Below are 230,686 nucleotides of genomic sequence, written 5' to 3'. Positions count from 1 at the left end.
CAATATTTGGATTCCCAGCCTATTTGCTCAAGACGAATATTCTTTTGCTCCCAAGCATTCTTTTTTGGCCGGGCTTCGATATGATTATGACCAACGCCACGGCAATATTCTCACACCAAGGGCTGCTTACAAATGGAAGGTTTCCAACAACGATATTTTTCGGGTGAACGCTGGAACGGGATTTCGCGTAGTCAATTTGTTTACGGAAGACCACGCAGCCCTCACAGGTTCGCGGGAAGTGATTATTGCCGAAGAACTAAAACCCGAGCGTTCTGTTAATGTAAACATTAACTATTTGAAGAAAATTTATAGTGACAATGGTACTTTTATTGGTCTGGATGCCTCGGCTTTCTATACCCGATTCTCTAACGTTATCCTGCCGGATTATGAGACCAACCCCAATCAAATCATTTATGATAATCTGGACGGCAAATCGGTTTCGCAAGGGCTTAGTGCCAATTTGGATATTGCTTTTCCCAGCAGTTTTAAGATTATGGTGGGTGCCACTTGGCAAGATGTAAGCAACACAGAAAATGGTGTGACCAAACAGCAAATATTAACCGAAAGTATAACTGCTACGTGGAATTTGTCGTACACTTTTCACTCGCTAAAATTGACGGCGGACTACACAGGGAATTTATATGGCCCAATGCGATTACCGCTTTTGGGAGAGTTAGATCCAAGACGGGAATATTCGCCTACCTGGAGCATCCAGAATATCCAGTTTACCTACAAAGGATTGAATAATTTTGAAGTGTACGGGGGCATCAAAAACTTGTTGGATTGGACCCCAAACCGTGGTAATCCCTTTATCATTGCGCGAGCCAACGACCCATTCGACAAAGAAGTAACATTTGACAGTTTTGGCAATGCCGTGGCCACCGCGAACAATCCCTACGCCCTTACGTTTGACCCTGCTTACGTATATGGACCCAACCAAGGTATTCGTGGGTTCTTTGGGTTACGGTATACGGTTTTTTAAGAGAAGAAGAATGATTATCTTGTTAAAGAATAAACCAACCCGATGACCCAACCAAAATTCTATTTTTTTGCCTCACTGACCATTTTTATCATAGTTGCTATACTCCTAATAACAGGTTCCTTTGTTTTAACGGAACCGCTATATAACGGAAGTACAATTCCTATGGGTACGCCCTTAACTTGGCTAGGTATTATGTCACTACCCCTAGCCATTTATTTTGGGATTGAACGATTTAGAAATCCATCTAAAACCTACAAGTTTCTGTCACCACTACTGAAATTCTCATTGGCTACAACCATACTCTGGGTTCCTGTTTCTTATTTACTCGCAGGAAATTTATCCTTTTCATTTAGCGAAAAAGAAGTTTTTCAAGGGGGACAACTGGCCATGAAATTGTTTTGGGGCTATAGTTATGGAGTGGTTATTTTACCCCTGCTATTATTGATTATTCATTGGGTTTTGAAACTGGTGAATAGATAAAAACCAAATATTCACTAAGCTTTTAGTATAAGGTTCAATAGGGACTCTTATATTACACTTCAACCATACCCCATTTTCAATCCGCCTTTTCTATCTTTGAAACTATGCCCAAGTACGATTACATCATTATAGGAGCGGGAGCTGCTGGCCTTTTATTGGCCGATACCTTAGGCAAGGACGAGTTCTTTACTTCCAAATCTATTTTGGTGTTGGACAAAAACGATAAAACCAAAAACGACCGTACCTGGTGTTTTTGGGAAAGGGGCAATGGCCCGTTTGATGATTTAATCCACAAAACTTGGGACAACATTTATGTAGGCGGGCAGCAACTTCAAAAATCCACTTCCATTGCACCCTACACGTACAAAATGCTCCGTGGTATTGACTTCTACAATCACTTTTTACCAAAGGTAAAAGCCTATTCAAACATTACTTGGGTGCAGGAAGAGGTTACTACAATTGAAGAGAAAGAAAACGAGGTTTTAGTGACCACACCGTCACAAAAATTTACCGGACGAACGGTATTTTCTAGCTTATATGATGCTTTAACCACTTTAAAACAAAAAGATTTTCCCGTTTTACAGCAACACTTTGCAGGATGGCAATTAAAAACCGAACAGTCGGTATTTAAAGCTGGTGAGGCCACTTTTATGGACTTTTCCGTGCCTCAAAAAGGTAACACGCGATTTATGTACGTGCTCCCAATTTCAGATACCGAAGCTTTAGTGGAATACACCTTGTTTTCGGAACATCTTTTAGAGAAAACTGAGTACGAAGAGGCCATCAAAACGTACATCAAGGAAAAATACAACAATACCAAATATACCATTCAGGAAAAAGAGTTTGGTAGTATTCCCATGACGTGCTACCCGTTTCATCAACACAATACAGATCGAGTTTTTCATATTGGGATTGCAGGTGGGTGGGCCAAACCAAGTACAGGGTATACCTTTTACAATACTAGTCAAGAAGTTCCTAAATTGGTTAGTCATCTAAAAGCTGGAAAACCTTTGTCAGAGTTTCATCAAAAAAGCAGGTTTCTGTTTTACGATATGCTGTTGTTGGACATTTTGTATGAGAACAATCATCTGGGACACGAAATTTTTGAGTCGATGTTCAAAAGAAGAAAGGCTTCGTTGATCTTAAAATTTCTGGAAAACGAAACCAACCTGTGGGAAGAACTTAAAATTGTAACAGCTCCCAAACCTATGCCATTTATCCGGGCATTATTTAAACGGCTGTTTTAAACGGTTCGCTCCATCAGGCCTTCGCCAAATTGTTGTAGCAGCGCCTTGTTTTTTTCGTGAAGACCAGTTTCAGCTAGTGCATCAAACGCTTTTTGGGTGAAATCTTGAATAGCTTTTTTGGTTTCCTCCACTGCCCCACTTTCTTTAAAAATAGTTTTTACCGCTTCCACCTTGGCCGTAGAATCTTCGGGTTTTATGGAATATAGGTGCAACAAGCCATCTTGATCGTCCTTGGATGCATTTTCCAACGATTTTAGGTACAGATAGGTCTTTTTGTTTTCCATAATATCCCCACCAACCTGTTTACCAAAGGTTTTTGGGTCTCCAAAGGCATCCAAATAATCATCTTGCAACTGAAAAGCGATACCCAGATTACGTCCAAACTCGTATATGGCTTCCGCATCTTTTTGAGAAGCCTTGGCCACAATCGCACCCATCTTCATGGCGGCAGCCACCAGTACGGATGTCTTGTACTCGATCATTTTTAGGTATTCGGGAATGGTCACATCATCGCGGGTCTCAAAATCAACATCGTATTGTTGTCCTTCACATACTTCAATAGCGGTTTTGCTATAAAGTTTTGTGAGTTCTACATACATATCACCTGGATAGCTTTCGAAGAATTGATAGGACAAAATCAACATGGCATCCCCTGACAAAATTCCCGTGCTTATATCCCATTTTTCATGAACTGTAGTTTTTCCTCTTCGCAATGGCGCATCGTCCATTATGTCATCATGTACCAACGAAAAATTATGGAACATTTCCACTGCCAAGGCTGCATCCATGGCTTCTTTGGCTTTACCACCAAAAACTTCCGCAGTCATTAAAGTGAGAATCGGGCGTAGTCGCTTACCTCCCAATCCCAAAATATATTGCACGGGTTCATATAGATTTTTGGGCTCTCCCAATTGGATTCGCCCTTCAAGATGCGTAACAAACTGCTCCCTATACTGACTAATGATATCGATATCTGACATGGAGCCAAAAATACGTTCAAATATTTAATTTGAGGTGAGCACATCGGCTTAAAACATGGATACAAAGTATCCAAATCCAAAAAATAACATCCCTTCGAAAAAAATAGACACAAACTGCAATAGAATAATTTTTCTTCGTCTCTATAAGTGAAAAGCAACCTGACCCAACTAAATGGCAGCCAAAACCGATAACCGAAATAACCTGACCAACTTCTTTAATGAGGAGTATGGCTCGTTGCGTTCGTATGTGCAGTCGAGAATCCAGGATACATCGGAGCGGGATGCCGAGGATATTGTGCAGGATGTGGCCCTACGGATGTTTTCCAGATCGGATGATGCCTTGCCCATAACCAATGTGGGGGCATTTGTTTACAATGCCATACGCAATAGGATCATTGATATTATGCGGGGCAAGAAGGAAAGAAAATTACCCAGTGAGGATATTGACCAACAATGGCGGGAATTTGCCGAATTCTTTTATGGTGATGCAGACAACAGTTATTCCCCAGAGATGGAGCAAGCCCTTAAAAAGTCGGTAGAGGATTTGAAGCCTGCCTACAGGGATATTATCATCGCCATAGATTTTGAAGGATACAACTATAAACAAATATCAGAAAGAACCGGAATACCGCTAGGTACTCTCATGTCCAGGAGACACCGTGCCATGTCCGAACTATCAAAAAAATTAGAGAATTTAAAAGAATTGAGTTATGGAACATAAAAAAGATTTCGAGAAAGCCGTGGAAAAGAAAATGGAGGGTACTATAAAAAAAGTAGTAAAGGTCATAGCCATGATTGTATTGGGAGGAATACTCTTTCTCTTGGCCAATTATCTATTAATGCGCCTATGGAACTGGCTGATGCCAGACCTATTTGGCGTAGGAACGGTTACCTACTGGCAAGCCCTAGGAATCTTTGTCATAGCTAAGCTTTTGTTCGGCTTTGGTGGAGGTGGCGGCGGCAAAAGCAAGAGTGGGTCAAGTCACAAAAAGAAAGTTAAGTCGTCCAACAAGTGTACGTCTTGGAGAAGGGATTTCGATGAATGGAAACACTACGATCAATTTTGGAAAGAAGAAGGAGAAGAGGCATACAAAGCATATGTAGAAAAAATCAAAAACGAAGATCATGATAAATCAGAAGAAGAATAGAGCGAAAAAGAAGTATTTACTGCAGTTCAGTCCGTTTTTTTGGCGGTTGGGAAAAATTGATTCCGACAACGTCAATAAAGATTCCCAACTAAGACCCGTATTTGTAAAAGGAAAAGAATCCATTTAAAACAAATAATCAATCCTTCGTTAAAAATTGTAAAACCAAGGAAACTTTTTTTGTTTTTAAAGTTTCCGTACCTACATTTGCAGCCTATTATGAAGCAGAAGATTATACAAAAAGCAACTGAAATGTTCTTAAACCTTGGTTTTAAGAGCATTACTATGGACGATTTGGCCCATGAACTTGGGATTTCCAAAAAAACAATCTACTCCCATTTTAAGAACAAAACGGATTTGGTACAACAAAGTGCCATGTCGATGACGGATTTTATTACCTGTGGCATAGATGACATTGTAGCGTTTGAGAAAAACCCAATCGAGGAGCTTTATGAAATCAAAAGATTTGTAATGGTGCATTTAAAAGATGAAAAATCATCACCCCTTTACCAATTGCAGAAATATTACCCAAAAATCCATACTTCACTCAAAGAAGTTCAATTTGAATGCACCCATCGCTGTGTGGTCAAAAATGTAAAAAGAGGAATGGAAATGGGGATTTACAGGGATAATCTGAATGTAGAATTTGTTTCCAGAATATACTTTACCGGCATAACCGTCATAAAGGATAATAATATGTTCCCTACAGAAATGTTTAGCAAACCAGATTTGTGGGACTACTATTTGGAATATCACCTAAGAGGTATTGTTACCCCAAAAGGAAGAAAAATACTCAACTCAATCATCAATTCAAATCAAGAATAAATGCGAAAAACGTTAATCAGTCTACTACTCGTACTACCTTGGTTGGCATCTGCACAAGATACTATACCCAGTTTTAGTTTAGACCAGGCCATCACCTATGCATTAGAGCATAACTATAGCGCCATAAATGCGGAACGAGACATTATAGATGCTCAAAAACAAAAATGGGAGACCATTGCCACAGGTCTTCCCCAAATAAGTGGTGCAGTCAGTTACCAAAACCAATTGAAGCAGCCTGTATCCCAAATTCCATCAGAATTTTTTGGTGGAGAACCTGGAACCTTTACAGAGGTGGTTTTTGGACAAGCACAATCCATGTCGGCTACCGCTACGTTCAGACAACAAATTTTTGATGGGTCCTATATTGTAGGAGTCCAAGCAACCAAAACCTTTTTGGAATACAGCCAAAATAACAAGGAAAAAACCGAACTGGATATTCGCAAGTCGGTGGTCGAAGCTTATGGCAATGTCCTTTTAGCCCAAGAAAGTGTTTTTATTTCTGAAAGAAACAAGGCCACATTGGAAGAAAACCTTTACGAAACCAAGCGTATTTATGAAAATGGTCTTGGGGACCAAGAAAGTGTGGATCAATTGCAGATTACTTTATCTACGGTGGACAACCAATTAAAAAATGCCCGTCGTATGGAGGAAATTACCCTGCAAATGTTGAATTTGGTCTTGGGACTTCCCATTGAATCACCAACCGTATTGACTGAAAACCTAGACGACCTTACCCAAAGTAAAATTGACTTGGGATTGATTGACTCCGAATTCAACATAGAAAACAATGTGAACTACAAAATGGCCGCCAACCTCAACCAACAAAGGGCATTGGAATTAAAATTAGCTAAAAGTTATGCTTTGCCCACGTTGAACGCCTTTGTAAATTATGGAGGAAACTCTTTTAGCGACAATTTCAACTTTTTAAATAGCGGCCAACAATGGTTCGGCTCCTCCATTTTAGGGGTTGACCTCAACATACCCATTTTTAGTTCATTAAAAAGAAGTGCAAGTACCCAACGTGCCAAGATTGCCTTGGAAAAGGCTAAAACCCAGTTTACCGAAGCGCAGGCACAGATTCGTCTTCAATTGGAAAGTGCCAAGAGCGATTATATCCTCGCCATAGAACAATATGGCACCTCCAAGGATAATTTGGAGTTGGCGGAACGTATCGAGAAAAAAAATCAAATTAAATATTCCGAAGGTTTGGCGACCAGTTTCGAATTGAGACAGGCCCAGACGCAATTGTATACGAGTCAACAAGAATATTTACAATCCATGGTCGATGTCATCAACAAGAAGACCGAACTGGAAAACATTTTAAATCAATAAACAAGAGAAAACCATTCCATCATGAGAAAAGCAATATATATAACACTAACAGCAGCGGTTCTGGCTTCATGTGGGGGCAATAGCGGCAAATCTTTGGAAAACGTAATGGCCAGCAAGGATGTTGAGGCCATTCGTGCCAAGCACGCAGAGATTTCCAGCGAAAAGAAAGCTCTGGATATGCAATTAAAGTCCTTGGATTCTGCCATTGCACTTTTGGATGATACGGCCAAGCTTCCCCTAGTGACCACCATAGAGGTTCATCCACAAAAGTTTGACCACTACTTGGAACTTCAGGGGAATGTAATGACCAAGCAGAATGTGCTTATTTATCCTGAAATGGCAGGAACCCTAAATAGCGTTTATGTAAAAGAAGGACAAAAGGTTGCCAAAGGACAACTGTTGGCCACAATTGATGATGGTGGGCTATCCAGTCAGCTGGCACAGCTTAGAACACAAGCGGCATTGAGCAAGACCACTTTTGAACGCCAAAAAAGACTTTGGGAGCAAAACATCGGTTCCGAAATACAGTACCTGCAAGCTAAAACCAATTACGAAGCGCAGCAAAGTGCCGTAAAACAAATGGAAAGTCAAGTAGGTAAATCCAGTATTCGTGCTCCATTTCCAGGAATTATTGATGATGTTATCAAAGATGAGGGTACTGTTGTCAGCCCAGGTCCTGGTGCTGAGGTATTCCGAATTGTGAACCTTTCCAACATGTATATTGAAGTGGAAGTGCCCGAGAGTCATTTACCTAATGTAACCCCTGGAAAAGATGTAAAAGTTTACTTTCCAGTGCTTGGGGACAGTGTTTCCACCAAAATCAGACAGACAGGTAATTTCATAAATCCAAGCAACCGATCTTTTACTGCGGAGATTCCAGTACCGAGTCATGACGGGAAAATAAAACCCAATCTTACTGCTCGTGTTATGATCAACGATTACACCAGCGATAATGCGATCCTGATTCCGCAAAGTATCCTATCGGAAAATGCCAATGGAGAGCAATACGTGTTTTTGGTTAATGCCGATTCCATCCAAAATGACCCTGTGGCCAAAAAAGTGGTTATAAAAACTGGAAAAACACAAGGCGATTACGTAGAAGTACTTTCTGGAATAAATGAGGGGGATGCCATCATTGATGAAGGCGCCAGAAGTGTGAAAGAAGGACAAAAGGTCAATATTAAGAATCTCTAGACAGCCAAAGCAACAATAATTATGAGCAAACAAAAGAAAAGTGTAGATAAGGAGTTTCGGCTGTCCTCATGGGCCATCGATAACCAAACCACCATGTATGTCCTCATTTTGGTTATCCTAATTCTTGGTGGTATGGCGTATTTCAGTATGCCCAGGGAAAGCTTTCCAGAAGTAAAGGAAACCAAAATATATATAAGTTCCATTTATCCCGGGAATACTGCCGAGGACATAGAAAAGTTGATTACGGACCCCTTGGAGGATGAACTCAAGACCGTGAGCAACCTGGTGGAGATTACATCCACATCGCAGGAAGATTATTCCATGATCATCGCCGAATTTGATGAGAATATATCTGTTGAGGCAGCCTTACAAAAAGTAAAGGACGAAGTAGATTCCAAAACCGCAGGCGAAGACTGGCCTACTTTTAATGGTGCAAAAGTGGAGCCCAATGTTTTCGACCTGAGTCTCTCGGAAGAAATGCCCATACTCAATATCAATATTTCTGGGGATTATCCGGTTGAAAAACTAAAAGAGTATGGCGAATATCTTGAAGATGAAATAGAAGGACTTTCCGAGATTAAACAGGTAGATATTCGAGGTGCACAAGAAAAAGAAGTGGAAGTTGCCGTTGATATTTATCAAATGATGGCTGCCAAAGTCAGTTTTAATGATATCATCGGTAGTATCAGCAACGAAAACTTAACGACCTCGGCGGGAAACCTTGTTGCCAGTGGACAACGAAGAACCATCAGAATTGTTGGGGAAATAGACAAACCGCAAGAGCTTGAAAATTTTGTGGTAAAAACGGAAAACGGAAACCCTATTTACCTTAAAGATTTAGCAAAGGTCTCTTTTAAGGAAGAGGACAAGACAACATATGCACGTGAATTTGGTGAGCCTGTAGTAATGCTGGATGTTAAAAAACGTTCTGGTAAAAACATGGTGGCCGCCGTAGATCAAATCAAGGTAATTGTGGACGATGCCATCGAAAATGAATTCCCACAAGACCTTAAGGTTACCATTGCCAATGATCAATCTTCCAAAACCATTGGCCAGGTAGATGATTTGGTGAACAACATCATCTTCGGTATTATCTTAGTGGTAACGGTATTGATGTTCTTTTTAGGATTTAAAAATGCCTTGTTCGTTGGTTTTGCAATTCCTATGTCCATGTTTATGTCTCTCATGATACTGAATGCCATGGGATACACCATGAACACCATGATTCTATTTGGATTGATCATGGGTCTGGGAATGTTGGTGGACAATGGTATTGTGGTTGTCGAGAACATTTACCGACTTATGGATGAGGAAAACATGCCTCGAATTGAAGCTGCCAAAAAAGGTATTGGTGAAATCGCTTTCCCCATTATCATATCCACCCTTACTACCGTTGCAGCATTTGTACCGTTAGGCCTTTGGCCCGGTATAATGGGGCAGTTTATGAAATATTTCCCCATAACACTTTCGGTGGTTTTAGGCTCATCCCTCTTTGTGGCCATATTCTTTAACTCGGTTTTGGTATCAAGGTACATGACCATAGAAGACAAGGAAATGCCCTTGAAACAAATTGTCCGCATTACTTCGATTATCTCAGCAATTGGTATTCTGATAATCATTTTTGGTGGTGAATACAGCGCATTGGGAACTGTAATGGTGGTAACGGCCATCTTGTTGTGGATCTATCGCCTTTTCCTTAGAAACTGGGCCAGTATTTTTCAAAACAGAATCTTGCCCCGATGGGAAAGCTTTTATGAAAAAACTTTGCGTTATGCTTTAGCTGGGCGCAAACCTATTTTTATCGCGATTACCACTTTTGTCCTATTATTGATTGCCTTTATCGGATTTGGCGCCTCTGTTGGAAGCCAAAGAACCAAGGTGGAATTTTTCCCAGACAATAAGCCCAATCAAATCATTGTGTATATCGAATACCCAGAAGGTACCGATATTGAAAAAACCAATAAAATCACCAAGGATATTGAGGGAAGAGTCTATGACATTATCAATTCCGAAGCCTATATGCACGGGGATTATAATTTTATGACCGAGAGCGCCGTGTCACAAGTGGGTGAAGGTGCCGGTAACCCTCAAACGGATGGAGGTTCGAGCGCCGAAATGCCAAATAGGGGTAAAATTACCGCTACACTTAGAGAATTTAAGTATCGTGAAGGTGCAGATAGTCAGGAGCTTTTAAGAAAGGTTCAAGAAGCCCTGAAAGATGTTTACCCAGGTGTAGCCATTTCTGTGGAAAAAGATGCGGTTGGACCTCCTGTGGGCTACCCTATCAACATTGAATTGGAAGGGGAAGACTATACAGAGTTGATCAACACGGCCGAAAGGATGCGAAACTTTATCAATTCCCGAAATATTCCAGGTATTGATGAGCTCAAAATAGATGTAAACAAATCCAAACCATCCCTCTTAGTTCAAGTAGACCGCAAAAAAGCTGGTGAGCTTGGAGTTGCTACCGGTCAAGTTGGTCAACAGCTGCGTAGTTCCATTTTTGGTTCCAAAGCGGGTATTTACAAGGAAGGTGGTGAAGATTATGATATTTATGTACGATTCAATGAAGCTGACCGATACAACACAAGTGCTTTGTTCAACCAGCGCCTTACGTTCAGGGACCCTTCTAGTGGCCAGATTAAGGAAGTCCCAATTTCTGCCGTCACCAAGCAAACCAGCAGCACAGGTTTTAGTGCTATAAAGCACCGTGATGTAAAACGAGTGGTAACAGTTTACTCTGCTTTGGCATCGGGCTATACAGATGCCGGGGCCATTGTAGGGAAGATTCAGGAAGAGATGAATGATTTTGAAAATCTTCCGGATAACATCAAAATTGATTACACAGGGCAAATCGAGGAGCAGAACAAGCAAATGGCTTTCTTAATGGGCGCCTTTTTCACAGGGCTTGGACTGATATTTTTCATACTGATATTCCAATTCAATTCCATTAGCAAACCAGGAATTATAATGCTTGCCATTTTCTTGAGTTTGATCGGGGTTTTCGGTGGAATTGTCGCCACAGGAAGTGCGTTCGTAATCATGATGACTATGATGGGGATTATTTCCCTAGCAGGTATTGTAGTGAACAACGGGGTAGTGCTTTTGGACTACACACAACTTTTGATAGATAGAAAAAAAGTGAACCTAGACTTGGAAGAGGCCGAACTATTGGAACCAAATGACTTTATGGAAGCTGTGGTAAAAGGTGGTAAAGCCAGATTGCGACCTGTATTGCTTACAGCAATCACAACCATCTTAGGTTTGATTCCTTTGGCCACAGGATTCAACATCAACTTCTTTACTTTGATGAGCGACTTTAACCCCAACATTTATTTTGGGGGTGACAACGTAATTTTCTGGGGACCCTTGGCATGGACGGTAATCTACGGCTTATTTGTAGCGACCTTCTTAACATTGGTTGTGGTACCTATCCTTTTCAGTTTGGTGTACAAGCTTAAACTAAGAATGAGAAAAAGAAAATTAAAAAGGGAAGAGCAAAAACAAGAACGGATTGAGACCGCTACGGTATAGCACTGGTAAAAGCCCCAACAAAAAAGCCCCGACCATTTGGTCGGGGCTTTTTCTTAATCATTGATTTTAAAATTACTGGTTAACCGTGACTGCATCGCCATGGTTCCAATTTTTTACTTGTACAATACGGTTGTCTGTAAAGTCAACTTCGCTTAAAACATCATCCTTCCAAAAAAACCATTTACCGGTCTTTTCTCCGTTTACATATTGGCCAGTGGCAATTTTCTTACCTTCCACATTGAACATTACCCAATCGCCATGCAATTTTCCGTTCATCATATATCCGGTTTGGGCAATTTCGCCGTTGTCATGAAAATAAGTGGCTTTCACCATTTTTCCCATTTTTTCAAAGGTCGGTTTAATATCTTGAGCAGATACGCTAACCGCAAACATCACCGCCAAAAATAATACTGCTTTTTTCATACTATATGGGATTTTTATATTGTTGTTATCTAATGATAACGTAACAAAGTTACTTAAATTTTACGATAATTACATATTTAGATAACATTTAGTTTACATTAAATTAACTTTAAAGTTTTATTTCACTGTTAATCAATTCATTATAATAATGCCAAAATTATGTTTTCAAGCTTTTGACGAGGATTTTTGGTCTTTTATCCCTAAAAAATTACCAAAATGTAATACTAATGTTAATTTAATGTTATATAATCACTTTGGATTCCTCTCTTTTTTGCCATCAAAAATCATTAGAAACAGAAAATGCATATATCCACTATAAAATACCCGTATTACTATTAAATTTGGGCTCTCATAACAAACATCATGTACAGAAGCAATACTTGTGGTGCATTAAGAGCATCGGATATAGGTTCAGAAGTTATTTTAAGTGGATGGGTACACAAGGTCCGTGACAAAGGTTTTGTAGCTTGGATTGACCTACGTGACCGTTATGGCATTACCCAATTGGTATTTGATCAAGAACGCACTTCCAAGAAACTTTTGGACCAAGCCCGAGAATTGGGACGTGAAACCGTTATCCAAGCCAAAGGCGAGGTGATAGAACGTGCTTCCAAAAACCCAAATATTCCCACCGGAGAAATCGAAGTGCTTGTTACTGAGCTCACTATATTGAACAATTCTTTGCTTCCCCCTTTCACTATTGAAGATGAGACCGATGGTGGTGAAGACATAAGAATGAAGTACCGTTACTTGGATATCCGTAGAAATCCAGTAAAGAACAAGCTTATCTTTAGACATAAAGTGAGCATGGAGGTTAGAAAATATCTATCCGACCAAGGCTTTATCGATATTGAAACTCCATATTTGATAAAATCCACTCCCGAAGGTGCTAGGGACTTTTTGGTGCCAAGCCGAATGAACGAAGGTCAGTTTTATGCCCTACCCCAATCTCCCCAGACCTTTAAGCAATTGCTAATGGTCGGTGGAATGGACAAATATTTCCAGATTGTGAAATGTTTTAGGGATGAAGACCTGCGAGCAGACCGCCAGCCCGAGTTTACGCAGATTGACTGTGAAATGGCCTTTGTGGAACAAGAAGACATCTTGAACACCTTTGAAGGCTTAACCAAACACCTTTTGAAGGAAATCAAAGGAGTAGACGTCGAGGAATTCCCAAGAATGACCTATGATGATGCCATGCGACTGTATGGTAACGACAAACCCGACATCCGTTTTGGAATGCAGTTCGGCGAGCTTAACCAAGTGGCGCAGCATAAAGATTTCAACGTATTCAACTCCGCAGAATTGGTTGTTGGGATTGCAGTCCCTGGAGCAGCTTCGTACACTAGGAAGGAAATTGACAAATTGGTGGACTGGGTAAAACGCCCTCAAGTCGGTGCCAAGGGTATGGTCTACGTTAAATGTAACGAAGATGGCACCTATAAATCTTCCGTGGACAAATTTTACGACCAAGAGGATTTGGCCAAATGGGCAGAGATAACGGGAGCCAAGCCGGGAGACCTTATCTGCGTGCTCTCTGGAAACACCAACGAAACCCGTGCACAATTAAGCGCCCTTCGAATGGAATTGGCAACTCGTTTAGGCCTCCGAAAATCAGATGAGTTTGCCCCATTGTGGGTAGTGGACTTCCCGCTATTGGAACTTGATGAAGAAACTGGTGCTTACCACGCCATGCACCACCCATTCACCTCACCAAAACCAGGTCAGTTGGAATTGCTGGAAACAAAACCAGGTGAAGTAAAAGCGAACGCCTACGATTTGGTATTGAACGGAAACGAAATTGGCGGTGGTTCCATCAGGATTTATGATAAAGAAATCCAAGCGACCATGTTCAAGCACTTGGGCTTTACGCCAGAAGAAGCAAAAGCTCAGTTTGGCTTTTTAATGGATGCTTTCCAATACGGGGCACCTCCCCATGGTGGTATTGCATTTGGTTTGGATAGGTTGGTCGCCATTTTGGGAGGACAAGAAACCATTCGTGACTTTATCGCCTTCCCTAAAAACAATAGTGGGAGGGATGTTATGATCGACGCACCAGCCAACATTGACGAAGAACAATTAAAAGAGCTCCATTTAAAATTGGACTTATGATATATTGAAATCCCGCTAAAAAGAGGGATTTTTTAATACTTTTAATAGTATTATATACCTAGATGCCCTACAGCAACAAAAAATTGCTCACCCGTTTTCTAAAATGGCGATATAGAAATATCTCCAATAGGACCTTTATTCAAATAATGAGCCTGATTGTGGGTTTTTTGGCTGGTTTGGTTGCCGTAACCGTAAAAAACTCCACCTATTTTATAGAATCCCTTCTAAAAAAGGGTATCGTATTTTCAGAGAACCAATTGTATTTTATTCTACCTACCATAGGACTCACCTTGGTTTATCTCTACGTGAAATTTATACATAAAGAACCTTTGCAACATGCGGTTTCATCGATAATTTTTTCCTTATCCAAAAAGAGGGGGTTACTCAAACTCAAGGATATTTATACCCCTTTGATCACCGCTCCACTTACAGTAGGGTTCGGTGGTTCTGTAGGTTTGTTGGGGCCAGCGGTGAAATCGGGTTCTGCGGTAAGTTCCAATATTAGCCGATTGTTCCATATCGATGCCAAGACCAGAACACTTTTAGTAGCCTGTGCTTCGTCAGGTGCCATTGCCTCCATTTTTCAATCCCCCATAGCAGCCATCATTTTTGCCGTTGAGGTATTTACTTTGGATTTGACCATGATGTCCATGTTACCACTGCTACTGGCATCAATTTCTGGAGTTTTGACATCCTATTTCTTTTTGGGCAATGAAGTATTGTTCAGTTTTTCCCTCTCCGAAGGGTTTCAGTTAAAAGACACCCCTTTTTATATCTTGTTGGGTGTTGGTACAGGGTTTGCGTCCATTTATTTTACCAAGATGTATTTCGCAATACTGTCACTTTTCAAAAAACTAAAAAGTCCAAAATACAAGCTCTTGGTGGGAGGTATTGCCATTGGAGTAATGCTCTATGCCATTCCCCCACTCTACGGTGAAGGTTTTGGGTTCATCAACAACCTATTGGATGGTGATCATTTAAAAGCACTTGGCACTACCCCATTTGACAACTATACCGATAATATTTGGGTCGTGATCACGCTTTTGTTTGGGATTACCATCTTCAAAGCCATTGCCATGACCACTACTATTGGAGCTGGTGGGGCTGGTGGAGTATTTATCCCTACCATGGTAATGGGCAGCACTTTGGGCAATGTAGTTGCCAAAGTAATCAACAATTTGGGATTGGGCTTCTCTGTATCCGAAAGTAATTTTACCCTAATCGGTATGTCCGGTTTGATAGCCGGGGTAATCCATGCCCCCTTGACAGCCATATTCTTAATAGCCGAAATAACTGGTGGTTATCAACTCTTTGTTCCATTGATGATTACAGCCTCCATCTCTTATTTGATCACCAAAAATGCACTTGATTACACCATTTACACCAAAGAATTGGCCAAAATTGGAGCTCTTTTATCTCACAATAAGGACCAAATGGTATTGGGACTAATGGAAATGGACGACGTTATCGAAAAAAATTTCAGGGCCGTTAATCCAAAAATGTCATTGGGTGAAATGCTACATCAATCCGTATCAAAATCCAAAAGAAACCTTTTTCCCGTATTGAGCGATGATAAAAAATTGATTGGTATTATTGTTCTAGACGATATCCGGCCCATGATGTTTGATACGGAATTGTATAACACAGTTTTTGTAGAAAGCTTGATGCATGCCCCTCCCGAGGTTATCTTTTATGAAACAGACAATATGAAACAGGTGATGAAAAAATTTCAGGATAGCGGTGCTTGGAATTTACCCGTCATCAGAAATGGAAAATACGAAGGCTTCATATCCAAATCAAAAATGTTGACCGCTTATCGAAGAAAATTGATTAATTATTCACAATGAAAATCAAACTAAAACATATTGTTTTCCTCATTATGTTGGCATCCCTAGGGTCAATATTCTATGGGTTAACTTTGGAAGAAGAGCATCCCCAAGCCCCAAAATATATTGGAGGAGGTACTATTGGACTCTTTTTGGTGGCCATGCCCCTTTTCCTTTGGAAAGAAAGCAAGTCCAAAAACATGAAAGATTATATGCTTACAAAGGAAAATATTAAGAAAATGCAAGAAAAAGAGGATAAAAAGACAAAATATTAATAATTTTCTTAAAATTTAAACTTCTTTTCATCAAATCAGTCGCAAAAAAAGTTACTTTCGTATTTTAACATTTTATTTAATTTTTAATGACTGGTACAGTAAAATTTTTCAATGAATCCAAAGGTTTTGGGTTTATTACAAACGACGACACAGGAAAAGACATCTTTGTTCATGTTACGGCATTGAACGGTGTGGAATTGAACGAAGGCGACAAAGTAGAATACATTGAAGAAGAAGGAAGAAAAGGAGTGGTTGCTGCACAAGTGCAGGTAATCGGATAACAATATTTTATTTTGATTTGATTTAAAAACCCTGGCACTGCCAGGGTTTTTTATTTAGTTGAGGTTTCTTCTTTGGATGAAAAATCGCTTTAGAAGTTCAGCAGCTTCCTTTTCCATAACACCCCCAACCACTTCAGTTTTTGGATGTAAGTGCCCTCCCATCACACCAAAACCACGCTCCAAATCTGCTGCGCCATAGACCACTCTCGAAATTTGACTCCAATACAGGCCCCCAGCACACATTTGGCAGGGTTCCAAAGTAACGTACAAAGTACAATCTCGAAGATATTTACCGCCCAAAAAGTTAGAAGCTGCAGTAATGGCCTGCATTTCGGCATGGGCCGTAACATCCTTCAAGCGCTCCGTTAGGTTATGGGCCCTTCCAATGATTCTATTATTTACTACAATAACCGCCCCAACAGGGACTTCACCATTTTGAAAGGCTATTTCGGCCTCTTGCAAGGCTCGTTTCATAAAATAAGTGTCATCAAACGGGTTCTCCACAACTTTTTATATCATTTTCAACAGATTGCTAAGCTACACATAAAATAATTTTAGGGAGAAGTGATACTTTTGTTTTTATTCATTGGAAAAGCTGTTAACACATATCGAATCCCCCGAGGACCTCAAAAAACTAAACTTGGATGAGCTGCCCAAACTCGCCCAGGAATTAAGGGAATTTATTATTGATATCGTCTCCATCAAAGAAGGGCATTTGGGGGCCAGTTTGGGTGTTGTGGAACTCACCATAGCACTGCATTATGTGTTCAACACCCCCAATGACAAACTCATTTGGGATGTAGGCCACCAAGCTTATGGGCACAAAATCCTAACAGGAAGAAAGGAGATTTTCGAGACGAACCGACAACTAGGCGGAATAAGCGGTTTCCCAAAGCGAAGCGAAAGTGAATATGACGATTTTGGAACTGGGCATAGCTCTACCTCCATCTCGGCGATACTTGGAATGGCGATGGCCTCCAAACTTAAAGGAGACCTTAACAAACAACATATTGCGGTGGTGGGCGATGCCTCTATTGCTAGTGGAATGGCCTTTGAAGGATTGAACCATCTGGGAGTGACCAATGTAAACGCACTAATTGTACTCAACGATAATGCCATTGGCATCGACCCCAGTGTTGGTGCCCTAAAAAAATATCTTACCAATGTAAAGGCGGGTACAGCCAAGGATGAAAATATTTTTGAATGCCTCAACCTCAACTATTCGGGGCCCATTGATGGACATGACGTAAAAGCTTTGGTCGCGGAACTGGGACGTCTAAAAAATGTAGAAGGTCCAAAATTGCTCCACATTATTACCACAAAAGGGAAAGGATTAAAAAAGGCAGAAGAAGACCAAGTAGTGTATCATGCCCCTGGAAAATTTGATAAAATCACAGGGGAGCGATTAAAAAAATCAGGGGAAATTCAACCTCCAAAATATCAAGATGTATTTGGGCATACCATCGTGGAATTGGCTCAAAAGAATGAAAAAATTGTTGGGATTACCCCTGCTATGCCCAGCGGCAGTTCCCTAAAATTTATGATGGACGAAATGCCCGATCGTGCTTTTGATGTGGGAATAGCCGAACAGCACGCGGTCACCCTTGCCGCAGGTATGGCCACTCAGGGATTGGTGCCATTTTGCAATATTTACTCTACTTTTTTACAGCGGGCCTATGATCAAGTAATACACGATGTGGCTTTGCAAAAACTGCCCGTTATTTTCTGTTTGGACCGGGCTGGTTTGGTGGGACAAGATGGCCCTACCCATCACGGGATTTTTGATATGGCTTTTTTACGGTGCATTCCAAATCTCATTGTTTTTGCTCCAATGAACGAAATGGAACTCAGAAACATCATGTACGCCGCACAGATGGGATTGGACAATCCTATTACTATCAGGTATCCAAGAGGACGAGGTGTGACCATTGACTGGAAAAATGATTTTGAGACCATTGAAATGGGTACCGCCCGATGTTTGAAAGAGGGTTCAAAAATTGCTGTACTTACCATAGGCCATATTGGTAACGTCGTAGCAGAACTCATTGAAAAATTAGGTCATCCAGAAAAAGTCGGACACTACGATATGCGTTTTGTAAAACCACTGGACAAAAACACTTTGCGCACAATTTTTAGCCAGTACCAGTATATCATTACTGTTGAAAATGGCTCAAAAATGGGTGGTTTTGGTTCTGCAGTATTGGAATTTGCCAACGAAGAAGGATTTTCAAAACCTGTTAAAATATTTGGTGTTCCCGACCAATTTGTGGAACAAGGAACAATACCCGAAACCCACCATCTGGCTGGTATAGATTTTGATACCATACATTCTTATATACAATCAACCTTAAACCAATGCGAATAAATTGTTTTTTAATTCTATTCCTTACCGTTTTCCTTTCTGCCAATGCACAGATATCCCGCCTAAAGGTTTTTGAACCCGACAGCACCGATTCTGGTTTTAAAATTGTTCGCATCAAAGATGTCAAACTAAAATATTTGACCAGAAGTGCCAAGCTCACGGATCCTCGAACGGTATTGAACAGGGTAAAACCTTTGAGTGTTTGGCACAATCGGTTCCAGCCTACTTCCTTTTGGAAAAAGGTCAACAAATTTGGGCTAAATATCAGCGAGGTAGCCTTTGTAAACTGGAATGCAGGGGGCGATAACTCGGTATCGGCCCTGGCAAGTGCAGATTTTTTACGGAATTACAAGTTCAGATATTTAAATTGGAACAATGAGGCTCAAATCAGATATGGCCTCAATGCACAGGAAGGAAGAAAACTTCGAAAAACTGACGACCAGATACGTTTATCCACCACCCTTAGTTTTAGAAAGGACACTATCACCAATTGGTACTATTCTGTAAAAGCGAACTTCAGAACCCAATTTTCGAACGGTTATAAATATCCTGATAGGGAAAACCCTATTTCAAGGTTTATGGCTCCTGGATATGCATTTGTCGGTGTAGGTACATCCTATATCCCTCCAAAAGACAAATTCAACCTGTATATTTCACCCGCTACCATGAAATCCACTTTTGTACTGGATGAAGTACTCTCCAACCAAGGGGCATTCGGTGTGGAAAAAGGTAAAAAAGTCTTTTTAGAACTTGGTTTTCTTATCACCAATACTTGGGAAACAGAAATTGCCAGAAATGTATTGATGAACCATCGCCTTAACCTTTATACCGACTACGTACGGAGTTTTGGCAATATTGATGTGGATTGGGAATTGAATTTTAACCTAAAGGTTAATGAATTTCTTGCCGCCAACATTGGCACCCACATTATTTTTGATGATGATATTAAATTTGATGAGGAAATTGCGGAAGACGATTCCATAATCAACCCAGGTGTATCCCGAATACAGTTTAAGCAGTTACTTGGAGTAGGGTTGCTCTATACGTTTTAGACCTTGCGCCCTGTTAATTTATCATGAATATGCACGGCCGCACTATCCGATAAACTGGCCACAAAACAACTCGTGTCCAACAGTATCTTATAAGTTGATGTATCCGTATTGCGATAGTTCTCGGGTAAACTTTTGATGAGCAATCGGTCGTAATTGGTGTCCCGCCCTTCTTTAACATTGATCAAGGCCGAAGTATACATATCCAAAAGGTCCGATATAATACGATAGCCTGCCAATTCTTTATCCACTACTTCGGTGGATTGATAAATCTTCTCCACACTCAACTTGATGATATCCTCTACCTGTGCTTTATACTTTCCTTTATCGAGTAAGGAAACATCAAACTCTCCATTTAGGATTTTATCCTCATTCTTTACAAAAACATCGACCGCATCGCCGATCAAAGTACTTATGGCAAGTGCCCTCAAATAGCTCAATCTATCACTTGAAGTAGTCATGGCATTGTATTTTTTGGTGTTGATGTTGTCCTTCACCAAATTGATGAGATACTCCAAGGCATATTCTTCAGGAATCAACCCCAAATTGATTCCATCCTCAAAATCGATGATGGTATAGCAGATATCATCCGCGGCCTCCACCAAATAGGTAAGCGGGTGTCTTAAAAATCCTGTTTTTGGATGATTTGGATTAGGCAACAATCCAATTTCTTCTACGAGTTCAATAAAAAACTCCTTTTCTGACTGAAAGAACCCAAACTTTTTATCTACAATATTTCTCGATGGCTTTTTTGGCAACGAAGCTTTTGGATATTTTATAAAAGCTCCAAGGGTAGCGTAACTTAAGCGCAGTCCACCGGGAACTCCTTCCCTAGACTCGGTCAATAATTTAAAGCCATTGGCATTGCCCTCAAAATCGATAAGGTCTTGGTATTCTTCTGCGGTCAGGATATCTTGGTATTGCTTTCCCTTGCCCTGCTTAAAATAATTCCCGATGGCTTTTTCCCCGCTATGTCCAAACGGAGGGTTACCAATATCATGAGCTAATGCGGCGGCGGCTACAATAGCACCAAAATCGTTAAAATGGTGACCATGCACCTCAGATAGAAATGGGTATTTGGCCAAAATTTGTTGTCCGGCAATACGCCCCAGGCTTCTTCCTACCACCGACACCTCCATACTGTGCGTTAAGCGTGTATGCACAAAATTCTTCTGTGAGCCAACTGCAATGGGCATTGGAAACACTTGTGTCTTATCTTGCAAGCTTCTAAAAGCGGATGAAAAAATGATTCGGTCGTAGTCCACCTCAAACCCAAGTCGGGTTTCATTTTGCTCCTTTCGCAATCGTTTTCCGGTATCTCCGTGTCGCTTTAAAGAGAGTAGCTGCTCCCAGTTCATTGGCCATTGATTTATAGCGAAGATATATCAAAAGATGAACCTATGTCCAACACATGGAAAATATTGATATTTTTGAGGCCGTATTTGGTAACATTTTGTTAACCTTATTGCCGATTTATAATGGCATTTTTGTCATATTTCTGAAAGAATGGGGGAGAATATTTACATTTTCATGGTTGTTGCATTAGGTGTTTTGGCCATTACCGATTTGGTAGTAGGTGTCAGTAACGATGCAGTTAACTTTTTAAACTCGGCAATCGGGTCTAAGGCGATTTCCTTCAGAACCATAATGATTGTTGCCAGTATCGGTATTGCGTTCGGCGCGATGTCATCCAGTGGGATGATGGAAGTTGCCCGAAAAGGCATCTTTAATCCCGGTGAATTTGTGTTCGAGGAAATCATGTTCATTTTTATGGCGGTGATGATTACGGACATTCTGCTGTTGGATTTCTTCAATACCTTAGGTATGCCCACCTCGACCACGGTATCTATTGTTTTTGAACTTTTGGGTGCCTCTGTGGCCATCTCATTGATTAAAATAGCCGATACTCAGGGAGGTTTTTCAGATTTGGCTACCTATATCAATACCGATAAGGCGGCGGAAATTATCTTTGGTATTTTACTTTCAGTTTTTATTGCCTTCTCCATTGGTGCCCTAGTCCAGTTTATTTCAAGGGCTCTGATTTCTTTTAATTACATGACAAGATCTAAATGGGTCGAATCTGTTTTCGGAGGTTTGGCTATTTCAGCAATAGTATATTTTATTTTAGTCAAGGGTCTTAAGAGTGCAGCACTTTTTGATGGTGTCCTCTCAGAATTTGTCGCTACCCAACCATTGGCCTTCTTGGCCGGCAATTTTGTGTTCTGGACTTTGGCCTCGTATATCGTAGCAAGTTTGTTGAAATGGAATATTTATAGGATAGTTATTGGTTTTGGAACCTTTGCTTTGGCTATGGCCTTTGCAGGTAACGATTTGGTGAACTTTATCGGTGTGCCTATTGCTGCGCTTCAATCTTATCAAGACTGGAGTGCTTCTGGAATAGCACCGACAGAATTTAATATGCGTGGATTGGCCGCGGCAGTGCAGACCCCTACGATGCTATTATTACTTTCAGGAGCCGTAATGGTGATTACACTTTGGTTTTCTTCGAAAGCCAAAGGGGTGGTAAAGACTAGTGTAGATTTAGCTAGACAGGACGAAGGCGATGAGCGTTTTCAGCCGAATTACCTTTCCCGCCAAATTGTAAAATTCAGCATTGTTGCTTTTGAGAATATTTCCAAGGTTATTCCTTCATCAATACGATCTCAAATTGACAAACAATTTGTATTGCCCCAAACTTATGTGCCAAAGAGCAAAACACAGGAACAACCAGCGTTTGATTTGGTAAGAGCTTCCGTAAACCTGATGGTGGCTAGTGTGCTTATCTCCATTGCTACATCAATGAAATTGCCGCTTTCCACTACCTATGTAACCTTTATGGTAGCCATGGGTACGTCTTTGGCCGATAGAGCCTGGGGAGCGGAAAGCGCGGTTTACCGCGTTGCCGGGGTATTAAACGTAATCGGTGGTTGGTTCTTCACTGCGCTTAGCGCATTTGTTGCTGCCGCAATCATAGCCTATTTACTTTTTATCGGAAAATTTGTTTCGCTAGTTTTAATGTTGATTGCAGCTGCTGCTATTTTGCTTCGCAATTACATTTCCCACAATAAAAAGACCAAGGAAATTAAAGCGGAGGATAGCTTGCGCAGAGCAGAAAGCAGTTCCATTCAAGGTGTCATTGAGGAGAGTGCTACCAATATTGCCAATGTGGTAAAACGGAGCAACCGCATATACTCCAATTCTATTCAAGGGTTGTCCAAACACGATCTTGATTTCTTGAAGAAAAACAAAAAACAGAGTAAAAAGCTGGCAAATGAAATAGAGGGCTTAAGAAATGATACTTTCTACTTCATCAAAAACTTGGATGAAGCCCATGTAGGTGCCAGTAATTTTTACATCAATATTATGGGGTACTTGACTGATATGTCCCAGTCCTTGGAATATATCGGAAAGGTAAGTTATAACCATGTGAACAACAATCACAAAAAACTAAAATACAATCAAATCAAAGAGCTCAAAGAAATTGATATCGCTTTGGAAAAGATTTTTAACAGCACCCAAAAAGCATTCGAAGATCGTTCTTTTGAGCAAGTAGGGACCGTTTTAAATTCCAGAGAGGAGCTGTACGATATGGTTTCCCAAAAAATCAACCAGCAGGTCTCCAGGACAAGGACAGAGGAATCAAGTCCCAAGAACACTACATTGTACTTCTCACTTTTATTGGAAAGTAAGGACTTGATTACCGCAATGATGAATCTTTTGGAACAATACTATGCCGAGCACGACAGTTCCGTAGCTCCAGCGACCATCGAAAAGAAATAAAAATCGGTATCTTTCCTGTCAATAAATATAATTGATATGAAAAGGTATTTTTTTGCTCTCTTGGCAATCGGTTTATTTTCAATAATTACTGGTCATTCCCAATCACTTTCTGCGGATGAAGTTTTGGAAAATGCCATCGCATTCCATGATCCCAATGGCAATTGGGCAAACCTAAATGCTAACTTAAAGGTAGTTATGGAAACTCCAAACCGTCCTGAGCGTACAAGTATAATTGCCGTGGATTTTCCAAACCAAGAGTTTACCTTGGATGTAGAACAGGCCGACAATTCCTATACCTATAAGATCAATGGGGAATCTTGCGAAATAACATTGAACGGAAGCAAAGATATTTCCGGAGAAGATACTGAGAAATTCCGCTTGAACTGTGAGCGCGGCAATTTCATGAAAGACTACTATACTTACTTATACGGCCTTCCTATGAAGTTGAAGGATCCTGGCACCCATTTGGACCCTAAAGTCCAAAAAAAGACCTTCAAGGGCAAAGAATATTTGGTGCTGAATGTAACCTATGATTCCGAAGTGGGCACAGATGAGTGGTATTTTTATTTTGACCCCGCTACCTACGCCATGGAAGTGTATCAGTTTTACCACGATGAGAGTAAAAATGATGGGGAATACATCCTTTTGGAAGGATTGGAAGAAATTAATGGGATAAAAATGCCCAAAACCAGAGCATGGTACGTAAACAAGGATGATAAATATTTAGGAACAGATACTTTGGAAAAAATTTAAATTTGATGAGAACAGCAATTCTACCCCTATTCATTCTTTTACTTTTCCAGACTACTATTTTTTCACAAACGAAAGAAAAGGATTGGATGCTAGGACCTTTTGAACGTCCAGAAAACGCCCAACCCATTTTACAGAAAGATGCCGCATCCACGTTTAAGGATCCCATAACGCAAAAAATTGTGCATTGGGAATCCATGGCAACGTTTAACCCCGCTGCCATAACAAAAAATGATTCCATTTATGTATTGTACCGTGCTGAAGAAAAATTAGGGGAAAAGGAAATTGGCGGACATCGTTCCCGAATTGGAATGGCTACTTCTACTAACGGATCTACCTATAACAAATGGCCAGAACCTGTTTTTTATCCTAATGAAGATGGTCAAAAAGTCAACGAATGGCCAGGTGGTATCGAAGACCCAAGAATCGTTGAGACCGAAGAAGGCCATTACGTACTGACCTATACCCAATGGAACCGAAAAACACCCAAACTTGCGGTTGCCACATCAAAAGATTTAAAACATTGGGACAAACATGGACCAGTTTTCCAGAACTATAAAAAAGGTGTTTATCACGAAAAAGAAACCAAATCCGGAGCCATTGTAACGGAACTTAAAGACGGTAAATTGGTCGCTGCAAAAATCAATGGCAAATATTGGATGTACTATGGCGTGCCTCATATTTGGTTGGCAACTTCAACCAATTTGATAGATTGGAAACCCGTGGAGACCTATGAAGGCAAATTAGCGCCTGTTTTAAGCCCACGACCTGGTTATTTTGATTCTTGGTTGGTTGAGGCCGGTCCGCCTCCATTACTAACTGATAACGGCATTGTGGTACTGTACAATGCAGGAAATTCACAAAATATTGGTGTAAAGGAATTGGGAAACAGAATCTACACCGGGGGCCAAGCCCTTTTTGATGCAAAAGAGCCTTGGAAACTTCTGGACCGTACCGATAAGCCTTTTATAAAACCCGAATTACCTTTTGAAAAGTCAGGCCAATATAAAGATGGCACCACCTTTCTTGAGGGGTTGATATTATTCAAAAATATTTGGTATTTATACTACGGGACCGCCGATAGCATGGTTGGAATCGTTACTGCTAAACAGTAAGATTATCTATAAAAATTCATCTCGTCCAGATATTTCCAAACGGAATACGGGAGCATGGGACGGATATTTTTACCTGCTTTGTGGGCCTTGCGTATAAAGGTGGACGATATTTCCATAATCGGTGCATCAACCTTGGTAATTTTCGGATGTCCTTTAAATTGATGTTCTATCTCCCCATGTGAAATTCTAGGGTACACATGGATAGAATAATGTTCCAAAATGGCCTCATAGTTTTTCCATTTGTGGAAACTTTTCAAGTTATCCTCCCCCATTATGAGAGAAAACTGATGGTCTGTACCATACTTATCATCTAAATGAGCCAAGGTATTGGTGGTATAATTGGGCTGAGGAAGGTCAAACTCTATTTTGCTAGGTTTTAGCTTAGGATAACCCTGAACTGCTTCATACACCATCTGATACCGATGATTGTCATCCAAAAGTGATTGTTTGGTCTTAAATGGGCTTCGTGGAGTAATAATAAACCAAACCTCATCCAGGTCCGAGAACTCCACCATATGGTTCGCTAAGACCAAATGGCCTATATGTATCGGGTTAAAGGTTCCAAAAAAGAGCCCTACCTTTTTCATTTTCTAATCTTCTTTAGGAGGTACTTCGGCCCCAACAAAATCGGCAACCAATTTATGGGCCTCATCCAGAGCAACATCGAGGTCGTAGTTCTTGATGATCTTGTCGAACTGAGGTGCCGTGGCAAGCTCTACCGAAGCCTTGGCTATACGCATGTTTATTTTATCGTCGCTTTCAGTACTTCGTTTTTTCAGTCTGATTTTGAGTTCATCAACACTGGGTGGTTTTACAAAAACGGCCAATGTTTTTTCAGGAAACTTCTTTTTAATTCTAAGTCCTCCGGAAACATCAATATCAAAAATCACATTTTTCCCTTCGGCCCAAAGACGTTCCACTTCACTTTTGAGAGTGCCATAAAAGTTATCCCGGTACACTTCTTCCCATTCCAAAAAATCACCGTCTTTGATGTGCCTTTTAAATTGGGAAACGGACATAAAATAATAGTTGACATTGTTTTTTTCTTTTCCTCTACGTGGACGAGAGGTTGCAGAAATGGAAAACGCCAAATTCAACTCAGGTTGATTCAACAAATGTTTGACAATCGTGGTTTTTCCACTGCCGGAAGGTGCTGAGAAAATAATAAGTTTACCGCCTTCTGTCATAATACATTGAGCATTTGTTCCTTGATTTTTTCCAATTCATCCTTCATCTGCACCACCAATTGTTGCATTGGGGCATAGTTGGCCTTGGAACCGATGGTATTGATTTCCCTTCCTATTTCCTGAGAAATGAAACCTAATTTTTTCCCATTGGAGTCATCGGAATTCAAGGTGGTTTCAAAATATTTTAAGTGGTTGGCCAAACGAACCTTCTCTTCTGTAATGTCGTATTTTTCGAGATAATAGATGAGCTCTTGCTCAAACCTATTGGCATCCAACTCCACTTTAAGGTCGGCCACTGCTTTGTCCAATCGTTCCCTTACCGTCCCCAGACGTTCAGGGTCCATGGCTTTCACAGCTTCCAAAAGTTCATTTAAATTCTTCAGTCTGGCCACAAAATCCTCTTCCAAAACCTTCCCTTCTTCATTGCGAAACTCAACTATTTTGGAAAGGGCTTCATTCATCGCTTCTTTTATGGCCTTGTACTCTTCTTCATCTATATCGTCCTTATCCGTTTTAAGGGTATCCGGCATGCGCAATGCCATTTCCAAGAGCTTAATATCATCCCCTTTGGCTATATCAGCTAATTGGTCCATATAATTCTTTACCACTCCTTTGTTGACCTCGGCCGTAGTTTCTTCTCCAGTAATTTCAACATAAAGACTAAAATCAACCTTTCCCCTGTTCAAGGCACTGGCAATCATTTTACGTAATTCCAATTCTTTTTCCCTGTAGAATTGAGGAAGTCTGGCATTGATGTCCAAATTTTTGCTGTTGAGCGATTTGAGCTCAATGGTAATTTTCTTGGAAGGAAGCTGCACTACATGCTTCCCAAAGCCTGTCATGGATTGAATCATATATGTATGATAAATTTTGCCAAAGGTAACCAAAATAGGTTTTGGCCAATGAAGATTCTATATAGCAGTATTGGTGTTAGGGAACTAATCCAGTTCCCTAACCCAAATATTTCTATAACTGACCCTGCTGTTGTCCCCATGATCCTGAAGTTTGAGGGGACCTTTTCCATGGGGCGGGTTTTTAGGCCAACCGATGTATGGTGTGGTTCCCTTAATCTCCACATGATCTTGAATCAATACTCCGTTATGGATGACAGTCAATGTACCAGATTTTACTTTCTGCCCCTTTTCAAACTCTGGAGCATGGTAAATAATATCGTAAGTGTTCCATTCTCCAGTGGGAACGGACGCCATGGCCAAGGGCACATGTTGTTTGTAAATGGAACCTACCTGTCCGTTAACATACGTATCGTTGTCATTGTTGTCCAATACCTGCACCTCGTACATGCCATTTAGGAAAACCCCACTGTTAGCTCTATGCTGACCTTCTTGTTGCACTTCTGCCGGTGACTTCCATTCAATATGAAGCTGAACACTTCCAAAATTTTGTTTGGTTTGGATATCTCCGGTTCTGTTGTTCACTGTCATACTGCCATCTTTGTTCAGTATCCATTTGGCAGCGGTACTATCTCGGGAACTGATCCACTTGTCCAAGGAGGTGCCATCAAAAAGTACAATGGCGTCACTTGGGGGAGCACCATCTTCACCCGGAGTTACCTTAGGTGGTACCGGTTTGTAAAATTCAGTTTGTTCCGGTTTGGTGGGCTCTACCTCTTGAGCGGACATAAATCCAACAACAAGTATGGACAAAGCCAATAGTTTGCTTGTTAATTTTGACATACTATAATTCTTTAATCTTTATGTTTCTGAAGGATACCACATTTCCATGATCCTGCAGCCCAATCTTTCCTGTTTTGAATGCTGCAAAACCTTCCCAATCGGCAAATTTGGAATTAGCAACTAGCTCATCCCATTCGGGTCCTTGAACCGGAAACTCCGCTATTTTGGTTCCATTTAAAATCACATGGCCTTCATTGGTTTTATGATTGATCATTAACTCCACGCTATTCCATTCGCCGGCGGGTTTAACCGCCTTTTTAGATGGTGAAACCATGTCGTAAAGTGATCCGGCCAAACGGTCGGTACCATTATTTGCGTCGGGATGCCTCTCATCGTCCAACACCTGAATTTCTGGTCCTGTAAGATACGGCTCTCCATATTTTTCATCTTCCACTACTCCCCAAAAGAAACCACTGTTTCCACCTTCGGCTATATTCCATTCCAAGGTCAAAACAAAATCCGTGTATTCCTTATCGGTAACCAAATTATAGTTGGCTCCATCGGGTCGCTCCTCAGGTGGATAAAGTACCATGGCACCATCTTCCAATTTCCATGGTTCGGTAACTTTCCCTCCGTTATAAAAGTGCCATCCATCAAACGATGACCCATCAAATAAAACTGTGGTTTCCGGTTCCGTCACAACCTCAACCACTTCCTCTTCTACTTCTTCCAGTTGCTCCTTTGGCTTTTCCTTGCAGGCAAATGCAATGGCTATTAAGCCCAATAAAAATGGTTTTCTCATAATCCCAATATTCTTTTAAGTTGTTCTTTATCAATTTCAGCTCCGGCAAAATCATCAAAGGTCTTGGTGGTAGCTTCAATAATATGGTCTTGTATAAACTTGGCTCCTTCGCGAGCCCCTTGTTCTGGACTTTTAATACAGCACTCCCACTCCATTACGGCCCATACATCACATCCATATTGGGTCAATTTGGAAAAAATCGTCTTAAAATCGATTTGACCATCGCCCAAGGAACGGTATCTACCCGCTCTATCTCCCCAATCATTATAACCGCCAAAGGCACCTTTTTTCCCTGTTGGGTTAAACTCTGAATCCTTTACGTGGAACGATTTGATAAACTCGTGGTAAAAATCTATGTATTCGATGTAATCCAATTGTTGCAATACGAAATGACTTGGATCGTACAAAATGTTCACTCTTTTGTGATTTCCCGTAGCTTCCAAAAAGCGTTCGAAGGTATCTCCATCGTGAAGGTCTTCTCCTGGGTGGATTTCGTAGCATACATCAACACCTTCTTCATCAAAATGATTTAGGATAGGCATCCATCGGTTTGCCAATTCTTCAAAGCCCATCTCTACCAAACCCGCGGGTCTTTGAGGCCATGGGTGTGCTGTATGCCAAAGCAATGAGCCCGAAAATGTAGCGTGTACGTCTAGTCCCAATCTGCGACTTGCGGTAGCAGCTTTCTTTACGGTTTCAACCGCCCACTTGGTACGTTCTTTGGGTTTTCCGTGCAGTTCCTTAGGCGCAAAATTATCGAACATAAGGTCATAGGCAGGATGTACTGCGACCAATTGTCCTTGTAAGTGGGTAGATAGTTCGGTTATCTCCAAACCATAGGAATTTATCTTCCCTTTGAGTTCGTCACAATAATCTTGGCTTTCCGCAGCTTTGTCCAAATCTATAAGGAAGGATTCCCAAGTTGGAATCTGAATGCCTTTGTAGCCCAGGTCGGAGGCCCATTTACACATTCCATCCAACGTATTGAACGGAGGTTGACTATCCACAAATTGTGCTAGGAATACAGCTGGTCCTTTTATTGTCTTCATTGAATTTAATTTTAAGGAATTAGGAAATCCCAATAAAATTGGGATTTATCTTCTATATTTAAGAAAAAAACTATGCTATTTTTATATCTCATGTAGTAAAACATAAATATAGGGATTCGTTAACAATTAAAATAACATTAAAGTGATTGAAACTAAAGTTTATGATGCCATTGTTGTAGGTACAGGTATAAGTGGTGGTTGGGCAACAAAGGAATTATGCGAAAACGGTCTAAACGTTTTGGTTCTGGAACGCGGCCCGATGGTGAAGCATGTCCAGGATTACAAGACTATGAACGATGATCCATGGGATTATCCTTTCAAGGGTGAACTCTCTCGGGAGGACAAGGAGAAATATCATAAACAACTTAGGGTTGGATGGGCTCCAAAAGATGACGTAAAGCACTTTTTTGTAAACGACCTGGAACATCCCTATCAAGAAACCAAACGTTTTGATTGGATACGAGGGTACCAGGTTGGTGGACGGTCGTTGACATGGGGCCGACAAAGCTATCGCTGGAGTGATATCGACTTTGAGGCAAACAAAAATGATGGAATCGCAGTGGATTGGCCGGTTCGCTATAAAGATATTGCCCCTTGGTACGATAAAGTGGAAACTTATATAGGTGTCAGCGGTCAGGCTTTAGGACTTGAACAGTTACCTGATGGAAAGTTTCAACCTCCAATGGGATTAAATTGTGTGGAAAAGGATTTGCAACAATCGTTAGACAGCAAATTTGAAGATGGCCGTTTACTGACCATCGGCCGGGTTGCCCATATCACTGAAAATACTACGGATATTGAAGGTCGTGGACCTTGCCAATATCGAAACCGTTGCTGGAGAGGCTGTCCTTTTGGCGGCTACTTTAGCAGTAATTCCTCTACCCTGCCAGCAGCAGAACGAACAGGAAACATGACTTTACGACCTAACTCCATCGTTCATGAGATTACATACGATGATAATCAAAAAAGAGCTACCGGCGTAAAAATCGTTGATGCAGAGACCCATGAAAAATTGGAATTCAAAAGTAAAATTGTGTTCCTGTGTGCGTCGTCCATGGCATCCGTTGGTATTTTACTTCAATCCAAATCCCAACGATTTCCAAACGGCATGGGCAACGAATATGATCAATTGGGGCGAAATATTATGGACCACCACTACCAATTGGGAGCTTCTGCCAAGGTAGATGGCCATTTGGACAAATATTATAAAGGTAGAAGGCCTAACGGTTTCTACATTCCACGTTTTGTAAACTTGGATGAAAAAACCAAACGTAAAGACTTTCTGCGCGGTTTTGGATATCAGGGTAGTGCCAATAGAACCAACTGGTCCGAAATGGTGGCAGAAATGGCGTATGGAAAAGAGCTAAAAGAATCCATTTTAAAACCAGGAGGCTGGGAAATTGGAATGGGCGGCTTTGGTGAAATGTTGCCTTATCATGATAACCGGGTAACCTTAAGTAAGGACAAAAAGGACCAATGGGGTTTGCCCCAATTGGATTTTGATGTTGAATTCAAGGAGAATGAGTATAATATGCGCGAGGCCATAAAAGAGGAAGCCGCCGCAATGCTAAAAGCTGCAGGTTTTAAAAATGTAAATGCCTTTGAAGCCGATACCGGTCCAGGTCTGGGCATACACGAAATGGGAGGTGCACGTATGGGCCATGACCCAAAAACCTCTGTATTGAACAAGCACAATCAACTGCATGCCGTTCCCAATGTTTATGTGACGGATGGTGCCTTTATGACGTCATCAAGCTGTGTTAACCCATCCCTGACTTATATGGCCTTTACGGCAAGAGCTGCGAATCATGCTGCCGAACAATTCAAACAAAATAAATTTTCTTAATACCTACCTATGGAAAATGCTTCTGCCCGCAATTTATGGGGCGACTTTTTAGATGCCCATTTGGAGTTTGCGTCCCAAGATGCTCCAAAAGTGATACATTTTTGCGATAATGAGTCGGATGCAAACACTTGTGCCGATTTAGCCTGCAAAGAAATTAAGAGAGCCACATCGCATTCTTTAAAAGGGTTGCAACTACGCAATGAAAATTTGCCAAAAATCGGGGATTTTTATGTGGTAACCGATTGGGATGGCAACGCAAAGTGCATTTTACGAACCACGAGAGTAAAATTACTACCCTTTTTTAGCATTAGAGAAGAACATGCCCGGCTTGAAGGTGAAGGCGACAAGAGTCTAGAACATTGGAAAAAGTCACATTGGGATTATTACACACGGGAATTGGCCGAATTTGGTAAAGAGCCCAAGGAAAGTATGATCGTGGTTTTTGAGGAGTTTGAAATGTTATATAAAAAATGATGGCCGCCAAAGGCAGCCATCATCATTATTATAAAAGATTATGGATTAATCCATATCCACCCAAACATTGCCCTGCTTGTGGGAAGCTACCGTGTTCTCGATAAAATTGAGACCACGTACGCCATCTGTCATGGTTGGGAATTCTCCACTATTGTAATCTTCTCCACGTATGGCCTTGGCCACACCTAAATAAATATTAGCCATGGCATCAAAAATACCTTCTGGGTGTCCTGGTGGCAATTTGGTTCCATCCAAAGAAAGTTTAGAATTGTATTCGTGTCCTGGTTTGTATACCTGTAGCGGTTCAGGATCGTTCAACTTATAGAGGTAATTGGGATTCTCTTGTTCCCATTTAAAACCTCCTTTTTGACCGTAAATGGCAATGGTCAAGTTGTTTTCTTCACCTGTGGCAACCTGGCTGGCCCTGATAACCCCTTTTACGTTATTATCAAGACGGATTAGTGCTGTACCGTCCATATCCATTACATTGTCATCATACATATAATTGAAGTCACATAACAGTGATTTTACTTGTAATCCGGTAGTAAATTCAATCATATTAAAGGCATGTACACCTATATCCCCCATACAAGAACTGATTCCTGCTTTTTTAGGATCAAGTCTCCACACGGTACCTCGCTTTTCTTTATCATGGATGATTGGATTCATCCAGCCTTGATAATATTGAGCATCTACTTTGTGTACCTTTCCGATAACCCCTTCTTTGATCATCTCACGCATTTGGCGAACCATAGGATACCCGGTGTATGTGTGGGTAACGGCAAAAACCTTTCCGACCTTTTTTAAGGTTTCCTGTAAAATCTTGGCCTCTTCATACGTTGTAGTCATTGGTTTTTCACAGATAACATGAAAACCATTATCCAACAGCTTTTTGGCCATTGGAAAATGAAGAAAATTTGGAGTTAGAATGGAGCATACTTGAATCCTTTGGTCTTCTGGCAACTTCATTTCTTCCTCTATAAGCGTATCAAAGTCTTTATAGATACGATTTGTAGGCACATCTATCTCTTTTGCAAACGCCATACTATCTTCCAAATCTGGGTTGAAGACGGCACCAACAATTTCATAATTATCATTAATGAAAGAGGCAACTCTGTGCAACACCCCAATAAGGGAATCGCCTCCTCCTCCAAGAATTCCAAGTCTGATTTTTTTAGGCATTTTCTGTTATTTTATTTTTAATTAAACAATTTCTTCAGTTGCATGGCCTTGCGGCACTCTTCTTTCTTCCAATTTCTTCCGGAACATAAACAAAATAGCAAACAATATGACTACCGCCAACGGAAAAAACATCATTTTGCCCAAGGTAGCTTTACCTGCAGTAAGTTCAGCAACTTGATCGGTCAAACCTGACGCAACTGCCGTTTCCTTGGCACTATCCAGCCATCCACCGATAACCGGTTGCCAAATTGATGTAGCGAACATCCCTGCTCCCCCAACCAGTGACATCCCCAAAGCTCCAGTCTTTGGAAGGTACTCTGAAGTAAACCCGATCATGGTAGGCCAGAAATAACATACACCCAAGGCAAAAAGAATTGCCGCCAAATAAATCATGGAGCCTTCGGCTATACTCATGCTATATACTGCCGCGGTAGTAACTACGGCGGACATCAGGAGCACCCCAATTGGATTTATTCTATGTACGATAGGACCTGCAAAGTATCGACCTATGGCCATAATACCCGTTACCATGGCCAATATCAACATTGGACTGGCCCCGGAATTTCCTAAAATTCGTTCCACCCATTGTTGTGGTCCGAACTCCGAAATAGCGGTAAGGGTCATACAAATCAATATAAAAATGAACAATGGATCTGCAAGTGATTTTATATTCTTGGCTGTATCGGTTTCCATATGCTCGCTTTCTGGAAATTCTTGCTTGAAGAACATATACCCATAAATCAGCGTAGGAATCAACATAATACCAATCTGTAATTGCCAACCCATTCCAAAATCGGTCATAAACTTGGAGATAAGAGAGCCAATTACGATTCCCCCAGGGAACCAAACATGGAACTTGTTCAACATGGCAGTACGGTTTTTGGTGTACATATCCGCAATCATGGGATTGCATGCCGCTTCCACCGAACCATTAGCAAATCCGATAAAGAATGTGGAGATAATAAGGGTCCAAAATCCTCCTGCTACAATGGTAAGCACCAATCCCAAAAGGTGGCAGACAAATGCTGCTACCATAAGTTTTCGGGCACCGATTTTATTGTAGAGCAATCCCCCAAAAATCATTGCCAATGGAAAACCCAAAAAGGCCATACTGTTTATCCAACCCAATTGTTGGTTGGAAATGCCGAATTCTTCTCCTAGTTGGGTCAGTATTCCTGCCCTAATGGCAAAAGTCATCGAAGTAACGACCAAGGATATACAGGCCGCCAAAAAAAGTTGGTTTTTGTTAACGTTTTTCATGTTTGTATCAGTTAATTGTGGTTGTATCTATATTTTATCTTTTCGACATCGTATGTCTATGATTTATATTCCACTTTTTCGTTTTTAAACAGTAGGGCGAATAAAATTCCCACCCCAAATGCAAAAATAGCCGGGAATCTCCATACACTTACCCAGTCATGGGTGTTTTCGGATAGCTCATACGTGTCAACAATCTGTCCTGCGACCCAAAACCCAATAAGCATTCCCACACCATAGGTTGCTAAAGTAATCAAACCTTGTGCGGCACTTTTATATTTCTCACCTGCTTTGGTATCAGTGTAAATCTGTCCGGATACAAAGAAGAAATCGTAACAGATTCCATGCAATGCAATTCCAATGATCAACATAAAAATTAATTCACCTGTATTTCCGTAAGCAAACAGAAGGTATCTAACGAGCCAAGCTATCATTCCCACTAATATGGTTTTCTTAAACCCAAATTTCTTGAAGAAAAAAGGCAATAACAGCATGAATAGGACCTCGGATATTTGTCCGATTGTCATCATACCGGCTGGACCTACATCTGAGCCCAACACATTGACTGATGCCCCTATCTCTCCTAAGTATTGACCTGCATGCTGATAGTAAAATCCGAGGGGAATACAAATCAAAACGGAGGCTATAAAGAAAATCAAATAGTTTCTGTCCTTTAAAAGCTTAAGTGCATCCAACCCCAATATTTCAGAAACCGAGACTTTTTCTCGTTTGTCCACTTTTGGGGGCGTTTTTGGTAAGGTAAAACTGAAAATTCCCAGAATTGCAGATGCAATTGCCGTCATTAAAAAAGTATTTCGTAAAGCTCCATTGGCTATGCTTTCCGGGGAATCCCATTGAAAAATCAAGCTTATGAAAATCAATCCAGCTATAATCCATCCTATCGTACCAAATACTCTAATGAATGCAAATTCCTTTGAAGGGTCTTTCATTTGATTGAACGAAACAGAATTTACCAGAGCCAATGTTGGCATGTAGGCAATCATATAACCGAATACATAAGGCACAAATACTGCTATGTCATCTGCAGAAGCCATTTGATACATCAAAAATGCACCTACTAAATGTAGTACTCCTAAAATACGCTCAGCATTGAAATATCGGTCGGCAATAAGACCTATAATAAATGGAGCTATTATAGCGCCCCACGATTGGCTGGAATAGGCCAAAGCTGTCTCACTTCCGTTGGCTCCCAATGTATTTGGCAGATAAATTCCCAAAGTAACAAACCAACCGCCCCAGATGAAAAACTCAAGGAACATCATAAAGGATAGTTGGAATTTGGTTTTAATATTCATTTAAAGTATTTCGTTAGTTGTCTATTATCTTTTATAGTGAATATAGTCTAAAGGTTCGGGATCAATTCCAGAATTTCGAAACTCCATCATAATTTGTCCCCTATGATGGGTGGAATGGTTAATAATATGGAAAAGGATATCCTTGACTTCACTTGAAAAATTAATCCCTTCACTATTGGCGTACTCTACCCGTTTTTCAAATGTATCCGTATTGGAAACAATTTCAAAAGAAGTCCGTTGGTTTTCATAATGGATATCCTGCCATTTTCTTAATTCGTGCAGGTCCCATACGCCAAACTCCGCAGAAATTCCCAACATCCTCTGATTCCAAATATGGTGGGCATTGAGTATATGACTAAAAAGTCTAATGCAGTTGTCCGAAACACTGTCCAGACCACTGCATTGTTGAATCATTTTTTTGTTACAATAAAAATTGTAATCGAAGAGCTGGTGAAAAAATCCCTTCATCTTTAAATTATGAGGATTATTCCAATACTCTTTCCAAAAGTTTTTTGGTGGCCAAGATACCTTCTTCTTCGCTCAACTCAGACCCCTCATACTCTACACCTACAAAACCTTCATATCCAGCATCCAAAACAATTTCCATAATTCTTGGATAATCCACTCTTGTTTCATTTCCTTCTTCATCAAAACTATAGGATTTAGCACTTACCCCTTTGGCATAAGGCATCAGCTCCTTTGTTCCTTTATAGCGATCATATTCCTCCAGACATTTGGATGAATAGTAGTCGCCCTCTTCTCTTTTAATGCAAAAATTACCAAAGTCAGGCAAGGTTCCACAATTATCCATTCCCACTTTGTCCATTACTTCTGCCAACATTTGGGCATTGGAGGAAGGCCCACCATGGTTCTCAACAATAATATTGATGTTTTTATCCTTGGCATAGGTAGCCAATTGTTTTAGTCCGGCTACTGAAGCTGGCATCCACACCTCTGGCTCCATGCTTCCATTTAAGTTAACACGGATGGAATGGCAACCTAGAGCCGCAGCCGCGTCTACCCACTTATAGTGATTTTCAACTGCCTCTGTTCTTTTTCCTTCATCGGGAACAGCGATATCACCCTGCCCGTCCACCATGATCAAAAGATTTTTCAGACCATATTTTTCACTTTCGGCCTTGCTTTTTTCCACCCAATTATTCATGGCTTCTTCAGAAAAGTTTGCTGCTTGCAATTCCTTATAATATAAGGCACTTACATACTCAAGACCTTCGAATCCCCATTCACTTGCTTTTTCTGCAAAAGTGTACGGGTCTGCGCCTTCTTCCAAAATCATTTTATGGATAGACCATTGTGCCAAAGAAAGCTTAATGTCCGGTTTGGATTCTTCTGCTGCCACCTCTTCTGTGGTTGCTTCTTCTTTTGAATCCTTCTTTGGATTCTGTTTACAAGAATAAAATCCGAAAAAAGCCACTAAAATGAATGTGACAATACTTTTTTGTGTTAAACTACTTCTGTTCATATTTTTACGTTAGTTAATTTCGTGCGGAATCCAAAAACTACAACGTTATAGTGCTGAATTCTCAATAAACATAGGGATTAAATGTAGAAAATTAATTTAATAATTAATACATTTAGCAAATAAACAATCCGAATAAATGAGTAAATTTTATTACAATCAGGAGCAGGAATCCTATGATGCCATTGTGGTAGGTACGGGTATCAGCGGTGGTTGGGCTGCCAAAGAATTGTGCGAAAACGGCCTCAAGACCTTGGTCTTGGAGCGTGGACCCATGGTAAAGCACCGTGATGATTACCCAACAGCCAATATGGACCCTTGGGATTTTCCTCATGGGGGAAGAATAACCCGAGAAGACAAAGAAAAGCAAGAGAAACAATCCAGAACCGGCTACACCACTAGTGCAGCTTCCAAACATTGGTTTGTAAATGATTTGGAGCACCCTTACAACGAAACCAAACGGTTTGATTGGATGCGTGGTTACCATGTTGGTGGACGTTCCATTATGTGGGGACGACACAGTTACCGTTGGAGCGACATTGACTTTACCGCAAATAAAAAAGATGGTATCGCCGTGGATTGGCCTGTACGTTACAAAGATATTGCGCCTTGGTACGATAAAGTTGAAAGTTACATCGGTGTTTCTGGTGAAAATCTAGGCTTGCCACAACTTCCAGATGGTCAGTTTGAGCCCATGATGGAGCTCAACTGTGTAGAAGATCATGTAAGAGAAAAAGTTGCTGAAAATTTCGGTGGCCGTGTAATTACCGCCGGAAGGGTGGCGCACATCAATAGTGACAAAAAATTTGAAGGTGATGGCCGTGTTCGTTGTCAATTTAGAAATAGATGTATTAGAGGTTGTCCTTTCGGAGCATACTTTAGTAGTGTTTCTTCTACATTGCCAGCTGCCGAGGCTACTGGAAACATGACGCTTAGACCAGATTCGATTGTACACGAGGTGATATATGACCCTAACACCAAAAAAGCAACCGGTGTTAAGGTAATTGATAGAGAAACAAAAGAAGAGTTCGAATTTAAGGCCAAAGTAATTTTCCTTTGTGCATCTGCCATTGCATCCACTTCCATTTTGATGCAGTCCAAATCCGATAGATTCCCTGATGGACTAGGTAATGACTCCGACCAGTTAGGAAGAAACATTATGGATCACCATCTTGGTGTTGGTGCTTCTGGCAAGTTTGATGGATTTGATGATAAATACTATAAAGGAAGAAAACCAAACGGTATTTATTTACCAAGATTTAGAAACTTGGGAGGTGATTCCAACTCAGATAAGTTTATCCGTGGTTATGGTTACCAGGGTGGTGCCAGCAGGGGTAATTGGGAGGAAATCGTTGCTGAGGCTTCTCATGGCAAAAATTTCAAAGATGCTATTCTTAAGCCAGGTGGTTGGACATTTGGAATGGGTGGTTTTGGCGAGGTATTGCCTTACGAAGATAATAGAATGACTTTGGATTATGACAAGTTAGATAAATGGGGCCTCCCTACCATTACTTTTGATGCCGAATTCAAAGAAAATGAATGGAACATGCGTGAAGATATGAAAGAACAGGCCTTTGATATGCTAACCAAAGCAGGATTGCGAGATGTACAGGCTTTTGACAATCCCGGTGCATTGGGTCTTGGAATCCACGAAATGGGTACAGCACGTATGGGCCGCGACCCAAAAACTTCTGTGGTAAATGGCAACAACCAAGTACATGGATGTGAGAACGTATATGTTACCGATGGTGCCTTTATGGCCTCCGCAAGTTGTGTGAACCCATCCTTGACCTATATGGCATTTACCGCAAGGGCTGCCAATCACGCCGCCCAAGAACTTAAAAAAGGAAATATATAATGGAAAGAAGATCAGCACTTAAAAATATGGGATTGGCCTTCGGTTACGCCGTGGCCACGCCAACATTATTGTCTTTACTGCAGAGCTGTAAGAACAAACCAGCTTATGCCGAGTGGACTCCTAGTTTCCTCGACAAAGAACAAGGTTATGCCATGGCTCAGACTTTGGATGTGATCCTTCCCAAAACGGATACACCGTCCGCAACGGAAATGAATGTCCATGTATTTATTGATGCTTACTTGGATGAAGTAATGCCTTTGGAACAAAGAGATTTTGTAGTCATGAAAATGAATAAATTCTATGAAAAGGTACTTGCAGACTCCGGTAAAGAAACATTAATGGATATTGAGCCTGCAGATATAGAGCCTGCATTGCAGACATATCTGAAAAAGCGCACAGACGAGGAGGAGCAGATACATTCCGAGGCAATCATGAATTACATGCAGGCCATTATGCAAGGTGGCGAAGCTAGTTTGGATGATGATATTGCTAGTTTCTCTTTTGCCAACGATTTAAGGGGTTTGGCCACGTGGGCGTATAAAAATTCAGAATATGTTGGTGAGGAAGTATTGGCTTATTTGCCAATTCCTGGCGAATACATTGCCTGTGGAGATTTAGAAACATTGACTGGCGGCAAAGCATGGTCACTATAAGTTTTACTTATCTATAAAATTAAAAAGCCTCCAAAATCGGAGGCTTTTTTTATTTCTTTCTATTAATAAAAATACCTCGGAATGTTCATGGTGGGGTAAACTTTTCCGAGGTATTAAATCAATAAACACTATCACAAGTACTGAAAATCAGTACAAATTAAACGGCCCATGCTCAACCCTTGATAATTAAAAGTCTTGCCGCACAGTAATTTCAAATTCTTAAAAGAGAGAATCTATCACAGCCTAAAAGGTGGTTTTTTATTAAAGCTTTAATGTTGGTACAATTACCGCAAAGGTTTAAAAAAACCCTTAAGTTTTAAAGTGCTAAAATGTAAAACGGACACAAAGTTTTTAACATAAAATGTTGAAATCTAAGGCTAAAGATTTTTTTTAAAATTATGGAAGTGTGATAACATCAAAAAAAAACCGAGTAAGATAACTTACTCGGTCTTGCTTTTATGATGAACTGGCCAGGAGCCAAATATTACCAAGAGTACGGCCTCTTCAATCATGGTCATTAAAAATCTTTTTTTGTCCTAGGTAGTTCCCCCGAAACCTAAAGTCAAATCCAGATTGTGACCAAACCGAAGATTTAATCGTGCAAGCGGTTTATACAATCAAAAGATTGGTTGCTTTGGCCGTACAATTATTGGTAATACAAAATTTATAAGAGCAAATAATACGATTACAAGATTATTTCCTTGCAACTACTTTATTCCAATCCGAACTTAATTCAGCACTATCCTTTTCTGATACTGCGGCAAAAATTAAAGCCACTATCAGAATCAAGAACAATATTGCACACTTTCTCATTTTCTGCCTATTAAAGTTCTCCTTAAATTTTTGACATGCCGAAGATAGATAACAAAAACCCTCTGCTTTGGGGTCTATGTATAAACTGTTCTTTTTTATGTATAATCGGTTTTTGATTTTCAGAGTTTGTGACCCAAATCCGTTTAAACTGTTTGTTCAGCCCTTAAAATGACAGGTATTCCCCTTAATTTTACTTTTCGTACCAGTTATACGTGCTAAATATCCATTAACACATAATTTTATTACCATGTAAAGAATAATTCTAAATTTGATATTACCTATTCTATATTATGCTAGAAGCTGTAATAGTCGATGACGAAATCAAGGCCCTGCAGAGTTTAAGTTGGGAACTCACCAACTTAAGCGATGAAGTGGACATTATTGCATCCTTTACCGATGCAGGCGAAGCCTTGGCCTATTTGGAACAAAACACTCCAGATTGTTTGTTCTTGGACATTGAGATGCCAGCAATGGATGGGTTTCAATTCATAAAAAACCTAAAGAACAAGGATTTCCCCGTTGTAATTACTACCGCTTATAACCAATATGCATTGCAAGCATTAAAAAACGAGGCTATCGACTATCTTTTAAAACCAATTGATTCAGATGACCTCGAAGAAACCATCGCCAAAATAAAAAAGTACAACGCCAAGAATCTGACTGTTGAGCGATTGGAGAAAATATTGCTAAACTTCAATGCAGAATCCCAAAGCAAAAAAATAACCATTAACACGGATGGTAAATTGCTCTTCTTGAACAGTGAGGACATCTTGTATGCAGAGTCCGATGGTAACTACAGTACTATTTTTTTAGCGGACGGTCAAAAAATTCTTCTTACCAAAAAACTGAAGGAGGTAAATGCTCTTCTACCAGAAAGCTGCTTCTTTAGAATTCATAATTCTTATGTTATCAATCTAAATAAAATAAAGGAGTTCCTAAAAACAGATGGTTACGTAGTTTTGGAATCTAATCATAAAATACCTGTTTCCCGGCAAAAAAAATCCGATTTTTTGGATATGCTTTAATCCCACCAATGTTCCCGTGCCTATAGAAAAGTTCAAACAAACCAGAAGCCTTCATCGAGTGCAAAGGACCACACTTTTTTTTCTTTTGCTCATTTTCGTTTCCAAAACATTGTCCGCACAGGAAATTCCGAATGATTTTATCGAGAAAGCAGAAACTCTCGTTCAACTGCAACCCAAATCCTACCAGTCTTTAGATCAGGAGCTTTATTCCGAAAAGCGAGACACCGTTCTATTAAGGTATTTCACCAATTTGAGCGAAGAAAACAATTATCCCGAAGGTCAGGCCTATGCATTGAACCAGCTGGGAATGAAATACAGGAACATTTCCCAATATGAAAAAGCTGCAAACCTACACGAACAGGCCCTAGCCGTTTCAGAAGAAGCCAATAATATCGACTTTAGGGTCCTCAGCCTTAATATGCTCGGAGTAGTATATAGGCGCACAGATGCGATTAAAACTGCTCTGGACTATAACCAAAGGGCGCTGGAACTGGCAGAACAGGTAGAGAATCCTTCCAACCACATAAAAAGAAGTATTAATGTTGCCCTAAATGGCATCGGGAACTTATATCAAACTTTAGAACAGTATGATTTAGCCATTTTACAATTCGAGAGAGCATTAAAGTTTGAAGAAGAGCTAGGCAATAAACTAGGATTGGCTATCAATCATCAAAATATTGGACATTGTTTGGAGGAAAAGGGCGATTTGGAAGGTGCACTTGAAAACTACAGAAAATCCCTGGCATACAATGAAGAAATAGATTCTGATATCGGTCGTGTAATCTGTAAGAACAGTTTGGCCCAAATTTATCTTAAACAAAACATGCCCTACTTGGCATTGGTACTTTTAGAACCACTACAAGAAGAATCCAAAAAAATTGGTGACTTTTCCATTACCTCTTTGGTTTTTATCAATACTGGATGGGCCCACACCAAATTGGCCAATTATAATGAAGCAGAAAAATTTATACAGGAAGGTCTAAAAATGGCCCAAAACCGAAACATCCCTAGCAATATTCTATATGCATACGAGAAATTGTCGGATATGGAAAACACCAAAGGGGATTATAAAAAGGCCTATGAGTTTTACAAAAAAGCTGACGAGTACGATAAACAGATTTCCAGCGCTACCAATCTTCGGTACATGAACGATATTATCGTTAGGTACGAAAATGACAAGAAGAATAACCAGATTGCAGTCCTCGCCAAAGAAAATGAGATTGTCCGCCTAAGATTGAAAAAAAACCAAACCACACTATTGGTCAGTGCATTGATTGTAGGGCTTATATCATCTATCCTTTACATCCTATATCGTCAATACCAAAGTAAGAACGAGAAAAGGGTCCTTACCTTGGAGCAAAAAATGTTGCGAAGTCAAATGAATCCGCATTTTTTGTTCAATTCATTGAACTCCATCAAACTTTACATTATAAACAACGAACAAAAAAACGCTGTTCATTACCTAAACAAGTTTTCCAAACTAGTACGTAAAATTTTAGAGGCTTCTTCCCAAAAAGAAATTCCGCTAGCAGAAGAATTGGGCACCATGGAACTTTATATGAACATTGAAAATATCAGATTTTCCAATGAGATTGACTTCAAAATAGAGGTGGAAAAAGATATCAATGTGGATAATATCAAAATTCCGTCTTTAACGTTGCAACCCTTCTTGGAAAACTCGTTATGGCATGGATTATCCCCAAAAAATGGTTATAAGAAAATACAGATAAATGTAAAGCACAAGGACAAGGGACACGTAACCATAGAAATTGTGGACAATGGTGTTGGAAGGACCATGGCCGAGGTGAACAAAGAAAACAGAGTACTCAAAAGGAAATCCTTGGGCATACGTATTACCAAGGAAAGATTAGCCAATTTCGCAAAGGATTATCAAAACAAATTTGATGTGGATATTATGGACCTGTTTGACGAAAATGGAAACCCAAACGGGACCAAAGTAATCTTGGACATTCCTACGATTTAATATTTTCAGCTGCTACTTCTTCCAATTCCCTGTACCAGTCCTCTCCAAATTTTTTGATTAAGGCGTCTTTTACAAATTTATAAATGGGCACCTTTAACTCTTCTCCCAAAGCGCAGGCTGGGTCACAAATTTCCCATTTATGATAGTTTACAGCGGTAAACTCCGAATACTCTCTAGTCCTTACTGGGTACAAATAGCACGATATTGGTTTCTTCCATTTAGTTGCGCCAGCCTCATAGGCGGCTTCCAATCCACACTTTGCAACTCCATTTTCAGAAAAAATAACATAAGCGCACTCGTTGTTGTTCACCAAAGGAGTTTCCCATTCACCATCTTCACCTTTCACAAAAGTCCCATGTTCTTCAATGGCGGCAATACCTTCGGGGCGTAAAAAAGGTTTAACATCTTGATAGATGTTTACCAGTTTGTCGGTCTCCGAATCATCCAACGGGGCACCGTACTCCCCACCCACGCAACAAGCTCCTTTGCAGGCATTTAGGTTACATACAAAATCGTTTTGTAAAATCTCTTCTGATACAATGGTTTTTCCTATCTGGAACATATTAAACCCTTACTTTTTGACAAAGGTAATTCAAAACCAAAAATTTGATGATTTATAAACATTATGTGTCGTCCAAAAGTATTTTTTACACGTAAATTTGCCGTCCGAAAAAAACAACGCGATGAATTTTAACTTTAAGGAAATAGCGACGGCTGGAATGATATTATTTGCAGTTATCGATATTTTGGGAAGTATTCCAATCATTTTATCCCTGAGGAACAAAGTGGGCCATGTTCAATCCGAAAAGGCTTCGATAGTTGCAGCTTGTATTATGGTTGCCTTTTTATTTGTTGGGGAAAGTATCCTTTCTTTAATCGGCATCGATGTGAACTCGTTTGCCGTTGCCGGTGCTTTTATAATTTTTTTCCTTGCTATTGAAATGATTCTGGGAATAACCCTATACAAGGACGATGAGCCAGAAACAGCTTCCATTGTACCCATCGCTTTTCCTCTTATTGCGGGAGCAGGAACCTTGACTTCCATTTTGTCCTTAAGGGCCGAATATCATGTGGAAAACATCATAGTAGCCATAATTATAAACGTTATCTTTGTGTACATCGTGCTAAAATCCAGTGCTAAGATTGAACGGATTTTGGGTAAAAACGGACTCAACATCATCCGTAAGGTGTTTGGTGTTATTCTTATGGCGATTGCGGTAAAGCTATTTGCCACCAATATTAACGAGCTACTGGCCCACGGTGTGTAAATTATTGATATGAACAAGACCTTTGCTGTAGTACTAATTATTCTTGCGTTGGGACTTATTGCCTATAACGTAACCATGGTAGATTTTGAAAACCCGCTAAAGGGTGATAGTACCATTGCTTTGATTGGGATAGTGGCCTCTTTGTGTGCCATTGTGCTGATGTTGATTTTTATGACTTCCAAAAAAATAGACAAGAAGCTCAAAAAATAAATCAAGGCTTAACTTCGACAGCACCTATTTGAGACTGATCTATTTCAGCTTTATCCAATGCTCTTACCTTTTTTAGCATAGAATCGTGGTCTCCCTTGATTTGTGCTGAAATATTGGGCGAGAACAATTGCTCTGCAATATTGGCCTTTAAATAAGCCTTTATCTTATCCTCATAGGCATAGAAATCCAATTTTATTTTGCGGTCGAGTACAAATTGAATGAAATTATCGAAAAGGATGTCATCTACTCTAAATTCATCCAAAAATTGGTTTTGTGTATATCCATCATACATGGTTCTATCATCTTCCAAATGCTCAAATACAAAACGGGCAAAGAATTGATAGGTATCGTCCATGCTTTCTATGGCCTCTTCTTGATTGCTTCCTATGGGAACAAAAACATCAGGGATTATTCCACCGCCACCATAGACCACTTTGCCTTTAGGCGTTACAAATTTTAGTGAATCCGCCACTTTAATGCTGTCTGCAGAGGTAAGTTCTCCATTGGTATAGCGCTCCATAAATCTTTTATAGTAATCATGGTTGCCATCTTTATAAGATTTTTGAATTGACCTTCCCGTTGGGGTATAATATCGTGAAACGGTAAGCCTAACTGCTGAACCGTCGCCCAAGTCCATTTCGCGCTGTACCAAACCTTTTCCAAAGGAACGACGACCCACAATAGTCCCAATATCATTATCCTGTAATGCACCAGCAATAATTTCACTGGCAGATGCAGAACGTTCATTGATCAAAACATATACCGGTTTATCTTCAAAATCTCCTTTTTTGGTGGCATAGGCTTTTTTAACCCTGCCTTTTTTATTCTTGGTAAATAGAATCAGTTTATCCTCGCCCAAAAATTCATCGGCCAATTTTTCGGCAATACCTAAATAACCTCCAGGGTTGTCTCTAAGGTCCAAGGTTAATTTCTCTGCCCCTCTTAATTTTAGTTTTCTGAGTGCATCCTTGAACTCGTCAAAAGTGGATTCTGCAAAACGGTTGATTTTGATATAGCCCATATCTTTTGTCAACATATAGTAGGCTTCCACACTTCTAATGGGAACCCGATCGCGAACTACGGGAACCTCCATGATTTTATTTTCGGTTTTTCTGAAAACCTTCAAATTGACCTTGGTCCCGATTTTACCTTTTAAGGTAGATACTACATCATCATTGGCAATGCTTCTGCCATAGAGGGTGTCCTTATCAGCCATAAGAATACGATCGCCGGGTTTAATCCCGCCGATGTAACTTGGTCCATTCTTGATGGTTCTAATAACAGTAATGGTATCTCTGTACATGTAAAAGCTTACACCAATACCTGCAAAATCGCCTTTCATGCTTTCTGCCACATCTTCCATTTCATCTTTTGGAATATATACAGAATGTGGGTCCAATTTGCCTAGGATATTGTTTACAGTGACATCCACAATACTATCGGTGTCAACATCGTCCACGTATTCGTAGTCGATGTAATCAATAAGCCTGTTGAGTTTATCCTTTTTGGAATTTGTGGAAAACAGCTTCTCCGGAGAATCGTTAAAATGGAGTTTTCCCCCTATAAAAATACCAAGGGCCACCGCCAAAGCAAGTAACGTGGGCCAAATATATCCTTTGATCTTTTTCATATAGCAATTATGGTTTTAAACCATTTCTTCCAACACGGGCATATGGACGATTTCAACTCCTGCCCTTTCCAGAAACTTAATTCCAGAGTCATCTTTGTACGCCTTCTTGTATACCACACGTTTTATGCCAGCTTGGTGCACAAGCTTGCTACATTCCCTGCATGGTGATAGAGTAATGTACAGTGTGGCGCCTTCACAAGACTGTGTAGATGATGCAACTTTAAGAATGGCGTTGGCCTCGGCATGGAGCACATACCATTTGGTGTATCCTTCATCATCCTCACAAATATTTTCAAATCCGGTCGGGGTGCCGTTGTACCCATCGGAAATTATCATCCTATCCTTTACTATAATGGCTCCTACTTGCCTTCTTTTACAATAGGAAAGTTTGCCCCATTCTTGAGCCATTCGCAAATAGGCCTTGTCGTATTTCTCTTGTTTGCTCGCCTTCATTTATACAAAAAACACTGATAATTAAATAAATATACCTGCTTTGAAAGACCCTTACAACCTTATTCAATAAAATTTAACGTAGTCCCTACATGGGGAACGTAGCAATCAGCAAGGGTATTGTAATGGCGATGATCAAAATTGATGCAATGGCAATAAAAATCCATCGCTTAGCTTTTAAAAGTTCCAAAATCACATATGAAATGGCCAAAACAATCAATATGATAGTAACTTGAGACAACTCTATACCTGTTGCAAAACCTAACAATGGCGTTATCTTGTCCTCTTCTTCCGCCATCAACATTTTAAAATAATTGGAGAAACCAAAACCATGAATCAATCCGAAGAAAGCAGTAGCCAAAATGTGAAGAAAAATACCTACGTTCAAAGATTCTTTGTATACATAGGCAAAATTGAAAAGAGCGGTGAGCAAAATGGTAACCGGGATTAAAAATTCAATCAGGCCAATATCCATGGTAACCACATCGTAGACGGACAATGCTAAAGAGGTACAATGGGCAACGGTAAAAATAGTGGCCAAAACCAATACTCGTTTCCAGTTCCTAAAGGTAAACGGGACTGTTAACGCCGATAGGAACAAAATATGGTCATAGGCACCAAAATCCAACACATGGTTAAGCCCTAATTTGATATAAAACAAAAATTCCTCCATGATTCCAATAGCTTAAGAGATTCCCCTTTCTTTTTGTATGGTTTCGTAGGCCTTTTGGACCTCTTTAAATTTTTCCTCCGCACCTTTTCGTATGGCCTCGTTTTCCGTCACCACTCGATCAGGGTGATACTTTTTGGCCATAGTTCGGTAGGCTTTCTTCACCTCATCATCGGTAGCAGTTCTTTCAATTTCCAAAATCTTGTACGAATTGTCCACCGACTTGATGAACATGGCCATAATACTTTCAAAATCGTGCTGATTCACACGAAAATACCCGGCAATCTCTCTCAATTTTTGAACTTCCGCTTTGCTTACCTGTCCATCGGATTGAGCTATACCGAACAAAAAATGCAGCATTTGCAACCGCACCTCGTACCTAGTGCGCTGGAGCATAAAGTTACATATGCGCTGGGTAGATATTTCCCTTTTTTTAATAACCTCATTGAAAGTCCTGAAAATGGCATTGGCTCTTTCCTTGCCATAAGTACTTAAAAAATACTGCCGAACATAGTCGAGCTCCCTTTGATTCACCTGCCCATCAGCCTTTATGATTATGGAACACAGGGAGAGCAAATTCAACTCAAAATCGGCCGGGGAAACCGATTGTTTGGTGACATTTTCAAATACTGACCTAGATCTTTTGCCAGAACCTCCTAAATTATCCAAAAAAGTTCCCACGATGAATCCTAAAACCGCACCGGGAAATCGAAATAAAAAATAACCGAGAAAAGCGGCTATCCACTTGATCATGCTTCAAAATTTAAACCCCAAATATAGGGGTTTGCTAGATAAACAAAGCTTTAAGCTATGTTAAGGGTGATGAAAAAAACCAAACAAACCCCTATCTTTGTAATCTAATTAAAAAGAAGTCTATGTATCCAGAAGAATTGGTTAAACCCATGCGCGAAGACTTGGCCAGTGCCGGGTTTGAAGAACTACATACAAGTGAAGCCGTTGAAAATGCACTAAAAAAAGATGGAACTACTTTGGTAGTGGTGAATTCGGTTTGTGGTTGTGCCGCGGCCAATGCAAGACCAGCTGCTAAATTAAGTCTGCAAAATAGCAAGACCCCAAACAATTTGGTTACCGTTTTTGCAGGTGTGGATATGGAAGCCGTGCAAACAGCAAGAAACCACATGGTGCCATTTCCTCCCTCTTCACCGAGCATGGCATTGTTCAAAGATGGCGAGTTGGTCCACATGATCGAAAGACATCATATTGAAGGTAGACCTGCTGAACTAATCGCAGAAAACTTGATGGAAGCTTACAATGAGTTTTGCTAAAATCGAGTAAAATAAGATATTCAATAAGCCACCCTAAAGGGTGGTTTTTTTATTTTTACGGCAACCAATAAACATGTATCAGTGCAAAAACTACTGTCCTACCCCCTGACCATTATTTTCTTCCTCCTTTTTGGATTGGTCTTGGTTATTTTCCATCCCATACAATGGATTTGCCTAAATGTGTTCGGGTACCATGCGCACAAAGGGAGTGTTTCCCTTTTAAACTGGTTTATTATGCGATGCACCAACGTGCTCGGAACACGTTACAGGTTTAAAAACAACCAAAATATTCCAACCAATAGACCACTGATCATAGTTACCAACCACCAGAGCATGTACGATATCCCGCCGATAATTTGGTACATGCGTAAATACCATCCCAAATTTGTGAGTAAAATAGAACTGGGAAAAGGGATACCCAGCGTTTCTTATAATTTAAGACACAGTGGGTCTGCACTTATCGACAGAAAAGACCCTAAACAATCCATTGCCGAGCTTCAAAGGCTGGCCAAATACATTGAAGAGAACAATCGGAGTGCCGTTATATTCCCAGAAGGTACACGGAGTCGAACCGGTGTTCCAAAACCATTTAGAACAACAGGACTAAAGGTGTTGATGAAAAATGCTCCCTCAGCCCTGATTGTACCGATCAGCATAAACAATTCTTGGAAATTGTTACGCTACGGCAAATCCCCAATGGGATTGGGTTCCCATGTTACGTTTGATGTTCATCCGCCCATAGAAAACAAAGGTAATGCCGATGAAGTCATTGCTCAAATAGAAAAACAGATTGTTTCTGGTGTTAAAATCAAATAATGAAAAAAAACCAACTGGTACAAAATACCATTGATTTTGTAAAAGATGAACTCAAAAACGCCGAAGGCGGGCATGACTGGTTTCACATTGAACGTGTTTTCAATACTTCCAAATTGATTTTAAAACATGAACAGGGCAATTCAATTATTGTGCAACTAGCTGCCTTGCTTCACGATATTGCTGACCCAAAATTCCATGGCGGGGACGAAAGTTTAGGGCCAAAAATTGCAGAAAAGTTTCTCGAATCTCAATCCGTTGATGAAGAAACCAATGCTCATGTCGTAAACATCATCAAACACATGTCCTTTAAAAACAGTTTGGAGCAAAATGGGGAAAAATTCACATCGAAAGAACTTCAAATTGTACAAGATGCAGACCGTTTGGATGCTATTGGCGCGATAGGTATTGCCCGAGCTTTCAATTATGGTGGTTTTAAAAACAGGGAATTGTATAATCCTGAAATTGCTCCAAATCTCAACATGACAAAGGAGGGATACAAAAAATCTACGGCTCCCACCATCAACCATTTTTATGAAAAGCTGTTGCTGCTCAAGGAAAAGATGAACACTCCCACTGGAAAAAAACTGGCCGAGCAGCGACATCAATTTATGCTGAACTACCTTGAACAATTTTATAAAGAATGGAATGGTGATACCGAATAGATAGGTTTTCTGTTGGCCTTTTTTGTATCTTGGTGATTCACATAAATCAAACTAAACAAAATGCAAAGAAGAAAGTTCATCAAAAATACCGCAGCCGCTTCAGCGGCTTTTTCTATTGTTCCAAGCCATGTGTTGGGCAAAACCCATATCCCCCCAAGTGACACCCTGTATGTGGCAGGTTTCGGTGTTGGAGGAAGAGGAAATGGGGTAATCAATGGTTTGAATGATACAGGTAGGGTGAAATTTGTAGCTTTTTGCGATGTGGATGACCGTCGCGCGCAACAAACTTATGAGCAGTTTCCAGATGTAAAACGATTCAAAGATTTCAGAAAGGTTTTTGATGCACATTTGAACGATATTGATGCCATTGCCGTGGCAACTCCCGACCATACTCACGCAACCATTTCACTCCCCTTTATGCGTGAAAAAAAACATGCCTACGTTGAAAAACCGTTGACGCATAATATTTACGAGGCTCGACTGATGACCCAAGTTGCAAAAGAACAAGGCATTGTTACCCAAATGGGGAACCAAGGTGCTTCCAGCGATGGTAGCCGAATAGCTCGCGAATGGGTAGAATCGGGCATTATTGGCAAGGTACATACCATCGATTGTTGGACCAACCGTCCCGTATGGCCACAAGGTGTTCCATTGCCCACAAAAAAAGACCGTATTCCTAGGGAATTGGATTGGGACCTTTGGTTGGGCCCAGCAAAAATGAGGGACTACAATGATGCTTATCTTCCATTTAAATGGAGGGGTTTTTGGGACTTTGGAACTGGAGCGTTGGGAGATATGGGATGCCACATTATGGAAACGCCTTTTAGTGTCCTTGACCTTGGTTATCCTAAAGAGGCAGAAGCAAGTTGTACTACGGTTTGGGTAGATGATTTTGTTGAAGCTGATTACAGCCATTCTTGTCCTCCTTCATCTAAAATCCACCTAAAGTTTGAGCACGAGGAGCATGGGGATATTGCTTTGAACTGGTACGATGGCGGATTAAAACCTAATCTACCTGATGAACTTAAAGATGATGAGACAATAGGAGATAACGGAGGTGGAACCGTTATGTATGGGGATAAAGGCATTCTGGTATGTGATACCTATTCCCGAAATGCAAGATTATTACCTTCCGAAATGATGGATTTATACAAATCACCGGCTCCTACTTACGAAAGAGTACCTGGAGGCATGAGCGGGCATTTCGCCAATTTTGTTGATGGTTGCCAAAATGGTACGCCAACATCTTCCAATTTTGAAAAGGCAGGAAGACTTACAGAAACCGTGCTCATGGGTAATTTGGCAGTTAAAGCTTATCAATACAAAGAATTGCAAGAAGGTAAAACCGCTAGCGATTGGAATCCATATAACTCACCAGGGAGAAGAAAACTTTTCTGGGATGGGGATAACATGAAGATTACCAATTATGAGAAAGCTAACGACTGGGTAACCCGTGATTACCGAGAAGGTTGGGAATTGAAATAGACCATACTATATTCATAATAAAAATGGCCCTAAAGGGCCATTTTTTGTTTTTGTCATTCTGCATGGAACGAAGAATCTCTAATTTGGATTGATATATTAAAGTATGGGCACGAGAACACTAATCCTTGGTTTATGAATTGGTTTTCGACTACGCTCGAATTACAGATGCTCATTGGAAATTGCTATCAGTTTAATTGTTCATTGCTCAATTGTAGTTAAAACAATTTCATCTGTCCGTTCTTATATTGCTCGTGTATTTCTGTGTTCAATTGTGGAAAACTTCTCCCGTTAAAGTAGCGTTTTCGCGCCAGACTGGCCATTTCGTGTATTTGCTCTGCAATTTTGCCTTCTCCCCTAGTTCTTGTTCCAAATCGACTATCATTTAATGTTCCACCATGGCAATTCTGTATTTGATGTAGTACTTTTTCAGCTTTATCAGGCATGGCTTTCCTTATCCAATCGGCGAATATTTGACCAATGGCTCCATTGAGGCGTACTACCGTCAATCCAAAAGAAAGTGCTCCATGGTCAGCAACAGCCTTCGCTAGAGGTAACAATTCGTGCGAATTTATTCCTGGTATCATCGGCGCCAACATAGCATTTACGGGAATATTGTTTTCTGATAACACCTGAATGGTTTTTAATCTTTTTTGGATGGATACTGTTCTGGGCTCTAGTTTTCGTCTTGTTTTTTCTGATAGTGAAGTGACCGATATATTGACTCCTACCAATTGATGTTTGTTCAACTCCTTCAAAATATCAAGATCACGTAAAACCAATGCATTTTTTGTAATGATGCCTACCGGATGTCTATACTTTAAAAAGATTTCGAGGCATTTTCGGGTAATCTCAAACTTTTGCTCTGCAGGTTGATAACAATCGGTATTACCCGATAATACAATAGTCTGAGCCTTCCAATTTTTGTGCTTTATTTTGGCTTCCAAAAGTTCTGGGGCCGACTTTTTTACTAATACTCTTCTTTCAAAATCCAACCCAGCGCTATATCCCCAATATTCATGAGTATTTCTTGCGTAACAATAAATACATCCATGTTCACAACCTTGGTAGGGGTTCATGGAGAACATCATTCCTACATCCGGACTATCCACTTTGTTCACTATGGTCTTGGGAAAGATGGGAATGTATTGTGTTTTGTTGCTTTCAACCTCTTCCCCTTCCAACCTGCAGAATTCCAAAAAGTCTTCCCGCATTTCATAAACATGTTGCAGAAACTTATTGTGGGGATTTTTCTGTGCCCCCCTTCCGTTTATGGTATTTTTAGATGACAATATTGGATTTTATCCAAATATATGGATTATTTCCTTTTTTTGAAATTGAAAAATTGAACAGATTTTTGCATAGGGCAGGAGTAGTTTTGACAATTTTTTGCCCATTCAAATCGAACAAATGAAGCGTAAGAAATCTAATTTGTAAAAGAAGTTTATCGACTGCGCTCAATATGAAATTCCTATTTTAACAATATGCGAGAAACAAGAAAGTTCACATCTACTTTTCTTTGGCTATCACCAATCCTTTCTAATTCTTTTAATGCTCACAAGGTCCATATTTTAGGTCAACCCAATAAAAAAAGCTGGGCAAATGCCCAGCTTTTTAGCTAATGGTTAGGTTGCCCCAAGGGGAAAAAATATCCTTTACTATTTATCCAAACCAAAATATTCGGCCACAGCATTATAATCGGAAGTGTCCACACCGGCAGCCTTAAGTTCTGCCATTACATTTTCACTGGTTTTTCCAGTATTTGATAGTTCTATGGCCACAACAATAACATGAGAATATGTTCCTCCTGGAACCTGGTAATCCATGTCATTCAAACCGTAAAAATTAATCCGAAATGTTCCCTCAGTCTTATTGATAAACACTCTTGCATAATGAGTATTGTTTACCAAATTACCGGGCAATGAATATCTTAATCCACCAGGTGTATCTATATAAAATAAATAAGCGTAGTTAGAAGGGACGTCAACAATAGTTTCTAAAGATAGATTAAGCTGGGAATAGGCATTGAATGCATCAAGATTATACTCAAATTCTTGTACGTTGGCATTTCCATTTTGTCCGTCGTCACCTTGACAGTCCAAGGCATCCAGAACACCATCCAAATTGGTATCCTCATTGGTTTCATCAACGGTAATATCTCCAACACCATTCCCGTTAAGGTCCCAACAACTAATGCCATCGGTACCAGGGTCGCCCTGATCTCCCTTATCGCCCTTAATACTATCGCCTTTTGGTCCTGTTTCTCCTTGCAGTCCTGTTTCTCCGTCCGAACCGGAGCAGCAAACCAACGCAATTGCCATACAAAGCATGGCCATACATACTAATTTTAAAGATTTCATAATTTTTTTGTTTTAAATTAGGGTTATCAATACACCAAAAGTATGATGCATAAATGAGCGAATTTTACCCTAATTAACCTAGGAGGGCTACCATTTGATGAATGGCATGAATGAATTGACGACAATATTTAATTGTAAGTATTTTCTTTCTTTTTAAAATACAAACATTAAAAAAGCCCCTTATTGGGGCCATTATTTTCTCTAAAAAAAGGGTCTTTTATTTGAAATCCACTTTTACCAATTGTTTCCTCCCCCCCCTTTTCGCATAAAATAGCATTTTATCTTCCATCTCATCTTTAAGTGGTTTGGAAACCATTAGTGGTAACCTGGCTTCTTGCTGATCTATGATCTTTTCATAGTCCATTACCCCATTTTTATCCAAAGAAATCATGAAGACGTTTCGGTTTCTACTGAACCCTTGCTTAAAGATCAATCGTTCGTTATTGATCAATTGTGGATTTTCGGCGGCAGTACAGATAAAGAAATAGGTATTACCATCCTTACAATATGAACTATAGGAGGCATAGGCTCCGTCGCCTTGGGTAACTTCCGTCTTATTAATGTTTCTTGCCCATTCCATATTACCGTTGCGCCCAAGTTTAACGCTTACAATGTCGTTGTGGTGGTAGCGTTCAATTCTAACACGTTGACCTGCCCCTGTTGTTTCCAGACCAGTGGTAACAAAGTATTCCTCAGCGTTGAAGAAAATTTCACCTTTGTCCGTCACCTCCACTCCCTTAAAAACTAGATTTTTGATATCCTTGTCTTCTTCCCGGCCAAATTTATCGTCCATAAACTGTTGTGAGAAGAGATTGTATTTCTGTGATTTAATATTCAATGTATTCGGGTTCACATCAAAATAAGCGATGCCGTTATACCTGTTGTCCTTTCTATCCGCATAAAATCCTACACAGACCAACTTGTCCTTAATCAGAACTGGGTACAGCGCTTCGGGATATTTACCAGGGTCTACAAAGGATTGTGTTTGACTTCCATATTGCGAAACTTTGATCAGTTCGTACTGAAACTTTCTTTCATCTACCCTAAAACGTCTCTTTTTAAAGTAGGCCTTCCCCACAATATATGCGGTTTGTAGGTCGGATGAAAAAGCTACGTTCTCAAAGGCATAGTTCTTCTCTTCGATTTCATCGGAAAAATCGTATTCAAACTTTTTATTGAGGGCGGTATCGAACATATGGATCATATGCTTGTTGCTCTTCCCCCTTTTGTGATGCGTGCTGATTACAAATCCTGTTTTATCTTCATTAAAGAGAATGGCAGTCGTAAAACCTCGGGAAAAGTCACGATTATAGTAATTCTTCCCTACGGGATTGTTTACCTCTTCGGAAGCAATGGAAAGTAGTTTCTTCTCCTTAAAGTTGAAGTCTATAATTGGACTCGTATGCACCCAGTATTCATATTCACCCTTGTTAGGATTGTATTTCAGAAACAAGAGATTCAACTGGCCATTTTTAAGAAACCCGTTCACAAAATCTAACCCCTTGAGCTTATAGTTGTATTCGGATACCAGTTCCAAATCGCTGTTATACTTTTCAATGAGATACCCTTTGGGTTTAAGAATTAATCCTTGATAGTAGGAACGTACCAAAATATAACCCCCTGAATCATCTTCATCAATGGCAACAAGGTTGGAATAGCGGTACCTGTCTCGATATTTTTCACCAAAATCGTAGGAGACCGGCATTTTTTGAGCATTCGCGCCCATGCCTGTCAGCATAAAGCATAATAGTAGGAATAGGTTTTTTTTCATGGTCTGGCTTGGTTAAGCCAATGGTCATGATCCAGGGAAATCTGCTTTACGTTTTTCTAAAAACGCGGAGGTGCCTTCTTTAAAATCCTCGGTTCCAAAGCAATTGCCAAAAGCATCAATTTCCACCGAATAGCCATCAGCGTCATACTTAAAACCAGCATTTATTGCTTTTATTGCGTGTTTTATGGCCACTGAGGAATTATTCGATATCCTGCTTGCAATTTTTCTACAAAATGGCAATAATTCCTCGCTGGATACTACATGATTCACCAATCCATACCCAAAGGCTTTATCGGAATCAACCATGCCGGCCGTCATGATCATTTCCATGGCCCTTCCTTTTCCGACCAATTGAGGTAAACGCTGCGTACCTCCATACCCGGGAATTACGCCTAAGGAGACTTCGGGCAATCCCATTCTGGCATTACTACTGGCGACCCGAAAATGACATGCCATGGCCAACTCTAAACCACCGCCTAGTGCAAAACCATTTATGGCCGCAATAACGGGTGTGGAAAGGTTTTCTACAAAATCGAATAGGTTTCGCTGCCCAGCAGCTGCTAATTGGCGACCCTCTTTAACTGAAAAGTTGGCAAATTCTGAAATATCAGCTCCTGCCACAAAGGCTTTTTCTCCGCTACCCGTTAGAATGATTACCTTAATCTCATTATCCTCATCCAATTCTTTAAAGGCTACGTGTAGCTCTTCAATAGTTCGTTTATTGAGGGCATTGAGTTTTTTGGGTCTGTTTATGGTTATCGTGGCCAAATTGTTCTCTTCTTCAATGTAGATGTTTTCGAAATCCATATATACTGATATTTGAAACGGCCTATAAAGTGTCCGCCATTATTATTTTTATTCTTTCGGGAATTTGATACAAAAAACAGTTCCTTTCCCCTCCTTTGAGGTAAAGGTAATAGTTCCTCCATAGTTTTCCACAATGTTCTTTACCATACCAAGCCCCAAACCTGTACCACTAGACTTTGTAGTGAACTTGGGTTCAAAAACGCGGTGTTTAAACTCATCGGATATTCCAATACCGTTGTCAGCTACCGAAATCTTCACCTCTGGCCCATCCGAAGCAACAGTGACCAATATTCGTGGAGAATCCACACTGGGCACTGCTTGTATCGCGTTCTTTACCAAATTGGTGATTACCCGTATCAGCTGGGTACGATCCAGCTTGGCAATAATTTCTTCTTCGTCGGCTATAAAATGAATATAATCCTCGTTGAAAATCTCCAGGGCTAATCGTACTACCTTGACCACATTCAAGGTTTCGTTTTGCTGGGCAGGCATATCCGCAAAGCTGGAGAATGCAGTGGCAATATTGCTCATGGTGTCAATCTGTTGAATCAACGTTTTGGAAAACTCCTTTACCTTTTTCTGTATATCGGGGTCTTCAGGGTCAAACTTACGTTCAAAACTCTGCACCGTAAGACGCAAGGGCGTTAACGGGTTTTTAATTTCGTGCGCCACCTGTTTGGCCATTTCCCGCCAAGCTTGTTCCCGTTCACTTCTGGCCAATTTTACAGCACTTTCCTCCAACTCATCAATCATTCTGTTGTACGAATCCACCAGTTTGCCGATTTCCTCACCCGGGCTTTCCAAATAAATTTTTTCATTCTGCTGGGTCAGGTTTGTCCGGTACATCTTATCCGATATGGTCTGAAGCGATCTTGTAATATATTTTGAAATGAAATATGCCAGGATAATGGCAACGATCAGCATTAAAACATATACCAATCCCAACCTGAAAAGGAATTCCTTCAACTCCATATTATTGAAGGTATTATCTTCAAAATAGGGCAGGTGCAATATACCGATAGGCTTAAACTTGAGGTCGTAGATATAGGTATAGGTTGACTGATAGTTATCCCCCGCGGCCCTTTTTTCCTCAACAAATCGGGATTCGCTACTTTCTCTCAAAAAATTGAGCACTTCTGCATCAAGACAGGTCGCAATTGTGTTCGAATCAAAACTGGGCCTTGAGTTTTTGATCAAATTACCCTCCAGGTCGTAAATATTGAAGTTTACATTTTGAATGTTCGCTATCTTATAAATATCCTCACTGAAAATAAGATGCAGATTTTCTGTGGTTATAGGGTAAGTAGTCTCCTTTAAGGTATAGTTGATGCTTTTGATCAGCTGTTCCTCCTTTCGCTCCAATCTTTCCGTGTGGTAATCGTTTCCCTGCTCTTTATACTGATAGACCGTTACACCGGCGATCAAGATAGAAGCGACCACCACCAATGTAATCATGGCAAAGAATATGCGTGACCGTAAGGAAATTTTTCTAAACAAGCTAGCTTGATTTGATGTTAAATTTAAGCAATTATCGAGCCAAGCCGTGATTTCTTTCGAGTAGTTTTCAGCTAGGCGTTGGGGTTTCGGTCCCTTACCTTTTTATACCATCGAATACCCAACATCAAAAGTATCATCAAAACAAACATGCCCACAATACCGTAAATCCAATTGAAAGCACTTTTTAAAACGACCAGAAACACGACGGCAAAAAGAATGATGGTGGCTACCTCATTCCAAATTCGCATAAATTTTGAGGTGTATTTAACCTCATCCCGCTGTAATTGCTTAAAAATTTGATGACATTTAAAATGATACCCAAAAAGTAATAGTACAAAAGCCAGTTTAACATGCATCCAAGGTTGCTGCAACCATGCAGGCATCAAAACCAACAACCAAATGGCCGTAAGCGTACATAAAATAGCTGACGGCCAAGTGATGATATACCACAATCGTTTCGTCATCAACTTTAGTTGATCGGAAAGGATTTCCTTATCAGGTGATGGTTTTTGCCAAGCTTCAATATGATAGATAAAGAGCCTGGGTATGTAAAACAAACCAGCAAACCAGGTTACCACAAAAATGAGGTGCAACGATTTTATATATGGATATAGCAATTGCTCAGTATTTATGTTTTACATCCGAATAGCACCAATGCCATTCTCCCAGAGTTTGGCATTAAAATTAGGTATTTCTGTATTCATTAGAACTTCTGCACGCTGTTTTAATCCAACCCATTGCGCATCCAGTTCTGCCTTTCTATCTTTTGATGGTTGATTGATTTGAGGCAATGCACTATTACTGTGGTTCATTACGAATAGGTATTCCGCAGTAAATTTATTGGGAAAGTTCTCCACATCGTCATAAGCCTGCGATTTTCGCTGCACCATATCCTCGTCCCAGACTTTTAGTTTATCCAACAGTACTTGACCTTCTTTTTTGAGGTCATCATTATCCAAATCCTTTAATAATTTCTCCAATATACCTTGCACTTCTTTCAATTTGTTCACTTTGTTGTGCATCTCGGTTAGTTTGGCCTCGAAATCGTTCATGATGGCATCATATTCGGCAAAACGTTCCGAAGTTACATTTGTACCTGGTGTTGGAACAACGGCTCCTTGTGTTGAAACTGTCTCCCCTCCTGCTGTTAAATTGATGGTATAATTTCCTGGCGATACTTTATGCCCTGTAAAATTGGCTTCGATATAAACTCCCGGTACTCCCGGCACAATCGCGGTTTTTAAATCCCAAACAAAACGGTTCAATCCTTTGTCCGCTCCTAAAACAGGAGCTGGTGGGGCACCACCCCCATTATTTGGAATATAATCTTCATCTTTTTTTGATGTAAAACTTCTGACCAGTTTACCTTGACTGTTCAAAATCTCCATGGTTACCTCGGTAGAATCCATTTTTTCTGGAAGGTTATAGTAAATCACCATGCCATTGGCTGGGTTTACCCCTTCAAAAGAACTGGTCCCTGTTACGCTCTTGGAAGTGCTGTTCAGTTGACTTCCCCAATTACCGTGAATGGCTTCTTCCGGCTTGTAAATTTGCAATGCTTTCGCATCGCCTTTATATTGTGAAAGCGTAGTAATATTATCTAAAATCCAGAACGACCTTCCCGATGTTGCCACAATCAAGTCTCCTTGATGCACCTTTAAATCAGTAATCGGAGTTTTAGGCAGATTTAATTGTAACGGCTCCCATTTTTTTCCATCGTTCCATGAAACATAAAGTCCTTTTTCGGTACCTGCATACAACAATCCTTTTTGATCTTCGTCTTCACGCACTACTCGCGTAAAGGCTCCGTAAGGAATTCCTTCACTAATGTTCGTCCAACTTTTTCCGTAATCGGCACTCTTGTACAAACCTGGGGTATAATCGTTAAATTTATAACGGGTGGTGGCTATATAAATAGTGCCTGGGTCGTGGGGTGATACTTCAATGGCGTTCACCAAACATTCTTTTAACCCCTTTGGGGTTATATTTTCCCAAGATTCACCACCGTTTTGGGTAATGTGCACCAAACCGTCATCACTGCCGGTAATCAAAACCCCTTTTTCATGTGGAGATTCAATAATATAGGCCAAGGTTCCATAGTTTTCAGCACCAACGGCTTCGTTCGTGTAGGGGCCACCACCTTTTCCTTGCAATTCATCTTGATCTCTAGTGAGGTCTGGGGATATTTCTTCCCATGTCACCCCATTATCCCTAGTACGCAAAACCAATTGCGCTCCATGATAAAAAGTCCCTGGTTCGTGCTTGGACCAAATTACCGGCGCATTCCAGTTGTAAAGGTATTTCATGTCGCGCGCATCCCGTCCCAAATATTGAATTGGTGCCGCCATGACCTTACTGGACATTTTGGATTCCATATCCAACAACTCAATGGTTCCTAAATAACTTCCGCCCATTACATAGCGTGGGTCATCGGGGTCAAAAGCCAAAAAGGCACTCTCACCCCCTGCGGAATAGTGCCAATCTTCTCTACCTATGCTCCATCGACCTACAGAAAGACTTGCTATTTTAACAGAAGTATTGTCCTGCTGACCACCATAAATATTGTATGGAAAAAGATTATCGGTATTGATACGATAAAACTGTGCTGTCGGCATATTATCTAGCGGTGTCCAAGTTTTCCCATAATCAAACGTAATTGTAGCTCCACCATCGTTGGCCATGACCATATTTTTCGAATCATTTGGATTGAACCACAAATCATGTGTATCTCCATGGGGTACGGAAATGGTTTTCCAAGTTTTACCACCATCTTCGGAACGCATCATTGGGGCACTTAATACATACACTGTGTTTTCATTATTGGGGTCGGTAAATACTTCAATATAATACCAAGCACGCTGTACTAATCGGTTATCGCCACTTACCATGTGCCAGCTATCACCTGCATCATTGGAGACGAACAAACCTCCTTTATCTTGGTTGGAATCACTTTCAATTAAAGCATATACCTTATTCGAATTTGCAGGGCTTACTGAAATAGCCATTTTCCCTTTTTCTTCGGGAAGACCTTTGGTCATTTCTTTCCAAGTATCCCCTCCATCGGTACTTTTATAAAGTCCACTCCCAGGGCCACCACTAATAACTTTGTTGGGTTTACGCTGATGCTCCCACATAGCAGCATACAAAACCAAAGGATTGTTGGCGTCCATGGAAAGCTCTACGGCTCCAGTACCTTCGTCCACGTATAGGATTTTCTCCCAACTTTTCCCTCCATCCATGGAACGATACACCCCACGCTCTTCGTTTGGAGCGTACAAAGCTCCTTGGGCGGCTACGTAAACAATATCTGGATTAGTCGGGTGAATAACTATTCGGGAAATATGCTGCGTTTTTTCCAACCCTAACTTAATCCAGGTTTTTCCAGCATCGTTGGATTTATACATGCCATCACCATAAGAAGTCATCACACCCCTTGGCGCATGTTCCCCCATGCCACAATAAACGATGTTCGGATTGGATTGCGAAACAGAAACCGCACCCACGGAACCCATTTCAAAAAATCCATCCGAAATGTTTTCCCACTGACCTCCTGCATTAGCGGTTTTCCAAAGTCCGCCACCAGTGGTTCCCATATAATACGTAAGCGGATCACCCACGACACCACTTGCTGTTACGGAACGTCCTCCCCTAAAAGGGCCGATGTTCCGAAATTTCATGGGTTCAAAATACTCGTTGGCGGTCTGGGCAAAGGCAGAGGTGCCAAATAATGTAATTAATAATAGAAGTAATCCTTTTTTCATGGTTAAGGTTGGTTTGTAATGCTAGTATACATTGTAAAAAAAGCCCTTATGCAAAAACATAAGGGCTTTATCCATTTATTCTTCGATGCTCAAATAATTTAATTTGAGTTGATTGAACTCTGCATTGAAAGCCGAAATCTCCTTCTCGACCAAGGCATCAAAAGCGTTCAATTGAGCGTTTATCTTTCCTGACATCTCATTTTTAACAGCGATATCCTGCTCTGTTGGCGGGAAATCATCAAAGGAAACCAAACTGTTCAAATGCGCTAATTTATTGGTCAACTTGATGGGGAAGTTCAATGGATCCTGACGACTTCTATTCTTGGTTTGATACAATTCTTTTTCGATAGCACTGAATTCTTCCTTCATCTTTTTGGCTTTCTCCACTAAAGCTTTGGTTGCTTCATCGTCTTTATACTTTTTGATGAATTCATCCAACTTGCCATTAATAGCTCTAATCTTTTTGATAGATTGATGTGCCTTGTCCACAGTTTCGTTCACTTCGGTGATGAAATCGTATTGCTTTTGCATATCAGCCACTGTAACCTCGGCCCTAGGATCGGGAAGGATGGTAAATTCCTCTGTTTGATCAGTTCCATTTACATTCAACCTAACCTTGTATGTTCCGGGAACAGCTTTTGGTCCTCTTAAGTTGGCCCCCCAAAGAATCATACCCTTCAGCATTTCGGCTCCTTTTCCTCGTGTATTCCAAACATAGGTATTGCCTCCCTTTTTTGCCTCTAACTTTTTGTCTTTTTCCTCCGCATAAGTGCTGTAGGTAGCCAAGGTATCTCCGTTCATTTTGGTATAGGTCAACGCTATACTGTCCTTTTCGGAGAAATCTTTCAAGTAAAAATGGGTAATTACTCCATTGGCCAGGTTTTCGCCTTCTGTTTTAGATGGCCTACTTGCTGCCCTACCTTTGGTTCTATAGCTATCTCTTGGCTTGTACAAAATGGCATCTGCCGATTTCTTGGCATTATCCAATTGATGTAATACCGTAAGGTCATCAATCACCCAAACACTTCTACCTTGGGTAGCAACAATCAAGTTATCATCTTTAATGGCCAAATCCGTAATAGGAACGATGGGCAAGTTCAGCTGAAACTTTTCCCAATTGGCTCCATCATTAAAAGAAATATACATTCCAGTTTCGGTTCCTGCATACAATAAACCTTTTCTTTTAGGATCCTCTCTTACTACACGGGTAAAGTGTTCATCCTCTATCCCGTTGGTAATTTTTGTCCAAGTTTTTCCATAATCGGTGGTTTTGTACAAGTAGGGTGCAAAGTCTCCCAATTTGTATCGTGTAGCAGCTACATAACAAGTGCCTTCATCAAAAGCGGAAGGTTCAATGCTGTTGATCATGTTCCACTCGGGCATATTCGGAGGGGTAACATTTTCCCAGGTTTGTCCTCCATTTTTGGTCACATGAATCAAACCATCATCACTACCCACCCAAAGCAAACCTTCTTTTAAAGGACTTTCGTTGGCTGCAAAAATGGTACAGTAATATTCCACACTTGTGTTATCCTGTGTAATCGGTCCCCCACTGGAAACCAATTTTGTGGGGTCGTTACGAGTAAGGTCATCACTCAACAATTCCCAACTTTGTCCTTCATTGGTAGACATGTGCACGTGGTTGGAGAAGGTATATAATTTTTTAGGGTCGTGCTTACTGAACATGATAGGGTAGTTCCACTGAAAACGATACTTCATACCTTCCGCACCATAACCCATAGGGTTATCGGGCCAAACATTTATAGCTCTTCTGGTATTTTTAGCATGGTTAACACGAGTAAGAAATCCACCATAACTACCACCGTATACAATATCATTGTTAGTTGGGTCTACGGCAATATGGGCTGACTCGCCTCCTGCGGTTGATTCCCAGTCATCTTCTCCAATCGAACCATCGTCGCTTCTATAATTGATTCTGACAGTTGAGTTATCTTGCTGGGCAACATAAATGCGATATGGAAAAGCATTATCCGTAGTTACCCTATAAAACTGCGCTGTAGGCTGGTTGTGATATGTACTCCAGGTTTCGCCACCATCGTAACTAACTTGGGCTCCACCATCATCGGCCATGATCATTCGGTTGGAATCTTCTGGAGCAATCCAAAGGTCATGGTGATCACCATGCGGAGCATTGGAGGATTCAAATGTTTTTCCTCCATCCGTACTCTTGTGATAACTCACATTCAGCACATATACTACATCCTCATCATTGGTATCGGCATAAATTCTAGTGTAGTACCAAGCTCTCTGTCTTAAGCTTCTATCACTATTGATAAGGCTCCATGTTTTACCTGCATCTTCCGAGCGGTACAAACCTCCTTTTTCTTTGTTTTCAACCATGGCCCAAACCCTATTGCTGTTTTGGGGTGAAACGGCTACACCAATAATCCCTAAAGTATCGGTTGCAAAACCTTCGTTGTTGGAAATCTCGGTCCATGTTTCTCCACTATCGGTACTTTTCCAAAGCGCAGAACCTTCTCCACCGCTATTCAAACTATAAGGGGTACGTTCAATTCTCCATGTAGATGCATATAAAATTCTTGGATTGTTCGGGTCAAAAGTCAAATCAACCGCTCCAGCCATATTATTGGCATATAAAACTTTTTTCCAAGTCTCTCCTCCGTCTGTACTTTTGTAAACGCCTCTTTCCTCCGTGGGTTTGTATAAATTTCCCATTACTGCAGCGTAAACAATATTGTGATCCTTTGGGTGGATTCTGATTCGGGAAATATGACGGCTTTTGTCCAAGCCCAAAGATTTCCAGGTTTTTCCCGCATCTTCAGTTTTCCAAACACCATATCCTGATGAAACATTACCACGAACGGTCTGCTCACCTCCACCTACATAAATTACATTATGGTCGCTTTGGGACACCTCAACGGCACCTATACTTCCACCAAAATAACCGTCGGATATATTTTCCCAAGAACGACCTCCATCGGTAGTTCTCCAAACACCGCCACCAGCGGCTCCAAAATAATATAGATTGGGTTCTCCGGGCACTCCAGCAACCGTTCCGGAACGGCCTCCACGGAAAGGACCGATCAATCGGTAGTCTAAGCTTGAGTAAAGTTCTTCGGGATATTCCGGTGCGCTTTGTTTTTTGTTCCTTCGCTGGGAATGCATTGGGCTAATAAACAATGTTACGGTAAGCAAGAGCATACCGATTTTGAAAAAGCAAATCTTCATTTTAAAAGTGTTGAGTTAGTCTGCCTTAAAAGTAGTGAAAAAGGAGCAAAAAAAGTTATCCAATATTTTGTACTTTAACCTCGCAGATAAAAATCAAAAACTAAACCATGCTCAAATTTTTTAAGTTCGCAATTTTACTTTTAATCGTTGCAGCTTGTAAAGACCAATCAAACAAAAAAGAAGAAACAACAAGTCAACCCGAAGAGAAAAAATCTGAATGGACCTACCTTTTTGATGGTACCAGTCTGGAAGGCTGGCGCGGCTACAACATGGACTCCCTTCCTCCCGGATGGACGATAAAAGACAGTGTCCTCACTTTTGATACCGAATTGGGACTGGAACAAGATTATACCGGCGGGAAAGATATTATTTATGGCGCCGAAGAGTTCGGTAATTTTGAACTTTACCTAGAATGGAAAATACCCGAAGGAGCCAATAGTGGAATCTTTTATCATGTAAAAGAAGGATATGATGGCCCTCCCGAAGTTGCCCCAGAATATCAATTGATAGATGATGAAAACTATGCCAACATCCACGATTTGGTAGGGTACAACTCGCAATTTGGTGCCGAGCATCCAGAGTTACTTCAAGACTGGCAAAAAACAGGGGCCGATTATGCCATGCATACAGCGGACGAATCACAGAAACAACTGAACCCTGTAGGGGAATGGAATTCCTCTAAAATTATATTCACCCCCGAAAAGGTTGAGCACTGGCTCAATGGCAAAAAGTTATTGGAATTTACGCCATGGTCAGAAGATTGGCAAGCCAAAAAGAATTCGGGAAAATGGGACAATGCCCCCGATTACGGAAAATTTAAAACAGGCTATATTGCCCTTCAAGATCACGCGAGCCCCATTTGGTTCAGAAACATAAAAATTAAAAAACTATAACCTCCAGACCATGAACAAAAGAGAATTTATCAAGAAAAGTAGTGTGGGAGCGCTAGGAATTATGTTTGCTCCTTCTATTTTAAAAGCAGGATTTCCAAAAGATAAGCTTAGAACGGCCCATATTGGGGTCGGTAATATGGGAATGGAGGATTTAAAGGCAGTTTCATCCCACGAAGCAGTTGAGGTAATTGCACTCTGCGATGTAGATGCTATTAATCTCTCAGCGGCACATAAAATGCATCCGGGAGCTCGTATCTTTTTTGATTACCGCGTCATGTTGGAAGAAATGGGTGACGAAATTGATGCCGTCATTGTTTCCACGCCTGATCATACACACGCGCCTGCCTCATTGATGGCGATGAACATGGACAAGCCCGTATACTGTCAAAAACCATTGACCCACTATGTTTCCGAATCCAGAGAGATGAAAAAACTGGCGGCCGAAAAAGGTTTGGTCACACAAATGGGTATTCAGGTGCATTCCTTTTACGATTACAAACTGGCCACACTTTTGATCCAATCCGGCATTATCGGAAAAGTACATACGGTACATGCTTGGTCTCCCAAAAACTGGGGGTACGACGGCCCTTTACCTGAAGGAGAAGACCCAGTTCCAGACCAATTGGATTGGAACCTTTGGTTGGGCACCTCCAAAGAAAGGCCGTATAAAGATGGAATGTACCATCCTGGAAATTGGAGAAAGTTGATGGATTATGGTTGCGGTACTTTGGGCGATATGGGCGTGCATATTTTTGATACACCATATAACGCATTGGAGCTGGATGTTCCAAGAACCATTATGACAGAGTGCCGACCCACGAACGGATTTGGTTTCCCAGAAAATAATACGGTTACCTATGAGTTCCCGGGTACCGAATATACTGGCAAATCCTTGAAATGGATTTGGTACGATGGCCCCGGCGCTCCAGCAATGCACGAAGACCTTATGTTACCAGGAATGGAAATGAAAAAGGACAAAAAGGCCTCTGATAAGAATGATGAAAATAGCATCTCCTTGGATGCAGGAGTAGCAGGTGAAAACGAACTACCGGAACAGGGTGCCATGTTTGTCGGAACCAAAGGGCGTTTGTTGCTACCTCACTTTATGCAATTACCAAAGAAAATACGAAAAGGGAAATACGTGGATATCTCCAAAGAAATCGCCAAGGTCTCTGAAGAGCACAATTTGGGCGAGCCTATCCGAAACTATGGTACTGAAGGGCCTAAACACTACCACCAATTTGTGGATGCTTGTTTAGGCAAGGACACCACGACAGCTCCTTTTGATTATGCAGCAAGATTGACAGAAACTATTTTATTGGGTACCATTGCAGGTCGATTCCCTGGTGAAACTTTGCATTGGGATGCAGAAACTGCTCAATTTAAGGAAGACAAAGCCAATAAATATTTGGCTGGAGATTATCGGGATTTTTAAGAAATAATATTTTTCTATGTCATCCACCCAAGAGTACTGGTTAAGTGGTCCTATACCAGATGTACCTGCACTTTTGCAGCCTACCGCACATGCGTTATTGCAATCCGTTCGGGAAGTAAAGACGTATTTAGCCAATTTTCCTGAAGATAAGCTTTGGGAAGAACCATTTGGCAGGGCTTCGGTCGGGTTCCACCTGAGACATTTAACTGGTGTGTTGGACCGATTACTGACCTACGCTAAAGAAGAGACCTTAACAGATGCACAATTTCAATTCTTAAAAAACGAGGGGAACGGAGAGAAGGCTCCATCATCCCAAAAATTAATAGCAGATTTTGAGACAAAGGTGGGACAAGCTTTGGACTATTTTAAAACTATCCCCGAAACGACGCTTACAGACGAACGGTTTGTGGGAAGAAAAAAGCTGTCCACTACGGTGATTGGATTGCTTTTTCATGCGGCAGAACATAGTCAACGTCATGTGGGACAGTTATTGGTTACAGTGAGTGCGGTAAAAGATTAATCATAATCGATATGAGCATACGAAACCAGAGCTTTTGTTTTTTATTTTGCATATTCCCATTATTGATGCTATCACAAAACCGACTTAGAGACCATGGTGTTGAAATCGGGGTATTACAACCCGGACAGTTCAATGCTCTTACAGATGTTCCTGGGGTTCAAGTTGGGCATACCACTATAATTCAAGGGGATGATATACGAACTGGAGTTACATCAATTTTACCACATTCCGGAAATATTTTTCAAGAAAAAGTGCCTGCAGCTATCTATGTGGGCAACGGATTTGGAAAATTGGCTGGGTACACCCAAGTAAAAGAGTTGGGCAATTTGGAAACCCCCATCGTTTTGACCAATACCTTGAGTGTTCCCACAGCCATGAATGCCGTTATTGGGTACACGCTCCATCAGCCTGAAAATGAAAATGTCCGTTCGGTAAATGCCGTTATCGGTGAAACCAACGATGGCTACCTCAGCGATATCCGAGGTCGTCATGTCACGGAAGAGCATGTGCTAAAAGCTATAAAAAATGCAAAATCGGGTCCTGTTACCGAAGGCAATGTAGGTGCGGGAACCGGAACCATCTGTTTTGGATTTAAGGGGGGTATCGGGACATCGTCTAGGGTATTGCCCAAAAAATCGGGAGGTTATACCGTAGGGGTATTGGTGCAGACCAACTTTGGAGGGGTTTTGCAAGTAGCCGGAGTGGAAGTGGGCAAAAAGTTGGGGCACTATTCCAATAGTTTTAAATATTCTCCTGATGGCTCTTGCATGATGGTGGTCCTCACCGATGCTCCATTGGATTCCAGAAATCTGGAACGTTTGGCCAAGCGAGCCATGTTGGGGCTTTCGCGTACAGGTGGAATTGCAAGCAATGGTAGTGGTGATTACGTGATTGCTGTTTCCACGGCAAAGGCATGTCGAATTCCATACCAGAGCGATGACCCGATTCAATTACATCCGACTTTGAGGAATGGGGCTATGACCCCTTTGTTCCTTGCTACCATTGAAGCAACCGAAGAAGCTATTCTGAATTCTCTTTTTGCAGGTGAAACCATGATTGGACGAGATGGGCACAAAATTGAGGCGCTTCCAAAGGGAAAAGTACTGGAAATGTTAAAAGAAGCTGGGAAAACAACACCTTAAATCATGTTGCAATGACTAAGGATGCGCACCTAGGTTGATTGAGCCATTTTGTTGGACACCGTCATTTTTTCTTGAGAGCAAAAACCGGCATGCTGAATACTGAAATAGCTTAAAATCGGCAGGTTTTGCTTAGTTAATGAAAGAAAAACGTACTATCACCTCTATTTTTTTAACAGTCACAACATTAATTTTAGAACTCCTTCCCAATGAATTAGTTTCGAAAACATATGAAAAGGATAAACCTCAATCAGTTTTCATTGATACTGGGCCTCTTGGCCTTATTCATTATAACACCTGCTGCACTTCATGCCCAAAAAGCAGCCCCGCTTGCAGTGGATGATACCTACAACGCAGGTTTAAATAGCACGCTGAACATTATGGCTTCAAATGGTTTGCTTAATAATGATTCCGATGCCAATGGAAATGGCACCATGAGTGTGCAAACCACCCCTATAGTAGATGTCTCTTCAGGAGTTTTGAATCTAAACAGCGATGGTGGTTTTGACTACACCCCAAATCCAGGTTTTGTTGGAAGTGATAGTTTTACATATCGAGTATGCGACGATGGCAGCCCTAGTGTTATCGTATCTCGTTTCGACTTTGATACCCCATCCATAACCGATGCTACAATTGGACCCGATGCAACATCGGTAAATCCAAATGCGGCCCAAACAGGATGCGGAATTCATTTCCCCACAGGGTCGGGTGGCTCAACAGGTTTTGATATCGTGGTACCAAATTCCTCAGGTATTTTTGATTTTACCAGCTTCGCGGTTTCTTTTGAATACCAAGACCAGGAAAGTCAAGCCGATATTGTTACCGCTGGCAACTTTAGGATCTACCATTTTAAACCCAACGAAATGGGATTGGAAATTGACGTAATTAACTCCGTGACTGGTCTCACCGAGACCTTTACCCAGGATTTTGGAAATTTTTTAAGTGGAAACAATCCTTACACCGTGGCTTATAATGAAACTACCGGGGAAGTCACTTACACGGCAAACGGAAGTTCAACGGTTTATGCTGTAGCTCCTCCAAACTCTCCTTTGGACAATAGTTTGGCCACAGATATCATAATTGGCGAGCGGATGGATGGTTCGGGCTCTTCATCACCTTCGCTATGCAGTATGGAGTTTGTTGACAACAGCATACTTTGTGACGAAGCAGATGTTAACCTAAGCGTACTGGCCAAAATAATTACCAATAGGAAAATAACCTTTAGGGTCAATTCAAATTAGCATCCTGCACGGATTATTTGAGAGGATAATATTTACTTACATTTTAAGCTCCAGTAAAGACTCAAATGAAACATATTGCAGCGCTTTCTCATGTGTAGCTTCCAATATCACAGGTGGAGCTACGCCTTCCAAATAAGCTTCTCTCCAACGCGAAACACAAAGACACCATTTATCACCGGCCTTTAGCCCCGGAAATTGAAAGTGCGGTATAGGCGATATTAGGTCGTTTCCTTTACTTTTTGAGAATTGCAAAAACTCTTCCGTCATTATGGCACATACCATATGTTTTCCTGTGTCGTCATTGCCCGTTTTACAGAAACCATCTCTATAATAGCCCGTTTTTGGGGATATGCAGCAGGACTGAAGTGGTGATCCAAGTACATTTTTATCCATAGTGGCTTAAAAATAATTTAAGCTGAGCGGTTTGTAACAATATTGTTACTTTTTCTACAAATGAAATACAAGCTTTCATCATTTTTTATAGCTTTAAGCAGTTAACAACTAAACACTATACCCATGGATATTTTTGGAAAAATAAAAGAAAAACTCAGCAACGAGTTTATCGACATTATTGAGTGGCTGGATTACACCGATGACACTATTGCATACCGTTTCGAGCGGTATCAAAATGAAATAAAAAACGGCGCTAAGCTAATTGTTCGCGAAGGGCAGACCGCTGTTTTCATCAACGAAGGTCAACTGGCCGATGTCTTTGAACCGGGCACCTACGACCTTACCACAAAAAACTTGCCCATACTTGCCACTTTGAAAGGTTGGAAATATGGTTTTAATTCTCCTTTTAAAGCGGAGGTGTACTTTGTGAACACCCACCTTTTTACCGATGAAAAATGGGGAACTAAAAGCCCCATCACTTTAAGTGATGACCGTTTTGGTTTGGTAGAAATACGAGCATTCGGAACCTATGCTTTTAAAATTTCAGATGCTGGAAAATTCATTAAGGATATCGTTGGTACAGATAGCAACTTTACCAATTTTGAAATCAACGAACACTTAAAAAGTTTGATTGCAACACGATTTACAGATACCGTTGGTGAAGCCAACCTTCCTATTGAACTTTACGCTGCCAATACTTCCGAATTGTCCGATACGTGCCGTGAAGTAATGGCCCCGGAATTTCAAACAGTAGGTATATCCTTGGAGAAATTCTATATCGAGAATGTCTCCATGCCCGAAGATCTTAAAAAAGAAATCTTCGAGTATAGCCGCATTGATAAATTGGACTTGGATAAACTGACCAAGTTCAAAACAGCCAAAGCCATCGAGGCCGCAGCCCAAAACGAAGGCGGTACCGCCGGTGCCGGAATGGGCATGGGTATGGGATTTGTATTGGCCCAACAAATGGGCGGCATGATGGGCGGAACCATGCATGCCAATCCACAGGGAGCTTCACAACAATCGGCTGGAGCCGTGCCTCCTCCGATGCCAACGCAAACCATGTATTATTATGCGGCAAACGGAGTACAGCATGGTCCTGTGACCTTTGAACAGATGCAATCTTTGTTCGCTTCTCGAGCCATTAACCGGGATAGCCTGGTTTGGAAACAGGGAATGTCCGCTTGGTCAGCCTTAAAAGATGTGGACGATTTAAAATCGTTCTTGGGAGGTAATACACCGCCACCGTTACCAACGGAATAGTTTTAAACTGTCATACTGAACTGTTGTTTCGAGCATAGTCGAGAAACCAGTGAAGTATCTCTGTTCATTTCACTTTTTAATCGTATATGAGTGAGATTCTTCGTTTCACTCAGAATGACAAATAAGCCATTGGAAGAACAAAAAATCCAAAAGACGGAACTCAAAAAAGCCTGTGTCAATTGCGGGGCAGAGCTTAAGTATAAACCTGGCACCACAAGTATAAGTTGTGAATACTGTGGGCATGAGGAAACCATTGCTGTAGATAAGAATGGGTTCGAGGAGTTGGAGCTTTACCCTTTCTTAAAAGAGATGGGGGCGCAAAAGCACAGCGAGGAAATTTCCATGCTGCATTGCAAAAATTGTGGAGCAGACCAACATGTGGAAGAAAACTATAAATCACTTCACTGCGTGTATTGTGGTCAGCCTTTGGTAATAGAAGATGCCTATACAGAAAATTGGATTTTGCCCGGTGCGGTACTCCCCTTTCAAATTGATAAAAAACAATCCTTTACCATTTTTAAAAAGTGGGTAAAACGTTTATGGTTTGCTCCGAACAATCTAAAAAAAGCGGCACTGGACCCTCAGTTTACCAAAGGCCTTTATTTGCCTTACTGGACCTTTGATGCCCAACTCTACGCCTCCTACACAGGTCAACGGGGCGAATATTATTACGAGACCAAAAGGGTTCGCAACGCCAACGGAAAAATGGTGACCCAAAGGGTCAGGAAAACGCGATGGTACCCAGCTGCTGGAGAAGTATCGGGCTTCGTGGACGATACCTTAATCAAAGCTTCGCACCAGAAAACCGGAAGAATCCCAGGTAAAATTGCCTTTTGGGATTTGAAAAAGCTTCAACCTTTCGATAGTGGATTTCTGTCTGGATTTGTAACTGAAAAATATACTATCCCTTTAAAAGATGGTCACTTGCATTCAAAGGAAGAAGCTAAAAACATTGCAAACACATGGTGCCGACGAGACATTGGCGGGGATACCCAGCGTGTGCTCTCTATGGATATGCAACTGAGCGAAGAGACTTTTAAACACATTTTATTGCCCGTTTATGTAAGCGCCTACCGATACAATGGCAAGAAGTACAACTTTTTTATCAATGGGGAGAATGGCCGAATATCGGGTACACGACCTTATAGTTTTTGGAAAATCTTCTTTACCGTGCTGTTAGTACTAGCAGTTATTGGGGTCATAGTTTTTCTATCCAAAAAATAGAGAAATCAACTACCTAATAACTAAAACAAACTCTATGTCATGCTGAGGAGTCAGAAAAGACGACGAAGTATCTCTACCCAGAACTTGAGATTATTCACTGCGTTCAGAATGACATTTGTAACCTTACTTAAACACCAAACAAACCGGATTGGGGTGATTGGTCTCATTCAAAAATGTCAATTTTCCTTTTTCCACATCTCTTTTAAAGACAGCAATATTACTGGTTTTTTTGTTGGCCACCAATAAGAATTCTCCACTAGGATCTATAGTAAAATTTCGGGGCCAATCACCATGTACCGATTCTCGACCTACCAATTCCAATTCTCCCGAAGTAGCGTTCACCGCAAAAATTACAATCGTGTTTTCACCGCGATTGGAGCCATACAAAAACTTTCCATCTGGCGATAAATGAAGATCAGCGCAAAAGCTTTCTCCATCAAAATCGGCATCCAAGGTCGAAACCACTTGTATTTCTTCGTAGTTACTATCGCTATCTTTTTCAAAAACGGAAATAGTACTGTTCAACTCATTGATAACGTATAGCATTTTACCATTCTTGCCAAAGGTAAAGTGGCGAGGGCCCGCTCCATCTTCAAAGGGCAGCGTATTTTGTTCCGCAGGTACAAAATTTCCATCTTTTTGATGATATCTTTTAACCGCATCCAATCCCAAATCGGTCACCATAAGCCCATCAACATTGAACTGGGCCATGTGCGCATGCGAGGTTTTAACGGAGTCCAAGGATTTATGATCGATAATCTGAGGGTTATCTGCTAGCGAGCCATCATCTTTTAGTGAAAATAAGGCCACATTGCCTCCAGTATAATTGGCAACGGCCAAATGCCCATCGCCAGAAAGTGAAACGTGGCACGGGTGCGCTCCTTGGGTTCCAATACTGTTTTGAAGCTCCAATGCATTCTCGTTCAAGCCAAAGGCGGTAATACCACCTCCCAAGCTGTCAAAATCAGCCGTTTCCTGGACAGCGTAAAGGTTCTTTTTGTCCTCTGAAATGGCCAAATAGGATGGGTTCGCAAGCTTTGCCGCCAGTTTTTCGTTGGAAAGCTCACCTGTGTTTGTATCAAAAGTATAGGTGTAGATGCCTTCACTATCACCATCGGTATAGGTTCCAACAAACAGAGTGTACATGGGTTTTTCTTCAGGTTTTTCGGTGCAGGCGATTGTCAAAATAGCAATAAGACCCGCCAGAATAATTTTTTTCATGGATGCTTAGTTATGCTGTCCAAATTAAACATTCTAAATCAAAGAATCAGTATTTAGGACAGTTCGGATTTGATTTCCTTTTGAAGAAAAAAGCCCGTGACAATAGTAGAAAGCACATCCGCTATGCAGAAAGATAACCATACCCCTATTTCTCCCATAAAATTGGGAAGTATTAAAATCAGAGGAATAAAAAAGAATCCTTGTCGTGTTAGCGTTAACAATAAAGCTGGAATCGCTTTTCCAATGGCTTGAAAATAGGCGGCCCCTATCAACTGAATGGCAATAATCGGTGTTGCGGCGAACACCAAACGCATGGCCAAGGGTGTATGCTGCAGCACAAAATTGTTGGCTTCGAGTTCCTCTGGAGATAATTCAGGCCGATCACTTAAAAACAATGATGCAATTTCCGCAGGGAAAACCATTAGCACCACAAAAACAATAGTTGCCATCAAGGCGGCATATTTAATCGCTGTATAAATGGATTCTTTTACCCTATCGTACTTAACCGCACCATAATTATAGCCTGCGATGGGCAAAAAACCTTGGGTAACACCAAAAACAGGGAAGAGTGCAAACATCAACATTCTACCGATAATCGCATAAACCGCCACCATGGCCTCCCCGCCCAAGTTGAACAATATATTGTTCATCAATAAATAGGTAATACTGGTTACAGCCTGTCTGGCCAAAGTAACAAAGCCCAATGAACCAATCTCTTTTAAAATGGGACGATCTAAACCGAAATGGGAGATGTTAATTTTTAATTCTGAATTATCCGATAGAAAGAAATAAAACACATAGAGGAAACAAAGCAAATAGCCCACCGTGGTTGCCCAAGCAGCTCCGTGCATGCCCCAATCAAAAACATAAATAAAAATGTAGTCCATGAGCAGGTTTCCAATGGATGGAATGATCATGGCAATCATGGCAAACCTTGGTTTTCCTTCGGCCCTTATCACGGTATTTCCCATCATACAAAGTGCCAAGAAGGGTACCCCGTACAAAATGATGGTGTAGTATATTTTTGCTGGATCGAAAATGGTTCCTTTTCCCCCAAACGCAGGAATCAAAGTATCCACATAATAAAGTCCAAGTGCCACCATGGTTATGGTAACCACTAAGGTCAATGTGATTTGGTTTCCAAATGTTTTAAGTGCCTTTTCTTTGTTGTTGGCACCAAGTGCTCGAGAAATAATACTGGAACCCCCTATCCCGATCGCCATTCCCAAGGCCGCAATAAAGAAGGAAACTGGCAACACTACATTGATGGCGGCAATGGCAATGGAGCCAATCCAATTACCAACAAAAATGGAATCTACCAAAACGTTCAAGGACATCACCAAAATACCGATAGAGGCGGGTGCAGCCTGTTTGATCAGTAATTTTCCTATGGGTTCTTCCCCGAGATCGTTAGAGGTTATTTTGGCCATGCCAGAGGTGATTCTTTGGGTGAAAAATAAAGTGAATATTCTATCACTTCAAATCTACAACGCATCCACCAAACTACCTTTGTTCTCAGTTAGTTTTTTGGCAATACTGTTCCATAGTTCTATTCTGAACTTAAGGGCTTTTTTACTGTACTCGCTCACATCGTTCCATTTTTGCTCATCGGAACCACACAGGGCCTTGATCATACGCAGTGCCAAAGGACCATGTTCGTCACCATCCAACTCAATATGCCTTTTGAGATAGTATTCCAGTTTCCCGTATTTACGCGGACCATCTTCTCCACTGTTTTCAATGATTCCCAAAAACATATCTGGAATCAAATCTTCGCGACCAAAGGTAAAGGCAGCCGCGATGATGTGCGGTTGTTTGCTATTGATGACCTCAAAAGTGAACTGTAGAAAATTCTTTTCTGACTGATTGAGTTCAGCTTCTTCAATTTGGTTTGATATTTTTTGTAGATCGGTGAAGGATGAAATAACCCTTTGAACTTTTTGGGTATTGGCATTGACTTCTTGCATCGCATCCAAGTACATCTCAAAATGACTTTTGGCTTCTCCTTTTTCGTTGAAATCACTTTCCTCTTCCAAAACAATCTCATTGATGAATCGCGCCACCGAAGTATCAGTAGCTGGATGCCAAGGCAATCCCACACAGGTTAAATGTTGCTGAAGGGCTTTTAAGAGCGACATGAAATCCCAAACGGCATACACATGGCTCTCCATAAAAATTTTAATGTCATCCACAGACTCTAGTTGTGCATACAGCTCGTGATTTTTGAGTTGCTCCCGAAAAGGGTAAAGCTCCTGCTCCAGGTTTTCAATCTTCATAGCGTTTCTTTTGTTCTATTCTGTCTATGGAATTTAGCGTATGTTGGTTTCGGGAAGTACATCTTTTTCTTCCCATTCCTTTATCCATTTCGCCATGAGCTCGGCCCAATCATCACGGTCGTTCAAGCAGGGAATGTGGATGTAATCACCTCCTCCTGCTTCCTCGAACTGCTCCTTTCCTTCCATAGCGATTTCCTCTAGCGTCTCCAAACAATCACTCACAAAAGCCGGAGTGATTACCACCAAATTTTTGATGCCTTCGTGTCCCAATCGTTCAAATTCCTTGTCCGTAAAGGGTCGCAACCATGGGTCGCTCCCCAATCGTGATTGGAAAGAAGTGCTTACCTTATCTTCGGGCAGGCCCAATTCTTTTTTTACCAACTCGGTGGTGTCGTAGCATTGATGACGGTAACAGGTATGGTGCGCCACAGAGTTTGTTTTACAGCACTCCCCGTTCAACTGGCAATGGAACTTTGTCGGGTCCGATTTTCTAATATGCCTTTCCGGAATTCCGTGATAAGAGAAAAGGATATGGTCGTAATCAAATCCCTTTAGGCCTTCGGCGATACTTTTTGATAATATTTTGATGTAATCCGGATTGCTGTAAAAAGCCGGCAAGGTGGTCAAGTGCATTTCGGGAAAGTCCTCTTGTTGTACTTCAAGAGCCTTTACCACCACCGTTTCGTAGGATGACATGGCGTAATGTGGATACAGTGGAACCAAAAATACCTCATCAACCCCTTTGTCTTTCAATTCCTGTAATCCCTCTTTTATGGACATGGAACCGTATCGCATTCCCAAAGCCACAGGAAGTTCCGTATGCTTCTGCACTTTTTCCGCGAATCTTTTGGAAATAATGATCAAAGGAGAACCTTCATCCCACCAAATTTTGGAATAGGCTTCGGCAGATTTTTTAGGACGGGTGTTCAAAATAATCCCTCGAACGATTATGTTTCTCAGAAGGGGGTTTACATCGATAACACGTTCGTCCATCAAAAATTCATCCAAATACGGCTTTACATCTTTGGCGGTAGGGCTATCTGGCGAACCCAAATTGACCAATAAAACTCCTTTTTTCACGGTTGCATAATTTAGGCCGCTAAAATACAACACGAAGCGGACTTCACCTTTTCCGTATCCAAATACTTTCTTATGATGAAATAATGTTTTTCGATTTTGTTTAACCTTTCTGTTCTCCTTGAAGTTTTCTGCCTTATTTTTGGGATATGGAGTCCTTTTACGACAATGTTTCCAAAGAATCTCTCATCTATTTGGGCGTGGCCCTCGTTGTGCTCATCATCCTTTATTGGAGTACTTCCGTACTTATGAAGCGTTTAGGTAAAAACCCAAAATACTTGTTGCCTAAAAGTGCGTTCAAAAGATTAGCAAAACCTTTGGTGTTGATTTTTGTTTCGGTTCTGCTCCGGTTGAAGGCTTTACGTGATCTTTTAAACTTGGAAGATGCGGGGTTCTGGTTTAAAAAAGCAAGTACCATTCTCTTCATTTTTGCCATGGCCTGGGCGATGATCGCTTTGCTTAAAATCATAAAAAAGGCAGTCATTCAAAATTATGATATTGGAGAGGTGGACAACCTAAAGGCACGAAAGGTATATACACAGTTCACTATTCTGGAACGTATTTTTATTTTCATCATAATCCTGTTGGCTACCGGGTTTGCCTTAATGAGTTTTGAGGAAATCCGTGAAGTGGGTATCAGTATTTTTGCATCTGCAGGTGTGGCGGGAATCATTATTGGTTTTTCGGCTCAGCAATTTATCGGGACTATTTTGGCGGGTATTCAAATCGCCATTGCGCAACCCATAAAATTGGATGATGTGGTAATCGTGGAAGGTGAATGGGGACGTATCGAGGAAATTACCTTGACTTACGTTGTGGTGAGCATTTGGGACAAAAGACGCTTAATTGTACCTACACCCTATTTTATAAACCAACCTTTTCAAAACTGGACCAAAACTTCCTCCGACCTTATGGGAACCGTGTTTTTGTATGTGGATTATAATGTTCCTTTTGATAAAATAAGGGAAGAACAAACCCGTATTTTAAAGAATACTGACCTCTGGGACGGCAAAGTTGATGTGCTACAAGTTACCGATACCAAACCCAACTATGTTGAGATAAGGTGTCTCATGAGCGCCAAAGATTCACCAACCGCTTGGGATTTACGAGTGCATGTCCGTGAAAAGCTCATTGTTTATTTACAGGAAAAATATCCTGAAAGTATAGCAAGAACGACTCGATTGACGGTTGAACATAAAAATGACAGTAATGAAGATTAAGATAGTTGCAGTTTTGTTGATTTTGGGCGTTGCTGCAAACGCCCAACAAATTACCTGCTCCCCGGCTGATAAATCCCTTTTTGAGACCAAATTGTCAGATTTGGAGCAAAGAAAAGCATCCAATTTAGGTGACACCATTATTACCGTTGGTCAATCGTTTATGGGAACTCCCTATGTGGAAAAAACGTTGGAAATTGGTAAGACCGAAACTCTTGTAGTTAATTTTGGTGGACTGGACTGCACCACCTTTGTAGAAAATGTACTGGCTTTTAGCCTTATGCTTCAAAATCAGCAAAAAGATTTTGAAAATTTTACCGATAATTTAGAATCCGTTCGGTATAGGAATGGAAATTTGGAGGGATACCCTTCTCGTTTACATTATTTTACAGAATGGATCCGCAATAACGAGAAAAAAGGATTGGTCAAGGACATAACCAGAGAATTGGGTGGTGTTGAACTGGAAAAACCCATCAATTTTATGGGAACGCACCGCAATCTTTATCCATTTTTGGCCAGCGACGAGAATTTTGAAGCCATGTTGAAGGTCGAAAAAGAACTTGCCAAAGAAAAGCTTTGTTATTTGCCGCAAGATCACATTGAAAGCAAGGAACATCTTATCAAATCAGGTGACATTCTTGCCTTGGCAACCTCCATAAAAGGGTTGGATGTAACCCATACTGGAATTGCCATCCACCAACCAGACGGAAGATTACATTTATTGCACGCCTCCAGCAAAAATGGCGAAGTGGAAATTTCCGAACTGCCTTTGGCAGATTATCTTAAAAACATCAAAAGCAATATTGGAATCATAGTGGCGAGACCAACCCTACTTTCGCTTTAAGCACCATTCGATTGCTCCCAAAAGATGTTTACGGAACATTGGTTCGTCATAAGCGTCCTCCGTATGGCCTCCTCCTGTGTAAAAAGACCGCCCTCCGTCAAATTCGTGATACCATGCAATCGGATGGTTGGACCCATTAGTGCCGCCTTCGTAGCTGCTCTCATCCAAGTTGAGCAAAACAGTGGTGTTCGGGTTTAGGTTTTTATAGTTATACCACTCATCTGTCCTTGTCCACGTATCTTGCAAATGCTCCGTAGATGGATGTGCTTTGCTTATCACATCTATTTTAGCCTTTCGCACATTCGGATCATTGGGATGACCATTAAAATATCCGCCTACCAATTTCCCATACCATGGCCAATCATATTCGGTATCACACGCGGAATGAATTCCGAGAAAACTTCCGCCTCCTTTTATATAACCTTCAAAGGCAGTTTGTTGTGCATTGTCCAGCACATCCAACGTAGTATTCAAAAACACAACTAGCTTATAGTTGTTTAGATTCTGAGTAGTAAAATCTTCCCCAGATTCAGTTTGTAATACGATAAAGCCATTTTCTCGACCCAATTCTCTGAGGGTCTGCACGCCTTTTTCAATGGATTTATGTCTCCAGCCCTCAGTTTTGGTAAACACCATTACCAATTCGGGCATTTTTTGAGCATTATCTTCAGTTGTAGGTTCATCTTGTGCCGCTATTTGAAAGGTAAAACAAAAAACGAGCAAGGACAGTGCAAATAATTTCATAGTTGTTTGTTTAGACGTTTGAAGTTAAATATTTTTTGGGAGTGGTGCCAAACTTCTTTTTAAAGGAGGCAATAAAATGGCTCGCGGTACTGTAGCCTACTTTTAATCCGACTTCGTTTACGTTGTGCTTCCCTGTTTCCAACATTTTCCGGGCATATTCCATTTTATAATCGAACAAAAACCCGAATACGGAGTCACCATAAATCTGTTTAAAGCCTTCTTTCAACTTTTTTAGGCTTAATCCAACTTCTTTGGAAAGTTCGGCCAAAGTGGGTGGCTCCGCCATACGTGAAATCATGATTTCCTTAGCCATACGAATTCGCCGCACATTATCCTCATCGGCCAAATAAGGACATTGCTCCAAATCGGCATCTTCTGTTTTGTTGAAGTAAAGAGAAATCAGTTCGTAGACTTTTCCTTTCAGATACAATTTTTTGATGGAGGGATGTAAATTGAAATTCATTAACTGACTCAACACAACGGCAGTTGCCGGTGATACTATTTCCTGTGAGTAATATTTCTTTTCCTTGTTCTCATCACTTAAAAAAGGTATATAATCAGCTTCATCCGAAAACAGGGAATGAAACTTCCTGATAGTCATTACCACTGATACCAACCAAGAACCCGGTGAAACAACAAGGTCCAATGGCAAATCCTTTTGGGTATTGTATAAGAGTAATGAGTTTTCCTCGTTAACTTCCAAATAATAGTTCCCCTCATTGAAATTAAACTTGGATTTTCCTTTCAAACAAAAGTGGAATTGAATGTAGGAGCTGTCGATATCACGTTCAATGAGTTTTGGTTCCTTGGCATCATTTTGAATTTTAAGGATATAAATCCCATCTTCGACCAAAATTTCATCATAGGAACCGCTAGCGATATTTTTCATGTTACTTTTCAATCGAATTTTGCTTTTTAGTTAATTTAGAATCGCTCTAAATTGTTTTTCATATTATCAAATATATCAATAATAACAACGCTTTTAACCATTATCATCGAAAATAAAACATAAAATAATACTAGCCATAATTTATAGTTCCGCTAGCGTTATTTTTTGACCTATAACCCTATTACTTTTGTCTTGCGATTTATATCCTTTATGAGGAACTACCATATTTCAAAACATAATTCCTTCTATGCCATTGGTTTGAGTTACAAGAAGGCGGATGCAGAGGTTAGAGGAAAGTTCAGTCTGGATGTTCCTGCCATTGACCATATTTTGGGCAAGGCCAAGGAAATCGGAATTGATGGCCTTTTGGCCATTTCCACCTGTAACCGGACCGAACTTTACGGTTTTGCGCAACACCCGTATCAGCTTATCAAGTTACTATGTGACCAAACGAATGGAACGGTAGAAGAATTCCAAGAAGTGGCCTATGTGTACAAAAATCACGATGCCATCTCCCACATGTTCAAGGTAGGAACTGGTTTAGACAGTCAGATTTTAGGGGATTTTGAAATCATTAGCCAAATCAAACAAGGTTTTTATCGCTCCAAAAAGCAAGAAATGGCCAATCCGTTCTTGGAACGTTTGTGCAATTCTGTGATTCAGGCCAGCAAGCGCATCAAAAACGAAACGGAATTATCATCGGGTGCTACATCGGTAGCGTTTGCCTCGGTAAAATATATTTTGGACAATGTCGTCGACATTTCCAACAAGAACATCTTATTGTTCGGAACCGGAAAAATTGGAAGAAACACCTGCGAAAACCTAGTAAAGCATTCCAACAATTCTCATATTACCTTAATTAATCGAACTCGGGAAAAGGCGGAAGATATTGCAGGCAAGTTCCAGTTGACCGTAAAGGATTACGGCGATCTGCAAACAGAAATTCGTAAGACCGATATTCTTGTAGTAGCTACGGGAGCACAATTACCTACCGTTTCCAAAGCATTGATCTATCCGAAAAAGCCTTTGTTGGTTTTGGATTTATCCGTTCCCAAAAACGTATCCGATGATGTGAAGGAATTGGATAATGTGACTTTGGTGCATTTAGACCAACTATCGCAGATTACGGATGAGACCTTGGCCAAAAGAAAAGAATATGTTCCCAAAGCGGAAGCTATCATCGAAAAGGTGAAAAAGGATTTTCTAAAATGGTTGGAGACCCGAAAGTTTGCCCCGGTAATCAATGCGCTCAAGGATAAACTGAACACCATGAAGACCGAAGAAATCGATTTTCAAACCAAAAAAATTGAAGGATTTGACCAAATTCAGGCGGAAATCATCTCAGATAGAATCATTCAAAAGATTACCAAACAGTTTGCCAACCACCTAAAAAGCAATGAGGTCGATACTGAAGATAGTCTAGAGCTTATCCAAAAAGTGTTTCAGCTAGAACTGCATTCCAAATGAGCAAAATAATCCGAATTGGTACCCGCGACAGCGAACTGGCGCTGTGGCAAGCAACGACCGTGCAACAAAAGTTGGAAGAGTTAGGCTACGATACCATTTTGGTTCCCACTAAATCCATGGGCGATCAAGTTTTGGACAAACCATTGTATGAACTTGGCGTAACCGGGATTTTTACCAAAACCTTGGATGTTGCACTACTAAAAGGCAATATAGATATCGCAGTGCATTCTATGAAAGATGTGCCCACGCAATTACCAAAAGGAATTGTTCAGGCGGCTGTTTTGGAGCGTGCTATTACACACGATATTTTAGTGCACAAAGGTTCTGGATTTCTGGAATCCGATACACCTGCAACTATTGCAACAGGAAGTTTGCGAAGAAGAGCCCAATGGCTGAACAAATATCCTAACCATAAAGTAGTAGACCTTAGGGGAAATGTAAATACCCGACTCCTAAAACTGATTGAAAACGATTGGCAAGGCGCCATTTTTGCTCAGGCAGGGTTGGAGCGTATTAAGCTTTTACCCAAAGATGCCATTCGATTGGATTGGATGATTCCTGCTCCAGCACAAGGTGCCATGTTAGTAGTTGCCAAGGAAGAGGATGATTTTACCAAAGAAGCATTGAGCAAACTGAACCACTCCGGAACCGAAATCAGCACCACCATTGAACGTGAGTTTTTACGCACTTTGGAAGGTGGTTGTACCGCTCCGATAGGTGCTTTGGCTCAAATAAAAGACCTAACAGTTTATTTTGAAGGCGTTGTTTTCTCTTTGGATGGGAAACAGAAAATTGACATCAAAAAAGAAGTAAAATTGTCCGATGTCAAAGATCTTGGTAAAACTTCTGCCGAAGAAGTCTTGCAAAAAGGAGGCGATAAATTGATGCAGGAAATCAGAAATGAAAACAGTACTGTCCACTAAAATGTTGAGCTTGTCCCAAAAGGAGCTTTTTCTAAATTCTGGTTTGGGATTGGTGGAGTACGATGCCCTAAAAATAGAATTCCTGAATGTAAAGATTCCTTTGGACTACACTAACTACATTTTTACCAGTAAGAATGCTGTAAAGGCCTTTTTGAAGCAAACCAAAGAATCGGATATGCCAAAGTTCAACACCTTTTGTGTAGGTGAAAAGACAAAAGCCCTTTTAGAAGAAAATGGGTTAAAAGTGGTCGAAATAGCCGAAAATGCATCAGAATTGGCGGAAAACATTATAAAGCGACATCAAAACGAGACATTTGTATTCCTTTGCGGCAACAAAAGAAGGAATGAACTCCCCGATATGCTAACAAAAAATAACGTTCAGTATAAAGAGTTGGAAGTATATCGTACGAATCCAAATCCAAAGAGATTTCAAAGGGATTTTGATGGTATTCTTTTTTTTAGCCCAAGTGGCATCCGAAGTTATATTTTGGAAAACATCTTAGAAAATAGCACCTTGTTCTGTATTGGAGAGACCACAGCTGCTGAAGCCCAAAAACATTCAAAAAATATAATTATAGCTAACAAACCAACTGTAGAGAATGTGTTGGTTCAGGCCATAAATCATTTCAGACACTTATGATAAAAAACGACTTGTTCCTAAAAGCTTTAAAAGGTGAAACCGTTGAACGTCCACCCGTGTGGATGATGCGACAAGCGGGGCGCTATTTGCCCGAGTTTATGGAACTCCGTAAAAAATACGATTTCTTCACCCGGTGCCAGACCCCAGAATTGGCCTCTGAAATCACCGTGCAGCCCATTCGCCGATACGGAATGGATGCCGCGATTTTGTTCAGTGATATTTTGGTAATTCCACAAGCAATGGACATCGAGGTGCAGATGAAACCCAATTTTGGACCTTATTTACCCAACCCTATCCGCTCGCAAGCCGATTTGGATAAAGTGATCGTTCCAGATATCCAAGACTCTTTAGGTTATGTGATGGATGCTATTACAATGACAAAGGAAAAATTAGATGATGAAGTTCCCCTGATTGGATTTGCAGGTTCTCCCTGGACTTTACTTTGTTACTGCGTGGAAGGTCAAGGCAGCAAAAGTTTTGACAAGGCCAGAGGGTTTTGCTTCACGCAGCCAGAAGCTGCGCATGAATTGCTTCAAAAAATAACGGACACCACTATCGCCTACTTAAAAGCTAAGGTTAAAGCGGGAGTTAATGCCGTTCAGGTTTTTGATTCTTGGGGCGGAATGCTTTCACCTCAGGATTATCAAGAATTTTCTTGGAAATACGTTCAACAGATTGTGGATGCTTTAAAAGATGAGGCCCCTGTAATCGTTTTTGGAAAAGGATGCTGGTTTGCTTTAAAGGAAATGGCAAACTCAGGGGCTTCGGCAGTCGGAGTTGATTGGACCTGTTCACCCCAAAATGCAAGATACTTAACGGGAGGAAATGTGACCCTTCAAGGTAATTTTGATCCAGCCCGTTTGTTATCACCTCCATCAACAATAAAGGAAATGGTCACCCAGATGATTCGTGATTTTGGTAAGGACAAGTACATCGTAAATTTGGGTCACGGAATTTTGCCCCATATTCCCGTGGAGAATGCAAAAGCATTTATAGATGCGGTTAAAGAATATAAGGAGTGAATCCCATTTTGATTCTAAAACGAGTAAGTTTTAAACACCTGCTCAAGGGCATTGTAATTGGATTAGGCAGACCTTTTTTTATTCTGCCTACTTTGAAAGCTACCAAAGACTGTCTTAAAATTTCAACAGCCAACTATGGCAATCAGCACCAAAAAAATGGTCGAGCCAATGCGTTTAGGCATGCCTTCTGGAACTATTTGATCGCAAAAAGATGTTTGGGCTGGAACAAAAATGAAAAAGTGGTTTTGCAATGGGCCAAAAAAGTAACTGATTGGCACGAAACGGTTTTCCAAAATGAAGAACTAGCCAAACGTATGGATCTGCACAACAACGAAGTGGGGCGTTTCATTTTTGAGCAAAACACGGAAAAAACCGAAGAGGAAATTATTGAATTATTGAAGCAACTAGCTTTGGAGTCCAATAGAATTGATGAAAGTTCAGTGCTTTGCGAATATAAAAATCGAATGGTCCATATCCTTTAAATCCAAGAAATGTCAAAGGCGTTCGAAATAAATTATTTGAATGAAAGCGATGCAGAAAGCTTATGCTTTCTAATGACTTCGAATGCTGATATTTTTAAACGCTTTTTTACTAAAACGCTATCCCTAAACCAATCCATTGAAAGCTCTCGACTATATATTTCCAAAAAAGCAAAGGAAATAGATCAAAAAGCGGAGTTTACCTTTGCGATAAGAAATGAAAACAATGAGGTTATTGGACTTGTAATCCTAAAAGATATCCATTGGGGTTCAGGCGAAGGAGAGTTGGCCTATTGCATAGATAAACATCAACAAGGAAAAGGAATTGTTTCACAAAATGTGAAATATGTCTCTGACATTGCTTTTAAAAAGCTAGGACTTAAAACACTAAAGATATTTGCACATAAAAGCAACTTGCCAAGTATCAGAGTTGCCGAAAAAACAGGTTTTCTTTGGGTAAAAACAATGTCCAAATCATATCAACCTCCAAATGAGGCTCCCTTGGATATGGAACTTTACGAATTACATTATGAAAAATAAGTTTTACGATTACATTCAACAACTGCAGGACAGTATTACTTCAAAATTGGAAGAACTGGACGGAACCGCTAAGTTTCAGCAAGACCTTTGGGAACGTGAAGAAGGCGGTGGGGGTAGAACCCGTGTTATCGAAAACGGAACTGTTTTTGAAAAAGGAGGTGTCAATATTTCCAAGGTGTACGGACCATTGCCAAAAAGCATGCAAAACTATTTCGGAGTGGACGATGTAGATTTCTTTGCCTGCGGACTTAGTTTAGTGATTCATCCCAAAAGTCCGATGGTTCCCACCGTACACGCCAACTGGCGTTATTTTGAGATGTACGACAAGGAAGGCAATATCGTAGATCAATGGTTTGGTGGCGGACAGGACCTTACCCCGTATTATTTGTTCGATGAAGATGCAACCCATTTTCACGCGGTTTGCAAAAAAGCCTGCGATGCCCACAACCCAGAATTTTATCCTGCTTATAAAAAGAAATGTGACGATTATTTCTGGAATACCCACCGGAATGAAGCTCGCGGGGTAGGTGGATTGTTCTTCGATTATTGCAAAGCAACCGAAGAAACCAGTATGGAAGACTGGTACAGTTTTGTAACCGAGGTCGGGGATAGTTTTTTGGATGCCTACGCTCCCATCGTTCAAAAAAGGAAAGACTTACCCTACTCTCAAGAACATCGCGATTGGCAAGAAATTAGACGGGGACGTTATGTGGAGTTCAATTTGGTACACGACAAAGGCACCCTTTTTGGCCTGAAAACGAATGGACGTATTGAAAGTATATTGATGAGCTTACCGCCACACGTTCAATGGCGATACGACCATCATCCCGATAAAGGAAGTGAAGAAGAGAAGTTGATAGAAGTACTACAAAGCCCAAAAGATTGGGTTTAATCCGTAGTTTTGTCCTGAAACCAAGCCTATGAGACAGAAGATTTACCAAATAGACGCATTTACCAGTCAGACCTTTGGCGGAAATCCTGCTGCGGTCTGCATTTTGGATTCATGGTTGAGCCCAGAATTGATGCAAAAAATCGCTCAGGAAAACAACTTGGCCGAGACCGCTTTTGCCGTGAAAAAAGATGACCACTACGAACTGCGATGGTTCACCCCCGAAGTCGAAGTTGACCTTTGCGGACATGCGACCTTGGCAACGGCCTTTGTACTCTTTCATTTTTATGACCTTGAGGAAAATACCATTCAGTTTTATTCTTACCGAAGCGGCAATCTGACCGTAAATAAAGCGGATAATGGCTGGTTGACCTTGGATTTTCCAACTGATAATTTGATTGCTATCCGTAATGTTGCAGAATTGGACAATGCCATCGGGCTGACCCCAATTAAAACCCTGAAAGGTAAAACAGATTATATGATGGTCTACAACTCTCAACAAGAAATTGAGGCTATTGAACCCAATCACCATCTTTTGGGGCAACTTGATGTTCGTGGTGTTATCGTAACTGCCCCTGGAGACGAAGTGGATTTTGTATCGCGCTTTTTTGCGCCCGCTTGTGGCATTCCAGAAGACCCGGTAACCGGTTCTGCACATACTTCACTTAGCCCTTATTGGTCAAAAGAGCTCGATAAAACAAAAATGACTTCCAAACAGCTCTCCAAAAGAGGTGGAGATTTGGTTTGCGAATATTTGGGTGAACGAGTGAAGATTTCAGGAAAAGCCGCACTTTATTTAACTGGTGAAATTGATATCTAATATCAGCTTAAAACTAAACATATGTATCCACTTATACGAAACAGAAGACTTCGCGCATCCGAATCCATTAGAAGATTGGTTCGGGAAACTACTTTGACACCAGACGACTTTTTGGTGCCCTTGTTCGTTACCGAAGGAAAGGGAATCAAAGAAGGAATACCCTCCATGCCCAATTATTTTAGACTGAGTTTGGACAATCTTGAGAAAGAGGTGAAGGAACTTTGGAAAATGGGACTTTGTTCCGTGCTTCTTTTTGTAAAGGTTGATGATAAACTCAAAGATAACAAAGGAACCGAGGCTTTAAACCCTAACGGTTTGATGCAACGTGCCATAAAAACGGTGAAAAACGCCTGTCCACAAATGTTGGTGATAACGGACGTTGCGCTGGATCCCTTTTCATCTTACGGACACGATGGTATTGTGGCCGAAGGGCAAATCCTGAATGATGAATCTGCCGAAGTATTGGCCGAAATGAGTGTATCCCATGCCAAAGCAGGAGCAGACTTTGTTGCACCCAGCGACATGATGGACGGTAGAATTTTGACCATCCGAGAAGCCTTGGAGGACGAAGGCTTCATCAATACGGGCATTATGGCCTATTCCGCTAAATACGCAAGCGCCTTTTATGGTCCCTTCCGTGATGCATTGGATTCCGCGCCTGTGGATATAGCCAATGTGCCAAAGGACAAGAAAACCTATCAAATGGATTATGCCAATCGGTATGAAGCTATCAAAGAAACTCAGATGGACATTGACGAAGGGGCAGATATCGTGATGGTGAAACCTGGATTGTGCTATTTGGACATCGTTCGAGAAATACGAAACGATGTAGATGTTCCCGTTGCTGTGTATCAAGTATCCGGAGAGTATGCCATGGTAAAAGCCGCTGCCGAAAAAGGCTGGTTAAACCATGATGCTGTAATGTTGGAACAGCTAACAGCCATAAAAAGAGCAGGGGCCAATATCATTGCCAGTTATTTTGCAAAGGATTTTATCCGAACTTTGGGCTAAACCTCAACCAAATGAAAAAATTTGCGGTTTTGTTCCTATTCATCACTTTAGTGATGCCATTTGCATTTGCCCAACGCGAACTTATCCACGCCTTTCCTTCTAAGTTAGGGTTTGATGAAGCTTTCATCAACCAAAAGGTGGATTCCATTATGGAAATGGGTATCGATAGTTTGGCATTTCCGGGAGCACAACTTTTGGTCACCAAGAACGATACCATAATTTTTCACAAAGCCTATGGTTTTCATACCTACGATAGTGTGCAACCTGTTGCCTTGAACGACCTTTATGATTTGGCATCCGTTACTAAAATTTCGGGGCCGTTACCTGCCTTGATGAAATTAGTGGACGAAGGAAAGCTCGATTTGGACAAGCCCTTCAGCAGCTATTGGAAGCCTTGGACAAACCGTAAGAACAAAAAAGACCTTACTTTGCGCGAAATTTTAGCGCATCAGGCCGGTTTGGTACCCTATATTGTTTTTCTACAAAAGGTGCTTCGGAAGAATGGCAAAATCAAAACACGCTTTGTTCACAATTCTTCCAATAAAAGATTTGAAGGACATGTGTATGATGGTCTATACATCAATAATCGGTTCGAGCGCAAAATGAACCGCATCATTAATCGGTCCAAGGTTTCGGAGGAGAAGAAATACAAATATTCAGGGCTTACTTTTCTTATTTTTCCAAGTTTGATAGCGCAACTCACAGGAATGGACTATCAAGCTTATTTGGATAAAAATTTCTATCAACCTTTAGGTTGTCATACCTTGGGATATTTGCCCAAAGAAAATAACTATGTGAATCCCATTGTCCCCACAGAAGTGGATACGTTATTTCGAAAATCCTTGGTAAAAGGTTGGGTGCACGACGAAAATGCATCGCTCAAAAGTGGTGTTTCGGGCAATGCGGGGTTGTTCGGCACAGCAGATGACTTGGCCAAATTGATGCTCTTTTATCAAAATTATGGCAAGGTGGATGACAAGCAACTCATTTCGGCCAAAACCGTAAAAGAATTTGCAGAAGTGCAGTATCCGGAAAATGAAAATCGACGAGGATTGGGTTTTGATAAACCTTTGCTCGACAATGCCGAACTTCCTTTGGAAGAAGCTTACCCCTCCCCTTTGGCGAGCCCCAAAAGTTTTGGACATTCCGGTTTTACGGGAACTTTTGTCTGGGCAGACCCCGAAAATAAATTGACATTCATTTTTCTTTCCAATCGGGTATATCCGTCAAGAGAACACCGAAACTTGTACGAACTTAACATACGAACTGCACTTCAGGATGTTTTTTATAAAGCAACGGGATTAAACATTCAAAATTAATTCCTATTCCCTATCTTGGTACTAAAGATTCTGCCATTCTATGGGACTACTATTATTTTACGCCCTTATTTCCATTTTCTTTTCGTTTTTATGCTCCATTTTGGAAGCGGTGTTGTTGAGCATTACGCCCACTTTCATTAATGTAAAAAAGCAAGAAGGAAAAGAGTATGCGGCCACATTGGAAACCCTTAAAAAGGATGTGGACAAACCACTCATTGCCATCCTTACGCTAAATACCATTGCACATACGGTAGGAGCCATTCTAGTGGGGGTTCAGGCGAAAGTTGCCTATGCAGAAATGTACGGAAGTACTGAACGTTCCATTTTTGGGTTCTCCCTTACCGAAGACCTTATGGTCGGAATCGTATCGACCCTTATGACGATATTGATTCTGGTGGCTTCAGAAATCATTCCGAAGACCATAGGAGCAACTTTTTGGAAACAATTGGCCAACTTTACTTCAAAAGCATTGAAAGCAATGGTTTTCGTCTTAAAATGGACAGGGCTATTGTGGTTGTTACAACTCTTTACCAAACTGGTCGGTGCCAAAGGAGAGCACGGAAGCGTGTTGAGTCGTGAAGATTTTAGTGCAATGACGGAAATAGCCCATGAAGAAGGAGTTTTCAAGGAGTCAGAATCCAAAATGATTAAAAACCTGCTCTATTTTGATGAAATACTGGCACGAGATGTAATGACACCGCGAACCGTAATGAAAGTGGCATCTGAGGACACTCCGATAAAAGAGTTTTTTGAAAAAAATAGACCCTTGCGCTTTTCAAGAATTCCATTGTACAAAGACCGCATGGATAACATTACCGGTTTCTTTTTAAAAGATGAATTGTTGGAAGCCATCATCAATAAAAAAGGAAATGAAACTTTGGCTACCATAAGAAGAGAATTACTGGTCACCAACCGAAGCAAGTCCATTAATGAACTTTTTAAAAAATTTGTGCAGAAGAGAGAGCATATTTCTTTGGTTGTGGATGAGTATGGTTCGGTAAGTGGATTGGTCACTATGGAAGATGTGATCGAAACCTTGCTAGGATTCGAGATCATGGATGAAAGTGACAACGTAGAAGACCTTCAAAAGCTTGCTAGAAAGAACTGGCACGCCAGAGCTAAGCGTTTAGGAATTATTGAAGATGAAGATGAAATAGAGTAATGGAAACTGCTTATATACAGACTCCTATTGGAACAGCAGAGTTAATAGGCGATGAAAATGGCCTTGCATCCATTACTGTTTTGGACGATAAAAAACCTATTGGTATATTTCCTGAAGTTTTAAAGGATGCTGTTAAACAATTTCAAGAATATTTTAATGGAGACCGAACGGTATTTGACCTTAAGCTAAATCCATCGGGCACCGATTTTCAGAAAAAAGTTTGGGATGCTCTGTTAAAAATACCTTTTGGAAAAACCATTTCTTATTTGGAACTTTCCAAACAACTCGGTGACGCAAAGGCCATTCGTGCAGTAGCCTCGGCCAATGGCAAAAATCCACTTTGGATTGTGGTTCCTTGTCATCGTGTAATAGGAACCAACGGAAGCCTCACAGGCTATGCAGGTGGACTGCATAGAAAAAAATGGTTATTGGAACACGAGAGCCCTGCAAAGCAGACCACTCTCTTTTAATTTTTTACCATGCTTTATAAACTTAACCTGGAGCATATCCTCTTTTTGGATATCGAGACCGTACCCCAACAACAACATTTTAGCGACTTGGATGAAACTGCCCAGCAATTATGGGAACAGAAAACGCAGTACCAGCGCAAAGATGAGTTCACTGCTGAGGAATTCTATGAGCGTGCCGGAATTTGGGCCGAATTTGGTAAAATTGTCTGTATTTCCGTAGGCTATTTTATTCACAAAGGAGAAAATCGAAATTTTCGGGTTACTTCTTTTTATGGTGAAGAAATCAAAATTTTGAGAGAATTCAAACAATTGCTCAAAGACCATTTTAGCCAAGTGAAGCACCTTTTGTGCGCGCACAATGGCAAAGAGTTCGATTTTCCCTATATCGCTCGTAGAATGGTAATAAATGGCATCAACCTACCCTACAAACTGGATTTATTTGGGAAAAAACCGTGGGAAGTGCCTCATCTGGATACCATGGAACTTTGGAAGTTTGGCGACTACAAACATTACACTTCCTTAAAACTATTGGCTTACGTGCTCGGAATTCCCTCTCCCAAGGAAGATATGGATGGCGGCATGGTGAAAGATGTATTCTATAAGGAAAATGACTTGGACAGAATTGTGACCTATTGCGAATTGGATGTGGTGACCACTGCACAAGTTTTCTTACGATTGCGAAATGAAGAGCGCTTGGACGATGATGAGATTAAAAAAGTTTGACGTTTTATTGGGTAAAGGGTGACTGGTCAAAGGTAAAAGGGACGAAAAAATTCTCGACTGCGCTCGAACTTACAGCCATACCCAATTAAGCAATAAGCAATGTCATTCTGAACCTAGTGAAGAATCTATTGCGAAAATTAGTTATTGGAAACTGTAAATTGAGCCTGCGACTAGTTTTTATAAAACTTAGTACTCTTGATTCCGGAGTAATCCTGAACTACCAAAACATATAAACCAGAAGATAACGAAGCTACATTAATGGAACCTTGCGTTTTTCCTTTTTTAATCACGTTTCCTGAAGTGGTTACGATAGAAAATTCGGCATCTTTGGACAGTTCGGCATTCACGTTCAAATAGTCTACGGCTGGGTTCGGAAATACAGAGACATTCAATTCTTGTGGGATAAATAAAGGTGTGTTTTCAATCAAGGTTGTTTCTTCACCTTGGAATTCAAACTCAATGGTTTCTGAGAACTCCGATACTGCGTTTTCGGTGCAAATGGAACGCACACGGGCCTCGTACACTTTCCCTTCTTCAAAGGACGCAAGCTCAAAACTGTTTTCCCAAATAAGTTCACTTTCCCATACATCTGAATCAATACTCTTGTACTGTACTTCAAACAAAGTTTCTTCTGCTTCGTTCCAAGAAATAGTAGAACCCTCGCTTGTGGAGTTTTCCAAATCAATACCTGAAGGCGTCTCAATGGAGCAATTAGAAACTTGTGCGCCTGAAACAATCAAGGAAAAGTCCTGTTGTCCATTTTTTAAACTCCCTTTGTGAGAAATAGTAATCGTATAGGTGCCACTTGCATTTTCTACCTCAACACGTTCAAAGGGATCAACTTTGTTGTCACCTTTAGTAGCACTATCATTCGCTTTGGCCGGGTTTAATTTCCATGGCATGTAAGTTTGCCCATCTTTAGTAATCCTGATATCCAAATCGTTCATCAAAGCTGCAGTTACACTATTAAGTTCACCTCTGTTCACAGTTTCTGCCTCTGGGTCTGTCCACGAAATAGAAGCTATCAAATCCTCACCATCAATTGCTGTTACAGTTAAAGTAAATGTCTCGCCATCCAACAGGGATTCTTCATTTACCAATGAAGTGTATTCTCTATTTTGAAGCACTTCGGCCGCTGATTTGGCATTCATTATGCCCCAGCCCATTTTATAGTCGGGTCCTTTGGCATCCACATCATCGGCAGTGTGGAGTGCAAGTCCTTTTAGGGTTGCTGCTTTCATGAAAGAACCAAAAAGTTCCTCGTGATACTGCTGCAATAACAAAAGGGAACCTGTAACCCCAGGTGCGGCCATAGAAGTTCCTGCGGAAACTTGATAGCTACTGTTAGTTGTAGAACTTGTGGAAAGGATATCACCACCATCGCCAGCCAAGTCTGGTTTTACACGGCCATCATCTACAGGTCCAAAACTACTATATCCGGCAACTGAAGCTTTTTTCAATTCTCCGTTACTATCAATCTCTGTGTTGGCACCTGCAATGGTAAGTCCGTTTTTAGTTGTGGTAAAGCCTAACAAAAGGTCAAAACCGTCAGCTGTTTTACCATAATTTGGAGCTTCGTTATCGTAGGAGTTTTGCGCATTTCCAGCAGCAGTTACCATTAAGTAATAAGGAGCGTTGTACATTATCCTATCCCAATCTTGTGTAACCTTAATGTAAGCGCCAAAATACCAATCAGGCACTCTATCAGATAAAATACCATAGGAATGATTACTCAACAAAAGTCCATTTGCCGCTGCTTCCGCCACCTCAATTTTATCGCGGCTCCAATCATGGGTCAATGCTTGCGCACCGTATGCAACCCCTTTTGCATTGGGTTCCACACCGGCTGAAATAAGATTACCTGTCACCAAAGTAGCATGTAAGCTTACCTCATCGGCATCATCGGCATTCTTTGCACGGGTATCAAACTCTTGGTGTGAAGTCAATGCTACTCCCGAATCCCAAACACCTACTTCCATATTGGTTCCGGTTAAACCTAAATTCAACAGTCCTTTATCGTAAAGTGTGTGTGCTCTAGAGGTCTGGGAAGCAGGATCGTTGAGTGTAGTATAATATAGTGGAGTGCCATCGGTACCGATATCTTTAAGTGCTATTTGGATACCGTTATTTTTTTTCTCTGAAGCTTTAAGTCCTTTGGACCTTACCAAATCACCTATTTTTTTAAGTTTCGTTTGGTGCTCTATTTCCAATTCGGAAATAAAAGAAGACATTTTCCCTTGATTGTAGGAAGAACGTATTTGCTCTTTTGCATTTTTGGTTTGAGCAAGTACGTGAACAGCGCTTAAAAGCGACATTATGATGGAGAAGATTACTCCCTTGAGCCCTAAAGGAAATCTGTAGTCCATAGTTAAGTTAAGGTAAGATTTGGACTACGAATATAAATAGACATGTACGAATCATCGATAAAATTCCTACTTTATTCGATGAAATACATAGTGTTTTACTTCATTATGTTGTGAAAATTGACTTTTATGTGGTGTAACTCTTTTCTTACACTAAATTTTGTTTTCATCCAAAACAATATAAACCGGAAAGTGGTCGCTATATCCACCTAAATATTTCTTTCCAGCAAAGGTTCGGAATGGGTTTCCCTTGTATCTACCCTTCCACTCTTTTAAGAATCGAGGTGAAAATATCTTCGCCTTTATAAAACTGTGAGTACCTGCCTCATAATTTAAAAAACTATGGGTTAGCAATATTTGGTCGAACAAACTCCATTTACCCTTATAGTTGGCACTTCCTTCAAAAGGAGACAACAATTGTTTCATTGGGTTGATGAACATTCCAGTACGCATTAGGGTTTGTAAACTTTCTGAATTTGGGTCATCGTTTAAATCACCCATTATAATAATGTTGGGATGGTCATCTTGTATGCCTTCAATTTTCTGCAGGATGGTTTCTGCTGCCTTGATACGCTTATAACTAGTTTCCTTAGCTCCTTCCCTTCGGGAGGGCCAATGGTTTACAAAAACATGAATCTCTTCTTGATGTAATTTGCCGTGCACATACAAAATGTCCCGGGTAAAGTCTCGATCACCATTAGTGTTTTGTACCATCAAAGGAATGGTCTCGGCATCCAGTACCTCAAAGTGTTTTTTATCATAAATAAGTGCCGTATCGATGCCACGTTCATCAGGTGAATCAAAATGAATGGCATCATAGTCTATATCCCTAAGTCTTTTGGATTGTAACATCTTTTGGATGACCCCCTTATTTTCCACTTCTGCCATACCGAGCAAAACCGGAGGATACCCACTATCATCCAATCCAATTTTTGAGATTGCCTTGGAAATCTTCTTGACCTTCTTCCTAAATCTTGATTTGTTCCATTTTCTAAACCCCTTAGGAGTAAAATCATCATCGAGCAAATAGGGGTCGTCCCTGGTATCGAAAAAATTTTCGAGATTATAAAATGCAACGGTATGCCTGTTCTCCTGCTTTTGCAATTCTTCTCCTGCTTTTATAGTTTATCTAATCTTGACTATTTTCTTTTTCCGGTGTTGACGTATTTGTCAATGTTTGCCATTCTTCAGGTACATCACGCACTACATCCGATAATTTATTGGCATACAACAATGCACTAAAAAGTGTTCTGTACGTGCCCATTGGCTGACCACGCCATTGAGGTTGATATCCAAAAAGGAGCACGTGCCCCTTGCCATGCTTTACATCCAAAGCGGCGGCATTTCCATTCATGTATTTTTCACCTACCAAGAATCCAGACATTAACGGAGAACCATTTTCCTGATATTTAGCTAGAACCTCACCTTTAAAGCCATCGAGAGTGATAAATATGGGACTATTATAGACAAACACATTTGCCTTGTCTTGCATTCCTGCCATCACAGGGTGTTGTGGGTTTGTTTCTAACTGCATAATGGACCCACCTGTGAAGAATTTGGCCCTATCAACCTTATCGACTACATTTTTAACAGGGAGATGCAAAGCATTAATCGCAAAATTGGAGCTTCTGTTCAAGGTAATCAAGGTACCTCCTTGTTCCACAAAAGCATTCAGGTTGCGTATTCCCAATTCGCCTAATCCTCCGGCATATTGTGGCGGAGCGGAACCGGGTTCCAATCCGTTTTCAATGGAGCCCGGCCACTCGGAGGCCATCACTATTACATCAAAACGGTCTTTTAAATTGTTGGACATAAAATCCGCATTACGAACAGATGAATAGGGAAACCCAAAATTATCAAGCAACCATCGGGTCCATCCCATATCCATACTTGCAGTCCATGGACGGTACACTCCTATTCTAGCTTTTACATTGGCATCACCTGAGCCTGATCCCATTTTCCCATTAATTGCATAATCATTAATCCATTGACTGATTTTACTTCGAGAGGCACCTCTAACACCGTATTTTCTGGTGTCGGCATCATAGCTAACGGTTAAACCACCTTTCATGGCCTCTGCCAATACGCGGAAAATATTGTTCTCTGTTGGATCTAACCATAATGTGCTTCCACTGCCACGGAGGGTACCTGGCAATGGCTTAATTCCAGCCGCTACTTTATCGGTATCAAATCCGACACCAGGCGTAAAATCTGTTTTGTTGAGGTCCTTTTCCTCATCATCTGTAGTTTCTAACGGAGTACCTTCAACAGGGGTCAATGCTTCCCTAAAAGCATCCGGCAAGGGAAGTGTTCCTGTAATCACATCGACTTCCATCTGAAAAGGAAGCGTCCACCCGGCAGCATCATAGGGTTGCTCAAGTGGGCCATCGGGCGACTCCCTTAAATCTGGATATACTTGCACATCCAAAACCTGTCGTGCCATTTCTGCAAACTCTTGGTCCATTGGTATCACCCAAGTTCCCTTGGGATATGTCGCGCCAGAATACTCCATCGGTTTATTCAATTGCGATATTTTGATTCCATTAAAAGCCAAGCGTTTCAACAATTCTACCGGACGAGACGGGTCTCTTTGTTTTTGTGGTATGATATAGGCATAGGGCGGCTCATTCTTATATTTTTCGATGGTTGTTACTGCGGCTTGATACTTATTAAAAAGAAGCGTTTCCTTGTATTTGGCAGAATAATCCAACACGGCGATGGAAGCCGTCTGCATATATTGCATGGCATCGCTCAAGTGCCACCAGCCACCTTTCCATGGACTGTTATATAGCGATTCTACCCGCAAATCTTTTCTGTGTTTAGGAAAATCCTTAATGGTATAAAAATATGGCGTAGCGTATCGGTACAATGCCGTTTCTGTCCAAAACGAAGGTATATTTTGCATGGCAGGCAAGTAATCAATATAACCTGGGTACCATGCATCAAAACCCTTTCCCATATGAACGGCTCCCGGCAAGCCTTCGGTTTCCAATTCCTGTGCCATGGCCATCCCGATCATGTTAACTTCACGAGCCACAATGGGTGGGGTTTGCGGAGCAATAGGCTCAGCAAAAGGCGGCAACCAAATTCGGGTGGGAAATGGAGAGGATTGATGGTGGACATGAATAACATTGGGTTCCCATTCGCGCCAGGTTCTACCCACTACCCGAGATTCCAACATATTGAGCATATAGGCATCACGGTTGTTGTCGTGACCCACATATTTTTGGTAGAGCCATGGTGTTCGGGCAGTTTCATAAGGTGTTCCCACATTGGACATGTACCAATTGGCAATGATATCTTGCCCGTCCGGATTTAACGATGGCCATAATACCAAAATAACATCATCCAGAATAGGTTTAAATTTTTTGGAATCCGCCTCATTTACAATTTGATGGGCCAATGTAATAATGTGTTGTGCCCCTGCCACTTCAGAAGCGTGCAAACCGCCACTTAAATCCACAATGGCCTTGCCTTCCTCTGCCAGGTTCTGGGCTTCTTCGCGCGACATCCCTTTGGGATGGGCCAATTTCTGCGAGATTTCCTTATAGTGGTCAATCTTGGCCAAGTTTTCTTTGGAGGAAATCAAAACATAATACCACGTGCGGCCTTCTGAAGTTTTTCCGGTTTCCCGCATTTCTACCAAATCACTTGCGGCATCCAACTTTTTAAAATAGTCAATGGATTGCTCATAGGTGGCCAAATGAAAATCGGAACCTATTTCAAAACCGATTACATCATCGGGATCTGGAATGGATGGATTTTGTGCCTTGAGTCCGAATGGAATCAAGATGGCCATCAATAAAAAGCCAGAGAGATACTTTAAAAAATGTGTATGTTTTGGATTCGGGAGAGGTTGCATTCTAAACATTATGTTGGGTTAGTTTGGTTTAGGGCATCAAGATAGGGAACAATACAATTAAATTATAGTCTTTTCCCCTGTTCATCAGCCCTTAAAAGGCGAAAAGCACCAAACAGCTTCCAAAACATTGTGTAGATTTGCATTCTAAATCCATTTGATGCTAGAAAAGAAGTCGATTGAATATGAAAAGGCGGTACTCATTGGTGTAATGAATCAACACCAGAATGAAGAAAAGGTAAAGGAGTACTTGGATGAGCTTGAATTTTTGACCTACACTGCCGGTGGCGAGGTCGAAAAAAGATTTGTGCAACGTATTGATGTTCCCAATCCCAAAACCTATATCGGAAGTGGGAAAATGGAGGAGGTGCGCCAATTCGTAAAGGAGAATGAAATAGGTTCCGTAATCTTTGATGATGAATTGTCTCCCGCACAACAGAACAATATTGAAAAACTACTACGCTGTAAAGTTCTGGATAGAACCAGTTTGATTCTGGACATATTTGCCCAAAGGGCCAAGACCAGTTATGCCAGGACCCAAGTTGAGTTGGCTCAATACGAATATCTTTTACCTCGTTTGACCGGCCTTTGGACCCACTTGGAAAGACAACGTGGTGGTATTGGTATGCGTGGTCCCGGTGAAACGGAAATTGAAACGGATAGACGTATTGTTCGTGACCGAATTGCATTGCTTAAAAAGAAACTTGCCAAAATAGACCGCCAAATGGAGACCCAACGTGGCAACCGTGGTTCTTTGGTTCGGGTTGCTTTGGTCGGATACACCAATGTTGGTAAATCCACCTTAATGAACGTGATCAGCAAAAGCGATGTTTTTGCGGAAAATAAACTTTTTGCTACGCTGGACACCACAGTTAGAAAAGTAGTCCTCGGGAACCTTCCCTTTCTGTTGAGCGATACGGTAGGATTTATTAGAAAATTGCCCACCCAATTGGTGGAAAGTTTTAAAAGTACTTTGGATGAAGTTCGCGAAGCTGACCTTTTACTCCATGTGGTGGATATTTCGCATCCTAATTTTGAGGAGCATATTGACTCGGTAAACCAGATTTTGGATGAAATAGACAGTTCGGATAAGCCCTGTATCATGGTTTTTAATAAAATAGACCAGTACACTCCAGAAACCATTGATGATGATGATTTGGTGACAGAAAGAACCACTGCTCATTTCACTCTTGAAGAATGGAAAAAAACGTATTTCAACAAACTTGGGGACAAAGCGCTATTTATCTCGGCATTGAACAAGGAAAATATGGACGAGTTCAGAAAACGTGTTTATGATGCGGTTCGGGATATCCATGTAACCCGTTTTCCATATAACAACTTTTTGTATCCGGAGCATTTAGACGAGTATTAGTTCTTTATGGTTTAAGGGCTAGCTTATTCGACGAACTGCATGCACTGGATGCTTCACAACATTTTCCGGCCAATTCACAACAAAAATTTAGGGTCTCGCCACAATAGACCTACATTCACATTGTTTTTAAGTCATTTTAGTGTCACGCACAGATTTTACAGATCTTAACCTACTTAGACCATGGTCTTAAAAACACGAAAAACATTTTTCACCCCACAAAAAAGCCCTCTTAATCGAGGGCTTTTTTTGTTTGTATGTTCAATGCTTTTAAAACTTGTAGCTAAGTCCCAAGGTCCAATAGGTCTGTAGTTCATTGTCAATAGTATCGAAGGTAGCATCAGGGTCTGGTGTTGGCGCATTGTTTACGATATAATTCAAGGTCTCCTGTTTGTTGTTTCTCAACCCAAAATCGAACCCGACACCAATCATTTTCCAAAGCGTGTAAGAGAAAGAGTTGGTCCATGTCCAATTACTTAAATCGCCGCTCTTATAACTTTGGAACATGGACAAGTTACTTTTAAAACTAATCGCCCCAATTTGTTTGGTATAATCTGCCACTATTTTGGCTCCCATGGAAGATTCAAAAATGGTATCCTCACTACTGAACACAAAATTGTAGTTGAGCGGATGCATCACAACAACCAAGTCCGGGATTGGGGTCCAAGTGGCACCCACACCCAAATCAAGATAACCTGGGTCGTTGAAATTGCTCAAAATTGTGGTCCTATACTCTGCCAATGCAGAAATGGCAAATTTCTCGCTCAGTTTTCTACCATATAAAGATGAAATATTGAACACATCGGTAGCCTCACGAAAGCTATCATTATCGGTTGGGTCGTCTTTGTCATCCAACTTTACCCAAGACAAGTTTACGTTGGCGGCATTCCTCCAAAAAAACTTTTCTTTTTGAAGATTGGCAAAAGCATTGACAGTAAACCCAATATTTCCAGATGAGTTGTTAGGGATTCCTTGTGCGAACCAGTTGTTGAATTCTGAAATACTACCTCCAATGGTTCCAAAAGCACCAATTTTCCAGCCTGGCAGCGCATCCAATTTGGCTTGAAGGGCATCAACCCTTTTTTGTATAGCGGCAATGGAATCTTTTTTTGGTCCCATTTCAGCTTTGATTTCTTCTTCGGTTTGTGCGGTGGCAAACGACACCACAAAAATAGCCAAGGAGGCCATTAGCAATTTTTTCATAGTATGGAGTTTAATGTTTAGAACCGTAAAAGTAAGAAATGTCACTCTTTTACATTGAACAATTTCCAATTGTCAATTCACTATAATTAATCTCAGCATATAACAGGTCTTGGATTTGAAAGCCAAGATTCATGACTTTATATTTTGGATATCAAAGGTCTGACTCCTAACCCCTACAATAAAATCTCTTAGTTGTGCTCAAAGCAACAACATGTACTCCGCATGGAGAATTGGTCACCGTCAATTGAAAATTCTTCATCCCTCAACCTAAACGGGGCATCCGTCAGATCGTGCCATAAAATTATTGAACAAAACCACATCTTGCACCTTAAAATAATCCCATAAACAATTTGTTATGAAAATTAGAACTCTTTTTTTATCACCAATTACAATTATCACATTAGGGTCCTGCAGTAAGGACGACGGACCCAGCACACCAACGGCAAATACAACTAACATCACCAGCTTTACGCCAAAATTAGGGCCTGTGGGCACCATGGTCACTATCAACGTAGGAGACCTCACCACACATGAAGACCCTTCCACTTTTTCTGCTCAATGGACAACTGATTTCGATGGAGATATCCTCATCATTGGTCTCAATGATAATTTAGAGTACAACTTAACCATAAATTGGGGAGATGGAACCGTAGAGGAAATATCTGTTTCCAATAGCTCTACCGTTGAACATCAATATGAAGTACAAAAATCCTATCATGTTGCCATACAGGGCGTTTTTCCTGCCATTTACATGGATAACAATGGTAGCGCCCATAAGCTACAGAGCATATACAAGTGGGGGGATATTGTATGGAAGAGCATGGAAAATGCTTTCTCCGGTTGTGAGAACATGAAATACAATGCTGAAGATATTCCCAACCTTTCCAATGTTACCAATGCTTCATGGATGTTTGCTGACTGTAGCGAATTCATTGGTGGTGGCATCAGTGACTGGGATGTAAGTTCGATTACAAATATGACTTCCATGTTCCGGGATGCCACTTTATTTGTCGGAGCTGTTGGATCTTGGAACACCTCTAATGTAGAAGATATGTCCAACATGTTCCATGGAGCCACATCATTTAATAGGCCCATTGGTGATTGGGATACGAGTAAGGTAACAGCAATGATGAATATGTTCAACAATGCTTCTAGTTTTAACGGAGATCTGGGTAATTGGGATGTTTCCGGAGTTACCAATATGAGCGGCATGTTCAATAATTCAGATATGTCTGCCAAAAACTATGGGAATACCTTAATTGAATGTGGCGAGCTTTCTTAACAAACTCAGTTCCAAGAAAATGTAACTGTAGGCGCTACTAATGTACCCTGTTGTTTAGGCTCCGAAGCGTCTGATGCCAGGGAGACCCTCATAAGTTCGTACAACTGGACCTTTGATGGGGATATAGGTGTCATCTGCCAATAAACAGCATACTTCCCAAGAGATTAAGAAGTTAAAATTCTAATATTTTACCACCGGAGGGTCCTGGCATCTTTCGGTGGTTTTTTTGTCCTGAACTCCTTTACAAAAATCAGATATCCGATTTAAGACCTCAGAATTCAGATAAGATATTGGATAAAGTTCGTGCTATTCGTATCAAAACAATTTACAGTCAACAATAAACAATTATCCATTTGTAATAACTCCCTACTTAACTGCTGCATACTTTCCAAGTAACCCTTAACCTAAAATAATAGATTCTTCGCCCGCGATAGTTGTCGGGACAATCAGAATGACAGGAACGGGCATCAGACATCTGAGAAATAAAATTACTTTTTTCTTTTAAATAGCGGCACCGAAGAACAGGCTTCGCCATACATAACACTTTTGGCCACTTCTTGGATTTTGGCCACTGCCATGAGATAGGCATTTTCTGGTACTGGTTTATTGGAGCACCCTTTTATAATGACAGGCTTATCCACAAAATCGGTTACATCCAAGTTTTCCAAAATAATTTGGTAGAGAGCAGTATCAAGGTTCTCCAAGCTCCCTTGAACTACCTTTTTGGCATAGGGCTGCAATCGGGAGGCAATCAACATAAAGGCCCAACCCGGAACTATGGCATCAGTAGAGCATTGAAGCGCTACATAGGCATCTTGGTAGGTCGTCCAATCGTGCTCTTCCACGTGGGTTCGAAATTCCTTTTCTCGTAAAATAAAGCCTTCGTACAACCAATCTTTAATGTCTAGCACCTTTCGCTCCCCTTTGGGGTAATAATCCTCCAAGTTGAAGGTTATCAACTTGCTTTGGGCCACTCTATTTATAATTTCAGACATAATATTTCAGTAGTCAGACTTAAACTCTAGAATCAATTACAGCTTTTGGTTTTGGGACCTAAACCTTCTGGAAGAAGATGTTTTTTGATGCTTAGTCTTTCTTCCTTTTACGCGTTTTCTCCACAATTCAAAGGATGAACGTTTGAGATTGCTCCGCATTACCTCCCTAACATCATTCTCTTTTAGGCCGAATTGGTATTCAATAGCTTCGAACGGAGTTCTATCCTCCCAAGCCATCTCAATAATTCTATCAATCTGTCTTGTGGTCATCTGTTCTTGGTTTCAAAAGGACTTACAAAAGTCCCAATTCCAATTTCGCCTCTTCGCTCATCAATTCTTGGGTCCAAGGGGGGTCAAAAGTGATTTCCACTTCTACATCCTTCAACACATCAATGGATTTTACCTTTTCCTCAACCTCAACAGGTAACGTTTCGGCAACAGGACAGTTGGGCGATGTAAGGGTCATCAGAATCTTCACTTCGTATTCCTCGTTCACGAATACATCATAAATCAAACCCAACTCATAAATATCAACAGGGATTTCCGGATCATAAATTGTTTTGAGAACTTTCACGATTTTTTCGCCCAGTTCTTGTGTATCTATTGTGGTTTCTTCGCTCATTCTATGTTATTTTAACTGTGTTTGATAGGCAACCGCGTACAACTTTAGTTGCTTGATCATACTTACCAATCCGTTTGCCCTGGTTGGTGACAAATGTTCTTTGAGACCAATTTCATCTATAAATTGCGTATCGGCATCAATTATATCCTGTGGTTTTTGATTGCTGAACGCCCTAACCAATATGGCAATTATCCCTTTCGTTATAATGGCGTCACTATCTGCGGTAAAAATTAATTTATCGCCATCCAGTTCGGCGTGTACCCAAACCTTGCTTTGGCAACCTTTGATCAGGTTATCATCGGTCTTATACTGCTCTTCTATCAATGGAAGCGACTTTCCAAGCTCAATCATATATTCATAACGCTGCATCCAGTCGTCGAACATGGAAAACTCGTCTATTATTTCTTCCTGTATTTCTTTTATGGTCATGCGATGATTTTGTTCAAAAATACAACTCGGAAAGCTGCAATTCAAGTCTTTAAGATAAAGATAACTGTTAGGCTATAGCAACATGTTTCTGGCTCTTTTTACGCCTTCCACCAACCTATCCACTTCTTCCTTGGTATTGTAAAAGCTAAAACTCGCCCTTACCGTTCCTGGAATCTTATAAAAATCCATGATAGGTTGTGCGCAATGGTGCCCTGTACGGACAGCTATCCCCAATTTGTCCACAATAGTACCAATATCGTAGGGGTGAACGCCTTCTATATTAAAGGATATTACCGAAGTTTTGTGTGCTGCGGTTCCGTAAATTTTTAACCCGTCAATGGTGAGCAGTTGTTCAGTGGCATATTCCACCAACTCATCTTCGTATTGGGTGATAGCGTCTAAGCCGATGTTATTCATATAATCCAAAGCGGCTCCAAAGGCAATTCCTCCGCAGATGTTTGGCGTACCTGCTTCAAACTTGTGGGGCAGGTCGGCATAAGTAGTCTTTTCAAAAGTTACTTCGGCAATCATTTCACCTCCTCCTTGATAGGGTGGTAATTTTTTTAGCCATTCTTCTTTTCCGTACAACATTCCAACTCCAGTGGGTCCGCACATTTTATGGGCAGAAACGGTATAAAAATCAACATCCAAGGCTTGCAGGTCCGCTTTGATATGGGCTGCTGCCTGTGCACCATCAATTAAAACGGCTGCTCCTACTTTGTGGGCAGCATCTATGATTTCTTTTATTGGGTTGATGGTTCCCAAGGCATTGGAAACGTGGTTACAAAATACCAACTTGGTCATTTCGGACAACAATTTGTGGTATTCCTCCATCACCAATTCTCCATCCAAATTCATTGGAATCACCTTTAATACCGCACCTGTTCGCTCACACAACATTTGCCACGGAACAATATTGGAATGATGCTCCATAGCGGAAACCAGAATCTCATCTCCTTCTTTCAAAAATGAAGTAAATCCATTGGCCACCAAATTGATGCTGTCCGTGGTTCCCGAAGTGAAAATCACCTCATAAGAATGGGCTATATTAAAATGCTTCTGGATTTTTTGACGTGCTGTTTCGTATACATCGGTCGCCTCTTGTGATAAGGTATGTACCCCACGGTGGATATTGGCATTGTAGTTTTGGTAGTAATCAACAATGCAATCGATTACCTGCTGTGGTGTCTGCGAAGTTGCTGCATTGTCCAAATACACCAAAGGCTTTCCGTTGACCTCTCTTTGGAGGATGGGAAAGTCTTTTCTAATGGCCTGTATGTCCAAAGTGGTCTCTATCATTATAAGGTTACGGTAAAATAGTTCAGCTTATAGGTCAAAACCCATACGCACACCCAATTTATCGGCGATAATCTTGTTGATTCGCGCCTTAAGCTCTGGTATACGAACACTTTCCAAAACATTATTGGCGAAAGCATACATCATCAAGGCTTTGGCTTCTTTCTTAGGAATTCCTCTTGATCTTAGGTAGAATAATGCCTCCTCATCCAACTGACCAATGGTACATCCGTGCGAACATTTTACATCGTCCGCAAAAATCTCCAATTGGGGCTTTGAATTGATGGTCGATTTATCGCTCAACAATATATTGTTGTTCTGCTGAAAGGCATCCGTTTTTTGAGCAATCTTGTCAACTATAATCTTCCCATTGAAAACCCCTGTGGAACTGTCGCCAAATATTCCTTTGTAATCTTGATGGCTCTCACAGTTCGGCTGTGCATGGTGCACTAAAGTGTGATGGTCCACGTGTTGTTTGTCGCCCAGAATAGTGACTCCTTTCAAAGTAGAATCGATACGTTCCCCGTTTTGATAAAAGTTCAGGTTATTACGGATCAGTTTCCCTCCCAAGGAGAAGGTGTGTACCCTAACGACACTGCTGTCCTTTTGTGAAATGTAGGTGTTGTCCACCAAAGAAGCGGTAGATTCATCATTCTGAACTTTGTAGTAGTCCACAATAGCATCCTTTCCTGCAAAAATCTCTGTTACGGAGTTCGTGAAGACTTCGTTGCTAGTCAAACTTTGGTGACGTTCTATAATCTGCACCTCAGCGTTGTCCTCTGCTACAATCAAGTTACGTGGTTGCAACATCAAGGCTGCCTCGTTGCCCGTGGCCAAATGCAAGATTTGGATAGGCTTTTTGGGCATTTTATTTTTTGGGATGTAGATATAGGCTCCTTCTTTACTGAAAGCAGTGTTCAACGAGGTCAACGACTCATCTTTGGAGGCCGCTTTGTTGAAATATACTTCAATTACCTGTTGGAACATGGGCTTACTGAATGCAGAGCTCATCAGGCAAACATCGACACCATCGTGCGTGGTTTCCGATAGATATGAGCTGTATACCCCATCCACAAATACGATCTTATAGGTATCTATGTCGTGAAGGAAGTACTTCTTGACATCTTTGTACTCCAAGGCAGTTTCTTGCTTTGGAAAGATGCTGAAATCGATTTTTTGCAAGCCTTTTAACGAAGTATACTTCCAAGCTTCATCCTTTTTTGTAGGGAAGCCTTTTGTCTCAAAGTTCTTAATGGCAATGTTACGTTCTTCATGTACTGGATGGTCTAAATCCAATCCATCTTCAAAAGCCATAAAAGAGGAGACTAATTTTTCCTTTAAATCCATATTTTTTCAGTTATCAGTTGTCAGCTTCCAGCTATAAGTTTTCTGAAATCCGATGTCTGAAGTCTTACATCTGTTTTTAAACCGCTGTTTCTTCTTTTAACCAGTCGTATCCTTTTTCTTCCAGTTCCAATGCTAAATCCTTGGTTCCTGATTTCACAATTTTACCGTTGTAGAGTACATGTACAAAATCGGGAACAATGTATTCCAACAATCTTTGGTAGTGTGTAATCACGATGATGGCGTTGTCCTTGCTGCGCAATTTGTTTACACCATTGGCAACAATTCGAAGGGCATCGATATCCAATCCGGAATCGGTTTCATCCAAAATGGCCAATTTGGGTTCCATCATTGCCATTTGGAAGATTTCGTTACGTTTCTTTTCACCTCCGGAGAAGCCTTCGTTCAAAGAACGAGAAAGAAATTTTCTGTCAATTTCCAACATCTCGGACTTCTCACGAATCTTTTTTAGCATTTCGTTGGCTGGCATATCTTCCAGACCTTGTGCTTTTCTAGATTCGTTGATGGCAGTCTTCATAAAGTTTGTTACGGACACCCCTGGGATTTCGACAGGATATTGGAACGATAAAAACACACCTTTGTGAGCTCTTTCCTCTGGAGAAAGCTCTTCCAAATCTTCTCCTTCCAATAGGATGTTTCCTTCTCCTACTTCAAATTCTTCTTGACCAGCGATTACTTCTGCCAAGGTACTTTTACCTGAACCATTGGGTCCCATTATGGCATGTACCTCTCCTGCGTTCACCTTTAGGTCGATTCCCTTAAGGATTTCCTTATCTTCTACGCTTGCGTGTAAATTTTTGATTTCTAGCATGCTATTCTTCTTCAAATATTATTTTAAATAGTTGGGTGCCTTTGGCAATTTTTCAAAATCTTCTTTGGAGTGCTGTAAATAAACTTGCGCTCCTGTATCGTCGGCAAACTTCTCAAAAGCTGCCATACTTTCTTTGGTCTGTGCTACATCAAAATTGAAAATAGGAACTCTTCTAAATTCCCGATTTTCATAAAAGTGGTACATATCACCGGATAGCAGCAGTGGACCGTACTCTGCCAAGTCTACGAAAAGTACTTGATGGCCTGGGGTATGACCCGGCATAAATTTCATAACAACCGTTCCATCGCCAAACACATCATAATCTGTATTGGCAATTTTTTTTATGTTGGTCAAGTCCTTAATTGCGGCATATATATCTGGATTGCTCTTTTGGTTCCCCGCACTGGTCACGAAGTCATATTCCTTTTCCTGCACCAACCAAGTTGATTCAGTAAAGACGTTGGCGTGACCTACATGGTCGAAATGTGTATGGGAAAGAGCCAAGTAATCAATGTCCCCTGGAGTCATCCCTATAGTTGCCAATTGATTGGCCACGGAATCCTTTCTTGATACGGTAAAAGCTCCATCAGGAGAGGTATAAGGTTCTTCCATGCCCACTAAACTTTCGGGTAATCCTCCGTCCCACATCAAGGTTCCCTTTGGATGAACAATTACATAAAAAGCATCGGCAAATTGTTTGGATTGCCCAGTGTACGTAGTATCCTGCGAAAATAATTCCAACATATTGGCACTCACCGTACCTCCGTTGAATGCATAAAACTTTATTTCGGGCGCCATAGATTCCTCCGTCGCTTCTTCCGTTTTAGCGGTCTCTTTTTTGGCCTGTTTACAAGCAAAGGCGCTAATGATCAAAAGTGATAAAAGTATTTTTTTCATGAATCTATTCTTTTATCCTACAGAACCTTCCAAACTGATTTCCAATAGTTTTTGTGCTTCAACAGCAAACTCCATCGGTAGTTTGTTCAATACCTCTTTACTAAAACCATTTACAATCAAGGCAATGGCTTTCTCGGTGTCGATTCCTCTTTGGTTACAATAAAAAATCTGATCCTCACCAATTTTACTGGTGGTAGCCTCGTGTTCTATCTGGGCTGTTTTGTTTTTTACTTCAATATAAGGGAATGTGTGGGCTCCACAGCGGTTACCCATCAACAGGGAGTCACATTGCGAAAAGTTCCTCGCGTTTTCTGCCCTGCTGTTCACCTGCACCAAACCTCTATAGCTGTTTTGGGATTGACCTGCGGAAATACCTTTGGAAATAATGGTGCTCTTGGTGTTTTTACCCAAGTGAATCATTTTTGTTCCGGTATCTGCTTGTTGAAAATTGTTGGTCACCGCAATGGAATAAAACTCTCCTATGGAATGATCTCCCTTTAAGATACAAGATGGATATTTCCACGTTACAGCAGAACCTGTTTCTACTTGTGTCCAAGAAATTTTGGCATGATTCTCACAAAGTCCACGTTTGGTCACAAAATTGTAAACACCACCTTTTCCTTCATTATTCCCTGGGTACCAGTTCTGAACCGTGGAGTATTTGATTTCTGCATTGTCCAAAGCAATTAACTCTACTACCGCCGCATGCAATTGATTCTCGTCCCGCATTGGAGCGGTACACCCTTCCAAATAACTTACATAACTCCCTTCTTCGGCGATTACCAAAGTTCTTTCGAACTGGCCAGTTCCCGCTTGGTTGATTCGGAAGTATGTTGACAACTCCATTGGACATCTTACTCCTTTTGGGATGTAACAGAATGATCCATCGGAGAATACTGCAGAATTCAATGCCGCATAAAAGTTATCCTTTTGAGGAACCACGCTTCCCAAGTATTTCTTCACCAATTCAGGGTGTTCTTGTATAGCTTCGGAAATGGAACAGAAAATAATTCCTTTCTCTGCCAATGTCTTTTTAAACGTAGTTGCCACAGAAACGGAATCCATAACAATGTCCACCGCAACACCTGCCAATTTTTTCTGCTCATCCACAGAAATACCCAACTTTTTAAAAGTATCCAGCAATTCTGGGTCTACTTCATCCAAGCTATTGTACTTAGGTTTTTTATTTGGAGCAGAGTAATAGGAAATATTTTGGAAATCGGGCTTTTGGTACGTTACGTTGGCCCATTCTGGCTCTTCCATTTCCTTCCAAGCACGAAAAGCTTCCAATCGCCACTGGGTCATCCAATCCGGCTCCTCCTTCTTTTTGGAAATGGCAATAACGATGTCTTCGTTCAACCCTTTGGGAAGGGTATCCGATTCAATGTCCGTATAGAAACCGTACTCGTACTCCTTGGTTTCCAGCTCTTTTTTTAATTCTTCCTCTGTATAAGCCATATATCTTTAAGTTAGCCAATTACAGGCTTTATGTCAAAATTTATAATGAAAAACTTTCTCCACATCCGCAGGTCCTTTGGGCATTGGGATTGTTGAAAACAAAACCCTTACCGTTCAAACCTCCAGAATATTCCAATGTGGTACCTACCAAATACAAAAAGCTCTTTTTGTCTACAATGATTCTCACATTGTTGTCTTCAAAAACTTTATCTGTATCTGTTGCAGAATTATCAAATGTCAATTCATAAGACAATCCGCTGCACCCTCCACTCTTTACACCAACACGCACAAAATCCGTAGTCGCATCAAAACCTTCTTCGGTCATGAGCGACACCACTTTGTGCCTTGCTGTTTCTGAAACCTTAATCATCTTACTTGTATTTAATCTAAATAGCCAACAAATATACAGTATAAGTAGGGTTTTACCATAGCAACTAACATTAATATAACGAATGATTCCATAGGTGTTTCCTATGGAAAAGTTGTCTGATTTTTCGATAAAGCCTGTCTAGCTTGGAATCGCATGGTTTTCCTTTTCTTTTTAGCATAATTCCAACGGAAAAAATTTTATGTTCCGTCCGACACCAGAATTTACGATTATCCTCATTATTTTTGCAAAATGCTAGAAGACAAGAATCAAGAACGTACCTCATTGGAAAAATTGGGCGAATTTGGCCTAATTGAACATCTTACCAAAAACTTTGAACTCAATCAACCATCCTCCCTAATCGGGGTTGGGGATGACGCCGCCGTAATGGATTATAACGGAAAAAAAACCATTTTTTCCACCGATATGTTGGTGGAAGGAGTTCATTTTGATTTAAGCTACATGCCCCTTAAGCATTTGGGGTACAAATCGGTAATGGTAAATCTTTCTGACATTTATGCCATGAATGCAATGGCTACCCAAGTCACGGTTTCTTTGGCCATTTCCAATAGGTTTCCATTAGAGGCTCTTGAAGAATTTTATGAAGGCGTTGCCCTGGCTTGTAAATTGTACAATGTTGATTTGGTCGGTGGCGATACCACTTCCTCCACCAGAGGAATGATTGTTAGCGTAACTGCCATTGGAGCCGCGGACGAGAACGAAATTGTTTACCGAAAAGGCGCCAAGCCCAACGACTTATTAGTAGTAACCGGTGATTTAGGTGGTGCTTATTTAGGACTGCAGGTACTGGAACGCGAAAAAGAGGTCTTTAAGGTAAACCCGAACAGTCAACCCGACCTTGAGCCTTATTCCTATATCGTGGAACGACAGCTAAAGCCCGAAGCTAGAAAGGATATTATAGATTTACTAAAAAAAATGGGGGTAAAGCCTACTTCCATGATTGATATCAGTGACGGACTTTCTTCCGAAGTGATGCATTTATGCAAGCATAGCGAAGTGGGCTGCAATGTTTTTGAGGAAAAAATTCCTTTGGACCCCACAGTAATTTCCGCATCCGAAGAGTTTAAAATGGATAGTACTATGATCGCCTTGAGCGGCGGTGAAGATTACGAACTGTTATTCACCATTGATCAAGCTGATTTTACAAAAATAAAAGGAAACCCGAACCTAACGGTAATTGGCCATATGACGGAGAAGAGTGAAGGTATTCATTTGATTACACGGGCAGAGACCAAAATTCCGATTACAGCACAAGGGTGGAATTCGTTCAGCGAATAAAAAAATCCCGAAAATCAAGGGCATCCCTACATCATGGCATTGGGGCACGCAACCATTAGCAGTAGGCAATTACTTAAGTTTCCGGGATAAGATTTGGGCCTTTTAAAAAATAAAAAAGGGCTATGCCACTTGGTGCACTACCCTACTTTTTCGTTTTCTGTACATGTCTTCCAATGTACTGTTTATCTCTTGCATTTGAGGCGTCAATGCGGAAAGTTTGCCGCTGACATCCGTGGTGACTTCTTTTTGGCAATGAACACATTTGTACTCTTTAATGTGCTGCGTTACTTTTTTGGAAACCGTGTAATGGTGCCCGAACAGACTGCAAAAGAAAGAAGAAAATTTGTTGCCATGCTGAGTAGTAGATGTTTTCATAAGCTGGTGTGTGTTTGAAGAAAAGCGATGATTTGCGAAATGGGGCTTCGAAAAATGCTTAAATTGGTTTGTAATTTTTTGTTATATAAAATGATTTTTAAAGGTTCATCTTTTTATAGGAACGGATGTTGATAACTTTTTATTTCATGCTTGCTCGCATAAAATATTTTTTTCGATGAAATACCATAAAATCGATAAAAAGATATCTTTTTCCGCTCAAAAACGCTTTCGTAATATACCATATTGAAAACAAATTATCAACAACCCATCAGTAAAAAATCGTTAACGGTGACTGCTTTTGCCCTTTTTTCCCTCTTTTTTGGGGCGGGAAATCTTGTTTTACCTCCTTTATTAGGTTTCAAATCAGGTGATTTGTGGTGGTTGGTCACTTTCGGGTTTTGTATTTCAGGGGTCCTTATTCCAATTTTGGGAATTATGGCCCATGCCAAACTACAGGGAACCCTCTTCGATTTTGCCAAGAAAGTATCCCCATTATTTAGTGTGGTGTACTGCTATTTGATTTATGCCATTGCCATAGCCTTACCCTCACCTCGAACCGCATCGGTCACCCATGAAATGGCAATTCAACCCTTTTGGGACTCATCATCATTGCTTACCAGCCTTATCTATTTTATGTTGGTATTTGTCTTTGCCATTAATCGTTCCAAGGTTTTGGGCCTTTTAGGAAAGTTATTGACTCCCGGCATCCTTATTATCTTATTAATCATGATAGCAACAGCTGTCTTTACCTTGGACTTTAACTTTATGCCCTCTGAAATGGTTCAACCCTTTAGCTCTGGAATTTTAGAGGGTTATCAGACTTTTGATGCGATTGGGGCCGTGGTCGTTGGAGCCGTAATCATTATATCCATCAACATAAAGGAAAAATCAGCTTCATTTGAAGAAAAAAGGAGATTGATTGGAAGAGCCGGTCTTTGGGCTGGAATAGGCCTGTTTTTGGTGTATGGAGGCCTAATATTAACGGGTTCCTTATTTGGTGAGTTTTTTGATTCAGAGATTTCCAGAACCGCTCTTTTGAGAGGTATTAGCACCAAAACTTTAGGGCAAACTGCCAATATGTTGCTCAGTATTTTGGTGAGCTTGGCGTGTTTTACTACTGCAGTAGGAATCGTGACAGGAACTTCGGACTTTATTAAAGGGCGGTTCGGCAATTCTATTTTTGCCTATCGAATTACGGCATTTTTGGGTTGCTTGCTTGGTGTATTGGTAGGTCAGTTTGATGTAGGATATATCATTAACGTAGCTGTTCCTTCCCTAATGTTTATTTATCCCATTACCATTGTTCTAATTTTACTGAATGTCGTCCCGGACAAATGGGGTTCACCAAAAGTGTTTAAACATGTGGTGTGGACAACCATCTTGTTTAGCATTCCTGATTTTTTGGGAAGCATTGGGCTTGGGGAATCTATTTCACCTTATGTTAATTGGATTCCGTTGAGCCAACATCAAATGGGCTGGGTTCTTCCAGCATTGATTGCTTTTATCATTTCTAACCTCAGCAACAGTGCAGAAATACTCTCTACTAATTAATCCAGTTTTCTTTTAAAACTGCAAAAGATGAAATTCTGCGTGGTTCCAAATGGAGTGGTATGGTCCTGCGTCTTGCATTCGATTTTATCGAAACCATTGAACGTGGCTTCCATTTGCGTTTCATTGTACTGTTTGATATCAAGACCACTACATTTTTTTGGCCCATTTTCTGAGAAAGTTCCCAAGACCATATATCCCTTAACAGCTTTCATGGTCAAGGCTTTGTATTTTTCAATCTGGTCTGATGATGTCAGAAAGTGAAATGCAGCCCTATCGTGCCAAACATCATAAGCTTCTTTCGGCTCAAATTCAGTAATGTCACATTCAATCCAATGAACTTTTAGTGCCTTGTCACCTAATCTTTTTTTAGCTCTTACAATGGCCTTGCCCGAAATATCAAGGACAGTAATATTTTCAAATCCTTCATCGAGCAAAAAATCCACGAGTTTGCTGTCGCCACCACCAACATCAATAATTGTGGAAGTTTTGTCCAATCCAAAAGAATGAATAAAATTCAGTGAAGTCTGTGGAACATTCTGCGTCCAACTCACCTCATCTGGATTTTTTGTTTTATAAACGGTTTCCCAATGATTTTTTCTATCCTGATCCATATTTAATCCTATTCTGTGCAACCACAATGTTTATTGGTGCGGGCTTTCTCAAAACATTCTTTGCCTTCTGAAAATGCAAAATATGCCAACCCTAACGTACCTATACTATCTATATAAGGGATCTTAAAAATCTCATATACTCCACTACTAACCAATAGAATTATTGACATATATACACAGACCAGCGTGCAATTGGCATCCGCCAAAATAGGGGCGGAGTTGAGTTGACGACCTACTTTTCGTTTCCACCAAACCAAAATCCACATGATGAGTATGGATATTGCCGAAATAATGACTCCCCAAAAAGTGGTCAACGGTTTGTGCCCTGTCCAAATATTGTAAACACTGGAAACAACCAATCCCGCGACCAACAGGTAAAAGGCCACTCCTGTAATCCGAAGTGCGGTCCTTTCAAAATTATCTCGATTACTGTCCGGATTCTTTTGAATACGCAATATCATATGGGCAATACCCAATCCTGAAATCACTTCAATAAAACTATCGGTACCAAACCCAAAAAGGGCCAAACTTTCATCTTCAAAACCCAAATAGGTAGAAATAAGTCCTTCGGCTATGTTATATATAATGGTAAACATTGCCAAGGCAAATGCAGTTTGGTAAAGTTTCTCCTGGTTTTCCAAAACGCTTCGATTCTGCTTAGCTGAAGTTCGGGTTTAAATAACGGAAAGTCAAATCTGATTTCTATAAATAATTTATTCCGAGCCTCGTTTTTTCTTATTATACCGATAGATGGCATAAGCGATACCTACCAATACCACAAAAGGGAGATAACTCCCGATGACTACGCCTATTTCGTATGCACTGTCGGGAGCTTCCTGCATCTTTTTTTCAATGTCGGTCTGTTGTACTAATAATAGTAAAAGCTTCATTTAGTCTATTTATGCATCAATTCCTCTATCTCTTCAATCTCGATTGGGATGTTACGCATCAAATTAAAAGGCTCTCCTTTTTCTTGAATAACAACATCATCCTCCAAACGGATGCCCATTCCTTCTGCTGGAATATAAATACCGGGTTCTACCGTAAATACCATGTTGGCTTTCATAGGCTTTTTCAATTCCCCGTAATCGTGGGTGTTCAATCCAATGTGGTGACTGGTACCGTGCATGAAGTATTTCTTGTACGCTGGCCAATCCGGGTTTTCGTTTTGTACATCCGCTTTGTCCAGCAATCCCAAACCAATCAACTCTGAAGTCATCAGTTTTCCGACCTCTTTGTGGTATTCCGCCCAAATAGTTCCAGGCACCAACATTTTCGTAGCTTCTTCCTTTACACGAAGTACTGCGCTGTACACTTCTTTCTGTCTTTTTGTAAATTTTCCGTTAACAGGAATGGTACGGGTCATATCACTGGAATAGTTGGCGTACTCAGCGGCAAGATCTAGCAATATCATATCTCCGTCCTTCACTTGTTGGTTGTTTTCCAAATAATGGAGCACATTGGCATTATTACCTGCTGCAATAATAGGACTATACGCAAAACCTCTGGATCGGTTACGGATAAATTCATGCAAAAACTCAGCTTCCATCTCGTGCTCCCAAACACCAGGCTTTACAAACTCCAAAATTCTCCTAAAACCTTTTTCGGTGATATCGCAGGCCGTTTGCATTAATTCAATTTCTTCCGACTCCTTTACGCCACGGATATTTTGCAAAATTGGGTTGCTCTTGGCCCATTGATGTGCTGGATATTCCTTTTTGCATTTTTCTATGAAACGATCCTCACGTGTTTGAGTTTCCACAGCTTGGCGGTAATGTTCATTAGTATTAAAATAAATCGTGTCGGCCTCGGTCATGAGGTCAAAGAAAATCTTATCAAAATCACTCAACCAATAAACACTCTCAATTCCCGATACCTCTGTTGCCTTCTCTTTGGTAAGCTTGGCGCCTTCCCAAATTGCAATATGCTCGTTGGTTTCTCTCACAAAAAGGATTTCCCTGTGCTTTGGGTCCATGGCATCCGGGAACATTAATAAAATAGTCTCCTCTTGATCTGCTCCACTCAAGTAAAAAATATCACGGTCCTGTTCAAAAGGCAAGGTACTATCTGCGCCAATGGGATAAATATCGTTGGAATTGAACACTGCGATACTTTTGGGTCTCATTTGGGCCATGAATTTCTTACGATTCTTTACAAAAAGATTGCTGTCTATTTGAGCGTATTTCATATCTAATTATTGATTTGCTCAAATGTAGCCAATTGCGTTACCGAAGACAAATTCTTACCTTCAATATCAAATTAAAACCATGCAGCTCAACCTAAGTATTCCCGCTCTTCTTTTTCCTGCTATTTCTTTGACGATGCTAGCCTACAATGCTAGGTATTTGGCGATTGCTGCATTGATTCGGCAACTGCACAAACAATTTGAGGAAACCTCGGCCCAACCCTTAAAACAGCAAATAAATCAATTGCGTACCCGTCTTGGCATTATCAAAAATATGCAGGCATCTGCGATCATCAGCTTTTTGTTGGCTGCCGTGACCATGTTTTTGATCTATGTGGAAATGCGTGTTTGGGCCAATGTTGTTTTTGGTATCAGTTTGGTATTCCTAATGATTTCCTTGATTCTCTCTTTTCTTGAGGTACAACTTTCGACTAAAGCGCTCGGAATTCAACTGAAGAATATGGAGAAATAATAAGTTAATAATACAGTTTGTGTAGGAATACCTCTTGCCTAAATAAAATCCGGATTATAAGCCATCAATTGAAAAACCCTATATACCAATCCGAATGGGGCTTTGGCAAAACCAGCGCTAAAATAACCTCTGCTTGCATTTATTTTTGATGATATCATTGATTCATCAAAATGAAAAGATATGCAGCGCGTTAAGAATTTGGAGTTTTCTATTTTTTTGATGGATTGGTGATTTCTGAAATGAAGGAAGGCGAAGTTTTTGATTGGTCAATTGCCGAAAAAATCATAAGGGTAGCTTACGAGGTTTTGGGCAGGGACAAACCCATTGCTTATATCAGCAATCGCATTCATAATTACTCTGTTGTTCCAACGGATTGGTTGAAATTTTATAAACATCGTCACCAATTGGAATTTTATTCCATTGTGGCCTATAACAATAGTGGGTTGGCAAGCGTGGTTTTGGAACGAATGTTCTTTCGCAATAAAATACGGCAATTCTCAAATCTGGAAGACGCCATTAAATGGAGCTTGGCCAAAGTCAACGATAAAAAAATAGACCTGCCCGCCTAACAAAAGTAGTCCCAACTATTTTCTGCTCCTTCTTCCATTCTTTTCCACATACTGAACTATGCATTTGGCGACATTAGCCCCCGTCGCAGCTTCAATACCTTTTAATCCTGGAGATGCATTTACCTCAATCAATAAAGGACCGTTTTTAGAACGGATTAAATCTACCCCAGCCACTCCCAAACCCAAATGTTTGGTCGCATTAATGGCGATAAACTTTTCACGAGGAGTTAATTGCACCTTTTGGGTTTCCGCTCCTCGGTGTACGTTGGATCTAAAATCGTCCAGTCCACTGGTCCGCTTCATACTGGCGACAATTTTATTGCCAACTACCACGATTCTAAGATCCTCTCCATTAGCCTCCTCAATATACTCTTGCAGCAAAATGCTGGTATTCATATTATATAAGGTATCTATCACAGATTTTGCCGACTTTTTACTTTCCGCCAAAATAACTCCTTTCCCCTGTGTTCCTTCTTGTAGCTTAATGATGACCGGAGCTCCACCCAAAAGCTCTATCTGGTCTTCCACATTGTTTGGATTGATGGAGAAAACAGTTTTTGGTACCGGTATGCCTTTTTTGGACATCAGTTGCAGGGTAGCTACCTTATTTCGTGCCCCAACAATTCCCAACGATTTGGCCGTACTGAAGACATGGTTTATCTCAAACTGCTTTACAATGGCCGCTCCATGCCGGGTTACCTTGGTGCCAATTCTTGGTACAATAGCATCAAACTCATCGGTAATATTATCAGCTCCAAAAAATATTTGGGGTCGGTCTCCCCCTAATTGAACGGAGCATTTAGTATGGTCTACATGTTCCACATAATGGCCTGCCTTTTCAAATTCCTCGGCAATCCTAGCTGTGGAATACACGTTAAGGCTTACGGAAAGAATGGCAATGTCCATGGTTTAGAATAGCTTTAAAATCAATGGTAATATCGGTTAAAATTCCCAAAATAGAATTCTGAAGAATTAAATCCCAGTAGCTTAAAATGAGTCTAAATAACTGGTTTTACGATGTTGAAAGCTTGTTAAAAACTCATCCGTACCGTATTTTTGTTAAAAAACTAACTTCTAATGAGTTTGATAAAATCTTCGCTGGCCCGAAAATATGTCATGGCCTTATCGGGTCTTTTTTTGGTCACATTTTTGATTCTTCACGTAACCATTAATTTGGCCTCCGTATTTTCTCCCGATTTTTTTAATGAAGCCTCTCATTTTATGGGCTACAATCCGATTGTCCAATTTTTGATGCAGCCTATTTTGATCATAGGTGTTGTAGTGCACTTTGTTATGGGCTTTGTTTTGGAAATCCAGAACAAAAAAGCACGGGATGTAAGCTATGTAAAGTACAAAGGCAGTGCAAATGCACCTTGGGTTTCCAGAAACATGATTTACTCAGGTCTTGTTATCCTTGCTTTCTTGGCATTGCACTTCTATGACTTTTGGGTACACGAAATGGCCTACAAATATGTTGAGGCCAATCCAGAGGACCCAACACGTTACTACCACGAAACTGTTGAGAAATTTGCACCTTTCTGGAGAACTATACTTTACGTGGTTTCCTTTGTGTTGTTAAGCTTGCACTTGTGGCATGGCTTTGCTTCATCGTTTCAATCCATGGGTGTAAACAATAAATACACGGTTGGATTTACAAAATTTGCAAAAATATTCGCGGTAGTGGTACCCTTGGCATTTGCATTTATCGCCGTATACCACCACCTTAACCCAATAACACATTAAGTATGGGCATATTGGACTCTAAAATTCCATCTGGGCCATTGGCCGACAAATGGACCAAACATAAAAACGACATCAATCTAGTTAACCCTGCCAACAAAAGGAACATCGATATCATTGTTGTAGGTACAGGACTTGCAGGTGGTGCCGCAGCAGCCACTTTGGCCGAGTTGGGTTACAATGTAAAAACATTCTGCTATCAAGATTCACCACGTAGAGCACACTCCATTGCTGCTCAAGGGGGAATCAACGCAGCAAAAAACTATCAAGGAGATGGTGATAGTAATTACCGCCTTTTCTACGATACCATAAAAGGTGGGGATTACCGCTCCCGAGAAGGTAACGTTTACCGTTTGGCAGAGGTTTCTGGAAACATTATCGACCAGTGTGTGGCTCAAGGAGTTCCTTTTGCCCGTGAGTATGGCGGTATGTTGGACAACCGTTCTTTTGGGGGCGTACTTGTATCAAGAACCTTTTATGCTAAAGGACAAACGGGACAGCAATTGTTGCTAGGTGCCTATTCTGCCATGAACCGTCAAATCAACCGTGGTAAGATTCAAGCTTACAACCGTCATGAGATGATGGATTTGGTTTTGGTAGATGGAAAAGCAAGAGGAATTATTGCCAGAGACTTGGTAACCGGAGAGATTGAAAGGCACAGTGCCCATGCCGTTGTTTTGGCCACTGGAGGGTACGGAAACGTGTTCTTCCTTTCCACCAACGCTATGGGAAGTAACGTAATGGCCGCATGGAGAGCACACCGTAAAGGAGCTTTCTTTGCCAATCCGTGCTTTACACAAATTCACCCAACTTGTATCCCTGTTTCAGGGGACCATCAATCCAAATTGACTTTGATGTCCGAATCCCTCAGAAATGATGGACGCATTTGGGTACCCAAGAAAAAGGAAGATGCCATCGCCATTCGTGAAGGTAAGTTGAAGCCGACAGAACTTTCCGAAGAAGATCGCGATTACTATTTGGAAAGAAGGTATCCTGCTTTTGGTAACCTTGTTCCTCGTGATGTAGCGTCGAGAGCTGCCAAAGAGCGTTGCGATGCTGGTTTTGGAGTGAACAAAACTGGAGAAGCGGTATTCTTGGATTTTGCAGCTGCCATAGAACGTTATGGAAAGGAAAAGGCGTTGACTTCCGGAATTAAAAATCCAGACAAAACAACCATCACAGAACTAGGTGAAGAGGTTGTAAAGGCCAAATATGGTAACCTGTTCCAGATGTACGAAAAAATCGTAGATCAAAATCCATATAAAACCCCAATGATGATCTATCCCGCGGTACACTATACCATGGGAGGACTTTGGGTAGATTACAACTTACAGACCACCATCCCCGGATGCTATGCAGCAGGAGAGGCCAACTTTAGCGACCACGGTGCAAACCGTTTGGGAGCTTCTGCTTTAATGCAAGGTTTAGCAGATGGATATTTTGTATTGCCTTACACCATTGGTGATTACTTGTCCGATGATATTAGAACAGGCGCGATTCCAACAGATTCCACAGCATTTGAGGAAGCTGAACAGCAAGTTCGTGATAGAATGGAGAAGTTGATGGGCGGTTCTGGAATTCATTCCGTGGACTACTATCACAAGAAACTGGGTAAAATCATGTGGAACAAATGTGGTATGGCCCGTAATGAGAAAGAGTTGAAGGAAGCCATTAAGGAAATTTCTGAGCTTAGAAAAGATTTCTGGGAAAACGTAAAAGTTACCGGAACTGTTGATTCCAAGAACCAAGAGCTTGAAAAAGCAGGTCGCGTTGCCGACTTCTTGGAGTTGGGCGAGCTGTTCGCAAAAGATGCACTGCACAGAAACGAATCTTGTGGTGGACACTTCCGTGAAGAGTACCAAACCGAAGAAGGTGAAGCTTTGCGTGATGACGAGAACTTTAAATATGTGGCTGCTTGGGAATACAAAGGTGAGCCCAAAGATGCCGAATTGCACAAAGAGGATTTGGTATACGAAAATATTGAACTGAAGACACGATCCTACAAATAAGAAGCTATGAAATTATATCTAAAAATATGGCGTCAGAAAGACGCGTCCACACCAGGAAAAATAGTTGATTATACCCTTGACGGTGTAGAAGGTGATATGTCTTTCTTGGAGATGTTGGATATCTTAAATGAAGAATTGGTCTCCAAAGGAGAAGAACCGGTAGAGTTTGACCACGATTGTAGGGAGGGTATCTGCGGAACCTGTTCCCTGCAAATCAATGGTGAGCCTCACGGACCGGATAGATTGGTTACTACTTGCCAGTTGCACATGCGTAAGTTCAGCGATGGGGATACCATTGTAATTGAACCTTTCCGTGCAAAAGCATTTCCTGTAATCAAGGATTTGATTGTCGACCGAAGCGCTTTTGATCGCATTCAGCAAGCTGGGGGTTATATCTCTGTGAATACTTCTGGAAATACGATAGATGCCAATACCATTCCAATTAACAAATACGATGCGGACGAAGCAATGGATGCCGCTACCTGTATTGGTTGTGGAGCCTGTGTGGCCGCTTGTAAAAACGCAAGTGCCATGTTGTTCACCTCTGCAAAAGTTTCTCAATTTGCCTTGTTACCTCAAGGACAAGTTGAAGCTACGGAGCGTGTGCAAAACATGGTTCGCCAGATGGATTTGGAAGGTTTTGGTAACTGTACCAACACCGGAGCATGTGAAGTGGAATGCCCTAAAGGGATTTCATTGACCAATATTGCCCGTATGAACCGTGAGTACTTATCCGCTACGTTAGAGGGATAAAAGCAATAACATTTCAATTTACAAAACCCAAATTCCAATAGGAGTTTGGGTTTTTTGTTATCTTACGGTATGCCCAAAGAATACCCGAAAGAACGTATTAAAGTACCTCGATTCAATGAGGAATCGGGTTTTTATACCACCCCTGAGCGTTCCAAAATCATGGGGAAAATCAGAGGCAAAAACACCAAACCAGAGCTTACCTTTAGAAAGGCTTTGTGGCAATCGGGTTACCGATATCGTATCGACTACAAAAAGCTCATTGGAAAGCCAGATATCGCCCTAAAAAAGTACAAGACCGTCATATTTATTGATGGTGAATATTGGCATGGCTATAATTGGGAGGAACGCAAAGAAAAAATCAAGACCAACCGTGAGTTCTGGATCCCAAAAATTGAACGTAACATGCAACGGGATACAGAGGTAAATCAAGCTTTAAAAGAAAAAGGATACAAAGTCTTCCGCTTTTGGGAAACCGAGGTGAAGAAGAACCTAGATGAGTGTTTAGAGGAAGTACTGACACACCTGAACAAGGTCAAAGCTGCTTTTTCACAATCTTGAAGACTTGTAACAAATCATCCAAAGACAACTCAAAATCTTGGAATTCAGGAGATGTGTTCAAATTGTGGCACAAAAGTGCCTTATTGTCTTTGTTATACCCTGTAAGTCGTTTACCGATAATTCTATCCGCACAGACCAATATATAAGATTGATTCCAATAGGTCTCGTTGTTACGCGTCAACGATTCTTTTTTGATTTCCAACCCAAGCACATAAGACTTGTTCGGAATAGCATCCGAGGTGCCATCATTCATGGAATCGCCGGATACTTCAAATATGCGATGGGGTTCGTCCGTTAAAAAGTCAATAATGAACCCCCCTTGAAATGGATTACTTAGAGTTTCCTTCTGTAAACTCTCTATGTATTTTTGATGCCACTCTACCAATACCAATGGAGCCATTAACAGATACTTCCCATGCTCTAAAGGATAAAAAACGCTGCCATGTTTTGTAAAAGGCTGTCTCTTGGTGTAAGCCTCACCCATATCGTTGACCTCGTGCATGTACAACTCGGCAATGGTAAGTCCAAAATACTCGGCAATCTTGGTGAGATTTTTTATGGGTATGTTGGCATCCTTGCGTTCGTAGAGCTGAATGGTACGCAATATGCTCTCGACGCAGCAATTTATCTAGTTTTCTGTAATTGGGTTACAGGCCAAATATAGAAAATAGGATTTGACCCCGACATATAATTATTTAAACATGGATTATTAATGGGTTCTATTAAAGGTCTTGGGCCGTTTGTTCAAAGTGATTTAATCTTTAGTGAAGAAGATTATGGAAAACCAATTAGTGAACGTCTGTCGGAAGTAGTTCGGAGAAACACCTCTAAAAACGATTTTTGCCAATATTGCCATTCAGAGCAATGTGAGCTTTTCCACCATAAGGGATGTAGTGTACCGCACTAATAGCTTGACCAAGCTGAACGCCAATGCAATATCCTTATTGATTCATACAGCATTTGAGAACTCTTTTGCGTATAAACTACAAGTCGAGGGTGATATTCTTTATCTAAGCGACCTGTTAAAGCTCTAAACGCAACAACCAATCAGTTTGTTTATCCGAACCTATATAATAGGGGTGCTCATCAAACTTGATGAAACCATGACGATGGTAAAAACTTATGGCTTTTGGGTTATGCTCCCATACACCAAGCCAAATGAATTCCTTGCCCAATGATTTAGCTAAAACAATAATTTGTTGAAGCATCCACGAACCTATTTTTTTGCCTTGATGATTCTCCAACACATAAATACGTTCAATTTCCAGCGCATTGGGGTCATGCACATCAGTCTGAGCTGCTCCCATATTTAATTTGAAATACCCCACCAACTCATCATCATTGTAAACAAAATGAAAATGGCAATCTTTAATGACAAGTTCTGCAGCTAGCTTATTTGGATGGAAAGCTTCTTGAATATAAGATTGAAAGTCATCAGGGTCATTATCTTTTTCAAAAGCAGCAGCAAAGGTCTCCTTTGATATTTTGACCAAGGTGTCTAAATCGGCATTAACACATTCCCGAAGGTATAGGGACATCGAACAGGTTTTGTCTAAAATTATTGCAAAAAAAAGAGCCTAACAAGATGTTGGCTCCATATTTTTCAGGGAGATAAATACCGATCTATAGCATAAAAAGCTTCTTGATCAAAAGCATAAAACCTGTGAAAAAATCGTTTCTGTACACTTGTACGTTCTCGTCCATCGTAGTTTTTGATTTTAGGGCCATGGTTAATAGGTTTTAACGGTGTTAATTTGGGTAAAAAATTCGATATAACCAAATATATACTCGATGAATGGTAATTTAAAACTATTGTTGTGTAATCGCTAGTTTTTGTTGTAAAAAAGCTTTGGATATTTATTAAATGTTCATTTCGGGAATCTCTCCATTCACCACCAACTTTCCTTCTGTTGCCTTTTCAATTTCTTCCACAGAAACACCCGGCGCCCTTTCCAATAATTTGAAACCGTCCGGAGTCACCTCCAATACAGCAAGGTTGGTCACTATTTTCTTAACGCAACCTACTCCGGTCAATGGTAAAGTACATCGCTTCAATAATTTTGATTTTCCGGCTCTATTGGTATGCATCATAGCAACAATAATATTCTCTGCAGATGCTACCAAGTCCATGGCACCTCCCATACCTTTTACCATTTTACCCGGAATTTTCCAATTGGCGATATCTCCATTTTCAGCTACTTCCATCGCCCCCAAAATGGTTAGGTGCACATGTTTGCCGCGAATCATGCCGAAACTCAAAGCAGAATCAAAAAAAGATGCTCCTGGCAGTGTTGTTATGGTTTGCTTTCCAGCATTGATGATGTCGGCATCCTCTTCCCCTTCAAACGGGAAAGGGCCCATTCCCAACACTCCATTCTCGCTCTGGAATTCAACACTTATATCGTCTCTAACAAAGTTGGCTACCAGGGTGGGTATCCCTATGCCAAGGTTTACGTAATATCCGTCCTTGACCTCTTTTGCTATCCGTTTTGCTATTCCGTTTTTATCTAACATAACTAACTTTTCTGTCTAACTGTTCGCTGCTCTATTCTTTTCTCAAACTTCTCGCCTTGGAAAATACGCTGTACAAATATTCCCGGGATGTGGATTTCGTTTGGGTCCAAACTTCCCGCTGGAAGCAATTCTTCGACCTCAGCCACGGTAATGTTAGCAGCTCCACACATACAAGGATTAAAGTTTCGTGCTGTTCCCTTGAATATTAAATTCCCGGCCTCGTCTCCCTTCCATGCCTTTACAAAAGAAAAGTCTGCTTTAAAAGCTGGCTCAAGCACATACATTTTTCCATCGAATTCACGAGTTTCTTTTCCTTCCGCCACTTCAGTACCATAACCTGCTGGTGTATAAAAAGCCGGAAAACCGGATTGTGCCGCCCTACATTTCTCGGCCAGTGTTCCTTGCGGCGTTAATTCAACCTCCAGTTCGCCGCTCAACATTTGACGTTCAAACTCATCGTTTTCACCTACATAGGATGATATCATTTTTTTGATTTGATGTTTTTGCAAAAGCAGTCCTAGGCCAAAATCATCAACGCCCGCATTGTTGGATATACAAGTGATATCCTTTATGCCCAATCGCACTAATTCTGCTATGGCATTTTCAGGTATTCCACATAAGCCAAATCCACCTAACATGAAGGTCATACCATTCTCAACACCCTTCAAAGCTTCGGTAACATCGGCAACTTTCTTATTGATCATATAATTAGTATTTATGATTGCCTGAAATTACGATTTAAATAAAAAAGCCCCAAGCATATCTTAATTTGCTTGGGGCTTTTTTTTAAAATATTTTAGGCTAAAAGTCTAGGTCGTCCAAATCGTCTTCCGTATCAATTTTTTCCTCCTCTTCGTCTTCCTGTTCTTTGGAACAATCTATATTGATTGACATTTCTTCTGGTTCCTCGAATGCATCTTGGGATACACCTATTTCCTCATTGGCATAATTCTTCTTCATATACAAAGCCCAAATAGGCAATGCCATGGCCGCTCCTTGTCCATATGCCAGCCGGTCGAAATGGATAGATCTATCATCACCACCAACCCAAACACCGGTAACCAAATTGGGAACCATACCCATAAACCAACCATCACTTTGGTTTTGAGTGGTTCCTGTTTTACCCGCAATCGGATTGGTCAACTCATAAGGATAGCCAGTTATAATTTCTTTGTAAACCGTTTGATTCTTTCCAAAGGTGTGCCTTAATCTTCCCCCTGAGCCATATTGTGTTACCCCCTCCAATAGATTTACCATGGCATAGGCCACATCCTTACTTAGTACATCTTTTGTTTCGGGAGTATATTCATAAAGTACGGTACCGTTTTTATCTTCGATTCGGGTCACCATTACAGGCTTCACATATACCCCTTGATTAGCATAGGTTCCAAATGCACCGACCATTTCATATACGCTTACATCGGGTGTACCCAATGCGATGGATGGTACTTCGGGAATTTCCTTTGTCACCCCCATACTTTTCGCTATTGAAGCCACAGAACCAGGTCCTACTCTGTCAATAAGTTGTGCTGTGATGGTATTTACAGAATTGGCCAACGCACTTTTTAAGGTCATGTCCTCTCCAGAATATGTTCCATCTGAGTTTTTTGGGCACCATGCCTCCATGTTTCCATGTTTCCCGGGTTCGATACAATATTGGTTGTCGGGCAATGTGTAACAGGGTGAGTAACGTAACTGGTCAATAGCTGAGGCATATACAAAAGGCTTAAACAAGGAACCTGCTTGTCTGGAGCCCTGAATAACATTATCGTATTGGAAATGTTTATAATCTATTCCACCGACCCAAGCCTTTACATGACCTGTTTGCGGCTCCATGGACATCATAGCTGTACGCAAAAAGGTTTTGTAGTACCTGATGGAGTCCATAGGGGTCATGATAGTGTCCTTTTCATAGGAATCGCTGTTCCAATCAAAAACCGTCATTTCCTCCTTTTTATGGAATGTAGCCTCGATTTCTTTTTCAGATACGCCATCTCTCTTTAGATGACGCCATCTGGCGGAACGTCGCATAGCACGATCCATAATGGTATCGATTGCACCTCTTGTCAAATCCAAGAAAGGTGCTGTTGGGTTACGGTCCGGTGTGTTCTGATGGAAGAACTCGGCCTGCAAATTCTTCATGTGTTCTTGAACCGCTTCTTCTGCATTTCTTTGCATCCTAGAATCTACGGTTGTGTATACCTTTAGTCCATCCAAATAGATATTATACTTTTCACCATCTGGTTTTGGATTCTCCTCCACCCAGCGATTCAAAAAGCGTTGCATGTACATTCTAAAATAGGTGGCCAATCCTTCTCTGTGCGATTCTGGATTAAAGTTGATTTTCATCTCCAAACCTTGGAGCGAATCCTTTGCTTCTTCCGTTATGTAACCGTATTTGGCCATTTGACCGAGGACCGTGTTTCGTCTATTGAACACTAGTTCCTCACGGCGCATCGGATTGTAAAGTGATGAATTTTTAAGCATCCCCACCAAAACAGCAGATTCTTCTGTTTTTAAATCTGCCGGTTCCTTCCCAAAATAAATTCTGGCAGCGGAACGTATACCGTCTGCGTTGTTAATGAAATCATACTGATTTAAGTACATTGCTATGATTTCTTCTTTGGTATACTGCCTTTCCAAACGGATAGCTATTACCCATTCTTTTATTTTTTGAATGATTCTTTCTACTCCTCCTGACGGTTTTTCGGTAAAAAGCAACTTCGAAAGCTGTTGGGAAATGGTACTTGCGCCTCCTTTGGTTCCTAAATAGGCTACGGCCCTAAGTGTTCCTCTTGCATCAATCCCTGAGTGATCAAAATAACGAGCATCTTCGGTAGCGACCAATGCATTCACCAAATTTTGTGGCAGTCCCTCATAGGTAACGGGAGTCCTGTTATCATTAAGATATAGTTTTCCCAATGTTTCTCCATCAGAAGAGATAAACTCCGTTGCCAAATTGGTGCTTGGGTTTTCTAAACGTTCAAAGGTGGGCATTTCCCCAAAGGCTCCCCAAGAGGCCAAAAGAAAGATAAGGACAACGGAAAACACTCCTGCTCCAAATAAAATCCAAAACCACTTAATAAAAGGAAAAAAATTCTGCTGCTGTTTTTTTTGACGCTTCTTTGCCATTATAATTTGGGTGCTTTTTCTATTTCCAAACCAACATCTGTTACTCCTTCTAAAATATGAAGGCCTTCCACATCGCCATTTTTGCGCATGGCATGGGAAATGTTCACTTTATATACGCCAGAATTAGGAAAATCGATGTTTTCCTTGTACCAAAGTTTGTTTTCCTTGACACTACCCATTCCTTTTCCGAGCCATTCCCCAGTGGGTTCGGCCATTCTATATTCCAACGTATCCTTAACGGTATTGCCGCTCGGATATTCTAACTCAGTAATCAAAAATAAATTGCTAAAGGCAAAAGTGTCATCGTTTCTGATGTTGATGAACATGTTGTAGGTTTCCGTAGAATCCAATTCGGAAAATTGAAAATCCACCCCTTGGCTCATCTGCCATTTCCCTTCTTTGATGGGTTTATAATCGGAATAAACCAACAACTCATTGCATGACGATAATGCAAGAACTGCGATAAAAAGAAACAAAAATTTATTTCGCATTGGAGGATGCTTTAGATTTTGGCTTTCTGCGTTTTTTCTTTCTTCGCTTTTTATTCTTAGGTCTATCAAAGCGGGTAAGGCTGTCTTGGCCGACTACATTTTCGAAGGTTGTTTTTTCTTCCTCTACATTGTCCGCGGCATATTCTTCTAAACTGGCAACTTTTTCATTTTTCTTGTTCCGCTCCAATATTTCCAACACTTGATCTTTGGACAAGGTGTGCCAAGTCGCAGGTTCATCTTTGTAGGAGAACCAAAGGGTTTCCTTAAAAATATCCGCTTTTTGGCAAAATGCTATCCCTTTTTGGGTCTTAAGCTTACAATCGGAGGGTGGGAAGTTCTTGAGCGCTTCCAAGTACATATCAAGCTCATAGTTGAGGCAACATTTTAGTTTTCCACATTGACCTGCCAATTTTTGAGGGTTCAAGGCCAATTGCTGGTAGCGGGCAGATGCGGTACTGACCGATCTAAAATCGGTTAGCCACGTAGAGCAACAAAGTTCACGTCCGCAGGAACCTATTCCTCCCAAACGCTGGGCTTCTTGTCTGTACCCAATTTGACGCATCTCAATCCGAATCCCAAAGGCCTTGGCCATATCCTTGATCAACTGTCTAAAGTCCACTCGGTCTTCTGCTGTGTAGTAAAATGTAGCTTTGGAACCGTCTCCTTGAAATTCCACATCGCTCAACTTCATTTGAAGTTTAAGGGAGATGGCTATTTCTCTGGAGCGCTTCTTTATCTCTTCTTCCCTATCCCTGCATTTTTGCCAAATGTCAATATCCCTTTGGGAAGCTTTTCTGTAGATTTTGGGAATGGTTTTATCATCGGGAGACACTTTTTTGCGTTTCATTTGGATCCGAACAAGTTCACCGGTCAAGGTTACTACCCCTACATCATGTCCAGACTTGGCCTGAGTGGCCACTACATCCCCAATGGACAATGTGAGATTCTCCGTATTCTTGAAAAACTCCTTTCTACTATTCTTGAAACGTACCTCAACGCAATCAAAAGGTTTTTGACCGTTGGGCAACGACATATTGGAAAGCCAGTCAAAGACCGTTAGCTTATTACAACCATCAGTGCCACAAGTTCCATTGTTCTTGCAACCACGCGGTTGTCCATCCTTGCCGGTTGAACAACTGCTACACGCCATATTTAATATCTTGATTTAAGGAAGTTTAAAGCACTTCCTTAAAAAGGGTTCATAAAAATTACTAGTGTAAATATACTACAATTTGTTGCAGCAGTGAAATGCTAATTTTTGTATTTCAACACAGGTGAACGCCCTTTTTTGAATATTTTGTTGCTGGCTCTCTTACCTTTTCGCAAACGTTTTTGTTCCTCATACGGCAATGCGTGTACCTCCATGCAATCCACAGAGCAGCAATTATTCATTTTTTCGGCACATTCCTCGCATTGGATGAAAAGCAAATGACAGGCTTCGTTGGCGCAGTTGACATGGGTGTCGCAAGGTTTGCCACATTGATGGCAATGTGCAATCACCTCATCGGAAATACGCTCCCCTCTCCTGTGGTCAAAAACAAAGTTTTTGCCCATAAATTTATTTTCCAATTTTTTATCGTTCACTTGGCGGGTGTATTCTATGATTCCTCCTTCCAACTGAAACACATTTTTGAAGCCTTTGTGCTTGTAATAGGCACTGGCTTTTTCGCAACGAATACCACCTGTGCAGTACATCACTAATTTTTTGTCCTCTTTGTGCTCGGCCAAATCCTGCTCAATAATGTCCAAAGAATCACGAAAAGTATCCACATCGGGTGTTACGGCATTCTTAAAATGGCCTATCTCGCTTTCGTAATGGTTTCTCATATCCACTAAAACGGTATCTGGGTCTTCAATAAGTTCATTGAACTGTTCCGCACCTACATGGATTCCTTTGTTTGTGACATCAAAAGTGGCGTCATTCAACCCGTCGGCCACAATCTTTTTACGAACCTTCACTTTTAATTTCAAAAATGATTTATCATCATGCTCAATCGCGATATTCAATCTTACATTTTCCAAAAATGATATACTATCCAAATGCTCCTTAAAAACGTTAAAGTTTTCTGCGGGAACCGAAAGTTGAGCATTTATCCCTTCATGAGCTACGTAAATTCGACCGAGAACTTCCATATCGTTCCAAGCCAAGAAAAAATGGTTCCTCAAAATTTGAGGATTGCCTATATGTGCATATTTGTAGAAAGAGATGGTAAGCCGTTCTTTTCCAGCTTCCTCAATAAGAGCTTCCCTTTCTTTTGCACTTAATGTGTTGTACAGTTGCATGCTATACTTGATTAAGTTAAAGAATGGTTCTTTGAAATTTGCCGCAAAGATAGGAATTAGAAGGGAGAGTAAATCAAAAGGGCCATAAGATCGGCCCCTTTAATCCACTTTCTCTTTTTCATAGCTGAATTTTCTTCTTTCTAGCAATTGTGAGCTATGTTAAGCTCTATAAAGATGAGTTAGTATGCTTAAGATGTAATGTTATTAAAAAGGTTGCGTGGCCTTTGTGGCATGTTGAAAGAAATGGTATTTTAGCCTTCCTAATCGTTTTTTACCATGAGCAAAGAGAAAGAAGCAAAATTAAAAGCCCTTAAACTTACACTAGATAAATTGGACAAAACCTACGGAAAAGGTGCTGTCATGAAAATGGGGGACAGTGTTGTTGAAGATGTTGAGGTAATTCCTTCTGGCTCACTGGGGTTGGATATTGCCCTGGGCGTTGGAGGTTACCCCAGAGGAAGGGTGGTTGAAATCTACGGTCCAGAATCTTCTGGTAAAACCACTTTGACCTTACATGCCATTGCGGAAGCTCAAAAAGCCGGTGGGATAGCTGCTTTTATTGATGCAGAACATGCTTTTGACCGTTTTTATGCCAAAAAGTTGGGTGTTGATATCGATAACTTAATTATCTCCCAGCCCGACCATGGGGAACAAGCTTTGGAAATTACAGAAAACTTGATACGTTCCGGCGCTATTGACATTGTAATTGTGGATTCCGTAGCGGCACTAACTCCAAAAAGCGAGATTGAAGGTGAAATGGGAGACTCCAAAATGGGATTACATGCCCGTTTGATGTCCCAAGCATTAAGAAAGCTGACCTCCACTATAAGCAAAACCAAATGTACCGTAATCTTCATTAACCAATTACGGGAAAAAATCGGTGTGATGTTCGGGAATCCGGAAACCACCACCGGTGGTAATGCCCTAAAATTTTACGCATCCGTACGATTGGATATTAGAAGGTCTACCCAGATCAAAAATACAGACGGAGATGTTCAAGGTAACAAAACCCGTGTAAAAGTTGTGAAGAACAAGGTCGCTCCACCATTTAGAACTGCAGAGTTCGATATTATGTATGGAGAGGGAATATCCAAAATCGGAGAAATACTCGATTTGGGAGTTGCTTATGAAATTGTTAAGAAAAGTGGATCTTGGTTCAGTTATGGAGACACCAAATTGGGACAAGGAAGAGATGCGGTAAAATCACTTCTAATGGACAATCCAGAATTATCCGACGAATTGGAGGGTAAAATAAGAGAAGCCATTGCAGCGGTAAGCGAATAATCTTTTCAACGATTTTTTTGGGAGATTAACTTTTGGTTGTGAAAATCCTACGCAACCCTTGTTTGTACTGCACATCTAAGGAATAAAAGGATTTTTATTATGAAAAAAGTGCTAATGCCCTTTATGCTAATTGTGGCATGCTCATGGTTCGTTTCTTGTGAAGTGGACGATGATTCCCCAAATTTTTACTTTACTGCTTTAAATACAATTGAGGCCGATGTACCCGAATCATTTGAATTCGGAAAAACTTACGATATTGAAGTAACCTACCAAAGACCTAATGGTTGTACCTTTTTCGAAGGTTTTGACGTTGTGCAAACCGCCGAGACCGGTCGTGATGTAGTCGTGGTGGGTTCTGTCCTAACCGACGAAGACCGAGCTTGTACTGAAGCTGTGGAAGAAGTGGTGGCCATACTCAAATTTAATGTAATTTACACGAAAGACTATGTCTTTAGGTTTTATGCAGGTGATGACGACCAAGGGAATGCCACTTATCTGGAATATTCAGTTCCGATAGCCGAGGAGGGGGCACCCACAAATTAGATAGCAACTATCCAGAATTGACCAACATTTGGATCTTGATGAACTGATACATAACTGTAAAAAGGGAAACCGACAGGCGCAAGCTGAGCTATACCGGAGATATTCCGGTATTCTTTTCGGTATATGCCTTAAGTATTCTCGGAATAAAACGGAGGCAGAAGACAATCTGCACGATAGTTTTGTGACCATATTCGACAAAGTTGATCAGTTTAATTTTAAAGGATCTTTTGAAGGTTGGATCAAAAGAATAACGGTAAATACTGCACTTCAGAAATATAGAAAAGACCAATACCTCAATGTGGTATCGGAAAACACCGAAGATGAGGTAGAAGTAGATACAGAGGACACGGATATAAGCCTGTCTACATTATTGGGGTACATTCAAGAACTTCCAAACAAATACAGGTTAACATTTAACCTCTATGTACTGGACGGTTATAGCCACAAAGAAATCAGTGAGATGTTGGGGACATCCACTGGAACATCAAAATCTAACTTGGCACGTGCCAAGGTTATTTTGAGAGATAAAATAGAAAAAGCCAAAATAAACATTGCTTAAAAAGAATGACAATGGGGAAAAAGAATTTAGAGCAATTGTTCAAAGAAAACTTTCGAGACTTTCAAGAAGTTCCAGATCAAAAAGTCTGGGCTTCCATTGAAACTTCATTGAACAACAAAAAACGAAAGAAACAGGGAATTCCAATTTGGTGGAGCTTGGGAGGCATTGCCGCTGCATTGGCAGTATTGCTAATGCTCATCAATCCTTTTGCTGAAGAACCAAAAGAAGAACATATTATTTCCGATACGGAAAAGATTGGTTTACCCGATGAACCGAATAATTCAATAGAAAAGAATAACAGTGATTTTATTCGCTCCTCGACTGCTTCAGAAAAGCAAGAAAGTTTAGCAAACATTTCCGATGGTGAAAGTTTAGAGCAAAATAATTACCAAGTTACAAGCAACAGTTCGGATGAAAAAAATACTAAAGAAATCACCGAAAAGGTTGCCTACGCTTCAAAAATGGGTGGTTTGGTTGAAAAAAACAAAAGCTCTACCCAATCAAAAACTTTTCCTGCAGAAGTAGGTGGTTCCTTAATTGATAATAAAACAATAACCACCAATAATGACACCAACAAGTTGATAAAAGATGGAATCATTACCGAAGCCACCAAGAACACCAAAAAAATTGCAAGTAATGAAGAATCGAAAGACGAAGTTGAAAAACAATCCATTTACGATGCAATTGAAGAACAAGAGCTTTTAGAGGAAGTGGTCTCGGAAAACAAGGCGGGCAAATGGTCAGTTGGGCCTTCTTTAGCACCTGTCTACTTTGATGCTTCTGGGGATGGTTCTCCAATTGGCCCAGACTTTTCCTCCAACTCAAAATCAGGAAACCTCAATTTAAGTTATGGCCTAACAGTTGCCTATGAAGTGGGCAAAAAATTAAGAATACGGTCTGGGGTACATAGGGTAAATTATGGATACAGTACCAATGATGTGGTTTTCTCTTCAACTTTACGCGCTGCCTCCAATAATAGAATAGCCAATATTGATTACAGTCAAAACTCTGAATCCATAATAGTTCAAAGTAAAGATAACGCCATAAAATCACCTGCAATCAGTTCTAAAGAAATCGCTTTTAACGAGGCACCCTCTTTGAACGGTAAAATGGTCCAACAACTAGGTTATATTGAGGTTCCTTTAGAAATAAATTATGCCGTTTTGGACAAAAAATTTGGTGTTGCTCTAATTGGGGGTCTAAGTTCGCTATTTCTGGTTGATAATTCGGTATTGCTGGAGTCCAATAATCTAGTTACGGAAATAGGTGAGGCCAATAATATAAACTCCTTGAACTTTAGTGCCAATGTAGGCATGGGACTTAATTATCATTTTTCGCCAAAAATCAGAATCAATGTGGAACCTGTATTAAAGTATCAATTGAATACCTTCTCCAAGGTATCTGGTAATTTTCAACCCTATTCGATTGGGGTTTATAGCGGCTTTAGCTTTAGGTTCTAGCATAAAAGAAGTTGGTTAGGAAGATTGCTCCTTTAAGCGATCAGTTAAGCGCTCCATAATAACGGAGCGCTTTTTTTATGTCCAAACATTTGTATATTTTTCTTACTTTCAAGCCTTTAACGCTACCCAACATATCGATATCATGAAAAGTTTGAGGACATCCTCATCTACTTTTCCAAATCGCTCATGGGCAAGGAAAATGAAGAAGATATTTTATGGGATGTCGCAAAAAACTGCTTATGCCCCAAAAAGACCAAACAATCTACAATCCGGTGGAAATAACCGTTGGTCAAGGAATTACCTGAAATGTAGCAAAAACCGGAAAACCAGAATTAATTCCAGACACCTCACAAGATCCTCGCTATATTGTTGATGATGACTCTAGACTTTCGGAAATTTGTGTCCCCATTGTGCACGAGGACATTCTATATGGTGTAATTGATTGTGAGCACCCTTCAAAAAACTTTTTTTCCAAGCGACATCTAAAGATGCTCTCGGCAATAGCTTCGGTTTGCGCTATAAAAATTCAAAGTGTTAGAGCAAACAAAGAGCTTATGGAAAAGCAAAGTAAGCTCATACAGGTAAGAGAGGAAATGTTGGAGTTAAAACTTTAGGCCCTCAATTCCCAGCTTAACCCTCATTTTGTTTTTAATGCCTTGAACGCCATCCAATATTTCAATACAACACAGAACACAAAATTCGCTCTGGATTATTTTTCCACATTTAGTAAGCTTGTTCGCTTTTATTTGAAACAGCTCGGAAAGGACTCAGCTTCACTTTATAACGAGATTGATATGTTGCATTGGTATCTAAAGCTTCAAAAGTTGAGGTATGATGATTCTTTTGACTGTTCCATATCCATTGAAAAGGAAAACAATGAGCTCAAAGAAGCTGTTATACCATCATTTGTAATACTTATGCTTTTTGAAAACATTGTTGAGCAATCAATCATAAACAGTGTCATCGACCAACACTTCAACATCGGTATAAAAGCCTTAAAAAATATTATAAAAATAGAAGTGCAGTATCAGTGTAAAGGTTTAGAGTCCAAAACTCTGGAAAATCATTGGTACAGGGAAAATATTATGGGATGGAAAGAGCAAGTTGAACTTCTCAATACTGTTAAAGGTTATAATATATCGCATGAAACTTCCAGTTCTTTCAAGAATGGAATACATAAAAAGAACATAGTCTTACAGCTTCCCTATCTTACATAGAAAAAGAACGCTTTTATACACCGTCATTCCAAATCCTTAAGAATCACATCTCTTACCTCCTCTCTCAAAGTCGAAGTATCTTCTGCACTTAAAATACCTGTTTCAAAAAATTGGTGGACTTTTACTCTAATTCGTCCTGGTCCACCACTATAAAACGTGAATGAGAATCTTTTTTTATTATCGTAAAAGGTCATGGGCACAACTGGAATCTTATGTGCAATGGCCATTTTAAAGGCCCCATCCTTAAACTTGTCCAAAACAATGTCCTCTTCGGGAACCCCTCCTTCTGGAAAGATACAAATGCTCAACCCTTGGTCCAATCTCCTCTGGGCTCTACGATAAACCCCTGTTCTGCTTCGAACGCTATCACGATCTACCATTATACAAACTCTTTTGTAGAAAAATCCAAAAATGGGAATGTTCACCAATTCCTTTTTTCCAACAAAAACAAAAGGATTTCTACTAACATGAAGCATCAACATAATATCGAGCATGCTGGTGTGGTTTGCTACCAACATATAACTTTTCCCTCTCTTCATGAGCTGTTCACGCACAATTTTAGGAAAACAGCCCATACCATACAAAATGGGTCTTGCCCATAAATTCCGGGCCAACCAAAAAAATTGGGGGTAGGTCTTTTCCGAAATAGTAAAGATGAGCAAAAAAGGGAAAAACAATAGAATGGGAACAGTAACCAGCACATAGAACCATACCCTGTACAACACATGACCAACGTTTCTGATTATTTCAACCATGGGCCAAAAGTAGAATTTTTGAATATCTTTATAGGACTAACCATAAAATCTTATAGCATGGGTATTTTATATGCATTGTTAATCGGGGCCCTCGCAGGTTGGCTTGCCGGTAAAATTATGAAAGGTGGCGGATTTGGTGCCCTATTGAACATTATTTTAGGAATTGTTGGGGGCGCCGTTGGCAACTGGTTATTTGGAGCTTTGGACATTCATATAAGTTCAGGTATTCTCGGCGATTTAATCACTGGAGTAATTGGTGCCGTGGCAATTCTTTTCATAGCAGGCCTTTTCAAAAAATAACTTTGTGCCCATAAAACATTTTAGCGTTCATAACCGCTTTTTTTATATGTACGGGATGCTTACTTTTACGGGCAAAAATTAAGCATGGCCCGAATTCTGACAGGAATACAAAGTACAGGAACACCGCACTTGGGGAATATATTGGGTGCCATTGCACCTGCCATTAAAATGGCGGAAGATCCCAAGAACGATTCGTTCCTCTTTATTGCTGATATGCACTCCCTCACCCAGATTAAAGATGGGGAACTGCTGAGGAACAACACTTACGCCATTGCAGCTGCTTGGCTCGCCTTTGGGCTTGACATTGAAAAAACCGTTTTTTACCGGCAGAGCGATATTCCACAAACCGCAGAACTGGCTTGGTACCTCAGCTGTTTTTTTCCATATCAAAGATTAACATTGGCCCACTCCTTTAAAGACAAAGCCGATAGATTGGAAGATGTAAATGCAGGCTTGTTCAGCTATCCTATGCTTATGGCCGCCGATATTTTGTTGTATGATGCGGACATTGTTCCCGTAGGGAAAGACCAGCTACAACATTTGGAAATGACACGCGATGTGGCATCCAGATTCCACAACCAAATGGGAGAAACTTTTGTGATGCCCGAAGCCAAGGTCCACGAGCAGACCATGTATGTTCCGGGAACGGATGGTGAAAAAATGAGCAAAAGCCGCGGTAACCTCATTAATTTGTTCCAAACGGACAAAAAATTGCGCAAACAGATTATGGGGATTGTGACGGACAGCACACCGATGGAAGAGCCCAAAGACCCAAGTAAGGACAATGTGTTTGCCTTATACAAACTTTTGGCTTCTCCAGAACAGATTGAGGAAATGAGTGCCAACTACTTGGCTGGAAATTACGGCTATGGACATGCAAAACAGGCATTGTACGAGCTCATTTTGAAAAAATTTGAAGAGCCTCGCGAAAAGTTCGAATACTATATGAACCACAAAAACGAAGTAGACGAAGCTTTAGCTTTTGGTGCAGAAAAAGCGCGAAAAGTGGCCAATGAGGTTTTGGGGCGCGTTCGTGAAAAGTTAGGATATTAGTTTTTTGTCGAAAATCTATCTGTTTTTACTGTTTTGGATTAACTGAAGAATTGGGCAAAAACCTTAGTTCTGGGATTTTTTTTACTCAAATCCCGATTTATTGTGGCAAGTTTCCGTTAAACTACACCCAAAAAAAGAGTGACTGTTCTGTTATCATCTATCTCGATAAACGGGTAACTTCATATATTTCAATTCGTTTAGTTGTACAATTTAATGGATAAGTAGCATCCTGTCATTCTGAATCAAAGCGAAGATGAAGAATCTCAAGATTAATGGCATCTTTGAGATACTTCGCTACGCTCAGTATGACATTGCTTACACCGCCTCGAACATTTTATCGGGCAATGGTCGGATCACACCCTTCATTTCCATGTTCAGCAAAGTTGACGAAACCTTAAAAATGGGCAGATTACACTCTAAAGCCACGGTATCCAGCAGTTGTTTCCCGTTCAACTGCAAGTAAGAGTAGATTGACTGTTCTGTTTCATCCAACTCGATGAACAGCTGTTTTTGTACCGTTTTTTTCCACTTTTCCGCCTCAATTTCCCATCCCAATAGGTAAATCAGCTCCGCAGCCGAGGTCTATAAATGTGCTTTTTGATATTTAATGAGGTCATTACACCCTTTACTCCATTTATCGGTTGCCCTTCCGGGAACCGCAAACACCTCTCTGTTGTAACCATGGGCCAAATCTGCCGTAAACAAACTGCCTCCTTTCTCCGCAGACCCGATAACTATGGTAGCCTCACTGATGCCCGCAATAATGCGGTTACGTTTGAGGAAGTTCTCGCGACTAGGTTAACTGGTGTTCCAAAATTCCGTCATAAAACCACCATTCGCTTCTATTTTGGATTTGTATTTGGAATGCACCTTGGGATAAATCTGATTAAGCCCATGCGCCATACAGGCAATGGTTTGTAATCCATGGTCCATGGCCGCTTTTGAACGGCTATATCCACCCCATAAGCCAATCCGCTCACAATAATTCGGGTTTAATGGGGCAATCTCCTCAATAAATTGATGACAAAACGAGCTTCCGTAGTTGGTCACGTTCCTGGTACCGACGACGCTAATGACTTTTTGATGCTTCAAATCGATATTGCCGCGTTGGAACAACAAAATGGGTCCATCTACACAATGTTTCAAACGAGCAGGATAGTCATCATCCATAAAATAAGAGATAGCTATGTCCTCTTTGGACAAAAACTCGAACTCTTTTTGGGCTTCTTCAAGATGGATTGAATCGTGTAGACCTTTCAACGTCATCTTGCCAATCCCATCGATTTTTAAAAGATGATGCGGTTTATCCTCAAAAATGGCTTTTGGGCTTCCGCAGTAGGCAATTAATTTTTTGGCAGTAACATCCCCGATATTGGGAATACTTTGCAGCCGTAAAGCCGCAATAATTTCAGGTTCAGTCATTTGATTTGGGAGTCAAAGTTGTTCACAAAATACAGATTTTCAAATGTTGATAAAAAGTTATCCAGCATATTTTGTGCTGTCCCTTTTTTTGCAATATTTGTGGCTATGCGGATTGATTCATACATAGAAAAACTATTGTTCGATTACAACTGTGTCGTAGTGCCGGGTTTTGGCGCTTTTTTGGCTCATAGTAAATCCGCAGAAATTGATTCGGCCACCAACACTTTGGTGCCACCAAGCAAGACCATTTCCTTTAATGCGCAACTTTCCAAAAATGATGGATTGTTGGTTTCTCATATTTCCAAAGAAAAAAATTTGGGATACGAAGATATGCTTCAGGAAGTGGAAAACATTGCCCAAGATTGGAACCATAAACTGGCCCATGGGGAAAGTATTGAGCTTTTTGGCATTGGTAAACTTTGGCATAACAGCGAACAACGTATTCAGTTCCAGCCTGAGGAAAAAATCAACTTTTTGACATCTTCTTTTGGTCTATCCACCTTTGCTGCCAGACCCATTCAGCGTGAAGTTATCAAAGAAGAGGTGGAAGAATTGGAAGAACGTATTCCATTCATCATCACTCCAGAAAAAAGGGAACAAACTTCGTTTAGACCTTGGTTAAAGTATGCAGCCATCTTTTTATTGGCTGTTTCCTTAGGGGTCACTTCGTATCGCACCTATGGTGACCTTCAACAAAAAGAAGTGGCCGCTCAGCAAGATGCCCAACAAGAAGTATCCCGTTTGATTCAAGAAGCTACTTTTTTTGAAAGTGCCCCATTGGAATTGCCTGCCATCAACATCAGTGTGATCAAAAAACAATTGGGCAAACACCACGTGATTGCTGGAGCTTTCCGTGAAGAACAAAATGCCGAGAAAAGAGTAAACCAACTCAGGGAAAAGGGATACAACGCCTTTTATTTGGGCGTGAACAAATATGGGCTTCACCAAGTAGCTTATGATAGCTTTCAGGATCCTAAAGAAGCACTTGTCTTTTTAAGAAAAGTAAAAGCCGAAGATTCTAGGGATGCTTGGATGCTTTCCGAGAAATAATCCTGCTTTCCTTTAAAACCACTCCACACTTCAATATCTTTGCGCAAAATTTAAAGGTATGCGCGCTAAAACTCCTAGTGAATCCCGTACGGTAATGACCGATTTGGTCTTGCCTAGTGAAACCAACCCGCTCAACAATCTTTTTGGCGGCGAATTATTGGCTCGTATGGACCGAGCTGCCAGTATTTCGGCACGTAGGCATAGTCGTAGAATTACGGTGACCGCTTCGGTGAATCATGTGGCTTTTAACAGAGCCGTTCCACTTGGTAGCGTAGTAACCGTAGAAGCATCAGTTTCCAGGGCGTTTAAGACCTCCATGGAGATTTTTCTGGATGTATGGATAGAAGATCGTTTTACAGGGGAACGCACAAAGGCCAATGAAGCCATTTATACCTTTGTAGCTGTAGATGATACTGGAAAACCTACCGAAGTTCCTCCTTTGGAGCCAGAAACGGACTTGGAAAAGGAACGCTACGCCGCAGCACTTAGGAGAAAACAGTTGAGCTTGGTTCTTGCGGGAAAAATGAAGCCTGGGGATGCCACAGAGCTAAAGGCTCTTTTCACTTCATAAGCCTAAGCCTTTAGAAATCGAAATTGTCGGGATTTGGGCCAAATCGTTTGCCTTTGTCCAATCCATCGAGCAATTGTATATCTTCTTCCGAAAGTTCAAAATCGAAAAGGTCGGAATTGGCTATAATGCGTTCTTTTTTGGATGATTTTGGAATAGTAACCACCCCTTTTTGAAGGTCCCATCGCAAAACTATCTGTGCAATGGTCTTGTTGTATTTTGCAGCCAAATCCTTCATTATATCCAAATCAAAGATGTTACCTTGCATCATAGGGGACCATGCTTCATATTGAATTCCCTTGGAATTACAGAAATCTATCAAATCCTGTTGTACCAAATAGGGATGAAATTCCATTTGGTTCACCATGGGTACAATCTCTGTGGAAGTCAGCAAATCTTCTAAATGATGCTGCAAAAAGTTGCTCACGCCTATGGCACGCACCCGTTTTTCCTTGTACAGTTTTTCGAGCGCTTTCCAAGTTTCTTTGGACAGTTCTCCTTTGGGCCAATGTATCAAATACAAATCCAAATAATCGGTTCCCAATCGCTCTAAACTGGCATCAAATGCTTTTAGGGTGGCATCATATCCTTGGTCTGTGTTCCAAACCTTGCTCACCAAAAAAACATCCTTTCGGTTCACATTACTTTCTTGGATTCCTTTACCTACTCCTTCTTCATTATCATAAATGGATGCTGTATCGATATGCCTGTAGCCATGGTTCAAAGCTTCCTTTACTGCATTAATTACTTCGCTTCCATCTTTGGAAAGATAAACGCCCAATCCAAAATAGGGCATCTGGACCCCATTGTGCAATTCAAAGGAGCCTTGTAAATCTGTTATTTTCTTCATAATGCTAGAGTTGGTAGATCCAATCTTCGGGATTTAACCGATTGGAGTCTTTATAAAGATAAAACTTCAATTTGGTAGTGCCGTCAAACCGATTGGTATTTATTTCCCCCAAAACCTCTTTAACAGCAACCCTGTCCCCCTTTTTAACATACAGATTGGACAAATTATAATACGTGCTGATATAGTTACCGTGCTTTATTTGAACCCCTTTACTGCCGCCGGGAACGGATAAAATGGCGATAACCTCTCCTTCAAAAATGGCCCTCGCCTTGCTACCCTTGTCCGTAGTTATGGTCACCCCATTGTTCCTGTGTTTTATTCCAGGATAAAGTTTATCCGCATATACCCCATATCCTTGGCTCTTTACCCCTTTTTCCACAGGCCAAATGAGTCTTCCTTTGTTGGAAGAAAAATTGTTCGCCAGCAATTTTGCTTCGGGCGTTAAGGCAAAAGTTGCGCTACTGGTAGATTTTCCCGAACTCTTATTGGAACTGGCTATGGCACTTTTAATCAATCGTTCTATCTCCCGATCAATTTTACGTGCCTCAGCTTGCTTATTTGCAATAGCAGTTGAGTATTTTGCTTCATTTTGTTTGATGCTCGTTAAAAGGCTTTTTTGAGACTCTATTTCTTTGGAAAGTTCGGCCTTGGCTCTTTGGTTTTCAACTAGAAGCTGTTCCTTTTCTTTACGTTGACGAACCAAATCTTGATTGAGCTGTGTGAGCTCCTCGGTTTTCTTGACGATTCCTTCACCTTGCTTTTTCCTATGCTTTGCATATTGTTGCATGTATTGAAGTCTTTTAAAGGCCTGAAAAAAGTTTTCGGCAGACAACAAAAACATCAACCTGTTACTTTGGGATTTGTTCTGATAGGTTTTTTGAATAAGATTCGCGTAATCATCTTTTAGAATTTTCAAATCTTCGCGTAGCTTACTAATATTCCTGATGTTTACATTGATTTGTCTATTGAGGAGATTTGACTGTTGATTAGTAACTCGAATCAGCTCTTGACGAACATTGATTTTATTGTCCAAAGCCTCCATTTGATCCAAAACAGAACCTTTTTCTTTTCTCTCCGCAAAAAGCAATCTATTGATTTCTTTGATTTCTTTTTGCAAACGTTCCCGTTTTGCCTCCAGCACTTTTTGTTCACTCGTTTGAGCATACGAGGTAGTTGAAATAAAAAGTGTAACTAATAGACAATAAATAAAATATGAAATTTTACCTTTCATATTACTTTAATGTAATTTTATCATATCCCTTTGGCACTTTATAGGGAAAATTCATGGGTTTATTGAGTTCCAAATTGCGAAAGCTCAAATCTATGGTGGTTAAACCACCTGCTTCCTCGGCTATAATCTTTACTTCGTCGGGCAGTACATTTCCAGAAATATCCTGGTAGGTATATTTAGCCATTAACTGTCTTGCGTTTTCCGGTTGCGATATTTCTTGCTCAGCAATTTTAAAATTCTTGGGCTCCAGTTGAAACAATATTTTAAAAAGTTCTCTGGCCCTTTTCGGTTTCAATTGGTAGTTCCCATTATACACTTCTGAATTGAACCTCTCTTTTCTCAAGTCCAAAACGGCATTTCCAAGCAATAGGTTCTGTACCTTTTCAAAATCGAGTTCTGTTCCTAACAAGTTGCTTAAATAACTAAAATCTCCATCAAAATACTCGTTTTGTAGTTTGTTATAAAAAGACACCCTTTTTGGAGTAATGTTGACTTTGACCACACCAAGAGGTGCACTCATCCAAATTACCTTATCCTTTTCCATGCGAAGGCTCACATTTACACCTTGCGAATCGTCACCGTTGGCATAATCAATCTTAACCCTACCTCTCAATGTTTTAAATTTTGGCTGATTGGAGTAATGCGCAGTGATAATATTTTTGGCGGACATTTTTGCATTAACCTCTCCGCCCGAAATAGACTTGGTACTCTTACAAGACCCGAGGGTGAGAAGGAAAACCATTAATATGGAAATTCTTGATATGTTTTTATATAGGTGCATTATAATCCTGAATTAATCTTGTTCAAATATTCGTTTGCTTTTTGGGTGTTTCCAATTTTGGAATAGGCCTCGGAAAGCTGCTTATACATCTTGTTCTTCAAATTTTCATCGTCCAAAAGGTAATCAAGTCCACTCTCCAAGACCTCTATTCCCTTATTGAGATTCCCTGTAATGTTTAAAGCAGTACCATAAGCGTAATAAAAATAGGGTTGCAAAGGATAAGAGTCCAGTGCTTCCTGAGACTCACTCAACAGGTTTTTAAAGTCAGAAGTGGCTATCAATTGCTCCATCTGTGCCTTTAACTGTGTCAACGGGTCATCATCTACGTTTTCCCTTTTTTTTTGAGCTATTGTAGCGATTTGTTCTTGCTTCCCCTTTTCTAGGGAATCGTTTATTTTTCGATTCAAGTCCGATTTCAGTTGGGAATCTTCTAACCCGCTTAATACTTTTTGTGCATCCTCGTATTTCTTCATTTTGAAAAAAGAGACGGCCATATTTAGCTGAAGCTTTTTGTTCTCGTAAGGTATTCGCTGCTTTACGGTCTCCATCGGACTTCCTTGTTTGTCCAAAATGGTCAGTAAATTGTCCAAATACCAATAATCCGTAGGTTCAGATAGTAATGCTTCAATGGCATAATCTTGGGCTTGGACATATTTTTTATCCAACATATAGGCTTTGGCCAATTCGTAATTAACCACGCTATTATCAGGCTCCAATTGCTTACATTTCAAAAATAAATCCACGGCCCTATCGTAGTTTTGGATACCTTTTTGTTTCAAGGCTTCAAAGAAGTTTTCTTGAAACTCATCGGTATATTCTTCTAGGTAGACATCGGCACTTTCTTGTTCTTCTTGGGCATAGGTAGCATTGTGTGCCATTGCTGACACTATCAAAACTATCCAAAGAAAAAACGTCCTTTTCATAACATCCTAAGTCCCCATCAAACCAAAAATTTACTTTAAAGTTATTCCAAAACTGAATAATCTCCAATACTAATGGTCTCAAAATTACCATTATAAACAACGTGGTTGCCAATCATTGCATTGTCCAAATTAGCATTGCTTATTTTACTGTCGCTTTGGATGAGGCTATTTTTTATTGTTGAGTTTTCTATTACGGTATTTGCACCGACCGAAACAAAAGGTCCAACAGTAGTGTTTTTGAGTACCACGTTCTCTCCGATGAAACAGGGTTCCACAATATTCGCATTTTCCTGTTGTACAGAGTCGGCCATCATATTTTCACCCTCTTTTTCCAAAAAGCCCAACATGCGCTGATTGGTTTCCACTGTAACATTTTTATTTCCGCAATCCATCCACTCATCCACTTTACCTGGTACAAATTTCATGCCCTTTTGCATCATTCGTTTAATGCCATCATTGATTTGATATTCGCCACCATGGGTTATATCATTATCCAGTACATGTTGAAGTTCATTTTTAAGAACTCCAACATCTTTGAAATAGTAAATACCGATTACTGCTAAGTCAGAAACGAATTCTTTTGGTTTTTCAACCAACTCAACAATTTCATTGGCATCATTAAGTTTTACCACTCCGTAGGCCTCTGGGCGCTCCACTTGTTTCACCCATATAGCACTATCCGCAGATTTGTCCAAATCAAAGTCGGCCCGAATCAAGGTATCCGCATAGGCAATTACTGCAGGTCCACTCAAAGATTCCTTGGCGCTCATAATGGCATGGCCAGTTCCAAGGGGTTTATCCTGTCTGTAAATGGACCCTTTGGCCCCTAACTCTCTTGCCAATTCCATTAAACTTTGCACCACATCTTCGCCGAAAAAGGCAGGATCGCCCAAAATAAAGGCAACTTCGTCAATGGGTTCTCCCAACACCTTGGCAATATCGCTCACTAACCTGTGAACAATAGGCTTTCCAGCAACTGGAATCAATGGTTTTGGAACTGTTAATGTGTGTGGTCTTAAACGGGATCCTCTTCCCGCCATTGGAACGATTATTTTCATACAAATGCCCGCGGAGGCGGGTATCTTTTTAAGATTCTACTCTATTTAAAAAAAGGTCTCGACTGCGCTCGACCTAACATTACTTCTTTTTACTTGGTACCCGTACTTCCAAATCCGCCTGCACCCCTATCAGTTTGCGAAAGGGTTTCGACTTCTTCCCAGTCAGCACGTTCGTGTTTGGCTATCACCATTTGTGCAATACGCTCACCATTTTCGATGGTAAAGTCTTCATTGGACAGGTTCACCAAGATGACCCCTACATTCCCGCGGTAATCGGCATCAATAGTCCCAGGAGCATTTAAAACGGTTATGCCCTTTTTGGCCGCCAATCCACTCCGTGGCCTTACTTGTGCTTCGTATCCCACGGGTAGTTCCATAAAAAGTCCTGTTGGGACAATGGCCCTTTCCAAAGGTTTTAAAGTGATAGGTGATTCTATATCCGCCCTTAAATCCATCCCTGCGGAGGCAAGGGTTTCGTAGTGCGGCAGCTTATGGCCTGATTTGTTTATGATTTTAATTTTCACGTCTTATTAATATGCTTCGTAATTTATCTCCTTCCATTTTATACACTAACCCCAAAAATAACAAAAGTAGTACGCTGCCCGCTATTAAATTTCTATTAAAAACATAGAATGAAAGTATTGAAAACACGAGCGATACGGAAAGGTAAAAGACTATCTTCCGCATATTGTAAGGAACGGGATAGTATTTTTTACCGAAGTAATAGGACAAGAACATCATGCTACTGTAGGCGGCTAAAGTGGCCCATGCTGATGCCATATATCCAATTTTTGGAATAAGACTTATATTGATGACCAAGGTAATAATTGCTCCTATAGATGAAATATAGGCCCCGAACTTGGTTCGGTCCGTTACCTTGTACCAAACAGAAAGATTATGGTAGATACCCAAACAGAAGCTCGCCAGTAATATTATAGGGACTACGTCCAAAGCTTCCCAATAAACCGGATTGTTAAGGAGCAGTTTACCCAAAACATCGATAAATACGATAACTCCCAAAAGAATGATGCTACCAAGAATTACGAAGTAATTGGTAATCTGCGCATAGGTCTTCTGTGGTTTTTCGCTTTTGGCATGACTAAAGAAAAAGGGTTCAACTCCCATTCTAAAAGCGGTGCCGAACAAGGTCATAAACAAGGCCAATTTATAACAGGCGCCGTATTTGCCCACTTCGCTCTCAGCAATATCCGAAGGAAGCAGTTCTGTGAGCAAAATCTTATCCAATACTTCGTTTACGGTAAAAGCGATTCCTGCTATTAGAATGGGACCAGCATATTTCATCATTTGTTTCCAGACATCAAAATCGAACTTATAGGATGCCTTGATATAAGTCGGAACCAAAATTAAAAGCGTTACACCACTTGCAATCACATTAGAAATCAAAACATAATGGATTTCCCAATTCGGCCTATAAAAAGAGACTAAAAAGCCTGTATCACTTTCTTGGGCCATCTTGGGCAGTACAAGCAGAAAAAACACATTAAAAGCCAAGTTAATGGCGACATTAACGGTTTTTAGTATTGCATATCGCATTGGCTTTTCGTTGGCCCTGAGCAATGCAAATGGGATAATCACCACAGCATCCAACACCAAAATATAGGTGGTGAACTTAAGGTAATCAGGATTTATGTTAGTAACTCCAGAAAGCCATTCTTTTAGAGAAAGGGCCAAAATTAAAAACAACAATGACGAGCCCATCAAGGATATCAACGATGTAGAAATTACTTTAGCCTTGTTCTCGCTTTTATGATAGAAACGAAAGAAAGCGGTTTCCATTCCATAAGCCAAAAAGACATTAAAAATAGCTATCCAAGCGTATATGTTGGTATACTGTCCATAGCCTGAAGCATTTTCAAAAACAGTCGTATACAACGGAAGCAAGAAAAAAGAAATGACCCTCGGCAATACCGTGGCCAAACCGTATATAAACGTTTGTTTAAAAAGCCTTTTTAGTGGATTCAATAGGTGTTGCTTCTTTAAAAACTTGATTAGGTGGCTACAAGTTACGCAAAAGCCATTAGTACCTAAACCTTATTATCCTAAGAAAAACAAAAAGGCCACCGAATGGGTGGCCTTAATATATATTATTGTAAAACTCAGAATTTTAATTATTTAAAGCTTCCGCTCCACCAACAATCTCAAGGATTTCGTTGGTAATTGCAGCTTGACGTGCTTTGTTATAGGTCAATTTTAATTCATCTCTAAGTTCGGCGGCATTATCGGTTGCTTTGTGCATCGCTGTCATACGAGCACCGTGCTCACTAGCAAAAGAATCCCTGATAGCCTTGAACAACTGTGTTTTCAAGGATTTAGGTATCAACTCCTTAACGATTTCCACTTTGGATGGTTCAAAAATGTAATCTGCTGCAATTGCGTTATCACCTTCAGCGCCTACGATTGGCAAGAACTGTTCGGTCATCACGATTTGAGTAGCAGCATTCTTGAACTTGTTGTACACCAATTCAATTTTGTCGTAATCACCTTTGGTGAATAAACGCATCAAAAGTTCAGCGATTTCGGCAACATTCTCAAAGGTCAAATCATCGTACACCTTGCTTTGGTCACCCAAAATCGTGTGCTTTTTACCAAGGATATCGTTTCCTTTCTTACCAATGGTATAAAAATCAACTTGCTTTCCTGGGTACTTGTTGGACACCAAGCTGTTGCTCTGCTTGATGATATTGGAGTTGAATCCACCACAAAGACCACGATTGGAAGTAATGGATACCACCAAAACATTGTTTACAGGTCTATTATCGGCATATTCACTACCGCCGTCACCTTCCAAGCTAGCACTAAGCCCTTGCAAGAGCTCGGTCAGCTTGTCCGAATAAGGGCGCATTGCCGTAATAGCATCCTGTGCCTTTTTCAACTTTGCAGCAGAAACCATTTTCATGGCACTTGTTATCTGCATCGTTGATGAGATGGATGATATCCTGTTCCGTATTTCCTTTAGATTCGCCATATTCTACTTTGTCATTCCACACTTGATGCGGAATCTTTTTAGTTATGGTTTCCTACTCCCCTTTGACTACACTCAGGGTAAAGCAAGAATGACAATTGTTATGCTTTATACTTGCTTGAAAGATCTTTACAAACAGCAGTCAATGTATCGGTAACCTCATCGGTCAATTTACCAGCCTTTAACGTATCCAAAACATCTCTGTGCTTGGCATTCAAGAACTCCAAGTAATCTTTTTCAAATTCTTTTACCTTGTTCACAGGAACATCACGCAACAAGTTCTTGGAACCTGCAAAGATGATAGCTACCTGATCTTCCACGGTAAATGGATCGTTCTGACCTTGCTTCAAGATCTCAACGTTTCTACGTCCTTTTTCAATTACGCTCAAGGTAGCAGCATCCAAATCGGAACCGAACTTGGCAAAAGCTTCCAATTCACGGAACTGGGCCTGATCCAATTTCAAAGTACCTGCTACTTTCTTCATGGATTTGATCTGGGCATTACCTCCAACACGTGATACGGATATACCCACGTTAATTGCAGGACGAACCCCTTGGTTGAACAAGTCTTGCTCCAAGAATATCTGACCATCGGTAATAGAAATTACGTTGGTTGGGATATAAGCGGAAACGTCACCTGCCTGCGTTTCAATAATAGGAAGAGCTGTCAACGAACCACCACCTTTCACCATTGGCTTCAAAGAATCTGGAAGGTCGTTCATGGTCTTTGCAATGTCGTCATCAGCAATAACCTTGGCAGCACGCTCCAACAATCTTGAGTGCAAGAAGAAAACGTCACCGGGGTATGCTTCACGTCCTGGAGGTCTTCTCAAAAGCAAGGACACCTCACGGTAAGCAACTGCTTGTTTTGACAAATCATCATAGATAATCAAGGCTGGACGCCCTGTATCTCTAAAGAACTCACCTATTGCTGCACCCGCAAACGGGGCATATACCTGCATTGGAGCAGGATCGGAAGCGTTAGCGGCAACTATGGTCGTATAAGCCAATGCTCCTTTTTCTTCCAAAGTTTTGGCGATAGCGGCTACAGTAGATGCTTTTTGACCTATAGCAACATAGATACAATAAACAGGTTCACCGGCATCATAAAATTCTTTTTGGTTAAGGATGGTATCGATACAAACAGTTGTTTTACCTGTTTGTTTATCACCAATTACCAACTCCCTTTGTCCACGACCTACCGGAATCATCGCATCAATCGCCTTGATTCCTGTTTGCATAGGTTCATCTACAGGTTGTCTAAAAATTACACCAGGAGCTTTACGTTCCAAAGGCATTTCGAAAGTTTCACCAGAAACTGGTCCTTTACCATCGATTGGTTTACCTAAAGTGTCCACCACACGGCCAACAATTCCTTCACCAACGTTGATGGAAGCAATACGCTCGGTTCTTTTAACAGTAGCACCTTCCACAATCTCTTTGGATGGGCCCAACAATACAACACCTACGTTGTCTTCCTCCAAGTTAAGAACGATACCTTGCATACCACCATCGAACTCCACCAACTCCCCATACTGGACATTGGCAAGTCCATATACACGGGCAATACCATCACCTACTTGTAATACGGTACCTACTTCATCCAAAGAAGCGGTTGCTTCGTAACCTGATAACTGTTTTTTCAAAATTGCTGATACCTCAGCGGCTTTTACTCCTGCCATTTTTATAGACTATTTGTAAATTCTCTTTTTAATCCGTTCAATTTGTTTGCGATGCTTGCATCGTATTGGGTGTCTCCTACCCTTAGTACAAATCCTCCGATGATGCTCTCATCGATTTTATTCTCAAGGGTCACCTTATTGCCGGTTGCCTTGGTAACCGTATCCAAAATTTTCTTCTCCAAATCGGAAGTCAATGGAAATGCGGTGGTCACGTAAGCTACTTCCTCACCCTTCAATTTTTCGTGAAGAATGATATATTTGAAGGCCACTTCCTGTAACATGGCAATTCTCTTATTGCCTATCAATGTTTGAAGAAGACCTTTGGTAATTTCGTTGGCACCCTTGAAGATTTCCAACAAACTGTTCTTCTTCACTTCTGATTTTATGATTGGGCTTTCCAAAAGGTTCTGAAGACCCTCATTCTCAGAAATGGTCGCAGCTATCTCACGCATATCATTTTCAACGGCTTCTGCCGCTTTCTTTTCGACTGCGTAATCCAAAGTTGCTTTTGCGTAGCGTATGGCCGCCCTGTTCTGGTTCATGGTCTACTAGTTCAGTTTAATATCGCCCAACATGTCCTCAACCAACTTTTGTTGTTTGCCTTTATCGGACAATTCTTCTCTGATTACTTTTTCGGCAATCTCTACAGATAGGTTTGCTACTTGTGCTTTAATATCGGCAACGGCGGCTTTCTTTTCACTTTCTATTGTGGCTTGGGCCTTCTTAATCATCTTGTCTCCTTCAACCTGAGCTTGCTCTTTTGCTTCAGAAACAATGCTGTCTTTAATTTCTCTGGCCTCTTTTAACAAAGCATCTCTTTCCAACCTGGCTTCTCTTAAAAGCTTTTCGCTATCCGCAGTAACGTTCTGCATTTCTTTTTTTGCAGCTTCGGCAGCTTCAAGAGCATCTTTAATGCCTTCTTCGCGTTTTTCAACAGCACCAAGAATTGGTTTCCAAGCATATTTCCTCAACAAGAACAAAAGGGCCACAAAGAGCAACAATTGCCAGAAAAACAACCCGAAGGAAAACTGTTCGATTAACTTTTCCATTTATCTTAAAATATTAATTCTTTTAAACTATATCATTTTAAATCAATGAAGGGCCATAGCCAACCGCTATGGCCTTCATCAATACTGTTACGGTTATTACGCTGCAAAAAGAGCGGCGAAACCGATACCTTCAATAAGGGCTGCTGCAATCAACATTGCTGTTTGAATCTTACCGGAAGCTTCAGGTTGACGAGCAATGGCTTCCATTGCCTGTCCACCGATTCTACCGATACCCAATCCTGCTCCGATTACGATCAAACCTGCACCTACGATGTTTGGAATTGTCATGATATATGAATTTAAATATTAAACGTTCTAATTAATGATGATCTTCTTCTACCGCCATTCCAAAATACAGGGCCGACAGCATGGTAAAAATATATGCCTGTAATGCAGCCACTAGCAATTCCAATAAAGAAAGTGCGAACGCCAACAAGAAGGACAATGGACTTCCTATCCAGTTCTTAAAAATGAACATAAGTCCGATAATACTCATCAATACTACGTGACCCGCAGTAATGTTGGCATACAAACGAATCATCAACGAAAATGGTTTGATGAACGTCCCCAACAATTCGATAGGTGCCAATATAATTTTCATGGGAACGGGTACGCCCGGCATCCAAAAAATGTGCTTCCAGTAATTCTTGTTCCCTGTAAATGTTGTAATCAGATACGTAATCATTGCCAAGGCAAAAGTAACCGCAATGTTATTGGTTACGTTAACCCCGAGTGGGGTCAATCCCAAAAGGTTGATGACCCACACAAAAAAGAATACCGTCAACAAGTAACTCATATACTTTTTGTATTTGTGCTCACCAATATTTGGAATTGCAATCTCATCGCGAACAAAAAGCACCAAAGGCTCCAAGAACCTTCCTAACCCTCTTGGCATAGTGCTTTTTTGATATCTTTTAGCCATGGAGCGGAACACCAAAAACATTAAAAGTGATACTGCAATAATAAATACGACGTTTTTGGTAATTGAAAAATCCAATGGTTTCACATTCGTAGGATGCGCATCTTCAACCACTAAATCCTCACCAAAAGCATCTTCGGTATGGGTTTCATCTCCATGATGACTACCAAAATTGATTGTGCCTTGGGCATCCGTTTTATAAATGGTATTGTGATACAATGCGTAGTGGTTCCCATCAACTTCGGCAACACCCTCTCCATGTTCCAACTGTGAAGAAGAGAAAACCTTCAACCCGTTGTCCCAAAGAATTACTGGAAGTGGGAATCCAATATATTTATGCTCCCCTTCATCTGTAGTATAAGAATAAAGGTTGAAATCATGTGAATCCAAAAGGTGATGGTCGATGTATTCCTTAATCTGGGTCTTTAGATCGTGTGCACCTGTTTCAACTTCTTCTCCCTCATGGTTTTGGGCTGATACAAATCCCGCAATCAAAAAAATTACGGCAACTAATTTTTTACTAAAAAAAGAATTTCGCATATGATCCAACTATGGGTCCTCAAAAATTGGTGCAAAAATACATTCCTTGGTCAAAAGAAAAAAGCTTTTTTGAGTATTATTTTTTTCTTTGTTTTTTTTGAATGATTTGAGGGCTTTATCACACAGTATTAAGCAGTTTCACCAAAAAGAAGGTTTCCAGAACAAGCGCAAATCCGTAGGGAACAAAAAACACAAGAAACTCCAACCGCTCCAATACACCGTCTTGATTAAAGTCTGGATATAAAAAAATAAAGAAAAGCGTAAATTTTAAAAGACTGCCACCCAAAAAAAAGAAGCCTAGTAAATCCCGGTATTTATCCCGGTAAGCATAAATGGCAAAAAAAACAATCAAGGCCATTATGGCATTCAGCGTATAGCTTTTGGTTAGTTGAACCGAAGAAAGGTCATAACCATTGTTTTCCAAAAACCATGCTTGGAGGTAGAACAAGAGGAGTAATCCAACTATTAAGATGGATACAAAAAGAATCGGGTAATACCTGATTTTCAATCGTTGATTTTTTTCAATTGTTGCATCACCAAATATATGGAAATCGCAACGGCCAAAATAGTGCAGATAGGCAAGAACACTTTTTCAGTCTCAAAATGTACATCGAGCCATTTACCTCCCCAAACCCCCAAATAAATAACAACGCCCATTTGAATGGCGGAACCAGACAAACGGGCGGCTGTATTAATCGTCTTTTTATATTTTTTAGGAGGCTTTTGCTGGCTCATCTTTTTTTGTGGACTGCATTTTTGGGGCGGATACAGCTCCTTTTCCCATGGTACAGGCAGCATTGAAAGTAGCTCCTGGCTCTACGGCCAATTTGGCCACGCTAACGGTACCTTCAATGGTTGCAGACGATTTAAGGGAAAGTAAATCCTTTACCATAAGTTCTCCGTTAAACCTTCCTTCTATATCAGCATTTACACATTCTACTTTTCCGTTAATATAGCCATCCTTTCCTATGACAACTTTACCGGATGTGGTTACGTTACCCTCCAATTTACCGTCTATCCTAAAATCGGCTTCGGAGGTAATATCGCCCTTAATTTTAGTGTTCTTTTCAATTCTATTGGGCTGTCCGCCAAATTCATTCATAGGTCGGGGTTTTTTGTTGTCAGAAAACATTGTGTTCTAGGATTTTGGGGTTAAAATTGTGCTTTGTATGATTCTAAGTTCTTGTGGACTTGTATGATTTTGTAATTATCCGATAAAACTACAAAATTCTCATCTTTAATAAGGTAGTCCCTATTCTTTTTTATAAGTTCTGCGAAGCCGAGGGCAAAGTCCTTGGAGCGGAAACCGTGTACCACGACAAACTCATCTTCCAAATTATAGATGTCCTTGGAAACCATATTGTCATAGCGCAGTTCTTCAATTACCTCTACCAAACGTTCTTTAAGTTTCGTAGCCTTTTCATCATTTTTGATTTTAAAAGGGAAGACTACTTTCCAGTTCCCTGTTCCGGAGGAGCCAGTTTCTGGGGAGAACACATTATTCTCCAACTTAGGCAACTGTTCTTCCACCATTTGCTCCGCTTTTTTTCCTTCGGGATTGTTGGGATACGTAAGCGCCACATAGTTAAGGGCTTCCTTGAAGGGCTCAAACCCCTGCAAACGACCAATGGCGTTCGCTTTCAGCATTTCGAACTTGGGCACGATAGGGTCTCCAGTAAACTGGTTGATATATTCCTCGGACTGGGTAATTACCCTTAAAAATTCTTGCTTTTGATATTGTTTGAACAAAGCTGCGTATCTGGCATCTGGGCTGTCCGAATTTCCATCGAGCACTGCCTGCGGGTTTAGCAAAATTTCTGCATATCGAGTATCGGGATGATTCGTGACAATGTTTTGCTTCATGCTTACAGCCAGCGGACTTCCCGTTTCCTCGTAAATTTTATAAAGGTTGTATTTTGATGGGAGTATCAATCGCTCTTCTGGATTCGATGATAATACGCGCTCTAATTTCGCAGCAGCCAGCAAATTGTCTTTGAACTTTTCCTTATAAATCAACCCTAATTGATAATTGGCAAAGTTCCGTTCGCCTTTAAGACTGTCTATTTTGGCCACATCAGTTGGAACTTGTCCCAAATAATAATCGACCGAATACTTTTGATCCTCGGTTAAATTTTCCTCACTGCTAACAATTTCCTCGCCCGTTGCTTCGGAAATGGAAATTTTAGACCTGTTGCTCCAGCGCCAATCATCTTCCAAACTTCTATTGCCCCAACGGGTCTTGAAGTCGTTTTTACCATACCCCAAACTGGTAATATTATAGAAATAGAATTTGCCCTGGTTCTCTTTACCTCCCTTGCTATTGGAAAAAGTTGCGAAACCAGCAGTGGTTCGTTTCAATTCTTTTTCAGCTGCCGCTTCCTCTTTGCGCTTCATTTCGGCGATGTAGTCTTCGAAATAAGCCTTACGTTCTGCGACTGGCATTTGATATAAAGTGATTACGCTATCGGCATGCTGCACTATATCTTCATATTTAATAACGTCCTCTAGGTTATCCAGCCTCTTTTTAATGCTGCGGTGCTTTCTTGTATTTTCATTGAGATTGGTCAGGGTACTATCATAGTAAGAGCCTGCAACTCTATACTCATCCTCATCAAAATAATAATCCGCCAAACTCTGATAATTCAGGGCGTTCAGTTTACGTTCCCCTTGGTTTTCCTGTAAAGATTTGTTATAATAGGCCAAGGCCAAACTATCTTCTTCATAGGCCATGTGATATTGGGCTACTTGCCTGTAGATCTTGTCCAAGAAGGGTCTATTTTCCCTGTTCTCTTCTAGATCGGTAAGGTATTCCAACATTTCCTCTTTGTTTCCCTCGGTAAGCTCTGTATTCTGTATTTTTTTAAGGTGCGCATTGATCATGTACACCCTGGGCGATTTGCGGTTGAGCTCGATAACCTTGTTGTATGCATAGTTGGCGCTGTCCTTATGTCCCAATTGATCGTACAATTGCCCGATTATAAAAAGGTACCTCCCCTTTTCTGGGTTCTTTTTGGTGTAGGCTTGGGATATTTTCAATTTTTGGATGGCCGTATCCGGTACATTCAGGTTGATGTAGCACTGGGCCAAAACGGCATTGGCATCAGCATACTCTTGATCTTTGAGCGATTCGTATTTGAACAAACGCTTTAGATTTTTGATGGCCACTTCGGGATTGTCCAAACGCATGTTGGTTTTTTCCCTCCAAATAGTAGCTTCGTTCAACTTATCGCTCTCCACGTATTTCCGAAGGATATAGTTGAAGGATTCCAAGGCGGGAATATAGCGCTGATCGAAATAACGTGCTTTTCCCAGCAGCAAAAACGCCTCGTCTGTTTGCGGGTTGCGCTCCTCGTCCTTAATGTCCATACTGTGCTTTTGGATGGCCTTCGTAGCCTTTTCCTCCGCAATGATGAAGTTGGGGTTGTTATCTTCGGAATCGAGTTTTATCTCATCGGTGACCTTAAGTCGTTCCACTGGAAGAATTTCCCAATAATCGTCCCTATAGTTGGCATTGATTTCTTCCAGCCCTTGTTGAAAGGCCAGATTACCATTATACAAAGTGTTGTACTTGGTGTTGAGTGCATGCCAATTTCTGTTGACAAACTTGTCTTTTTGGGTGGAACATGCATTAAATACAAGTCCTCCCAAAACAATGGCACCTAAAAATGTATGATGAAGCTTCAAAATTATCGATAATCTTGTGTAACCTTAAACTCAAAAAAAAGCAGATTATTATAAGGCTTATCGATAAAATGCAAGAATTTTTCTTGACTGATTTTCAAACCTCAACCCGCAAAGAAAGCTTCCAGTTCTTTCATGGTCTCCGCAGAAGTATGGAGGTCCTTTACAATTTCTCCCTTGTTCAGTACCACGATACGTTCACAGACTTCGGTAACGTGAATCAAATCATGACTGGAAACAAGCACCGTTACGCCTTCTTTGGCTGCCAAATCTTTAATGATTCCTTTTAGTCGAATTTGGGTGGTCGGGTCCAAATTGGCGAAAGGCTCGTCCAAAATTACCACTTCGGGGTTACCTATAAAGCTGGCCACAATGCCCACTTTCTTTTGGTTTCCTTTGGAAAGGTCCCGCAAATACTTTTTCTGCCCCAATATCTCATCGTGGAAAAAATCATCAAAATTGGACAGTAGGGCGTCCACATCGGCCTTGTTTCTACCGCGGAGTTCTCCGATAAAGTAGAAATACTCTTCTGGAGTTAGATACCCGATCAAAAAGGTTTCGTCAATAAAGGCAGAAGTGAATGGTTTCCAGGCTTCACTCTGATCCACTTGCACATCGTTATTTATAACGTGCCCCGATGAAGGTTGAATCAAATCCAACAATAGACTAAAAAGGGTGGTTTTCCCTGCCCCATTGTTACCTACCAGGCCAAAGCTTTGTCCTTTGGGAATTTCGAGTTGGTCAATGTTCAAAACGGTTTGTTCGCCGTAAGTCTTGGTTAAATTATGAACTGTGATCATGTATTTTTTATTAATGGTGTGTTATTTCTGTTTGTATGCTTGTAGCGTTTTGTACTTTTCTTTTTTGTAGATGCCCTCGATCATGGTAAACACCCTTTCTTTGAAAACAAATCCAAGTAACCCAAAAACGGCCACAAAAATGTATCCTGCCGCTGGGCTAATCAAAAAGTGGCCAATGGCATAGATTAAAATGGGCAATGCCAATTTAGGCAAAGTGAGCAATAGTGTTTTGGCGTTAAAGGCCTGCTTGTCGCCAAATGCCTTTTTATTAGAGGTAAGCTCAATCGGAGTTTTTACATAGGCCCCTCCCCAAAGCACCAAGTAACTGTTGATTCCAATATTGTAAATGGCACCGACCAATACTGCTGCGTAGGCCTCCCATCCAAAATAGAGATAAAAAGTGGCCAAAATGGTGGAAATGATAGTTGCAATAATGACCAAATACCATTTGGACGACAAGTATTCCCTGTATTTAATATTCTGACTCATCATGAGGGGATAATAACTACTGTCCCAACTGGGTACGTATTGTCCAAAGCTGAACAAGAACCCTCCGGTAACAAAAATTCCGGCAAAGATTTTCCAAAAAGGACCATCATAAACTTCCAGAGCTCCCGTAAAAAATAGCAATCCATAAAAAATAAAGAAGAAGCCCATAATTACAGCCGTTCGAGACCTCTTGTTTCTTTTGATAAGTTTGATATCGTTTTTCAAAAAAGTTCCCAAGTTGCCAAAGCGATCTAACCATTCCAAGTTCTCTGTTTTGGCCTCGGTCTGTTTTTTGGCCAAACCACCATCCAGATACATGTGCTTTTTAAAATAGGAGAAGGCTCCATAATACATTCCTGCCAAAATCATCCATGGGATTATGGCTGTCCATGGCATATCATAGAAAAAGTCGAAAATAGGTTGTGTATAAATGGTAATATCAAACCATTCGTAATATTGTGAGGCTCCTGCCACGATAAATAAGGCGGCAAACACATAAAAAATAAAGTTCTGGTTGTTCACCATAACATTTAGGAAGTTGTTACAGTAAAAAAGAGCCATCAAAGCTAAGTGCCAACCTATAACTTGTACCGGTGGATATCCTTCCACGAGCAACACAATACTAAAAGGAATAAAGAAGAATGCATGGGCAATGTTAAAGAATGAAATGACCGTTTTCCCCAACGAAAAGTTGACCACTTTGGTTTTGCTCATAGGCAAATACAACAAAGGTTTAATATTGGTGACGGGCATTTTTTGCAACATGTACCTAAATACAAGGTCGAAGGCCAGATAATAGACCATAAACTGATTGACCACACGCAGAGGGTCACCGAGTTCCATGTCTTCAATAATAAAATAGGCTCCGACACCCATTCCCAAGAAAACCGCAATAAAGTAAAGTGCCCCCAGGGCCATCAATATTTTAAACCAGATTTCTGTTTTAAAACTTGCAGACCTAAAAAATGACTTCCATTGGAGTCCAATAAAATGTTTGAGCATGGTTGGCTTTTTTTAGTTGGTGTCTAATTTATCGGATTTGTTACAAAACCTATGCTTTTTCTTAAAATAGATGCTCAAAAGGAGTGTAATGCTTAATTTTGCAGCAAAATTCTTTACATGAGCGAATCCCATGCTTTAAAAATAGCCGCGGTGGACAAACTAACCCCAAATGCCGTGGCCCTTACTTTTGATATTCCGGAAAACCTTAAAGAAGTTTACAACTTCAAGGCGGGACAGTACATAACCCTAAAACATGAATTGGACGGAAAGGAGCTGCGCAGAGCATACTCTATTTCTTCTCCGCCATCTTCAGGAAAATTAACAGTGGGCATCAAAAAAATGGAGGACGGAACGTTTTCTGTGTACGCCAACGAGAGTTTAAAAGCTGGTGACACTATGGAAGTTATGCCTCCAGAAGGTCGTTTTGTTTTTGAGGCTACCACTCCACAAAAAATTGCTGCATTTGCTGCTGGAAGTGGCATTACCCCAATTATGAGTATTGCCCAAACCGTTTTGGAAAGCGATCCGGAAAACACCTTTGTGCTGGTATTTGGAAACCAATCCCCGGAAGAAACCATGTACTTTAAGGAAATTCAATCCATAAAGGAAAAATATGGTGAGCGATTTTTTGTACAATATGTGTATAGTAGGTCCAATGTAGACGAGGCCTTGTTTGGAAGGATTGAGCGATCAACAGTAAATTTTGTGCTAAAAAACAAGTTTAAGGGAACAACGTTCGATGGTTTCTACCTGTGTGGACCGGAAGAAATGATCCATCAGGTGACCGATACTCTAAAAGAGAATGGTGTTGCAGAAGATAAAATTCATTTTGAGCTTTTTACTAGCGAGGACACCGAAGATAATCTTGCCGAAGAACTGGAAGGTAAAACCCAAGTAAAAGTAATCTTGGATGATGAGACCTTTACTTTTGTTATGGATAAAAAGGAATTGGTGCTCGACGCGGTTTTAAAACAGGACATCGATGCTCCGTATTCTTGCCAAGGTGGTGTTTGCAGTAGTTGCATTGCCCGCCTTACCGAAGGGAAGGCCGAAATGGTAAAGAACCAGATCCTTACCGATGGTGAGATTGAGGAGGGTTTTGTATTGACTTGTCAATCACATCCCACTACATCTAAAATTACCGTGGACTACGATGATGTGTAATCTTTCAATTTATTTGATTGAAATTCGTCAATTCGAGTGATTTTTCTAGAGTGAATGCGAATAAAAATTGTATCGAGAATTAGAATTTAGTTACATAAAATCTTGTTCTCGATACTTTTTCCCAAGGAAAAAACTCGAACTGACATTTACCCAAATGTAAAGCACCTCTAAATTGAAGGGTTAAATCTTCGATAGCATCTTTTCCAAGGCCCTACTGCCATGTTCATATCCTATATTGAAGGCATTTTCTATACCTTTTTTATCCAACACCCCAATTTGATCTAGTTCTTTGGGTTCAATAAAAAGGTCGCATTCGTGTAGTTTCTCATCGTTGGATGCATGGATCATTAAACTGGTCACTCGTCCAGTAAGTTGAAAGGAGTTCCGTAAATCCTTCTTTTGTAATGGTACAGTGACGGATACATTACTACCAATGATAAACTCCGTTTTATCCTCCACATATTCCTTTGGAAAATTGTTCATGATGCCTCCATCTGCATAAAGAATGTCATCGATATCCACTGGACTGAACACAGGAGGTAGAGCGGCCGATGCCAGCAAGGGTTTAATTAGTTGACCCTTATTAAAGACTTTTTCCTTGCCACTTAGCAAATCGGTGGCGACCACGTACAAAGGTCTTTCCAAACTTTCAAAGGTATTTTCTGGGAAAAATTTCTTAAAAATGCTTGCATAACGCTCTGTATCAATAAAGCCAGGTTTATTTATGGTAAAAAAACTGTACTGGAACAATGGTACCTTTTTAAAAAAATCGAGCATTTCTTCCACTGTGTTATTGTTGGCGTACAAGGCTCCAACCAATGCTCCGATACTTGTGCCCGCTACCACGTTGGCCTCAAGATTATGTTCGCGCATGGCTTTGATCAGTCCGATGTGCCCCATTCCTCGAACACCACCTCCCGAAAGTACGAGACCTATGGATTTGTTTTCAAGCATTTTTACTGTTCTTGTTATCGATGACAAATGTAACCTATTGATTGATTTCTTTTAATATGTTACTTGATTCAACTCCATTTTCGCCAACTTCGCTCAATGGCATAAACATCTGATTTCCAAAACTAGGCACAACTTTAGTGATGAATGCATCCTTTATCATAAGAAATTGTAATCTTTAATGTGGACTTGCGACCAAAACGAATAGTGATATTTGTTGTATGTTTAGGAAGAACATTAAAAAAAGAAACATGGCCAAATCATATTACGACCCTGCAGATTTAAGAAAGTTTGGTAAGATTACCGAATGGAGTGAGGAACTGGGCAATAAGTTTTTTGATTACTACGGAAAGGTTTTTGAGGAAGGAGCACTCAGTGCCCGTGAAAAATCATTGATTGCCTTGGCCGTATCGCATGTGGTAAAATGTCCGTATTGTATTGATGCCTACACTAAAGATGGCCTACAACGGGGGATTACCAAAGAAGAAATGATGGAAGCTGTACACGCAGGGGCCGCCATAGAAAGTGGCGCCACCTTGGTACATGGTGTGCAGATGATGAACAAGTACGACAAACTTTCCATGTAATTTTGAAACGCTTCGCTTTTAGACATTAGAGCGCTACGCTGTTAGATGTTGGACACAAGATGTAGAAGAACAAAATATAAAGTGGAAAGTAAAAGTTTCCGCGGTGATTATAGAAATTAAAAAATGGCACAAAGCATACTTACAGACCTAAAAAAAGCAGCGAAAAAATCCTTAAAGGCACAGAAAGATGCATTGGCCAATGCCCAAATGCAATTGGAAATCTTGAATGGTGAACTTTTTGAAGATGGAGAGCTTCCTTATTTCAAGGATAAAATTGCAGAAACAAATCAGTTTCCTTTACGTCCTAAAACACTGGAAGTACTTCAAATCAATGTGGGGTACATGTGCAACCAGGTTTGTGGGCATTGTCACGTGGATGCGGGGCCCGACCGAAAGGAAATCATGACGCGGGAGACCATGCAACAATGTCTGGATGTAATCCGAAACACGGGGGCCCATACGTTGGATCTTACCGGCGGCGCACCTGAAATGAATCCTGATTTTCGCTGGTTTGTGGAAGAAGCCTCCAAAGCGGGTATCAAAGATTTTATTGTACGTTCCAACTTGACCATTATTTTGGCCAACAAAAAATACCAAGACCTGCCTGAATTCTTTAAAAAGCACAATGTGCATGTGGTGTCGTCCATGCCACATTACACCCGCGGTAAAACGGACAAGCAACGTGGTGATGGTGTTTTTGACAAATCCATCAAGGCGTTACAAATGCTCAACAAGGTAGGATATGGCATGCCGGACAGTGATTTACGATTGGATTTGGTGTACAATCCTTCGGGGGCATTTTTACCTGCTGACCAAGCTGCGATGGAGCACGATTTTAAAAAAGCATTGAAAGAGGATTTTGATATTGATTTTCACAACCTTTTTGCCATAACCAATTTGCCGATTTCACGATTTTTGGACTACCTCATCGCTTCCGACAATTATGAAGATTATATGTACTCCTTGGTAGAGGCCTATAACCCTGCCGCAGTGGAAAGTGTGATGTGCACCAATACTATCTCTGTGAGTTGGGACGGTTGGTTGTACGACTGCGATTTTAACCAGATGTTGGATTTAAAAGTGGCAAGTAAAGTAAAGCACATCAAGGATTACAACGATGATGTACTGAACAATCGGGACATTGTTATTTCACAGCATTGCTACGGATGTACTGCCGGTGCGGGAAGTAGTTGCCAAGGAACGGTGGCTTAATCCACTACGGAAGGGAACACTCCACGTGTGCCCATGTCCAAGACATTTTCGCCCAACAAAGGTTCGTATTTGCCATTGCCATTACCGTCCTCCCATTCAAAACTATTGTTAATGGATACGACCACTTCAATGTTGATATCCTCGGTTGCATTCGCGGATATCACCAAAGCCGATGGAAATTGTCCCGTCACTACACATGAGCCTTCCGGAACCGGAGAAGTATCGTTAATGGGATTGGGCACTGTGGTCTGGGGGGCATCGCCTTGGGTTACTTGTGTAAATACAAATCCTTCAATATTTCCCTTGGTTTCCAATCCAAAATACCCTTGTGCCTTGTTACCGTTTACCGTAACAGTTTGGTCTTTGATTACGTAGCTGCCAATGTAAGTGTTGTACCCTAAAAAGGAAGCAACAATACCGTCTACATCAATATTATCGTCTACTCCTTCCGGCCAATCGGGAATCTCTGTTTCCGCTCCTTCCAAATTATATACAATTGTATACTTCTGATATCCAATCGAGGTTCGAATATACTCATAACTTCCTGCTGCAACATAGCTCAGCGGAACACTTAGCGTATTGATTTCTTCGTTAAAAAATACCTCGCTGTCAAAGTCAATGGCCAATGCACCCCCACTTCCCGTGGTTGCGGTAGAAGTGATGGTAACCCCCTCATCGTACGGTGTAAATTTATCCGGATACAGTCCTATAAAATGAAGTCCCAAAATCTCAAAGTCAGGGTTTTGTGCTGCATTTCCTTCCGGGACCGTTACAGGATTGCCCAAATTGTCCAAGCGTTCCGCATCGGCATCCATTATAAAAGTAATGTTCAATCGGGCAGCTTCCTCAACCGGAGTCCCTGTTGATTGGTCAACAGAACAGGATAGCATCGAAATTCCCATCAATACGGAAAAAATCAAGTTTGTCTTTTTCATAGTTTGTTTTTTTATGTGACTTGGGCCAATGTCCAAAACGGACATGGAAAGTTATGAAAATGATGCAACATCCTGTAATAGGTTGCTCAACTCTCCAGAAGTCCCATCAACTTACCCAAAATCTCCTCTGGCTTGATAGTTTTTATAGCATTTTCATACCCTTCGGGCACCTTGTTACCGTATACCGAGGTTGGAATTAACGGATACGTTGCTCGGTCTGCTAGAAGTGCATTCTCCAAAGGCTGACCAAAAGGGTAAAAACCTGCATAGGGGTGGGTGACACCCCAAACCGTGACAACTGGAATACCATAATTGGCAGCCATATGTGCATTACCACTGTCCATGGACAGCATCACATCTAAATTGGAAATGAGTTGTAATTCTTCGGAAAGATTTAGCTTGCCTGCCATGCACAAGGCATTTTCGTAGGTATGGGCCAACCTTTCCAGCACTTCAACTTCCTTGGCCCCGCCACCAAACAATAATATTTTATACTTATCAGTATTATTAAGTGATTTGATTACCTCCTTGGTGAGTTCCAACGGGTACATTTTGCCTTCGTGGGCTGCAAAAGGGGCGATGCCCACCCATTTTTTGGCGTCTTGCTGTGCGAACTCAAGCACCTTCGCTGAGAGTTGAACTCTTTCCAAAGGTTTGGCATGTGATAAATCAATGGGATAACCGAGTTCGGCAAAAACATCCGCATATCGTTGATGAGTAGTTTTTAATTGCTGAAAAACTTTGTTCTTGGATCGGGTGAGTGCTTTTTTTTCCTTTCGGCCTTTGTCAATTTGAGCAAATGGTATGCGTTCCAACGCAAAATACTTTTTAAGAATGCGGCTGCGCAGCACATTGTGCAAATCCGCCACAGCATCAAACTTTAAGGGTTTCAACTCTTTGTACATTCGCCAAAGACCCATTAATCCTTTGTGCCGTCTTTTAACGTCTGCCTCTTTAACTTGTACGTTCTCCAACCCATCAAAAATGGGCATGAACGGTTTTTTGGTGAGAACAGTAAGTTGTAGCTGCGGATATTCTTCGGCAAGTGCGCTGATCATAGGCACGGTCATCGCCACATCACCCATGGCAGACAACCGAATAAGCAAAATATGGGTCTGTTTACCCTTTTTGTCCACGAAGCACAGGGTTTAGTTCGTCATCGTTGTACATTTTCATCTGTTTGTAGACTTTCATATACTTGTCTCCCGCTTCAATATCAGCCAACAATTGGTCAATAGCTGTAGAAAGATCCCTTTTCTGCTCCAAGAGTATAGCTAGTTTATCACTACACTTTTTAATATGCTCCGGTGAGGCGTCTGTTCGATTCACCTCTTCTTGCATATGATAGATTTTCAACGCTAAAATGGAAAGTCGATCTATTGCCCAAGCAGGGCTCTCTGTATTGATGGTTGCATCGTTCTTAATCTGGACCGATTGGTATTTATTCAAAAAATAACTATCGATATACTCTACCAAATCCGTGCGATCCTGATTGCTCGCGTCAATCTTTCTTTTGAGGTCCAATGCGGCCATTGGTTCAATCTCCGGGTCACGGATAATATCCTCATAATGCCATTGTACAGTATCTATCCAATTTTTTCTGTAGAGCAAATGCTCAATCTTATCCTTTGGATAGGGATTTGAAAATTCTTGGTTCACATCATCTTTAATGTGATAGGTATCTATACTTTCCTGAAATATCTTGAAGGCAAAATCGCTGAACATAGCTTAATAAATTTGTTCAAAGATATTGCTTTATGATGTACTTATTTCAGGTGAAAGGCAAAAAGCACCAAGGCAACCACTATTGAGAGTATCAAAACTACTTCTTGGAGTTTTCTTTTTTTAATGCTTTCGAAATAGTTGGTCAGAAAAACGGCTGCTGGGAAAAAGGTGATCAACACAGGAGAGGCATCGGCCGGAGTAAAAAGAATAATGCCCGTTCCCAATAAAAAAACAAGAAAAACAATTCTAAGCAAAAGCAGTTTGCCCCCACTTACATTTCGAAGTCGAACAAAGACCAAAATTGATATGATAATCGTCAGAATAAGGTAGGCCAATGTTTTAATATTCAACACTTGAAAGAATGATTTGGTAGTGAACAGGCCTAACGAGAACTGATAATGGTTTTCAAAATAATCCAAAGAACCTTTCAATTTGAGTATGGTGAACGTTAAAATAAAAATTGTCGTCATCCCCAAAAATGGCACCAACCAGTTTTTGAATGTCTTGCGGTCGTAAACCCCAATTACAAAAAAAACGAGGAGCATAAATGCAATGGCCCAATCGTAAAACAAGCTGGCAATGGCAATTAATAACGAGGCGTCAAAAATCTTGTGCTTTACATTTCTTATGGATTTGATGGATAATATTCTCCAAAAGGCCAAGAGTAGAAAAAAGTTGGCAAAAATTACGTTTTGAAGAACCAACTCATCGGAAAAAGCTACAATCAACAGCACAAAAAAGACCATGGTGTAGGAGTTGGACTCCGTTGCCTTTTCTGCCCTAACAATTAAATTAATGATAAAAACCGCCAGCAACAACGCCACGAACAACAAGATTTCCAAGGGAATAACCTCATTGATTCTTTGTTCTCCCAGCTGAAAAAATATATTGGCGAAGTAAAAAAGAAACAAAAAGATGGCAAGGACAATATAATTTATGGGTTTTGTTTTTCCGAAAAAGCTTGAAATCATCCTATCTTTTGCTACTTTTGTAGAGTAAATATAACCAACATGAGCAAGTTTTTTTACGGTATAGAAGACTTATTTGTAAACTACCTTTTCGCACCATTGGATTTTTTCCGCTTTATGCATAGCTGGTGGGGTGCCAATACCATTAACTGGATTTTCTTTGTTATTGGTTTGATCGCTGCCGTTTATTGGATGGGCCAATTGAAAATTTTCAACGATAGCGGTGAGGAAGACAAGAGCATTAGCTCTCACTCTTACCTATAGATCGAATCCTAAATCTTTTCGGTAATACATTCCATCAAAATGGAGCTTTTCCATATTTTGATAGGATTTTTGTAGTGCTTCCTTAAAATCTTTCCCAAAGGAAGTGATTGCTATTACACGGCCGCCATTGGTCACTATTTTGCCATTGGACAACTTTGTTCCTGCATGGAACACGATGGAATCTTGAATGTTTTCCGTTCCTGTAATCTCCTTGCCTTTTTCATAGGCTTCGGGATAGCCCCCCGATACAGCCATAACCGTTGTTGCTGCTCTTTCATCAATTTGAAGGCCCACTTGGTCCAAAGTTCCATTGGCCATGGCCAAAAGCACCTCGACCAAATCAGTTTTGAGTCTTGGAATTACCACTTCGGTTTCCGGATCGCCCATACGAACATTGTATTCGATTACCTTAGGTGCGTTACCTACTTTTATCAAACCAATAAAGATGAAACCAACATAGGGCAAATTATCCTTTTTAAGGCCGTCTACGGTAGGTTTTACAATTTGACGCTCTATCTTTTCCATAAAGTCCTTATCGGCAAAAGGAACTGGAGAAATAGCCCCCATGCCCCCTGTGTTGAGTCCGGTGTCTCCCTCGCCTATTCTTTTGTAGTCTTTGGCCGTTGGTAGCACTTTATAATTAGTACCGTCAGTAAGTACAAAGCAGCTCAATTCAATACCGTCCAAAAACTCTTCGATGACCACTGTGGCACTTGCATTTCCAAATTTGGAATCGACCAACATGGATTTTAATTCGTCTTTGGCTTCTTGGATATCTTGGAGAATCAAAACACCTTTTCCTGCTGCGAGACCATCGGCCTTGAGCACGTAAGGTGGTGCTAGAGTTTCCAAAAACGCATAACCCTTTTCCAGTGTTTCACTTGTGAAACTTTGATAGGCCGCTGTTGGAATGTTGTGGCGCATCATAAATTCTTTGGCAAACTCCTTGCTTCCTTCCAGTTCCGCGGCTGCTTTTTCTGGCCCAATTACTGGAACGGATTTTAGTTTGTCATCATTCAGAAAAAAATCGTGTACTCCATTTACCAAGGGGTCTTCCGGTCCCACTACCACTAAATCAATGTTTTCTTTCAACACCAATTGTTTAATGGCTTCAAAATCGTTTACACCCACCTCAACGTTTGTGGCTATTTCAGCAGTTCCCGCATTACCGGGAGCTACAAATAATTTAGATGTTTTAGGACTTTGAGAGATTTTAAGGGAGATGGCATGCTCACGGCCGCCAGAACCCAAGACCAAGATGTTCATGATTCAACGTTTTGGCAAAAATAACTCAATTCAAATTTAATTTGGCAGTTATTTTAAAATGATCTAAAACTCTCTGGTGACACTAATTTCACGAATCTCCACAATAGATTTCTCAGTCGCTTTGCTTCTTCGAAATAACAAAAAGGATTATGTCAAAAACTCCCTATGGGATTCCCACAACTCATCGTGAGAGAGTGATTTAAAGTATTCAAATACTTTTTTGAGTCCTTCGGAACGATGCACTTTGGGCTCCCAGCCTAAAATTTCCTTGGCAAGGGAAATATCTGGCTGTCGTTGCATTGGGTCATCTTGTGGCAATGGCTTGAAAACTATTTTTTGGTCTGTTCCTGTTAACTTGATGATTTCTTCTGCAAATTCCAGAATGGTGGTTTCATCTGGGTTGCCGATATTGACAGGTTCCACATAATCGCTCATCAACAGGCGATAAATTCCCTCAATTTGGTCATCGATATACGTAAAGGAACGCGATTGCGAACCGTCTCCAAAAACGGTAAGGTCTTCCCCACGAAGTGCCTGACCCATAAATGCAGGAACCACACGGCCATCGTTTAGGCGCATACGAGAACCGTAAGTGTTGAATATCCGTACGATACGGGTATCCAATCCATGGTGCCTATTGTAGGCCATGGTGATGGACTCCATAAAGCGTTTGGCTTCATCATAGACGCCTCGAGGACCAATAGGACTAACGTTGCCAAAATAGTCTTCGCTTTGGGGATGCACTAGAGGGTCTCCGTATACCTCTGAAGTGGAAGCCACTAGAATACGAGCTCCGTGATCTCTGGCCAGTCCCAATAAATTGAGCGTACCCAAGGAACCCACCTTTAGTGTTTCTATCGGGATTTTTAAATAATCAATTGGACTTGCCGGTGAGGCAAAATGAAGAATATAGTCCATTTTACCAGGCACATGGACAAACTTGGTTACATCGTGATGGAAAAACTCAAACCGTTTTAGATGGAACAGGTGCTCTATGTTTTTAATGTCCCCTGTAATGAGGTTGTCCATGCCGATGACATGGTGACCTTCGGCAATGAAACGATCACATAGGTGAGACCCCAAAAATCCTGCTGCTCCGGTGATGAGTGTTTTTTTCATTTGTTCTTTTTCTTGCTTTTCGGAGCTGTATCTTTTTTCCCTTTCAACGCATCTATTTTCCTTTTTAAAAGGATTTTTTGCTTTAGTGTGCTGAAATTATAATTGTACCTAAAAAATATATACGCCAAAAAAATTACAACACTTACTAACATAATTACCATTCCTGTATTCTTGGCTTTACTTCCCAAAATAATGAACAGTACCACAAAAATGATATTAAAGCAACCAATGATGAAGCTAGCCTGTTTATGGGAGAGACCCCAAAAATCAATAAATATATGATGAATATGATTTCGATCTGGGGAAAATGGTCCTTTTTTATTGGCAATCCTAATGGTAAACACCCTTGCTGTATCAAATAATGGTACAATCAAAATACTAATTGCAATTAACGGGGCATTTTCCAATAAAAAGGGTAATTCTCCATAAGCTGTAGGTTCTAAGGCTAAAAATTTTAATGTAAGAATACTAATAATAAACCCAACAATTAATGAACCTGTATCTCCCATAAATATTTTTTTTCTCGATGATACATTAAAACCAAAAAAGGCCATTAGACAAGCATTCATGGTAATAGCAATCAAAGCAAAAAAATATTCTTGTGATAAGTAAAAAATTGTTGTGTAAATAACCATTACTACAATACCCACTATTGATGCAAGTCCATCAATTCCATCAATTAAGTTATATGAATTTATTATAGTCAGCATTAAAAAACCTCCAATTACTAAATAAAGGTAATAAGGGATTTCGTAAATATTCAAAAATCCGTTTAAAGACTCTATCCCGAAACTGTCATTGACCAAAATAAAACTAATGGCCAATATTTGGGCCAATAGTTTGGAACCTGGCGACAACACAACCATGTCATCCTTGAGGCCTACAATAAAAAGTATTGTAAGTCCTGGAATCATGTATATAAATTCCAAATGTTCAGCCCTGTCTTTTATAAAAAAAAGGGCGAAAATAAGACAATAGAAAAAGGCTATTCCTCCCAATGTTGGAGTTTTAGCTTTATGGGAACTCCGTTGGTTTGGATCATCCATAAGTCTTTTGTATTGAACCACTCCGATTATTTTAGGAATTGTCAAATAGGTCAGCAGGAATGCCCCGATAAACAAAGCAACGGCAGTTTCTAGAAAAAACATTTCTTTGATTTAAGCTTTAAAATTAAAAAAGTATTCTTTTAAGATTTAGTTCTTTGGTAAAAGATTTCAAACATCCCTATCCTTATTTTAATTTTATTTTATTTTTTCTTGTGACATGGCAGTCATTAAACTGGCAAAAAAAGAAAAGCTGGATATCCCTGAATATCTTTCAAAAACTGATTCAAACAGAAAGTTTATTAGGAATATTAATAAGACTAAAAACATGAGCCTTCGATTGGGTTTTGATTGAATCCTTTTTTGACCTTTAAACAAAAAAAACAAAGAAAGAAAAAAGATTAAAAAACCTAATATACCTAGATCTAAAAGAACTTGCAGATATTGATTGTGGGCATGGAACCTAACCCTTCTATCGTAATGCTGTTGTTTTATCGCCAAGGTCTCGTATAACACACGATGAGACCCGCCAGCGCCAATTCCGATTATAGGATGTTCCTTAATCAAATCCCAAGCTGACATCCACAACAATATTCTAGTATTGGTATCAGACCGCTCTGTATTTGCCATTCCCTCTAAATTCCGATTCAACCTTTCTGGCTGGTCATAGCTAAATTTCATATTAAATTCAGAAAATCTTGGGTTTGCAATAAAAAACACAATTCCGGTAATCAGTACTGCAATGAATCCCATTGTTTTTGTTTTTTTCTTAAGGCTAGAATCAGCGACCTCAACAAAAAACAGTACGGCCAAAGTTATAAAGCTTGCTTTGTTCAACAATTGAACCAAGGCGATTATAATGAGCAGCAAACCAACGAAAAAGTAAATCCTTTTTTTAAAAACGTCAGTCTTTAACAAGATAACCAAAGATATCAACAGGTACATTGCGAAGTAAACTGTTTGATGCAAAAATGAAAATGGTTGAGAAAAAAAATAGTTCTTTTCTTGTGGAATTGAAGCCATGAACCCCAATTCTGGGTCTAAGCTACTTTCAAAGCTTAAAGTCTGGAAGTCGATTGAATGGTAGATTGCATTTATTTCACAGATTATAACTGCAAATATGCATCCTAGTACAAAATATTTGCAAATTTCACCTGTAGGTTCAGCCAACCTATTATCCAAAAAGAATATAATCGGAAAAACCAAAAGAGATGCTTTTAATTCCAACACAGAAGGTTGAAAATCTTGAGAATAGGTAAGTGAAATTCCATAAACTAGATATATGATTCCTAGAAATAGAAAACCTAACCTGAAAGTAAAAAATTCTCTTTTTGGGTTTAATATTGAAAGCAATAAGATAACGCCGATCAGAACCGTAGATAGTTGCTGACTAATTGGAAAAATAAAACAAAATAAGAAAAGCATGTTTTGTTTCCATGAAAACAAAAATTCTGAATATTTCTCCACCTTTAGTTTGCTCTTAATTTTTCCAATAATAAATCTTTCATAAAAATAGGAGTTGACACGAAAACCCTGGGAAACATTTTTCTAGGGTTTTGCAAAAATCTTATAAACCACTCCAAACCAAGGTCTATCCAAATTTTGGAAGGTCTTTCAATTGTTCCTGCGTAAAAATCAAAAACTGCCCCTATGGAGCAAATAATGTCAGCTTCGAGGTTTTCTTTATGGACAAAAACCCATTTTTCCTGTTTTGGAGCAGTCATGCCAACAAAGAGCACATCTGGATTAACCTTATTAACAGCATTTACCATCGCTCCATTATCACTTTCATCAAAAACTTTTTTAAAAGGTGGAGAATAGGTGTTCACTGTAACGTTCGGATAATCCTTTTTAGACCGGTCCACTATTCTTTGAAGTGTGTTTTCAGATGATCCAAGAAAAAAGCAGGACCCTTTTTCCTTCTCCAATTTTTCCATAAGAAAAATAAATGCGTCATAGCCCGCAATTTTCTTGATTTTTTTTCCGCTCAAGATTTTACTTGCATAAACAATTCCAATCCCATCTGGGATTAAGATTTCACCAGATAACAGTGCATTCTTAAATAATTTATCCTTTTTTGCTACCGCATAGCTATGGATATTTATGGTATTAACCACACATTTATTATCGAATTTGACGGTATTTAGAGAAGTGACCAGCACATCATAACCAAGTAGGTTTTTTTTATCCATTGGAAGTCTTTACATTCTTATCCATTTAAGTCTCGTTAACCAATAAGTCGTAAAATCTTATTTTTTAATCTGACAGGTATTGAATAGTTTTTTGAAAATTGTTTTAAAAGTGTTTTGTTGAGTTCTATATTTTTATCAAACACAAAAGTCTCTTTATTTGATTTGTCAATTTTGGCAATATATTCCTTAACTACAAATTGAGTGTTCGAGGCTTTCTCGGAGAAACCGATATTTTCAACCTTAGATTCTTTAGGGTAAACTGTAAATCTTTGATTTTTCCATTGGTCATAACAAAATACTATTGCCCAAGAGTCTATTCTTCCCGTCATCTTATTCTTCAACATATAAGCCATGTCACTCCCTAATTCATTAAAACTTCTTCTTTGTGACTCATTTTTTTTAAATTCATCATAATCATTTACGTCCCAATCAATTTTATTCCAGACATGTTTCCATGTTGCCCACCCCCAACTTGATGCCCTTAAGCCATAGTAGAAATCTTTTTCTAATTTATTTAATCCTTTTAAGGGCATTGTGTAACCAGAAATAGATTGAATCCTGTCATTTCTTCGATAAAAATCTAATCCTTGATTAAGAAAGTTGAGGAAATTTTTAGACGTCTTAATATCATCCTCTATTACAATTACAGCTCCATATTCATTAACAATTCTTGTTACTCCATTTATTATAGATTTGGCAAGTCCTAGATTTTCTTTTTGCTCAATTATTTTAACCGACCTGAAACCGCCTATGTTTGAAATAAACTCTCTCACATCATTGACACTATCATTGTCAAATTCACTTTTGGGACCATCTGAAAAAATAAATAAATCACTCATAGGGGCCAAATAGTTATTTCTTAGTTCCTCTAAAGTAATCTTTGTTTCTTCCAACCTATTGTATACAAATAAGCAAATCGGCGCACAATTACTTTCGCCTTTTTGACTAGGGTTTTGTGTGTTCATTTCAAAAAAAATAATTTAACGTTGTCTTAAAAATAAGCTTATCCATCGGAATATATTCCCATACGCCATTTTCAAGTTTTACAACAAAATTCACCAATAATACCAATGTCACCAATGATTTAATAATAATACTTATCATGCTTCCAACAAATTTTCTACTAGTAAAAAAAGGAACGAGAAAAGCAGAAAATGTATACGCCAAATATCCATATCTATATGATAACAAAGGATGTGACTCTGCTGTGAGCAAGACCAGAAGGGTGACAAATATTATACAGTTGTTAAAATGATAGAGGTCTTTTTTCTTAATGACATAATTCATTAATAAGGCCAAAACCAAAACCAAAATATTAAAACCAATTAAAACCTTTGGTACATCAATACCATCAGAAATGGATTTCTGACTCAATCGCTCCATTAAATATGTTAATATGTTACTGGAGCTGGTGGTTTGTAAATACCAAATCGCCAAATCTTGATATGTTCTAATAACAATTGCTAAGACTATTATAATTGCCAAGCCCCTTTGTATATTAATTTTTTTTCCTACGGCAGGAAAAAAAATAAGGGGTAAAAAAAACAACATTGTGGTATGCGTAAAAACTGCAACAATTAGGTAACCCCATTTATTCTTTTCTAAAATCACCTTGTTGACCAAATAATAAAGTAGGATTGAAAATGCCAAAAACTGACGCACTAAATGTGCTGATAAACTAAAGATCTCAAAAAAAAGTGTCGCAAATAATATCGCAAAGAATACTTCCTTATCATTTGCAGTTTTCTGATAGAAAAGTCGTATTGCCTTTAAGAAGAAATAATACGAAAGGAATGTAAAAAAGAAAATGAAAATTTGAAAATTTCCAACCCAATGAAAAAAATACATTGCACCATAAAAAATGGGGTCTTTACCGAAGGAAGACAAGTACTCAAAAAAGGATAAATCCGCGGCCAATTGGAATTCGTTGAAGTAAGTCAACAAATCTGACTCATACTTCTTTGTTGTATTCAAAAATCCTAAAAATGTTGAAATCAATATGACCAAAAAAGAAGATACCTTCTTTTTTCCAAAACTAAAGTAACCCTCCATAACTATACCACTAAGAGGGTTTATAAAAAAAACAAGTGCAGTCGTCAGTTTGGCAACTATGGAGTTCAACGAAAACTTCAATTCAGTAATTTGTTCTTTACTAGGTTATTTGACTTTCAAATTCCTTCTTTTTCTTCTTCTTATAATAATATCTACCCAATATGAGCAATAGTAATTCGGTACTGACCACAACATAAGCCATACCAAATATACCATATAGTTTTGCCACAACAACTCCGAAAAGAATATTTAAAATACCTCCAGTAATCAAAATCTTCATTCTGGTTCCATATTCTTTGGTCGAAGGAAAATAAAGGGTATTATAGAGCATGTTCCAGCCCGAAAAAAGGGCAATCAGTCCCAAAATTTTAAATACACCTGAATAGCTTGAGATTAATGAATCACTATAAATAATTTCTATTATCTGAGTTCCAAAAATGAATATGACCGTTGATATAACCATACCAATGAAAACAATAAAAGGAGTGATTTTAGCAATAATTTTTGCCTTGTTCGGTTGTTTGGAAAGCCATGGAAATATGGCTTGATAAATAGGGATAAAGCCATTTTTAATAGCTATAATAAGTTTTTCAAAGCTTGAATAAACCCCAACAATGGTATTTCCTGCAAACAATCCTAAAATAAAAACATTGGAAGCCGTGTATAGACTAATTGCAAAGTTTGAGACGAATAACTTAAAACTGTCTCTCAAAAGACTTTTTATCAATGAAAATCCTGGTTTCCTAAAATTAATATACTTCAAGCTAAAGAAAAGCCCGAACAATCCTCCCAAAATATACCCCAAAGAATTGAATAAGGGAACTAATTTATAATCTTCTGTTTGTTTGATCAACAGAAAAACAAGTAACGTAAAAACAACTTTTGAGAAAATGTTAATATAAGTAATAAATTTCATTTTTTCTATACCTTGAAAGAACCAAACGGGAAAAAGAGCCTGGCCAACAACCATTCCAAAGCTTAATAAATATAATTCCACATCATTGCTAAACCTATCAAAGTTGTATACAATAGTGATGATGATAAAAAAGCTAATAACAATTAACACCAATTTTATTAGAATTATCCCCCAAAAAATTTTGGAGAGTTTGGATTTATTATTTCGTTGTAGTGAAATTTCTCTAGTTCCACTTAAACTAAAACCGAAATCCACAAATACATTAAAAAATATTGCTAAAGATTGGGCGAACATAACCAAACCATATCTTTCCGCCCCCAATACTCTGACTAAATAAGGTAGGGTTAATAAAGGAAGCACATAATTTGCCGCTTGTAGTAAAACAAGAAAAAAATAGTTCTTAGCAATTACTTTGTTTTCATTTTTTTGAAGAATTTTTTTTATCATTTATATATTAATAAATTCACTAACAGTGTTTTATCTACAAGGAAAGTTTTCTGGAGTTTACTACATTTTTTTTCCAACTTAAGGTTCTCGAAAAGATTATAGATTTTGTCTTGCATATAAGAGAACATGATCAAAATGCTAGTTTTTTTACCCTTTTTCCTGTAGGCCATTCAAGCCTCTTTCCAAGATATTAATGCCGCTGTTTTGTATTCAAATAATTTTAGTCACAAATTCCTTTCGAATAAAAATGTCTAAAATTTAGCTGAATTTTTCATTGAAAGCTAACTAGGTATTTACTTAAATAAACTCTTCTTCAATGAAAGATTGTAATGAAGATTCTACCTTCTTCATATAAATATCCAACCATGATTTAGATTTTATCCTATAGCTGTTTGTCATTCCTTCTTTTTCCAATACCTCCTTCAACATTTGGGCAGCTTCTGCAGGAGATGTTGACAATTTTATCAGAACATCTGAGGGAAGCTCTGCGGAAAAAGAATACTCCGATGGCACTACGGCAACGCAACCATTATGATGAATTGATTTTAGCAATGCTCCTTCAACAGGTGAAGACCAAAGTGACGGATTGATAACAACTTTACAGCTTTCCAAAATAAGCGATAGCCCACTTTCCCATGTTAACGAAAGAAATTTTACATTCTTTAAATCTTCCAAATCAGGAATCACCTTCCTTACCTCCGATTTTGAATACGGCACAACAAACCTATACTCCTTTAAAACTTTGGCAACATCTAAAAAGAAATTAAGCCCTTTTGCACCAGATAGGGTGTTATGATACAAAAAATCGTATTGTTGTTCTGCGTCAGGTTCGGTTACTTCCTTCTTTTCTTCTAAATCGATTAACATTCCTACCTCATTTAAGGATATGCTCGGGCCAAATTTTTTTTTAAGCAATAACCCCTGATTTTTATTTTGTATCAAAAAATGTATGCTCGAAAGATTTCTTTGAATCGTCTGAAGAAACAAATCATATAAATCCTGTTCTTGCGGATTGGGAAAAAATTTGCATCCTATCTTTTTGTGTGCTTCAGAATCATTTATACACAATACGCACGGTTTTGTTCCTTCTAAGTAATTATATGATTTCTTGCAAAAAAGAAAATTGTCGAGGACATAAAGGTAAACCTGATTTGATTTGATGATTTCAATACAAATGTCCAACCCGATTGATTGAGGGTGAAACAAAACTACCTTTTCACCTTTGGTTCTATTTTTACTCTTTGAAATATTTTGCGCCAACAAATAATACATCTGTTTTAATGCTGCAATGGCACCGAGTCTTTTGGCTAGTTTTACCAAAAACCCCTCAGGAGTGTGGTAAGAAATTAGTTTATACTCAATCCTTTTAGCTTGAAGTTGCCCAAGAAAGTACGAGACAAAATTTCCCGCCCCTTTTTTTCCAGGTTGTATTCCGCTATAAACATATATGAGGTTTTTCATTACGATAGATATTCCTTTAAACCCTTTTCTAAGCTGAAAGATGGTTTCCAACCTAATTTACAAAGTTTGATGGTCTCGGCTTTCGATTTCATTATTTCTCCTTCTCGATAGGGAATTGCTCCGAATAAGATTTTTGTTTCGCATTCTAAAATTGCTTTAGTCAAATTTGTGAATTCCTTGATACTTGTTTCCACTCCAGTTCCAACATCAAATTCCTCATAATGGGAAAGTTCCTCAATGGAACACAAAACTTGTCTATAAGCACTGACAACATCTTTAATATATATGAAATCTCTGGTTTGTTCACCTTTGGTCATCTTTATTGCTTCTGAACCTTTTGTAATCTGGGATACTAGACTGGGAACAAATTTGGACTCAGAGTCCGTTTCTCCATACATATGAAAAAGTTTTAAGTTAACCAGTTTAAACACATTTGTTTTTGAAAGTAAATTAAGCCACTCCGATGTATGTTTTTTGGTAAGCGTATATTCTGAAAGGTATGAGTACGAATAAGTACTGCTGTTAAAAAAGCTGTCTGTATTTAAAAATGCCTTTACCTTATAACTATTACAAAGCTCCGCCAGCCGAACCGGCAATTCAATATTTGTTTTAAAAAGAGGAATAATTGAATCGTTTTTTTTCTTATACACTGTGGCAGTATGGATTACTGCAAAAATTTTGTTTTCCTTAAATATTTTTTCCAATGGATCTTCTGAAGAATAGATCTTGATTGACTGGTTTTTAATTCGGTTTATGCTTTGAGTACTTCTCACCAAACCAATGACATTAAATTCTTTGCTTAATTCAACAACAAGGTGGCTTCCTAAAAATCCATTTGCCCCAGTAATCAATATACTTTTCATTTTTAAAAATTAAGTCCAAAAAACTCCTCCAATTTTTCTCCTATAAATTCAAAATGTTCCTTTCCTAGAGCTGGATAAATGCCTATCCAAAAGGTGCGGTTCATGGTTATATCAGTATTGGTCAAATCTCCAACAACACGATATTCAATGTCTTTAAAATAGGGTTGTTTGGTTAAATTTCCAGCAAACAACAACCTTGAACCTATTTTGTTGTCATCCAAAAACCGCAATAGGTCTACACGCTCAACCCCTGCCTTTTCTTTTAGTGTTATCGGAAAACCAAACCATGAGGGTTGACTATTGGGCGTGGACACAGGCAATTGCAAAAATTCTGTCAAAGATTGAAGCCTATTGTGAAGGTGTTCAAAATTTGCAATCCTTTTGTTTATAAAACCTTGAGCCTTGTCAATCTGTGCCAAACCACAAGCCGCCTGCATATCGGTTATTTTTAGATTGTACCCAGAATGTGAATAAACATATTTATGATCGTACCCATAAGGCAGGTCTCCGTGTTGTTGTTCGAACCTACATCCGCAAGTGTTATCGCACCCTGGCGCGCAATAGCAATCCCTACCCCAATCTCTAAAGGACTCTGCAATCATTTTAAGTTCTGAGTTGTTTGTAAAAACCGCACCACCTTCCCCCATTGTGATGTGATGGGCCGGATAAAAACTGACCGTGGCAATATCTCCAAATGTGCCACACAATTGGCCGTCATATTTGGCGCCAAGGGCATCACAAGTATCTTCGACCAACCATAAATTATATTTATCACATAACTCTTTTACCTTTTTTAAATCAAATGGATTTCCCAGTGTATGTGCCAACATGATCGCTTTGGTCTTGGGTGTAATTGCAGCCTCAATTAGGTCTGCATTAATATTGTGGGTCTCCAAATTGACATCAACAAAAACAGGAACGGCACCAAATTGAACTATTGGGTTGACCGTAGTTGGAAACCCTGCTGCCACACCTATTACCTCATCTCCTTTTTTAATGGCCCTATCTCCCAGTTTTGACGATGTTAGTGTAGAAAAAGCAACCAAATTGGCCGATGAACCTGAATTTACCGACAAACAGTGTTTCACCCCTAGAAAACTAGCTAATTTCTTTTCAAATTGTTCATTGAATCTTCCTGTTGTTAACCAACCATCAAGTGAAGCTTCTACCATGTTCACCAGCTCCTCTTTACCCAGAACTTTTCCGGATGGTGGTATAACTGAAGTACCCGGTTCAAAATTCGATGGTTTATATTTTTCTTCCGCAAATTCGGCGACCAGTTTTGCAATCTCTAATCTTAATTGTTCCGTTTTGGTGAGTGTTTCTTTCATTTCAATTTTTTAAATAATCTTCAATTTCGATTAAACAATGCTCGTACATATTCTCCGAGGACATCCATCCTCTATGCCAATTGATTATTAAATTTAAAGTATGGTCCAGGTTCCATTTAGGCTCCCATTTAAGCCTAGTTTTTGCTTTGGAACAATCCAACTTTAAAAAATTGGCTTCATGTGGGTTCTTGTCACTATCCAATTTCCAATTGGCATCTTCGCCCCAATGCGAAACCATTTTGTCCAAAATCCAACTTACGGGCCTACAATCTTCATCTTTGGGTCCAAAATTCCATGCTTCATCATAACCTTTGCCCTCTATATATAGATACTGTGCCAATACCAAATAACCAGATAATGGTTCTAGTACATGCTGCCATGGCCTTGTCGATTTTGGGTTTCTAATAATTACAGGTTGATTTTTTTCAAAAGCCCTTAAAATATCGGGGATCAAACGATCATTGGCCCAATCACCACCACCAATAACATTTCCTGCTCTGGCGGAAGCCAAAAAAGCGCTATCCGTATCACTAAAAAAAGAATTTCTATATGCGGAGGTCACTAATTCGGCACAGCCTTTACTGTTGCTGTAGGGATCATGGCCCCCCATGGGCTCGTTTTCCCGATAGCCCCATTCCCATTCCATATTTTCGTAGCATTTATCCGTGGTTACGGAAACGATGGCTCTCAAATTTTTACAAGACCTAGCAGATTCTAAAACATTCACGGTGCCCATAACGTTGGTCGCATATGTTTCCACCGGCTCTTGATATGACAATCGAACCAAAGGTTGGGCTGCCATATGTATCAAAATTTCAGGATTAAAGTCCTTCATACTATTTCTCAGATTTTCCAAGTCCCTAATATCACCAATCTCAGATTCGATTAAACTATCCAAGGAAACTTTTTCAAATAGAGAGGGAGATGTGTTGGGTTCAAGCGCATATCCTTTTACAATCGCTCCCATGGAATGAAGCCACATCGATAACCAACTGCCTTTAAAGCCTGTGTGCCCAGTTAAAAACACACGCTTATTTTTCCAAAATAAGGGCTGTACATGTCCTTTTAATCCTTCCATAATTTCCACGGCGCATTGTTAGATTCCCACAGATTTTCCAAATAGTGTTTGTCCCTAAGGGTGTCCATCGGTTGCCAAAAATTATCGTGCTTGTATGACATTAACTCCCCATCCTTGGCCAAACTCTTTAGGGGCTCCTGTTCCCATATGGAGTAATCACCATCTATCCTGTCTATTACATTGGGGGTCAACACAAAAAACCCTCCATTGATCAAGGCTCCATCACCTTTTGGCTTTTCCTGAAATTTAAGCACCTGTCCGTCCTGGATATCAAGGGCGCCAAATCTTCCGGGAGGGTAAACTGCTGTCAAGGTGGCCTCTTTACCATGTGATTCGTGATACTTTATCAATTCATTTATATCTACATTGGCAACCCCGTCCCCATAAGTGAAACAAAAACTCTTTTCATTTTCAATATACCTTTTGACTCTTTTTAATCGTCCCCCTGTCATTGACTCGTCGCCTGTATCCACTAAAGTAACTGTCCACGGTTCGGCTCTTTTTTCATGTACTATCATTTGATTGTCCTTCATATTAAATGTGACATCCGATTGGTGTAAAAAATAATTGGCAAAATATTCTTTTATCACATAACCTTTATATCCGCAACAAATGATAAAATCATTAACACCATAAAATGAATATATTTTCATAATATGCCACAAAATTGGTTTGCCGCCAATTTCAACCATCGGCTTTGGTTTTGACACTGTTTCCTCACTTAGTCTTGTTCCTAGGCCTCCTGCCAATATTACTGCTTTCATTTATATATTTAATTAGAGCTTACAAATGCGTCTGAATAAAAATCTTCTTCTTTCAAACCTATCTCGGTCAACAATTTTTTAGCTGACTTAATCATATCATTTGACCCACAGGCATATACTCCACAATTGGTCAAGTCATTCAATAAATCCGCTAAAACATCTTGTACATATCCTGTTTTTCCTGTCCACTCGTTGTTAGGTCTTGAAACAACTTTATAAAAATCATCACCTACAACAGGCAGGCTATCCAAGAAAAGCTGGTTTTCAAACCTACCCCCCCAAAACACCAAAATTTTTTCTTTGAGACTTTTTGATTTACCCAACTGTTCTAAAATAGCAATAACCGGTGCAATTCCTGTCCCAGTTGCCAGAAATATAACTTTTCTATAATCCTTGTCCCTTAAAAAAAATGTCCCCAAAGGGCCAAACAACCGAATAAGATCGTCTTTTTTTGCCTGATTGAACCAATAATCACTCATAACACCATTATCATAGTTTTTTATTATAAACTCCAATTGGTTGCTTTCTCCGTTGGCATTGGCAATTGAATAACTTCTATTGATACTTCCTTTGATAAGATTCACATATTGACCTTCCAAAAATTTAAAATTTGCATTGGGTGCGAGTCGAACAACCAATTTTATAATGTCATCGGACACTTTATCAATATTATTAATTTTGCATGGCAAGGTTCTTGGTTCAACTATATTATATCCTCCCAAATCTTCCACATTTAATATAAGATCAGATTTTGGTTTTGTATTGCACGTAAGAACCCATCCATTTTTCTTTTCGTCGTTCGTCAGAACATTGTCTTCTAATACATCATCGACATCTCCCTTTAAAACCCGAACCAAACAACTTCTGCATCTAGCTGTCATACAGCTATGCTCTAAAAGCACTCCTGAATTCTTGGCTGCATCCAAAATTGTTGAGGATTCATCACATTTAAAACTCTTACCACTCTTAAGTTTTATGTCAAACATTAATTTTACGGATTTTAAAAGTTCATTACAAAGGCATGTTCTATTTAAGACAATTGAAAGAAGGCAACATTACATCTTTTTTGGAAATAGATATGTCCTTTTTTGAGACGCTCCATTTAATGCCCAATTCGTTATCATCAAACAGAATTCCACCTTCCTCCTTCATATTGTAATAATTATCACACTTATAAAAAACTGTTGCTGAGTCACTCAAGGTTAAAAAACCATGTGCAAACCCTCTTGGCGCAAACAATTGTTTTTTGTTTTCGCCACTCAACTCAATCGAAAAATACTGCGCAAAGGTAGGAGAATCTTTACGCAAATCAACCACTACATCCTGAATTCTACCCTCCAATACTGAAACCAGTTTAGCTTGGGCATACTCACCCTTCTGATAGTGCAATCCTCGAAGTACTCCTTTTTTGGAGTAGGACTGGTTATCCTGAACAAAAATTACTTCTTGGCCTATGGCCTTGCAAAAATCCCTGTGATTATAACTCTCAAAAAAATAGCCCCGTTCATCTTCATAAATTGTAGGCTCTATGATAAAACATCCCTTTAACTTAGTCTCTGTTGCCTTTATCATTTCCCTTTGTTCAAAATTCCCAATAAACGTTCACCATACCCGCTCTTCATCAATGGTTTTGCCAATTCTTTGAACTGCCCTTGGTCGATATACCCCATCTCCAAAGCTGCTACTTCTATGGAACCGACCACCAATCCCTGTCGGTCCTCTATTACTTCAATAAATTGTGAGGCCTGCATTAGGGCCTGGAATGTCCCCGTATCCAGCCAAGCTGTGCCTCGGTCTAGAATACTCACATGAAGCTTACCTCTTTTTAAATATTCTTTGTTCACATCAGTAATCTCTAATTCGCCCCTTGCGCTAGGATGTATGCTTTTGGCGATTGAGATGACTTCATTGTCGTAAAAGTAAATCCCCGGCACCACATAGTTCGATTTGGGCTTCTTTGGCTTTTCTTCTATGCTAATGGCCTTTCCTTTTTCATCAAACTCTACTACGCCATATCGCTGTGGATCATTCACTCTATATGCATAAATAATTCCACCATTTGGGTTGTTATTGCTTTGCAATAATTTGGATAACCCTGCGCCGTAAAAGATGTTATCTCCCAAAATAAGGGCAACTTTATCATCACCTATAAACTCTTCGCCTATAATAAATGCTTCTGCCAGTCCATTCGGAGATTCTTGAACCGTATAAGAAAAGGAACAACCATACTTTTGTCCATCGCCCAATAGCTCTTTAAACAATGGCAAATCCTTAGGTGTGGAAATAATCAATATTTCCCTGATTCTGGCGTACATTAATGTTGAAAGTGGATAATAAATCATTGGCTTGTCGTAGATAGGCATCAACTGCTTGCTTACCGAAAGGGTAAGTGGGTGCAATCTGCTGCCTGTTCCTCCTGCCAAGATGATTCCCTTCATTTTTTTTATGCTTGATACTGCTTTTTATAATAATCTAAATAATCTCCCGAAGTAACATGATCCAACCATTCCTGATTTTCAAAATACCAATCTATGGTTTTCTCGAGTCCTTCCTCAAATGTTACGGATGGACTCCAACCCAATTCCTTGTTTATTTTGGTGGCATCTATGGCATAACGCAGGTCGTGACCAGGACGATCCTTGACAAAGGAGATCAATTCTTTGGAAGTGCCTTCTTTTCTTCCCAGCTTTTTATCCATCAATCGACATAACAAGTGGGTCAAATCAATGTTCTTCCATTCATTAAACCCACCGATGTTATACGTTTCTCCATTGATTCCTTCATGAAAAACCAAATCAATAGCCTTGGCATGATCTTTTACAAAGAGCCAGTCCCTTGTATAATTTCCATCGCCATATACGGGCAACGCCTTATTTTGAATGATATTGTTGATGAAGAGAGGAATCAATTTCTCTGGGAATTGATTGGGTCCGTAATTGTTGGAGCAATTGGAAATCACAAAAGGGAGTCCGTAAGTTTCACCATAAGCCCTCACAAAATGGTCTGAGCTTGCTTTTGAAGCAGAGTAGGGCGAATGGGGGTCGTATGCCGTTTTCTCTGTAAAAAACCCATCTTTACCCAAACTTCCATAAACCTCATCGGTGCTGATATGATAAAACAAGAAATCCGGGTTGTCCTTGGCAATTTGTAACGAGGCATTCAATAAATTGACCGTACCCAAAACATTGGTGCGCACAAAAGACAAGGGGTCCGTAATAGATCGGTCCACGTGGGATTCTGCCGCCAAATGAACAACACCATCAAAGGTGTTTTGAGAGAAAATATTATTTACGAAATCTGCATCGACAATGTCTCCTTTAACAAAAGAATAGTTGGAAGCTTGCTCTACATCTTTGAGATTTTCCAAATTACCGGCATAGGTCAAGGTATCAAGATTAAAAATCCTATAATTACTATATGCGGTAACAAACCGCCGAACCACATGGGAGCCTATAAAACCAGCCCCTCCGGTAATTAAAATATTTTTTTGGGATTTTTGGTTCACTTTAAGGTTATATTAAAAACATTTCGTACCTGATTTTGTCTTACATTGCCATATAGGCGAAATCCAAATAATCAGTTTCCATCTAATCATCCCATTTTCTAGGCGACCCTAATTTAAGTTGAATCAAAAGGCTTATCCAAATTTATAAAATTTGGATTTCATTTAATCTGAACGTTTATCTTCCAGTGAATTGAAATACCATTTGTATAGTCTTTGTACGCCATCTTCCAATTCTACTGAATGCTTCCAACCCATACTATTTAGTTTTGTTACATCTGTCAGCTTTCTTATTGTACCATCAGGTCTGGTAGTATTGAAAACAAAATACCCTTTAAATCCAATTTGATTCTTGATCAATTCAGCGAGGTCTGCGATAGAAACATCGGTTCCTGTACCAATATTGATATGTGTATTTCTTATTTCCTTTTGTCCTTCGTCATATGTATCGGCGAAATCCCTGTTTTCCATAATATATACACATGCATCTGCCATATCATCGGACCAAAGGAATTCTCTTTTGGGTTTTCCACTACCCCATATTTCAACACTTACCCCATCGGATTCTTCCGTGACCACCCCATATTTTTTTAGGATGGCCAGCTTGGCCGCAACCGTATCCTTTCCAGAAACTCCTTCTATAGGTAACTTGTCCAAATCGTCATCGATTGCCCCCCAATTACCTTCTTCCAAGGCCTTCCCCAAATGAATCTTTCGGATAAGGGCTGGAAGTACATGGGATTTCTCCAAATCAAAATTATCATTAGGCCCATATAGATTGGTGGGCATCACGGAGATAAAGTTAGTGCCGTATTGAAGGTTATAACTCTCGCATAGTTTTATCCCTGCAATCTTGGCAATGGCATAGGGCTCATTGGTATATTCCAAAATATCGGTAAGCAAATAATCCTCTTTCATGGGTTGTGGGCAATTTTTGGGATAGATACAGGTACTGCCCAAAAACAAAAGCTTCTTGACCCCATTGAGGTAACTTTGATGGACTACATTGTTTTGAATCATCGTATTATCATAGATAAACTGGGCCCTGTAGGTATTGTTAGCCACTATCCCTCCCACTTTTGCTGCTGCTAAAAAAACATATTCTGGTTTTTCAGTTGAGAAGAAATCGGCTACCGCAACACTATTTGTCAAATCCAGTTCGGAATGGGTCCGAGTCACCAAATTTTTATAGCCCCGTTCATTCAGGGATTTCATCAAGGCACTACCTACCAAACCTCTATGGCCGGCCACATATATTTTAGCGTCCAGTTCCATTTTTATTCAAAGTAATTTAGAATGCGATATCCACCATCTTTAAGGTACTGCTCCTTTTGCATGAGTTTGACATCGTTTTCCATCATATCCCTCACCAATCCTTGCAAATTGTATTCCGGTACCCAACCCAATTTTGTCCTGGCCTTTGTAGGGTCACCTATCAACAGGTCCACCTCGGTGGGTCTAAAGTATTTGGGGTCCACTGCCAAAACCTCTTTACCTATCTCCAATTGGAAATCTGGATCTTTACAGGCTTTTACATAGGCTTTTTCATCAACTCCCTTTCCTTTGAACTCCAGTTCAATGCCCACTTCCTCAAAGCTCATCCGCACAAAATCCCTTACTGGAGTAGTCTTTCCAGTGGCAATCACCCAATCTTCGGGTTCATCGGCCTGCAAAATCATCCACATCATACGGACATAGTCCTTGGCATGGCCCCAGTCCCGCTGCGCATCCAAATTACCAAGATAAATCTTGTCCTGTAAACCTAGGGCGATCCGAGCTGTTGCTCGGGTAATCTTGCGTGTTACAAAAGTTTCCCCACGAATGGGAGATTCATGGTTGAACAAAATTCCATTACAGGCATACATATTATAAGCTTCCCGATAATTCACCGTGATCCAAAAAGCGTACATTTTGGCAACGGCATAGGGACTACGAGGGTAAAATGGTGTTGTTTCGCTCTGAGGCACCTCTTGCACCTTTCCATAAAGTTCTGAGGTAGATGCTTGATAAATTCGTGTTTTGTTTCCAAGTCCCAACAACCGAACTGCATCCAAAATCCTTAATGTTCCCAATCCATCGGCATTACCTGTATATTCCGGAATTTCAAAACTCACATGAACATGGCTCATTGCTGCTAGATTATAAATTTCATCGGGTTGGATTTCCTGAATCAATCGAATCAAATTGGTACTATCGGTCATATCTCCATAGTGAAGGATAAAATTCCGGTTCTCCACATGGGGGTCTTGATATAAATGATCGATTCGGTCGGTATTGAACAAAGAAGTACGCCTTTTTAGACCATGGACCTCATAGCCTTTTTTCAAAAGAAACTCACTAAGGTAAGCTCCATCTTGACCGGTTACACCGGTAATCAATGCTTTTTTCTTCATTTAATATTAAGTCATTTTTGGTGTTTGCATCTTCTTCCTATAGACTGATTGAAACAGTCCAAATTTGGTCCCTAAATTCACTAGCTTTGTTTTTCTATAATAGAACACTATTCTTGGGTCGCTTTGCGAAAGTACGATAATTCGTGTCCAAAACAAGTTTGACCTTTCCTGTCAATCCATTTTCACTGAGTATTTGCTTAGCAAATTGGTGCCAAGTCATAGGCTTGCCATCTGTAAAATGATATATTCCAAAAGGTTTGTTTCCCATTACGATTTCTTTCAAAATAAATATCGCCAATGCCTCTGTATTGGTCGGACATCCTTTTTGGGCATCGGTAATGTGAAGCTCCTCTCCCAATTTAGCCTTTTTAACAATTGTACGATAGAAATTATGGCCGTACTTTTTGCTATACAACCAAGATGCGCGAATTATGAAATGGTTGGGTAATATCTGTTGAATAAATTTTTCCCCGGCCAACTTGGACTTTCCATATACGTTGATTGGATTGGTAGTGTCATCACTGGTGTAGCCTCCCTTCTTTTCACCATCAAAAACATAGTCCGTAGACAGATGTATTAAGGTGGTTCCTTTTATTTTACAGGCCTCAGCAAGGTTTTTTACCCCTTCTGCATTGACAGCAAATGCCTTGTTGGGATGTTTCTCTGCTTCCTCCACATTCGTATATGCAGCACAATTTATGCAGAAATCATACTCCCCATGTTGAAAAACTTGGGTTACTTGGGCGCGTCGGGTAATATCAAGTTCCTTGGATGTTCTGAAATCAAAAGAAGCTTCTGTAAAATCATGGGCCTGTTCCTGTAGCGTTAGTCCTAGTTGACCACTCGAACCAGTTACCAGGATTCGCCTCATTGTACTCCCTTTTTGATTTTCCCTCAAACTAAAAACCTAGATTATTTTTGATTGTAGGATTTCAAATACCTGTTAAGTTCCAACAATGCCAAGATGCCGAACACCAATATCAATAATAAAATAGGTAGTTTAAACTTATAGCTGTTCCAGATTCCCTTTTGCTCTACACCTCTTGAGGGGAAATCACTGATCACGTTTATTATATTTGACTTGTTGGCCCTTTCTTCATTCAATTCGACCAATCTTTCTTTTAATATATCTTTTTCCTGTATTAGGGCAAGTTCTCTTCCTTTAGAGTCTCCTCCCTCGGCCATATTGATGCTAGTTCCCTGCATTGGTTTGTCTGCTTCCTTGACCAAAACAGTCCTATATAAGCTTTGAAGCGAATCTATTTCCACCAATTGGTTTTTGTAAATATCTTCTTGGAGGTCTAGGTTCTCATCATTGATTCTCTTCTGTAACTTGAAGTATTCATTGACGGAAATAGAGTTGATAATTCCTGGTTGTATTTTCTTGGCCACTCTATTATCGGTGCTGATCACTGAAATCTGGTGAAACCTCGCATCCATAGAATTAAAGTTTTGCAAGTAGTTCTCATAATCTATTGCCTTTACCGTCGTAGTGTCCAATCCACGGATAAATTGGTCAAATAGCTTTATCTTCTGGTTTTCATCGGAATATGAGTCGGCGAAAATTTCTTTAATACTGGCCGCTTCGTGTTCGGTAATGTTCAATGAGGTTGCTAGGGCAACCGAATCCTTTGCCTCCGCTAAATCATTATAAAATACTATGTTGTTGTACAACTGTTGAACACTATTAAAGTTAGGTTCCACCACCATTTTAGAAATATATTTTTCCGGCAGTACCCTATCTAAAATAAATCCTCCGACACCTCCAATTATTGCCGCAGCCCCGATAACAATAATATTCTTTTGAACAAATAGAAGAATTAACACGATCAAGTGGAAAATTCCTTTAAAAATGCTGCCAATGAAATTAAAGAACTTTTGAAAGCCTCTACCGATCATTTGGAACAATTGCCTCAAATCGATTTCATCCGAGTTATTCTGATTTACTGGTTGGTCTGCCATACCTATGAGTTGAATATTTGTTTTAAAATCCTGTCCGTAATTAAATATGTAGGTTTTACCCCTGTTGTTCCCAATCCACCCGAGGCTAAGGTGCTTCCTGTTTCCAAGGGATTATCAGATGCATAGTACGCATATCGCACTTGCACATCTTTTTTAATACTTTTTCGTATTTGCGATGCAGATTGTATCGCCTTTTGATAGTGCACGCCTTCCATTTCCAACCCTATCACATTCCATGTGGATTCGTGGAAAAACTGAAGAATATCTCTGTTCTGTAAAGAGGTTCCCAAAACTGTCACCATGGTACCCTCCATAACTTTTAAGCCATAACCTTCAAAATCGGAAGCACATAATTCATTTCTAAAGGGATAATTATCCGCTGTTCCTTCAAAAATATGTGCTGAAGGAATCATTAAGTCGCCCTTACCTCCTTCCAAAATTCCTGCCTTTCCCATAATGGAGACGGAATCTACATTTAGGAAAGTTTTATCTCCGTCATCTTCCAAAGGTTTCAACAACTCATCTATAGTTTCGTAAGCTTGCTCCCCAAAAGCATAGTCCATCACAAATATAACGGGTTTTTCTTCCTGTGGAATATTCTCCGATAAGTTATAGCAGCAGCTTTCATTGCCAAACTTGGCCGTGTCAAAAATCTGAACGTCAATGTTGGCCCCAGATTCATCATCCAAGAAAATCATTCCGTTGTTTTCGGCAAAGTTTTTTACCTTTTTGTTAAGTGATTTATGCTTCTCGGAACCCAATGCTTCATAAATATCAAGGGATTCTTTATCCGGAAACTCTTTGGCCAATGCCTTTTTGGCAAAAAGGGAATTCATAACACTGTGCATATTGGCACTGATAATGTGAAGTGGCCTATGCATTAAATTATGCTGCTTTAGCGTTTTCTTGATTTTGTCGGCCCACTTTTCTCCATGGATATGGTGGCCCAAACGCTCCCTCAATAATGGGCTGAACGTTATGGTCCTTTTGTTTCCTGTGGTTTCCTCTTCGATTGCTAATTTGCCCAACCAATAAATCACGTTTAAAAAATGGTCGGGATCTTCTGGAGTCTTCAACTTATTTTCAATTTCCACCACCTCATCAAAGGTTCTGCCCAAAATATTGGCACAATGGATAAGAGCAACCTCTCGTTCATCATTGTCTTTTTCCTCGCTCAACACAAACTCCGTGAGCTTGTCCCAATCCCGAATGGTGGCATTTCCATCATCAACCAAAACTCTTCTGGAGATTTTACCAGATTCAACAAACAAAAAAGTGAGATGGGTAAGAATATCATAGATATCGCTCCTGCCCCTGGTAATCTCAATGTTCATTTGCTCATCGTCGATACGATAACAGTTTCTTCTTCTTTTGGGGGGCACAATGGGCTTTAGATGTGATTTGGCAAAGCCTTCGTCGGAAGTCAAATTGATAAAGCGACATTCCTCTATGCCTTCTGGTAGTCTTTCCAAAACATAAATCAACCCATTAAGTTCTGCCTTATCCTCCCCTATAGTCCCGTAAATTTCGGGCCTTAGCAGTAAAAGTGCACTTCGAAGCGCGTTACCGGAAACACCAGATGGTTTGTAAAATCCACGGTTTAACAAATGACGCATAGTGATATACAAACGTTCAATTGCGTTTGTGGATTCCTGCGCCCTAGTTGTCTGTTTTACTTCTGTTGCCATCATATCTTCTGGCAAAATAAGTGAATTCCTATAAAAATTTGGCTGTTCTCGGTCAACTAATTTTAAAGGGAAGCAACCCATCGGCTACTTTACGGTCGTTGGCAAGGCGTTGCACCTTGTTCTGACCTCCCAATTTTCCAATGGATTTCATATAGTCTTGGAAGCCATTTGACTTAATCCTGGTGATTTTTAATGGCTGAAGGATGCTTCCATCAATCAAATCAAAATAGTAGCTGTTCTGCTTTTTCATGCTTTCCTCAATAATGTTGGAAAACTTGGTTGGGTCCAATGGTTCATTCTCAAATTCGATAAACCATTCGTGAAAAGGGAGCTCTCCCTCACCCGGGTTGGTCTGGGGTGCAACGGTAAACTCATTAACCACAGCATCCGTCCGCTCAACAGCCAATCGTAAAGCTTCCTCTACCTCCTTGGCAATAACGTGTTCCCCAAATGCAGAAATAAAGTGTTTTATCCTTCCCGACACTATAATTTTAAAGGGGTCTTTAGAAATAAACCGAATGGTATCTCCTAGATTGTATCCCCATAATCCGGCATTGGTAGATATAACCATGGCATAATCCACATCCAATTCAACATCGGCAATGGTCAATCGCTTAGGGCTTTCATCAAAAAACTCATCTGCTTTCACAAACTCATAAAATATACCGGCATCCAATAGCAAAAGCATTCCCTTTTCCTTTTGCGAGTTTTGATAAGCAAAAAAGCCTTCACTAGCGGGGAAAAGTTCAATACTGTCTACTTTTCTGCCAATCAAGTTTTCAAATTTGGCACGATACGGTTCATAATTCACCCCACCATAAATAAACAGTTGAAACTCTTTGAAAAGGTCTCCAACTTTTTTTCCAGTTTTGGCATTGAGCTTTTCAAAATACATTTGTACCCAAGAAGGAATTCCTGCAATAACGGTCATATTCTCCTTTTCGGTCTCCTCAACTATTTTGTCCACTTTAGTTTCCCAATCCTCAATGCAATTGGTCTCCCAACTCGGCAATCGGTTTTTTTGGAGGTAATTGGGCACATAGTGGGCGGATATTCCTGAAAGTCTCCCTAACTTGATTCCATTCTTTTCCTCCAAAATTGGACTTCCCTGCAAAAAAATCATTTTCCCATCTACAAAATCCGCATTACCCGTTTCATGAATGTAGTTCAGGATGGCGTTCCGTGAAGCTTCTACTTGGTTCTTTAAGGATGGCTTGGTAATTGGAATATACTTGGCTCCTGATGTAGTACCAGAAGTTTTGGCAAAGTAGATGGGTTTTCCTGGCCAAAGCACATCATTTTTTCCTTCAATAATCTGTTGAACATAACCTTTCAAATCTTCATAATCCCGAATTGGAACTCTTTCTACAAAATCTTGATGTGAACGAATCAAATTAAACTGATGGTCTTTACCAAAAACAGTGTCCTTCGCTTGAGCGACCAGTTGATTGAACACCCTTTGTTGGGTGTGCACGGGCTCGTTCACCCACTTATTGGTCTTTTTGGCTATTCGATTCGCAAATATTTTTGCTGCAAACGCTTTTAAGGACATTTAGTTAAAATCAATATAGTTTTGCGGATCTACCGGCTTGCCCTTTCTCCAAAGTTCAAAGTGCAAGTGTGGTCCTGTTGTAAGTTCTCCCGTATTCCCAATCGATGCGATTACTTCGCCAGCCTTTACCATATCACCTTGGGCTTTGCTCAAAGAGCCGTTGTGTTTATAAACAGATGTAATACCTTCTTGGTGTTCAACAATGATAACATATCCTGTTTCAGTGGTCCATTCTGCAAAAAGAACAGTCCCATCGGCGATAGATTTTACAGGTGTATCCCTCGGGGCTACGATATCTACCGCATAATGCTTTGTTTTCTGATCAAACCCTTGCGTCAATGTTCCGTTTACGGGCAAAAAGAACAGCGTCCCCAAGTTCTCCACATCTCTTTCAAAAAGATTGTATTTGTCTTCCAATTCCACTTCTTCTCTTAAAAGCAAGTCCTCTCGAATGGGGGAAAGGTCAACGGAGGCAGGATCTAATTTATATTGTTCGAACAAAGAGTCGCGATTGGTCTGGTTGTTCTCGATATCTCCCCTTAAGACCTTTCTAACATTGTCTAAATACCGATTGGTATAGTTGAGGACGGTCACCAATGAATCCGTTTTATACGTAAGATCGGTGGCCTGACGTTTTAATTTGGTGGATGAATATCCCGGGATATATTCCCTTAACGGTGTAAAAGCAATAATCAGTGTGGTCAAACCGATCAACACAATAATAAACATGGTTCCTGTAACAAAAACATTAAGCCTGTTGAGTTTAAAAGATATCTTCTCCTCAAAGGTGCTCTCATTAAGAATAACCAAGCGGTACTTGTGCAACAGCTTACGCTTTATCTCCTTTCTTTTCTTTTTGTCCTTTGCCATGATGAACAAAGATAGTCTTAGATTTTAATATGCATGTTAAGCTTTTTAAAAAGCTGTAGCCGATAAGTTCTTAAAATTCAATTTCAAATACTAATTTTCGTTAATCGAACATAGTCTTCCACATCTTTTTAGTACTTTTACATTTCTAATTAAAGGTTTTGATGATATGATTGCTCAAACTATATTTCTAGGCATGTTAGGCCCTTGGCAAATTGTTTTGATCGTTGCCGTGGTAGTTTTGCTTTTCGGAGGAAGAAAGATTCCAGAACTTATGAGAGGCCTTGGAAGCGGGATTAAAGAATTTAAAGACGCAACCAAAGAGGACGAAAAATTGGAGGGCGGCAGTAACGAGTCGAAATCCTAATTGGATTTTATGGGCTGAAAACCATAGTGTTTTAAATGGTTTTTCGACCAACGACAACATTTTTTTAGCGTTCAATGCCGTAAATTTGTCCTTTCACAACAAAAAATTATCACCCCACTTACCTTATCCTATTTTAGCGGTTACAACTAAACTGTTAAGCCCCTTATGCTTAACCTCCAGATGAACAAAACAGTTCATTTGCGCAGATGGAGTGGTAATGAAAAGACTGATCTTGCTTTTTTCTTTGTTATGCTCACTTGGGACTTATGCCCAAGAGCTTGCCCTGTCCAATAATTATGGTGGGGATACTTCATCGTCCAAAACGGTACAGAGCAGCAATGGTGATATCTCACAGGATAAATTTGTAAAACATCTTGATGGGCTAAGTAATAAAAGGCTTCACAAGTATCTTAGCAAAAAGGGTGTTTCTGAAAAGCTCATCCAAAAAGGAAACGAGTATTTCGATAAGATGTGGTATGCAGAAGCTGCACGAGTTTTTGATATTGTTCTTGAAAAAACAAAGGTCGAACACACTTTATCCCTGTTATCCAGAGCGGGAGATTCACACTATTATAGCGGCAATCTTGAAAAATCATATAAATGGTATAATGAACTTTATCAATTATACGAAGATGAAATGCAGGAGGACACTTTCTTTAAATACACTCAAACCCTAAAGGGAACGGGCAAATACCGAAGAGCCGCCACATTGACTAAAATCCTAAGACAAAAAAGGGATAAGCCCTTAAACGAGCTTAAAAAGTTAGAGGTAAGAACTTGGAAGGGCGCAACTGAGGTTAAAATCAAAAATCTTGGTGTCAATTCCAAGTATTCCGATTTTTCTCCCATGTTCCACAATGATTCCGATATTGTTTATGCTTCGGCAAAGGATTCTTCTATTTTGACGACTCGTCGATATCGATGGACCAATCAACCTTTCTTGGATCTGTATGTGGCAAAAAAGAAAAATGATGAAGGAGATTTATTTGGGTCCAAAAAATTCTCCAATAAAATAAACACTAAGTTTCACGAAGCTTCATTGGCTTTTTCTCCTGACCAAAAAACAATCTACTTCACCAGAAACAATTATGGCAAAAGGTTAAAGCGGGGCAAAAACGGTATTAACCATTTAAAAATTTATCGTTCCCAATGGGTGAATGGAGAGTGGACCGAAGCGGTGGAGCTTCCATTTAACAGTGAAAATTATTCCACAGGCCACCCCACAATCAGTACAGATGGTAAAAAAATGTACTTTGTTTCCGATAGACCGGGCGGTTTTGGCGGAACAGATATTTATGCTGTTGATATTTACGACAACGGAACGTACTCTGAGCCAAGAAACCTTGGGAGGACCATAAACACGGAAGCAAAGGAAATGTTTCCATATGTCACAGAAAAAGCCCTTTATTTTTCATCTAACAGAGCCATGGGCTTTGGTGGATTGGATATTTACAAGTCCGATGGTGCAGACGAGATGTTCAGTGTTGGCATAAATTTAGGGAAACCTATCAACAGTAATCGAGACGACTTCTCTTATATAATAGATTCAACTGGAGTAAAGGGTTATTTTGCTTCCAACCGGAAAGGAGGGAAAGGAGACGATGATATTTATTCCTTCACATACATACTTAATTTAAATGCCATTAGCGGTTCTGTGGAAAACATGTCAACAGGAGAAGTGATCAAAAGGGCAAATATTTCATTGTACCAAGATGGGTCACTGGTAAAGCAAGCTATATCAGATAATGCTGGAAAATATACTTTTAAACACCTTGACCCAACAACCGAATATAGTGTAGTGGCAAAGAAAGAGGGCTTTGTGAAAGATAGCCTATCGGTAAAAACCAAAGAAAACAAAAACATAACAGTTTTCCAGACTTTAAAAGAGCAAAAAAAAATTGAGAACAGTGTGCCTACTAGTAAAGCTTTTGAGCCCAGTAATGTATACTTTGATTTTGATAGTTATAAAATTACATCCCTTTCTGCCCAAGAACTGGATAAGCTAATCACTGTTTTAAAGGAAAACCAATACCTGTCCCTGAAAATTGAATCGCATACTGATGCGGTCGGTTCCAAAGCCTATAATAAGTACTTATCTGAGAAGAGGGCGGAATCCACCAGAGCCTACATTGTTTCACAAGGCATTGATCCCTCAAGGATTCTTAGCGCCATGGGTTATGGGGAGGAAAGGTTGCTCAACGATTGTTGGGATGGAAAACCTTGTGCACCCAAGCAACACCGTCTAAACCGAAGGTCAGAATTTATTCTTGTTTCAGAATAAATAACCCCACCCCTACATAAAAAGCAAGTTTGAGCATGCTCTTTTTAGAGCTCTTTTGCAGTTTATCGATATTATGGTTCCTCTAACCGTTTAAGGCAATATGTAGTTTGTCGATTAAACCAATGCGTTGGTGGACAATTACATACAGGTCGGTATTTTAAACGTCGATTTTCAGTCTTTCAGCCTTTTATTTTAAAACTCCGTTGTTAAAATGGAACCTTTGCTATGTCTTTAAATCTTAAAATCACACTTATGAAGAAACTATTACTTATTAAAGAAATATATTTAGAAGGTTTCCGCAATTTGGGAAATATAATATTGGAAAAATACTTTAAGATATTTGCCTGGTTCAGCTTTATCATGTTCTTTATCGTGCTTTACGCATTTATTTACAGAATAGCTACAGGCTTTCCGTTTGATTAAAACGGCATAAGCTTTAAAGAACAAAAAAGCCCAGTACAAAAATGTCTGGGCTTTTTTGTTTATTAATATTGTCTTTTCTAATCTGCCGAGGAAGAGGGGTTAAATGCTATAGTTTTCAATATGGCCTCCAACTCGAACATGTAGTCTCTTTTTGCTTCGGAAGGGGCAAAGGTAAACCCTTCTATCACGACCTTTCTATTATTTTCTTTATCGTTGATGATATATGTTAAAAATGGCCCTGCCATCGGATATCCGTGAATTTCCCATACTCCTTTTACTTCTGCTGCTTTTTTACCTCCTATTTCTGCAGGGAAAACATAAGGAGCAAAAGCCTTCTCGGTAATCATATAGGTATTCTCATAAGGCCCGGGGATATATTTTTGGCCAATGGAATCCCGCATTCTTACAATATCCTCAACAAACGTGGAATCGTTACTGAAGTAATCCCATGGCATTTCGTAAGCAATGATATTCATGGTTCCCTTTGGAATCTGTATATCCATCCAAACAAAATCGCCTTCTCTTCGTCCCACCTTATAAAGCGATGGAACATTAAGATGAATTCCAAGCTCTTCATCAAGAGCCTTGTCTTTGCTCAAGGAACGCTTAAATCGTCTTTGGGCCTCGGCTATCTCATTGGCTTTGAATTCTTTTATGGCTCTATCTGCCAAAGAATCTAGATTTTTAATCAGTATTTCCTGTGTTGGCCCTGTCACCACCGCCACTTTTTGCGGTTTGGAATATGCATCGTCCTTTATATGTGCCAAAGAAGTAGAATCTTGTTCGACATATAATAACGATCTAGAGTGGGTAGTTGTACCCTTGAATACCTTTGGAGGTACCTGAGTAATGGTGAATTTAGGCTCTATTTGGGGCAAACCAATAATCTGGGCAGCAAATTCGTCCCTTATTTTTTCCCCTACCGGTCCTCTCCAAAGTTCGGTGTCCATAACAACCATCAAGGAGTTAATGCCCCCTGTGGAGGGTGGAAGAAATTTTTCTTTTGAGCCTGAATTGTTGCAGGCTCCAAACGCCAATAAAACTAAGGCGATTACTAGTGTTCCTAATTTTTTCATGTTGTGCTAAATTTACGAAGAACAATCACACAATTTTAGTTTTGTGCCTGGTTTTAGATTATTCCCACTAATACCGTTCCATTCTCGCAAATTTTCGATAGAAACTCCTGGATATTTCTTTGAGATCGTCCAAAGGGAGTCTCCGGACCTGACCGTGTGGATTTTTGAACCGCTCACCACACTTCCCGATGATTTGGAACTATTACTTTTTGTGCTTGTTTTGGCGATATAGGGTTTTCTTGGGAAAATCGTTAATCGTTGCCCTATTCTCAAGTTATTGCTTCGAAGCCCGTTCCACCTTTTAATCTGACTGACACCAACACCATATCGTTCGGCTATCTTGCCTAGATAATCACCGCTCCTAACCCTATATCTAATTTGGTCTTTTGCCGTTACCATATTTGGTAAAGGTTTTTCCAATGAGTCCAGCTCCTTTTTCACAAAGGCATAAATCTCTTCTTCATTGGACACGAACTTTCCTATTTTGGATGTTGGCAGTCGCAAAGTATAGTTTTTGCCTTCTACTTTGGGAATAATGTTAAGTTTATAAGCCGGATTCAACATTTCCAACTCCTCGGTGCTAATATCTACCAACTTGGAGATTTGGTCAAACGTAATGAGGTTTTTTACATGAACCGTATCCGTTTCAAAATATGGGCGGTCTGCTTTCTTATATTGGAGCCCATGTTCCTCGGCATATTCAAAAATATACATGGTTGCCAAAAATGCAGGAAGATATCCAGCTGTTTCACGTGGAAGAAATGGCCTAATGTTCCAATAGTTTTCATATCCTCCCGAGCGTCGAATGGCCTTGTTTACATTTCCCGGACCCGAGTTGTATGCCGCCAAAGCCAAATCCCAATCGCCGAAAATATCGTAAAGTCTTGAAAGATATTTACTCGCCGCCTTGGTGGCCCTGATAGGGTCGTGCCTTTCATCAACATAACTGCTTACATCCAACCCGTACATTTTACCCGTACTGTACATAAACTGCCAAAGTCCCTTGGCGCCTACTCTAGATCTTGCTTTTGGGTTAAGTGCAGATTCCACAATGGCCAAGTACTTAATCTCCAACGGAATGTTTTGGTTGTCCAATTCCTGCTCAAACAAGGGAAAGTAAAATTGGCTGGCTGTAATCATACGCTGCATCAAGTCCCTTCTTCTGGTCAAAAAAGACTTGATCACACTTTCCAAAGATGAATTGTAGGTGATCTTAAAAGGGGTTTTCTCGTCCATTCGAGCCAAACGTGCCTTAAGTGTGTCCGTTGGTAAGTCCACAACAAAAATGGAATCTTGTTCAGGACCGTTTTGGATTTCCAACAACATATCGCTAAACAAATCTGCATTGCTGTGAAGCTCGTTCAACCAAAGACTGTCGTAATGCCAAGCTTCCTCCAAGTCACGCAATTTGAATTTTCCATCTTCATGCGTTTCCAAGGCCATCAACTGGCCGTCAATTTTTATGTTGGATACTGCAATAGTTGCTTTTTCCTCTTCTTGATGCGAAGTGGAATCTTTCTCCGAAATAGGCGTGCCATCATCTTGTTGGGCACTTATATAGGGAGCTGCGGACAAAAGGGCCGCACAAACAGCTATCTTGAATTTATGGTTCATTTGGACAAGGTTTGATTTTTGGGAGAAACTAAAATGGCTTTTTTTTCTGAAATAGTAAAGCCCAGAAACAAAATTCTCTAAGTTTTAACGTTTCCCTCAATAACTCACAACGTGAGACTTAGTCCAATATTGCAGCGATACCCGGCAAGGTTTTTCCTTCCAAGCTTTCCAACATGGCACCACCTCCCGTGGATACGTAGCTTACTTTGTCCTCGAATCCGAACTGCTTTACCGCAGCAACGGAATCTCCGCCGCCCACAAGGGAGAATGCCCCACCTTGGGTAGCTTCGTCAATATAATTGCCTACCGCAATGGTTCCCTTGGCAAAGTTTTCCATTTCAAAAACACCAACAGGGCCATTCCACAAAATAGTTTTGGATGCCAAAATCACTTGTTTGAAAATTTCCAAGGTTTTTGGACCAGCGTCCAATCCTTGCCATCCATCAGGAATTTTATCCACATCAACAAATTGGGTATTGGCGCCATTATCAAAGTCATCGGCTGCCAAAACATCTACCGGCAAATATATTTGTACGTTTTTGGCCTCGGCCTGCTTAAGAATCTCTAAGGCCAGCTCCATTTTATCATCCTCGCAAATGGAATCTCCTACTTTACCACCTTTTGCCTTCACAAAAGTGTAGGTCATACCCCCACCAATGATCAGGTTGTCAACTTTGTCCAATATATTTTCGATGATGGTGATCTTGGAGGACACTTTAGCCCCTCCCAAAATAGCGGTTACAGGTTTTTCACCTGTTTCCATCACTTTATCTATCGCTTTAATTTCCTTCGCCAACAGATATCCGAAACATTTGTTCTCAGGGAAAAATTTGGCCACAATGGTTGTTGAGGCGTGAGCACGGTGAGCAGTGCCGAAGGCATCGTTCACGTAGATATCTCCATGTTTGGACAACTCTTTTGCAAAAGCTTCATCACCGGCTTCCTCTTCCGCGTGAAAACGAAGATTCTCCAATAAAAGCACCTCACCGCTTTGCAAACCAGCTACAGCATCATCAGCCTTTGCACCAACACAATCTTCTGCAAATTTTACCTGTACACCGATAATCTCGGATACGGTTTCCGTAATGTGGGAAAGCGACATATCTGGGTTTACCTTTCCTTTTGGTCTTCCCATATGGCTCATTAAAATGGCCGACCCGCCATCTTCCAAAACTTTGAGTATACTGGGTTTTGCAGCATCAATACGGCTGGTATCGGTAACGTTGAAATCGCCATCCAATGGCACGTTGAAATCAACTCTGATCAATGCTTTTTTTCCTTCGAAATTAAAATCGTCTATCGTCTTCATGTAGTGTGCTCTTTTTTGAGAGTCTCAAATGTAAAGATTTCCTGCTTTTTCCGTGGTTTGGGAGGCCTAATATTTTAAAGTTTCACGGTTTTTAACCTTTTTGGTTTGATATGTTAAACCCGCAAATGATTGCAAAAGGGTTCCTGCAAAACTTCAACTCTTAAAATGTATCTTTGAAACATGCTTTTTAAAAATGTTTTAGGGCTCGAGCATATCAAGAATCATTTGATCACCACGGCGGAAACAGGTCGGGTTGCCCATGCGCAATTGTTTGTGGGTCCCGAAGGTTCCGGAGTGCTGCCCATGGCTTTGGCCTATGCGCAATATTTGCTCTGTGGTAATACCGGCGGAGAAAATGATGGCGAAAACACAGTTTGCAATACCAAATGTAATTCGTTGACTCACCCAGATCTCCATTTTGCGTTCCCGGTTTCCAATTCGGACAAGGTAAAATCGCATGCGGTTAGCGACCATTATTTAGAAGAGTGGCGTCAGTTTGTAAAAGAGCAACCTTATGGCAACCTGTTTGATTGGTACCGACACATTGGTATTGAAAAAAAGCAGGGACAAATCGGGGTTGACGAAGCTCAGGACATGGTTAAAAAGCTATCGTTGAAATCTTATGAAGGGGGGTATAAAATCCTAATTGTTTGGATGGCCGAAAAAATGAACACCTCTGCCGCCAACAAGCTCTTAAAACTCATTGAAGAACCCCCGAACAAAACCGTATTGCTTCTATTGGCGGAAGATGAGGAACAAATCATCAATACGATTCGATCTCGCTGCCAAATTTTGAACTTTCCGCCTTTGGCTGAGCAAGTTATTACCGATGAGCTTTTGCTTAAAGGTGTTGCCCAGACCGAGGCTCTTACCATTGCACTAGAGGCAAACGGCAATTTTAATAAGGCCCTAGATTTATTGAACAAAGATTCAGAGGACTTGGTCTTTGAACGTTGGTTTGTACAGTGGGTGCGAAGCGCTTTTAAGGCCAAGGGCAACAAAGGGGCGATACAGGAGTTGATTTTATGGAGCGAAGAGGTGGCTAAAACCGGGCGCGAAGTCCAAAAAAAATTCTTGAACTACTGTCTCACCATGATGCGGCAAGCACTATTGCTAAATTATAATGCAAATGAGCTTGTGTACGCCAAAGTACATATGGAGGGTTTTGATCTGAAGAAGTTCGCCCCTTTTGTACATGAAAACAATATTTTGGATATTGTAAAGGAGTTGGAGCAGGCAATTTTTCACGTGGAACGTAACGGAAATTCCAAGTTGATTTTTACTGACCTCTCTATTAAACTTACGAGGCTTTTGCATGCAAAAGCTGCTTAAATAAAAACTTATCATGAACAATTTATTTTCGAATACTACAGAAATTTTACTGCTGGTGTTTTTGACCATCACCTTTTTACAGAGCGGAATAGATAAAATTTTAGATTGGAAAGGCAATTTAGAGTGGCTGACCGGACATTTTTCAAAATCTATTTTTAAAGGGACTGTCCCTGTGCTTCTCAGTATTATTTTGGTGCTTGAAATGCTCTCCGGAATTCTCTCTGGTGTAGGTGTTTTTCAATTTGCCATTGACGGGGAAAGTCTTTATGGCTTTTACGGTGCTACCCTTTCTGCAATAACCTTGTTGATGTTGTTGCTAGGACAACGTGTTGCAAAGGATTATGCGGGGGCACAAACCATTGTTGTGTATTTGATTCCTACAATTTTCTTGTTGTATTTGATGCAATAAAATTATTCCGAACATGATTCTTGAGCCCAACCAGAGACCAGAGCTTTCCGGTAAAACCAAAGATTCCTACAATCAATTTGAGCGATTGATTCTTGAAATCAGGAAAAAGAAACTGCCCGAAGAAATAGCGTTTGTCATCAACAGGCATATAACACAACTGAATTCGGTCGAGGATACGGGTAAAACATTGCGGAACGAGATTCGAAAAGAACAATCCAAAATTGTTGGTTTACTTGCTCAAAAACTAAAAATTGTGCCCATAAATTATTTTCGAAAAACTTGGTTTGTTCTTGGAATGACAGTTTTTGGAATTCCCATTGGTGCAGCATTCGGGCTCAGCCTAAACAATATGGCCTTTTTGGGCATCGGTTTGCCTATTGGAATGTCCATAGGACTTGCCATAGGTGCACGAATGGACAATAAAGCCAAGGAAGAGGGCCGACAGCTTGATATTGAACTTAAGGTGTAATCATGTTTGGAAAAAAAGCGATTGTGCCTTTGGTGCTCATCCTCATCAGCCTGGTTTTATTTGTTTTCAATCTTTTTGAATTAGAGAAAAGCAATAGTGCGATATGGGGTATGGTCTCCAATGTTTTGTTAATTGGGGCCATGGTTTTTGTTATGGTTGGGAACAACAAAAAGTCAAAAGAATAACAACAACTCATCATTAAAAATGAACGAACAATCAGAAAATAGAGAGGGCGCTTCTATTGATAATATTGCAAACGCACAAGCCGATCTTCGCAGAGGTTATGCCGATGGTGCTCTGGGGGTGCTAGCTTCGGGAACGGTTTGGATGGCGGCCGCTTTGGTCGCTTTTTTGGTTTCCTCACAAACTGCAATTTGGACCTTGTTTTTTGGTGGAATGCTCATTCATCCTTTAGGATTGTTAATGGCAAAGCTAGTGGGTGTTCCGGGAAGCCATTCCAAACAAAATCCATTGGGTAAACTTATTATGGAAGGGACCATATTTATGCTGATGTGCATTCCCTTGGCCCTGCTCCTTTCGTTACAGAACCATGCTTGGTTTTTTCAAGGGATGCTGTTGATCATTGGTGGCAGATATTTGACGTTTGCCACGCTCTACGGCATCAAAACGTATTGGATTCTAGGGGCGGTTCTGGGTGCCGCAGCATTTGCCTTGTTCTTTTTTAACGGGAATCCGGCAATCTCTGCATTGTCCGGCTCGATGATAGAGATTGGCTTCGGAATTTTTCTTTTTCTATCGTATAAAAAGAACCAATCACAATAAACAAAAAACCCACTCTAAAAGAGTGGGCCTTCAAAATCTAATTATTGTATCGAGTTTAATTCTCGTACTTGTCGTTCAAAATCTTAAGGATTTCGTTGGTTAAGTCTTTGGCGTCGTCTCCATAAATTACGGAACCACCATCGCCACCACCCAAAATATAGGTGTAACCGTTGGCCTTACCATAAGCCCTGATTTCTTTTTTGACCTTTCTTACCAAAGTATCCATTTCAGTTTGACCTTTTTGCTGCAGCTGTTGCTCTTCTTGTTGCAACTGCTGTCCTATTTGCTGACCTCTCTGTTGTAGTTGGGCGTATTCCTCTTGTGCATTTTTCTGGGACATTTTCTGTGCCTTGCTCTGGAATTGTTGCAATTCCATTTGGAACGCTTGGGAAATACTGTCCCTTTTTTGGGTTATGGCTTGGGCCTTGCTTTGATATCTGGCATCGACATCAATTTTTTCTTGATAGTCGTCCATGATCTTAACACTGTCCACATATCCAATTTTGTTTTGCTGACATGCCATGGCTGTGATGGCAATCGCAAGCACTACTAATTTTTTCATCTTTTACTTTTTATCGATGCGCAAAAATAGAAAAGCTTTTGGAAAGCTGGTCATTAAGTTTTTGTGATGTGAAATTTACCTCCAAAACCCTTAATAAGAATTTCTTATTGAAGTCGGTCAAAACGATTGAATACGTTTATTTTCCCGGCTTTTAGAAACGGGGATTTCTGAGTCGTTCTTTTTTGTTTCGTAAGAATGCTTGTCTTGTGTGCGTTTCTATCCACAAACAGCTTTAAAACGGCTTATTTCTTCTTTTTAAGGATGTATATCAATGAAGAGTGCTCTTTGGTGAAGACGGCCTTCAGATTGGACCACAGGCCCACGAAAAATGCACTGATAAGATACAACTTGTTGCCCCTGTATTTTTCGGATAACATGGAAACATAAAAAGCATCGAACAACATGGGTTTAATTTTGATGACCTCCATTTGATGACACGCAAAAAGTTTGGTGATGGATGTTTTTGAAAAATGCCAAAGGTGTCTCGGTACATCAAAAGCTGCCCAATGGGATTTATAGTGTTTGGCATCAAAAGATTTAAAATTGGGAACGGCAATGATTAAAACCCCTTCCTCTTCCAAAAGATTTACCAGTGTTTTTATTTGTTCTTCTAAATTGGGCAAATGCTCCAAAACATGCCAAAGCGTGATTGCCTGAAATTTTTGTCCTGATACCTGTTCCATACTTGACAAAAGATGCATTCCCTTTTCGCCTGCAAGCATTCGAGCTTTCTCATTTGGCTCCACGCCCGTTACCTTAAAACCAGATTTTTTAGCGGTAATCAAGAAATCTCCCGTTCCAGCGCCCAAATCCAACAGATTTTTGAGTTTATCTAATTGATTTTCAACTATTTGAACCTTTTTTATAAGATTTTTCGCCTTAATTAATTGATATAATTTGTCCGTAAAGGAAGTTTTGGAGTCTGTATGGGAAATATAGTCCTTACTTTCATAATAAGGAGCCAGGTTTAGGGGTTCCGGTTTGGTTACCAGCATGTCCAAGTCCTCATCCCTGTGCAACTCGAATGGTTCATCGGAAACGGAAAAGTCTTTAGTTTTTAAAAACAACCTCATTGTAATTGTCTGTTGCCAAGTATTCTTTTTTCAATTCCCGAAGATAGGATAAAACAATTTCCCTTGAAATGGAATTATCAGACAAACAATCTTTTTCTCTATCACTAAAAACTTCCATGGCGATATACCAATTTCCAACACGTGAGGTATGGGCCTCATCAAAAACAGGGTCCATATCCGTCGCTTGGTTTAAGGCAACGTCTAAAACCAAAGGAATTAAATTGATTGTTTTGGTTGGAATTTCAACCTCGTAAAATGAAAAATAGAATGTTTGCCCTTGTACTAAAAATGGAACTTGGACATCCACATAATAATCGTTGAGTTGAAATTTTGTGTTGACATAATTGTGAAATTCGTCGGTGTCCTTAGGGTCTTCAAAAACAAAAACATTCTTTTTTGGGAGACCTTTTTTGAATCGCTTTCCCTGAGTCAATTTAAAATCTTTGATGTTAGGAGCAATACGAAGTGGAATACAAGAATTCAAAAAAATCAAAACAAAGATGGCTAGTAAAGTTGGTTTCATCTGGCATAGTGTTACGCCAGATTAGAATCAAAAATTGAGCCATTTGCGTACTAATACAAAACAAAAAACGTGTTCCACGTGGAACAACTTTAATTTCTATCTGCCCAAATAAACCAAAAGAACACTTATATCGGCAGGAGAAACACCACTGATTCTTGATGCTTGTGATATCGTAACTGGTTGAATAGATTCCAGTTTTTCTCGCGCTTCGTAGGACAAGGATTTTAGTTTTGAGTAATCAAAATTATCAGGGATGCGAACACTCTCCAATCGCTGAAGTTTATCTGCATTGGTCTTTTCCTTCGCAATATATCCTGAATATTTTACTTGGATTTCCGCCTGTTCCAACACCTCGGAATCCAACTCATTCTCCTTTACAAATTCGGAAACGGAATCCAATTGAAGCATATGATCCATGGTTACTTTTGGTCTGGAAAACACCTTGAACAACTTATCGGATTGTTTCACCAATGATGAATCCAGAGACTCCAAAATTGGATTGATTTCATCTGTAGTAAAGCTTGTCTTTTTAAAGAAATGAACGAAGCTGTCCGACTTGCTCATCTTCTCCTCCATCCTTTTGAGGCGTTCTTCTTTAGCTAAACCTATTTCATAACCTTTGGGTGTGAGCCTTAAATCGGCATTATCCTGACGCAATAAAGTGCGGTATTCTGCCCTAGAGGTAAACATTCGATACGGTTCCTCAGTACCCTTGGTGATTAAATCATCCACCAAAACACCGATATAGGCTTCATCCCTTTTAAGAATAAAGGGCTCCTTTTCATTGATTTTTAAGTGGGCATTTATGCCTGCCATCAAACCTTGAGAGGCAGCTTCTTCATAACCCGTTGTTCCATTGATTTGACCAGCAAAATAAAGGTTGCTAACCAACTTGGTTTCGAGGGTGTGCTTTAATTGGGTAGGTGGAAAATAGTCATATTCGATAGCATAACCAGGCCTAAAGAATTTGACATGTTCAAATCCTTTTACAGATTTTAAAGCTTTGTATTGAACATCTTCAGGCAAGGAGGTTGAGAAACCATTGACATACATTTCCACCGTATCCCACCCTTCCGGCTCCACGAAAATTTGATGGGAATCCTTATCGGCAAAACGATTAATTTTATCTTCAATGGAAGGACAGTACCGTGGCCCAATACTTTTAATTCTTCCATTGAACATTGGTGATCTTTCGAAACCTTCCCGGAGTAAATTATGTACCAATTCACTTGTATGGGTCATATGACAATCGCGTTGGACTTGAAGTATTGGTGTGTCCAAATAGGAGAATTTTTCGGGCTGATCATCACCGGGTTGAACAATCATCTTTGAATAATCCAAGGATCTTCCATCGACTCTTGGAGGTGTACCGGTTTTCATTCGACCGCTATCAAAACCCAAATCCACTAATTGCTCCGTGATTCCAGTTGCGGCTTTTTCACCAGCTCTTCCTCCTCCTAATTGTTTCTCTCCGATATGTATCAATCCATTCAAAAACGTGCCGTTCGTAAGCACTACGGATTTAGCTCTAATCTCTAAACCAAGACTTGTTTTAACACCTACTACTTTATCCCCTTCTATCAATAAACCATTAACCATTTCCTGATAGAAATCTGCATTCGGTGTATTCTCCAAAGCCATTCTCCACTCCTCTGCAAAACGCATTCTATCATTCTGCGCCCGCGGACTCCACATGGCAGGTCCTTTGGATTTGTTCAACATCTTAAACTGTATCGCAGATTTGTCGGTAACGATTCCGCTATATCCTCCAAGCGCATCAATCTCACGAACAATTTGTCCCTTTGCGATTCCGCCCATGGCTGGGTTGCAAGACATTTGTCCAATAGTTTGAAGATTCATTGTAACCAACAAAGTGCTTGAACCCATATTCGCAGCGGCGGCAGTTGCTTCCGCACCAGCATGCCCGCCTCCTACAACAATAACATCATATTCCTTTTCAAACATACCTATGGTTCCACGTGGAACATTTTAATTTTTTCCTCTTCCTTTTCTCTCATTATTCTCTTCTCCTTATTGGACTTGTCTCCAAATCCAGCCAAATGAAGAACCCCATGACACATTACTCTCCTTAATTCATTTGAGAACGCTACATCATACTTCTTGGCATTATCTTCAACCCTGTCCGTAGATATAAAAATATCTCCCGAAATAGTGTTGCCATCCCTATAATCAAAGGTGATGATGTCAGTAAGAGTATCGTGATTTAAATATTCTTTGTTCAGCTCTAAAAGGTAATCGTCGGAGCAAAAAATATAATCTATCTGTCCGGCGGAAAAACCTTCAGAAACTATAATCCTATTTATCCAATCGACATAGTCGGATTTATTTTGGATTACCAATTCACTTTTAAAATGAAACTCAATCATTATCGAAATAAACCTTTACTTTCTTCTCAAAATTTTGCCGCAAAGGTAAAGCTTGTCTATTTAATATTTCAATGCTATTCTGGTAATTTTGAAGTAGTTCCGGTTTCGTGGTGATAGGATTGCTGAATTGATTTTGGTTAGTATTGCTTTCGCGTTCCTTTTTTTCTCCCTGTTCCATCGATGCATTTTCCAACTTCATCAATTGGTGTTGAATGTTATTGGCTTTGTTTCGCGTGCGTTCCGTGATACCATTTTCTAATAGATCATTCTCAAAATCCTCCATTTGTTGAACGAGCTTTTTGGCCAAATTCTTATCAGAAACACGCATCATGTCCTCCAACTGCTTCTCCAAATTCTCACGCAAAAACTGTTGCTCTTTATAAATCTCATACACCTCATTAAGGTCCATTTCTCCTAATCCATTACCACCAGATTGAGAACCATTTTGATTCTGACCTCCCTTTTGGCCGCCCTGTTCCTCTCCATCCTTTCCTTGCTCACCATTCTCTCCTTCTCCCATATTTCCTTTTTCTCCCTCTTGCTGACCACCTTCATTCTCGCCTTGTTTTTCTCCTTGACCTTGAGACTGTTTACCCTTTTGACCCGCGCTATTCATCTTTTCTTGAATACCCTTTTGTCCTTTAATGATATCAGGAAGTTGAAAATCCTGACCCTCACCCTGTCCTTGACCAGGGCCCATATTCTGCTGCATATTATCTAAAATGTTGGCCAAAAAATCTGCCAACGCATTCGTGGAATTTATTACATACTGTTGGTAAGATGCCCCTTGGTAAATTTGATTCTCAGCAATACTCTCCAAAGATTTATCAATGTTATAATAGACCTCGGTAATTTGTTCATTTACAAACTCCGATAACTCTGCCCTACGTAATGAAAGCGCAAACAAACTATCATCAACGTGCTCGAACAACCTCCTCAGGTTTTGTTGATCCTTAACCGTTCGTGAGAACTGGGAAATGTCTACATCAGCGCTTTGAATGTTATCAAAAAGGTTCTCTTGTTTGAATGAAAAAGTAACCAAATTATCAAGAATCTGACGTAACATCTCTGCATCCTCTGCATCAGTTTCACCACCTCCCATTGAACTTGATCTCATAGATTGGCTCATTTCTCTCATCTTCTGCGCGGCAGATTTTTGTTTTTTAGAAGCATTATTTCTAGCCTCTTTCTTCTCTTTTGATTGCGAAGATTCCTCTGCACCCTGATGCTTCTTGATTGCATTCAAAGCCTCCTTTTGGTCTTTTTTTACACCATCCGTCTTGTTTTTTTTGGTGTCAAGATCCAAAGGTTTCTGAAGTTGCTCATTCTCCTTTTCTAGCTCCCGGATTTCCTCTTCTAGGCTATCGAACTCTTCGTTAAGTTTTCCCTGTTCCTCTTCACTATCCTCCTTAAGATCAGCATTAGACAACTCCTCTTGTTTGTCCGCCAATTCCTCCAACTCCTTTGAGATTTGTGAAGCCTTTTCCGTAACATAGTACCGTTTGGTCAATTCTAAAATTTGTTCAAGATTACGGGTATTTTTTCCTTGGTTTTTACCTAGCTCTTCCAAACGCTTTTGGAGATCTTCCTTGTCAATTTTATCCGCAATCTTGTTTAGTTCTTCCAACAACTCCGCATTCTTTTTTGCCTCGGCTTCCTGTCGCTCCAAACGTTCCTGAAGCATCTTCTTCATTTCAGAATCTTCAGCATTTTTATCGATACTTTTATTCAAGTCTTTACTAAACTTCTTCATCAGCTCTTCTTGCATCTTCTGCTGCTGTAAAAAGTTTTTTATCTGACTCTTATCTTCAAAACTAAGGGACTTTTCTTCCTTCTGAATATTATTGATTTCGGAAAGTGTTTCTTCTTGCTGTTTTAAGTTCTTTAGCGATTCTCCCATTTTGTTCAAAGTAGAGTTTTGAAACTCTAATTCCTTGTTATTCAACTCATTATCATCATATAAAGATGCATTGAACACCGCACTTTTCGTAACCTTTCCACCTCTAACACCATCATTATCAACCACTTCAAAATAAAGTTTATACTTTTTGCCTGGCTGAAGGTTTAAACCTGACGGAAATGTATAATAAAACTGATACACATTTGTGTTCGGTGCTTCCAGTGAAATTCGTTGAACATTGTTAACATCATCCGAAGGATAACTGACCAAGCGTATTTCCTTCAACCCGTGATCATCGACAGCTTGACCTGTGAAATAGGACTGATTGGGATTTAATGAATCGAGTACTTGATCTACCTGCACGGTTGCCTTGGCGTCCTTAATGACATTTAGATGGTAAGCCAACTTTTCAAAACCTTGAACCCGCTCGTTCGATGTGCTGAGTTCATAATCAAAATCATTAAAAAGACGTTTCGAATTAGAAAAAACATTGTCCTCCCTATTGAATAAAAGTGACGAATCAGCAGCAATCATTTTTATCTCATCGACATGATTACCTTGAATTTTCCAGGTCACTTTTGTGCCTTCTGGGACTTCGGCATTTCCAGTTCCCGTTATTACCTCGGGTATCAAATTAAGGTACTTTGGGTATTCCAACTCCAAAGCGAAATCCACTAAAGTTGGTGTTCTATAACTATTTATAGAATAGCTTCTGGAGTTCCACCCATTGGCTGTCAAATAAAAAGATGTTTCTGGAACTGGTGCTTCAAATCTATATTCGTAAAACTCCCCTCTTCGCTGCATCAACAATTCCTCTCCATTAACAATCATCTGGACATTGTCGGGGCGAACTTCCCCAACGGTTTTTACCTGAATCGTCAGCGATTGATTGTCCAAAACCTCCAGCTTTTTATTCATCATCTGGAAAGAAAAAGGTGCTGGCCGCTCGTACGCCATATCGTAATGCATCACCCTCTGGTGTGAATTGAAGAAAGAAACAACATCCCCAGTAATCCAGATAAAGGCAAACAAGACCACAGGTATCAAAATGTACTTCGCATACTTATAACTGTCCTTGAAATTAACAGCTTCAGCAAAAGGAACAGGTCCCAAATTTGATGCACGTTGTTCAATACTGGCCATCAACAAATCGGACTTCTCTTGGTTCTCGGACAACTCCAATAGATTAAGAAGCTTGTCATCCACATTTGGAAAATGCTTTCCAATCAGTTGCGAAGCAGCTCTTTTATCGATTCCGTCACGAATTTTAAATAGATATAATACCGGAACAGCGATGTACCGATATAAAAGATACAGTTCTACCACAAGAAACAGGATGAACAGGGTAAGTCTCCACGACTCACTCAACCATAAAACATATTCAAAATATGTAATGGCCATCCAAAATAAAGTGCCAAGCGTCAAAAACAGAAAGATTCCTTTTATCAATTGTTTCGTGTAAAACCGTTTGATAAACCGTTCTAGCTTCGCTATTATGTTCTGATATGCGTTCAAAATGGAGTATAATTATTACCAAATTACCCGATCCGCTGGAAATCAGTAGAAAAAATTTGTTAAACCTTGATCTATCCACCGAAGGAGCCATACAAAAGACAGCTGCTAAATGCTTTCCTGTTCATTGGCGGCAATGTATCTTTGCCACCTAATCAAACCCTATTATGAGTCAAAAAGTACGAGTTCGATTTGCACCCAGCCCAACCGGGCCATTACATATTGGTGGTCTGCGTACCGCCTTGTTCAACTATTTGTTTGCTAAGAAAAATGGTGGTGATTTTGTACTTCGTATTGAAGATACCGATCAAAACCGTTTTGTTGAAGGTACAGAAGAATATATCATCGAAGCCTTAAACTGGTGTGGAATTCCGTTTGATGAAGGACCTGGAAAAGAAGGTGATTTTGGACCATACCGACAAAGTGAGCGCAAACAATTGTATAAAGCCTATGCGCTAAAACTAATAGAAAAAGGCAAAGCCTATTACGCTTTTGATTCCGCTGAAACGTTAGATCAGCATAGAAAAGATCATGAGGCCAAAGGAAAAACATTTATATACAATTGGCACAATCGCTTAAAGTTGACCAACTCCCTTTCACTTTCCAACGAACAAGTGAAAGAAAAAATAGCTGCGGGCAAAGATTATGTAATTCGTTTTAAGTCTCCTGAAAATGAAGAGCTGAAATTAAATGACATCATCCGTGGCGAAATAAAAATAGACACCAATATCCTTGATGATAAAGTGCTTTTTAAAAGTGATGGGATGCCTACCTACCACTTGGCCAATATTGTGGATGATCACCAAATGCAAATTACCCACGTTATCCGTGGTGAAGAATGGTTGCCTTCTCTTGCGTTGCATACCTTACTCTATGATGCCTTTGGATGGGATGCGCCAGAGTTTGCCCACCTACCATTGATTATGAAGCCTGTTGGTAAAGGAAAATTAAGCAAACGTGATGGTGAAAAGGGGGGATTTCCTGTTTTTCCTCTCACGTGGAACCAATCCGAAGGCTATCGTGAAGCTGGCTTTTTCCCAGAAGCCGTTGTCAACTTCTTGGCGTTGTTGGGGTGGAACCCAGGTACAGAGCAGGAAATTTTCAGTCTCAAAGACTTAGTGGAAACCTTTACCTTGGAAAGAGTGAACAAATCCGGTGCCCGTTTTGACCCAGAAAAAAACAATTGGTATAATCAGCAATGGCTTCAAAGAAAAAGCGATGTTGAACTTGCCACAATGTTTGCTGCCGAACTCAAAAAAGAAGAGGTTTCTGCAGAGCCTGATTACATAGAAAAGGTAGTATCGGCCATAAAAGAACGTGCCACTTTTGTCAAGGACTTTTGGGGTTTATCCGACTATTTCTTCGAAGCACCTTCTTCTTACAACGAAAAAGCCGTTAAAAAACAATGGAAAGAAGGTACACCTGAAATTATGGGGGGTGTTTGCACTATCTTGGAAAACATTGATGACTTTGAATCTTCCAACATAGAGGAAAAAGTGAAAGGGTGGATTTCGGAAAACGAGCTTTCCTTTGGAAAAGTAATGCCCCCACTACGTTTAGTTATTGTTGGGGATATGAAGGGACCACATTTGTTTGATATTATGGAATTAATTGGGAAAGAAGAAAGTATAAGCCGAATCAATACAGCGATTGCCCAGCTTTAGAATTGTAACATTATTTGACAATTGACTACTAATACTATAGTCAAGTTTTGTAATTTCCATTTCTAACATAAAACCTAAACACTATGGGCAACTATCTTTTTATACCGATTGCGTTTGTAGCACTCGTTATCCTATTCAAGTTCTTTTTTATTGTAAAACAACAGACGGCTGTTGCGGTTGAACGCTTTGGTCGGTTCCACAGTATTCGAAATTCCGGTCTGCAAATGAAAATTCCGATTGTTGATCGTATCGCTGGTCGTTTAAGTCTTAAAATTCAGCAGCTTGATGTAATCGTTGAGACCAAAACTTTGGACGATGTATTCGTTAAACTCAAAGTATCCGTGCAATATGTGGTTATTCGCGAGAAGGTTTATGAAGCATTCTACCAATTGGAATATCCGCACGATCAGATTACCTCTTATGTTTTTGATGTGGTCCGTGCCGAAGTTCCGAAAATGAAACTGGACGATGTGTTTGTAAAAAAGGACGATATAGCCATAGCGGTCAAATCCGAGTTACAAGATGCCATGTTGGATTATGGTTTTGACATCATTAAAACACTGGTTACGGATATTGATCCTGATGCGCAAGTCAAAGCGGCCATGAACCGCATTAATGCTTCAGAGAGGGAAAAAATTGCGGCCCAATTTGAAGGTGATGCACAACGAATCCTGATTGTAGAAAAAGCAAAGGCTGAAGCTGAGAGCAAAAGGTTACAAGGACAAGGTATTGCAGATCAGCGTAGGGAAATTGCACGTGGTCTGGAAGAATCTGTAGAAGTTTTGAACAAAGTTGGTATTAATTCCCAAGAAGCTTCGGCCCTGATTGTGGTTACTCAACACTATGACACCTTGCAAGCCATTGGTGAAGAAACAGATACAAATTTAATTTTGTTGCCTAACTCTCCACAAGCTGGTAGCGATATGTTGAACAATATGGTGGCCTCCTTTACAGCAAGTAACCAAATTGGTGAAGCCATGAGACGTAAGCAGAATGAAAAGGATTCTGAGGCTTAAACTAAAAACCGATAATAAAAAGGCTCCTTAAAAAAGGAGCCTTTTTACGTTAAATTAGCTTGAGGTCGATAAACTAATCTAGTTTCTTAAGCAATTTTTTTGCAATTAATGAAATTGCAACTTTTTGAAGCAAAGGCGCCAGACTACCAAGAATATTGCTTGGATATAGTTCCTCTTTGGTGTTTTGGACTGCCAGCTTTACCTTTTCCTCTTCAATTTGTCTTTGCAATTTCAAAATTTTAAGGTCGCGGTCAATCTCTTTAAATGATGTGTATTGTGTTTGAATCATAGTTCATCAAAATAAAATTTAGAAAACTTTTTTAAGAGTGGCTTTTCAATTTTGCTTCGCAACATAAAGAGTATTATACCTGTCAGTACATAAAAACCTCCTACAATTAAAAAGCCTTCCGCCGTATTTCCAAGCATTGTACCTAACCAAAAAGCAGCGCTCAATGAAAGAAACAGTAAGGCGATAGATGCAATTCCGCCAATAATAAGAACCTTGGTGGCCATGTTTATGCCCTTCATCATAGAACGAAAACTTTGGAGCTTATAAATGTCCAAACTGTTTTTTACATAGGACCTTACTCCTTCCTCCACATGATTTATCTGTTCTTTAATTTCTTCGAAAGCCATTTATTACTTCTGTAGTTGAGCGTTCTTTTCTCTTAAATCTTCAAGCTTTTTCTCCAAGGCTACTAAAATATCATCGGCCTTATAACTCATGTTAGATAGTGTGTCTTCAAGTTTTTCCTCAAACTCTACTTTTTTTGCATCAGCACTTTTACTGAATTCTTCTTTGGCATTGGTCAAGCTTTGAGATATATCATCTTTAGCTTTAACAGCACTTTTCTTGATTTTCTTTCTTGTCTTTTTTCCTTTATCCGGTGCATAAAGAATTCCGACTCCGGCTCCAACAACTGCTCCAGTTAATAATGCGGTTAATACGTTTCCAGTGTTATTTGACATAATATTTTTGTTTGTAATTAAACTTCAGTGAAAAATCAAAAAGGTTGTAAATGAATAGCCAAGGCTACATGACCCAATCGATTTACTCAAATGTAAGGGAGGATTAACGCAATGATCGATCCAATCGCTCTAAACCTTGACGCGTTAGCTAAAATTTGAAGAAATATTGCGATTTATTCCTTTTCACAGCATTTTACAGGCAACACCCTGTTCTGAGTCCTGAAGAATAAAAAGTGTGGGGATAACGGCCCTGAAGAGCCCTTGTTTAATAAGAATCTCCAATAAAAATTTAAAATTGAATAAGAAAAAGTTATACTAGTTTTTTTGCTCTAATTTGGCCCAAGTATCCCTTAAGGTAACCGTTCGGTTAAACACCAATTTTTCAGGGGTAGAATCTTTGTCTACATTAAAATAACCTAACCGTTGAAATTGAACCTGGTCTCCAATTTGAGAGTCTTTCAAACTCGGCTCCAAATAACCTGTCACTTTCTCCAAAGAATCTGGATTGACAAAATCCATAAAATCTTTATCCTTATGACTGTCAGGAGTAGGGTCAGAAAACAATCGATCGTACAATCTAACCTCGGCGGTAATTGCGTGTGAAATGGAAACCCAATGTAGTGTTCCTTTTACTTTTCGCAAACTTTCCTCTGTTCCCGAACCACTTTTACTTTTTGGGTCGTACGTACATTGTACCTCAGTAATGTTTCCGTCATCATCTTTGGTACAGCTTTCTGCTTTAATGATGTACCCATTTTTTAAACGGACCTCACCACCAAGCTTAAGCCTAAAAAACTTTCTATTGGCCTCTTCCCTAAAATCCTCTTGTTCAATATAAAGTTCACGTGAGAAAGGAACTTTTCGACTTCCAGCAGATTCATCCTCAGGGTTGTTTTCTGCATCCAACCATTCTTCTTGACCTTCCTTATAATTGGTAAGCACAACCTTCAAAGGATTAAGTACGCCCATTACACGCGGCGCAATCCTATTAAGGTGCTCCCTAACATGGAAATCCAACAAAGAAACGTCCACAACATTTTCTCGTTTCGCAATTCCAATTGTATCAGCAAAATTTCTAATGGACTCTGGGGTGAATCCTCTTCTTCGCAATCCAGAAATTGTTGGCATTCTAGGGTCGTCCCAACCTTCAACAACATTTTTTTCAACCAATTGAAGCAATTTACGCTTGCTCACAACGGTATGGCTCAGGTTCCTACGGGCGAATTCACGTTGTTTTGGACGTAATTTATCAGAAGATACCACTTGGTCTAAAAACCAATCATACAATTCTCTATGAGGCAAGAACTCCAAGGTACACAAGGAATGAGAGACTTGTTCTATGTAATCACTTTCCCCATGAGTCCAATCATACATGGGATAAATACACCAATTGGTATTTGTGCGATGGTGTGCTTTATGCAAAACGCGATACATTATAGGATCACGCATCAACATGTTGGAGGAAGCCATATCAATTTTAGCCCTCAACACATGTTCTCCGTCCTTAAACTCCCCTTCTTTCATCCCTTTAAAAAGCTTCAAATTCTCCTCAATGGAGCGATCTCTGTAGGGACTTTCCTTTCCAGGTTCTGTTGGTGTCCCTTTTTGGTTAGCTATTTCTTCTGAAGATTGGCTATCCACATAGGCTTTACCATTTTTTATGAGTTCTACGGCCCAATCATACAATTGTTGAAAGTAGTCTGAAGCATAACATTCCCTATCCCACTTAAAACCAAGCCATTCAACATCACTTTTAATGGCCTCAACATACTCTTTTTCCTCTTTTGCAGGATTGGTATCATCAAAACGTAGGTTTACCGGGGCATTATATCTCAGTCCTAATCCAAAGTTTAGACAAATGGAGCTTGCGTGTCCTATGTGCAAATAACCGTTCGGTTCTGGAGGAAAACGGAATCTCAAGTCCTCCTGAGAATAACCCTTTGTAAGGTCCTCCTCTACAATGTGTTCTATAAAATTGAGCGATCTAGCTTCTTCTGACATACCAATTATTTGATGGGCAAATGTAGTAAAATCCCCAGTTGATAGCTATTTTTCAAGCTTCTGTGTATACAAAGTAGGCGATTTCACAACACTTTTGGTATAGCCTACAACAATATCTTTCCATTCGTCGAAATTAGAGACATATTTGTTATTGGAATGCTATATGAAAAAGAGACGCCTGAACAACGTCTTTTTGAACGAATTACAATTAAGGGGCACAAACTAACAGGGCTATTAAGCCCATAACCTCTTAAATACTAACGGTGATGAAAAAAAGTAATTCAACGTATAGCATTCTAGTTCTGGCCTTGGCTTTTGTGCTGCTTGGTACATTCAGTTCCCAAGCTCAAGTGCTGAACCAGCCCGTACCAGCCGACAACCCTAACCTTGCAGGGAACTCTGCATGGACAGCTGTTTGTGCATCCTCTGGCTTCAACGAATATTTTGTAAACTTCACTTGGGATCCGCCAATGGTGGGTGGAGATAACAAGTTTATCTTAGAATTGTCCGATAGCGACGGATATTTCGCAGATCCAACAGAACTTGCTGTAGTAACAGATAAGAACACTACTTTCGATTTTGAATTCCAGTTTGAGCTTCCCGAAGACATGAGGGGCGCCAACTTTAAAATGAGGGTTAGAAGTACAAGTCCGGCCAAGACGAGTCCAGCCTCAGAGGCTTTTTCTATGTACTTTATTGACTACAATTCACCATTGCTGATTAGCGAAAATGGTAGTGGGAGCATACCCTCTGGAGGTCAAATACAAATATGTGGAGGAGGTTCGGTAACCTTAAAACCCCACAATATCCCAAATGCCGATACATATATATATAATTGGTACCGTAGTGGAACGTTACTAGCAGAAAAATCGGAAAGCATCACCGTTTCCGATTCAGGCATGTACTACGTGGAACTCGATTATGGAGATTGTTCAGGTTCGGCAAATACACTCTCCAACACAATTGAAATAACTACAGGAACAAGTTCCGGATTAGCCATCAATGGCGCAAGCAATATTGAAGTTTGCCCTGGAGAAACGTATCTCCTCGAGGCTAATATTACAGGGATGGGTTTAACATATACTTGGTACAAGGATGGCACAATAATAAGTGGCCCTACTGTTGATGGAAGTACTTACACCGTTGATGCAGGCATTACTGGTTTCGAAGGTTCATATGAGGTAGAGGTTGATGGAGCCGGAGTTTGTAAAGAATTGTCGGCACCTGTAACAGTTTCAAGTTCAGGTTCTTATGAAATAACATTAAACAACGCAGAAAGCATTGTATTGCTTCCTTCACAATCAAAAACGTTATCCGTTGCCACAACGGCAACAAGTGCCTCCTACCAATGGTTCAAAGATGGTTCTGCCATTACCGATGCAACAAACAACACATTAGATATTAATGAAGTAGGGGAATACTACGTTGAAGTTACTGAAAACGGAGGTCCATGTACACCGGCCCCGATGACTTCTGCAACAACAACTGTTGTTTCCCCCGATTCCTTTGAGTTTGTAGTGGATTATGTAAGTTCATATACCTCTTGTGAAAGCACAGATGCTACCTTGAGTCTTACTACAATCAATGCTGTAAGCGAAAATGGAGCCACTACAGATGTAACCGGGGATTTGCAGAGTTCATTTAACTATCAGTGGAAACTAAATGGAGCAGATATACCTGGAGAAAACTCAAAGACCATAACAATATCAAGTCAAGAGGGTAATGGAAACTACTCCCTGTTTGGCTCATTGGACACATTTGATTCAACTTCCAACAGTTTGCAGGTAAGACTTGCTTCTAACGAAACCTTGACAATAACAACAAATGGCACGGTCCTATGTGAAGGAGGAGAGGCAATAGTCCTTAGCAGTGCCACTGACCTTACTAATGAATCATTTGAATGGAAAAAAGATGGCGCCGTGGTTAGTTCATCATCTGAAAGCTTAACTGTTAGCGAAACGGGTGTATATCAATTGGTAATCACTACCAACGAATGTCCATTGGTTTCCAATGAAATTACAATTACAGAGTTTGATGAATCGTTATTAGTATTGGATAAAACCCAAGACCTCATCATCATTGAGGGAGAAACTAAAACCCTTACGGCTAGTGGTGCCGGTTCTTATGAATGGTATGATGCCGGAAACAACCTAATTTCTTCAAGCAGTTATTACGACTTTAATGAAGAAGGGGAATACCTGCTGATTGCAACCTTTGGAACTTGTACAGTTAGCAGAGTAATCACCGTAACCTATAGGGATATGTTCGCCATACCAAATGTTATTACAACAAATGGCGATGGTATCAACGACCTATGGGTGTTGCCAAACACATATTCCAGAGACCCAAATGTTCTTGTCACCATTTTTAATGAGCGGGGAGAACAAGTATTTAGCCAAGCTGGCTATGAAAACAATTGGCCTCAGTCCACCACATCTTTCAATAGACAAAACATGATTTTCTATTACAAGATTACACGTGGTGGCAAAAGCCTAAAACAAGGAACCATCACTGTTATTAAATAAGCAGAAATGCAGACCAAAAAACCTCTACTACTACTTACTATCTTGCTACTTGCCTTCTCCGGAATGAGGGGACAAGAAGGAGAAGCGTATGTGCCATATAATGTACCTTCCCAAAACCTTTTAAAATTTAATAGGTTCTTGTTGAACCCAACGTTTTCCACGGTAAGGGAAGACAAATCGTACATCAACCTGTTTCACAGAAACCAGTCAGTATCTTTTGACGACAACAACCAGGTTTACTTCTTGAGTTATAGTGGTAGAGTAAGTGATAGAAGTGGTGTTGGTCTTAGCTTGTTTACAAATAGAGAGGGTCTTTTCAACAACTTTGGTGTCCACGCCAATTATGCCTACGGTGTTCGTTTGAGTCCAAAAAGTACATTCACCTTTGGGGCCAATGTAAGTTACTATCAAAGTGCATTTAATCAGGATAGGGTAAACTCTGTTGAGGTAGATCCTTTTTTAAACACTTTGGAAAGCAGTTCCCTTGTAAGCTTTCAACCTGGTTTCAACTTCTCCATAGGTAAATTCGATATCGGTGGTTTTGCAGAAAATCTTTTCGATTACAACCTGAAAACCAGTGAATCAGTAACCGATTTTAATGAAAAAACCTATTCTGGGCACCTACAATATACCCATCAGTTTGAAAACGGTTCTGGGATTATGGAAAGTGCTCGCTTAATGCCTTTGGCCAGAGTACGGAAAGTGGGCGAACAAGACATTACCCTAGGTGGAAATTTAATTCTTGACCTACCTAAATTAGGTTGGGTTCAAGCCGGTTATGATGATTTTTACGGAGCTTCCGCGGGACTGGGTTTCAACCTTACCAAAAACATCTCCCTAGGTTATACTGTGGAAAAAGGATTGTCTAACGAATTCGAAAACTTTGGGGTTACCCACGAAATTTCATTGGCCTATTCCTTTACACCAAATCTTACCGAGGATCGTGTAATGTTGGAGAAAGAGGGCGAAGAACTGGTTTCCAATGATGAAGATGTACCACAAGACAGTTTAAACATTAGCGATAAAGACCTTGAAATTGCGCAGTTACAAGATAAACTGGCCGAAAACGATGCCATTTTAGACGAATTGTTAATGCGCCAAGATTCCATAGAATCAACACGTAAAGAAGATTTGGAAAGACGCTTTGAGACCGTAATGAAAATGGTTCAGCGCGAAACCCGAGGTCAAAACCCTGCCTTGGAGCAAAAAGCCAAGGAAGTTTACTTTGCCAACATGGATAGTTCGAATATAGTGACCAGAAGAAAGCAACCTTTGGCCAATCATGGTTTATCCAACAATACCTCCACTAAAAAGGTAATCAAGATCAACCAAACCAAGGCCAATACCGGTGCAACTTATGCATCCAATTCCAATGCAAAAAAGGATAATACCTATAGGCCTGCCAAAAGTAAAAAAGCTGGGTTCAAATCACATGCCGTACCCAATGTGGAAAGCGGTCATTATTTGATTGCTAACGTATTTAGGGACACCAACAACCTCAACGCCTTTATAGATAAGCTTAGAGCTCAAGGGATTGATGCAGACTATTTTCAAAATCCTAAAAACGGTCTTAACTACGTATACATTGGCGACTTCAGCAACAAAAACGATGCTATAGAAGCTTACCACACCAAAATGGATGGCAAATACCAAGGTGATGCATGGGTAATGAACGTTAACGGAAGTAATTCTCAAATCGCCGGATATTCTGGAGAAATCAATAAACGTAACTCCAAATACGGAAGCAATCTATTGTCCAAAAATGTAACAGGAAGCTCTAACGGAAGTCGCCATGTAGTTATTAGAACTCAATCTGGTGATGGCCTACCAGAGGGATACTACATCATTGCCAACGTTTTTGAAAACTCCTCAAGTGCAAAAGCATTTGTTAAAGAGCTGAATTCAAGGGGCTTGCATGCCAGCTATTTTATTAGTCCACAGGACAAAAATAGATATGTGTATTTAAAGAAACACGAAACCTGGAACAACGCCCTAACCTCTTATTACACCAAACTAAACGCTTCGTATGACGACGATATGTGGATTATGCGAATAAAACCAAACACAACCATTTAACCACCAAACCTATGAAGAAATCACTACTCAGGTGGGGCACATTTATTTGTATACTATTATTTGCGTATACAGGTACATCACAGGTTAAAAATGACTTTGATGTTCGTTATGCAAATGAACTGAGGGGCGACCTAACCTTTATTGCCAACAATATAGTAAACCGGGATGAAGGTGGCGATGACCCAGAAGACCCCTATAATTCAACTGGTTGGAGATCAGAGTACAATGATCGGCTGAACATGCAATACATCGATATTGATGGCGACCCTTCTACCTTTAGCTCCAGTAGTGCAACCCTTGCCGTGCCGGACTCTAACTGTTCCTTGGTGCGATATGCTGGTTTATACTGGTCCGCCGTTTACCGAGACAACAATAGAAATAGTGATTTTAACGAAGTTAAATTCAGAGTGCCCGGCGGTTCATATGTAGACCTTACGGCGGATGAAATTCTGTTTGACGGTGAAGGTGATGCTGATTTTGGAAACTATGCTCCATACGCCTGTTATAAAGATGTAACCTCCATAATAACAGGGCTTGCCAACCCAGATGGGGAATATTTCGTGGCAAATGTTAGGGCCAGTTCTGGAGATAACGTACAAGGCGGTGTTTCCGGTGGTTGGTCTTTGGTTGTGGTATATGAAAACCCGACTCTTCCTGGTAAGTACATTACCACTTTTGATGGATATGCCGGGATAAAATCCGGGGAAACCGTAGATATTCCTTTTAGTGGATTTACCACTTTACCAGCTCCTTTCCCAGTAAACGCAAAACTTGGTGTTGCGGCCTTGGAGGGAGATAACCGAATCAGTGGAGACCAATTGGCTATTAGAGCGGACAGCAACGCATCGTTTACCACTTTATCAAACACGGCCAACCCTTCAAACAACTTTTTTAACAGTAATATTACGGACGAGGGAGTTATTCAAACAAACCGTAACCCGAACAGTGTTAATACATTGGGTTGGGATGTTGACCTTTTTACAATACCAAACCCAAGTCAATCAGTAATTCCCAATAGCGAAACAGGGGCCACTTTACGGGCCTCATCATCTCAGGATAAATACGATATATTCTTCACCTCGTTAGATGTTGAGATCATTGAGCCTTTAATGAACTTGGCAAAGACCGTAGAAGATATTGGAGGTAATGACATTACCGGACAAGGTGTTAATCTAGGTCAATATTTGGACTATGTACTTAGTTTTCAGAATGTTGGTAACGACGACGCCATCAACTACACCATACGAGACGTGCTGCCAATCAATGTAACGCTGGATGAATCCAGTATTACAATGCCAGCGGGTGTAACCTATACCTATGATCCTGCGACAAGGACCGTATTGTTCACCGTTCCCGATAACATTATCGAAGAAGGAGACCCAGCAGGAAACATTCGTATGCGCGTGCAGGTGGCCGAAAACTGTTTCGATTTTGTTAATGCATGTACCGATATCATTCAAAATTTAGCTTATTCAACCTATCAAGGAGCCATCAACTCGGCCCAGATTACCGACGACCCTTCCGTTTCTGAATTTAATGGTTGTGGATTTGGTACGCCAGGAGCCACAAACTTCTTGTTGGACGACCTTAGCGCATGTAATTTTACTAGAACTGTACAATTGTGTGGTGATGACGTATTACTAGATGCAGGGGATAATTTTGACAATTATATCTGGTACCGCGATGAAAATGGAAATAATACCATTGATGTTGGTACGGACACCGTAATTACTGATGGGGATTCCGACAACGACCCCAGTACCATAGTGGTTACTGAAATTGGCACCTACATTGTCGACAAACAAGTGGCCGACCCATGTAAGGATTTCCAGGAAATAATCAACGTAGAGCTGTTTGGTTCAGTACAATCCAACCCCATTACTGCATTGATCAATGACACTACCAATACCATAGACGGAGATATAGAAATATGTCCAAATGATGGTAGTGAGTTACCAGAGATTTTCTTGTGTGGACTTAATGATACCGAACTCATCCAAATAAACATTCCAGATGCCACAAGCATTGTTTGGGAACAATTGGATGAAGCAAGTTGTGGTGCCGCAGTCGATGGCTGTGCCAACACAAACACTGGTTGTACGTGGAACACCGTTGATACAGGAAACGACTTTATGGCCTCTGATACCGGTCAATACCGATTGGTGATCAACTACCAAAATGGTTGTTTCAGCAGGTTCTATTTCAATGTTTATAAAAACCCATTGGACCCTCAGTACACCAGTAGCGATATTATTTGCGATACACCTGGTAACATAACAGTGACCAACATGCCTTTAACCTATGAGTTCCAACTTGTAGACCAATCAACAGGCAACGTTTTGGTTCCTTACAACTCCAACCCAAGTTTCGACATCGCCAACAACGGTGCTTACATGGTGGAAATGAGACAACAAGGCGTAACCGATGGTTGTGTTTTTGTTTTGGAAAACATTGGAATTTTAGAAAGAGATTTTCAAGTAGATGTTGTTCCTCAAGATACGGACTGTAACGGATTAGGAGAAATTGCCATTTCCGTGCTCAATGTAGAGGCTCAATATTATTACGAAATTTCTCAAGGAGGTACCATAGTAGATACCTATGGACCATCCAACGATAATAATTACACTTTTGTAAATTTAAACGATGGTGTTTATGACGTTACTGTTACCACCGACGATGGTTGTGACTATACAGAACAAGTTACCATTAACGACCTCACCGATCTTGAGCTATCTGCGAGAGTATCTCAACATATTACCTGTAAAGAAGGTAATATTCTTATGGAATCAACAGGCGGTAAAACTCCGCACACCTATGCTATATGGTCTTATATTGATGATAATGGAGTAACCCAAATTTCATATCCTTCGGTCAATGATATTCCGGCATCCGCCTACCAAACCAGTCAAATCTTTGACATTCTTGACCCAGGGCAGTACACCTTTGTTGTTGTAGATAGGAACAACTGCCATGATATTTCCAACACGGTTACGATTGAATTTAGACCTGCTGCGGATTTTGACCCAACAACGGTCACGGATGTACTTTGCTATGGCGATGCAACAGGTGCTATTACCTTTAACCTAATCAGTAGTAACGGATATCAGTTAACTTACTATTTGTTTGATGCAACCGGTTTTGATGAGGATAATTTTGATGTGAACAATGCTTTGGCCACCAACACATCTGGAAACTTCCCAGGGTTGACAGATGGTGATTATGTAGTGGTCATCAATCAAAGAAAAGGTAGTGCAGATTGTGATTATTTTGAATATTCCACTATATCTGCTCCATCATTTGCATTGGATGCAGATGCCGTATTGATACAAGATTACACCTGTTTGCAAGACGGCATTATAGAAACTCAAAATGTAACAGGCGGAACAGCTCCTTATGAATACAGCATTGACGGGGTTAGCTTTGGTGCATCTCCAACATTCAGCAATCTTACCGATGGAACCTATACAGTCACTATAAGGGATGCCAACGGATGTATTTTTGTGACGAATTCCATTACCATTGATCCCTTGGATCCTCCAACGGATATTGATTTTTCAGCGACCAACCCTCTTTGCCCAACATTTGTTTCGGATGTAACCTTGTCCGTAACGGGAGGTGAGCCTAATTTGGTTTACGAAATTATTTCTCCTGCTGGAAGTGCGGTGAACAACGGTAACAATGCCACTTTTTCAAGTTTAGCTCCTGGAACTTATTTGTTCAGGGTTACCGATAATGATGGCTGTTTCTATGATGAAAGCTTCACAATTGACCCGGTGACCGAAATTTCCGTTACAGGACAACTAATCAGCAATATTACTTGTTTTGGTGATAGCGACGGTGAAATCGAATACACCGTAAACAACTTCAATACAGATTATGATTATTCCGTAACCGGTCCTGCAAGTTTCTCTGGAACTGGTGAAACCAACGGTACTATTTCCTTAACCGGATTGGCCGAAGGAACATACACGATCACTGTTACGGACAATTTCACAAGCTGTACCGATACAGTTGATGTTACCATAGCAGCTCCTCCCGCAGCAATAACAGCTCCTGTTACCATTGTCCAGCCGACTTGTTTGGCCGATGGCTCGGTTGATATTGCCGCAGCCGGTGGATGGGGAAGTTATACTTATGAAATTACTGCCGGACCAGCTGGATATACCCTTCCAGCTACACAAACCAATGGCCTTTTCAGCGGTTTAACCATTGGAGGTTCTTATACCTTTACGGTTACCGATGCCAATGGTTGTGTGCACACCGATAACTTCACCATAAATGAAGCTGTTGCTCCGGTTTTAGAAATTGTTCCCAACGATATTTGTTATGATGATGCTGTTGGATTAACCTTAACGGCAAATATAACATCTGGTGGCGATGGTAATTACGAATATAGCCTAAACGGAGGTCCATTTGTATCCAGTAATGTATTTACTGGTTTAGGACCAGGAACTTATACGGTTGATGTAAGAGATGGGAATGATTGTAACGATACAGCTTCCATAACCATAGACCCAGAACTTAGTGTTATTGCATCAGCTCCAAACATTACAGCTTGTGCTACAGATACCGATATCACCATTACTGCTGCAGGTGGCGATGGAAACTATGTATATGCCGTGGTTGCAGATGGAGCAACACCAACTGCTGGCGATTTTGCAACAACGAACCCTGTTACGGTAACAAGTGCCGGCGATTACGATGTATATGTTAGGGACAATAATGGAGCTTCGGGATATTGTGAGGCCAATTACGACATTACTATCATTCAGGATGATCCATTGGCCATTTCCATTACCAATACCGATATTCTTTGCAGTGGTGAAGCTCAAGCGCAAATTACCATTACAGCAACCGGTGGAGAAGGTCCTTATCAATACAGTATCGACAACGGCGCCAACTACCAAACATCAAACACCTTTGTAAATCTTCCAGCCGGAAGTTATAATGTTCGTGTAAGAGACGCCAACAATTGCGATATAACAGAAATTTATACTATTACCGAGCCATTGACCCTTTCTGCCTCCGCTGCAGTAACCGCTTTGGCCGAATGCTACCCTGGAATGGGTGCTGAGGTTCGAATCACCAATGCCATTGGTGGAACCGCCCCTTACGAATATAGTTTTGATGGTGGTTCTAACTATGTGGCTAGTTCAATAGGATATTTAATGCCGGGTACACATACCCTTTACATTAGAGATGCCAACTTGTGTACTTATCCCATGTCGGTAACCATAGACCCAGAACCAACACCTCCAAACGCAACTCCTGCGATAGACTACGAGTGTGATGGCGAAGGAATTATCACCGTTACCCCGGATAGTGCTGATTTCGACTACACTTATGAAATAAATGGTGCTCCAAACACGCCAGACACTTCGAATGTATTTAATAATGTGCCTGTTGGCACACATACCATTACCGTAAACTATACCAGCAATATAGCTCCATCTCCGAGTGTTTTGCTTTCTGAAAACTTTGGAACAGGGCCTAATACCAGTATTCCTGAAGTAGATCCAGCCTATTGTTACGAGCCACAAAACGGAACCGTAAATTCATGTGGGTGGACCATCAATAACAGAATTCAAGATGGAGAATATTCTGTAACACAAAATATTGTAAATCCTTATGGTTCCTGGTTAAGTCCTAATGATCATTCTGCCTTGCCAAATGGTAGGTTCTTGGCCATGAATGTAGGAGGTGCTGTAGGTCCAAATGGGATTATATACGCTAAAAGAGGCATAGAGGTTGTTGCCAATAGGGATATTACCATATCGCTTTGGGCATTCAACCTGCTAAGAAATGGAACTGGCGGGGCGGATCCAGATATCGATATACAATTGGTAGACGGTGGTGGAACTGTTATTGCCAGTACTACAACAGGTAACGTACCAAAAAATAATGGCGCAAACGATTGGCAAAATTATTCAGTAACCCTAAATCCTGGGGCAAACACCAATCTTGATATTGTTATCCGAACCAATTCTGCGGTTACTGGAGGAAACGATATTGCCATAGATGATATTGAAGCATTCCAAACCCCTGAGGTTTGTACAGAATCATTGACCTTCGATGTTGTAATTGAAGATGGCCATGCTTTTGATGGTGCTATCACCGCATATACTGATCTTACCTGTAACAGCGCTGCGGATGGAACAATAACCTTTGAAGCAGAAAACTTTGATCCAGCTACAGGATTTACCTATCAAGTTGATGGCGGTGCGGTTTCTGCTGCACAGTTCGCAAGTCCAATTACCGTTACCGGTCTAGCCGTTGGTGCACACACGATCAATATTGTTGATTTAAGAGACCCTGCCTGTGCTGTAGTATTGAATCAAACACTTATACAACCTGATGTGTTGGATGTTACTGCATCCATCACCAACGAACTTACGTGTACCAACGGAGGTGCAACAATTACTGCAACAGCTACAGGGGGAACACCGGTTTACCAGTATCAATTGGAAGATAGTGTAGGAACCGTAATTACCGCATTCCAATCATCCAATGTATTCACCGGATTGGCTGCTGGCGATTATGTAGTACGTGCAAGAGACACCAATCTATGTGAAGACACAACCAATATCATTACAGTTGACCCACCGGCAACCATAGTATTTACCTCAACGCCTACCGCTTGTTATAGTGGTAACAATGATGGAAGTATACAAGTAGATGTAACCGATGGAAACGGAAACTATCAATTTAGCTTGAATGGTGGTCCATGGATTACACCGACCCCATCAACGGCAACAACGTATACATTCTCTAGCTTAACCGCTGGAACATATACCATAGATGTGCGCGATGAATACGGTTGTGCCGGTATTCAACAAACTGTGACCATTGAAGATGCCTTGGTAGCCACGGTAGATGTTGTGGATGTTTCAACCTGTGCCGATGGTAGCATTACTGTTACCGCTTCGGGAGGAACACCGACATTGGAATATGCGTTTGTTCCAACAACAACAGATCCGACTGGATTGTTCTCAACAACCAATGTGTACACGGTTACTGCCGGCAACGAAGGCACTTTTGATGTGTATGTAAGGGATAACTCGGCTACAGTACCGTATTGTGAAT

The 230,686-nt window shown here is 40.3% G+C and carries 212 protein-coding genes and 3 pseudogenes (2 of these 215 only partly in view); 88 read left to right on the top strand and 127 right to left on the bottom strand.

Features of this window, described 5'->3' with window-relative positions; translation table 11 throughout:
* From D2V08_RS07275 to D2V08_RS07265, 3 genes are all read left to right on the top strand, one after another.
* Window positions 1–982, top strand: the final stretch of a protein-coding gene (locus D2V08_RS07275; RefSeq protein WP_119607384.1) for a TonB-dependent receptor. It extends 1,289 nt beyond the left edge of the window; 982 of the gene's 2,271 nt are visible here — the last part of the coding sequence; its start codon lies beyond the left edge, outside the window; its stop codon occupies window positions 980–982.
* A gap of 42 nt (window positions 983–1,024) precedes the next feature.
* Window positions 1,025–1,462: a hypothetical protein gene (locus D2V08_RS07270; protein WP_119607383.1), complete on the top strand. Its 438-nt coding sequence runs from the start codon at window positions 1,025–1,027 to the stop codon at window positions 1,460–1,462.
* Window positions 1,463–1,566: 104 nt separating this feature from the next.
* A complete protein-coding gene (locus D2V08_RS07265) occupies window positions 1,567–2,709 on the top strand; it encodes a lycopene cyclase family protein (RefSeq protein ID WP_119607382.1) in 1,143 nt (380 codons plus the stop codon).
* Here the strand turns inward: D2V08_RS07265 and D2V08_RS07260 are convergent.
* On the bottom strand, window positions 2,706–3,689 hold the full coding sequence (locus D2V08_RS07260; protein WP_119607381.1) for a polyprenyl synthetase family protein: 984 nt from the start codon (window positions 3,687–3,689) through the stop codon (window positions 2,706–2,708). The two genes, D2V08_RS07265 and D2V08_RS07260, sit on opposite strands and share 4 nt — an antisense overlap.
* A 172-nt stretch (window positions 3,690–3,861) precedes the next feature.
* Here D2V08_RS07260 and D2V08_RS07255 point away from each other — a divergent pair, with 172 nt between their 5' ends.
* The 6 genes from D2V08_RS07255 (at window position 3,862) to D2V08_RS07230 (ending at window position 11,719) form a co-directional block, all read left to right on the top strand.
* A complete protein-coding gene (locus D2V08_RS07255; protein ID WP_119607380.1) occupies window positions 3,862–4,410 on the top strand; it encodes an RNA polymerase sigma factor in 549 nt (182 codons plus the stop codon).
* Window positions 4,400–4,837, top strand: coding sequence for a hypothetical protein (locus D2V08_RS07250; RefSeq protein ID WP_119607379.1), 438 nt, complete (start codon window positions 4,400–4,402; stop codon window positions 4,835–4,837). Before D2V08_RS07255 ends, D2V08_RS07250 begins: the two co-directional genes overlap by 11 nt.
* Before the next feature lie 216 nt (window positions 4,838–5,053).
* Window positions 5,054–5,659: a TetR/AcrR family transcriptional regulator gene (locus D2V08_RS07245; RefSeq protein WP_119607378.1), complete on the top strand. Its 606-nt coding sequence runs from the start codon at window positions 5,054–5,056 to the stop codon at window positions 5,657–5,659.
* Window positions 5,660–6,991 carry a TolC family protein gene (locus D2V08_RS07240; RefSeq protein WP_119607377.1) on the top strand — a complete coding sequence of 444 codons (1,332 nt, stop codon included), beginning with the start codon at window positions 5,660–5,662 and terminating at the stop codon, window positions 6,989–6,991.
* A gap of 21 nt (window positions 6,992–7,012) precedes the next feature.
* Complete coding sequence (locus D2V08_RS07235; RefSeq protein ID WP_119607376.1) at window positions 7,013–8,185, top strand: efflux RND transporter periplasmic adaptor subunit; 1,173 nt, start codon at window positions 7,013–7,015, stop codon at window positions 8,183–8,185.
* Between the two features lie 21 nt (window positions 8,186–8,206).
* Window positions 8,207–11,719, top strand: a complete 3,513-nt coding sequence (locus D2V08_RS07230; protein ID WP_119607375.1) for an efflux RND transporter permease subunit — start codon at window positions 8,207–8,209, stop codon at window positions 11,717–11,719.
* A gap of 72 nt (window positions 11,720–11,791) precedes the next feature.
* Here the strand turns inward: D2V08_RS07230 and D2V08_RS07225 are convergent, their stop codons facing one another.
* Window positions 11,792–12,142 carry a toxin-antitoxin system YwqK family antitoxin gene (locus D2V08_RS07225; protein WP_119607374.1) on the bottom strand — a complete coding sequence of 117 codons (351 nt, stop codon included), beginning with the start codon at window positions 12,140–12,142 and terminating at the stop codon, window positions 11,792–11,794.
* 363 nt (window positions 12,143–12,505) lie between these two features.
* Here D2V08_RS07225 and aspS point away from each other — a divergent pair, with 363 nt between their 5' ends.
* The 4 genes from aspS to D2V08_RS07205 all read left to right on the top strand — a co-directional run bounded on the left by aspS (window position 12,506) and on the right by D2V08_RS07205 (window position 16,636).
* A complete protein-coding gene (aspS, locus tag D2V08_RS07220; RefSeq protein WP_119607373.1) occupies window positions 12,506–14,254 on the top strand; it encodes an aspartate--tRNA ligase in 1,749 nt (582 codons plus the stop codon).
* 62 nt (window positions 14,255–14,316) lie between these two features.
* A complete protein-coding gene (locus D2V08_RS07215) occupies window positions 14,317–16,101 on the top strand; it encodes a chloride channel protein (RefSeq protein ID WP_119607372.1) in 1,785 nt (594 codons plus the stop codon).
* Window positions 16,098–16,355, top strand: coding sequence for a hypothetical protein (locus tag D2V08_RS07210; RefSeq protein WP_119607371.1), 258 nt, complete (start codon window positions 16,098–16,100; stop codon window positions 16,353–16,355). Before D2V08_RS07215 ends, D2V08_RS07210 begins: the two co-directional genes overlap by 4 nt.
* An 86-nt stretch (window positions 16,356–16,441) precedes the next feature.
* Complete coding sequence (locus tag D2V08_RS07205; protein ID WP_100816913.1) at window positions 16,442–16,636, top strand: cold-shock protein; 195 nt, start codon at window positions 16,442–16,444, stop codon at window positions 16,634–16,636.
* Between the two features lie 54 nt (window positions 16,637–16,690).
* On the opposite strand, the gene D2V08_RS07200 is transcribed toward D2V08_RS07205, so the two are convergent.
* The gene (locus D2V08_RS07200; RefSeq protein ID WP_119607370.1) at window positions 16,691–17,140 is read right to left on the bottom strand and encodes a nucleoside deaminase; all 450 of its coding nucleotides are present in this window, start codon (window positions 17,138–17,140) and stop codon (window positions 16,691–16,693) included.
* Window positions 17,141–17,222: 82 nt separating this feature from the next.
* On the opposite strand from D2V08_RS07200, the gene D2V08_RS07195 reads away from it, so the two are divergent.
* Entirely contained in the window at window positions 17,223–19,001 is a 1,779-nt protein-coding gene (locus D2V08_RS07195; protein ID WP_119607369.1) for a 1-deoxy-D-xylulose-5-phosphate synthase, read from the top strand.
* On the top strand, window positions 18,992–20,050 hold the full coding sequence (locus tag D2V08_RS07190; RefSeq protein ID WP_119607368.1) for a DUF3078 domain-containing protein: 1,059 nt from the start codon (window positions 18,992–18,994) through the stop codon (window positions 20,048–20,050). Before D2V08_RS07195 ends, D2V08_RS07190 begins: the two co-directional genes overlap by 10 nt.
* On the opposite strand, the gene dgt is transcribed toward D2V08_RS07190, so the two are convergent.
* Window positions 20,047–21,405, bottom strand: coding sequence for a dGTP triphosphohydrolase (gene dgt, locus D2V08_RS07185; protein ID WP_119607367.1), 1,359 nt, complete (start codon window positions 21,403–21,405; stop codon window positions 20,047–20,049). The genes D2V08_RS07190 and dgt overlap by 4 nt on opposite strands.
* Before the next feature lie 148 nt (window positions 21,406–21,553).
* On the opposite strand from dgt, the gene D2V08_RS07180 reads away from it, so the two are divergent.
* From D2V08_RS07180 to D2V08_RS07170, 3 genes are read left to right on the top strand one after another with little or no spacing between them, the layout of a single operon-like run.
* Window positions 21,554–23,827 (top strand): inorganic phosphate transporter, encoded by a 2,274-nt coding sequence (locus tag D2V08_RS07180; protein ID WP_119607366.1) that lies wholly within the window; start codon window positions 21,554–21,556, stop codon window positions 23,825–23,827.
* A gap of 36 nt (window positions 23,828–23,863) precedes the next feature.
* Window positions 23,864–24,580 carry a DUF6503 family protein gene (locus tag D2V08_RS07175; RefSeq protein WP_119607365.1) on the top strand — a complete coding sequence of 239 codons (717 nt, stop codon included), beginning with the start codon at window positions 23,864–23,866 and terminating at the stop codon, window positions 24,578–24,580.
* A 5-nt stretch (window positions 24,581–24,585) separates the two neighbouring features.
* Window positions 24,586–25,692: a glycoside hydrolase family 130 protein gene (locus D2V08_RS07170; RefSeq protein ID WP_119607364.1), complete on the top strand. Its 1,107-nt coding sequence runs from the start codon at window positions 24,586–24,588 to the stop codon at window positions 25,690–25,692.
* A 2-nt stretch (window positions 25,693–25,694) separates the two neighbouring features.
* Here the strand turns inward: D2V08_RS07170 and nadD are convergent, their stop codons facing one another.
* The 6 genes from nadD to D2V08_RS07140 form a co-directional block, all read right to left on the bottom strand.
* Window positions 25,695–26,279 carry a nicotinate (nicotinamide) nucleotide adenylyltransferase gene (gene nadD, locus D2V08_RS07165; protein ID WP_119607363.1) on the bottom strand — a complete coding sequence of 195 codons (585 nt, stop codon included), beginning with the start codon at window positions 26,277–26,279 and terminating at the stop codon, window positions 25,695–25,697.
* A gap of 3 nt (window positions 26,280–26,282) precedes the next feature.
* Window positions 26,283–26,879, bottom strand: a complete 597-nt coding sequence (gmk, locus tag D2V08_RS07160; protein ID WP_119607362.1) for a guanylate kinase — start codon at window positions 26,877–26,879, stop codon at window positions 26,283–26,285.
* Window positions 26,876–27,733, bottom strand: coding sequence for a YicC/YloC family endoribonuclease (locus D2V08_RS07155; RefSeq protein ID WP_119607361.1), 858 nt, complete (start codon window positions 27,731–27,733; stop codon window positions 26,876–26,878). The genes gmk and D2V08_RS07155 overlap by 4 nt, the downstream gene beginning before the upstream one ends.
* A gap of 84 nt (window positions 27,734–27,817) precedes the next feature.
* Window positions 27,818–28,519 carry a 3-keto-disaccharide hydrolase gene (locus D2V08_RS07150; protein WP_439108277.1) on the bottom strand — a complete coding sequence of 234 codons (702 nt, stop codon included), beginning with the start codon at window positions 28,517–28,519 and terminating at the stop codon, window positions 27,818–27,820.
* A gap of 55 nt (window positions 28,520–28,574) precedes the next feature.
* A complete protein-coding gene (locus D2V08_RS07145; protein ID WP_119607359.1) occupies window positions 28,575–29,315 on the bottom strand; it encodes a 3-keto-disaccharide hydrolase in 741 nt (246 codons plus the stop codon).
* The gene (locus D2V08_RS07140) at window positions 29,312–30,364 is read right to left on the bottom strand and encodes a sugar phosphate isomerase/epimerase family protein (protein WP_119607358.1); all 1,053 of its coding nucleotides are present in this window, start codon (window positions 30,362–30,364) and stop codon (window positions 29,312–29,314) included. The genes D2V08_RS07145 and D2V08_RS07140 overlap by 4 nt, the downstream gene beginning before the upstream one ends.
* A 142-nt stretch (window positions 30,365–30,506) precedes the next feature.
* On the opposite strand from D2V08_RS07140, the gene D2V08_RS07135 reads away from it, so the two are divergent.
* Window positions 30,507–32,210: a GMC oxidoreductase gene (locus D2V08_RS07135; RefSeq protein ID WP_119607357.1), complete on the top strand. Its 1,704-nt coding sequence runs from the start codon at window positions 30,507–30,509 to the stop codon at window positions 32,208–32,210.
* Window positions 32,211–32,219: 9 nt separating this feature from the next.
* Window positions 32,220–32,684, top strand: a complete 465-nt coding sequence (locus tag D2V08_RS07130; RefSeq protein ID WP_119607356.1) for an ASCH domain-containing protein — start codon at window positions 32,220–32,222, stop codon at window positions 32,682–32,684.
* A gap of 45 nt (window positions 32,685–32,729) precedes the next feature.
* Here the strand turns inward: D2V08_RS07130 and D2V08_RS07125 are convergent, their stop codons facing one another.
* The 5 genes from D2V08_RS07125 to D2V08_RS07105 form a co-directional block, all read right to left on the bottom strand.
* The gene (locus D2V08_RS07125; RefSeq protein ID WP_119607355.1) at window positions 32,730–33,866 is read right to left on the bottom strand and encodes a Gfo/Idh/MocA family protein; all 1,137 of its coding nucleotides are present in this window, start codon (window positions 33,864–33,866) and stop codon (window positions 32,730–32,732) included.
* 21 nt (window positions 33,867–33,887) lie between these two features.
* The gene (locus tag D2V08_RS07120; protein WP_119607354.1) at window positions 33,888–35,126 is read right to left on the bottom strand and encodes an MFS transporter; all 1,239 of its coding nucleotides are present in this window, start codon (window positions 35,124–35,126) and stop codon (window positions 33,888–33,890) included.
* 56 nt (window positions 35,127–35,182) lie between these two features.
* Window positions 35,183–36,439, bottom strand: coding sequence for an MFS transporter (locus D2V08_RS07115; protein WP_119607353.1), 1,257 nt, complete (start codon window positions 36,437–36,439; stop codon window positions 35,183–35,185).
* Between the two features lie 24 nt (window positions 36,440–36,463).
* Complete coding sequence (locus D2V08_RS07110) at window positions 36,464–36,853, bottom strand: DinB family protein (protein WP_245980528.1); 390 nt, start codon at window positions 36,851–36,853, stop codon at window positions 36,464–36,466.
* A 70-nt stretch (window positions 36,854–36,923) separates the two neighbouring features.
* Complete coding sequence (locus D2V08_RS07105) at window positions 36,924–37,922, bottom strand: sugar phosphate isomerase/epimerase family protein (protein ID WP_119607351.1); 999 nt, start codon at window positions 37,920–37,922, stop codon at window positions 36,924–36,926.
* Between the two features lie 136 nt (window positions 37,923–38,058).
* Here D2V08_RS07105 and D2V08_RS07100 point away from each other — a divergent pair, with 136 nt between their 5' ends.
* The 4 genes from D2V08_RS07100 to D2V08_RS07085 all read left to right on the top strand — a co-directional run bounded on the left by D2V08_RS07100 (window position 38,059) and on the right by D2V08_RS07085 (window position 44,252).
* Window positions 38,059–39,777 (top strand): GMC oxidoreductase, encoded by a 1,719-nt coding sequence (locus D2V08_RS07100; protein WP_119607350.1) that lies wholly within the window; start codon window positions 38,059–38,061, stop codon window positions 39,775–39,777.
* Window positions 39,777–40,430 (top strand): gluconate 2-dehydrogenase subunit 3 family protein, encoded by a 654-nt coding sequence (locus D2V08_RS07095; protein ID WP_119607349.1) that lies wholly within the window; start codon window positions 39,777–39,779, stop codon window positions 40,428–40,430. Before D2V08_RS07100 ends, D2V08_RS07095 begins: the two co-directional genes overlap by 1 nt.
* 1,103 nt (window positions 40,431–41,533) lie before the next feature.
* Window positions 41,534–42,268: a LytR/AlgR family response regulator transcription factor gene (locus D2V08_RS07090; protein ID WP_119607348.1), complete on the top strand. Its 735-nt coding sequence runs from the start codon at window positions 41,534–41,536 to the stop codon at window positions 42,266–42,268.
* Window positions 42,269–42,377: 109 nt separating this feature from the next.
* Window positions 42,378–44,252: a tetratricopeptide repeat protein gene (locus D2V08_RS07085; protein ID WP_245980527.1), complete on the top strand. Its 1,875-nt coding sequence runs from the start codon at window positions 42,378–42,380 to the stop codon at window positions 44,250–44,252.
* On the opposite strand, the gene D2V08_RS07080 is transcribed toward D2V08_RS07085, so the two are convergent.
* Entirely contained in the window at window positions 44,242–44,814 is a 573-nt protein-coding gene (locus tag D2V08_RS07080) for a DUF3109 family protein (RefSeq protein WP_119607346.1), read from the bottom strand. The two genes, D2V08_RS07085 and D2V08_RS07080, sit on opposite strands and share 11 nt — an antisense overlap.
* A gap of 121 nt (window positions 44,815–44,935) precedes the next feature.
* On the opposite strand from D2V08_RS07080, the gene D2V08_RS07075 reads away from it, so the two are divergent.
* Complete coding sequence (locus tag D2V08_RS07075; RefSeq protein ID WP_119607345.1) at window positions 44,936–45,520, top strand: MarC family protein; 585 nt, start codon at window positions 44,936–44,938, stop codon at window positions 45,518–45,520.
* Window positions 45,521–45,529: 9 nt separating this feature from the next.
* On the top strand, window positions 45,530–45,730 hold the full coding sequence (locus D2V08_RS07070) for a hypothetical protein (protein WP_119607344.1): 201 nt from the start codon (window positions 45,530–45,532) through the stop codon (window positions 45,728–45,730).
* Between the two features lies 1 nt (window position 45,731).
* On the opposite strand, the gene D2V08_RS07065 is transcribed toward D2V08_RS07070, so the two are convergent.
* The 4 genes from D2V08_RS07065 to D2V08_RS07050 all read right to left on the bottom strand — a co-directional run bounded on the left by D2V08_RS07065 (window position 45,732) and on the right by D2V08_RS07050 (window position 49,233).
* Window positions 45,732–47,360, bottom strand: coding sequence for a S41 family peptidase (locus D2V08_RS07065; RefSeq protein ID WP_119607343.1), 1,629 nt, complete (start codon window positions 47,358–47,360; stop codon window positions 45,732–45,734).
* 15 nt (window positions 47,361–47,375) lie between these two features.
* Window positions 47,376–47,813 carry a deoxycytidylate deaminase gene (locus D2V08_RS07060; protein WP_119607342.1) on the bottom strand — a complete coding sequence of 146 codons (438 nt, stop codon included), beginning with the start codon at window positions 47,811–47,813 and terminating at the stop codon, window positions 47,376–47,378.
* An 85-nt stretch (window positions 47,814–47,898) separates the two neighbouring features.
* Entirely contained in the window at window positions 47,899–48,483 is a 585-nt protein-coding gene (locus D2V08_RS07055; protein WP_119607341.1) for a HupE/UreJ family protein, read from the bottom strand.
* Between the two features lie 12 nt (window positions 48,484–48,495).
* Complete coding sequence (locus D2V08_RS07050; protein ID WP_119607340.1) at window positions 48,496–49,233, bottom strand: TerB family tellurite resistance protein; 738 nt, start codon at window positions 49,231–49,233, stop codon at window positions 48,496–48,498.
* A gap of 122 nt (window positions 49,234–49,355) precedes the next feature.
* On the opposite strand from D2V08_RS07050, the gene D2V08_RS07045 reads away from it, so the two are divergent.
* The 4 genes from D2V08_RS07045 to D2V08_RS07030 all read left to right on the top strand — a co-directional run bounded on the left by D2V08_RS07045 (window position 49,356) and on the right by D2V08_RS07030 (window position 52,729).
* Window positions 49,356–49,766, top strand: a complete 411-nt coding sequence (locus D2V08_RS07045) for a BrxA/BrxB family bacilliredoxin (RefSeq protein WP_119607339.1) — start codon at window positions 49,356–49,358, stop codon at window positions 49,764–49,766.
* Between the two features lie 81 nt (window positions 49,767–49,847).
* Complete coding sequence (locus D2V08_RS07040) at window positions 49,848–50,582, top strand: lysophospholipid acyltransferase family protein (RefSeq protein WP_119607338.1); 735 nt, start codon at window positions 49,848–49,850, stop codon at window positions 50,580–50,582.
* Window positions 50,582–51,244 (top strand): HD domain-containing protein, encoded by a 663-nt coding sequence (locus D2V08_RS07035; RefSeq protein ID WP_119607337.1) that lies wholly within the window; start codon window positions 50,582–50,584, stop codon window positions 51,242–51,244. The genes D2V08_RS07040 and D2V08_RS07035 overlap by 1 nt, the downstream gene beginning before the upstream one ends.
* 60 nt (window positions 51,245–51,304) lie before the next feature.
* Entirely contained in the window at window positions 51,305–52,729 is a 1,425-nt protein-coding gene (locus tag D2V08_RS07030; protein WP_119607336.1) for a Gfo/Idh/MocA family protein, read from the top strand.
* Window positions 52,730–52,944: 215 nt separating this feature from the next.
* Here the strand turns inward: D2V08_RS07030 and D2V08_RS07025 are convergent, their stop codons facing one another.
* The 8 genes from D2V08_RS07025 to D2V08_RS06990 form a co-directional block, all read right to left on the bottom strand.
* Complete coding sequence (locus D2V08_RS07025) at window positions 52,945–54,018, bottom strand: PA0069 family radical SAM protein (protein WP_119607335.1); 1,074 nt, start codon at window positions 54,016–54,018, stop codon at window positions 52,945–52,947.
* 366 nt (window positions 54,019–54,384) lie between these two features.
* Window positions 54,385–55,086, bottom strand: a complete 702-nt coding sequence (locus tag D2V08_RS07020) for a collagen-like protein (protein WP_119607334.1) — start codon at window positions 55,084–55,086, stop codon at window positions 54,385–54,387.
* 217 nt (window positions 55,087–55,303) lie between these two features.
* The gene (locus tag D2V08_RS07015) at window positions 55,304–56,857 is read right to left on the bottom strand and encodes a hypothetical protein (RefSeq protein WP_119607333.1); all 1,554 of its coding nucleotides are present in this window, start codon (window positions 56,855–56,857) and stop codon (window positions 55,304–55,306) included.
* Between the two features lie 24 nt (window positions 56,858–56,881).
* The gene (locus D2V08_RS07010) at window positions 56,882–57,664 is read right to left on the bottom strand and encodes an enoyl-CoA hydratase/isomerase family protein (RefSeq protein WP_119607332.1); all 783 of its coding nucleotides are present in this window, start codon (window positions 57,662–57,664) and stop codon (window positions 56,882–56,884) included.
* Window positions 57,665–57,712: 48 nt separating this feature from the next.
* Window positions 57,713–59,119, bottom strand: a complete 1,407-nt coding sequence (locus D2V08_RS07005; protein WP_119607331.1) for a sensor histidine kinase — start codon at window positions 59,117–59,119, stop codon at window positions 57,713–57,715.
* A gap of 113 nt (window positions 59,120–59,232) precedes the next feature.
* On the bottom strand, window positions 59,233–59,778 hold the full coding sequence (locus tag D2V08_RS07000) for a CopD family protein (protein WP_119607330.1): 546 nt from the start codon (window positions 59,776–59,778) through the stop codon (window positions 59,233–59,235).
* A gap of 18 nt (window positions 59,779–59,796) precedes the next feature.
* A complete protein-coding gene (locus tag D2V08_RS06995) occupies window positions 59,797–62,922 on the bottom strand; it encodes a VPS10 domain-containing protein (protein ID WP_119607329.1) in 3,126 nt (1,041 codons plus the stop codon).
* 75 nt (window positions 62,923–62,997) lie between these two features.
* The gene (locus D2V08_RS06990) at window positions 62,998–66,132 is read right to left on the bottom strand and encodes a WD40/YVTN/BNR-like repeat-containing protein (protein ID WP_119607328.1); all 3,135 of its coding nucleotides are present in this window, start codon (window positions 66,130–66,132) and stop codon (window positions 62,998–63,000) included.
* Between the two features lie 107 nt (window positions 66,133–66,239).
* On the opposite strand from D2V08_RS06990, the gene D2V08_RS06985 reads away from it, so the two are divergent.
* The 5 genes from D2V08_RS06985 (at window position 66,240) to D2V08_RS06965 (ending at window position 71,360) form a co-directional block, all read left to right on the top strand.
* Window positions 66,240–67,025 carry a 3-keto-disaccharide hydrolase gene (locus D2V08_RS06985; RefSeq protein WP_119607327.1) on the top strand — a complete coding sequence of 262 codons (786 nt, stop codon included), beginning with the start codon at window positions 66,240–66,242 and terminating at the stop codon, window positions 67,023–67,025.
* 10 nt (window positions 67,026–67,035) lie between these two features.
* Window positions 67,036–68,460 (top strand): Gfo/Idh/MocA family protein, encoded by a 1,425-nt coding sequence (locus tag D2V08_RS06980; protein ID WP_119607326.1) that lies wholly within the window; start codon window positions 67,036–67,038, stop codon window positions 68,458–68,460.
* Window positions 68,461–68,476: 16 nt separating this feature from the next.
* A complete protein-coding gene (locus D2V08_RS06975; RefSeq protein WP_119607325.1) occupies window positions 68,477–68,980 on the top strand; it encodes a DinB family protein in 504 nt (167 codons plus the stop codon).
* A gap of 65 nt (window positions 68,981–69,045) precedes the next feature.
* Entirely contained in the window at window positions 69,046–70,122 is a 1,077-nt protein-coding gene (locus D2V08_RS06970; protein WP_245980526.1) for a DmpA family aminopeptidase, read from the top strand.
* Between the two features lie 227 nt (window positions 70,123–70,349).
* Window positions 70,350–71,360 carry an Ig-like domain-containing protein gene (locus tag D2V08_RS06965; protein WP_119607323.1) on the top strand — a complete coding sequence of 337 codons (1,011 nt, stop codon included), beginning with the start codon at window positions 70,350–70,352 and terminating at the stop codon, window positions 71,358–71,360.
* A 36-nt stretch (window positions 71,361–71,396) separates the two neighbouring features.
* Here the strand turns inward: D2V08_RS06965 and D2V08_RS06960 are convergent, their stop codons facing one another.
* On the bottom strand, window positions 71,397–71,753 hold the full coding sequence (locus D2V08_RS06960) for a DUF2237 family protein (protein ID WP_119607322.1): 357 nt from the start codon (window positions 71,751–71,753) through the stop codon (window positions 71,397–71,399).
* Window positions 71,754–71,876: 123 nt separating this feature from the next.
* Here D2V08_RS06960 and D2V08_RS06955 point away from each other — a divergent pair, with 123 nt between their 5' ends.
* Together D2V08_RS06955 and D2V08_RS06950 are read left to right on the top strand one after the other, a co-directional pair.
* Window positions 71,877–73,016 (top strand): SPFH domain-containing protein, encoded by a 1,140-nt coding sequence (locus D2V08_RS06955; RefSeq protein ID WP_119607321.1) that lies wholly within the window; start codon window positions 71,877–71,879, stop codon window positions 73,014–73,016.
* Between the two features lie 129 nt (window positions 73,017–73,145).
* A complete protein-coding gene (locus tag D2V08_RS06950) occupies window positions 73,146–74,240 on the top strand; it encodes a TFIIB-type zinc ribbon-containing protein (protein WP_119607736.1) in 1,095 nt (364 codons plus the stop codon).
* A 123-nt stretch (window positions 74,241–74,363) separates the two neighbouring features.
* On the opposite strand, the gene D2V08_RS06945 is transcribed toward D2V08_RS06950, so the two are convergent.
* From D2V08_RS06945 to hemH, 4 genes are read right to left on the bottom strand one after another with little or no spacing between them, the layout of a single operon-like run.
* On the bottom strand, window positions 74,364–75,461 hold the full coding sequence (locus D2V08_RS06945; RefSeq protein ID WP_119607320.1) for a lactonase family protein: 1,098 nt from the start codon (window positions 75,459–75,461) through the stop codon (window positions 74,364–74,366).
* A gap of 53 nt (window positions 75,462–75,514) precedes the next feature.
* Window positions 75,515–76,891 carry an MATE family efflux transporter gene (locus tag D2V08_RS06940; RefSeq protein WP_119607319.1) on the bottom strand — a complete coding sequence of 459 codons (1,377 nt, stop codon included), beginning with the start codon at window positions 76,889–76,891 and terminating at the stop codon, window positions 75,515–75,517.
* 54 nt (window positions 76,892–76,945) lie between these two features.
* On the bottom strand, window positions 76,946–77,737 hold the full coding sequence (locus D2V08_RS06935) for a DUF3050 domain-containing protein (RefSeq protein WP_119607318.1): 792 nt from the start codon (window positions 77,735–77,737) through the stop codon (window positions 76,946–76,948).
* A gap of 33 nt (window positions 77,738–77,770) precedes the next feature.
* Complete coding sequence (gene hemH, locus D2V08_RS06930) at window positions 77,771–78,817, bottom strand: ferrochelatase (protein WP_119607735.1); 1,047 nt, start codon at window positions 78,815–78,817, stop codon at window positions 77,771–77,773.
* Window positions 78,818–78,963: 146 nt separating this feature from the next.
* Here hemH and D2V08_RS06925 point away from each other — a divergent pair, with 146 nt between their 5' ends.
* Window positions 78,964–80,034 carry a mechanosensitive ion channel family protein gene (locus D2V08_RS06925; RefSeq protein WP_119607317.1) on the top strand — a complete coding sequence of 357 codons (1,071 nt, stop codon included), beginning with the start codon at window positions 78,964–78,966 and terminating at the stop codon, window positions 80,032–80,034.
* Complete coding sequence (locus tag D2V08_RS06920) at window positions 80,024–80,875, top strand: N-acetylmuramoyl-L-alanine amidase-like domain-containing protein (RefSeq protein ID WP_119607316.1); 852 nt, start codon at window positions 80,024–80,026, stop codon at window positions 80,873–80,875. Before D2V08_RS06925 ends, D2V08_RS06920 begins: the two co-directional genes overlap by 11 nt.
* Here the strand turns inward: D2V08_RS06920 and D2V08_RS06915 are convergent.
* Together D2V08_RS06915 and D2V08_RS06910 are read right to left on the bottom strand one after the other, a co-directional pair.
* Window positions 80,861–81,619 carry a ThuA domain-containing protein gene (locus tag D2V08_RS06915; RefSeq protein WP_119607315.1) on the bottom strand — a complete coding sequence of 253 codons (759 nt, stop codon included), beginning with the start codon at window positions 81,617–81,619 and terminating at the stop codon, window positions 80,861–80,863. The genes D2V08_RS06920 and D2V08_RS06915 overlap by 15 nt on opposite strands.
* 10 nt (window positions 81,620–81,629) lie before the next feature.
* Window positions 81,630–82,508, bottom strand: coding sequence for a helix-turn-helix transcriptional regulator (locus D2V08_RS06910; RefSeq protein ID WP_119607314.1), 879 nt, complete (start codon window positions 82,506–82,508; stop codon window positions 81,630–81,632).
* A gap of 210 nt (window positions 82,509–82,718) precedes the next feature.
* Between D2V08_RS06910 and hemA the strand changes: the two genes are divergently transcribed.
* Genes hemA through D2V08_RS06845 form a run of 13 tightly spaced genes read left to right on the top strand, consistent with a single transcriptional unit; the run spans window position 82,719 to window position 93,973 of the window.
* A complete protein-coding gene (gene hemA, locus D2V08_RS06905; RefSeq protein ID WP_119607313.1) occupies window positions 82,719–83,975 on the top strand; it encodes a glutamyl-tRNA reductase in 1,257 nt (418 codons plus the stop codon).
* Window positions 83,972–84,898 (top strand): hydroxymethylbilane synthase, encoded by a 927-nt coding sequence (hemC, locus tag D2V08_RS06900; RefSeq protein ID WP_119607312.1) that lies wholly within the window; start codon window positions 83,972–83,974, stop codon window positions 84,896–84,898. Before hemA ends, hemC begins: the two co-directional genes overlap by 4 nt.
* Complete coding sequence (locus D2V08_RS06895) at window positions 84,876–85,538, top strand: uroporphyrinogen-III synthase (protein ID WP_119607311.1); 663 nt, start codon at window positions 84,876–84,878, stop codon at window positions 85,536–85,538. Before hemC ends, D2V08_RS06895 begins: the two co-directional genes overlap by 23 nt.
* Complete coding sequence (gene hemE / locus D2V08_RS06890) at window positions 85,535–86,560, top strand: uroporphyrinogen decarboxylase (protein WP_119607310.1); 1,026 nt, start codon at window positions 85,535–85,537, stop codon at window positions 86,558–86,560. Before D2V08_RS06895 ends, hemE begins: the two co-directional genes overlap by 4 nt.
* The gene (locus D2V08_RS06885) at window positions 86,557–87,042 is read left to right on the top strand and encodes a DUF6973 domain-containing protein (RefSeq protein ID WP_119607309.1); all 486 of its coding nucleotides are present in this window, start codon (window positions 86,557–86,559) and stop codon (window positions 87,040–87,042) included. Before hemE ends, D2V08_RS06885 begins: the two co-directional genes overlap by 4 nt.
* A gap of 9 nt (window positions 87,043–87,051) precedes the next feature.
* Window positions 87,052–87,579, top strand: a complete 528-nt coding sequence (locus D2V08_RS06880) for a GNAT family N-acetyltransferase (RefSeq protein WP_119607308.1) — start codon at window positions 87,052–87,054, stop codon at window positions 87,577–87,579.
* Complete coding sequence (gene hemF, locus D2V08_RS06875) at window positions 87,569–88,471, top strand: oxygen-dependent coproporphyrinogen oxidase (RefSeq protein ID WP_119607307.1); 903 nt, start codon at window positions 87,569–87,571, stop codon at window positions 88,469–88,471. The genes D2V08_RS06880 and hemF overlap by 11 nt, the downstream gene beginning before the upstream one ends.
* 28 nt (window positions 88,472–88,499) lie before the next feature.
* The gene (locus D2V08_RS06870) at window positions 88,500–89,288 is read left to right on the top strand and encodes a PhzF family phenazine biosynthesis protein (protein WP_119607306.1); all 789 of its coding nucleotides are present in this window, start codon (window positions 88,500–88,502) and stop codon (window positions 89,286–89,288) included.
* Window positions 89,289–89,309: 21 nt separating this feature from the next.
* Entirely contained in the window at window positions 89,310–90,299 is a 990-nt protein-coding gene (gene hemB, locus D2V08_RS06865; RefSeq protein ID WP_119607305.1) for a porphobilinogen synthase, read from the top strand.
* 11 nt (window positions 90,300–90,310) lie between these two features.
* Window positions 90,311–91,618 (top strand): serine hydrolase domain-containing protein, encoded by a 1,308-nt coding sequence (locus tag D2V08_RS06860; protein ID WP_119607304.1) that lies wholly within the window; start codon window positions 90,311–90,313, stop codon window positions 91,616–91,618.
* 40 nt (window positions 91,619–91,658) lie between these two features.
* The gene (locus D2V08_RS06855; RefSeq protein ID WP_119607303.1) at window positions 91,659–92,780 is read left to right on the top strand and encodes a CNNM domain-containing protein; all 1,122 of its coding nucleotides are present in this window, start codon (window positions 91,659–91,661) and stop codon (window positions 92,778–92,780) included.
* Complete coding sequence (locus tag D2V08_RS06850) at window positions 92,780–93,250, top strand: methylated-DNA--[protein]-cysteine S-methyltransferase (RefSeq protein ID WP_119607302.1); 471 nt, start codon at window positions 92,780–92,782, stop codon at window positions 93,248–93,250. Before D2V08_RS06855 ends, D2V08_RS06850 begins: the two co-directional genes overlap by 1 nt.
* A gap of 9 nt (window positions 93,251–93,259) precedes the next feature.
* On the top strand, window positions 93,260–93,973 hold the full coding sequence (locus tag D2V08_RS06845) for a 3'-5' exonuclease (RefSeq protein ID WP_119607301.1): 714 nt from the start codon (window positions 93,260–93,262) through the stop codon (window positions 93,971–93,973).
* 170 nt (window positions 93,974–94,143) lie between these two features.
* Here D2V08_RS06845 and D2V08_RS06840 read toward each other — a convergent pair whose 3' ends face one another.
* From D2V08_RS06840 to D2V08_RS06830, 3 genes are all read right to left on the bottom strand, one after another.
* The gene (locus tag D2V08_RS06840; protein ID WP_119607300.1) at window positions 94,144–96,339 is read right to left on the bottom strand and encodes a S8 family serine peptidase; all 2,196 of its coding nucleotides are present in this window, start codon (window positions 96,337–96,339) and stop codon (window positions 94,144–94,146) included.
* Window positions 96,340–96,489: 150 nt separating this feature from the next.
* A complete protein-coding gene (locus tag D2V08_RS06835) occupies window positions 96,490–97,440 on the bottom strand; it encodes an endonuclease/exonuclease/phosphatase family protein (protein WP_119607299.1) in 951 nt (316 codons plus the stop codon).
* A 25-nt stretch (window positions 97,441–97,465) separates the two neighbouring features.
* Window positions 97,466–100,198: a M14 family metallopeptidase gene (locus tag D2V08_RS06830; RefSeq protein ID WP_220473384.1), complete on the bottom strand. Its 2,733-nt coding sequence runs from the start codon at window positions 100,196–100,198 to the stop codon at window positions 97,466–97,468.
* Between the two features lie 157 nt (window positions 100,199–100,355).
* Here D2V08_RS06830 and hflX point away from each other — a divergent pair, with 157 nt between their 5' ends.
* Window positions 100,356–101,567 carry a GTPase HflX gene (gene hflX / locus D2V08_RS06825; RefSeq protein WP_119607297.1) on the top strand — a complete coding sequence of 404 codons (1,212 nt, stop codon included), beginning with the start codon at window positions 100,356–100,358 and terminating at the stop codon, window positions 101,565–101,567.
* Between the two features lie 267 nt (window positions 101,568–101,834).
* Here the strand turns inward: hflX and D2V08_RS06820 are convergent, their stop codons facing one another.
* Complete coding sequence (locus D2V08_RS06820; protein ID WP_119607296.1) at window positions 101,835–102,767, bottom strand: DUF3078 domain-containing protein; 933 nt, start codon at window positions 102,765–102,767, stop codon at window positions 101,835–101,837.
* Window positions 102,768–103,122: 355 nt separating this feature from the next.
* Between D2V08_RS06820 and D2V08_RS06815 the strand changes: the two genes are divergently transcribed.
* Window positions 103,123–104,049, top strand: a complete 927-nt coding sequence (locus D2V08_RS06815) for a BspA family leucine-rich repeat surface protein (RefSeq protein ID WP_119607295.1) — start codon at window positions 103,123–103,125, stop codon at window positions 104,047–104,049.
* Window positions 104,050–104,537: 488 nt separating this feature from the next.
* On the opposite strand, the gene D2V08_RS06810 is transcribed toward D2V08_RS06815, so the two are convergent.
* The 10 genes from D2V08_RS06810 to D2V08_RS06765 all read right to left on the bottom strand — a co-directional run bounded on the left by D2V08_RS06810 (window position 104,538) and on the right by D2V08_RS06765 (window position 112,292).
* Window positions 104,538–105,044 (bottom strand): DUF2480 family protein, encoded by a 507-nt coding sequence (locus D2V08_RS06810; protein ID WP_119607294.1) that lies wholly within the window; start codon window positions 105,042–105,044, stop codon window positions 104,538–104,540.
* A gap of 36 nt (window positions 105,045–105,080) precedes the next feature.
* A complete protein-coding gene (locus D2V08_RS06805) occupies window positions 105,081–105,314 on the bottom strand; it encodes a TIGR03643 family protein (RefSeq protein WP_119607293.1) in 234 nt (77 codons plus the stop codon).
* A 22-nt stretch (window positions 105,315–105,336) separates the two neighbouring features.
* On the bottom strand, window positions 105,337–105,666 hold the full coding sequence (locus tag D2V08_RS06800; RefSeq protein ID WP_100816841.1) for an iron-sulfur cluster assembly protein: 330 nt from the start codon (window positions 105,664–105,666) through the stop codon (window positions 105,337–105,339).
* 6 nt (window positions 105,667–105,672) lie between these two features.
* Complete coding sequence (locus D2V08_RS06795; protein WP_119607292.1) at window positions 105,673–106,095, bottom strand: SufE family protein; 423 nt, start codon at window positions 106,093–106,095, stop codon at window positions 105,673–105,675.
* 72 nt (window positions 106,096–106,167) lie between these two features.
* Window positions 106,168–107,394, bottom strand: a complete 1,227-nt coding sequence (locus D2V08_RS06790) for an aminotransferase class V-fold PLP-dependent enzyme (protein ID WP_119607291.1) — start codon at window positions 107,392–107,394, stop codon at window positions 106,168–106,170.
* Window positions 107,395–107,421: 27 nt separating this feature from the next.
* Window positions 107,422–108,738 carry a Fe-S cluster assembly protein SufD gene (gene sufD, locus D2V08_RS06785; RefSeq protein WP_119607290.1) on the bottom strand — a complete coding sequence of 439 codons (1,317 nt, stop codon included), beginning with the start codon at window positions 108,736–108,738 and terminating at the stop codon, window positions 107,422–107,424.
* 76 nt (window positions 108,739–108,814) lie between these two features.
* Window positions 108,815–109,567: a Fe-S cluster assembly ATPase SufC gene (gene sufC / locus D2V08_RS06780; RefSeq protein WP_119607289.1), complete on the bottom strand. Its 753-nt coding sequence runs from the start codon at window positions 109,565–109,567 to the stop codon at window positions 108,815–108,817.
* Between the two features lie 18 nt (window positions 109,568–109,585).
* Window positions 109,586–110,464 carry an N-acyl homoserine lactonase family protein gene (locus D2V08_RS06775; protein WP_119607288.1) on the bottom strand — a complete coding sequence of 293 codons (879 nt, stop codon included), beginning with the start codon at window positions 110,462–110,464 and terminating at the stop codon, window positions 109,586–109,588.
* Window positions 110,465–110,476: 12 nt separating this feature from the next.
* Window positions 110,477–111,922 carry a Fe-S cluster assembly protein SufB gene (sufB, locus tag D2V08_RS06770; RefSeq protein WP_119607287.1) on the bottom strand — a complete coding sequence of 482 codons (1,446 nt, stop codon included), beginning with the start codon at window positions 111,920–111,922 and terminating at the stop codon, window positions 110,477–110,479.
* A gap of 40 nt (window positions 111,923–111,962) precedes the next feature.
* Entirely contained in the window at window positions 111,963–112,292 is a 330-nt protein-coding gene (locus D2V08_RS06765; RefSeq protein WP_119607286.1) for a HesB/IscA family protein, read from the bottom strand.
* A 249-nt stretch (window positions 112,293–112,541) separates the two neighbouring features.
* On the opposite strand from D2V08_RS06765, the gene thiL reads away from it, so the two are divergent.
* Window positions 112,542–113,588 (top strand): thiamine-phosphate kinase, encoded by a 1,047-nt coding sequence (gene thiL, locus D2V08_RS06760; protein WP_119607285.1) that lies wholly within the window; start codon window positions 112,542–112,544, stop codon window positions 113,586–113,588.
* Between the two features lie 120 nt (window positions 113,589–113,708).
* On the opposite strand, the gene D2V08_RS06755 is transcribed toward thiL, so the two are convergent.
* Window positions 113,709–113,963, bottom strand: coding sequence for a DUF1660 family phage protein (locus D2V08_RS06755; RefSeq protein ID WP_119607284.1), 255 nt, complete (start codon window positions 113,961–113,963; stop codon window positions 113,709–113,711).
* 243 nt (window positions 113,964–114,206) lie between these two features.
* Between D2V08_RS06755 and brnQ the strand changes: the two genes are divergently transcribed.
* Window positions 114,207–115,514: a branched-chain amino acid transport system II carrier protein gene (gene brnQ / locus D2V08_RS06750; protein WP_119607283.1), complete on the top strand. Its 1,308-nt coding sequence runs from the start codon at window positions 114,207–114,209 to the stop codon at window positions 115,512–115,514.
* On the opposite strand, the gene D2V08_RS06745 is transcribed toward brnQ, so the two are convergent.
* The 4 genes from D2V08_RS06745 to D2V08_RS06735 all read right to left on the bottom strand — a co-directional run bounded on the left by D2V08_RS06745 (window position 115,511) and on the right by D2V08_RS06735 (window position 118,313).
* Window positions 115,511–116,125, bottom strand: coding sequence for a class I SAM-dependent methyltransferase (locus D2V08_RS06745; RefSeq protein ID WP_119607282.1), 615 nt, complete (start codon window positions 116,123–116,125; stop codon window positions 115,511–115,513). The two genes, brnQ and D2V08_RS06745, sit on opposite strands and share 4 nt — an antisense overlap.
* An 8-nt stretch (window positions 116,126–116,133) precedes the next feature.
* The gene (locus D2V08_RS06740) at window positions 116,134–116,766 is read right to left on the bottom strand and encodes a cation efflux transmembrane domain-containing protein (protein ID WP_119607281.1); all 633 of its coding nucleotides are present in this window, start codon (window positions 116,764–116,766) and stop codon (window positions 116,134–116,136) included.
* Between the two features lie 72 nt (window positions 116,767–116,838).
* Entirely contained in the window at window positions 116,839–117,015 is a 177-nt protein-coding gene (locus tag D2V08_RS17300; RefSeq protein ID WP_182835500.1) for a hypothetical protein, read from the bottom strand.
* 5 nt (window positions 117,016–117,020) lie between these two features.
* A complete protein-coding gene (locus D2V08_RS06735; RefSeq protein ID WP_119607280.1) occupies window positions 117,021–118,313 on the bottom strand; it encodes an aminopeptidase P family protein in 1,293 nt (430 codons plus the stop codon).
* 79 nt (window positions 118,314–118,392) lie between these two features.
* On the opposite strand from D2V08_RS06735, the gene D2V08_RS06730 reads away from it, so the two are divergent.
* The gene (locus D2V08_RS06730) at window positions 118,393–118,782 is read left to right on the top strand and encodes a DUF2721 domain-containing protein (RefSeq protein WP_119607279.1); all 390 of its coding nucleotides are present in this window, start codon (window positions 118,393–118,395) and stop codon (window positions 118,780–118,782) included.
* A gap of 239 nt (window positions 118,783–119,021) precedes the next feature.
* Window positions 119,022–119,351: a hypothetical protein gene (locus D2V08_RS06725; protein WP_245980525.1), complete on the top strand. Its 330-nt coding sequence runs from the start codon at window positions 119,022–119,024 to the stop codon at window positions 119,349–119,351.
* Window positions 119,352–119,366: 15 nt separating this feature from the next.
* On the opposite strand, the gene D2V08_RS06720 is transcribed toward D2V08_RS06725, so the two are convergent.
* A complete protein-coding gene (locus D2V08_RS06720; RefSeq protein WP_119607278.1) occupies window positions 119,367–120,257 on the bottom strand; it encodes a RimK family alpha-L-glutamate ligase in 891 nt (296 codons plus the stop codon).
* Window positions 120,258–120,428: 171 nt separating this feature from the next.
* Between D2V08_RS06720 and D2V08_RS06715 the strand changes: the two genes are divergently transcribed.
* The 4 genes from D2V08_RS06715 to D2V08_RS06700 all read left to right on the top strand — a co-directional run bounded on the left by D2V08_RS06715 (window position 120,429) and on the right by D2V08_RS06700 (window position 124,411).
* Window positions 120,429–121,094, top strand: a complete 666-nt coding sequence (locus D2V08_RS06715; RefSeq protein ID WP_119607277.1) for a succinate dehydrogenase cytochrome b subunit — start codon at window positions 120,429–120,431, stop codon at window positions 121,092–121,094.
* Between the two features lie 2 nt (window positions 121,095–121,096).
* Entirely contained in the window at window positions 121,097–123,100 is a 2,004-nt protein-coding gene (locus D2V08_RS06710; RefSeq protein ID WP_119607276.1) for a fumarate reductase/succinate dehydrogenase flavoprotein subunit, read from the top strand.
* A 6-nt stretch (window positions 123,101–123,106) separates the two neighbouring features.
* On the top strand, window positions 123,107–123,853 hold the full coding sequence (locus tag D2V08_RS06705; protein WP_119607275.1) for a succinate dehydrogenase/fumarate reductase iron-sulfur subunit: 747 nt from the start codon (window positions 123,107–123,109) through the stop codon (window positions 123,851–123,853).
* Between the two features lie 69 nt (window positions 123,854–123,922).
* The gene (locus tag D2V08_RS06700; RefSeq protein WP_119607274.1) at window positions 123,923–124,411 is read left to right on the top strand and encodes a very short patch repair endonuclease; all 489 of its coding nucleotides are present in this window, start codon (window positions 123,923–123,925) and stop codon (window positions 124,409–124,411) included.
* Here D2V08_RS06700 and D2V08_RS06695 read toward each other — a convergent pair.
* From D2V08_RS06695 to trhO, 8 genes are all read right to left on the bottom strand, one after another.
* On the bottom strand, window positions 124,386–125,015 hold the full coding sequence (locus D2V08_RS06695) for a hypothetical protein (protein ID WP_119607273.1): 630 nt from the start codon (window positions 125,013–125,015) through the stop codon (window positions 124,386–124,388). The genes D2V08_RS06700 and D2V08_RS06695 overlap by 26 nt on opposite strands.
* 418 nt (window positions 125,016–125,433) lie before the next feature.
* Window positions 125,434–125,949 carry a GNAT family N-acetyltransferase gene (locus D2V08_RS06690; RefSeq protein WP_119607272.1) on the bottom strand — a complete coding sequence of 172 codons (516 nt, stop codon included), beginning with the start codon at window positions 125,947–125,949 and terminating at the stop codon, window positions 125,434–125,436.
* Between the two features lie 322 nt (window positions 125,950–126,271).
* Window positions 126,272–126,925, bottom strand: a complete 654-nt coding sequence (locus D2V08_RS06685) for a 3-oxoacid CoA-transferase subunit B (RefSeq protein WP_119607271.1) — start codon at window positions 126,923–126,925, stop codon at window positions 126,272–126,274.
* Window positions 126,926–126,927: 2 nt separating this feature from the next.
* Window positions 126,928–127,629 (bottom strand): CoA transferase subunit A, encoded by a 702-nt coding sequence (locus tag D2V08_RS06680; protein ID WP_119607270.1) that lies wholly within the window; start codon window positions 127,627–127,629, stop codon window positions 126,928–126,930.
* A gap of 97 nt (window positions 127,630–127,726) precedes the next feature.
* Window positions 127,727–130,057, bottom strand: a complete 2,331-nt coding sequence (locus tag D2V08_RS06675) for a penicillin-binding protein 1A (protein WP_119607269.1) — start codon at window positions 130,055–130,057, stop codon at window positions 127,727–127,729.
* On the bottom strand, window positions 130,057–130,548 hold the full coding sequence (locus D2V08_RS06670; protein WP_119607268.1) for a gliding motility lipoprotein GldH: 492 nt from the start codon (window positions 130,546–130,548) through the stop codon (window positions 130,057–130,059). Before D2V08_RS06670 ends, D2V08_RS06675 begins: the two co-directional genes overlap by 1 nt.
* Window positions 130,538–131,698, bottom strand: a complete 1,161-nt coding sequence (locus D2V08_RS06665; RefSeq protein WP_119607267.1) for a PSP1 domain-containing protein — start codon at window positions 131,696–131,698, stop codon at window positions 130,538–130,540. The genes D2V08_RS06670 and D2V08_RS06665 overlap by 11 nt, the downstream gene beginning before the upstream one ends.
* Window positions 131,699–131,799: 101 nt before the next feature.
* A complete protein-coding gene (gene trhO / locus D2V08_RS06660; RefSeq protein WP_119607266.1) occupies window positions 131,800–132,831 on the bottom strand; it encodes an oxygen-dependent tRNA uridine(34) hydroxylase TrhO in 1,032 nt (343 codons plus the stop codon).
* Window positions 132,832–133,107: 276 nt separating this feature from the next.
* Here trhO and recA point away from each other — a divergent pair, with 276 nt between their 5' ends.
* The 6 genes and pseudogenes from recA to D2V08_RS06630 all read left to right on the top strand — a co-directional run.
* Entirely contained in the window at window positions 133,108–134,115 is a 1,008-nt protein-coding gene (gene recA, locus D2V08_RS06655; RefSeq protein WP_119607265.1) for a recombinase RecA, read from the top strand.
* A gap of 99 nt (window positions 134,116–134,214) precedes the next feature.
* On the top strand, window positions 134,215–134,658 hold the full coding sequence (locus D2V08_RS06650) for a hypothetical protein (RefSeq protein ID WP_119607264.1): 444 nt from the start codon (window positions 134,215–134,217) through the stop codon (window positions 134,656–134,658).
* A gap of 28 nt (window positions 134,659–134,686) precedes the next feature.
* On the top strand, window positions 134,687–135,217 hold the full coding sequence (locus tag D2V08_RS06645; protein WP_119607263.1) for an RNA polymerase sigma factor: 531 nt from the start codon (window positions 134,687–134,689) through the stop codon (window positions 135,215–135,217).
* Window positions 135,218–135,228: 11 nt separating this feature from the next.
* Window positions 135,229–136,677 carry an outer membrane beta-barrel protein gene (locus D2V08_RS06640; protein WP_182835499.1) on the top strand — a complete coding sequence of 483 codons (1,449 nt, stop codon included), beginning with the start codon at window positions 135,229–135,231 and terminating at the stop codon, window positions 136,675–136,677.
* A gap of 320 nt (window positions 136,678–136,997) precedes the next feature.
* Window positions 136,998–137,291, top strand: a pseudogene (locus tag D2V08_RS17875) (GAF domain-containing protein); the annotation flags it as partial.
* Window positions 137,292–137,303: 12 nt separating this feature from the next.
* Window positions 137,304–137,894, top strand: a pseudogene (locus D2V08_RS06630) (histidine kinase); the annotation flags it as partial.
* A gap of 23 nt (window positions 137,895–137,917) precedes the next feature.
* Here D2V08_RS06630 and D2V08_RS06625 read toward each other — a convergent pair.
* On the bottom strand, window positions 137,918–138,649 hold the full coding sequence (locus tag D2V08_RS06625; protein WP_119607259.1) for a lysophospholipid acyltransferase family protein: 732 nt from the start codon (window positions 138,647–138,649) through the stop codon (window positions 137,918–137,920).
* Window positions 138,650–138,706: 57 nt separating this feature from the next.
* Here D2V08_RS06625 and D2V08_RS06620 point away from each other — a divergent pair, with 57 nt between their 5' ends.
* Together D2V08_RS06620 and trpS are read left to right on the top strand one after the other, a co-directional pair.
* Window positions 138,707–138,949: a GlsB/YeaQ/YmgE family stress response membrane protein gene (locus D2V08_RS06620; RefSeq protein WP_119607734.1), complete on the top strand. Its 243-nt coding sequence runs from the start codon at window positions 138,707–138,709 to the stop codon at window positions 138,947–138,949.
* An 84-nt stretch (window positions 138,950–139,033) separates the two neighbouring features.
* Entirely contained in the window at window positions 139,034–140,002 is a 969-nt protein-coding gene (gene trpS, locus D2V08_RS06615) for a tryptophan--tRNA ligase (RefSeq protein ID WP_119607258.1), read from the top strand.
* Window positions 140,003–140,317: 315 nt separating this feature from the next.
* Here trpS and D2V08_RS17565 read toward each other — a convergent pair whose 3' ends face one another.
* Both D2V08_RS17565 and D2V08_RS17560 read right to left on the bottom strand, forming a co-directional pair.
* Entirely contained in the window at window positions 140,318–140,557 is a 240-nt protein-coding gene (locus tag D2V08_RS17565; RefSeq protein ID WP_245980524.1) for a DprA-like winged helix domain-containing protein, read from the bottom strand.
* A 27-nt stretch (window positions 140,558–140,584) separates the two neighbouring features.
* Window positions 140,585–141,424: pseudogene (locus D2V08_RS17560) on the bottom strand (DNA-processing protein DprA).
* 105 nt (window positions 141,425–141,529) lie between these two features.
* Here D2V08_RS17560 and D2V08_RS06605 point away from each other — a divergent pair.
* Window positions 141,530–142,474, top strand: a complete 945-nt coding sequence (locus D2V08_RS06605) for an HU domain-containing protein (RefSeq protein ID WP_119607257.1) — start codon at window positions 141,530–141,532, stop codon at window positions 142,472–142,474.
* 58 nt (window positions 142,475–142,532) lie between these two features.
* Complete coding sequence (locus D2V08_RS06600) at window positions 142,533–143,045, top strand: acyl-CoA thioesterase (RefSeq protein ID WP_119607256.1); 513 nt, start codon at window positions 142,533–142,535, stop codon at window positions 143,043–143,045.
* Between the two features lie 10 nt (window positions 143,046–143,055).
* Here the strand turns inward: D2V08_RS06600 and D2V08_RS06595 are convergent, their stop codons facing one another.
* The 19 genes from D2V08_RS06595 to D2V08_RS06505 form a co-directional block, all read right to left on the bottom strand.
* A complete protein-coding gene (locus tag D2V08_RS06595) occupies window positions 143,056–143,892 on the bottom strand; it encodes an aldo/keto reductase (RefSeq protein ID WP_119607255.1) in 837 nt (278 codons plus the stop codon).
* A 4-nt stretch (window positions 143,893–143,896) separates the two neighbouring features.
* Window positions 143,897–145,123, bottom strand: a complete 1,227-nt coding sequence (locus tag D2V08_RS06590; protein WP_119607254.1) for a murein hydrolase activator EnvC family protein — start codon at window positions 145,121–145,123, stop codon at window positions 143,897–143,899.
* 1 nt (window position 145,124) lies between these two features.
* A complete protein-coding gene (gene lolB1, locus D2V08_RS06585) occupies window positions 145,125–145,904 on the bottom strand; it encodes a lipoprotein insertase outer membrane protein LolB1 (RefSeq protein ID WP_119607253.1) in 780 nt (259 codons plus the stop codon).
* On the bottom strand, window positions 145,904–146,827 hold the full coding sequence (locus D2V08_RS06580) for a tetratricopeptide repeat protein (protein ID WP_147374078.1): 924 nt from the start codon (window positions 146,825–146,827) through the stop codon (window positions 145,904–145,906). The genes lolB1 and D2V08_RS06580 overlap by 1 nt, the downstream gene beginning before the upstream one ends.
* A 41-nt stretch (window positions 146,828–146,868) precedes the next feature.
* Window positions 146,869–147,885 (bottom strand): sugar phosphate nucleotidyltransferase, encoded by a 1,017-nt coding sequence (locus D2V08_RS06575; protein ID WP_119607251.1) that lies wholly within the window; start codon window positions 147,883–147,885, stop codon window positions 146,869–146,871.
* A gap of 89 nt (window positions 147,886–147,974) precedes the next feature.
* Window positions 147,975–148,409, bottom strand: a complete 435-nt coding sequence (dut, locus tag D2V08_RS06570) for a dUTP diphosphatase (RefSeq protein ID WP_119607250.1) — start codon at window positions 148,407–148,409, stop codon at window positions 147,975–147,977.
* Window positions 148,399–149,868 carry a lipopolysaccharide biosynthesis protein gene (locus tag D2V08_RS06565; RefSeq protein WP_119607249.1) on the bottom strand — a complete coding sequence of 490 codons (1,470 nt, stop codon included), beginning with the start codon at window positions 149,866–149,868 and terminating at the stop codon, window positions 148,399–148,401. Before D2V08_RS06565 ends, dut begins: the two co-directional genes overlap by 11 nt.
* Before the next feature lie 142 nt (window positions 149,869–150,010).
* The gene (gene atpG / locus D2V08_RS06560; protein ID WP_119607248.1) at window positions 150,011–150,871 is read right to left on the bottom strand and encodes an ATP synthase F1 subunit gamma; all 861 of its coding nucleotides are present in this window, start codon (window positions 150,869–150,871) and stop codon (window positions 150,011–150,013) included.
* 98 nt (window positions 150,872–150,969) lie between these two features.
* Entirely contained in the window at window positions 150,970–152,550 is a 1,581-nt protein-coding gene (gene atpA, locus D2V08_RS06555; RefSeq protein ID WP_119607247.1) for a F0F1 ATP synthase subunit alpha, read from the bottom strand.
* 2 nt (window positions 152,551–152,552) lie between these two features.
* Window positions 152,553–153,092: an ATP synthase F1 subunit delta gene (gene atpH / locus D2V08_RS06550; RefSeq protein ID WP_119607246.1), complete on the bottom strand. Its 540-nt coding sequence runs from the start codon at window positions 153,090–153,092 to the stop codon at window positions 152,553–152,555.
* A gap of 6 nt (window positions 153,093–153,098) precedes the next feature.
* Window positions 153,099–153,599, bottom strand: coding sequence for a F0F1 ATP synthase subunit B (locus D2V08_RS06545; RefSeq protein ID WP_119607245.1), 501 nt, complete (start codon window positions 153,597–153,599; stop codon window positions 153,099–153,101).
* Window positions 153,600–153,695: 96 nt separating this feature from the next.
* Window positions 153,696–153,887: an ATP synthase F0 subunit C gene (atpE, locus tag D2V08_RS06540; RefSeq protein WP_053970734.1), complete on the bottom strand. Its 192-nt coding sequence runs from the start codon at window positions 153,885–153,887 to the stop codon at window positions 153,696–153,698.
* Window positions 153,888–153,918: 31 nt separating this feature from the next.
* Window positions 153,919–155,058, bottom strand: coding sequence for a F0F1 ATP synthase subunit A (gene atpB, locus D2V08_RS06535; protein ID WP_119607244.1), 1,140 nt, complete (start codon window positions 155,056–155,058; stop codon window positions 153,919–153,921).
* Window positions 155,059–155,176: 118 nt separating this feature from the next.
* Window positions 155,177–155,566 carry a DUF6168 family protein gene (locus D2V08_RS06530; RefSeq protein ID WP_119607243.1) on the bottom strand — a complete coding sequence of 130 codons (390 nt, stop codon included), beginning with the start codon at window positions 155,564–155,566 and terminating at the stop codon, window positions 155,177–155,179.
* The gene (locus D2V08_RS06525) at window positions 155,563–155,793 is read right to left on the bottom strand and encodes an AtpZ/AtpI family protein (RefSeq protein WP_119607242.1); all 231 of its coding nucleotides are present in this window, start codon (window positions 155,791–155,793) and stop codon (window positions 155,563–155,565) included. Before D2V08_RS06525 ends, D2V08_RS06530 begins: the two co-directional genes overlap by 4 nt.
* The gene (locus D2V08_RS06520) at window positions 155,771–156,190 is read right to left on the bottom strand and encodes a bactofilin family protein (RefSeq protein ID WP_119607241.1); all 420 of its coding nucleotides are present in this window, start codon (window positions 156,188–156,190) and stop codon (window positions 155,771–155,773) included. The genes D2V08_RS06525 and D2V08_RS06520 overlap by 23 nt, the downstream gene beginning before the upstream one ends.
* A gap of 20 nt (window positions 156,191–156,210) precedes the next feature.
* A complete protein-coding gene (gene porW, locus D2V08_RS06515; protein ID WP_245980520.1) occupies window positions 156,211–158,742 on the bottom strand; it encodes a type IX secretion system periplasmic lipoprotein PorW/SprE in 2,532 nt (843 codons plus the stop codon).
* A 101-nt stretch (window positions 158,743–158,843) separates the two neighbouring features.
* Window positions 158,844–159,539 (bottom strand): ABC transporter ATP-binding protein, encoded by a 696-nt coding sequence (locus D2V08_RS06510; RefSeq protein ID WP_119607240.1) that lies wholly within the window; start codon window positions 159,537–159,539, stop codon window positions 158,844–158,846.
* Between the two features lie 21 nt (window positions 159,540–159,560).
* The gene (locus tag D2V08_RS06505) at window positions 159,561–161,030 is read right to left on the bottom strand and encodes a DUF5687 family protein (protein ID WP_119607239.1); all 1,470 of its coding nucleotides are present in this window, start codon (window positions 161,028–161,030) and stop codon (window positions 159,561–159,563) included.
* A 117-nt stretch (window positions 161,031–161,147) separates the two neighbouring features.
* Between D2V08_RS06505 and D2V08_RS06500 the strand changes: the two genes are divergently transcribed.
* Complete coding sequence (locus D2V08_RS06500; RefSeq protein WP_119607238.1) at window positions 161,148–162,194, top strand: ferredoxin--NADP reductase; 1,047 nt, start codon at window positions 161,148–161,150, stop codon at window positions 162,192–162,194.
* Window positions 162,195–162,374: 180 nt separating this feature from the next.
* On the opposite strand, the gene D2V08_RS06495 is transcribed toward D2V08_RS06500, so the two are convergent.
* Complete coding sequence (locus tag D2V08_RS06495) at window positions 162,375–163,148, bottom strand: patatin-like phospholipase family protein (protein WP_119607237.1); 774 nt, start codon at window positions 163,146–163,148, stop codon at window positions 162,375–162,377.
* 248 nt (window positions 163,149–163,396) lie between these two features.
* On the opposite strand from D2V08_RS06495, the gene D2V08_RS06490 reads away from it, so the two are divergent.
* Window positions 163,397–163,732, top strand: coding sequence for an arsenosugar biosynthesis-associated peroxidase-like protein (locus tag D2V08_RS06490; RefSeq protein ID WP_119607732.1), 336 nt, complete (start codon window positions 163,397–163,399; stop codon window positions 163,730–163,732).
* 123 nt (window positions 163,733–163,855) lie between these two features.
* Entirely contained in the window at window positions 163,856–164,944 is a 1,089-nt protein-coding gene (gene arsS, locus D2V08_RS06485; RefSeq protein ID WP_119607236.1) for an arsenosugar biosynthesis radical SAM (seleno)protein ArsS, read from the top strand.
* Here arsS and D2V08_RS06480 read toward each other — a convergent pair.
* The 4 genes from D2V08_RS06480 to D2V08_RS06465 form a co-directional block, all read right to left on the bottom strand.
* Complete coding sequence (locus D2V08_RS06480) at window positions 164,941–165,879, bottom strand: hypothetical protein (protein ID WP_147374077.1); 939 nt, start codon at window positions 165,877–165,879, stop codon at window positions 164,941–164,943. The two genes, arsS and D2V08_RS06480, sit on opposite strands and share 4 nt — an antisense overlap.
* 86 nt (window positions 165,880–165,965) lie before the next feature.
* On the bottom strand, window positions 165,966–167,015 hold the full coding sequence (locus D2V08_RS06475; protein ID WP_119607234.1) for a glycosyltransferase family 9 protein: 1,050 nt from the start codon (window positions 167,013–167,015) through the stop codon (window positions 165,966–165,968).
* Window positions 166,999–167,604 carry a DUF4254 domain-containing protein gene (locus D2V08_RS06470; RefSeq protein WP_119607233.1) on the bottom strand — a complete coding sequence of 202 codons (606 nt, stop codon included), beginning with the start codon at window positions 167,602–167,604 and terminating at the stop codon, window positions 166,999–167,001. The genes D2V08_RS06475 and D2V08_RS06470 overlap by 17 nt, the downstream gene beginning before the upstream one ends.
* A 41-nt stretch (window positions 167,605–167,645) precedes the next feature.
* Window positions 167,646–168,575, bottom strand: a complete 930-nt coding sequence (locus D2V08_RS06465; protein ID WP_119607232.1) for a DUF6427 family protein — start codon at window positions 168,573–168,575, stop codon at window positions 167,646–167,648.
* Window positions 168,576–168,614: 39 nt separating this feature from the next.
* On the opposite strand from D2V08_RS06465, the gene D2V08_RS06460 reads away from it, so the two are divergent.
* A complete protein-coding gene (locus D2V08_RS06460; RefSeq protein WP_119607231.1) occupies window positions 168,615–168,836 on the top strand; it encodes a DUF6341 family protein in 222 nt (73 codons plus the stop codon).
* Here D2V08_RS06460 and purD read toward each other — a convergent pair.
* The 24 genes from purD to D2V08_RS06340 all read right to left on the bottom strand — a co-directional run bounded on the left by purD (window position 168,831) and on the right by D2V08_RS06340 (window position 195,335).
* Window positions 168,831–170,102: a phosphoribosylamine--glycine ligase gene (gene purD / locus D2V08_RS06455; RefSeq protein WP_119607230.1), complete on the bottom strand. Its 1,272-nt coding sequence runs from the start codon at window positions 170,100–170,102 to the stop codon at window positions 168,831–168,833. The genes D2V08_RS06460 and purD overlap by 6 nt on opposite strands.
* 147 nt (window positions 170,103–170,249) lie before the next feature.
* Window positions 170,250–171,221, bottom strand: coding sequence for a UDP-glucuronic acid decarboxylase family protein (locus D2V08_RS06450; protein WP_119607229.1), 972 nt, complete (start codon window positions 171,219–171,221; stop codon window positions 170,250–170,252).
* Complete coding sequence (locus D2V08_RS06445; RefSeq protein ID WP_262696705.1) at window positions 171,218–172,135, bottom strand: MraY family glycosyltransferase; 918 nt, start codon at window positions 172,133–172,135, stop codon at window positions 171,218–171,220. The genes D2V08_RS06450 and D2V08_RS06445 overlap by 4 nt, the downstream gene beginning before the upstream one ends.
* Before the next feature lie 327 nt (window positions 172,136–172,462).
* A complete protein-coding gene (locus tag D2V08_RS06440; protein WP_119607227.1) occupies window positions 172,463–173,731 on the bottom strand; it encodes an O-antigen ligase family protein in 1,269 nt (422 codons plus the stop codon).
* A 2-nt stretch (window positions 173,732–173,733) separates the two neighbouring features.
* Window positions 173,734–174,456 carry a WecB/TagA/CpsF family glycosyltransferase gene (locus D2V08_RS06435; protein ID WP_119607226.1) on the bottom strand — a complete coding sequence of 241 codons (723 nt, stop codon included), beginning with the start codon at window positions 174,454–174,456 and terminating at the stop codon, window positions 173,734–173,736.
* A gap of 35 nt (window positions 174,457–174,491) precedes the next feature.
* The gene (locus tag D2V08_RS06430; RefSeq protein WP_182835498.1) at window positions 174,492–175,421 is read right to left on the bottom strand and encodes a sugar transferase; all 930 of its coding nucleotides are present in this window, start codon (window positions 175,419–175,421) and stop codon (window positions 174,492–174,494) included.
* A gap of 1 nt (window position 175,422) precedes the next feature.
* Window positions 175,423–176,589 carry an EpsG family protein gene (locus D2V08_RS06425; protein WP_147374075.1) on the bottom strand — a complete coding sequence of 389 codons (1,167 nt, stop codon included), beginning with the start codon at window positions 176,587–176,589 and terminating at the stop codon, window positions 175,423–175,425.
* A 19-nt stretch (window positions 176,590–176,608) separates the two neighbouring features.
* Window positions 176,609–177,871 (bottom strand): oligosaccharide flippase family protein, encoded by a 1,263-nt coding sequence (locus tag D2V08_RS06420; RefSeq protein WP_119607224.1) that lies wholly within the window; start codon window positions 177,869–177,871, stop codon window positions 176,609–176,611.
* A gap of 297 nt (window positions 177,872–178,168) precedes the next feature.
* Complete coding sequence (locus D2V08_RS17210) at window positions 178,169–178,738, bottom strand: glycosyltransferase (RefSeq protein WP_147374074.1); 570 nt, start codon at window positions 178,736–178,738, stop codon at window positions 178,169–178,171.
* A gap of 593 nt (window positions 178,739–179,331) precedes the next feature.
* The gene (locus D2V08_RS06410; protein ID WP_119607222.1) at window positions 179,332–180,195 is read right to left on the bottom strand and encodes an NAD-dependent epimerase/dehydratase family protein; all 864 of its coding nucleotides are present in this window, start codon (window positions 180,193–180,195) and stop codon (window positions 179,332–179,334) included.
* Window positions 180,196–180,197: 2 nt separating this feature from the next.
* On the bottom strand, window positions 180,198–181,526 hold the full coding sequence (gene rfbH, locus D2V08_RS06405) for a lipopolysaccharide biosynthesis protein RfbH (protein WP_119607221.1): 1,329 nt from the start codon (window positions 181,524–181,526) through the stop codon (window positions 180,198–180,200).
* 1 nt (window position 181,527) lies between these two features.
* Complete coding sequence (gene rfbG / locus D2V08_RS06400; protein ID WP_119607731.1) at window positions 181,528–182,604, bottom strand: CDP-glucose 4,6-dehydratase; 1,077 nt, start codon at window positions 182,602–182,604, stop codon at window positions 181,528–181,530.
* A complete protein-coding gene (gene rfbF, locus D2V08_RS06395) occupies window positions 182,592–183,368 on the bottom strand; it encodes a glucose-1-phosphate cytidylyltransferase (protein ID WP_119607220.1) in 777 nt (258 codons plus the stop codon). Before rfbF ends, rfbG begins: the two co-directional genes overlap by 13 nt.
* Before the next feature lie 8 nt (window positions 183,369–183,376).
* Entirely contained in the window at window positions 183,377–184,354 is a 978-nt protein-coding gene (locus tag D2V08_RS06390; protein WP_119607219.1) for a 2Fe-2S iron-sulfur cluster-binding protein, read from the bottom strand.
* A gap of 40 nt (window positions 184,355–184,394) precedes the next feature.
* Window positions 184,395–184,937: a dTDP-4-dehydrorhamnose 3,5-epimerase gene (gene rfbC, locus D2V08_RS06385; RefSeq protein ID WP_439108276.1), complete on the bottom strand. Its 543-nt coding sequence runs from the start codon at window positions 184,935–184,937 to the stop codon at window positions 184,395–184,397.
* On the bottom strand, window positions 184,937–185,806 hold the full coding sequence (gene rfbA, locus D2V08_RS06380) for a glucose-1-phosphate thymidylyltransferase RfbA (RefSeq protein WP_119607217.1): 870 nt from the start codon (window positions 185,804–185,806) through the stop codon (window positions 184,937–184,939). Before rfbA ends, rfbC begins: the two co-directional genes overlap by 1 nt.
* Window positions 185,807–185,811: 5 nt before the next feature.
* Complete coding sequence (rfbB, locus tag D2V08_RS06375) at window positions 185,812–186,873, bottom strand: dTDP-glucose 4,6-dehydratase (RefSeq protein ID WP_119607216.1); 1,062 nt, start codon at window positions 186,871–186,873, stop codon at window positions 185,812–185,814.
* Between the two features lie 162 nt (window positions 186,874–187,035).
* Window positions 187,036–188,145, bottom strand: coding sequence for a GDP-L-fucose synthase family protein (locus D2V08_RS06370; RefSeq protein ID WP_119607215.1), 1,110 nt, complete (start codon window positions 188,143–188,145; stop codon window positions 187,036–187,038).
* Window positions 188,146–188,147: 2 nt separating this feature from the next.
* Complete coding sequence (gene gmd, locus D2V08_RS06365; RefSeq protein ID WP_119607214.1) at window positions 188,148–189,263, bottom strand: GDP-mannose 4,6-dehydratase; 1,116 nt, start codon at window positions 189,261–189,263, stop codon at window positions 188,148–188,150.
* A gap of 94 nt (window positions 189,264–189,357) precedes the next feature.
* On the bottom strand, window positions 189,358–190,134 hold the full coding sequence (rfbD, locus tag D2V08_RS06360) for a dTDP-4-dehydrorhamnose reductase (protein ID WP_119607213.1): 777 nt from the start codon (window positions 190,132–190,134) through the stop codon (window positions 189,358–189,360).
* A 41-nt stretch (window positions 190,135–190,175) separates the two neighbouring features.
* Window positions 190,176–191,225, bottom strand: a complete 1,050-nt coding sequence (locus D2V08_RS06355; RefSeq protein WP_119607212.1) for a hypothetical protein — start codon at window positions 191,223–191,225, stop codon at window positions 190,176–190,178.
* A 2-nt stretch (window positions 191,226–191,227) separates the two neighbouring features.
* A complete protein-coding gene (locus D2V08_RS06350) occupies window positions 191,228–192,916 on the bottom strand; it encodes a DUF6909 family protein (RefSeq protein WP_119607730.1) in 1,689 nt (562 codons plus the stop codon).
* 49 nt (window positions 192,917–192,965) lie between these two features.
* On the bottom strand, window positions 192,966–194,465 hold the full coding sequence (locus tag D2V08_RS06345; RefSeq protein ID WP_119607211.1) for a GH3 family acyl-acid amido synthetase: 1,500 nt from the start codon (window positions 194,463–194,465) through the stop codon (window positions 192,966–192,968).
* Window positions 194,466–195,335, bottom strand: a complete 870-nt coding sequence (locus D2V08_RS06340; RefSeq protein ID WP_119607210.1) for a M23 family metallopeptidase — start codon at window positions 195,333–195,335, stop codon at window positions 194,466–194,468.
* Window positions 195,336–195,501: 166 nt separating this feature from the next.
* Here D2V08_RS06340 and tatA point away from each other — a divergent pair, with 166 nt between their 5' ends.
* The 3 genes from tatA to D2V08_RS17700 all read left to right on the top strand — a co-directional run bounded on the left by tatA (window position 195,502) and on the right by D2V08_RS17700 (window position 198,403).
* Window positions 195,502–195,699, top strand: coding sequence for a twin-arginine translocase TatA/TatE family subunit (gene tatA / locus D2V08_RS06335; RefSeq protein ID WP_100816759.1), 198 nt, complete (start codon window positions 195,502–195,504; stop codon window positions 195,697–195,699).
* Window positions 195,700–195,916: 217 nt separating this feature from the next.
* On the top strand, window positions 195,917–197,980 hold the full coding sequence (locus D2V08_RS06330) for an OmpA family protein (RefSeq protein WP_119607209.1): 2,064 nt from the start codon (window positions 195,917–195,919) through the stop codon (window positions 197,978–197,980).
* 252 nt (window positions 197,981–198,232) lie between these two features.
* Window positions 198,233–198,403, top strand: coding sequence for a DUF6747 family protein (locus D2V08_RS17700; RefSeq protein ID WP_313790099.1), 171 nt, complete (start codon window positions 198,233–198,235; stop codon window positions 198,401–198,403).
* Between the two features lie 77 nt (window positions 198,404–198,480).
* On the opposite strand, the gene D2V08_RS06320 is transcribed toward D2V08_RS17700, so the two are convergent.
* The 3 genes from D2V08_RS06320 to D2V08_RS06310 all read right to left on the bottom strand — a co-directional run bounded on the left by D2V08_RS06320 (window position 198,481) and on the right by D2V08_RS06310 (window position 202,402).
* A complete protein-coding gene (locus tag D2V08_RS06320; protein WP_119607207.1) occupies window positions 198,481–199,479 on the bottom strand; it encodes a DUF4837 family protein in 999 nt (332 codons plus the stop codon).
* 12 nt (window positions 199,480–199,491) lie between these two features.
* The gene (locus D2V08_RS06315) at window positions 199,492–201,093 is read right to left on the bottom strand and encodes a LysM peptidoglycan-binding domain-containing protein (RefSeq protein ID WP_119607206.1); all 1,602 of its coding nucleotides are present in this window, start codon (window positions 201,091–201,093) and stop codon (window positions 199,492–199,494) included.
* A 118-nt stretch (window positions 201,094–201,211) separates the two neighbouring features.
* The gene (locus tag D2V08_RS06310; protein WP_119607205.1) at window positions 201,212–202,402 is read right to left on the bottom strand and encodes a phosphoglycerate kinase; all 1,191 of its coding nucleotides are present in this window, start codon (window positions 202,400–202,402) and stop codon (window positions 201,212–201,214) included.
* A gap of 180 nt (window positions 202,403–202,582) precedes the next feature.
* Here D2V08_RS06310 and D2V08_RS06305 point away from each other — a divergent pair, with 180 nt between their 5' ends.
* The 4 genes from D2V08_RS06305 (at window position 202,583) to D2V08_RS06285 (ending at window position 205,395) form a co-directional block, all read left to right on the top strand.
* On the top strand, window positions 202,583–203,734 hold the full coding sequence (locus tag D2V08_RS06305; RefSeq protein ID WP_119607204.1) for a DNA polymerase III subunit: 1,152 nt from the start codon (window positions 202,583–202,585) through the stop codon (window positions 203,732–203,734).
* A 13-nt stretch (window positions 203,735–203,747) separates the two neighbouring features.
* Entirely contained in the window at window positions 203,748–204,143 is a 396-nt protein-coding gene (locus D2V08_RS06300) for a DoxX family protein (protein ID WP_119607203.1), read from the top strand.
* Window positions 204,144–204,156: 13 nt separating this feature from the next.
* Window positions 204,157–204,612, top strand: a complete 456-nt coding sequence (locus D2V08_RS06295) for a hypothetical protein (RefSeq protein ID WP_119607202.1) — start codon at window positions 204,157–204,159, stop codon at window positions 204,610–204,612.
* 204 nt (window positions 204,613–204,816) lie between these two features.
* A complete protein-coding gene (locus D2V08_RS06285) occupies window positions 204,817–205,395 on the top strand; it encodes a DUF7010 family protein (protein WP_220473383.1) in 579 nt (192 codons plus the stop codon).
* Between the two features lie 55 nt (window positions 205,396–205,450).
* Here the strand turns inward: D2V08_RS06285 and D2V08_RS06280 are convergent, their stop codons facing one another.
* From D2V08_RS06280 to D2V08_RS06255, 6 genes are all read right to left on the bottom strand, one after another.
* On the bottom strand, window positions 205,451–205,957 hold the full coding sequence (locus tag D2V08_RS06280) for an OmpH/Skp family outer membrane protein (RefSeq protein WP_119607201.1): 507 nt from the start codon (window positions 205,955–205,957) through the stop codon (window positions 205,451–205,453).
* 242 nt (window positions 205,958–206,199) lie between these two features.
* The gene (locus D2V08_RS06275; RefSeq protein WP_119607200.1) at window positions 206,200–207,030 is read right to left on the bottom strand and encodes a class I SAM-dependent methyltransferase; all 831 of its coding nucleotides are present in this window, start codon (window positions 207,028–207,030) and stop codon (window positions 206,200–206,202) included.
* On the bottom strand, window positions 207,008–207,553 hold the full coding sequence (locus D2V08_RS06270) for a hypothetical protein (RefSeq protein WP_119607199.1): 546 nt from the start codon (window positions 207,551–207,553) through the stop codon (window positions 207,008–207,010). Before D2V08_RS06270 ends, D2V08_RS06275 begins: the two co-directional genes overlap by 23 nt.
* A 96-nt stretch (window positions 207,554–207,649) precedes the next feature.
* A complete protein-coding gene (gene mnmG, locus D2V08_RS06265) occupies window positions 207,650–209,518 on the bottom strand; it encodes a tRNA uridine-5-carboxymethylaminomethyl(34) synthesis enzyme MnmG (protein WP_119607198.1) in 1,869 nt (622 codons plus the stop codon).
* Between the two features lie 2 nt (window positions 209,519–209,520).
* A complete protein-coding gene (gene ybeY, locus D2V08_RS06260; RefSeq protein WP_119607197.1) occupies window positions 209,521–209,940 on the bottom strand; it encodes an rRNA maturation RNase YbeY in 420 nt (139 codons plus the stop codon).
* Complete coding sequence (locus tag D2V08_RS06255) at window positions 209,933–213,355, bottom strand: coiled-coil domain-containing protein (RefSeq protein ID WP_119607196.1); 3,423 nt, start codon at window positions 213,353–213,355, stop codon at window positions 209,933–209,935. Before D2V08_RS06255 ends, ybeY begins: the two co-directional genes overlap by 8 nt.
* A 164-nt stretch (window positions 213,356–213,519) precedes the next feature.
* Between D2V08_RS06255 and gltX the strand changes: the two genes are divergently transcribed.
* Window positions 213,520–215,016 (top strand): glutamate--tRNA ligase, encoded by a 1,497-nt coding sequence (gltX, locus tag D2V08_RS06250; RefSeq protein ID WP_119607195.1) that lies wholly within the window; start codon window positions 213,520–213,522, stop codon window positions 215,014–215,016.
* Between the two features lie 83 nt (window positions 215,017–215,099).
* Window positions 215,100–216,032, top strand: a complete 933-nt coding sequence (locus D2V08_RS06245; protein ID WP_119607194.1) for an SPFH domain-containing protein — start codon at window positions 215,100–215,102, stop codon at window positions 216,030–216,032.
* A gap of 73 nt (window positions 216,033–216,105) precedes the next feature.
* Here the strand turns inward: D2V08_RS06245 and D2V08_RS06240 are convergent, their stop codons facing one another.
* The 4 genes from D2V08_RS06240 to D2V08_RS06225 form a co-directional block, all read right to left on the bottom strand.
* A complete protein-coding gene (locus tag D2V08_RS06240; RefSeq protein ID WP_119607193.1) occupies window positions 216,106–216,321 on the bottom strand; it encodes a DUF6327 family protein in 216 nt (71 codons plus the stop codon).
* Window positions 216,318–216,668 (bottom strand): hypothetical protein, encoded by a 351-nt coding sequence (locus D2V08_RS06235; protein ID WP_119607192.1) that lies wholly within the window; start codon window positions 216,666–216,668, stop codon window positions 216,318–216,320. The genes D2V08_RS06240 and D2V08_RS06235 overlap by 4 nt, the downstream gene beginning before the upstream one ends.
* A 3-nt stretch (window positions 216,669–216,671) precedes the next feature.
* The gene (locus tag D2V08_RS06230; protein ID WP_119607191.1) at window positions 216,672–217,001 is read right to left on the bottom strand and encodes a YtxH domain-containing protein; all 330 of its coding nucleotides are present in this window, start codon (window positions 216,999–217,001) and stop codon (window positions 216,672–216,674) included.
* Between the two features lie 315 nt (window positions 217,002–217,316).
* Entirely contained in the window at window positions 217,317–219,002 is a 1,686-nt protein-coding gene (locus D2V08_RS06225) for a glutamine--tRNA ligase/YqeY domain fusion protein (RefSeq protein ID WP_119607190.1), read from the bottom strand.
* Between the two features lie 266 nt (window positions 219,003–219,268).
* On the opposite strand from D2V08_RS06225, the gene D2V08_RS06220 reads away from it, so the two are divergent.
* The 3 genes in view from D2V08_RS06220 to D2V08_RS06210 are tightly spaced (at most 11 nt apart) and all read left to right on the top strand, a layout consistent with a single transcriptional unit that may run on beyond the window.
* Window positions 219,269–221,527, top strand: coding sequence for a T9SS type B sorting domain-containing protein (locus D2V08_RS06220; RefSeq protein WP_119607189.1), 2,259 nt, complete (start codon window positions 219,269–219,271; stop codon window positions 221,525–221,527).
* Between the two features lie 6 nt (window positions 221,528–221,533).
* Window positions 221,534–223,603: a PorP/SprF family type IX secretion system membrane protein gene (locus D2V08_RS06215; protein ID WP_119607188.1), complete on the top strand. Its 2,070-nt coding sequence runs from the start codon at window positions 221,534–221,536 to the stop codon at window positions 223,601–223,603.
* A gap of 11 nt (window positions 223,604–223,614) precedes the next feature.
* Window positions 223,615–230,686: the 5' end (the start) of a T9SS type B sorting domain-containing protein gene (locus tag D2V08_RS06210; protein WP_147374073.1), read on the top strand. The gene runs 7,133 nt beyond the window's last position; only the first 7,072 of its 14,205 coding nucleotides appear in the window; it begins with the start codon at window positions 223,615–223,617; its stop codon lies beyond the right edge, outside the window.

This window comes from Flagellimonas lutimaris (assembly GCF_003581615.1).
Taxonomy (GTDB): domain Bacteria; phylum Bacteroidota; class Bacteroidia; order Flavobacteriales; family Flavobacteriaceae; genus Flagellimonas; species Flagellimonas lutimaris.
This window is presented reverse-complemented; position numbering and strand designations above follow the sequence as displayed.

Coding starts and splice junctions, on each gene's coding strand:
- dgt (WP_119607367.1), bottom strand. CDS start 21,405: ATGAACTGGGAGCAGCTACTCTCTTTAAAGCGACACGGAGATACCGGA.
- D2V08_RS06620 (WP_119607734.1), top strand. CDS start 138,707: ATGGGTATTTTATATGCATTGTTAATCGGGGCCCTCGCAGGTTGGCTT.
- D2V08_RS06720 (WP_119607278.1), bottom strand. CDS start 120,257: ATGGACATTGCCATTCTTTCCGTAAGCCTTAACGTGTATTCCACAGCT.
- D2V08_RS06805 (WP_119607293.1), bottom strand. CDS start 105,314: ATGACCACAAGACAGATTGATAGAATTATTGAGATGGCTTGGGAGGAT.
- D2V08_RS07075 (WP_119607345.1), top strand. CDS start 44,936: ATGAATTTTAACTTTAAGGAAATAGCGACGGCTGGAATGATATTATTT.
- D2V08_RS06230 (WP_119607191.1), bottom strand. CDS start 217,001: ATGTCAAATAACACTGGAAACGTATTAACCGCATTATTAACTGGAGCA.
- recA (WP_119607265.1), top strand. CDS start 133,108: ATGAGCAAAGAGAAAGAAGCAAAATTAAAAGCCCTTAAACTTACACTA.
- D2V08_RS17700 (WP_313790099.1), top strand. CDS start 198,233: ATGAAGAAACTATTACTTATTAAAGAAATATATTTAGAAGGTTTCCGC.
- D2V08_RS06920 (WP_119607316.1), top strand. CDS start 80,024: ATGAAGATTAAGATAGTTGCAGTTTTGTTGATTTTGGGCGTTGCTGCA.
- D2V08_RS07225 (WP_119607374.1), bottom strand. CDS start 12,142: ATGAAAAAAGCAGTATTATTTTTGGCGGTGATGTTTGCGGTTAGCGTA.
- lolB1 (WP_119607253.1), bottom strand. CDS start 145,904: ATGCACCTATATAAAAACATATCAAGAATTTCCATATTAATGGTTTTC.
- D2V08_RS06500 (WP_119607238.1), top strand. CDS start 161,148: ATGAGCGAATCCCATGCTTTAAAAATAGCCGCGGTGGACAAACTAACC.
- D2V08_RS07045 (WP_119607339.1), top strand. CDS start 49,356: ATGTATCCAGAAGAATTGGTTAAACCCATGCGCGAAGACTTGGCCAGT.
- D2V08_RS07110 (WP_245980528.1), bottom strand. CDS start 36,853: ATGATTCAACAATGCAGTGGTCTGGACAGTGTTTCGGACAACTGCATT.
- D2V08_RS07055 (WP_119607341.1), bottom strand. CDS start 48,483: ATGGAGGAATTTTTGTTTTATATCAAATTAGGGCTTAACCATGTGTTG.
- D2V08_RS06300 (WP_119607203.1), top strand. CDS start 203,748: ATGAACAATTTATTTTCGAATACTACAGAAATTTTACTGCTGGTGTTT.
- D2V08_RS07245 (WP_119607378.1), top strand. CDS start 5,054: ATGAAGCAGAAGATTATACAAAAAGCAACTGAAATGTTCTTAAACCTT.
- purD (WP_119607230.1), bottom strand. CDS start 170,102: ATGAACATCTTGGTCTTGGGTTCTGGCGGCCGTGAGCATGCCATCTCC.
- gmd (WP_119607214.1), bottom strand. CDS start 189,263: ATGAAGAAAAAAGCATTGATTACCGGTGTAACCGGTCAAGATGGAGCT.
- D2V08_RS07150 (WP_439108277.1), bottom strand. CDS start 28,519: ATGTCCGCTCAAGAGGTAGAGCCCACCAAACCGGAACAAACTGAATTT.
- D2V08_RS07015 (WP_119607333.1), bottom strand. CDS start 56,857: ATGAAAAAAAACCTATTCCTACTATTATGCTTTATGCTGACAGGCATG.
- D2V08_RS07190 (WP_119607368.1), top strand. CDS start 18,992: ATGCGAATAAATTGTTTTTTAATTCTATTCCTTACCGTTTTCCTTTCT.
- trpS (WP_119607258.1), top strand. CDS start 139,034: ATGGCCCGAATTCTGACAGGAATACAAAGTACAGGAACACCGCACTTG.
- D2V08_RS06820 (WP_119607296.1), bottom strand. CDS start 102,767: ATGAAAAAATTGCTAATGGCCTCCTTGGCTATTTTTGTGGTGTCGTTT.
- D2V08_RS07050 (WP_119607340.1), bottom strand. CDS start 49,233: ATGATCAAGTGGATAGCCGCTTTTCTCGGTTATTTTTTATTTCGATTT.
- gltX (WP_119607195.1), top strand. CDS start 213,520: ATGAGTCAAAAAGTACGAGTTCGATTTGCACCCAGCCCAACCGGGCCA.
- D2V08_RS07120 (WP_119607354.1), bottom strand. CDS start 35,126: ATGAAAAACGTTAACAAAAACCAACTTTTTTTGGCGGCCTGTATATCC.
- D2V08_RS06490 (WP_119607732.1), top strand. CDS start 163,397: ATGGCCAAATCATATTACGACCCTGCAGATTTAAGAAAGTTTGGTAAG.
- D2V08_RS06700 (WP_119607274.1), top strand. CDS start 123,923: ATGCCCAAAGAATACCCGAAAGAACGTATTAAAGTACCTCGATTCAAT.
- D2V08_RS06605 (WP_119607257.1), top strand. CDS start 141,530: ATGCGGATTGATTCATACATAGAAAAACTATTGTTCGATTACAACTGT.
- D2V08_RS06225 (WP_119607190.1), bottom strand. CDS start 219,002: ATGTCAGAAGAAGCTAGATCGCTCAATTTTATAGAACACATTGTAGAG.
- D2V08_RS17210 (WP_147374074.1), bottom strand. CDS start 178,738: ATGTTAATCGATTTAGAAGAAAAGAAGGAAGTAACCGAACCTGACGCA.
- D2V08_RS07175 (WP_119607365.1), top strand. CDS start 23,864: ATGAAAAGGTATTTTTTTGCTCTCTTGGCAATCGGTTTATTTTCAATA.
- D2V08_RS06730 (WP_119607279.1), top strand. CDS start 118,393: ATGCAGCTCAACCTAAGTATTCCCGCTCTTCTTTTTCCTGCTATTTCT.
- rfbG (WP_119607731.1), bottom strand. CDS start 182,604: ATGGAAGGATTAAAAGGACATGTACAGCCCTTATTTTGGAAAAATAAG.
- thiL (WP_119607285.1), top strand. CDS start 112,542: ATGCTAGAAGACAAGAATCAAGAACGTACCTCATTGGAAAAATTGGGC.
- D2V08_RS07105 (WP_119607351.1), bottom strand. CDS start 37,922: ATGAACAGAAGTAGTTTAACACAAAAAAGTATTGTCACATTCATTTTA.
- D2V08_RS06995 (WP_119607329.1), bottom strand. CDS start 62,922: ATGAAAAAAGGATTACTTCTATTATTAATTACATTATTTGGCACCTCT.
- D2V08_RS06295 (WP_119607202.1), top strand. CDS start 204,157: ATGATTCTTGAGCCCAACCAGAGACCAGAGCTTTCCGGTAAAACCAAA.
- D2V08_RS07270 (WP_119607383.1), top strand. CDS start 1,025: ATGACCCAACCAAAATTCTATTTTTTTGCCTCACTGACCATTTTTATC.
- trhO (WP_119607266.1), bottom strand. CDS start 132,831: ATGCAACTGTACAACACATTAAGTGCAAAAGAAAGGGAAGCTCTTATT.
- D2V08_RS06625 (WP_119607259.1), bottom strand. CDS start 138,649: ATGGTTGAAATAATCAGAAACGTTGGTCATGTGTTGTACAGGGTATGG.
- D2V08_RS06505 (WP_119607239.1), bottom strand. CDS start 161,030: ATGCTCAAACATTTTATTGGACTCCAATGGAAGTCATTTTTTAGGTCT.
- D2V08_RS06410 (WP_119607222.1), bottom strand. CDS start 180,195: ATGAAAAGTATATTGATTACTGGGGCAAATGGATTTTTAGGAAGCCAC.
- D2V08_RS06420 (WP_119607224.1), bottom strand. CDS start 177,871: ATGATAAAAAAAATTCTTCAAAAAAATGAAAACAAAGTAATTGCTAAG.
- D2V08_RS07170 (WP_119607364.1), top strand. CDS start 24,586: ATGAGAACAGCAATTCTACCCCTATTCATTCTTTTACTTTTCCAGACT.
- D2V08_RS06850 (WP_119607302.1), top strand. CDS start 92,780: ATGGAAACTGCTTATATACAGACTCCTATTGGAACAGCAGAGTTAATA.
- D2V08_RS06650 (WP_119607264.1), top strand. CDS start 134,215: ATGAAAAAAGTGCTAATGCCCTTTATGCTAATTGTGGCATGCTCATGG.
- D2V08_RS07115 (WP_119607353.1), bottom strand. CDS start 36,439: ATGAATATTAAAACCAAATTCCAACTATCCTTTATGATGTTCCTTGAG.
- D2V08_RS07095 (WP_119607349.1), top strand. CDS start 39,777: ATGGAAAGAAGATCAGCACTTAAAAATATGGGATTGGCCTTCGGTTAC.
- D2V08_RS06545 (WP_119607245.1), bottom strand. CDS start 153,599: ATGGAAAAGTTAATCGAACAGTTTTCCTTCGGGTTGTTTTTCTGGCAA.
- D2V08_RS06830 (WP_220473384.1), bottom strand. CDS start 100,198: ATGCAACCTCTCCCGAATCCAAAACATACACATTTTTTAAAGTATCTC.
- D2V08_RS06990 (WP_119607328.1), bottom strand. CDS start 66,132: ATGAAGATTTGCTTTTTCAAAATCGGTATGCTCTTGCTTACCGTAACA.
- atpA (WP_119607247.1), bottom strand. CDS start 152,550: ATGGCAGGAGTAAAAGCCGCTGAGGTATCAGCAATTTTGAAAAAACAG.
- D2V08_RS07125 (WP_119607355.1), bottom strand. CDS start 33,866: ATGCCTAAAAAAATCAGACTTGGAATTCTTGGAGGAGGAGGCGATTCC.
- D2V08_RS06955 (WP_119607321.1), top strand. CDS start 71,877: ATGGATATTTTTGGAAAAATAAAAGAAAAACTCAGCAACGAGTTTATC.
- D2V08_RS06710 (WP_119607276.1), top strand. CDS start 121,097: ATGGGCATATTGGACTCTAAAATTCCATCTGGGCCATTGGCCGACAAA.
- D2V08_RS06465 (WP_119607232.1), bottom strand. CDS start 168,575: ATGATTTCAAGCTTTTTCGGAAAAACAAAACCCATAAATTATATTGTC.
- arsS (WP_119607236.1), top strand. CDS start 163,856: ATGGCACAAAGCATACTTACAGACCTAAAAAAAGCAGCGAAAAAATCC.
- D2V08_RS06310 (WP_119607205.1), bottom strand. CDS start 202,402: ATGAAGACGATAGACGATTTTAATTTCGAAGGAAAAAAAGCATTGATC.
- D2V08_RS07035 (WP_119607337.1), top strand. CDS start 50,582: ATGAAAAAAAACCAACTGGTACAAAATACCATTGATTTTGTAAAAGAT.
- hflX (WP_119607297.1), top strand. CDS start 100,356: ATGCTAGAAAAGAAGTCGATTGAATATGAAAAGGCGGTACTCATTGGT.
- D2V08_RS06495 (WP_119607237.1), bottom strand. CDS start 163,148: ATGCTTGAAAACAAATCCATAGGTCTCGTACTTTCGGGAGGTGGTGTT.
- sufD (WP_119607290.1), bottom strand. CDS start 108,738: ATGGATTTAAAGGAAAAATTAGTCTCCTCTTTTATGGCTTTTGAAGAT.
- D2V08_RS07265 (WP_119607382.1), top strand. CDS start 1,567: ATGCCCAAGTACGATTACATCATTATAGGAGCGGGAGCTGCTGGCCTT.
- D2V08_RS07230 (WP_119607375.1), top strand. CDS start 8,207: ATGAGCAAACAAAAGAAAAGTGTAGATAAGGAGTTTCGGCTGTCCTCA.
- D2V08_RS06915 (WP_119607315.1), bottom strand. CDS start 81,619: ATGAAATTATTTGCACTGTCCTTGCTCGTTTTTTGTTTTACCTTTCAA.
- D2V08_RS06390 (WP_119607219.1), bottom strand. CDS start 184,354: ATGTTTGACATAAAACTTAAGAGTGGTAAGAGTTTTAAATGTGATGAA.
- D2V08_RS06640 (WP_182835499.1), top strand. CDS start 135,229: ATGGGGAAAAAGAATTTAGAGCAATTGTTCAAAGAAAACTTTCGAGAC.
- D2V08_RS06245 (WP_119607194.1), top strand. CDS start 215,100: ATGGGCAACTATCTTTTTATACCGATTGCGTTTGTAGCACTCGTTATC.
- D2V08_RS06470 (WP_119607233.1), bottom strand. CDS start 167,604: ATGTTCAGCGATTTTGCCTTCAAGATATTTCAGGAAAGTATAGATACC.
- D2V08_RS06445 (WP_262696705.1), bottom strand. CDS start 172,135: ATGATTCCAGGACTTACAATACTTTTTATTGTAGGCCTCAAGGATGAC.
- D2V08_RS06840 (WP_119607300.1), bottom strand. CDS start 96,339: ATGGACTACAGATTTCCTTTAGGGCTCAAGGGAGTAATCTTCTCCATC.
- D2V08_RS07130 (WP_119607356.1), top strand. CDS start 32,220: ATGGAAAATGCTTCTGCCCGCAATTTATGGGGCGACTTTTTAGATGCC.
- D2V08_RS06600 (WP_119607256.1), top strand. CDS start 142,533: ATGCGCGCTAAAACTCCTAGTGAATCCCGTACGGTAATGACCGATTTG.
- D2V08_RS06215 (WP_119607188.1), top strand. CDS start 221,534: ATGCAGACCAAAAAACCTCTACTACTACTTACTATCTTGCTACTTGCC.
- D2V08_RS06765 (WP_119607286.1), bottom strand. CDS start 112,292: ATGATTAAGGTTTCAGAAACAGCAAGGCACAAAGTGGTGTCGCTCATG.
- atpB (WP_119607244.1), bottom strand. CDS start 155,058: ATGCGAAATTCTTTTTTTAGTAAAAAATTAGTTGCCGTAATTTTTTTG.
- D2V08_RS07255 (WP_119607380.1), top strand. CDS start 3,862: ATGGCAGCCAAAACCGATAACCGAAATAACCTGACCAACTTCTTTAAT.
- D2V08_RS06520 (WP_119607241.1), bottom strand. CDS start 156,190: ATGTTTTCTGACAACAAAAAACCCCGACCTATGAATGAATTTGGCGGA.
- D2V08_RS06670 (WP_119607268.1), bottom strand. CDS start 130,548: ATGCGAAATAAATTTTTGTTTCTTTTTATCGCAGTTCTTGCATTATCG.
- D2V08_RS06270 (WP_119607199.1), bottom strand. CDS start 207,553: ATGAAACCAACTTTACTAGCCATCTTTGTTTTGATTTTTTTGAATTCT.
- D2V08_RS06895 (WP_119607311.1), top strand. CDS start 84,876: ATGAAAACAGTACTGTCCACTAAAATGTTGAGCTTGTCCCAAAAGGAG.
- D2V08_RS07205 (WP_100816913.1), top strand. CDS start 16,442: ATGACTGGTACAGTAAAATTTTTCAATGAATCCAAAGGTTTTGGGTTT.
- D2V08_RS06240 (WP_119607193.1), bottom strand. CDS start 216,321: ATGATTCAAACACAATACACATCATTTAAAGAGATTGACCGCGACCTT.
- D2V08_RS06340 (WP_119607210.1), bottom strand. CDS start 195,335: ATGGCAAAGGACAAAAAGAAAAGAAAGGAGATAAAGCGTAAGCTGTTG.
- D2V08_RS06510 (WP_119607240.1), bottom strand. CDS start 159,539: ATGATCACAGTTCATAATTTAACCAAGACTTACGGCGAACAAACCGTT.
- D2V08_RS06860 (WP_119607304.1), top strand. CDS start 90,311: ATGAAAAAATTTGCGGTTTTGTTCCTATTCATCACTTTAGTGATGCCA.
- hemA (WP_119607313.1), top strand. CDS start 82,719: ATGAGGAACTACCATATTTCAAAACATAATTCCTTCTATGCCATTGGT.
- D2V08_RS06580 (WP_147374078.1), bottom strand. CDS start 146,827: ATGAAAAGGACGTTTTTTCTTTGGATAGTTTTGATAGTGTCAGCAATG.
- D2V08_RS06725 (WP_245980525.1), top strand. CDS start 119,022: ATGAAGGAAGGCGAAGTTTTTGATTGGTCAATTGCCGAAAAAATCATA.
- D2V08_RS07240 (WP_119607377.1), top strand. CDS start 5,660: ATGCGAAAAACGTTAATCAGTCTACTACTCGTACTACCTTGGTTGGCA.
- hemB (WP_119607305.1), top strand. CDS start 89,310: ATGTATCCACTTATACGAAACAGAAGACTTCGCGCATCCGAATCCATT.
- rfbD (WP_119607213.1), bottom strand. CDS start 190,134: ATGAGGCGAATCCTGGTAACTGGTTCGAGTGGTCAACTAGGACTAACG.
- gmk (WP_119607362.1), bottom strand. CDS start 26,879: ATGACAGAAGGCGGTAAACTTATTATTTTCTCAGCACCTTCCGGCAGT.
- D2V08_RS06795 (WP_119607292.1), bottom strand. CDS start 106,095: ATGACCATAAAAGAAATACAGGAAGAAATAATAGACGAGTTTTCCATG.
- D2V08_RS06815 (WP_119607295.1), top strand. CDS start 103,123: ATGAAAATTAGAACTCTTTTTTTATCACCAATTACAATTATCACATTA.
- D2V08_RS06330 (WP_119607209.1), top strand. CDS start 195,917: ATGAAAAGACTGATCTTGCTTTTTTCTTTGTTATGCTCACTTGGGACT.
- D2V08_RS06450 (WP_119607229.1), bottom strand. CDS start 171,221: ATGAAAAAAACACTCATCACCGGAGCAGCAGGATTTTTGGGGTCTCAC.
- D2V08_RS06220 (WP_119607189.1), top strand. CDS start 219,269: ATGAAAAAAAGTAATTCAACGTATAGCATTCTAGTTCTGGCCTTGGCT.
- D2V08_RS07030 (WP_119607336.1), top strand. CDS start 51,305: ATGCAAAGAAGAAAGTTCATCAAAAATACCGCAGCCGCTTCAGCGGCT.
- atpG (WP_119607248.1), bottom strand. CDS start 150,871: ATGGCGAATCTAAAGGAAATACGGAACAGGATATCATCCATCTCATCA.
- D2V08_RS17300 (WP_182835500.1), bottom strand. CDS start 117,015: ATGAAGCTTTTACTATTATTAGTACAACAGACCGACATTGAAAAAAAG.
- D2V08_RS07060 (WP_119607342.1), bottom strand. CDS start 47,813: ATGAAGGCGAGCAAACAAGAGAAATACGACAAGGCCTATTTGCGAATG.
- D2V08_RS06435 (WP_119607226.1), bottom strand. CDS start 174,456: ATGGATAAAAAAAACCTACTTGGTTATGATGTGCTGGTCACTTCTCTA.
- ybeY (WP_119607197.1), bottom strand. CDS start 209,940: ATGATTGAGTTTCATTTTAAAAGTGAATTGGTAATCCAAAATAAATCC.
- D2V08_RS06985 (WP_119607327.1), top strand. CDS start 66,240: ATGCTCAAATTTTTTAAGTTCGCAATTTTACTTTTAATCGTTGCAGCT.
- D2V08_RS06980 (WP_119607326.1), top strand. CDS start 67,036: ATGAACAAAAGAGAATTTATCAAGAAAAGTAGTGTGGGAGCGCTAGGA.
- D2V08_RS06675 (WP_119607269.1), bottom strand. CDS start 130,057: ATGGCAAAGAAGCGTCAAAAAAAACAGCAGCAGAATTTTTTTCCTTTT.
- D2V08_RS06975 (WP_119607325.1), top strand. CDS start 68,477: ATGTCATCCACCCAAGAGTACTGGTTAAGTGGTCCTATACCAGATGTA.
- sufC (WP_119607289.1), bottom strand. CDS start 109,567: ATGCTAGAAATCAAAAATTTACACGCAAGCGTAGAAGATAAGGAAATC.
- D2V08_RS06790 (WP_119607291.1), bottom strand. CDS start 107,394: ATGATAGAGACCACTTTGGACATACAGGCCATTAGAAAAGACTTTCCC.
- nadD (WP_119607363.1), bottom strand. CDS start 26,279: ATGAAAAAGGTAGGGCTCTTTTTTGGAACCTTTAACCCGATACATATA.
- D2V08_RS07260 (WP_119607381.1), bottom strand. CDS start 3,689: ATGTCAGATATCGATATCATTAGTCAGTATAGGGAGCAGTTTGTTACG.
- D2V08_RS06320 (WP_119607207.1), bottom strand. CDS start 199,479: ATGAAAAAATTAGGAACACTAGTAATCGCCTTAGTTTTATTGGCGTTT.
- hemE (WP_119607310.1), top strand. CDS start 85,535: ATGATAAAAAACGACTTGTTCCTAAAAGCTTTAAAAGGTGAAACCGTT.
- rfbF (WP_119607220.1), bottom strand. CDS start 183,368: ATGAAAGCAGTAATATTGGCAGGAGGCCTAGGAACAAGACTAAGTGAG.
- D2V08_RS06880 (WP_119607308.1), top strand. CDS start 87,052: ATGTCAAAGGCGTTCGAAATAAATTATTTGAATGAAAGCGATGCAGAA.
- D2V08_RS06755 (WP_119607284.1), bottom strand. CDS start 113,963: ATGAAAACATCTACTACTCAGCATGGCAACAAATTTTCTTCTTTCTTT.
- D2V08_RS06460 (WP_119607231.1), top strand. CDS start 168,615: ATGAGCAAGTTTTTTTACGGTATAGAAGACTTATTTGTAAACTACCTT.
- D2V08_RS06925 (WP_119607317.1), top strand. CDS start 78,964: ATGGAGTCCTTTTACGACAATGTTTCCAAAGAATCTCTCATCTATTTG.
- D2V08_RS06595 (WP_119607255.1), bottom strand. CDS start 143,892: ATGAAGAAAATAACAGATTTACAAGGCTCCTTTGAATTGCACAATGGG.
- D2V08_RS07210 (WP_119607371.1), top strand. CDS start 16,098: ATGAAAATCAAACTAAAACATATTGTTTTCCTCATTATGTTGGCATCC.
- D2V08_RS06745 (WP_119607282.1), bottom strand. CDS start 116,125: ATGGATCAGGATAGAAAAAATCATTGGGAAACCGTTTATAAAACAAAA.
- aspS (WP_119607373.1), top strand. CDS start 12,506: ATGTACAGAAGCAATACTTGTGGTGCATTAAGAGCATCGGATATAGGT.
- hemC (WP_119607312.1), top strand. CDS start 83,972: ATGAGCAAAATAATCCGAATTGGTACCCGCGACAGCGAACTGGCGCTG.
- D2V08_RS07145 (WP_119607359.1), bottom strand. CDS start 29,315: ATGAGAAAACCATTTTTATTGGGCTTAATAGCCATTGCATTTGCCTGC.
- rfbH (WP_119607221.1), bottom strand. CDS start 181,526: ATGAAAGAAACACTCACCAAAACGGAACAATTAAGATTAGAGATTGCA.
- D2V08_RS06965 (WP_119607323.1), top strand. CDS start 70,350: ATGAAAAGGATAAACCTCAATCAGTTTTCATTGATACTGGGCCTCTTG.
- D2V08_RS06845 (WP_119607301.1), top strand. CDS start 93,260: ATGCTTTATAAACTTAACCTGGAGCATATCCTCTTTTTGGATATCGAG.
- D2V08_RS06940 (WP_119607319.1), bottom strand. CDS start 76,891: ATGGCCAAAATAACCTCTAACGATCTCGGGGAAGAACCCATAGGAAAA.
- D2V08_RS06735 (WP_119607280.1), bottom strand. CDS start 118,313: ATGAAATACGCTCAAATAGACAGCAATCTTTTTGTAAAGAATCGTAAG.
- D2V08_RS06345 (WP_119607211.1), bottom strand. CDS start 194,465: ATGTCCTTAAAAGCGTTTGCAGCAAAAATATTTGCGAATCGAATAGCC.
- rfbA (WP_119607217.1), bottom strand. CDS start 185,806: ATGAAGGGAATCATCTTGGCAGGAGGAACAGGCAGCAGATTGCACCCA.
- D2V08_RS06430 (WP_182835498.1), bottom strand. CDS start 175,421: ATGAACACACAAAACCCTAGTCAAAAAGGCGAAAGTAATTGTGCGCCG.
- D2V08_RS06665 (WP_119607267.1), bottom strand. CDS start 131,698: ATGGCGTGTAGCAGTTGTTCAACCGGCAAGGATGGACAACCGCGTGGT.
- D2V08_RS06280 (WP_119607201.1), bottom strand. CDS start 205,957: ATGAAAAAATTAGTAGTGCTTGCGATTGCCATCACAGCCATGGCATGT.
- D2V08_RS06690 (WP_119607272.1), bottom strand. CDS start 125,949: ATGTCCCTATACCTTCGGGAATGTGTTAATGCCGATTTAGACACCTTG.
- D2V08_RS06590 (WP_119607254.1), bottom strand. CDS start 145,123: ATGAAAGGTAAAATTTCATATTTTATTTATTGTCTATTAGTTACACTT.
- D2V08_RS06305 (WP_119607204.1), top strand. CDS start 202,583: ATGCTTTTTAAAAATGTTTTAGGGCTCGAGCATATCAAGAATCATTTG.
- D2V08_RS07080 (WP_119607346.1), bottom strand. CDS start 44,814: ATGTTCCAGATAGGAAAAACCATTGTATCAGAAGAGATTTTACAAAAC.
- D2V08_RS06235 (WP_119607192.1), bottom strand. CDS start 216,668: ATGGCTTTCGAAGAAATTAAAGAACAGATAAATCATGTGGAGGAAGGA.
- D2V08_RS06285 (WP_220473383.1), top strand. CDS start 204,817: ATGAACGAACAATCAGAAAATAGAGAGGGCGCTTCTATTGATAATATT.
- D2V08_RS06315 (WP_119607206.1), bottom strand. CDS start 201,093: ATGAACCATAAATTCAAGATAGCTGTTTGTGCGGCCCTTTTGTCCGCA.
- D2V08_RS06275 (WP_119607200.1), bottom strand. CDS start 207,030: ATGAGGTTGTTTTTAAAAACTAAAGACTTTTCCGTTTCCGATGAACCA.
- sufB (WP_119607287.1), bottom strand. CDS start 111,922: ATGGCTTATACAGAGGAAGAATTAAAAAAAGAGCTGGAAACCAAGGAG.
- D2V08_RS07155 (WP_119607361.1), bottom strand. CDS start 27,733: ATGATTCAATCCATGACAGGCTTTGGGAAGCATGTAGTGCAGCTTCCT.
- D2V08_RS07065 (WP_119607343.1), bottom strand. CDS start 47,360: ATGAAAAAGATCAAAGGATATATTTGGCCCACGTTACTTGCTTTGGCG.
- mnmG (WP_119607198.1), bottom strand. CDS start 209,518: ATGTTTGAAAAGGAATATGATGTTATTGTTGTAGGAGGCGGGCATGCT.
- D2V08_RS07010 (WP_119607332.1), bottom strand. CDS start 57,664: ATGGATTTCGAAAACATCTACATTGAAGAAGAGAACAATTTGGCCACG.
- D2V08_RS06350 (WP_119607730.1), bottom strand. CDS start 192,916: ATGATGGCAACAGAAGTAAAACAGACAACTAGGGCGCAGGAATCCACA.
- D2V08_RS06525 (WP_119607242.1), bottom strand. CDS start 155,793: ATGAGCCAGCAAAAGCCTCCTAAAAAATATAAAAAGACGATTAATACA.
- hemF (WP_119607307.1), top strand. CDS start 87,569: ATGAAAAATAAGTTTTACGATTACATTCAACAACTGCAGGACAGTATT.
- D2V08_RS07250 (WP_119607379.1), top strand. CDS start 4,400: ATGGAACATAAAAAAGATTTCGAGAAAGCCGTGGAAAAGAAAATGGAG.
- D2V08_RS06775 (WP_119607288.1), bottom strand. CDS start 110,464: ATGAAAAAAATACTTTTATCACTTTTGATCATTAGCGCCTTTGCTTGT.
- D2V08_RS06355 (WP_119607212.1), bottom strand. CDS start 191,225: ATGGCAGACCAACCAGTAAATCAGAATAACTCGGATGAAATCGATTTG.
- D2V08_RS07140 (WP_119607358.1), bottom strand. CDS start 30,364: ATGAAGACAATAAAAGGACCAGCTGTATTCCTAGCACAATTTGTGGAT.
- D2V08_RS07215 (WP_119607372.1), top strand. CDS start 14,317: ATGCCCTACAGCAACAAAAAATTGCTCACCCGTTTTCTAAAATGGCGA.
- D2V08_RS06705 (WP_119607275.1), top strand. CDS start 123,107: ATGAAATTATATCTAAAAATATGGCGTCAGAAAGACGCGTCCACACCA.
- D2V08_RS06855 (WP_119607303.1), top strand. CDS start 91,659: ATGGGACTACTATTATTTTACGCCCTTATTTCCATTTTCTTTTCGTTT.
- D2V08_RS06685 (WP_119607271.1), bottom strand. CDS start 126,925: ATGTTAGATAAAAACGGAATAGCAAAACGGATAGCAAAAGAGGTCAAG.
- tatA (WP_100816759.1), top strand. CDS start 195,502: ATGATTGCTCAAACTATATTTCTAGGCATGTTAGGCCCTTGGCAAATT.
- D2V08_RS06935 (WP_119607318.1), bottom strand. CDS start 77,737: ATGAAGATTGAAAACCTGGAGCAGGAGCTTTACCCTTTTCGGGAGCAA.
- D2V08_RS06810 (WP_119607294.1), bottom strand. CDS start 105,044: ATGTCTGAAATTATAAATAGAGTGGCCCAAAGCAAGTTGATAACCTTC.
- D2V08_RS06970 (WP_245980526.1), top strand. CDS start 69,046: ATGCTATCACAAAACCGACTTAGAGACCATGGTGTTGAAATCGGGGTA.
- D2V08_RS07020 (WP_119607334.1), bottom strand. CDS start 55,086: ATGAAATCTTTAAAATTAGTATGTATGGCCATGCTTTGTATGGCAATT.
- D2V08_RS06715 (WP_119607277.1), top strand. CDS start 120,429: ATGAGTTTGATAAAATCTTCGCTGGCCCGAAAATATGTCATGGCCTTA.
- D2V08_RS07070 (WP_119607344.1), top strand. CDS start 45,530: ATGAACAAGACCTTTGCTGTAGTACTAATTATTCTTGCGTTGGGACTT.
- D2V08_RS06910 (WP_119607314.1), bottom strand. CDS start 82,508: ATGAAAAATATCGCTAGCGGTTCCTATGATGAAATTTTGGTCGAAGAT.
- D2V08_RS07090 (WP_119607348.1), top strand. CDS start 41,534: ATGCTAGAAGCTGTAATAGTCGATGACGAAATCAAGGCCCTGCAGAGT.
- D2V08_RS06680 (WP_119607270.1), bottom strand. CDS start 127,629: ATGATCAATAAGAAAGTTGCCGATGTTACCGAAGCTTTGAAGGGTGTT.
- D2V08_RS06945 (WP_119607320.1), bottom strand. CDS start 75,461: ATGAAAAAAATTATTCTGGCGGGTCTTATTGCTATTTTGACAATCGCC.
- D2V08_RS06870 (WP_119607306.1), top strand. CDS start 88,500: ATGAGACAGAAGATTTACCAAATAGACGCATTTACCAGTCAGACCTTT.
- D2V08_RS07100 (WP_119607350.1), top strand. CDS start 38,059: ATGAGTAAATTTTATTACAATCAGGAGCAGGAATCCTATGATGCCATT.
- atpH (WP_119607246.1), bottom strand. CDS start 153,092: ATGAACCAGAACAGGGCGGCCATACGCTACGCAAAAGCAACTTTGGAT.
- D2V08_RS06480 (WP_147374077.1), bottom strand. CDS start 165,879: ATGAAAAAGACAAACTTGATTTTTTCCGTATTGATGGGAATTTCGATG.
- D2V08_RS07180 (WP_119607366.1), top strand. CDS start 21,554: ATGGGGGAGAATATTTACATTTTCATGGTTGTTGCATTAGGTGTTTTG.
- atpE (WP_053970734.1), bottom strand. CDS start 153,887: ATGACAATTCCAAACATCGTAGGTGCAGGTTTGATCGTAATCGGAGCA.
- D2V08_RS07235 (WP_119607376.1), top strand. CDS start 7,013: ATGAGAAAAGCAATATATATAACACTAACAGCAGCGGTTCTGGCTTCA.
- D2V08_RS06800 (WP_100816841.1), bottom strand. CDS start 105,666: ATGAGCGAAGAAACCACAATAGATACACAAGAACTGGGCGAAAAAATC.
- D2V08_RS07005 (WP_119607331.1), bottom strand. CDS start 59,119: ATGATTACATTGGTGGTGGTCGCTTCTATCTTGATCGCCGGTGTAACG.
- D2V08_RS06370 (WP_119607215.1), bottom strand. CDS start 188,145: ATGGAACTGGACGCTAAAATATATGTGGCCGGCCATAGAGGTTTGGTA.
- D2V08_RS06960 (WP_119607322.1), bottom strand. CDS start 71,753: ATGGATAAAAATGTACTTGGATCACCACTTCAGTCCTGCTGCATATCC.
- D2V08_RS06575 (WP_119607251.1), bottom strand. CDS start 147,885: ATGAAAATAATCGTTCCAATGGCGGGAAGAGGATCCCGTTTAAGACCA.